The organism is Dorea chungnamensis (assembly GCF_039832125.1).
GTDB lineage: Bacteria > Bacillota > Clostridia > Lachnospirales > Lachnospiraceae > JAFBIX01.
Genome location: NZ_JBDOHT010000004.1, coordinates 1 through 229,012 on the forward strand (window position 1 = coordinate 1; position 229,012 = coordinate 229,012).

Annotated in this window: 205 protein-coding genes, 2 tRNA genes, 1 other RNA gene, 1 pseudogene and 2 riboswitches; of the genes and pseudogenes, 30 read left to right on the forward strand and 179 right to left on the reverse strand. The window is 40.0% G+C overall.

Features of this window, described 5'->3' with window-relative positions; genetic code table 11:
* Positions 1-276: 276 nt before the first annotated feature.
* A riboswitch (TPP riboswitch) is annotated at positions 277-385 on the forward strand.
* Positions 386-559: 174 nt separating this feature from the next.
* On the forward strand, positions 560-1,870 hold the full coding sequence (thiC, locus tag ABE613_RS04560; protein ID WP_235234283.1) for a phosphomethylpyrimidine synthase ThiC: 1,311 nt from the start codon (positions 560-562) through the stop codon (positions 1,868-1,870).
* A 598-nt stretch (positions 1,871-2,468) separates the two neighbouring features.
* On the opposite strand, the gene ABE613_RS04565 is transcribed toward thiC, so the two are convergent.
* The 3 genes from ABE613_RS04565 to ABE613_RS04575 all read right to left on the reverse strand — a co-directional run bounded on the left by ABE613_RS04565 (position 2,469) and on the right by ABE613_RS04575 (position 5,796).
* Positions 2,469-2,876, reverse strand: a complete 408-nt coding sequence (locus ABE613_RS04565) for a PH domain-containing protein (RefSeq protein WP_347375809.1) — start codon at positions 2,874-2,876, stop codon at positions 2,469-2,471.
* 84 nt (positions 2,877-2,960) lie between these two features.
* Positions 2,961-4,607 (reverse strand): glycoside hydrolase family 43 protein, encoded by a 1,647-nt coding sequence (locus ABE613_RS04570; RefSeq protein ID WP_347375810.1) that lies wholly within the window; start codon positions 4,605-4,607, stop codon positions 2,961-2,963.
* Positions 4,608-4,626: 19 nt separating this feature from the next.
* Positions 4,627-5,796, reverse strand: coding sequence for a glycoside hydrolase family 30 protein (locus ABE613_RS04575; RefSeq protein WP_347375811.1), 1,170 nt, complete (start codon positions 5,794-5,796; stop codon positions 4,627-4,629).
* Positions 5,797-5,828: 32 nt separating this feature from the next.
* On the opposite strand from ABE613_RS04575, the pseudogene ABE613_RS04580 reads away from it, so the two are divergent.
* A pseudogene (locus tag ABE613_RS04580) lies at positions 5,829-6,515 on the forward strand (IS1634 family transposase); the annotation flags it as partial.
* Between the two features lie 148 nt (positions 6,516-6,663).
* On the opposite strand, the gene ABE613_RS04585 reads toward ABE613_RS04580, so the two are convergent.
* The 22 genes from ABE613_RS04585 to ABE613_RS04690 form a co-directional block, all read right to left on the reverse strand.
* Positions 6,664-7,275, reverse strand: coding sequence for an HAD family hydrolase (locus ABE613_RS04585; protein WP_347375812.1), 612 nt, complete (start codon positions 7,273-7,275; stop codon positions 6,664-6,666).
* 12 nt (positions 7,276-7,287) lie between these two features.
* Positions 7,288-7,773, reverse strand: a complete 486-nt coding sequence (locus tag ABE613_RS04590; RefSeq protein WP_235234081.1) for a GNAT family N-acetyltransferase — start codon at positions 7,771-7,773, stop codon at positions 7,288-7,290.
* 12 nt (positions 7,774-7,785) lie between these two features.
* Positions 7,786-8,265: a 23S rRNA (pseudouridine(1915)-N(3))-methyltransferase RlmH gene (gene rlmH / locus ABE613_RS04595; protein WP_235234079.1), complete on the reverse strand. Its 480-nt coding sequence runs from the start codon at positions 8,263-8,265 to the stop codon at positions 7,786-7,788.
* 8 nt (positions 8,266-8,273) lie between these two features.
* The gene (locus ABE613_RS04600; RefSeq protein WP_235234076.1) at positions 8,274-8,996 is read right to left on the reverse strand and encodes a DNA alkylation repair protein; all 723 of its coding nucleotides are present in this window, start codon (positions 8,994-8,996) and stop codon (positions 8,274-8,276) included.
* 64 nt (positions 8,997-9,060) lie between these two features.
* Complete coding sequence (locus tag ABE613_RS04605; RefSeq protein WP_347375813.1) at positions 9,061-9,912, reverse strand: DegV family protein; 852 nt, start codon at positions 9,910-9,912, stop codon at positions 9,061-9,063.
* A gap of 24 nt (positions 9,913-9,936) precedes the next feature.
* Complete coding sequence (locus ABE613_RS04610) at positions 9,937-10,650, reverse strand: YczE/YyaS/YitT family protein (protein ID WP_347375814.1); 714 nt, start codon at positions 10,648-10,650, stop codon at positions 9,937-9,939.
* Positions 10,651-10,730: 80 nt separating this feature from the next.
* The gene (locus tag ABE613_RS04615; RefSeq protein ID WP_347375815.1) at positions 10,731-11,507 is read right to left on the reverse strand and encodes a ZIP family metal transporter; all 777 of its coding nucleotides are present in this window, start codon (positions 11,505-11,507) and stop codon (positions 10,731-10,733) included.
* 146 nt (positions 11,508-11,653) lie between these two features.
* Positions 11,654-13,042: an NADPH-dependent glutamate synthase gene (gene gltA, locus ABE613_RS04620; RefSeq protein WP_347375816.1), complete on the reverse strand. Its 1,389-nt coding sequence runs from the start codon at positions 13,040-13,042 to the stop codon at positions 11,654-11,656.
* On the reverse strand, positions 13,042-13,929 hold the full coding sequence (locus ABE613_RS04625; RefSeq protein WP_347375817.1) for a sulfide/dihydroorotate dehydrogenase-like FAD/NAD-binding protein: 888 nt from the start codon (positions 13,927-13,929) through the stop codon (positions 13,042-13,044). The genes gltA and ABE613_RS04625 overlap by 1 nt, the downstream gene beginning before the upstream one ends.
* 141 nt (positions 13,930-14,070) lie before the next feature.
* Positions 14,071-15,252, reverse strand: coding sequence for an iron-containing alcohol dehydrogenase (locus tag ABE613_RS04630; protein WP_347375818.1), 1,182 nt, complete (start codon positions 15,250-15,252; stop codon positions 14,071-14,073).
* An 838-nt stretch (positions 15,253-16,090) separates the two neighbouring features.
* The gene (locus tag ABE613_RS04635) at positions 16,091-17,365 is read right to left on the reverse strand and encodes a chitobiase/beta-hexosaminidase C-terminal domain-containing protein (protein ID WP_347375819.1); all 1,275 of its coding nucleotides are present in this window, start codon (positions 17,363-17,365) and stop codon (positions 16,091-16,093) included.
* A gap of 14 nt (positions 17,366-17,379) precedes the next feature.
* A complete protein-coding gene (gene folD, locus ABE613_RS04640) occupies positions 17,380-18,219 on the reverse strand; it encodes a bifunctional methylenetetrahydrofolate dehydrogenase/methenyltetrahydrofolate cyclohydrolase FolD (RefSeq protein WP_347375820.1) in 840 nt (279 codons plus the stop codon).
* 38 nt (positions 18,220-18,257) lie between these two features.
* Positions 18,258-20,657 (reverse strand): FtsK/SpoIIIE family DNA translocase, encoded by a 2,400-nt coding sequence (locus ABE613_RS04645; RefSeq protein WP_347375821.1) that lies wholly within the window; start codon positions 20,655-20,657, stop codon positions 18,258-18,260.
* A gap of 62 nt (positions 20,658-20,719) precedes the next feature.
* Positions 20,720-21,418, reverse strand: a complete 699-nt coding sequence (locus tag ABE613_RS04650; protein WP_347375822.1) for a ClpP family protease — start codon at positions 21,416-21,418, stop codon at positions 20,720-20,722.
* A 50-nt stretch (positions 21,419-21,468) separates the two neighbouring features.
* On the reverse strand, positions 21,469-22,749 hold the full coding sequence (locus ABE613_RS04655) for an O-acetylhomoserine aminocarboxypropyltransferase/cysteine synthase family protein (RefSeq protein WP_347375823.1): 1,281 nt from the start codon (positions 22,747-22,749) through the stop codon (positions 21,469-21,471).
* Positions 22,750-22,759: 10 nt separating this feature from the next.
* Entirely contained in the window at positions 22,760-23,524 is a 765-nt protein-coding gene (locus tag ABE613_RS04660; RefSeq protein WP_347375824.1) for a CFI-box extended C-terminal domain-containing protein, read from the reverse strand.
* Positions 23,525-23,557: 33 nt separating this feature from the next.
* The gene (locus tag ABE613_RS04665) at positions 23,558-24,289 is read right to left on the reverse strand and encodes a YebC/PmpR family DNA-binding transcriptional regulator (RefSeq protein WP_347375825.1); all 732 of its coding nucleotides are present in this window, start codon (positions 24,287-24,289) and stop codon (positions 23,558-23,560) included.
* A 63-nt stretch (positions 24,290-24,352) separates the two neighbouring features.
* Positions 24,353-25,141 (reverse strand): hemolysin family protein, encoded by a 789-nt coding sequence (locus ABE613_RS04670; RefSeq protein WP_347375895.1) that lies wholly within the window; start codon positions 25,139-25,141, stop codon positions 24,353-24,355.
* A gap of 24 nt (positions 25,142-25,165) precedes the next feature.
* The gene (locus ABE613_RS04675; protein WP_235233450.1) at positions 25,166-25,513 is read right to left on the reverse strand and encodes a type II toxin-antitoxin system PemK/MazF family toxin; all 348 of its coding nucleotides are present in this window, start codon (positions 25,511-25,513) and stop codon (positions 25,166-25,168) included.
* Positions 25,514-25,593: 80 nt separating this feature from the next.
* Positions 25,594-26,763, reverse strand: coding sequence for an alanine racemase (alr, locus tag ABE613_RS04680; RefSeq protein WP_347375826.1), 1,170 nt, complete (start codon positions 26,761-26,763; stop codon positions 25,594-25,596).
* Positions 26,729-28,264: an NAD(P)H-hydrate dehydratase gene (locus tag ABE613_RS04685; RefSeq protein ID WP_347375827.1), complete on the reverse strand. Its 1,536-nt coding sequence runs from the start codon at positions 28,262-28,264 to the stop codon at positions 26,729-26,731. The genes alr and ABE613_RS04685 overlap by 35 nt, the downstream gene beginning before the upstream one ends.
* A gap of 90 nt (positions 28,265-28,354) precedes the next feature.
* Positions 28,355-28,999 carry a redox-sensing transcriptional repressor Rex gene (locus ABE613_RS04690; protein ID WP_347375828.1) on the reverse strand — a complete coding sequence of 215 codons (645 nt, stop codon included), beginning with the start codon at positions 28,997-28,999 and terminating at the stop codon, positions 28,355-28,357.
* A gap of 130 nt (positions 29,000-29,129) precedes the next feature.
* Between ABE613_RS04690 and ABE613_RS04695 the strand changes: the two genes are divergently transcribed.
* A complete protein-coding gene (locus ABE613_RS04695; protein ID WP_235233452.1) occupies positions 29,130-31,085 on the forward strand; it encodes an ABC-F family ATP-binding cassette domain-containing protein in 1,956 nt (651 codons plus the stop codon).
* Here the strand turns inward: ABE613_RS04695 and ABE613_RS04700 are convergent, their stop codons facing one another.
* The 16 genes from ABE613_RS04700 to mgtE all read right to left on the reverse strand — a co-directional run bounded on the left by ABE613_RS04700 (position 31,086) and on the right by mgtE (position 48,147).
* Positions 31,086-31,808, reverse strand: coding sequence for a flavodoxin family protein (locus tag ABE613_RS04700; RefSeq protein WP_235233411.1), 723 nt, complete (start codon positions 31,806-31,808; stop codon positions 31,086-31,088).
* A 27-nt stretch (positions 31,809-31,835) separates the two neighbouring features.
* On the reverse strand, positions 31,836-32,012 hold the full coding sequence (locus ABE613_RS04705) for a DUF6472 family protein (RefSeq protein WP_235233412.1): 177 nt from the start codon (positions 32,010-32,012) through the stop codon (positions 31,836-31,838).
* Between the two features lie 119 nt (positions 32,013-32,131).
* Positions 32,132-33,328 (reverse strand): NADP-dependent isocitrate dehydrogenase, encoded by a 1,197-nt coding sequence (locus ABE613_RS04710; RefSeq protein ID WP_347375829.1) that lies wholly within the window; start codon positions 33,326-33,328, stop codon positions 32,132-32,134.
* Between the two features lie 21 nt (positions 33,329-33,349).
* Positions 33,350-34,003 carry a GntR family transcriptional regulator gene (locus ABE613_RS04715; RefSeq protein ID WP_235233416.1) on the reverse strand — a complete coding sequence of 218 codons (654 nt, stop codon included), beginning with the start codon at positions 34,001-34,003 and terminating at the stop codon, positions 33,350-33,352.
* Between the two features lie 20 nt (positions 34,004-34,023).
* On the reverse strand, positions 34,024-35,424 hold the full coding sequence (locus ABE613_RS04720; protein WP_347375830.1) for a hydroxymethylglutaryl-CoA lyase-like TIM-barrel protein: 1,401 nt from the start codon (positions 35,422-35,424) through the stop codon (positions 34,024-34,026).
* Between the two features lie 179 nt (positions 35,425-35,603).
* On the reverse strand, positions 35,604-36,818 hold the full coding sequence (ilvA, locus tag ABE613_RS04725; RefSeq protein WP_347375831.1) for a threonine ammonia-lyase: 1,215 nt from the start codon (positions 36,816-36,818) through the stop codon (positions 35,604-35,606).
* Between the two features lie 17 nt (positions 36,819-36,835).
* A complete protein-coding gene (ftsY, locus tag ABE613_RS04730; RefSeq protein WP_347375832.1) occupies positions 36,836-37,774 on the reverse strand; it encodes a signal recognition particle-docking protein FtsY in 939 nt (312 codons plus the stop codon).
* A gap of 9 nt (positions 37,775-37,783) precedes the next feature.
* The gene (gene smc / locus ABE613_RS04735) at positions 37,784-41,344 is read right to left on the reverse strand and encodes a chromosome segregation protein SMC (protein ID WP_347375833.1); all 3,561 of its coding nucleotides are present in this window, start codon (positions 41,342-41,344) and stop codon (positions 37,784-37,786) included.
* 7 nt (positions 41,345-41,351) lie between these two features.
* A complete protein-coding gene (rnc, locus tag ABE613_RS04740; RefSeq protein ID WP_235233422.1) occupies positions 41,352-42,047 on the reverse strand; it encodes a ribonuclease III in 696 nt (231 codons plus the stop codon).
* A 53-nt stretch (positions 42,048-42,100) separates the two neighbouring features.
* Positions 42,101-42,334 (reverse strand): acyl carrier protein, encoded by a 234-nt coding sequence (acpP, locus tag ABE613_RS04745; RefSeq protein WP_235233423.1) that lies wholly within the window; start codon positions 42,332-42,334, stop codon positions 42,101-42,103.
* A 34-nt stretch (positions 42,335-42,368) separates the two neighbouring features.
* Positions 42,369-43,391, reverse strand: coding sequence for a phosphate acyltransferase PlsX (gene plsX / locus ABE613_RS04750; protein ID WP_347375834.1), 1,023 nt, complete (start codon positions 43,389-43,391; stop codon positions 42,369-42,371).
* A gap of 124 nt (positions 43,392-43,515) precedes the next feature.
* Positions 43,516-43,695: a 50S ribosomal protein L32 gene (gene rpmF / locus ABE613_RS04755; protein ID WP_004606185.1), complete on the reverse strand. Its 180-nt coding sequence runs from the start codon at positions 43,693-43,695 to the stop codon at positions 43,516-43,518.
* A gap of 3 nt (positions 43,696-43,698) precedes the next feature.
* On the reverse strand, positions 43,699-44,232 hold the full coding sequence (locus ABE613_RS04760) for a YceD family protein (protein WP_235233425.1): 534 nt from the start codon (positions 44,230-44,232) through the stop codon (positions 43,699-43,701).
* A 203-nt stretch (positions 44,233-44,435) separates the two neighbouring features.
* Positions 44,436-45,626: an acetate kinase gene (locus ABE613_RS04765; RefSeq protein WP_347375835.1), complete on the reverse strand. Its 1,191-nt coding sequence runs from the start codon at positions 45,624-45,626 to the stop codon at positions 44,436-44,438.
* Between the two features lie 45 nt (positions 45,627-45,671).
* Positions 45,672-46,673, reverse strand: a complete 1,002-nt coding sequence (gene pta, locus ABE613_RS04770) for a phosphate acetyltransferase (RefSeq protein ID WP_235233429.1) — start codon at positions 46,671-46,673, stop codon at positions 45,672-45,674.
* Between the two features lie 136 nt (positions 46,674-46,809).
* Entirely contained in the window at positions 46,810-48,147 is a 1,338-nt protein-coding gene (mgtE, locus tag ABE613_RS04775; protein WP_235233453.1) for a magnesium transporter, read from the reverse strand.
* Between the two features lie 165 nt (positions 48,148-48,312).
* Between mgtE and ABE613_RS04780 the strand changes: the two genes are divergently transcribed.
* Complete coding sequence (locus ABE613_RS04780) at positions 48,313-49,596, forward strand: nucleotidyltransferase (RefSeq protein WP_235233454.1); 1,284 nt, start codon at positions 48,313-48,315, stop codon at positions 49,594-49,596.
* A 2-nt stretch (positions 49,597-49,598) separates the two neighbouring features.
* Here the strand turns inward: ABE613_RS04780 and ABE613_RS04785 are convergent, their stop codons facing one another.
* Genes ABE613_RS04785 through polA form a run of 6 tightly spaced genes read right to left on the reverse strand, consistent with a single transcriptional unit; the run spans position 49,599 to position 56,204 of the window.
* Positions 49,599-50,456, reverse strand: a complete 858-nt coding sequence (locus ABE613_RS04785) for a DegV family protein (RefSeq protein WP_235233430.1) — start codon at positions 50,454-50,456, stop codon at positions 49,599-49,601.
* 15 nt (positions 50,457-50,471) lie between these two features.
* The gene (locus ABE613_RS04790; RefSeq protein WP_235233431.1) at positions 50,472-51,836 is read right to left on the reverse strand and encodes a PFL family protein; all 1,365 of its coding nucleotides are present in this window, start codon (positions 51,834-51,836) and stop codon (positions 50,472-50,474) included.
* A gap of 29 nt (positions 51,837-51,865) precedes the next feature.
* Positions 51,866-52,138: an ACT domain-containing protein gene (locus ABE613_RS04795; RefSeq protein ID WP_235233432.1), complete on the reverse strand. Its 273-nt coding sequence runs from the start codon at positions 52,136-52,138 to the stop codon at positions 51,866-51,868.
* Positions 52,139-52,166: 28 nt separating this feature from the next.
* Positions 52,167-52,964 (reverse strand): MBL fold metallo-hydrolase, encoded by a 798-nt coding sequence (locus ABE613_RS04800; protein ID WP_235233433.1) that lies wholly within the window; start codon positions 52,962-52,964, stop codon positions 52,167-52,169.
* 21 nt (positions 52,965-52,985) lie between these two features.
* The gene (gene coaE, locus ABE613_RS04805) at positions 52,986-53,576 is read right to left on the reverse strand and encodes a dephospho-CoA kinase (RefSeq protein ID WP_235233434.1); all 591 of its coding nucleotides are present in this window, start codon (positions 53,574-53,576) and stop codon (positions 52,986-52,988) included.
* 12 nt (positions 53,577-53,588) lie between these two features.
* Entirely contained in the window at positions 53,589-56,204 is a 2,616-nt protein-coding gene (gene polA, locus ABE613_RS04810) for a DNA polymerase I (RefSeq protein ID WP_235233435.1), read from the reverse strand.
* Positions 56,205-56,390: 186 nt separating this feature from the next.
* Here polA and ABE613_RS04815 point away from each other — a divergent pair.
* Positions 56,391-56,473, forward strand: a tRNA-Leu gene (locus tag ABE613_RS04815).
* 105 nt (positions 56,474-56,578) lie between these two features.
* On the opposite strand, the gene ABE613_RS04820 is transcribed toward ABE613_RS04815, so the two are convergent.
* The 5 genes from ABE613_RS04820 to ABE613_RS04840 form a co-directional block, all read right to left on the reverse strand.
* On the reverse strand, positions 56,579-57,220 hold the full coding sequence (locus ABE613_RS04820; RefSeq protein WP_235233437.1) for a hypothetical protein: 642 nt from the start codon (positions 57,218-57,220) through the stop codon (positions 56,579-56,581).
* Between the two features lie 87 nt (positions 57,221-57,307).
* Entirely contained in the window at positions 57,308-58,582 is a 1,275-nt protein-coding gene (locus ABE613_RS04825; RefSeq protein WP_235233440.1) for a diaminopimelate decarboxylase, read from the reverse strand.
* Positions 58,579-59,262, reverse strand: coding sequence for a TrmB family transcriptional regulator (locus ABE613_RS04830; RefSeq protein WP_334302619.1), 684 nt, complete (start codon positions 59,260-59,262; stop codon positions 58,579-58,581). The genes ABE613_RS04825 and ABE613_RS04830 overlap by 4 nt, the downstream gene beginning before the upstream one ends.
* Positions 59,263-59,463: 201 nt before the next feature.
* A complete protein-coding gene (pyk, locus tag ABE613_RS04835; protein WP_347375836.1) occupies positions 59,464-60,900 on the reverse strand; it encodes a pyruvate kinase in 1,437 nt (478 codons plus the stop codon).
* A gap of 39 nt (positions 60,901-60,939) precedes the next feature.
* Positions 60,940-61,812: a rhomboid family intramembrane serine protease gene (locus tag ABE613_RS04840; protein ID WP_235233444.1), complete on the reverse strand. Its 873-nt coding sequence runs from the start codon at positions 61,810-61,812 to the stop codon at positions 60,940-60,942.
* Positions 61,813-62,046: 234 nt separating this feature from the next.
* Here ABE613_RS04840 and ABE613_RS04845 point away from each other — a divergent pair, with 234 nt between their 5' ends.
* Complete coding sequence (locus tag ABE613_RS04845; RefSeq protein WP_347375837.1) at positions 62,047-66,291, forward strand: acyl-CoA dehydratase activase-related protein; 4,245 nt, start codon at positions 62,047-62,049, stop codon at positions 66,289-66,291.
* Between the two features lie 8 nt (positions 66,292-66,299).
* On the opposite strand, the gene ABE613_RS04850 is transcribed toward ABE613_RS04845, so the two are convergent.
* Positions 66,300-67,196 carry a ComEC/Rec2 family competence protein gene (locus ABE613_RS04850; protein WP_235233447.1) on the reverse strand — a complete coding sequence of 299 codons (897 nt, stop codon included), beginning with the start codon at positions 67,194-67,196 and terminating at the stop codon, positions 66,300-66,302.
* A 159-nt stretch (positions 67,197-67,355) separates the two neighbouring features.
* Here ABE613_RS04850 and ABE613_RS04855 point away from each other — a divergent pair, with 159 nt between their 5' ends.
* From ABE613_RS04855 to ABE613_RS04875, 5 genes are all read left to right on the forward strand, one after another.
* Positions 67,356-68,120 (forward strand): alpha/beta hydrolase, encoded by a 765-nt coding sequence (locus ABE613_RS04855; RefSeq protein ID WP_347375838.1) that lies wholly within the window; start codon positions 67,356-67,358, stop codon positions 68,118-68,120.
* 13 nt (positions 68,121-68,133) lie between these two features.
* Entirely contained in the window at positions 68,134-68,886 is a 753-nt protein-coding gene (locus ABE613_RS04860) for an esterase family protein (RefSeq protein WP_347375839.1), read from the forward strand.
* 58 nt (positions 68,887-68,944) lie between these two features.
* Positions 68,945-70,141, forward strand: coding sequence for an ATP-grasp domain-containing protein (locus ABE613_RS04865; protein ID WP_347375840.1), 1,197 nt, complete (start codon positions 68,945-68,947; stop codon positions 70,139-70,141).
* A 330-nt stretch (positions 70,142-70,471) separates the two neighbouring features.
* Positions 70,472-70,750 (forward strand): hypothetical protein, encoded by a 279-nt coding sequence (locus ABE613_RS04870; RefSeq protein WP_347375841.1) that lies wholly within the window; start codon positions 70,472-70,474, stop codon positions 70,748-70,750.
* An 11-nt stretch (positions 70,751-70,761) separates the two neighbouring features.
* Positions 70,762-70,989 carry a site-specific integrase gene (locus ABE613_RS04875; protein ID WP_347375842.1) on the forward strand — a complete coding sequence of 76 codons (228 nt, stop codon included), beginning with the start codon at positions 70,762-70,764 and terminating at the stop codon, positions 70,987-70,989.
* Between the two features lie 376 nt (positions 70,990-71,365).
* On the opposite strand, the gene ABE613_RS04880 is transcribed toward ABE613_RS04875, so the two are convergent.
* From ABE613_RS04880 to ABE613_RS04920, 9 genes are all read right to left on the reverse strand, one after another.
* On the reverse strand, positions 71,366-72,376 hold the full coding sequence (locus tag ABE613_RS04880; RefSeq protein WP_235231910.1) for a GGGtGRT protein: 1,011 nt from the start codon (positions 72,374-72,376) through the stop codon (positions 71,366-71,368).
* Positions 72,377-72,541: 165 nt separating this feature from the next.
* Positions 72,542-73,234, reverse strand: a complete 693-nt coding sequence (locus ABE613_RS04885; RefSeq protein ID WP_158372156.1) for an iron-sulfur cluster assembly scaffold protein — start codon at positions 73,232-73,234, stop codon at positions 72,542-72,544.
* Between the two features lie 179 nt (positions 73,235-73,413).
* The gene (locus tag ABE613_RS04890) at positions 73,414-74,790 is read right to left on the reverse strand and encodes a GNAT family N-acetyltransferase (RefSeq protein ID WP_235231909.1); all 1,377 of its coding nucleotides are present in this window, start codon (positions 74,788-74,790) and stop codon (positions 73,414-73,416) included.
* Between the two features lie 12 nt (positions 74,791-74,802).
* The gene (locus tag ABE613_RS04895) at positions 74,803-76,050 is read right to left on the reverse strand and encodes a competence/damage-inducible protein A (RefSeq protein WP_235231908.1); all 1,248 of its coding nucleotides are present in this window, start codon (positions 76,048-76,050) and stop codon (positions 74,803-74,805) included.
* A 2-nt stretch (positions 76,051-76,052) separates the two neighbouring features.
* Positions 76,053-76,595 (reverse strand): CDP-diacylglycerol--glycerol-3-phosphate 3-phosphatidyltransferase, encoded by a 543-nt coding sequence (pgsA, locus tag ABE613_RS04900; RefSeq protein ID WP_235231907.1) that lies wholly within the window; start codon positions 76,593-76,595, stop codon positions 76,053-76,055.
* Positions 76,595-77,917 carry a 30S ribosomal protein S12 methylthiotransferase RimO gene (gene rimO / locus ABE613_RS04905; RefSeq protein WP_347375843.1) on the reverse strand — a complete coding sequence of 441 codons (1,323 nt, stop codon included), beginning with the start codon at positions 77,915-77,917 and terminating at the stop codon, positions 76,595-76,597. Before rimO ends, pgsA begins: the two co-directional genes overlap by 1 nt.
* A gap of 85 nt (positions 77,918-78,002) precedes the next feature.
* Entirely contained in the window at positions 78,003-78,239 is a 237-nt protein-coding gene (gene rpoZ, locus ABE613_RS04910; RefSeq protein WP_235231905.1) for a DNA-directed RNA polymerase subunit omega, read from the reverse strand.
* 3 nt (positions 78,240-78,242) lie between these two features.
* Positions 78,243-78,863: a guanylate kinase gene (gene gmk, locus ABE613_RS04915; protein WP_235231904.1), complete on the reverse strand. Its 621-nt coding sequence runs from the start codon at positions 78,861-78,863 to the stop codon at positions 78,243-78,245.
* Positions 78,864-78,883: 20 nt separating this feature from the next.
* The gene (locus ABE613_RS04920; protein WP_235231903.1) at positions 78,884-79,765 is read right to left on the reverse strand and encodes a YicC/YloC family endoribonuclease; all 882 of its coding nucleotides are present in this window, start codon (positions 79,763-79,765) and stop codon (positions 78,884-78,886) included.
* 360 nt (positions 79,766-80,125) lie between these two features.
* On the opposite strand from ABE613_RS04920, the gene ABE613_RS04925 reads away from it, so the two are divergent.
* Positions 80,126-81,865, forward strand: coding sequence for an Rqc2 family fibronectin-binding protein (locus tag ABE613_RS04925; RefSeq protein WP_235231902.1), 1,740 nt, complete (start codon positions 80,126-80,128; stop codon positions 81,863-81,865).
* Between the two features lie 18 nt (positions 81,866-81,883).
* Here the strand turns inward: ABE613_RS04925 and ABE613_RS04930 are convergent, their stop codons facing one another.
* From ABE613_RS04930 to pheA, 3 genes are read right to left on the reverse strand one after another with little or no spacing between them, the layout of a single operon-like run.
* The gene (locus tag ABE613_RS04930) at positions 81,884-83,221 is read right to left on the reverse strand and encodes an MATE family efflux transporter (RefSeq protein ID WP_347375844.1); all 1,338 of its coding nucleotides are present in this window, start codon (positions 83,219-83,221) and stop codon (positions 81,884-81,886) included.
* Between the two features lie 37 nt (positions 83,222-83,258).
* Positions 83,259-84,548 carry an ATP-binding protein gene (locus ABE613_RS04935; protein ID WP_235231900.1) on the reverse strand — a complete coding sequence of 430 codons (1,290 nt, stop codon included), beginning with the start codon at positions 84,546-84,548 and terminating at the stop codon, positions 83,259-83,261.
* A 41-nt stretch (positions 84,549-84,589) separates the two neighbouring features.
* Complete coding sequence (gene pheA / locus ABE613_RS04940; RefSeq protein WP_347375845.1) at positions 84,590-85,720, reverse strand: prephenate dehydratase; 1,131 nt, start codon at positions 85,718-85,720, stop codon at positions 84,590-84,592.
* 84 nt (positions 85,721-85,804) lie between these two features.
* Here pheA and ABE613_RS04945 point away from each other — a divergent pair, with 84 nt between their 5' ends.
* From ABE613_RS04945 to ABE613_RS04955, 3 genes are read left to right on the forward strand one after another with little or no spacing between them, the layout of a single operon-like run.
* Entirely contained in the window at positions 85,805-86,188 is a 384-nt protein-coding gene (locus ABE613_RS04945) for a putative ABC transporter permease (RefSeq protein WP_235231898.1), read from the forward strand.
* Between the two features lie 56 nt (positions 86,189-86,244).
* On the forward strand, positions 86,245-87,162 hold the full coding sequence (gene pyrB / locus ABE613_RS04950) for an aspartate carbamoyltransferase (protein WP_235231897.1): 918 nt from the start codon (positions 86,245-86,247) through the stop codon (positions 87,160-87,162).
* A 12-nt stretch (positions 87,163-87,174) separates the two neighbouring features.
* The gene (locus ABE613_RS04955; protein ID WP_235231896.1) at positions 87,175-87,621 is read left to right on the forward strand and encodes an aspartate carbamoyltransferase regulatory subunit; all 447 of its coding nucleotides are present in this window, start codon (positions 87,175-87,177) and stop codon (positions 87,619-87,621) included.
* Here ABE613_RS04955 and rnpB read toward each other — a convergent pair.
* The 11 genes from rnpB to spoIVA form a co-directional block, all read right to left on the reverse strand.
* Positions 87,622-87,984, reverse strand: an RNA gene (rnpB, locus tag ABE613_RS04960) — RNase P RNA component class A. It abuts the gene before it with no gap.
* A 40-nt stretch (positions 87,985-88,024) separates the two neighbouring features.
* On the reverse strand, positions 88,025-88,504 hold the full coding sequence (gene rnhA / locus ABE613_RS04965) for a ribonuclease HI (protein ID WP_235231895.1): 480 nt from the start codon (positions 88,502-88,504) through the stop codon (positions 88,025-88,027).
* Entirely contained in the window at positions 88,505-89,194 is a 690-nt protein-coding gene (locus ABE613_RS04970; protein WP_235231894.1) for an MBL fold metallo-hydrolase, read from the reverse strand.
* A 4-nt stretch (positions 89,195-89,198) separates the two neighbouring features.
* A complete protein-coding gene (locus ABE613_RS04975; protein WP_235231893.1) occupies positions 89,199-89,669 on the reverse strand; it encodes a MogA/MoaB family molybdenum cofactor biosynthesis protein in 471 nt (156 codons plus the stop codon).
* A 56-nt stretch (positions 89,670-89,725) separates the two neighbouring features.
* A complete protein-coding gene (locus ABE613_RS04980; protein ID WP_235231892.1) occupies positions 89,726-90,403 on the reverse strand; it encodes an LrgB family protein in 678 nt (225 codons plus the stop codon).
* On the reverse strand, positions 90,396-90,782 hold the full coding sequence (locus tag ABE613_RS04985; protein ID WP_235231891.1) for a CidA/LrgA family protein: 387 nt from the start codon (positions 90,780-90,782) through the stop codon (positions 90,396-90,398). The genes ABE613_RS04980 and ABE613_RS04985 overlap by 8 nt, the downstream gene beginning before the upstream one ends.
* 142 nt (positions 90,783-90,924) lie before the next feature.
* On the reverse strand, positions 90,925-92,073 hold the full coding sequence (locus tag ABE613_RS04990) for an iron-containing alcohol dehydrogenase (protein ID WP_347375846.1): 1,149 nt from the start codon (positions 92,071-92,073) through the stop codon (positions 90,925-90,927).
* Positions 92,074-92,173: 100 nt separating this feature from the next.
* Complete coding sequence (locus tag ABE613_RS04995) at positions 92,174-92,770, reverse strand: hypothetical protein (RefSeq protein WP_347375847.1); 597 nt, start codon at positions 92,768-92,770, stop codon at positions 92,174-92,176.
* Between the two features lie 74 nt (positions 92,771-92,844).
* A complete protein-coding gene (locus ABE613_RS05000; protein WP_347375848.1) occupies positions 92,845-95,739 on the reverse strand; it encodes a multicopper oxidase domain-containing protein in 2,895 nt (964 codons plus the stop codon).
* 3 nt (positions 95,740-95,742) lie between these two features.
* A complete protein-coding gene (locus tag ABE613_RS05005) occupies positions 95,743-96,657 on the reverse strand; it encodes a DUF2935 domain-containing protein (protein ID WP_328282587.1) in 915 nt (304 codons plus the stop codon).
* A 57-nt stretch (positions 96,658-96,714) separates the two neighbouring features.
* Complete coding sequence (spoIVA, locus tag ABE613_RS05010; RefSeq protein WP_235231888.1) at positions 96,715-98,187, reverse strand: stage IV sporulation protein A; 1,473 nt, start codon at positions 98,185-98,187, stop codon at positions 96,715-96,717.
* A 248-nt stretch (positions 98,188-98,435) separates the two neighbouring features.
* Between spoIVA and ABE613_RS05015 the strand changes: the two genes are divergently transcribed.
* Positions 98,436-99,323, forward strand: a complete 888-nt coding sequence (locus ABE613_RS05015; RefSeq protein WP_235231887.1) for a LysR family transcriptional regulator — start codon at positions 98,436-98,438, stop codon at positions 99,321-99,323.
* A 15-nt stretch (positions 99,324-99,338) separates the two neighbouring features.
* Here the strand turns inward: ABE613_RS05015 and ABE613_RS05020 are convergent, their stop codons facing one another.
* From ABE613_RS05020 to ABE613_RS05035, 4 genes are read right to left on the reverse strand one after another with little or no spacing between them, the layout of a single operon-like run.
* A complete protein-coding gene (locus tag ABE613_RS05020) occupies positions 99,339-100,352 on the reverse strand; it encodes an NAD(P)H-dependent glycerol-3-phosphate dehydrogenase (protein ID WP_235231886.1) in 1,014 nt (337 codons plus the stop codon).
* A gap of 28 nt (positions 100,353-100,380) precedes the next feature.
* A complete protein-coding gene (gene plsY / locus ABE613_RS05025; RefSeq protein WP_347375849.1) occupies positions 100,381-101,025 on the reverse strand; it encodes a glycerol-3-phosphate 1-O-acyltransferase PlsY in 645 nt (214 codons plus the stop codon).
* 2 nt (positions 101,026-101,027) lie between these two features.
* The gene (der, locus tag ABE613_RS05030) at positions 101,028-102,356 is read right to left on the reverse strand and encodes a ribosome biogenesis GTPase Der (RefSeq protein WP_235231884.1); all 1,329 of its coding nucleotides are present in this window, start codon (positions 102,354-102,356) and stop codon (positions 101,028-101,030) included.
* A gap of 10 nt (positions 102,357-102,366) precedes the next feature.
* Positions 102,367-103,686 (reverse strand): DUF512 domain-containing protein, encoded by a 1,320-nt coding sequence (locus ABE613_RS05035; RefSeq protein ID WP_347375850.1) that lies wholly within the window; start codon positions 103,684-103,686, stop codon positions 102,367-102,369.
* A 140-nt stretch (positions 103,687-103,826) separates the two neighbouring features.
* Here ABE613_RS05035 and ABE613_RS05040 point away from each other — a divergent pair, with 140 nt between their 5' ends.
* Positions 103,827-105,008, forward strand: a complete 1,182-nt coding sequence (locus tag ABE613_RS05040) for a ribose-phosphate pyrophosphokinase (RefSeq protein WP_235231882.1) — start codon at positions 103,827-103,829, stop codon at positions 105,006-105,008.
* 772 nt (positions 105,009-105,780) lie between these two features.
* On the opposite strand, the gene ABE613_RS05045 is transcribed toward ABE613_RS05040, so the two are convergent.
* The 11 genes from ABE613_RS05045 to ABE613_RS05095 form a co-directional block, all read right to left on the reverse strand.
* A complete protein-coding gene (locus ABE613_RS05045; RefSeq protein WP_235231881.1) occupies positions 105,781-106,944 on the reverse strand; it encodes a phosphoglycerate dehydrogenase in 1,164 nt (387 codons plus the stop codon).
* A 2-nt stretch (positions 106,945-106,946) separates the two neighbouring features.
* Positions 106,947-108,029 carry a 3-phosphoserine/phosphohydroxythreonine transaminase gene (gene serC, locus ABE613_RS05050; protein WP_235231880.1) on the reverse strand — a complete coding sequence of 361 codons (1,083 nt, stop codon included), beginning with the start codon at positions 108,027-108,029 and terminating at the stop codon, positions 106,947-106,949.
* Between the two features lie 23 nt (positions 108,030-108,052).
* Entirely contained in the window at positions 108,053-109,735 is a 1,683-nt protein-coding gene (ilvB, locus tag ABE613_RS05055; RefSeq protein WP_235231879.1) for a biosynthetic-type acetolactate synthase large subunit, read from the reverse strand.
* A gap of 37 nt (positions 109,736-109,772) precedes the next feature.
* Entirely contained in the window at positions 109,773-111,443 is a 1,671-nt protein-coding gene (gene ilvD, locus ABE613_RS05060) for a dihydroxy-acid dehydratase (RefSeq protein ID WP_347375851.1), read from the reverse strand.
* 89 nt (positions 111,444-111,532) lie between these two features.
* A complete protein-coding gene (gene leuB / locus ABE613_RS05065; RefSeq protein ID WP_235231877.1) occupies positions 111,533-112,615 on the reverse strand; it encodes a 3-isopropylmalate dehydrogenase in 1,083 nt (360 codons plus the stop codon).
* A 218-nt stretch (positions 112,616-112,833) separates the two neighbouring features.
* Positions 112,834-113,865, reverse strand: coding sequence for a M23 family metallopeptidase (locus tag ABE613_RS05070; RefSeq protein ID WP_235231876.1), 1,032 nt, complete (start codon positions 113,863-113,865; stop codon positions 112,834-112,836).
* 82 nt (positions 113,866-113,947) lie between these two features.
* Positions 113,948-114,682: a pyruvate formate-lyase-activating protein gene (pflA, locus tag ABE613_RS05075; protein ID WP_347375852.1), complete on the reverse strand. Its 735-nt coding sequence runs from the start codon at positions 114,680-114,682 to the stop codon at positions 113,948-113,950.
* Between the two features lie 47 nt (positions 114,683-114,729).
* Positions 114,730-116,982: a formate C-acetyltransferase gene (gene pflB, locus ABE613_RS05080; RefSeq protein WP_235231874.1), complete on the reverse strand. Its 2,253-nt coding sequence runs from the start codon at positions 116,980-116,982 to the stop codon at positions 114,730-114,732.
* A gap of 229 nt (positions 116,983-117,211) precedes the next feature.
* The gene (yajC, locus tag ABE613_RS05085) at positions 117,212-117,517 is read right to left on the reverse strand and encodes a preprotein translocase subunit YajC (RefSeq protein ID WP_235231873.1); all 306 of its coding nucleotides are present in this window, start codon (positions 117,515-117,517) and stop codon (positions 117,212-117,214) included.
* An 89-nt stretch (positions 117,518-117,606) separates the two neighbouring features.
* The gene (tgt, locus tag ABE613_RS05090; protein ID WP_347375853.1) at positions 117,607-118,740 is read right to left on the reverse strand and encodes a tRNA guanosine(34) transglycosylase Tgt; all 1,134 of its coding nucleotides are present in this window, start codon (positions 118,738-118,740) and stop codon (positions 117,607-117,609) included.
* Positions 118,741-118,771: 31 nt separating this feature from the next.
* Positions 118,772-120,421, reverse strand: coding sequence for a L,D-transpeptidase family protein (locus ABE613_RS05095; protein WP_347375854.1), 1,650 nt, complete (start codon positions 120,419-120,421; stop codon positions 118,772-118,774).
* Between the two features lie 204 nt (positions 120,422-120,625).
* Between ABE613_RS05095 and aroC the strand changes: the two genes are divergently transcribed.
* Positions 120,626-121,732, forward strand: a complete 1,107-nt coding sequence (gene aroC / locus ABE613_RS05100) for a chorismate synthase (protein ID WP_347375855.1) — start codon at positions 120,626-120,628, stop codon at positions 121,730-121,732.
* Between the two features lie 77 nt (positions 121,733-121,809).
* On the opposite strand, the gene ABE613_RS05105 is transcribed toward aroC, so the two are convergent.
* The 7 genes from ABE613_RS05105 to pap are packed head-to-tail and all read right to left on the reverse strand — an operon-like array spanning position 121,810 to position 130,557.
* Positions 121,810-123,477, reverse strand: a complete 1,668-nt coding sequence (locus ABE613_RS05105; RefSeq protein ID WP_235231869.1) for a nucleoside kinase — start codon at positions 123,475-123,477, stop codon at positions 121,810-121,812.
* Positions 123,478-123,505: 28 nt separating this feature from the next.
* Positions 123,506-124,294 (reverse strand): Nif3-like dinuclear metal center hexameric protein, encoded by a 789-nt coding sequence (locus tag ABE613_RS05110; protein WP_235231868.1) that lies wholly within the window; start codon positions 124,292-124,294, stop codon positions 123,506-123,508.
* A 26-nt stretch (positions 124,295-124,320) separates the two neighbouring features.
* Positions 124,321-125,025: a tRNA (adenine(22)-N(1))-methyltransferase gene (locus ABE613_RS05115; protein ID WP_235231867.1), complete on the reverse strand. Its 705-nt coding sequence runs from the start codon at positions 125,023-125,025 to the stop codon at positions 124,321-124,323.
* A 13-nt stretch (positions 125,026-125,038) separates the two neighbouring features.
* Entirely contained in the window at positions 125,039-126,154 is a 1,116-nt protein-coding gene (gene rpoD, locus ABE613_RS05120; RefSeq protein WP_235231866.1) for an RNA polymerase sigma factor RpoD, read from the reverse strand.
* A 39-nt stretch (positions 126,155-126,193) separates the two neighbouring features.
* On the reverse strand, positions 126,194-127,969 hold the full coding sequence (gene dnaG, locus ABE613_RS05125; RefSeq protein ID WP_235231865.1) for a DNA primase: 1,776 nt from the start codon (positions 127,967-127,969) through the stop codon (positions 126,194-126,196).
* A gap of 47 nt (positions 127,970-128,016) precedes the next feature.
* Positions 128,017-129,024: a deoxyguanosinetriphosphate triphosphohydrolase gene (locus tag ABE613_RS05130; RefSeq protein ID WP_235231864.1), complete on the reverse strand. Its 1,008-nt coding sequence runs from the start codon at positions 129,022-129,024 to the stop codon at positions 128,017-128,019.
* A 15-nt stretch (positions 129,025-129,039) separates the two neighbouring features.
* Positions 129,040-130,557 (reverse strand): polyphosphate:AMP phosphotransferase, encoded by a 1,518-nt coding sequence (gene pap / locus ABE613_RS05135; RefSeq protein ID WP_235231863.1) that lies wholly within the window; start codon positions 130,555-130,557, stop codon positions 129,040-129,042.
* A 162-nt stretch (positions 130,558-130,719) separates the two neighbouring features.
* On the opposite strand from pap, the gene ABE613_RS05140 reads away from it, so the two are divergent.
* A complete protein-coding gene (locus ABE613_RS05140) occupies positions 130,720-132,114 on the forward strand; it encodes an MATE family efflux transporter (RefSeq protein ID WP_347375856.1) in 1,395 nt (464 codons plus the stop codon).
* Between the two features lie 84 nt (positions 132,115-132,198).
* On the opposite strand, the gene ABE613_RS05145 is transcribed toward ABE613_RS05140, so the two are convergent.
* The 5 genes from ABE613_RS05145 to ABE613_RS05165 form a co-directional block, all read right to left on the reverse strand.
* A tRNA-Leu gene (locus tag ABE613_RS05145) sits at positions 132,199-132,283 on the reverse strand.
* Between the two features lie 68 nt (positions 132,284-132,351).
* On the reverse strand, positions 132,352-132,894 hold the full coding sequence (locus tag ABE613_RS05150) for a DUF5662 family protein (protein ID WP_235231861.1): 543 nt from the start codon (positions 132,892-132,894) through the stop codon (positions 132,352-132,354).
* 24 nt (positions 132,895-132,918) lie between these two features.
* Complete coding sequence (locus ABE613_RS05155; RefSeq protein WP_235231860.1) at positions 132,919-133,578, reverse strand: TraX family protein; 660 nt, start codon at positions 133,576-133,578, stop codon at positions 132,919-132,921.
* Position 133,579: 1 nt separating this feature from the next.
* Positions 133,580-135,274 (reverse strand): alpha-amylase family glycosyl hydrolase, encoded by a 1,695-nt coding sequence (locus ABE613_RS05160; protein WP_347375857.1) that lies wholly within the window; start codon positions 135,272-135,274, stop codon positions 133,580-133,582.
* Between the two features lie 27 nt (positions 135,275-135,301).
* The gene (locus ABE613_RS05165; protein ID WP_347375858.1) at positions 135,302-136,306 is read right to left on the reverse strand and encodes a sugar ABC transporter substrate-binding protein; all 1,005 of its coding nucleotides are present in this window, start codon (positions 136,304-136,306) and stop codon (positions 135,302-135,304) included.
* Positions 136,307-136,474: 168 nt separating this feature from the next.
* On the opposite strand from ABE613_RS05165, the gene ABE613_RS05170 reads away from it, so the two are divergent.
* Positions 136,475-136,765, forward strand: a complete 291-nt coding sequence (locus ABE613_RS05170) for a DUF1292 domain-containing protein (protein ID WP_235231857.1) — start codon at positions 136,475-136,477, stop codon at positions 136,763-136,765.
* Here ABE613_RS05170 and ABE613_RS05175 read toward each other — a convergent pair.
* The 17 genes from ABE613_RS05175 to purF all read right to left on the reverse strand — a co-directional run bounded on the left by ABE613_RS05175 (position 136,748) and on the right by purF (position 156,400).
* Complete coding sequence (locus ABE613_RS05175; protein WP_347375859.1) at positions 136,748-138,589, reverse strand: ATP-dependent helicase; 1,842 nt, start codon at positions 138,587-138,589, stop codon at positions 136,748-136,750. The two genes, ABE613_RS05170 and ABE613_RS05175, sit on opposite strands and share 18 nt — an antisense overlap.
* Positions 138,590-138,598: 9 nt before the next feature.
* Entirely contained in the window at positions 138,599-140,059 is a 1,461-nt protein-coding gene (gene gltX, locus ABE613_RS05180; RefSeq protein ID WP_235231855.1) for a glutamate--tRNA ligase, read from the reverse strand.
* A gap of 2 nt (positions 140,060-140,061) precedes the next feature.
* Positions 140,062-140,802 carry an SIR2 family NAD-dependent protein deacylase gene (locus ABE613_RS05185; protein ID WP_235231854.1) on the reverse strand — a complete coding sequence of 247 codons (741 nt, stop codon included), beginning with the start codon at positions 140,800-140,802 and terminating at the stop codon, positions 140,062-140,064.
* Between the two features lie 69 nt (positions 140,803-140,871).
* Positions 140,872-141,336, reverse strand: a complete 465-nt coding sequence (locus tag ABE613_RS05190) for a threonine/serine exporter family protein (RefSeq protein ID WP_235231853.1) — start codon at positions 141,334-141,336, stop codon at positions 140,872-140,874.
* On the reverse strand, positions 141,336-142,568 hold the full coding sequence (locus ABE613_RS05195) for a GNAT family N-acetyltransferase (RefSeq protein WP_235231852.1): 1,233 nt from the start codon (positions 142,566-142,568) through the stop codon (positions 141,336-141,338). The genes ABE613_RS05190 and ABE613_RS05195 overlap by 1 nt, the downstream gene beginning before the upstream one ends.
* A 120-nt stretch (positions 142,569-142,688) precedes the next feature.
* The gene (locus ABE613_RS05200) at positions 142,689-143,438 is read right to left on the reverse strand and encodes a hypothetical protein (RefSeq protein WP_347375860.1); all 750 of its coding nucleotides are present in this window, start codon (positions 143,436-143,438) and stop codon (positions 142,689-142,691) included.
* A 91-nt stretch (positions 143,439-143,529) separates the two neighbouring features.
* Positions 143,530-144,684 (reverse strand): glycine/sarcosine/betaine reductase complex component C subunit alpha, encoded by a 1,155-nt coding sequence (gene grdD / locus ABE613_RS05205; protein WP_347375861.1) that lies wholly within the window; start codon positions 144,682-144,684, stop codon positions 143,530-143,532.
* A gap of 12 nt (positions 144,685-144,696) precedes the next feature.
* Positions 144,697-146,235, reverse strand: a complete 1,539-nt coding sequence (gene grdC, locus ABE613_RS05210) for a glycine/sarcosine/betaine reductase complex component C subunit beta (RefSeq protein ID WP_347375862.1) — start codon at positions 146,233-146,235, stop codon at positions 144,697-144,699.
* A gap of 102 nt (positions 146,236-146,337) precedes the next feature.
* Complete coding sequence (grdA, locus tag ABE613_RS05215) at positions 146,338-146,799, reverse strand: glycine/sarcosine/betaine reductase complex selenoprotein A (protein WP_235231848.1); 462 nt, start codon at positions 146,797-146,799, stop codon at positions 146,338-146,340.
* 60 nt (positions 146,800-146,859) lie between these two features.
* Positions 146,860-147,177, reverse strand: a complete 318-nt coding sequence (gene trxA, locus ABE613_RS05220) for a thioredoxin TrxA (protein WP_235231847.1) — start codon at positions 147,175-147,177, stop codon at positions 146,860-146,862.
* A 117-nt stretch (positions 147,178-147,294) separates the two neighbouring features.
* On the reverse strand, positions 147,295-148,239 hold the full coding sequence (trxB, locus tag ABE613_RS05225; RefSeq protein ID WP_235231846.1) for a thioredoxin-disulfide reductase: 945 nt from the start codon (positions 148,237-148,239) through the stop codon (positions 147,295-147,297).
* A 32-nt stretch (positions 148,240-148,271) separates the two neighbouring features.
* Entirely contained in the window at positions 148,272-149,582 is a 1,311-nt protein-coding gene (gene grdB / locus ABE613_RS05230) for a glycine reductase complex selenoprotein B (protein ID WP_235231845.1), read from the reverse strand.
* 17 nt (positions 149,583-149,599) lie between these two features.
* Positions 149,600-150,880, reverse strand: a complete 1,281-nt coding sequence (locus ABE613_RS05235) for a glycine/sarcosine/betaine reductase component B subunit (protein WP_235231844.1) — start codon at positions 150,878-150,880, stop codon at positions 149,600-149,602.
* Between the two features lie 72 nt (positions 150,881-150,952).
* Positions 150,953-151,339, reverse strand: coding sequence for a GrdX family protein (locus tag ABE613_RS05240; RefSeq protein ID WP_235231843.1), 387 nt, complete (start codon positions 151,337-151,339; stop codon positions 150,953-150,955).
* 177 nt (positions 151,340-151,516) lie between these two features.
* Positions 151,517-151,628, reverse strand: a riboswitch (glycine riboswitch).
* A gap of 272 nt (positions 151,629-151,900) precedes the next feature.
* Positions 151,901-153,265 carry an alanine/glycine:cation symporter family protein gene (locus tag ABE613_RS05245; protein ID WP_235231842.1) on the reverse strand — a complete coding sequence of 455 codons (1,365 nt, stop codon included), beginning with the start codon at positions 153,263-153,265 and terminating at the stop codon, positions 151,901-151,903.
* 234 nt (positions 153,266-153,499) lie between these two features.
* Positions 153,500-154,933: an adenylosuccinate lyase gene (purB, locus tag ABE613_RS05250; protein ID WP_235231841.1), complete on the reverse strand. Its 1,434-nt coding sequence runs from the start codon at positions 154,931-154,933 to the stop codon at positions 153,500-153,502.
* Positions 154,934-154,972: 39 nt separating this feature from the next.
* Positions 154,973-156,400: an amidophosphoribosyltransferase gene (purF, locus tag ABE613_RS05255; RefSeq protein ID WP_235231840.1), complete on the reverse strand. Its 1,428-nt coding sequence runs from the start codon at positions 156,398-156,400 to the stop codon at positions 154,973-154,975.
* A gap of 209 nt (positions 156,401-156,609) precedes the next feature.
* On the opposite strand from purF, the gene ABE613_RS05260 reads away from it, so the two are divergent.
* The 3 genes from ABE613_RS05260 (at position 156,610) to ABE613_RS05270 (ending at position 159,010) form a co-directional block, all read left to right on the forward strand.
* The gene (locus ABE613_RS05260) at positions 156,610-157,425 is read left to right on the forward strand and encodes a transporter substrate-binding domain-containing protein (protein WP_235231839.1); all 816 of its coding nucleotides are present in this window, start codon (positions 156,610-156,612) and stop codon (positions 157,423-157,425) included.
* Positions 157,426-157,522: 97 nt separating this feature from the next.
* A complete protein-coding gene (locus ABE613_RS05265; RefSeq protein WP_235231838.1) occupies positions 157,523-158,209 on the forward strand; it encodes an amino acid ABC transporter permease in 687 nt (228 codons plus the stop codon).
* Between the two features lie 15 nt (positions 158,210-158,224).
* Positions 158,225-159,010 (forward strand): amino acid ABC transporter ATP-binding protein, encoded by a 786-nt coding sequence (locus ABE613_RS05270; protein WP_235231837.1) that lies wholly within the window; start codon positions 158,225-158,227, stop codon positions 159,008-159,010.
* Positions 159,011-159,043: 33 nt separating this feature from the next.
* Here the strand turns inward: ABE613_RS05270 and ABE613_RS05275 are convergent, their stop codons facing one another.
* The 3 genes from ABE613_RS05275 to ABE613_RS05285 are packed head-to-tail and all read right to left on the reverse strand — an operon-like array spanning position 159,044 to position 164,388.
* Positions 159,044-159,820 carry a hypothetical protein gene (locus ABE613_RS05275; RefSeq protein ID WP_235231835.1) on the reverse strand — a complete coding sequence of 259 codons (777 nt, stop codon included), beginning with the start codon at positions 159,818-159,820 and terminating at the stop codon, positions 159,044-159,046.
* Positions 159,795-161,078, reverse strand: a complete 1,284-nt coding sequence (locus ABE613_RS05280) for a DUF5716 family protein (protein WP_235231833.1) — start codon at positions 161,076-161,078, stop codon at positions 159,795-159,797. The genes ABE613_RS05275 and ABE613_RS05280 overlap by 26 nt, the downstream gene beginning before the upstream one ends.
* Before the next feature lie 19 nt (positions 161,079-161,097).
* Positions 161,098-164,388, reverse strand: a complete 3,291-nt coding sequence (locus ABE613_RS05285; protein WP_347375863.1) for a DUF5717 family protein — start codon at positions 164,386-164,388, stop codon at positions 161,098-161,100.
* Positions 164,389-164,518: 130 nt separating this feature from the next.
* Between ABE613_RS05285 and ABE613_RS05290 the strand changes: the two genes are divergently transcribed.
* Positions 164,519-165,616: a pyridoxal phosphate-dependent aminotransferase gene (locus ABE613_RS05290; protein ID WP_347375864.1), complete on the forward strand. Its 1,098-nt coding sequence runs from the start codon at positions 164,519-164,521 to the stop codon at positions 165,614-165,616.
* Positions 165,617-165,694: 78 nt separating this feature from the next.
* Here ABE613_RS05290 and ABE613_RS05295 read toward each other — a convergent pair whose 3' ends face one another.
* The 9 genes from ABE613_RS05295 to ABE613_RS05335 all read right to left on the reverse strand — a co-directional run bounded on the left by ABE613_RS05295 (position 165,695) and on the right by ABE613_RS05335 (position 177,354).
* Complete coding sequence (locus ABE613_RS05295; RefSeq protein WP_235231827.1) at positions 165,695-166,039, reverse strand: cupin domain-containing protein; 345 nt, start codon at positions 166,037-166,039, stop codon at positions 165,695-165,697.
* Between the two features lie 94 nt (positions 166,040-166,133).
* Entirely contained in the window at positions 166,134-168,119 is a 1,986-nt protein-coding gene (locus tag ABE613_RS05300; protein ID WP_347375865.1) for an FtsX-like permease family protein, read from the reverse strand.
* Entirely contained in the window at positions 168,112-168,879 is a 768-nt protein-coding gene (locus tag ABE613_RS05305; RefSeq protein WP_235231825.1) for an ABC transporter ATP-binding protein, read from the reverse strand. Before ABE613_RS05305 ends, ABE613_RS05300 begins: the two co-directional genes overlap by 8 nt.
* A 119-nt stretch (positions 168,880-168,998) precedes the next feature.
* On the reverse strand, positions 168,999-170,006 hold the full coding sequence (locus ABE613_RS05310; RefSeq protein ID WP_347375866.1) for a sensor histidine kinase: 1,008 nt from the start codon (positions 170,004-170,006) through the stop codon (positions 168,999-169,001).
* A gap of 8 nt (positions 170,007-170,014) precedes the next feature.
* Entirely contained in the window at positions 170,015-170,689 is a 675-nt protein-coding gene (locus tag ABE613_RS05315; RefSeq protein WP_235231823.1) for a response regulator transcription factor, read from the reverse strand.
* A gap of 160 nt (positions 170,690-170,849) precedes the next feature.
* On the reverse strand, positions 170,850-171,473 hold the full coding sequence (locus ABE613_RS05320; RefSeq protein ID WP_235231822.1) for a cell wall hydrolase: 624 nt from the start codon (positions 171,471-171,473) through the stop codon (positions 170,850-170,852).
* A 212-nt stretch (positions 171,474-171,685) separates the two neighbouring features.
* Complete coding sequence (gene carB, locus ABE613_RS05325) at positions 171,686-174,883, reverse strand: carbamoyl-phosphate synthase large subunit (protein WP_235231821.1); 3,198 nt, start codon at positions 174,881-174,883, stop codon at positions 171,686-171,688.
* Positions 174,883-175,953, reverse strand: coding sequence for a carbamoyl phosphate synthase small subunit (locus tag ABE613_RS05330; protein ID WP_235231820.1), 1,071 nt, complete (start codon positions 175,951-175,953; stop codon positions 174,883-174,885). The genes carB and ABE613_RS05330 overlap by 1 nt, the downstream gene beginning before the upstream one ends.
* A 201-nt stretch (positions 175,954-176,154) precedes the next feature.
* Positions 176,155-177,354 carry a transglutaminase domain-containing protein gene (locus ABE613_RS05335; RefSeq protein WP_235231819.1) on the reverse strand — a complete coding sequence of 400 codons (1,200 nt, stop codon included), beginning with the start codon at positions 177,352-177,354 and terminating at the stop codon, positions 176,155-176,157.
* 129 nt (positions 177,355-177,483) lie between these two features.
* Between ABE613_RS05335 and ABE613_RS05340 the strand changes: the two genes are divergently transcribed.
* Both ABE613_RS05340 and ABE613_RS05345 read left to right on the forward strand, forming a co-directional pair.
* Positions 177,484-178,749: a peptidoglycan-binding protein gene (locus ABE613_RS05340; protein ID WP_235231818.1), complete on the forward strand. Its 1,266-nt coding sequence runs from the start codon at positions 177,484-177,486 to the stop codon at positions 178,747-178,749.
* Positions 178,750-178,911: 162 nt separating this feature from the next.
* Positions 178,912-179,718: an IclR family transcriptional regulator gene (locus tag ABE613_RS05345; protein ID WP_235231817.1), complete on the forward strand. Its 807-nt coding sequence runs from the start codon at positions 178,912-178,914 to the stop codon at positions 179,716-179,718.
* A 48-nt stretch (positions 179,719-179,766) separates the two neighbouring features.
* On the opposite strand, the gene ABE613_RS05350 is transcribed toward ABE613_RS05345, so the two are convergent.
* From ABE613_RS05350 to ABE613_RS05410, 13 genes are all read right to left on the reverse strand, one after another.
* Positions 179,767-179,922: a hypothetical protein gene (locus tag ABE613_RS05350; protein ID WP_235231816.1), complete on the reverse strand. Its 156-nt coding sequence runs from the start codon at positions 179,920-179,922 to the stop codon at positions 179,767-179,769.
* Positions 179,923-179,949: 27 nt separating this feature from the next.
* Positions 179,950-180,534, reverse strand: coding sequence for a methyltransferase domain-containing protein (locus ABE613_RS05355; RefSeq protein WP_347375867.1), 585 nt, complete (start codon positions 180,532-180,534; stop codon positions 179,950-179,952).
* Between the two features lie 821 nt (positions 180,535-181,355).
* Positions 181,356-182,210, reverse strand: a complete 855-nt coding sequence (locus ABE613_RS05360; protein ID WP_235234326.1) for a DMT family transporter — start codon at positions 182,208-182,210, stop codon at positions 181,356-181,358.
* A 763-nt stretch (positions 182,211-182,973) separates the two neighbouring features.
* Complete coding sequence (rseP, locus tag ABE613_RS05365; RefSeq protein ID WP_235233118.1) at positions 182,974-184,005, reverse strand: RIP metalloprotease RseP; 1,032 nt, start codon at positions 184,003-184,005, stop codon at positions 182,974-182,976.
* 8 nt (positions 184,006-184,013) lie between these two features.
* Entirely contained in the window at positions 184,014-185,156 is a 1,143-nt protein-coding gene (locus tag ABE613_RS05370; RefSeq protein ID WP_235233117.1) for a 1-deoxy-D-xylulose-5-phosphate reductoisomerase, read from the reverse strand.
* Positions 185,157-185,208: 52 nt separating this feature from the next.
* Positions 185,209-186,015, reverse strand: coding sequence for a phosphatidate cytidylyltransferase (locus tag ABE613_RS05375; protein WP_347375868.1), 807 nt, complete (start codon positions 186,013-186,015; stop codon positions 185,209-185,211).
* A complete protein-coding gene (gene uppS / locus ABE613_RS05380; RefSeq protein ID WP_235233115.1) occupies positions 186,008-186,730 on the reverse strand; it encodes an undecaprenyl pyrophosphate synthase in 723 nt (240 codons plus the stop codon). Before uppS ends, ABE613_RS05375 begins: the two co-directional genes overlap by 8 nt.
* Positions 186,731-186,850: 120 nt before the next feature.
* Entirely contained in the window at positions 186,851-187,402 is a 552-nt protein-coding gene (frr, locus tag ABE613_RS05385) for a ribosome recycling factor (protein ID WP_235233114.1), read from the reverse strand.
* Positions 187,403-187,419: 17 nt separating this feature from the next.
* On the reverse strand, positions 187,420-188,115 hold the full coding sequence (gene pyrH, locus ABE613_RS05390) for a UMP kinase (protein ID WP_235233113.1): 696 nt from the start codon (positions 188,113-188,115) through the stop codon (positions 187,420-187,422).
* 87 nt (positions 188,116-188,202) lie between these two features.
* Positions 188,203-189,546: an MATE family efflux transporter gene (locus tag ABE613_RS05395; RefSeq protein WP_235233112.1), complete on the reverse strand. Its 1,344-nt coding sequence runs from the start codon at positions 189,544-189,546 to the stop codon at positions 188,203-188,205.
* 144 nt (positions 189,547-189,690) lie between these two features.
* Positions 189,691-189,945, reverse strand: coding sequence for a hypothetical protein (locus ABE613_RS05400; RefSeq protein ID WP_235233111.1), 255 nt, complete (start codon positions 189,943-189,945; stop codon positions 189,691-189,693).
* A 60-nt stretch (positions 189,946-190,005) separates the two neighbouring features.
* On the reverse strand, positions 190,006-190,488 hold the full coding sequence (locus ABE613_RS05405) for a GNAT family N-acetyltransferase (RefSeq protein ID WP_235233110.1): 483 nt from the start codon (positions 190,486-190,488) through the stop codon (positions 190,006-190,008).
* Between the two features lie 13 nt (positions 190,489-190,501).
* Positions 190,502-190,864, reverse strand: a complete 363-nt coding sequence (locus ABE613_RS05410; protein ID WP_235233124.1) for a VOC family protein — start codon at positions 190,862-190,864, stop codon at positions 190,502-190,504.
* A 99-nt stretch (positions 190,865-190,963) separates the two neighbouring features.
* Here ABE613_RS05410 and ABE613_RS05415 point away from each other — a divergent pair, with 99 nt between their 5' ends.
* Complete coding sequence (locus ABE613_RS05415) at positions 190,964-192,085, forward strand: glycerate kinase family protein (RefSeq protein WP_347375869.1); 1,122 nt, start codon at positions 190,964-190,966, stop codon at positions 192,083-192,085.
* A gap of 66 nt (positions 192,086-192,151) precedes the next feature.
* Here the strand turns inward: ABE613_RS05415 and ABE613_RS05420 are convergent, their stop codons facing one another.
* Complete coding sequence (locus ABE613_RS05420; RefSeq protein ID WP_235233108.1) at positions 192,152-193,039, reverse strand: YitT family protein; 888 nt, start codon at positions 193,037-193,039, stop codon at positions 192,152-192,154.
* A gap of 354 nt (positions 193,040-193,393) precedes the next feature.
* Here ABE613_RS05420 and ABE613_RS05425 point away from each other — a divergent pair, with 354 nt between their 5' ends.
* The gene (locus tag ABE613_RS05425; RefSeq protein WP_347375870.1) at positions 193,394-193,900 is read left to right on the forward strand and encodes a DUF2798 domain-containing protein; all 507 of its coding nucleotides are present in this window, start codon (positions 193,394-193,396) and stop codon (positions 193,898-193,900) included.
* 58 nt (positions 193,901-193,958) lie between these two features.
* Here the strand turns inward: ABE613_RS05425 and ABE613_RS05430 are convergent, their stop codons facing one another.
* The 10 genes from ABE613_RS05430 to ABE613_RS05475 all read right to left on the reverse strand — a co-directional run bounded on the left by ABE613_RS05430 (position 193,959) and on the right by ABE613_RS05475 (position 202,368).
* On the reverse strand, positions 193,959-194,282 hold the full coding sequence (locus tag ABE613_RS05430; RefSeq protein ID WP_235233106.1) for a hypothetical protein: 324 nt from the start codon (positions 194,280-194,282) through the stop codon (positions 193,959-193,961).
* 31 nt (positions 194,283-194,313) lie between these two features.
* Positions 194,314-194,877 carry a GNAT family N-acetyltransferase gene (locus ABE613_RS05435; protein WP_347375871.1) on the reverse strand — a complete coding sequence of 188 codons (564 nt, stop codon included), beginning with the start codon at positions 194,875-194,877 and terminating at the stop codon, positions 194,314-194,316.
* An 18-nt stretch (positions 194,878-194,895) separates the two neighbouring features.
* Complete coding sequence (locus ABE613_RS05440) at positions 194,896-195,153, reverse strand: TfoX/Sxy family protein (protein ID WP_235233104.1); 258 nt, start codon at positions 195,151-195,153, stop codon at positions 194,896-194,898.
* A gap of 46 nt (positions 195,154-195,199) precedes the next feature.
* Entirely contained in the window at positions 195,200-195,781 is a 582-nt protein-coding gene (locus tag ABE613_RS05445; RefSeq protein ID WP_347375872.1) for a helix-turn-helix domain-containing protein, read from the reverse strand.
* A gap of 83 nt (positions 195,782-195,864) precedes the next feature.
* Entirely contained in the window at positions 195,865-196,680 is an 816-nt protein-coding gene (locus ABE613_RS05450; protein ID WP_347375873.1) for an MBL fold metallo-hydrolase, read from the reverse strand.
* Between the two features lie 16 nt (positions 196,681-196,696).
* Entirely contained in the window at positions 196,697-197,242 is a 546-nt protein-coding gene (locus ABE613_RS05455) for a DUF2812 domain-containing protein (protein ID WP_347375874.1), read from the reverse strand.
* Positions 197,232-197,558 (reverse strand): PadR family transcriptional regulator, encoded by a 327-nt coding sequence (locus tag ABE613_RS05460; RefSeq protein WP_235233100.1) that lies wholly within the window; start codon positions 197,556-197,558, stop codon positions 197,232-197,234. The genes ABE613_RS05455 and ABE613_RS05460 overlap by 11 nt, the downstream gene beginning before the upstream one ends.
* Positions 197,559-197,761: 203 nt before the next feature.
* A complete protein-coding gene (locus ABE613_RS05465) occupies positions 197,762-199,423 on the reverse strand; it encodes a glycoside hydrolase family 13 protein (protein WP_347375875.1) in 1,662 nt (553 codons plus the stop codon).
* Positions 199,424-199,435: 12 nt separating this feature from the next.
* On the reverse strand, positions 199,436-200,401 hold the full coding sequence (locus tag ABE613_RS05470) for an aldo/keto reductase (RefSeq protein ID WP_347375876.1): 966 nt from the start codon (positions 200,399-200,401) through the stop codon (positions 199,436-199,438).
* Positions 200,398-202,368, reverse strand: coding sequence for a glycoside hydrolase family 127 protein (locus tag ABE613_RS05475; RefSeq protein ID WP_347375877.1), 1,971 nt, complete (start codon positions 202,366-202,368; stop codon positions 200,398-200,400). The genes ABE613_RS05470 and ABE613_RS05475 overlap by 4 nt, the downstream gene beginning before the upstream one ends.
* A gap of 75 nt (positions 202,369-202,443) precedes the next feature.
* On the opposite strand from ABE613_RS05475, the gene ABE613_RS05480 reads away from it, so the two are divergent.
* The gene (locus tag ABE613_RS05480) at positions 202,444-203,124 is read left to right on the forward strand and encodes a YesL family protein (RefSeq protein ID WP_235233096.1); all 681 of its coding nucleotides are present in this window, start codon (positions 202,444-202,446) and stop codon (positions 203,122-203,124) included.
* On the opposite strand, the gene yicI is transcribed toward ABE613_RS05480, so the two are convergent.
* The 6 genes from yicI to ABE613_RS05510 form a co-directional block, all read right to left on the reverse strand.
* Complete coding sequence (yicI, locus tag ABE613_RS05485; protein WP_347375878.1) at positions 203,121-205,478, reverse strand: alpha-xylosidase; 2,358 nt, start codon at positions 205,476-205,478, stop codon at positions 203,121-203,123. The two genes, ABE613_RS05480 and yicI, sit on opposite strands and share 4 nt — an antisense overlap.
* 124 nt (positions 205,479-205,602) lie before the next feature.
* The gene (locus ABE613_RS05490; protein ID WP_347375879.1) at positions 205,603-206,883 is read right to left on the reverse strand and encodes an ABC transporter substrate-binding protein; all 1,281 of its coding nucleotides are present in this window, start codon (positions 206,881-206,883) and stop codon (positions 205,603-205,605) included.
* 22 nt (positions 206,884-206,905) lie between these two features.
* Positions 206,906-207,745: a carbohydrate ABC transporter permease gene (locus tag ABE613_RS05495; protein WP_235233093.1), complete on the reverse strand. Its 840-nt coding sequence runs from the start codon at positions 207,743-207,745 to the stop codon at positions 206,906-206,908.
* Entirely contained in the window at positions 207,745-208,623 is an 879-nt protein-coding gene (locus tag ABE613_RS05500) for a carbohydrate ABC transporter permease (protein WP_347375880.1), read from the reverse strand. Before ABE613_RS05500 ends, ABE613_RS05495 begins: the two co-directional genes overlap by 1 nt.
* Positions 208,624-208,859: 236 nt before the next feature.
* A complete protein-coding gene (locus tag ABE613_RS05505; protein WP_347375881.1) occupies positions 208,860-210,965 on the reverse strand; it encodes a glycoside hydrolase family 36 protein in 2,106 nt (701 codons plus the stop codon).
* Positions 210,952-211,998 carry a LacI family DNA-binding transcriptional regulator gene (locus ABE613_RS05510; protein WP_347375882.1) on the reverse strand — a complete coding sequence of 349 codons (1,047 nt, stop codon included), beginning with the start codon at positions 211,996-211,998 and terminating at the stop codon, positions 210,952-210,954. Before ABE613_RS05510 ends, ABE613_RS05505 begins: the two co-directional genes overlap by 14 nt.
* 324 nt (positions 211,999-212,322) lie before the next feature.
* On the opposite strand from ABE613_RS05510, the gene ABE613_RS05515 reads away from it, so the two are divergent.
* A complete protein-coding gene (locus ABE613_RS05515; protein WP_347375883.1) occupies positions 212,323-213,237 on the forward strand; it encodes an AraC family transcriptional regulator in 915 nt (304 codons plus the stop codon).
* Positions 213,238-213,312: 75 nt separating this feature from the next.
* Here ABE613_RS05515 and ABE613_RS05520 read toward each other — a convergent pair whose 3' ends face one another.
* The 17 genes from ABE613_RS05520 to ABE613_RS05600 all read right to left on the reverse strand — a co-directional run bounded on the left by ABE613_RS05520 (position 213,313) and on the right by ABE613_RS05600 (position 228,667).
* Positions 213,313-214,047 carry an ABC transporter ATP-binding protein gene (locus ABE613_RS05520; protein WP_347375884.1) on the reverse strand — a complete coding sequence of 245 codons (735 nt, stop codon included), beginning with the start codon at positions 214,045-214,047 and terminating at the stop codon, positions 213,313-213,315.
* Between the two features lie 6 nt (positions 214,048-214,053).
* Complete coding sequence (locus tag ABE613_RS05525) at positions 214,054-216,303, reverse strand: ABC transporter permease (RefSeq protein WP_347375885.1); 2,250 nt, start codon at positions 216,301-216,303, stop codon at positions 214,054-214,056.
* Complete coding sequence (locus tag ABE613_RS05530; RefSeq protein WP_347375886.1) at positions 216,278-217,381, reverse strand: MFS transporter; 1,104 nt, start codon at positions 217,379-217,381, stop codon at positions 216,278-216,280. The genes ABE613_RS05525 and ABE613_RS05530 overlap by 26 nt, the downstream gene beginning before the upstream one ends.
* A gap of 89 nt (positions 217,382-217,470) precedes the next feature.
* Positions 217,471-218,097: a TetR/AcrR family transcriptional regulator gene (locus ABE613_RS05535; RefSeq protein WP_235233083.1), complete on the reverse strand. Its 627-nt coding sequence runs from the start codon at positions 218,095-218,097 to the stop codon at positions 217,471-217,473.
* Between the two features lie 74 nt (positions 218,098-218,171).
* A complete protein-coding gene (locus ABE613_RS05540; RefSeq protein WP_347375887.1) occupies positions 218,172-220,328 on the reverse strand; it encodes an ATP-binding cassette domain-containing protein in 2,157 nt (718 codons plus the stop codon).
* A 1-nt stretch (position 220,329) separates the two neighbouring features.
* Positions 220,330-220,626 (reverse strand): GyrI-like domain-containing protein, encoded by a 297-nt coding sequence (locus ABE613_RS05545; RefSeq protein ID WP_347375888.1) that lies wholly within the window; start codon positions 220,624-220,626, stop codon positions 220,330-220,332.
* 95 nt (positions 220,627-220,721) lie between these two features.
* Positions 220,722-221,630 carry an ABC transporter permease gene (locus ABE613_RS05550; RefSeq protein WP_347375889.1) on the reverse strand — a complete coding sequence of 303 codons (909 nt, stop codon included), beginning with the start codon at positions 221,628-221,630 and terminating at the stop codon, positions 220,722-220,724.
* Entirely contained in the window at positions 221,627-222,541 is a 915-nt protein-coding gene (locus ABE613_RS05555) for an ABC transporter ATP-binding protein (RefSeq protein ID WP_235233080.1), read from the reverse strand. The genes ABE613_RS05550 and ABE613_RS05555 overlap by 4 nt, the downstream gene beginning before the upstream one ends.
* Positions 222,541-222,741, reverse strand: coding sequence for a PspC domain-containing protein (locus ABE613_RS05560; protein ID WP_235233122.1), 201 nt, complete (start codon positions 222,739-222,741; stop codon positions 222,541-222,543). The genes ABE613_RS05555 and ABE613_RS05560 overlap by 1 nt, the downstream gene beginning before the upstream one ends.
* Before the next feature lie 362 nt (positions 222,742-223,103).
* Positions 223,104-223,544, reverse strand: coding sequence for a class I SAM-dependent methyltransferase (locus ABE613_RS05565; RefSeq protein ID WP_235233079.1), 441 nt, complete (start codon positions 223,542-223,544; stop codon positions 223,104-223,106).
* Positions 223,541-224,413: an SPL family radical SAM protein gene (locus tag ABE613_RS05570; RefSeq protein WP_347375890.1), complete on the reverse strand. Its 873-nt coding sequence runs from the start codon at positions 224,411-224,413 to the stop codon at positions 223,541-223,543. Before ABE613_RS05570 ends, ABE613_RS05565 begins: the two co-directional genes overlap by 4 nt.
* Complete coding sequence (locus ABE613_RS05575) at positions 224,406-224,639, reverse strand: hypothetical protein (protein ID WP_347375891.1); 234 nt, start codon at positions 224,637-224,639, stop codon at positions 224,406-224,408. Before ABE613_RS05575 ends, ABE613_RS05570 begins: the two co-directional genes overlap by 8 nt.
* Entirely contained in the window at positions 224,629-225,174 is a 546-nt protein-coding gene (locus tag ABE613_RS05580; protein WP_235233076.1) for a GNAT family N-acetyltransferase, read from the reverse strand. Before ABE613_RS05580 ends, ABE613_RS05575 begins: the two co-directional genes overlap by 11 nt.
* Positions 225,175-225,241: 67 nt before the next feature.
* Entirely contained in the window at positions 225,242-225,778 is a 537-nt protein-coding gene (locus ABE613_RS05585) for a flavodoxin domain-containing protein (protein WP_347375892.1), read from the reverse strand.
* 184 nt (positions 225,779-225,962) lie between these two features.
* Positions 225,963-226,895, reverse strand: a complete 933-nt coding sequence (locus tag ABE613_RS05590; protein WP_347375896.1) for a DMT family transporter — start codon at positions 226,893-226,895, stop codon at positions 225,963-225,965.
* 31 nt (positions 226,896-226,926) lie between these two features.
* Positions 226,927-228,024 carry a radical SAM/SPASM domain-containing protein gene (locus tag ABE613_RS05595; protein WP_347375893.1) on the reverse strand — a complete coding sequence of 366 codons (1,098 nt, stop codon included), beginning with the start codon at positions 228,022-228,024 and terminating at the stop codon, positions 226,927-226,929.
* Positions 228,025-228,043: 19 nt separating this feature from the next.
* Entirely contained in the window at positions 228,044-228,667 is a 624-nt protein-coding gene (locus ABE613_RS05600) for a TetR/AcrR family transcriptional regulator (RefSeq protein ID WP_347375894.1), read from the reverse strand.
* Positions 228,668-229,012 lie beyond the last annotated feature (345 nt).

Below are 229,012 nucleotides of genomic sequence, written 5' to 3' on the forward strand. Positions count from 1 at the left end.
TTTTAGTGTGCCGTCAAGGGTGGCGTACACTGCCGAAAACTAACATATCTGCAATTTTCAAGGTTCCAATGGAGCCATTTTTTCAGCTCCAATTTTTCATAGGCTACTTTACACTACCTTATGATCGAACTGTTATTAATCATTATAATAAATAGTCTATAAACTGTACAGAATAATTACTACATTTTCTGATATTAACAGACGCATCATTCTTTCCTTGAAAATCAAATTCAATATTTTGTTATTGTATTTCACAAAAAAGCACGATATAATAACTAAGTATAAAAGGGGTGCTTGCTTTAAGCAGGCTGAGAGTAAGCTAGTGTGCTTTAACCCATGACCTGATTTGGATAATGCCAACGTAGGGACATAAAGTATGAATTATGTACGGTATGCTTCCTTTGCGTACCGTTTTTTGTTTTATAAAAACATTTCGCGAGAATGCACACTTTTGCTCTTTCTCAATACCTCATGCGGCAGATTGGGAGCACCACCTTTTGCCGCACTATAAAATTTAATGAATATGTTCATTAAAAGCAAAGTGAAGGAGGAAAAGAATATGTCTGGTTACACAACACAGATGGATGCTGCCCGTCAGGGTATCGTCACACCTGAAATGAAAATTGTTGCAGAAAAAGAACACTGGGATGTAGAAGATCTGCGCAATGCAATTGCCAAAGGAGAGATTATCATTCCATGCAACAAAAAACACACTTCTTTGAATCCAAGCGGAGTAGGCGCTAAGTTAACTACAAAGATTAATGTCAACTTAGGAGTCTCCCGCGACTGGAAAGATGTGGATATGGAGTATGAGAAGGTACGTTCTGCTGTAGAAATGGGAGCAGAGGCAATCATGGATCTAAGTTCCTATGGAGATACCAGAAGTTTTCGTCGTAAACTCACACAAGAATGCCCTGCCATGATCGGTACAGTTCCAATTTATGATGCAGTCGTTTATTACCACAAACCGTTGGGACAGATTACTGCGCAGGAATGGCTGGATATTGTAAGAATGCATGCAGAAGATGGTGTGGATTTTATGACGATTCATTGTGGTATGAATCGCGCAACGGCTGCAAGATTTAAACAGAACAAACGTCTGATGAATATCGTATCTCGCGGAGGCTCCATTATGTTTGCCTGGATGGAAATGACCGGGGAAGAGAACCCGTTCTATGAACATTATGATGAGATCCTTGATATCTGTCGTGAATATGATATTACGATGAGCCTTGGAGACGCATGTCGTCCAGGCTGTATTGCAGATGCTACTGATACCGCACAAATCGAGGAGTTGATTACCCTGGGAGAACTGACCAAGCGTGCCTGGGCCAAGGATGTACAGGTTATGATTGAAGGACCTGGACATATGCCTATGAATCAGATCGCTGCAAATATGGAAATTCAAAAAACCTTGTGTCATGGTGCACCGTTCTATGTACTTGGTCCATTGGTAACCGATGTTGCTCCTGGATATGACCATATTACTTCTGCTATTGGAGGCGCAATCGCAGCTGCATCTGGCGCTGCATTTTTATGTTATGTCACTCCGGCTGAACACTTACGTCTTCCAAATGCTGCTGATGTAAAGGAAGGTATCGTAGCTGCAAAAATCGCAGCACACGCAGCTGATATAGCAAAAGGAATTCCTGGCGCAACAGATTGGGATTATCAGATGAGTGAAGCAAGAAAACGCCTTGACTGGGAAGCAATGTTCAAGCTTAGCATGGATCCTGAAAAAGCACGTCGTTATCGTGAAGAAGCAAAACCAGAAAAAGAAGACACCTGTAGTATGTGTGGAAACTTCTGCGCAGTAAAAAATACGAATCGAATCCTGGATGGAGAAATTGTAAGTATTTTTGACGAGTAAATGGGAATTTAGATGAGTTAGTTGGTAATGGGTGTGTACGGCGAGAGGATGGATGGGATGGTTGCCATTGCGGAGTCCTTCGCTAAGAATCCATAACAGGAAAAGAAGCAGATATTTTGTGACCAGGCTGATTCACCCCGAAATCTTGATGATTTCGAGGCTCAGCAGCCTTCTCAGATCTGGCTTGAAGCCAAATCTTCGCACAAAATATCTGCTTCTTTTCCTGTAACGGATTCTATCGCTTGTCCAACGAATGGCAACCATCCCATCCATCTTCTCGCCTGACATCCCCCAAATCCGCAACTTCCTCATCCGGGAGGATTCCTGCGCGTCATGCAGAGGGAAAGATATCAGTAATGATATTGTCAAAAAACAGGCAGAATAACTAACTGATTCTTCCATTGAAATAATGATAAATAGTATAAAAACATCGCTCCCCATTGCGCTACGCGCCAGGAATTTCTCCAGATGAGTTTGTTCAGTAATTGGGAATGTCAGGCGCAAGGGAGCTGGATAGGCTGGTCTGTTTCCGTCCAGCCTATCCAACTCCCTTGCGTCGTACACACCCGATTCCCAACTAACTAATCTAAATTCCCAACTAAATTACATATTTGATCTTTTTGTTCAGCTTCATTAGTTCATTTGCAAATTCTCGATTCTCGTATAATGCAACGAAAACGGTACTCATTCTTTTCGATTCGATTCCTACCCGGTCAAAGGATGCGGCAAAGGATGCTGAATAATTTTTCATTTTCCGTATTGATGTGATTTCTTGTGTAGGGAGAGTCTTTGTCAATAATCCAAAATGTATTACTACTTGTTTTTTATCAACAATAACTTCGTTTCTAAATAATACGGGAATAGAATATAAATCTACTAAAACTAATAAAATCAGATATCCCCATACCGTTGTAAATCCGACATTGAGTGTAATTCCCAATGTAACCCCATTTAATAGTGCGATAACTACATACCACCATATATCGATTTTCCCTTTGAATGTCATAAAAAAGCCTCCGTTGTTCATTCGTATTTGCTACTGCTATTATACATACGAATTTCAACGGAGACAATCTTTTTTTGTTTTCTTTTATTCTACATTTTTGTCTTCATCTGCAACATATTCGAAAAAGTCAAAATCGGCATAATGTTTGTGCTTGACACGGTCGGCACAGGTGATTCCTACCATGGTTCCTGTAAATTCTCCATATTTGCAATATTCATCCGAAAATTTTGTTGTATCAAAGACTCTTCCAATCTTTTGATACTTGTTTCCATCCAGGCTCCACTCGAACCAGGACTTACGTCCTTCAATGTAGAGTCGCAGATAGACTGGGCCATCTTCTATCGGAATCCGAGAATTTAAGAATTCTGTTTTCTCTCCATTTTCAAGCTGAATAATTGACAATGCACTCTGGCTCAACGTTTCACTGTAATATTTTCTGAGATTGATATAATTCATATTGTCATAATATAAGATGAGCCCAGCACTATGCTGATGAACTACTGGGACGAATTCCATTTTTGTTGTAATTCTGGCATAGACACTTGTAAGCTTGCGGGCAAGGATACTGACCCTATTCAGTGATGTACGGGATTCTTGTCCGCGGATTCTGACGTAACCCGGACGAGCCTTTACATCTGCAAAGGATTGAGGCATCATTCTTGGAGCATAATACCAGATGCCGAGTTCTTCGGAATCAAAATCATCATAATCCGGAATCTGTGCAACCGGATATTCCGCAAGAGTGCTTTCTGGAACTTCAACCTTTGCCAGATTACTTCCGTCTGCCATGCGAAGCCAATGATCTTTCGTCCACATCATTTTCTGAATTGCCGTCTCTCTTCCAAGTGTACAGCGCAGTTCCGGTACAAACGGCCGTGCAGTCAGATGAACCAGATAGACTTCGCCATCCGGTGTCTCTACGTAACTTCCATGTCCTGATTTTTGAAGTACAGATTCTGAATTATAGTATTTCGGCTTTAAATGATCTGGATCATAACGCTCATAAGAATCTCCCGGAACCGATGTCACAATTGGATTTTTGGGATCTTTTTCATATGGCCCCCAGATATTAGCTGAACGTCCCATGGTCACACAGTGATTATATCCTGTGCCACCCTCTGCACACATAATATAATAATAGCTATTCTTTTTAGTCAAATGGGGTGCTTCAATACAGCCTCTGTCTGTTCCGCCACTCCAGATTCGCTTTGGATAACCAATGATTTCTTTCTTTTCCGGTGAATATTCCACCATACAGATTGCTCCTGGTTTTTCATAGCCTTCTCTCGTCTCCCATTCAAGGGATACAACCCATTTACGTCCGTCATCGTCATGGAATATTGATGCATCAAAGCCAGAAGAATGAAGATAGACCGGTTCACTCCATGGACCTTTGATATCCTTTGCTGTGATCAGATAATTATCTACGTCAAAGTATCTGGCATTCATAGAATTCATAATGCCATATACCACATAGAACAGATCCTCTTCCTCACAATAAGTCAGGCAAGGTGCCCAGATTCCCTTCGCAGAAGGTAATTTTTTTAGGTCTACTTCCTGGTCATCTGTCAGAACATGAGTATATAGTTCCCAGTTCTTCAGATCCTTAGAATGGTAGATTGGAATTCCAGGAAACCATTCAAATGTGGAAACTGCAAGATAATAATCTTCCCCTTTTCTGCAGATACATGGATCCGGATTAAATCCGGGAAGTATTGGATTCTTTATCATAATTTATGTTCTCCCTATATTAACAATTCTCTTCTATCTGTCCAGTGATAATGGAATTCGGCGGAATCACAAACTCAAACTGCTGACCTGCAATACGAAGATAACAAGTCTTAGATTCTGATTGCCGATTCAGCAATACAAATACTATACTGTCATTATTATTTTTCCAAGCCGTCAGATCTAACTGATCTGTATACTTTGTGCTTGCACTCCTTATTGCTCCTGGCTTTATAAAATTTGCGAAATGGCAGTAATATTCCAGACACATGCGCTCTATTAACCGGTCATTCTCCATATCAAACATATAAGGAGCCTCGCAGTAGTTCTGCGTGTGATTCGGTCCGCCTTCTCCATCTAGTAATATGTTCCAGTCATAAAAACCAACCATCCAATGATTAAGATTTCCAATCATATCATGGGCGAGGCGAGCGGCGTTCTCCGCTTCAGCATCTTTATCATATTTGCCAAATTCCAGACAGCTTTCGGAAAGTATCAGTTTTTTGTCGGGATGAATCTGATGAACCAGGTCTAATGCCTCAAAGTGATCTCCACTATACCAGTGAAAAGCAAGTCCATCAACCATAGAATCTGTTGTCTCATCAATGATTGCTTCTGCTCTGTCAAAAATGCGCTCTTTGTTATGATCCCAGATGAATATTTCGATATCATCAAGGTCATGGTTTTTCATAGCTGGTACCAGATAATCTCTTAAGAATACTTTCTCTTCTTCTGCTGTATAGACACAGGAATCCCAGTCTTGAACAGCTTTTGGCTCATTTTGTACAGACATCCGCACAACTTCAAATCCTCTGTCTTTAAATTCTCTGATATATCGGCACAGATATTCTGCCCAACGTGTACGATATTCGTATTTCAGAGAACCGCCTTCTTTTCTTCCATGGTTGGTCTTCATATATGCCGGCGGTGACCATGCAGACAACATGATTTTTAACTTCTTTCCGGCTTTTTTCTCCGCTGCTTCTAATAATGGGATAATGTATTTTTCAGTATCTGCGAAAGAAAATTTCTCAAGTTCCGTATCATCCTTATATGGATCTGCTTCATACATATGGGTGGAAAAATCACAACTGTCCATATGAATTCTGACTTGATTATATCCCATATGTTCCGATGCAAAATAAGTTGATAACATTTTGTCCTGTTGTTCGCTGGATAAGTGAGAAAACACATATCCTGCGGCATCAGTAATTGCACCTCCGAATGGATGAAACGATTATTGTTACTTACTCTCCTAAATATAAAGCTTATCAACAAAAAATTCGTAGTCGTCAGATTGACCGTGCACTGAAAATGATTCAGTCTCCAGGAAAATGCAGACGAGGAAAGAATCAAAACGACCCTGCACGATTCATTCAAAAGACTAGCATTACACCAGATGGTGAAATCGCAGATAAGTCTGTTTATGAATTGGATGAAGAACGCATAAATGAAGAATCCATGTATGATGGTTTTTATGCTGTTGTAACAAACCTTGAAGATAACCCATCGGAAATCATTAAGATTAACAAGCAACGTTGGGAAATCGAAGAAAACTTTCGAATCATGAAATCCGATTTTGAAGCCAGACCCGTCTATGTACAGAGAGACGATCGTATCAAAGCACATTTTCTTACGTGTTATATCAGTCTCTTAGTATATAGATTATTAGAAAAGAAACTGGGGGAAGGGTTTACATGCACTCAGATTTTGGAAACATTACGTGGTATGAATATGACACTATTAAGCAAGGACAGTGGTTACATTCCTTCTTACAAACGCACAAAACTAACAGATGCTCTTCACAGTTCATTTGGATTAAGAACAGACTTTGAATTTATATCAAAAGCCTCCATGCGAGGAATTATTTCAAAGACAAAAAAGATAACTAGCACAAAAGCAAAAATATAGCACATATCGATGCAAACGAACAAACAGCCACATAGCCCATAAATACAGGCTTTGCGGCTGTTTTGTCTTTTATTAACTGTCAAAGATGGGATTATCATAGCAATCCTGTCTGCATATGTCAAGCAAAGCAGCCAAATTGGTCTGCTAACTATATTCTTTCGTCTGTTATCTGTAAGAGTAATTCTTTGATTTCCTGGAAATCACCGTAAAATACTACCCCATTCATTCCAATCTGCCTTGCGCCTTCAATATTTTCCGGTCTGTCATCAATAAAGAAACATTCTTCCGCAATGAGTTGATATTGATTCAGTAAATATTCATAAATACCTCTTTCCGGTTTTATAATATGTATATCACAGGATACCACGATTCCATCAAAATATGAAATCGGTGCAAATTCTGGAAAATAGTCATAAAAAGAGGTACTTGCATTAGACAGAACATATAGATGATATCCATTTTCTTTCACATATTCACAGAATTCTTTTGCACCATCGACAGGTTTCATACACATATGCCATCTCGTTGCACAACTCTTAAGTGCAGGATGAAGGCGCTCTGGAATCTGATCCTTTACACGCTCATATATATCCTCATCAGTCAGCAGTCCCCGGTCAGCATCTATCCATTCCTGCCCATTGAATAATATTTTTTTAATCAAAGCTTTGTCGTCTTCATTATCCAGAAAATAATTCAGGCAGACATCTGGATTATAATCAAGAAGTACATTGCCCATATCGAAAACAATATTTTTTATCATTATAAATCACACCTACTCTATAATCGCCTTTAATACATTTTCAGGCGCACGAAAAATTGTACATTCATCAAGTGGTATTGCACCCATTGAGCGATAGAAATCCATACTTGATTGATTCCAGTTCAGACAACACCATTCCATTCTTCCACAATCACGCTCCAGAGCTGTTCTTGCCATATACTTTATCATCTGTTTTCCATAACCCTTTCCCCGGTATTCTGGATCAACATACAAATCGTCAATATAGATTCCGCCTTTTCCAAGGTAAGCAGGAAATGTCTGATAAAAGAAAACAAATCCAATTTCCTTTCCGTCAATCTGTGCAAATATTACTTCTGCTCTTTGCTTATCGAACATCCACTCTTCCAGAAACTCTTCTGTAGCGTAGACTGACTCCGGTATTTTTTCATATTCCGCAAGTTTTTTAATAAACCGAAGAATTAATGCAGCATCCTCGCGAACTGCATACCGAAAAGTAACTTTCTGTTGTTCACTCATTTAAAACCTCCATTACTTATGATATGGTTCTCCATTGATAATTCGGTAACTTCGATATATCTGCTCCAGCAAAATGACTCTCATCAACTGATGTGGAAATGTCATCTTAGAAAAACTAAGTGCATAATCTGACCTGGAAAGTACTTCTCTCCCAAGTCCAATAGAGCCTCCAATAATAAAGATGATATGGCTGACACCCTGAATTCCTAATTTGTCAATCTTTTCTGCAAGTTCTTCAGAGGCGAGCTGTTTTCCACCAATCTCAAGAGTAATTATATAGGCATCTTCTTTGATATACTTCTGGATTCTCTCAGCTTCTTTGGAACGAATTGCGTCTTCTACACTCTCACTTGCATGATCCGGCGTCTTCTCATCGGTAACTTCTATAATCTCCAGTTTACAATATCGACTTAGACGTTTGCTGTATTCTGCAATAGCATCTTTCAGGTATTTTTCTTTTATTTTCCCTACAGTTATTAATGTAATCTTCATAAATATAGTTATCCCTTCTTTGCCCGACGCAAAGTGTTAAGTCTTTCCTTTTCTTCTTTACTGACACGGAATGATTCCCGGATTTTTTGAATAGATTTCTGATGAGTAATATCATCTAGCTGATTTCCGGCAAGTAAATCCCAGGTAAGTTCAGGAAATTTAACGTAACAAACGGACACCGCCCATGCAACTGCCATTTTAACATAATAGGCCTCATGCTTTACATCACCCAATATTCTGAGTACTCTTTCGATGTAATTTTCGGTTACAAAATAGTCTAAAAGAGATACAATGGCAAAGCGAAGTTCATATTCTTGTGTACTGTCTAGGTATTTCATTAAATACTCAAACCATAAATCCATGTCTTTTTTCATAAATTTATAGGTCATACAGCTGCTGTCACACACTGCCCAACTGTCGATTACTGGGACAAAATCGTCTAACAGCTTTTTTCTCTCATCCAGGCTACATTTCATATATCCAATAATCATTCCATGAAGCAATAGTTCTTCATGATAGACTTTACCTTGCTTTTCTTGCTCCTTTACGGCATTTACGTATTCCAGACCATTTTCTCTAGCAATACTTTTCGCAAACTCTCGAAGTCTTGGAACACGTACTCCAAGCATGGTCGAATTATCTCCTGGCACAAGAGAACGATTAAATTCGAGATATTTTTCGTCTGTCACATCTATTAATTGTTTTCGAATTTTTTCAAAAATATTTTCCATACTTTCACCGTATATTTTTTCTTATGCATATAGCTTTTCTTTTATTTGAATCTGAAATAAAATATTAAACTTTAGAGATAAATAAAACACCTAATGTACCCGGACCACAATGGCTGGATATGACTCCGCCTGCCCTTGTAACTAAAATTTCACTAAAAATATTCAAGCTGTCCAAATGCTGATAAATCTCTCGAATAATATCTTGATCACAGCCTGAATGCGTAATAAATACTCGATCTTTTTTAGCCTGTTTCAGCTCATTTTCCATATCCTTAACATAATCCATCAGAACTTTCTTCATTTTGCCGCGATACTTTTTGGCTGGATTCATTGCACCATCTTCCACAACAATTTTAGGATGCAGTTTTAATGCGCCGCCAGCCATTGCTGCGAGTCCGCTGCATCGCCCTCCTCTGTAAAGATATGTTAATGTATCAACCACAAAACTTGCGCGTACAAAAGGCTTTAACTCCTCAATTTTTTTAACAATATCCTGAGCATTTTTCCCATTTTGCGCCATAGTTGCTGCTTCAATTACCAATAATCCAATACCAGTAGAAAGATTGGCAGAATCAATCACTGTAACCAGCTTCTCTGCTTCTAGTTCTTCTGCAGCAATACGCATCACATTTGCTGATGTAGACATACTTTCAGATATCGCAAAACAAATGATTTCTCTTCCTTCTGCCACATATGGTCTCAGCAAATCCATAGCCCTGTCAAGAGCTGGAGCTGAAGTCTTAGGAGTAGTCTTGTTTTTGTCCGACCATTGATAAATCTCATCTGGGAATATATCCTGTCCGTCTTCATACTCCTGTTCTCCTAACAAAATATGCAAAGGCAGTATGGATACATCGTATCTTTGTAGTAATTCCTGCGACAAATCACAGGTACTGTCTGAGACAATCTTCACCATCTCAATCGCATCCTTTCTCAATCGTTATTTCCATTCTTCTATTCCTGCAAGTACACCCATTCTTTCTTTCAAGAAATGATTAAATATTGCAATTACGCGCCCGACACCAATGACTGCCAGAACAGTACCGACACCGATACCGATTATTTCACCGGCAAAAATAAGACCTACACAAGTTGTAAATGTAATATTAAACAAATCAAAACAATTCTTTGTAAGGCCTACACTTTTTCCTACTGTATCTGCAATGGCCTGTACAATTCCATCACCAGGATTCGGAATTAACCGCATATTCAGAGATACTGCAGCGCCAATTCCTGTTAATATAATCCCAATGACCAGTATCATAACTCTGCCAGTCATACTTTGGTAAAAAACAGGGACTCCAGGCGTATCATAAGCCGGAATTAATGCTGAGAACAAATTCATAAATCGAGTAAAAATCAAACTTAATGGAAACTGAAGCGCATCTTTTAATAACTGCACCTTTAAGTTCAGATACTTTCCCTTTCGAAAATGTTCTCTTGTATGTAGAAACATCTCCACCACTACAAAACTACTGTAAAGAATCAGCGTCATATTGCCGAAATTTATATTTAAAATCATTGATATACTATAAGATACGGAAATAATCGGAGAAACTCCCAGCCCGGCTTTTGTATTTAATATAATTCCCAATGCCAGTACTAATAAACCAACAATATAAAAAATTCCTCTTAAAATGTTTGTTTGCTTCATAATATTTATCCTGTTCTTGTTGTTTTTCTGTTTTATAATGCCGACCTGGTTTATCTGTCTAATCCAATGCTAATCCAATGCTAACCCAATGCCACATCCAGAATCATCATCAACACAAATCCAACTGAAAAACCAATAGTACCTATATTACTATGATCTCCTTCTGCTGATTCCGGTACCAGTTCCTCTACTACGACATAAATCATAGCACCTGCTGCAAAAGCAAGAAGATAAGGAAGGATTGGCGTGACATAAGAGGCCAGAAGAACGGTAATGCCACCGGCGATAGGTTCTACAACTCCTGAAAACATTCCATGCAAAAATGCTCTTCCCCGGCTTCCACCCTCACTTCGAATCGGAAGTGATACAATAAATCCTTCCGGAAGATTCTGAATCGCAATTCCGATCGCAAGAGAAAATGCACCTGCAAGTGTCACATTTGTATTTCCTGTTATCAGACCTGCGAAGACAGCTCCGCTTGATATTCCTTCCGGAATATTATGAATGGTAACCGCCAATACGAGCATAGTAGACTTTTTCAGTGAACATCTTGGTCCTTCTGTCTCATCCGATCCAATGTGCATATGCGGAATAACCTGATCCAAGATTAATAAAAAAGCAATTCCAAGTAGAAATCCGATTGCTGCCGGAACAAATGCAAACTTTCCCATATAGTCCGACATCTCCATCGCTGGAATCAAAAGAGACCATACAGAAGCAGCAACCATGACTCCCGCCGCAAATCCAAGAAGCGCCTTCTGAATCTGTGGCTTTAATTCATTTCTCATGAATAAAACGCAGGCAGCGCCTGCGGTCGTTCCGATAAAAGGTATGATTAACCCTAGAAAAATTACCATAAATATGTCCTCTTTTCTTTTTACACTTTAATAAGCATACCACAAATCTCCATTTGGGTACAGGGCATTTTTTATTTTGGTACACCATAAAGTGCAAAAGGGGACGTAGACTTTTGCAAAAAGTCTACGTCCCCTTTTTAACATTTTTACTTCTTTGATAACATTTCGTGGATTCCTTTTGCTCCTGCTTTTCCAGCTCCCATTGCAAGGATTACTGTTGCAGCTCCGGTTACTGCATCTCCACCGGCGAATACGCAGGCTTTTGATGTCTGACCGTTTTCTTCTTCTGCCACGATACATTTTCTCTTGTTTGTCTCGAGTCCTTTGGTTGTAGATGCAATCAATGGGTTTGGAGATGTTCCAAGTGACATGATAACTGTATCAAGTTCTATCTCATACTCAGAACCTGGAATTTCTACTGGGCGTCTTCTTCCAGAAGCGTCTGGTTCGCCAAGTTCCATTTTGATTACTTTCATACCTCTTACCCATCCATTTTCATCAACAAGGATTTCCTTTGGATTGGTCAAAAGATCGAAGATGACTCCTTCTTCTTTTGCATGATGTACTTCTTCAACTCTGGCTGGAAGTTCTGCTTCACTACGACGGTATACGATATGAACTTCTGCTCCAAGACGGAGGGCTGTTCTTGCAGCATCCATTGCTACATTACCACCACCTACGACTGCAACTTTCTTTCCAGCTGCGATAGGTGTATCATAAGAATCATCAAATGCTTTCATCAGATTACTTCTTGTCAAATATTCATTCGCAGAGAATACGCCGTTAGCCGTCTCTCCCGGAATTCCCATGAACATTGGAAGACCAGCACCAGAACCAATAAATACTGCTTCGAAATCTTCTTCTTCCATCAACTGATCGATGGTTGTAGATTTACCGATTACGACATTTGTCTCAAATTTAACGCCTAATTCTTTAACTTTTTCAATTTCTTTCTTAACAACTTTCTGCTTTGGAAGACGAAATTCAGGAATACCATATACTAAAACACCACCAAGTTCATGCAGTGCCTCAAATACAGTTACTTCGTACCCCAATTTTGCAAGATCACCAGCACAGGTAAGTCCTGAAGGACCTGAACCAATGACAGCAACTTTATGTCCGTTCATTTTTTCTGCTTTTTCTGGTTTAATATCATTTTCCAATGCATAATCAGCGACAAATCTTTCCAATTTACCAATGGATACTGCATCACCTTTAATTCCACGGATACATTTAGATTCACACTGAGACTCTTGTGGACATACACGACCGCAAATAGCTGGAAGAGCTGAAGATTCGCCGATTACTTTGTATGCCCCCTCAATATCTCCATCTTTTACTTTTGAAATAAAACCTGGGATATTGATGGACACTGGGCATCCCTGAATACATTTGGCATTTTTACAGTTCAGGCAACGGCTTGCTTCCTCCATTGCCTCTTCCTTATTATATCCGTAACATACTTCTTCAAAATTAGTTGCTCTTACTTCTGGTTCCTGCTCTCTTACAGGCACTCTTTTTAATACATCTGCCATTACTCGTCACCTCCGCAATGACCACATCCACCATGATGTGTGTCACCTTCCTGTAATTTCAGCATTGCACGTCCTTCCTGAGTTTTGTACATCTGCTGTCTCTTCATTGCCTCGTCAAAGTTCACAAGGTGTCCGTCGAATTCAGGTCCGTCTACACAGGCAAATTTAATCTCATCACCAACATGCAGACGACAGGCACCGCACATACCCGTTCCATCTACCATGATTGGATTCATGCTGACAATCGTTGGAATCTCAAGTTTCTTTGTCAACAGGCATACGAATTTCATCATGATCATTGGTCCGATTGCTACACAGACATCGTATTTATTTCCTTCTTCTACCAGTTTCTCTATTTTAGTAGTAACCATTCCAGCATGACCATATGTACCATCGTCTGTACATGGATAATAGTTACCCGCAACAGCTTCCATTTCTGATTCTAGGATTAACATATCTTTTGTCTTAGAGCCCACGATAACATCAACATCAATACCATGTTCTTTCATCCATTTTACCTGCGGATAAACAGGAGCGGCTCCAACACCACCAGCCACAAATAAAATCTTTTTCTTCTTCAGACTTTCCGGATCTTCACTAATAAATTCAGATGGGCATCCTAATGGACCAGTAAAATCACGGAATGCATCCCCTGCTTTTAATTGGGACATCTTCGTTGTAGATGCTCCAACTTCCTGGAACACAATCGTGATGGTTCCTGCTTCTCTATCGTAGTCACAAATTGTAAGTGGAATTCTCTCCCCTTTTTCGTCCATCTTAACGATAACGAACTGTCCAGGCTCACAATGTCTAGCTACACGCGGAGCTTCTACGTCCATAAGATAAATCTTATCAGCCAGTTTTTCGGCTTTTAATATCTTGTACATCTTGCTTCCTCCTAATATTTGATACTTCTTTCATAATAATGTATCCTAAGAAAAATATCAAGTTTTTTGTTAAAATATTAACTGTTTTTTGCATCAAAAAAGCAAACGCCACATGGCATCTGCTTTTTTGACTATTTTTATCTAAAAATCAACTTCTGTTCCATAATATGTACATATAAATAATTTTTCCATTGTAGCAGGATCAATTGCTCTTGGATTAGAGCCTGTACAAGCATCACCAACAGCTAATTCTGCAATTTTGGCAACTTTTTCTTTAAACTCATCTTCATTGATACCAAAATCCTTTAAAGTCTTAGGAATGTTTAATTTAACATTGAAATCATCAATTTTTTCACACAGACTGTTAATCAATGCTTTTTCAGAAGTTCCTGCAAGTCCCATTCTGCGCGCGATCTCAGCATAACGTTTTGCTGCAACTGGATCTTTAGCATTATATTTGATTACATACGGAAGATAAATTGCATTTGCACAACCGTGTGGGATATGGCCAGTTGAGAATGCCGCACCTGTCTTATGAGCCATTGAGTGTACAATACCAAGTAATGCATTGGAGAATGCCATACCTGCTAAACACTGTGCATAATGCATCTGTTCTCTGGCAACCATATCGCAATTATATGAAGCAGGAAGATAATCTAATACCATCTCAATTGCCTGTAAAGCAAGTGGATCCGTAAATGGACAATTTAATGTTGATACATAAGCCTCTATTGCATGTGTCAATGCATCCATGCCTGTATATGCAACCTGTTTTACAGGAAGTCCCATTACAAGATCTGGATCAACAATTGCAACGTCTGGTGTAATATTAAAGTCAGCAAGTGGATATTTTACACCTGTCTGATAATTTGTGATAACCGAAAAAGCTGTTACCTCAGTAGCTGTTCCAGATGTAGAAGGAATTGCAGCAAATTTTGCTTTCTGTCTTAATTCAGGGAAGTTGAAAGGAATACATAAATCTTCAAAAGTTGTCTCTGGATATTCATAAAATGCCCACATAGCCTTTGCAGCATCAATCGGTGATCCACCACCCATTGCAACGATCCAGTCTGGTTCGAACTTACGCATAGCTTCTGCGCCTTTCATAACCGTTTCAACAGACGGATCCGGTTCAACACCTTCAAACAATTCTACTTTCATGCCACCTTCTTTTAGGTAGTTCACGGCTTTGTCAAGAAATCCCTGACGTTTCATAGAACCACCACCGACTACAAGAATTGCTTTTTTACCTTTTAAATTCTTCAATTCCTCTAAACAACCTTTTCCATGGTACACGTCTCTTGGTAATGTAAATCTACTCATTTTGCGCATCTCCTTTTTACTATATTGTTAATTTATTGTCAATATTATATCTCTGTTAAATAATTAACGCAACAGGATTCACTAAACAAATTGTATTTATTTCAAAACAATAGGAATTTAGATTAGTTAGTTGGTGATTGGGTGTGTACGGCGAGAGGATGGATGGAATGGTTGCCATTGCGGAGTCCTTCGCTAAGAATCCATAACAGGAAAAGAAGCAGATATTTTGTGACCAGGCTGATTCACCCCGAAATCTTGATGATTTCGAGGCTCAGCAGCCTTCTCAGATCTGGCCTGAAGCCAAATCTTCACACATAATATCTGCTTCTTTTCCTGTAACGGATTCTAGCGCTTGTCCAACGAACGGCAACCATTCCATCCATCTTCTCGCCTGACATCCCCCAAATTCGCAACTTCCTCATCCGGGAGGATTCCTGCGCGTCATGCAGAGGGAAAGATATCAGTAATGATATTGTCAAAAAACTGGCAGAATAACTAACTGATTCTTCCATTGAAATAACGATGAATAGTATAAAAACATCGCTCCCCATTGCGCTTCGCGCGCCAGGAATTACCCCAGATGAGTTCGTTCAGTAATTGGGAATGTCAGGCGCAAGGGAGTTGGATAGGCTGGTCTGTTTCCGTCCAGCCAAGCGTTAGAATCCGTTACAGAAAAAAGAGTTGCAATTCCGTGTGAGAATTTGGCATCCGGTCACGAAATTGCAACTCTTTTTTATGTTATGGATTCTTGGCGAAGGATACCGGAAACAGACCAGCCTATCCAACTCCCTTGCGCCGTACACCTCCCAATTACCAACTAACTAATCTAAATTCCCATTTACTCAACTTCCAGTACATAGTTTCTCGTAGTAACACCACTACTACGTCCTTTTCCGTTAATTAAAATCGCTTTAAATATCGTTTCACCTTCTGGCATATTTATTGGACCTGAGTATTTTTTAGACGAAGTTGTCGGATCCGTTCCATCCATGGTGTAATATGCCTCATAACCATCTGGTACTTTTATTTCTATCTGGTTCACAGTCTCATATTGACCAGTGGATGGAGAAACTGCAGGGGCATCTTCTATAGGTAATTCTACTAAATAATTCTTTTTTACAGGAAGACTTGGAATCCCCTTTTCATTAACAGCAATTGCTGTAATTACAGTCTCGTCTTCTCCGATTTGGATCGGTTCTGAATACTTTATACTATTGACTGTCGGTTCTGAACCATCATCAGTATAATATATCGTACAACCCTTTTCTGTACTAAGAGATAATTCTTGTACATCATCAAAGGTTTCATCATCATCCAGACTAAACTCCGGTCCGACAACAATATAGCCAGCCAAGAGTTTTGTAACACTATCATCAGCATCTTCGAGAAGTAAAGGAATATTTTCTTTCTGATCAGTATCTATATAAAAATTCACACATGCTTCATAGATATCTGCATTCTTGGGCTGTTGTTCTATTGCGTCCAAAAATACCTTTTCAGCTTTGTCTAATTGTTTCTGTTCAATATATACCTTGGACAATCCCGTATATGCCTCCGGTTTTTCCTTTTTTTTATTAATGGCTTTCTGAAAATACCCAGCCGCAGCATCGAACTCTTTCGATTCTATTGATTTATATCCTTTTGTCACTATCCCTTTATAAGAAGTCTGATACACTCCAATGCCGATTCCGATAAATGCAATAAGTAAAACCAAAAATATAAGCAATATCCGTTTTCTTTTTTTACGACGCATTGCTTTTTTGCGCTCCGCCTGTCGACGGCGTCTTTCACGTTCTGACATATTTCTCGATGTATTATTACGCGATGTATTTCTTGATACATTCTGTGATGTATTTCGAGAAGTAACATTTCGACGTGCATTTCCACTCTGTCTTCCCGTATTTCTGCTTGCAGTATTACGTCTTCCTGTATTTTGACTGTTCATAGAATCATAATCTATATAATCATCATCCCCATTAATAGCCCCTCGGATCTGAGCAGTTAACATATCATCCAAAGGATTATAATCTGGGACAATGCGAACTTCCTTTCCGCAGTTTTCACAATATAACATTCCTTCTGGTATTTTTTGTCCGCAATACCTACATTTCATCTTAAGCGAACCTCCTACTTACTAGCTGCTTTCACACAATTACACATTAGCATCGCAATTGTCATTGGTCCTACACCACCAGGCACAGGGGTTATAGCAGATACTTTGTCTTTAACATCTTCAAAATCAACATCTCCGCATAGCTTATTTTCAGAATCTCTATGCATACCTACATCTATCACTACAGCACCATCTTTTATATATTCAGACGTGATGTATTTTGGTTTTCCCATCGCTACAATCAAAATATCTGCTCTCTTTGTCACTTCTTTTAAGTTCTTTGTCTTTGAATGCGCAATAGTTACTGTACCATTTTCTCGAAGCAAAAGCAAGCCCATTGGCTTTCCCACATTATTGCTTCTGCCAACAACTACACATTCTTTTCCTGTAATTTCAATACCAGAACGTTTTAACAGTTGAATTACACCGGCTGGAGTACATGATTCAAAGCCATCTTCCCCAATGACCATTTTCCCTATACTCTCTGGGTGAAAGCCATCCACATCTTTTTCTGGAATAATTGCTTTCACAATTGCATCCTCATCAATATGAGAAGGAAGTGGTAGCTGAACCAGAATACCATGTACATTTTCATCTTGATTCAATTTTTCAACCAACTCTAGTAATTCTTCTTGTGTGGTTGTTTCTTTTAACTCATAAGACAAGGATTGGATTCCGATATATGCACATGCTTTCTTTTTATTTCTTACATAGATGGAAGAGGCAGGATCATCACCTACTTGAATTACGGCAAGACAAACTGACTGTCCATCTGCTTTCATTGCTTCCACTTGCTCTTTCAATTCTTCTTTTATCTGTGCGGAAATAGCTTTTCCGTCAATCAATCTTGTCATATCTAAATATTCTCCTTAAACTAGTTAATCATATCATATTAACAACATTCATCTACATACTGTTCAAATTCTTCCGGAGACATTAACACCTTTCTTGGTTTTGTACCTTCTTCCGGTCCAACTACTCCAGCCTCAAAAAGTTGATCCATAATACGTGCTGCACGATTAAAGCCAATTTTAAAAGTACGCTGAAGCATTCCAATAGACGCTTTGTCTTTATCAATAATAAGACGTCCTGCATCCACAAAATACACATCACGATCCTCGCCATCTGCAGAACATGATGACATAGTACCTACTGAATTGGTGTTCACATGATTTACAATTTCTTCATCGTATGTAACATCACTGTTGTGATTTTTTAAATAATCAACAACATTCTGTACTTCTTTGTCAGTTACAAATGATCCTTGCACTCTTGCTGGTTTCTGATAACCAGAAGGGTAAAAAAGCATATCCCCTTTCCCTAACAGCTTTTCAGCCCCATTCATATCTATAATTGTTCTGGAATCTACACCTGAAGAAACTGAAAATGCAATTCTCGACGGCATATTTGCTTTGATCAAACCAGTAATGACATTAACTGATGGTCTCTGTGTCGCTAATACCAGATGAATTCCTGCTGCTCTGGCCAACTGTGCCAGACGGCAGATTGCTTCTTCTACTTCTCCTGGTGCGACCATCATCAAGTCCGCCAGCTCGTCTACGATAATGACAATCTGGGGCATAGGTTCTTTTGCTTCACCTTCCACCTGTGGCATAGATACAATCTTTTCATTGTATCCTTTCATATCCCGTACATGGTATTCTGCAAATGTCTGATAACGTCTTGTCATCTCTGCCACTGCCCAATTCAATGCACCGGCAGCTTTTTTGGGATCTGTAACAACTGGAATCATCAAGTGTGGGATTCCATTATAAACACTTAATTCAACAACCTTTGGATCAATCATAATTAACTTGACTTCGTCTGGTTTGGCTTTATATAAAATACTCATGATCAAAGTGTTGATACACACGGATTTACCCGAACCTGTTGCACCTGCAATCAGAAGGTGCGGCATTTTGGCTATATCTGTCACTACAACTTTTCCACCAATATCTTTTCCTACCGCAAAAGATATCTTTGAAGTACTGTTTTTGAATTCGGAAGCTTCAAGAAGATCTCTCAACATAACTGCAGAATTTTCTTTATTCGGAACTTCTATTCCAACCGCTGCTTTTCCTGGAATAGGAGCTTCTATACGAATATCTGCAGCTGCAAGATTCAACTTGATATCATCTGAGAGTCCAACAATTTTACTTACCTTTACCCCCATCTCTGGCTGAAGTTCATAACGAGTAACTGACGGCCCGCAACTTACATTCGTCACCGTTACATTGACACCAAAATTCTGTAAGATTTGCTGCAGTTTCATAGCAGTTTCTCGAAGACTGGCATCCGATTCACCAGCATGTTTCACACCTCTTTTTAATAGAGAAATAGGTGGAAATTGATAATCTTTTTTCGGTTTAACAGCCTCTTCGGCTACTGCCGCAGCAACATCCGCTACTTCATTTGCAATGGCTGATGCGCCAATCTTACTGCTGCGCTTTTTATTTTTGGCATTCTCTGCTCCATCTAGCGGTATATCTTCCATCATAGGTTCTGTCTCTATATTATCGGAAACCGAAAGGTCTTCTCCACGATTAATTACAAAATCCATCTTTTCAGGTGCTGATTCTTTCTTTTGGATCTTTTCACTTAACGGGTCAATTGTCAGCTCTTTCACATCCGGTGACTTTTTTGCAATAGTAGTATCAAACGAAACTCCTTCCACATGTTTGTCTTTTCTTTTATTCGACACTTTTTTGTCTGTCTTTGACTGAGTTTCTCGTATTTTCTTCTTCTCTTCTGCATGTTCCTTTATGCGCTGCGTATCTCTTTTGGCCTTGTTGTAAGCTTTATCTCCCTGATTTTTTACGCTTTTTAAGGCTGATTTTCCAGTAATAATTACAAGACAGATAATCATCAATATGATATCTACCACATATGTACCAGCAACGCCAATGGCGGGTACAAGAATATTTACAAGGATATCCCCCAGTTTCCCGCCTTTGTCATTGATCAATTGTAAAAAAGTGCACACCAGAACCAAAAAAAAGAGACTGGTAAAAGTTTTCATATAAGCATTGAGATTCCCACGATTTGATATGAGAAACGTAACTGTTCCAAATAAAACGAATGGAATTATATATGCGACCCATCCGAAAATGCTTTCCAGAAAGTCAGCAATTGCTTCTCCTACAAATCCCCCAATTCCAAAATTACTGAGTAATAGTAAGATGCTGACTGCAAGTGTCACCCAGATAATAATCTCGTCTCTGACAAAACTCTGTTCAGAATTCTTCTTATTTGTCTGTTTTTTACTCCCTCGTTTCTTAGATTTAGCAGCCATATTATATCCCCCTTATTCTGGCAATACTATTTATAGTATAGCATTTTTAAAAAGGGCTGTCATTACATATTTTCACACTTTTTCTGCCTCCATTGGTCTATCATTTCGTGCAATTTTCTCAATGCATCGCTCATACCACCTACTTCATCAATTAACCCTTCTCGTACTGCATCCTTTCCTTCTAGAAGAGTTCCTACGTCTTTGACTAACTCTGTAGGATTTAACATCAATTCTTCAATTCTTTTTTGAGAAATATTTGAATGTTCAGACAGAAATTTCGTAATTCTGTCTTGTGTACGAATCATATTCCGAAGACTTTGTGTTACTCCAATGAACATTCCGTTCGAGCGCACCGGATGAATGATCATAGTTCCGCTCGGTACGATAAAAGAATACTTTGCAGATACTGCCAATGGACCTCCGATAGAATGGCTTCCACCAAGTACAAGAGATACTGTCGGCTTACTGAGGGAAGCAATCATCTCGGCGATCGAAAGCCCGGCTTCGACATCTCCTCCTAATGTATTTAAAAGAATAAGCACACCTTCAATCTCATCACTATCTTCGATTTCAGCTAAAAGAGGTAATATGTGCTCATATTTTGTCGCTTTGGCATTACCCGATACTGCTTCATGCCCCTCGATCTCACCAATGATAGTCAACAGTTTAATCTTATATTGATTGTGATTCTCGTTAAGATCTACACTTCCCCATTCTCTGATCTGTTCGTTCTTTTGTTCCTCACGTGTTGCATTTGCCATAAAAAACACCTCCATACATTTTCTATTAGTATGGAGGTGTTTGAATGATTTTATACCTGTTCTAACGCCTGAGAAAGATCAGCGATTATATCATCGATGTGTTCAATTCCTACACTAAATCGAATCAGATCTGGCTGTACTCCAGCTTCTATTAATTCCTGATCATTCATCTGACGATGTGTATGGCTGGCCGGATGAAGCACACAGCTTCTTGCATCTGCCACATGTGTAACGATTGCAATCATCTTTAGACTATCCATCATACGAACAGCTGCTTCTCTTCCACCTTTCAGCCCAAATGTAATAACGCCACAGGTTCCGTTTGGCATATATTTCTGTGCAAGGTCATAATACTTATCTCCTGGTAGAGACGGGCAATTTACCCACGCTACTTTCTCATGCCCCTGAAGATATTTTGCTGCCTGAAGTGCATTTGAACAATGTCTTTCCATACGAAGTGGCAAAGTCTCAAGGCCAAGATTCAGAAGGAATGCATTCTGAGGTGCCTGAATAGACCCCAGATCTCTCATCAGCTGAGAAGTTGCTTTTGTAATGTAAGCTAATTTTCCAAACTTCTGTGTATAGACAATTCCATGATAAGTCTCATCAGGAGTTGTAAGTCCCGGGAATTTATCTGCATATGCTTCCCAGTCAAAATTTCCGCTGTCCACAATCGCACCCCCAACACAAGATGCATGTCCATCCATATATTTTGTCGTAGAATGGGTTACAATATCTGCACCCCACTCAAAAGGACGACAATTCACAGGTGTTGCAAAAGTATTATCAACAATAAACGGTACGCCATGTGCATGTGCTGCTTTTGCAAATTTTTCAAAATCCAATACTACTAAAGCCGGGTTGGCAATACTTTCTCCAAATACAGCCTTCGTATTTTCCTGAAATGCTGCATTCAGCTCTTCTTCAGAACAATCCGGATCAACGAATGTTGCATCCACACCCATCTTCTTAATAGTATGTGCATAAAGATTATATGTACCACCATATACCGCAGAAGCACATACGATATGATCACCAGCCTCCACAATATTCATAATTGCATAAAAGCTTGCAGCCTGACCGGAAGATGTCAGCATTGCTGCAACACCTCCTTCCAGATCACAGATCTTTGCAGCTACAGCATCGTTCGTAGGATTCTGAAGACGGGTATAAAAATATCCGGCTTCTTCCAGATCGAACAATCTTCCCATCTGCTCACTGGAATTGTATTTAAATGTTGTACTCTGATAAATTGGCAGGACTCTTGGCTCCCCATTGCCAGGCTGATAACCAGACTGTATACATTTTGTTTCCAACTTATAATCGCTCATATACTTCCTCCTATGACTCTAAATATTTTTCCTGTAAATGGTGTACCATATCCATATACAGTTTTTTACACTCTACATTTTTACCATTCTCTGCATATCGAATACAAGGAATCAAATATTCCTGATAAATCCCATCATAAATCTGGGCGGAATCTTCTCTGCGATTTAATGCCATCACAATGGAAGGCGCAAGAGCATAATATTCTGCCACAAGCCTCTGCCCTTCCTCTGACATCATGAGATATTGATCCCTATATTCTCTCAAAACGGTTAATTCATGACAATTATCCGGTTTATTCTGACTCTCACAGACAGCTGTCGTAATATAACAAAATCCCTTTTTGAATCCACCTTCAATTCCTTCAAAAGTTTCTTTTTTTACTTCCATTCCAGTTACTTTCGTCTCGTTCCAGATGGAAACCAGCTGATCTGCGATTGCTTCATTCACAGGATGATGATCATATAAAAGCATAGGAATAATATAGACAACAATAGTCATGTTATAATCAATCGCTGATATTTCTTTCTGACGCTTGGATAATGATGCAAGCTTTCCTCTGGCATAATCTGGAATTACAGTGGCCAATTCTTTTATTATTCTATCCTTTTTCGATTCTTCTGCTGCATCAACAAAAGACGACAATGACAAAAACAGTTCTCGATTTTCTTCATATTTTTCCTTAAATACGGAATGATAGCTTGTTTTCTTAAAAAACTGTATGTTTTTTATCATATCATCAAAAAGATCTTCCAGAGATTTTTTTATATCATTCATTAATTTTATTCCTCCGCATGTAAGATACCGGAATTATTCGTCCCAATTATGGTAGACGTCCTGAACATCATCATCATCGTCAAGCATATCCAGAGTCTTCGTAATGTTTTTAATATCCTCTTCAGATGTAAGCTCAACATATGTCTGAGGAATCATGGTCACATCTGCGGCAACCATTGGAATACCAGCTTCTTCAAGTGCCTGACGTACTGCACTGAAGTCCTCTGGGGCTGTCAAAATCTCAAAGCTGTCTTCTTCCTCGGAGAAATCCTCTGCCCCTGCATCCAATGCTGCCATCATCAGTTCGTCCGCATCTCCTTCATATTCTTCTTTTGCAACAACGATTTGCCCCTTTTTGTCAAACATAAAGGAAACACATCCCGGGGTACCTACATTCCCCTTTCCTTTTGTAAAAGCATTTTTTACATTGGTAGCAGTACGGTTTCTGTTATCAGTAAGCGCTTCTACGATAATTGCAGTACCGTTAGGGCCATATCCTTCATATGTAATATGCTCATAATTAGCAGCATTAGCATCACTATCTGCACGTTTAATATTTCTATCAATTGTATCATTAGGCATATTGTTAGCTTTTGCCTTAGCAATAACATCTCTCAGGCGGCTATTATTAGCCGGGTCTGCACTACCGCCTTCTTTCACTGCAACTGCAAGTTCTTTTCCTATCTTCGTAAATATCTTTCCTTTTGCTGCATCATTTTTTTCTTTCTTATGCTTAATATTGGCAAATTTTGAATGTCCTGACATTTCACATACCTCACTTTATATCTTATCATTATATTTTTACACACTTTATCTATTTTAGCACTTTTATGATAGTTTTTCAATCTTAACTCTTTGGATTGTATTATTATCTACGAGAAGAATTGTAAATCGATAACCTTCATAATCAATCACACATTGTTCGTCATCTGCTGGAATTCTTTCAAGCTGATCGATCAGAAATCCGTTTAAGGTCTCATAATCTTCTTTTTCAAACACAATCGGGAGCATATCTTCCAGATCTTCTAACTCTGTCAAACCATTTGCCATATAACTTCCGTCTGACTGTTTTGTGATCATTTCTTCCTCTTCATCATGTTCATCCAGAATATTTCCCACAATTTCTTCAAGAATATCTTCCATGGTAACAAGTCCAGAGGTTTGTCCATACTCATCCAGAACAATAACTACGTGATTCTTTTCTGCCTGCATTTCCTTAAATAATGTGTCAATGCTTTTTGTCTCCGGAATAAATGTAACTGGTCTTATGTATTCTTTCAGCTCCTTTATAGGCGTCCCTCTCAATTCCTTTCTAAGATAACATGTCATTGCTTCTCTCAAATGAATGATTCCGATAATCTCATCAATGTCTTCCCGAAAAATTGGAAACCTAGAATAATTTTCATCCAGCATAAATTTCAGTGCCTCTTCTAAACATTCGTCGCCATCAATTGCAACAATATTTTTTCGATGGGTCATGATATCTTTTGCATCTTTATCCATATAGCGGAAAATATTACGAATCAGACCTGCGGCCTCACGCTGCATTCCTTCGTCCATTTCATCTTCCAACTGGAATATCTGTCTCATTCTTTGGAATAAACTACCTTGTTCCATATCTCTTTGTTTCATACTCCTTTGCTATGTATGAAGCTCAAAACTCACCTTTAAAGCCTCATCTACTTTGTTCATTATCTCTTTATCTAAATGGCATACCATATCCTTAAGGCGCTGCTTATCAATTGTTCTGATTTGTTCTAACAAAATGACGGAATTCTTTACAATTTGATATTTACTCGCATCAATCTCCACGTGGGTTGGTAATTTTGCCTTATTCATTCGTGAAGTTATGGCCGCACAGATGACAGTCGGGCTATGTCGGTTCCCCACATCATTCTGTATAATCAGAACCGGACGAATCCCCCCTTGTTCAGAGCCTACGACCGGGCTTAAATCTGCATAAAATATATCTCCACGTCTTACCTGCACTCTATTCACACTCCGATTTTCTTAAGATAAAATTAGTATTTCCATCTTTTTCGGATGTATTCTATAGAGTTTTATTTCCTTCATTCTGCAAAATAATCTACTTGTTCTACAACTTCACCGTGACGAATGTATTCTCTCGGGATACGTTTGCTCAGAGCACATACAAATTCATAGTTAAACCTGCCAGACAGGTCACTTAATACTTCTACCGGAAGTTTTTCTGATCCATCTTCACCGATCAGTGTTACCTTATCCCCGAATTGAACATTTGAAATCTCTGTCACATCAACCATAAACTGATCCATGCAGACACGCCCCAGAATTGGTGCTTTTTTCCCTTTGATGAGAACATACCCCTTGTTAGATAAGCTTCTGGGATATCCGTCCCCATATCCTACCGGGATAGTTGCAACTCTGGTACGCTTATCCGTAACAAAAGTTCCACCATAGCTGATTGGCGTCCCAGTCTTGACCCATTTGACATGTGCTACATGGCTGATCAATTCCATCGCAGGCTTCAAAGGAACATTTTCTTTAACAACTTCTTCAGACGGATACATTCCATAAGTTGCGATTCCGGCTCTTACCAGATCCATGTTCGTTTCTTCCAGATCAATGATCCCCGCACTATTGGAACAATGATAATAAGTAAATGTAACTGCCTCTTTTGTCAGAGCATCCTTCATCCAACAATACTCTTTCATCTGTTTTCTGGTAAATGACTTATCCGTCTCATCTGCTTTTGCAAAATGTGTAAACATTCCTTCCATAACGAGATTCGGCATCCTGCTAATGTTCGTAATATGCTCTACACTTTCTTGACAGGTTGGAAAACCTAGCCGTGACATTCCTGTGTCCAACTTGATATGAATATAGGCATTCTTTCCCATGCTGACTGCGAGATCTGATACTTCTCTTGCCATCTCCTCTGTATACACAGTCATACGGATTTCATGCTCAATCATTGATCTCCTCTGATCCTGGAAGATACATCCCAGTACGAGAATGGGTTTTGTGATACCTCTGTGGCGAAGGATAACTGCTTCCTCAAGCGTTGCGACTGCATAACCCCAGATGTATTCTTTCGTACTAAGAAGCCTTGCTATCTGAACAGCTCCATGCCCATATCCATCCGTTTTAATAACTGCCAGCATCTTAACACCATCTTGTATATTTGCCTTCATCATCTCAATATTATATTCTATTGCATCAAGATCAATCCTTACACAGACTCTCGTATAATTCTTCACTTTTTACCTCCTCCTGCTCTTTAAATGCATTGGATAGATACTCCGTCAAATCTCTTGCCAAAACACTATAACTTCCTTTATCGATACGGGCATAATCACCTGCTCTTCCATGTAGGTATGCTCCCAAAACAGCGGCTTTCCTACAACTGAGTCCTTGCGCCAAAAGCGCAGCTATTATTCCCGCCAGTACATCTCCAGAACCAGCTTTTGCCATTGCCGAATTACCCGACATATTTACATAGTTTCCTTCAGAAACTGATGCAACAATAGTTCTGGCATCTTTCAGTACACAAGTCCATTGACTTTTTTGAACAAATGAATCCAGTATATCCATCCTATGTTGTTTTAATTCCTCTACACTTATATGTAACAGCCGTGACATCTCTTTCATATGTGGTGTTATCACAAAATCTGTATGATGAATCTTTTGAAGATAAGCGTTATGCTCCGCAATCAGGTTCAAACCATCTGCATCAATCAGACAAGGTACTTTCACATGCTCAAGAGTTGCCTTCAATATTCTCCTGGAACGCTCACTGATTCCTATTCCAGATCCAATACAAACTGCATCTGCCCATGTTAAAAGATTTAACAACTCAGTCTTATCAAAAATGTCATAAGTTGTAATAATTGCTTCCGGAAGGAGCTGCTGTAAAATAATCCTATTTTCTTCCGGTGTATAGATCTGTACCAGTCCTGCTCCAGACATATATGCCGCTTTTGCATTCAGATAAGCCGCTCCAGACATACCTTTACTTCCTGCAATTACAAGTAACTTCCCATATGTCCCTTTATTCGAATTTTCTTTTCTGGCTGGCAGAAATTTACAATATTCCTTCTTCTCATAAGTATATGCCGTTTTTTCGGTAGCAATTATTTTTTCCGTATGGATTCCGATATCAGCTACAATCACTTTACCAGAATATTCCTTTCCGGGATAGATTGCAAGTCCCAGCTTTTCCATTTGAAAAGTCACCGTAATATCTGCACGGAAAGCAATTCCAAGGACACTTCCATGATTCGCAGATATTCCAGATGGCATATCTACAGCAAATTTTACAGCCTTTGCTTCATTCATCTTCTGAATAATCTGAAAATATTTTCCTATAATCTCACGGCTAAGTCCAACACCGAACATCGCATCTATTATGATACTATATTCATCTTCTTTGTACTCTTTGAATATCTCAACACCTGTTTCCCTTAATTTACTCATCTGCTGTTTTGTTTCATCCGTACGATGAGATTCATTTCCTACAAAACAAACTGTCACAGGATACCCTTTTTCCTTTAAAAGTCTCGCTATCGCAAATCCATCACCACCATTATTCCCTGAACCACATACGATACACGCTTTGGACAGATCAAGCTTTTCCGCCTCCATAGTCTCTACACATCTCTTTGCAGCACGCTCCATTAACTCCATAGACGGAATTCCCAGTTCCTGTATTGTATATTGATCCGCCTTTTTCATTTGATTTCCATTAAGCAGATATCGCATAATCTCACCTTCCAAGTTCATTTTATAATATAAAAGGACGTGTAAAAACCAGCCCGTCTGCGCATGCCAGTCATTACACGTCTTTGCTTATTATTTCTTATGTTCTTCGTTATATCGGCTAATATTGTATGATAACTGCATTAAGCTTTCAGACAAGTGTACATTTTCAACAATTATATGATCCGGCAGATTCAAATCTGTATGGGCAAAATTCCAAATTGCACGAACACCATTGTCTACCAGCATATTAGCCACTTCAATTGCCTTATCCTTTGGAATAGTCAAAACTGCAATCTCAACATCATTTTGTTGGACAAATGTCTTTAACTCATCCATCATACGAATCGGCACGCCTCTGATTGAAACACCCACCAATCTTGGGTTGACATCAAAAATTCCTTTTAATACAAATCCTCTCTTCTCAAAAGCTGCATAATTAGCAAGAGCCTGCCCTAAATTACCAGCTCCTATAATAATCATATTATGAGCCTCTTCCAAGCCAAGAATCTTACCAATCTCTGTATACAAATATTTAACGTTATAACCATAGCCCTGCTGACCGAACCCACCAAAATTGTTAAGATCCTGACGAATCTGAGATGCAGTCACTTTCATACGCTTACTCAAATCGTTAGACGAGATACGCTCCACTCCATTTTCAAGTAGCTCTCCTAAGTATCGATAGTATCGTGGCAATCTACGGATGACCGCCTGGGAAATCTCTCTCTCTTCCAATAGTCTCACCTTCCATTTCATTCTAAGAAATATTATATAGAATTGTGTGAACAAAGTCAAACTTTTAGTTGTATTTTGTCCTATTTTCGCTATAATGAAAACGAGTGAAAAAGGAGGATATGAAAATAATATGATATTAGCATGTCACGGAATCAGTAAATCTTTCGGCGAAAAAGTGATTATCGCTGACGGTTCTTTTCATATAGAAGATCACGAAAAAGCAGCTCTTGTTGGTCCCAATGGAGCGGGAAAATCAACGCTTTTTAAAATGATTGTAGGTGAGCTTCCTTCTGACCGCGGAGAAGTAATTTTAACCAAAGGCAAAACCTTGGGATATCTTGCACAGCATCAGGCTATGCAAAGTGGAAGCACTATCTATGAAGAAGTGAAACTTGCCAAATCTGATATCATCGAAATGGAAACACAGATCCGTTCCATCGAATTAGAATTAAAACATTTAGAAGGTGATGCATTGACATCACGCCTTGAAACATATAATCGTCTGACAGCTTCTTTTGAACGCCAGAATGGTTATGCATATGAAAGTGAGATTAACGGGGTATTAAAAGGTCTTGGTTTTACAGAAAATGATTTTTCTAAACCCGTAGATACCCTTTCTGGGGGTCAGAAAACCCGCGTCTCTCTTGGTAAATTATTGCTCACCAAGCCAGATATCTTGCTTTTGGACGAGCCTACTAACCACTTGGATCTAAACTCTATAGCTTGGTTAGAAACTTATCTTCTGAATTATCCAGGAGCCGTTCTGATCGTATCTCATGACCGTTACTTTTTGAACAAAGTAGTGACTAAGGTCTTAGAAATCGAATCTGGAAAATTGATGACCTATAATGGAAATTACAGTGATTATGCTGCCAAAAAGCAGCAGCTTCGTGATGCTCAGATAAAAGAATATTTAAATCAGCAGCAAGAAATAAAGCATCAGGAAGCCGTAATTGAAAAGCTTCGTTCTTTTAATCGTGAGAAATCTATCAAACGTGCAGAAAGCCGTGAAAAGATGTTGGAAAAGATCCGTCCTGTAGAGAAACCCTTGGAAGCAAATAATGAGATTCACTTAACATTAGAGCCTTCTTGTGTCAGCGGTAACGATGTTCTGTCTGTTGAACATCTAAGTAAATCATTTCCAAATCAAGTTCTGTTTCAAGATATAAGTTTTGACATTAAACGCGGGGAACATGTTGCAATCATCGGTGACAATGGAACGGGGAAAACAACACTTTTAAAAATCTTAAATCAGGTAATATCAGCAGATTCCGGTACATTTACATTGGGAACTAATGTAGCGATCGGATACTATGATCAGGAACACCATGTACTACATATGGAAAAAACCATTTTTGACGAAATTTCAGATGATTACCCGGATTTGACTAACACGAAGATCAGAAATATGCTGGCCGCTTTTTTATTTACTGGGGATGATGTGTTTAAACGGATCGGTGACCTAAGCGGTGGAGAACGTGGCAGAGTATCTTTAGCGAAGCTGATGCTTTCGAAAGCTAATTTTCTGATTCTTGACGAACCAACAAACCACTTGGATATTCCATCAAAAGAAATTCTGGAAAAAGCATTGAACAACTATACCGGAACTATCTTATATGTTTCACACGATCGTTATTTTATCAATCAGACAGCAACAAGGATCCTTGATCTGGTGAATCAGACTTTTGTAAATTATATAGGGAATTATGACTATTATCTTGAAAAAAAAGACGAGCTAACAACCATTTATGCTGGTGCCCCGTCTTCTGTTTATATTCCAGGAACTGCAAATTCTGCTATATCTTCTGGCAAAGACTCTGTTGCAGCAAATGTGTCAGATTCTAAGCTCGACTGGAAGGAACAAAAAGAAGCACAGGCTCGCGAGCGAAAACGAAAAAACGAACTGAAGAAAACCGAAGAACGCATCACTACTCTTGAAGAGCGGGATGCTAAGATTGACGAAATGATGTTGCAGGAAGATATTTTTACAAGTTCCATTAAATGTCAGGAATTAGCCAATGAAAAGGCAGCTATTGCGGAAGAACTTGAAGAGCTGTATATAAAATGGGAAGAGCTGGCTGAATAGCTACAGCTCTTCCTTTTTCAGTAATTTCCATGGACGTTCTTTTCCAAGCCATCCCATTTCTTTCCAATAATTATCATCCACCGGACTCATTCCTTTTTTATGAAAGCTTCTCATAATATAGAACAGAGCACGAGTCTTGATTCCTGGATTCACTCCATCTGGATCTTTGGAAATCTTTAATACAAGCTTACTCAAATCTCTGTCAATCCGCTCTTTCTTATCTGCACTGACACCATCCCAACCAAGCGATGCCACCGACATTCCGTAGGTATACACTCTAGCGGCACCCCAGAACTGGAGACTAATCTTCATATCCTTAAGCGTAGATCTCACGCCGCCTCCCGCGGCAGTTGCAATACACACTGCCTGTTTTCGAAACATAGAAGCTCCCGGTCTGTGAACCATAAAACGATATCCATAATGATCCAACATAGATTTCATCGCTCCCGTTACATGCATGACATGAACCGGTGAAGTCAGAATCAACAGGTCAGCTTTATCAATCAAGCCAGTCAACCGCTTCATGTACATTAGATAATCAAAACATTTTGTCTCATCTTCCATAATACATCTTCCACAGCCTCTGCAAAACTCAGGCATATCCTTCGGTAGAAATAGTTCAATTACCTGATCCTCCTTTGTAGCAATCTTATCAATCAACATTTTTCCCACATGATAAGTAGAACCCTTTCGCATAGTTCCATTAATCATCAATATATTCATCTTCTATACTTCCCCCATTCATATAATCTACATCTGATGTCTAACAATCGTATATTCATCGCCATAACTATAATATGGGCAATCGTAATATGTATTGGTCACAAATCGATACAATTCATCCTCATCTAATGCCATCTGACAAGTGAAACATTCATAGTCCTCATCATATTCATAATGAGCACATGATTCACAATTACTCTTCACGATACACAACTCCTTCCTGGGAACAAGTATAACATATTTTTCATTTGGGTACACCCTAAATGTAAAAAGGGGACGTAGTAAAAGTTAATTTTACTACGTCCCCTTTTTACTATTAATTACTACAATTTCTCAGCAATTGCTTTTATAAACTCTTCACTATTCAACACAGTTGGATTCTCTAAAGTTGTAATTAAAGCAAGATCTTTGGTCATTTTTCCTTCTTCAATTGTGTCGATCGTTGCTTTTTCAAGCTTATCTGCAAAATCCATCAATTCCTGATTGCTGTCTAATTCACCACGTTTTCTCAACGCTCCGGTCCATGCAAATATAGTGGCAACTGAATTGGTTGATGTTTCTTCTCCTTTTAAGTGTTTATAATAATGACGCTGTACTGTTCCATGTGCAGCTTCATATTCATAATAACCTTCTGGAGATACCAGTACAGAGGTCATCATAGCCAATGAACCGAATGCGGAAGAAACCATATCACTCATTACATCTCCGTCATAGTTCTTACATGCCCAGATATATCCGCCTTCTGATTTCATAACGCGGGCAACTGCATCATCAATCAACGTATAGAAATATACGATACCAGCTTTTTCAAATTTTTCTGCATATTCTGCATCATAGATTTCCTGGAAAATATCTTTGAATGTATGATCATATTTTTTAGAAATCGTATCTTTCGTCGCAAACCACAGATCCTGCTTGGTATCCAGAGCATAATTGAAGCAGCTTCTTGCAAAACTTTCAATGGATCCGCACAGATTGTGCATTCCCTGTGCAACACCTGGTCCTGCATAATTATGTACCAGTTCTCTCGTTTCTGTTCCATCTTCGGCAGTATAAACCAGTTCTACTTTTCCAGGTCCCGGAATCTTCATCTCCGTATTCTTATAAACGTCACCATAAGCATGTCTCGCTATTGTAATTGGTTTCTTCCAATTCTTCACACAAGGTTCTATTCCCTTTACCACAATTGGAGCGCGAAATACTGTTCCGTCAAGAATAGCACGGATTGTTCCATTCGGACTCTTCCACATTTCTTTTAGATTATATTCTGTCATACGTGCGGCATTTGGTGTGATTGTTGCACATTTCACTGCTACTTTATATTTTTTAGTAGCATTTGCAGAATCGATGGTTACCTGGTCATTGGTCTCATTTCTGTGTTCCAGTCCAAGATCATAATACTCCGTGTTCAGTTCAATAAATGGTTCCAGAAGATTCTCTTTGATCATCTTCCACAAGATTCTTGTCATCTCATCTCCATCCATCTCTACAATTGGTGTTGTCATCTTAATCTTTGCCATCTTGCTTCTCTCCTTTTTGATTTACTTCTCCATATGGAGGTTCTCCATAACATTCATGATATGCTGATTCGCAAGCATTTCAGCCTGATCAGCGTCTTTATTCTTAATTGCCTCAAGAATACCTTTATGTTCCTCGATTGATTTCTGTGCTCTGTCCTTGGCACCTACCGACAAAGTACGTGCCATCTTCACATATTTGTGAAAATCAGATAATACATGTTCTAGTATACGACTGTTGGATGCCTCATACAAGACTTTATGAAATTTACCATCCAATTCAGATACCTGTGCCGCTTTTCCTTCACTCTTTTTTTGCAAATGAAACTCTGACAATAGAATAATCTCCTCTAATTCTTCTATCTGTTCATCGGAAATATTATCTGTCGCCCATCTTGCACATAAGCCTTCCAAAAGAGATCTTATTTTATAAATATCATGTACATCTTTTTGAGTAATACCTTTTACATAAGCTCCCTTATTAGGAATGATCGTCACCAGCCCCTCTAGCTCCAACTGTCTAAGCGCCTCCCTAACTGGCGTTCTGCTGACTCCCATTTCTTCTCCAATGGAAATCTCTCTTAATTCATCATCATCTTTATATACTCCAGAGAGAATATCTTCACGGAGTTTTTGAAATACCTTTCCTCTAAGAGAATGGTCTTGATATTCTTCCATGTTCTGCTCCTTCTTCGATTCTATTTCTCCTGGACAAGGCTGACTCCAAGCTGTTTACATGCATCATCAATAACAACAAGCAATTCATTATCTGTCAGTACCGTAACACGGCCTTCCTCATACTCTTTATCTACCCATGCCTTCACCATTATTACTAATTCTGAATTTTTATCTACTTGTTTTTCTTCAGGCAGATGAAAGTACGTATTGATCCAATGCGCAATCCCAGCAAGACCAGATGTATTGGATACTGCAACCAACGGTGGTCGTTTGAGGAATTTATCTGTATCAAATATATTATAAATCTCTTCATTTTTTAATAGTCCATCTGCATGAATACCCGCTCTGGTAACATTAAAATTCTTTCCTACAAATGGTGTCCTTGACGGAAGCTGATATCCTATCTCTTTCTCGTAATACTCTGCAAGATCTGTAATTACCGTTGTATCCATACCATCCAATGTTCCTCTTAACTGTGCATATTCAAATACCATAGCTTCCAAAGGTGTATTGCCAGTACGTTCTCCAATGCCAAAAAGTGAACAGTTTACACCGCTTGCACCATATAACCATGCAGTTGTAGAGTTACTGACTGCTTTATAAAAATCATTGTGACCATGGAACTCAATTAATTCGCTTGGCACACCCGCATGAACACGAAGTCCATAGATAATTCCAGGAATAGATCTTGGAATCACAGCTCCTGGATAGTTTACTCCATATCCCATCGTATCACAGACACGAATCTTCACTGGAATCTTATATTCATCCATTAATTTCATAAGTTCCAGACAAAATGGAATAACGAAACCATAGATATCAGAACGCGTAATATCTTCCAGATGGCATCTCGGGCTCACTCCAGTTTCCAGACATTCACGGATCACTGATAAGTAATGATTCATACACTCTCTTCTTGTCATCTTTAATTTATAAAAGATATGATAATCAGAACAGCTTACTAGAATTCCAGTTTCTTTCATTCCAATCTCTTTTACCAGTTCAAAATCCTTTTTACTTGCGCGGATCCAACTAGTCACTTCCGGAAACTTATATCCTTTTTCCATACACCTATATACTGCATCCCGATCCTTCTTGCTATACAAAAAGAATTCACTCTGGCGAATCTTTCCCTTCGGTCCACCTAGTTTATGAAAATAGTCATAGAGTGTCACAATCTGTTCTGTGCTATATGGCGCGCGAGACTGCTGACCATCACGAAATGTAGTGTCTGTAATCCAGATTTCATCCGGCATACTATGGGGTACAATACGATCGTTAAATGCAATCTTCGGAATCTCATCATAATGAAATAGATTCCGGAATACATTCGGTGTATCAACATCGACCAGAGGATACATATGCTCCTCCAATTGAAGCAAATTCGAATGCTTGTCCAAATAAACTTTTCTATTTTCCATAATACACACTCCTTAAAATGACATTACCAAAACAAAACATTATTTTATATCTTAATGTGTATAATTGTATACAATTATACATTTTGTGTCAAGGGGAATTTTTCTCTCTTTATACAAAAAGAGACAGAAAATTCTAACAAATTTTCTGTCTCTTTAATGTTGTGAATTCTCATCTCATTTTAGTATAGCTTTGCTCCAATCTCTCTTGGACGGAATCCTTCATCTTCAAGTGCCATCAGTATATCATGTTTATGTTCTGTTCCGAACGCCTCCATAGTGATACGAAGTTCTACTGCCGCATTTCGGTTGGTACTTACGAACTGATTATGTTCCAACTTGATAACATTTCCCTGTGCATTGGCGATGGTTGCCGCAACTCGTACCAATTCACCTGGTTTATCCGGAAGAAGTACGGATACAGAGAAGATTCTGTCTCGTTGTATCAAACCATGCTGTACAATAGAAGACATGGTGATTACATCCATATTTCCACCACTTAAGATTGCAACTGCCTTTTTACCTTTCAAATCAAGCTGACGCAGAGCTGCAACTGTCAGCAGACCCGAATTCTCTACTATCATCTTATGGTTCTCTACCATATCCAAAAATACGGCAATCAATTCATCATCAGCAACCGTCAGGACACTGTCGATATTCTCTTTTGCATACGGAAAAATCTTTTCTCCAACACGCTTTACAGCGGTACCGTCTGCAATTGTATTAGCACTATCTAGGGTAACAGGCTCTCCTGCTTCCAGAGCCGCTTTCATGCTTGCTGCGGCAGCAGGTTCTACACCAATTACCTTAATCTTAGGATTCAGCATTTTCGCAAGCGTTGATACACCTGTCACCAGACCGCCGCCGCCAACCGGCACCAGAATATAATCAACTGTAGGTAATTCCTGAACAATCTCCATCGCAATCGTACCCTGACCTGTTGCGATTGCCAGATCGTCAAATGGATGTACAAACGTATAGCCATTTTCTTCTGCAAGTTTCAATGCATATTCGCAAGCATCATCATAGACATCCCCATGTAAGATCACTTCTGCTCCATAGCTTTTCGTTCGATTTACTTTGATAAGCGGAGTGACCGTTGGCATTACAATCGTTGCTTTGCAGCCAAACTTCTGAGCAGCGTACGCAACTCCCTGAGCATGATTTCCTGCAGACGCAGTAATCAATCCTTTTTCACGCGCTTCTTCTGTCATCGTGCTAATCTTATAATATGCCCCCCTTACTTTATATGCACCTGTATACTGCATATTTTCCGGTTTCAAATAAATCTTTCCGCCAGTCTGCTGACTAAGGTATTCACTATATACCAATTTTGTCGGATTTGTAACCTTTTTTACAAGTTCACTGGCTTCTTCAAATTTTTCTAATGTAAGCATTGAATATTTCTCCTCTCTTATTCTGCTGTAAATAAAGCGTTTACAAAAGTATCTGCGTCAAATTTCTGAAGATCATCTATAGTCTCCCCTACGCCAATATATTTGACTGGAATCCCAAGTTCAGCCTGTATTGCCACAGCAATCCCCCCTTTGGCAGTTCCGTCCATTTTTGTCAAAATGATTCCTGTGATGTCTGCTACTTCATTAAATTCTTTTGCCTGCTGCAATGCATTCTGACCTGTTGTAGCATCTAGAACGACCAATGTTTCCCGAAATGCTTCTGGATACTCACGATCAATAATTCGATTCATTTTCTTTAATTCTTCCATCAAGTTCTTCTTATTGTGGAGTCTTCCGGCAGTGTCACATAACAGCACATCCGCATGTCTGGCCTTAGCAGCCGCAACCGCATCATATACAACCGACGCAGGATCAGAACCTTCCTGTCCACCGATCAGATCTGCCTGTGCCCGGTTTGCCCATTCTTTTAACTGCTCCCCCGCTGCAGCTCGAAACGTATCCGCAGCAGCCAATATAACTTTCTTATTTTGTGCCCGGAGTTTACCGGCTAATTTTCCAATTGTTGTAGTCTTTCCGACACCATTGACTCCGATTACCATAACAACCGACGTCTTTTTCTCGAACTCATAAGCAGTTTCACCTACATCCATCTGTTCTTTGATACTGTCAATCAATATCTGTCTGCATTGTGAAGGTTCTTTGATATGCTGCTCTTTTACTTTGGTTTTCAAATCATCCAGAATATCATAAGTAGCCTGAACACCAAGATCTCCCATGATTAGAACTTCTTCCAGCTCTTCATAGAACTCATCATCTATATGAGAAAATCCATTAAAAATACTGTCCATCCCAGATACAATATTATCCCTCGTCTTACTGAGACCTGAGACCAGACGTTTAAAAAAACCTATATTTTCCTTATTCTCTTCTGTCATATCGTCCTCCTATTGCTCCAACTCATCTTCTAACAAACTTACAGATACAAGTGTAGATACACCTTTTTCCTGCATAGTAATACCATACAGTCTGTCGGCAGCAGTCATTGTTCCCCTTCGGTGTGTAATTACAATGAACTGTGTATGTTTCGTTAATTTATGCAAATATTGCGCAAACCTCACAACATTGTTATCATCCAATGCCGCCTCAATCTCATCCAGCAGACAGAACGGGGATGGTTTTAAATTTTGAATAGCAAATAATAGCGCAATAGCCGTCAAAGCTTTCTCGCCGCCGGATAATTGCATCATATTCTGCAATTTCTTTCCTGGCGGCTGAGCAATGATTCGAATACCCGCTTCCAGAATATCTTCATCTTCCATCAGCTCCAATGTACCTTTTCCACCGCCAAACAACTCTTTAAATACTGTATCAAATTCCTTGGCTATCAAGGCAAACTGCTCCTGAAACTGTTTACGCATCGCAGTATCAAGTTCTTCAATGATCTGTTCCAGCGTTGCTTCTGCCTCCACCAGATCATCATACTGTCCTTTTAAGAATTCATATCGTTCGGATACACTCTTATATTCTTCTATCGCGTTAACATTCACATTTCCAAGTGCACGGATCTCACTTTTTAATTCCTGTATCCTCTTTTTCATCTTTGCAAGATCCGTCAGATTTTTGTCTCTTAACTCTCTTGCATGGTTAAACGTAATCTCATATTCTTCCCACATATAATTCATCTGTTTGTCAGAGGATGCCTCATAATTCTCTCTCTGACTCTCCAGACGGAATATTTCTTTATCAAGACTTGACATATGCTTGGACAGATCTTCACGTTTTTGCAGGAATACTTTGTGTTTTTGGTTTAATTCTTCACGTTCTTTTTTGAATTTTTCTATTTCATTCTGAATCTCTTTAAATAAATCTTTTGAATTCTCTATAGTCTGTCGCAGTTCTGTGATCTGCTCCTCTTTTTCTTCGATTTCCTTTGAAGTACCACCTTTACTCTTCTCCAATTCTTTTAATTCATTCTGAAATTTACCGATTTCTTCTTGAATACGATTTACATTCTCTATCACGAATGTAAATTTTTGTTCCAGACTGGCATATGCAAGATGTATCTCTTCTGTTCTTTTTAACTTCAAAGTCTCTTCTTCATGTTCTTTATCAAGAACTTTCTGTTCTTTTTCAATTCGTTCTGTCAGATCCTTTTCAAGCGTTTCTGATGTATCTAACTCAACATTGATGGATTCCTGATTATCAATAATGTCTGTAATCTGTTCATCCAGCCTTTCTGACTCTATTCTAGTCTGCTCAGAAATCTCATTTGCATTTTTCATTCTAGATGCTGCCTGATCGGCATTCATTTTTGCCGTGTTCTGAATGACGTATGCTTTCTGGAGTTTGTTACTGATCTCATCCAGTTTCTCATAATAACCAGCACGCTCTTTTCGCAAGGCTTCGGAAGACGCTTCCATCTCATCCATCTCTTGCTTCAGTTTTTTAACTGTTTTTTCAAACTCCTCTATTTCACGTCGTCTGCTCAACAGATTGCTGGAATTTTTAAAAGCTCCACCAGTCATGGAACCTCCAGGATTAATCAATTCTCCCTCTAACGTTACAATGCGTATAGATTGTTTGTACTTTTTTGCAATTGCAATTCCATGATCAATATGGTCAACAACAAGCGTCCTTCCAAGCAAATAATCTGCTAATGATTTATACTGGCTTTCCACCTTTACAAGTGTATTCGCAGTACCGATAACGCCTTGTTCATGTAAGGCTTCCGGCTTCCCGATTCCTGAATAGGCATGAATTGTAGTCAACGGAAGAAATGTTGCACGTCCAAACTTGTTCTTTTTCAAGAACTGAATCATCCGTTTGGCTGTTTCTTCATCTGTAGTTACAATATTCTGAATATTACCTCCAAGTGCTGTCTCAATGGCAATCTCATAATTTTTATCCACTTTGATCAGATCAGCAACAACGCCTAACAATCCTTTTTCTCTGTCCCTATTGTCCATTACTTTTCGAATACTATTACCATACCCATCATAACGCTCAGTAATATTTTTTAAAGATTCTAATCTGGATTGCTCTCTGTGAAATGCTGTCTGTCCGATACGAAATTGCTCCGTCTGCTTTGCCAGTCGTTTCTGAAGTTCTTCAATTTTCGTCTCATACTGACTGCTCTCTTCAGACAGTTCAATAATCTTAGAAGATACTTCTTTTAATTCATTCTGATAACCTTTTAGTTTTTTGCTCTGTTCCCGGATCTCCGTTTCAGATTCCTGAATCTGGCGATCCATTCCAGCCTTTCTGACATGAATCTGCTCAAGCATGGTATCGTATTTTTGAATCTTTGCCTTAGTAGATGCCCTGCTATTCAACAATTCCATGATATCATTTTTATTTTTATCTACAGAAGCAGTGATTTCTGCAATCTTGGATTGAACATCAATCAGCTCTTTTTTGGCCTGTTCTTCAAGATGCATCTGTTCATCCATCTGTTTCTGGATCGCTTCCTGTTCTGACTTTAATTCTTGAAGTTGACCCTCACGGACATTTATTTCTGAATCGATAGTTCTTGCACGCTGATCGTAATGTGCATCATTCATATGCATACTGCGAATCTGCTCTTTGAACAATTCTATCTGATTCTCAAGCTGCTGTTTCAACATATTAGTCTCATTGAGCTGACTTTTCGCTTTTTCAATCGATGCATCAATGCCATCAACTTGTTCTTCCACAGATTCATATTCTGTTTTCATGGCATCATATTGACTGCTTGCTTCTCCAAGTTCTTCTCTGGTCACGTCAAGCTTTTCATCAATTCCCTGAATCTGTTCCTGTAGTCTCTCAGTCTCAAGTAAGAACATGTTAATATCATACGTTTTCAACTGTTCTTTCTTTTTTAAGTATTCTTTTGCCGTCTCTGCCTGTCTCTCCAGAGGTCCGACCTGCTTCTCAAGCTCTGCTAAAATATCATTTACCCGCAAAAGATTCTGCCGTTCTTCTTCCAACTTTTTGACGGACATGTTTTTTCGGCGTTTGAATTTTACAATTCCAGCTGCTTCATCGAATAATTCTCTTCGTTCCTCTGGCTTACCGCTTAGGATTTTGTCAATCTGTCCCTGACCAATAATAGAATAACCTTCTTTTCCAATTCCGGTATCGTAGAATAACTCATTGACATCTTTTAAACGACAGGCGCTCCCATTGATTAAATATTCACTTTCTCCAGAACGATATAGTTTTCTGGCGACTGTTACTTCTTCATAATCAATCGGGAGCTGATGATCTGAATTATCCAGTGTAATTGCCACAGAAGCATAACTTAGAGGCTTCCGATTCTCCGTACCGGAGAAAATAACATCTTGCATACTTCCACCACGCAATTGTTTTACACGCTGTTCTCCAAGCACCCATCGCACGGCGTCCGCAACATTACTCTTGCCGCTTCCGTTCGGTCCTACAATGCCTGTAATCCCGTTATGGAAGTCAAATTTAATCTTGTGTGCAAATGATTTAAACCCTTGCACTTCTATGCTTTTTAAATACATTCTACACCTACTTTATATTCATCTTGTGCAGCTTCAAAATACTCTGGTAAGCTGCGTCTTGCTCTGCCGCTTTTTTTGTACGGCCCGTACCAAGGCCATAGACCTTTTCTCCAATAGAGACGGCCACATGAAACGATTTATCGTGATCAGGACCTTCTTCTCCAATCAGTCTATAGGAAATGACCTCTTTAAAATTGGCCTGTACAATTTCCTGCAGGATAGTCTTGCTATCATAAAAGAGCTTTTTATTCTCAAGATCTTTCAAGATAAATCGCTGAATAAACTCTTTTGCATTAGCAAAACCACCATCAATATAGATTGCTCCAATCAGTGCTTCCATTGCATCTGAGGTGATAGATTCTCTTTTACGTCCTCCAGTAGCTTCCTCTCCTTTGCCAAGCAGAAGGTAATCACCCAACTTCAAATCTCTGGCACAAAAAGCCAGAGCCGGCTCGCATACCATACTGGCTCTTGTCTTTGTAAGTTCACCTTCCGGCATCTTCCCATGTTCATAAAACAAAAATTCACTAGACACCAATTCCAATACAGCATCTCCTAAAAACTCCAGACGCTCATTACATTCATATTTTGGCAGATGCATTTCATTTGCATAAGAACTATGAATCATCGCTTTTTTTAATAAATGAAAATCTTTAAATTTATATCCGATTTTATTTTCTAATATTCTTAAATCCAGTCCCATAATATGCCTCACATAAGAAAAAGCCCTACTGGGCTTTTTCTTTTCTATATTCCCTAGTTATTTGTTGCATTTTTGATCTGTTCTACAGCATCTCCTACTGTAACGATCTTCTCAGCATCATCATTATCAATTTCAATATCAAATGTCTCTTCTATCCCCATAATAATCTGAAAAATATCAAGAGAATCTGCTCCCAAGTCATCTACAAATGTAGTATCCATCGTAATCTCGTCTGCATTAATATTCAATACATCAGCAATAATTTCCTTAATTTTTTCGAATTCCATTTTGTTTCTCCTTTTCTCCTACTTATTGTTCTCTCTATTCAGCGGATATCACATCCGTTTGAATACACTCTTTGATTTTTTCATTAATTTTCTGATTCTTAAAGGTTACACACTGAATCAATGTATTGCTCACTTCTTTTGCTTTTGCACTTCCGTGTGTTTTCACTACAAGACCATTCAATCCAAGAAGTGGCGCTCCACCGTACTCACTGGCATCAAATTCCTTCAACGTTGCTTTCAATGCCGGTTTTACAAGAAGTGCACCAATTTTACTGCGAAGGGTACTCATCATACCTTCCTTGATCTTTCCAACCAGTGTAGATGCAAGTCCTTCTGTCAATTTCAAAATTACATTCCCAGTAAATGCCTCACAGACAATCACATCTGCCTGTCCATGTGGAATTTCTCTGGCCTCAATGCTTCCTGTGAAATTGATTCCTTTTGTCTCTTTCAGCAATGGAAATGTCTCTTTTACCAATGCATTTCCCTTTTCTTCCTCTGCTCCAATATTTACAATCGCTACCTTAGGATTTTTTATTCCTACAATATGCTCCATATATATGGAACCCATCTTGGCAAACTGAACCAGATGCGATGGTCTGGCATCCACATTCGCTCCGCAGTCAATCAAAAGACTGACTCCCTTTTCTGTTGGAATTAATGGTGCAAGCGGTGGTCTCTCAACTCCTTTAAGCCTTCCTACAATCGTCTGACCGCCAACAAGAATGGCTCCAGAACTTCCTGCAGACACAAAAGCATCTGCCTCTCCTTTCTTCACCATCTTCATACCAACTACGATTGACGAATCCTTCTTCCGGCGAATCGCATTAACCGGCGGTTCTGCGGTCTCAATCACTTCTGTGGCATTCACTACCTCTATCTGCTCTTTCTTATAATTGTAAGATGCAAGCTCTGAAGTAATCTCCTCTTCGCGACCTACCAGAATCACTTTCAGGCCAGCTTCTTTTGAGACAGCTTCAACAGCACCTTTAATCATCTCTTTTGGTGCATTGTCACCGCCCATGGCGTCCAATACTACTTTTGTAATTTCTGACATAATCTTTCCTCCTAGCCTACTAGATTTTATTCTACTAAACATTGTTATAAAAAGCAATGATTTCTACATAAAAAATAAGACTTACCAACCACTAGTAAGTCTTACCTTTCAACATCATTCTAAATTAGTCCTGAGGAATAATTTCTTTTTTGTTGTATGAGCCACAAGCCTTGCACACTCTGTGAGGCATCATTAACTCGCCACACTTGCTGCATTTAACCAGGTTTGGAGCGCTCATTTTCCAATTAGCTCTTCTTTTATCTCTTCTTGCTTTAGAAGATTTGTTCTTTGGACAAATTGACATGGGTTACACCTCCTTAAAATTCTTAAACACATCGCGGATAACTGACATTCTAGGGTCAAGACTTGTATCTTCACAACTACAAGTTCCCTGATTCAGGTTTTGACCACATACGTTGCAAATTCCTTTACAGTCTTCGCTACACAGAATCTTCGTCGGCCACCCTATTAGTACCTCGTTGTAGATCAGTTTATCTACATCGAGAGCATATCCGTCAATATAATTTGATTCATCGAATTCATCTGAATCCATCTTCTCTTCTTCAGAAACTCCTGCTTCAACCTTTTTTGTAAAATCAAGATGAAATTCTGTCGGAACAGGCTCCAGGCAACGATCACAAGGTATCTCTATCACAAGTCCGCATGTCCCGTGAATCTCAATCTGTCTATCTTTTACATAATCAATCGTAATATAGACATCCTCTTTTGATAAAACCGGAAACGTACCGAGTTTTGATTGAAATACTTCTAATGTACATGGAACTGTTTCATCCAAGGATTTATGTGGTTCAGACAAAACATTGGATAGGTCAATTAACATATAGTCACCCCTATTCATACCTAGATTATTATATCACGTAAAAGGTTTTTGTCAACAAATATTTGTTGATTTTGCTTAAAACCTTTCAAATTTTTCGAACTGTTCCAGAAATTCGACGTTTTCTGATACATCAGTATGATGAAACCCTCCCACAAAACTGCAGGAGGGTATTCCTAAAACCATATCATATTCTTATATCTTGTTTATACTAATGCTACCGTCTCACGAGCAATCGCAAGCTCTTCATTGGTAGGAATTACAAGAACTTTTACCTTAGAATCTGGAGTTGAGATTGCAATCTCCTCACCACGTTTGCCATTCGCTTCTTCATCAAGTGTAATTCCAAGATATCCAAGATACTTGATAACATCTGCACGCATGGATCCAGAATTCTCTCCAATACCTGCAGTAAATGCAATGACATCTACACCATTCATTGCTGCAACATAACTTCCAACATATTTTGCAACACGATATGCAAATACTTCTAATGCAATTTTAGCAGGTTTATTTCCTTCACTTGCAGCAGCGTCCAGATCACGGAAATCGCTGGAAAGATTATTGGAAAGACCATATACACCAGACTTCTTATTCAGCATTGTCATAAGACCAGCAATGTCAAGATCTTCCTTCTTAGCAATGAATTCAAGGATTGCCGGATCAATATCACCGGAACGCGTACCCATTACCAGACCTTCCAAAGGAGTAAGCCCCATAGAAGTATCCACGGATTTTCCGTTTTCTACTGCACAGATGCTGGCTCCATTTCCAAGGTGACATACAATTGTCTTTACCTGATCATATGGTTTGCCAACTAATTCAGCTGCTCTCTTAGATACAAAACTGTGGCTTGTACCATGGAAACCATATCTTCTTACTTTGTATTTATCATAATACTCATATGGAAGTCCATACATGTATGCTTTCTCCGGCATTGTCTGATGGAATGCAGTATCAAATACAGCAACCATCGGAGTACCTGGCATTAATTCCTGACATGCATTGATTCCGATCAGGTTTGCCGGATTGTGAAGTGGTGCAAGATCATTACACTCTTCAATTGCTTTCTTTACTTCATCTGTAATCACAACCGAACTTGCAAATTTTTCCCCACCATGTACCACACGATGTCCAACTGCACCAATCTCATCCAGGCTCTTAACAACTCCTGTCTCTGGATCAGTTAAAGCATCAATTACAAACTGAATTGCTTCTGTATGTGTTGGCATTGCTTTGTCAGATTTCACCCTTTCTCCGCCTGCCGGCTGATAAGTAAGGCTTCCGTCGATTCCGATTCTCTCACAGAGCCCTTTTGCCAGAACTTCTTCAGATTCAGAATTGATCAATTGGAATTTTAAGGATGAACTACCACAGTTAATAACTAATACATTCATAAATACATACCTCTCTTTGATAATTTATAATATTTCACTAAATAATTAGTCTTCTGCCATACACTGTACAGCTGTGATTGCTACTACACCTTCGATATCTTTCGCACTGCATCCACGGGATAAGTCATTGACCGGTGCTGCGATACCTTGTGTAAGTGGTCCGTAAGCTTCTGCTTTTCCAAGTCTCTGTGCAAGCTTGTATCCAATGTTACCAGCATCAAGATCTGGGAATACTAATACATTAGCCTTACCTGCCACCGGGCTACCTGGTGCTTTAGAAGCTCCTACTTCTGGTACAATAGCCGCATCCAGCTGGAATTCTCCATCAAGAAGCAGTCCTTCTGGAGCATTTTCCTTTGCAATACGTGTTGCTTCTACTACTTTATCAACGTCAGGATGTTTTGCACTTCCCTTTGTAGAGTGCGAAAGCATTGCAACGATTGGTTCTTTTCCAGTCAGAAGCTTGAATGAATCTGCAGAAGAAAGTGCGATTGCAGCAAGTTTCTCAGGATCTGGATTCTGCTCAAGTCCAGAATCTGCAAATACGAATGTTCCGTCAGCACCCATATCGCAATCCGGTACTACGATTACGAAGAAAGCAGAAACTAATTTTGTTCCTGGCTTTGTCTTCAGAATCTGCAGACATGGTCTTAATGTATCTGCTGTAGAATGGCATGCTCCAGATACCATACCGTCAGCATCTTTCATCTTGACCATCATAACACCATAATACAGATAATTTGTTAACAGAAGTTCTCTTGCCTGTTCTTCTGTCATACCTTTTTTCTGTCTTAACTCAACAAGCTTTGCAATGTATGCATCTGTCTTCTCATAGGTTGCAGGATCTACAATTGTAGCTCCGCTGATATCAAAAGAGCCCTTATTCTTTGCGATCTCTTCTTCGCTTCCGATTAAGATCAGATTAGCAGTTCCTTCTTTTAATACAGCTTCTGCTGCTTCATAAGTTCTGATGTCTTCTGTCTCAGGAAGTACAATTGTTTTTTTACATGTTTTTGCTTTTGCTTTAATTTCATCTATAAATCCCATGATTGATAGACTCCTTTCCATATATTCTCAGTATTTTTATTATAATACAAAGAGACCTCGTGGACAAGGTCTCTTCTTAGAATCTTATGTCTATTTTTATATACAATTGTCATAAAAATTAGATTATTATAGTGAATCATAGCTGAAATACATGGCTTACGATTGCAAAATATACACTAATAGTACTGATATCTACCAATGTGGAAATCAATGGTGTTGCCATGATTGCAGGATCTAACCCAATCTTTTTTGCAAGCAGAGGCAAGGTACATCCCACTACTTTTGCAATTACGACTGTACATGCCATTGTTAATCCAATCGTAAATGCCATCAACGCATCTCCCTGTCCCATCAGCATAATTCGAATTCCATTGACAACCGAAAGAATCAGACTAATACAGACAGCAACACGGACTTCCTTCCATACTACTTTGAACAGATCACTAAACTCTATCTCTCCCACCGACAATCCACGGATTATCAGCGTGGAACTCTGGGATCCGCAGTTTCCTCCGGTTCCGGTCAACATCGGTATAAATCCCGCAAGCTGTGGCATAACAGCAAGTGCCGCCTCATAACTATTCATGATCATCTGAGTAACTGTTGCAGAAAGCATCAAGAACAGAAGCCATGGGATACGACTCTTTACATGTTCAAACACAGTCGTTCCAAAATAGGATTCCTCACTCGGATTGACACCGGCCATGATACTGATATCTTCTGTGGTCTCTTCCTGTAATACCAACATAGCATCGTCAACAGTTACGATACCGACCATGCACATCTCATGGTCTACAATGGGCAATGCAATCAAACCATATTTTGTGATTGTCCTTGCCACATCTTCCTGGTCATCTGTAGTATGTGCATAAAGCATATTCGTATCCATGATCTCTTCGATAGTCTTGGATTCACTGGTTGTAAGAAGTTCTTTGACATCGACTTGACCGATTAATTTTCTCTTTTCGGTCACATAACAAGTATAGATTGTCTCACGATTCAGACCTACTTGTCTGATTTTTAATATGGATTCCGCCACCGTCATCTCACGCCGTAATGCAATGTAATCTACATTCATTACACTTCCGGCACTGTCTTCAGGATATTGCAGTAATTGATTGATCTGCGCTCTGGTCTCCTCATCTGTCACCATCAAAAGTCTGTCCACCACGTTGGCAGGCATTTCTTCCAGAACGTCAACCGTATCATCGAGGTACATTTCTTCCATGACTTCTTCCAGCTCGGAATCCGTCAGTGCATTGATCAAGACTTCACGCATATCACTGTTCATATACGTAAAAGTCTCTGCTGCTTCTTCTTTTGCCAACAATCGGAATACCATCACTAACTGTTTCTGGTCAAATTCTTCCAATATATCTGCAAGGTCGACAGGATACATATTATTTTCAAGTTCTTCTTTTAATTCTTTGAACTGACGGTTCTCTAACATGTCAAGAATACGTTCTTCAGTCAGTTCTTCACGTTCTTCCAGATAGTCAAACTCTTTTTCTTCCTGTTCTGTATCTTCTGGCTTAACGTTCATCTCTTCGCTTTCCATATATACCCTCCCTCCCAATATTTGCGAACTTAATCTTTCTATAGTATAATCAATTTCAAAAAGATATACAAGGAGATTATGATGAAAATCGTCGGATTAATTACGGAATACAACCCATTTCATAATGGACATTTATACCATATAGAGAAAGCCCGGGAACTTACTGATGCAGATGCTGTCATTGTTGTTATGAGCGGAAATTATGTTCAGCGCGGTGCTCCTGCTATTATGCCAAAGCATTTGCGGGCAGAAGTCGCCCTGGAAGCAGGTGTCGATCTCCTTATGGAGCTTCCCGTATGTTACGCAGTCGGAAGTGCTGAATATTTTGCAGCTGGTGCTATCTCTCTGTTTGAACAGTTGGGATGCGTCGATGCGATCTGTTTTGGAAGTGAATGTGGGGATTATAATGTCCTGGAAAATATTGCACATATCATTTCAGAGGAACCTGAAGAGTATAAGTTTTCTCTGCAGGAAGCATTACGGAAGGGCATGTCTTTTCCACGCGCAAGACAAATGGCTCTCGCCAATTATCTAAAAGATGATTCCATAGATATGATTTTAGAGCAGCCCAACAATATTCTTGGAATTGAATATATTAAAACCCTTCATAAAACCCACAGTAATATCAAGTCATATACTATCAAGCGAAAAGTATCTGGATATCACGATGAACATCTGACTGGGAACTATAGTTCAGCTTCTGCGATTCGCAAGCTTCTTGCATACGCAAGCAATTCCATTCATCTAGAAGGAGAAGGTATGTTTGATGAGCCTGTCATGTCTGAAGTATTGACTAGACTGGAGGATCAGGTACCACCTTCTTGTATACGTATGCTTGAAGAAATGCATCGTAATCGATATCCTATTTATGCCAACGATTTTTCTCTTATCTTAAAATACAAATTATTGTCAGAAACACGTGATACTTTAGTAAAATACAAAGATGTCACCGAAGATCTGGCAAATCGGATCATGAACCATGTCAATGACTTTATAACTTTTGAGCAATTTTGTGATTTGTTAAAAACAAAAGATATAACTTATACTAGAATCAGCAGAAGTTTATTTCATATCTTGCTGAATATAACGAACGAAGATATGCTGATCTACGAAAAAGAAGGCTTTTGCCAATATGCACACATTCTTGGTTTTCGCAAAGATGCCGGAAAACTTTTATCTCACCTGAAACAACATTCCAAAGTACCATTAATCACAAAACTTACGCAGACAAGTGAGCTAAACAATACTGGATTACAGATGTTAGAGCAGGACATCTTTGCTTCCAACCTATATGAAAGTGTTATCACCAACAAATTTAAAATGCCTTTTATCAATGAATATCAACATCAGATTATTAGAATTTGAGATTATAATTCTATCACTTTACTGCACGCAATCGCCATGGAGCCAGCCCCTATGTGGCATGTCACACTCAATGACAGGCGATCCATCACGATATCATAGTCTGGAAAGCGGTTCTGAATCTCCGCTTTCCACTGCATTGCTTCTTCATCAGAACAGGTATACGCAGCTTCCAAATGCACAGTTTGTCCAGCAAATCTTTCACTGATATCCTTTTCCATTGCATCTAACATAGTTTTTTTGGCAGATTTCCATCCACGTACTTTAGCAAATGAATCTAATTTTTCACCTTGAATCTGCAGGACTGGTTTCAGGTTCAGAACTGTTCCCAATGCAGCGGCTGCCGGAGTCACTCTTCCACCTTTTTTCAAATATTTTAACGTATCTACTGTAATATAAATACTGGCTTCTAATTTTTCCCGCATTAAAACATCTTTAATCTCAACTGCAGGCATTCCCTTTTTGGCCATCTCAATAGCATCTAATACAGACTGCCTTTGAGTTACAGAAATTCTCTGGTTATCGATTACATGTACTTTTCCATCAAAATCCTGTGCCAAAGCCATCGCAGTCTCACAAGAACTACTCAGACCGCTTGACATCGGAATATGTACAATTTCCTCATAGCTTTCCAACAGTTCTTCCCACAACTCCATTACATCTGCAGGAGACGGCTGTGAAGTAGAGATATCCGCATCATTTTCCAATCTTTTATAAAATTCATCCTGCGTCAATGTGATATCTTCATAATAAAGTTCTCCATCAATATAAAAAGGCATTGGGAGAACATGAATTCCCAATTGTTCTGCTTGTTTCTGTGTAATTCCGCTGTTGCTGTCTGTTACAATCGCCACTTTTCCCATTCTTCATTTTCCTCTCTAATTCTTAAAACTGTGAATCGGTGCGGGAATTCTTCCCTGTCTGTTCACAAATGCACTGCAATCATATTCATTCACCGGTATAATCGGTGCATAACCCAATAATCCACCAAACTCTGCCGTTTCCCCGACATCTTTTCCAATCACAGGAATCAACCGGACAGCCGTTGTCTTCTGATTGACCATGCCTATTGCCATCTCATCGGCAATAATTCCCGAGATTGTTGATGCTTTTGTCTTTCCGGGAATTGCAATCATATCCAGACCGACAGAGCAGACACAAGTCATTGCTTCTAATTTTTCTATCGTCAAAGCTCCAAGATTCACAGCATCGATCATCCCTTTGTCTTCACTGACCGGGATAAACGCACCGCTTAACCCTCCTACATAAGAAGAAGCCATGACGCCCCCTTTTTTCACCTGATCATTCAACATTGCGAGTGCTGCAGTCGTACCCGGAGCGCCAACTCTTTCCAGTCCAATTTCCTCCAGAATCTCCGCAACACTATCTCCTACAGCAGGAGTCGGTGCCAAAGAAAGATCAATAATTCCAAATGGAATTCCCATTCTTTTTGAAGCCTCTCCAGCAACCAGCTGTCCAACTCGAGTCACTTTAAATGCAGTTTTCTTAATTGTCTCACACAATTTTTCAAATCCCTGTCCGCGTACCTGTTCAATCGCATGCTTTACAACGCCAGGGCCACTAACTCCAACATTAATGACCGCATCCCCTTCAGTAACTCCCAAAAATGCACCCGCCATAAACGGATTATCATCAGGGGCATTACAAAATACCACTAATTTTGCACAGCCCAGAGAATCATTCTCCTTTGTGGCCTCGGCAGTTGCTTTTATTATCTCTCCGCTCAATCTGACTGCATCCATATTAATTCCTGTTCTGGTTGATCCAACATTAATAGAACTACAGACACGGTCAGTGCATGCCAAAGCCTCTGGAATAGATCGAATCAAGTTCTCATCACTCTTCGTCATGGACTTTGAAACCAAGGCAGAATATCCACCGATAAAATTCACACCAACTTCTTTTGCTGCTTTATCTAACGTCCTTGCAATTGTAACATAATCTTCAGACTTCTTACATGCCGAACCGCCGATCAACGCTATTGGAGTCACGGAAATTCTTTTATTTACAATAGGAATTCCAAATTCCCGTTCAATCTGTTCGCCAGTCGAAACCAGATCTTTTGCTGTTGCTGTTATCTTATGATATATATTATCATTTAACTTCTTCAGATCCGAATCAATGCAATCCAATAAACTGATTCCAAGAGTAATCGTCCTGACATCCAGGTTTTCCTCCTCGATCATCTGGTTTGTCTCGTACACTTCATATCTGTTAATCATATTCTAATACCTGGCCTTTCTGTCTTCCTCTATAGTCTGTGCATTTTTTCAAAGATTTCTTCTCTTTGGCAGTGAATCGTCACACCAATGGAAACCCCCAACTCCTCTAACTCTTTTGCCACGCATTGAATCTCTTTTGCAGAATTTGTGACATCAACGATTGCCATCATATTAAAATATCCATCGACAATCGTCTGTGAAATATCCAGAATGTTAATATTCGTCTCTGCCAAATACGTACAGACCTTTGCAATGATTCCAACGGTATCCTTTCCCACAACTGTAATTACACACTTTCTCATCTTAGTTCCTCCTGCTTCTCATGTTTGCCTATAGTGTTATAATATCTGATACAGTATCTCGTTTAGCCACCATGATTGGAATATCATCTCCCTTATATGGGTTGTTTCCATAGCTGACCTCCAGTTTTACTGTCTCATAAGCCAGTTCTTCATAATTGTTTTCCTTACTCAGATGACCAAGTATCACATACTGTAAATTGTCATGTAGTATATCACAAAGAAGCCGCCCTGACAATTCATTTGATAAATGTCCCTTATCACCCATCACTCTTTTCTTCAAAGGATATGGGTATGGACCGACTTCCAGCATATGAATATCATGATTTGCTTCCAGAACAATTCCATCCAGATTCTGTAAATGTTTCACAGTATAATCATCATATTTTCCAAGATCTGTCGCAACAGCAACAGCTTTTTTTTCATTTTCAATTCGATATCCTGATGGTTCTTTTGCATCATGCGATATAGAAAAAGGGCAGATATTCATATCTCCCACAGAAAACACTTCATCAACATTTACTTCGTGCAGTAATCCATCAGGCATCTTGCCCAGGCTACTGCAACCGCGTATTCCCGCTATTGTACCTTTTGTCGCATAGATTGGAATCTCATATTTTCTGCTGAACACACCAAGTCCCTGAATATGGTCAATGTGTTCATGAGTAATCAAAATTCCTTTCAGTTCTTCTCCTTTGACTCCCAGTATATGTAACCCTTCTTCAATCCTCTTCTTACTAATCCCTGTATCTACCAGAAGATGCGTATTATCATCTCCTACATAGATACAGTTACCGCTGCTTCCACTGGCAATGCTGCATAATCTCATACTGTATATTTTCTGCCTTTCTTATAAATCTGCCACAATTTTATCCAACTGTATCTTTGTCTCTTCAAAAGTATTGCTATTATCAATCACACGGTCACAGTGTTTCATAAACATACTCTTTGGAAGCTGTGCCGCAATAATATCATCTACTTTCTTTGAATCATATCCTCTTGCATAGATTAATCTTTTCTTACGAATAGAATCCTCCACATAGATATACCATAACTCATCACAGATTTCCTCGTAGTGATCTTCAATGAGAATCGCTGACTCCAGAATAAATAAATTCGTATTCTTACGTTCTTCTTTGGCAATCTTTTTATAAATCTCTTCTTTCACTGCCGGATGCACAATACTATTTAAAACAGATAATTCTACTTTGTCCGAAAAAACAATATCTGCCAGTTTTTCTCTATCCAACTCGCCTTTTGCATCTAAAATCTCTGTACCAAAATGTGCCACGATTGCATCAAAACACTCTGTACCTTTTTTCTGGAGTTTTTTTCCTACAGCATCAGCCTGACAGATGGTAGCACCATACTTATTATTCAAATATTCTAAGATCTGAGTCTTTCCCGCGCCAACTCCGCCTGTAATTCCAATAACCTTCATTCTCTTACACCTCTACTTTGCCTCGTACCAGTTTTCTCCTGTGTGCATATCAACTTCCAATGGTACATCCAAGGAAGCTGCCTGTTCCATCTCTTCCTGAAGAATTGCCTTCACTTCCTCTAATTCCGGTTGAAAAGCCTCAATCAATAATTCATCATGAACCTGAAGAACCAGTTTTGATTTCATATGCTTTTCCTTCAGCCTTCGGCTGACCCCTATCATGGCAATCTTCATTATATCCGCTGCAGTTCCCTGAATCGGCGAATTCATCGCCACTCTTTCTCCAAAGGAACGTTGCATAAAATTACTGGACGCCAACTCTGGAACCGGACGACGTCTGCCAAATAACGTAACAACATAACCCATATCTTTTGCATGTTTTACCGTGTCATCCAAAAATGTCTTGATTCCCGGATATGTCTTAAAATAATCATCTATATACTTTGCTGCTTCTTTTCGACTGATACTCAGATCCTGACTCAATCCAAAAGAACTGATTCCATACACAATTCCGAAATTAACTGCTTTCGCATTCCGCCGCTGTTGGTCAGTGACTTCATCAAATGGAACATGAAAGACTTGTGAGGCAGTGATTCTGTGAATATCTCTGGCTTCTTTATATGCCTCAATCAAATGACTATCTCCTGAACAGTGGGCCAGTACCCGCAGTTCGATCTGTGAATAATCGGCATCTACAAATATATATCCTTCTTCCGGAACGAAAACCTTACGAATTAATCGTCCCAACTCCATTCGAATCGGAATATTCTGAAGATTAGGTTCTGTACTGCTGATTCTTCCTGTAGCCGTTATCGTCTGATTGAATTTTCCATGAATTCTTCCATCATCACAGATGTAATTTGCCAACCCATCTGCATAGGTAGATTTTAATTTGGAATACTGCCTGTATTCCAAAATTTTCGCAATAATTGGATAATCAGGTGCCAACTTTTCCAACACATCCGCAGCCGTAGAATATCCGGTTTTTGTCTTCTTTCCACCAGGAATCTTCATATTTTCAAACAGCACAACGCCCAGCTGCTTTGGTGAATTGATATTGAATGTCTCATTGGCTTCTTCATAGATCTCTTTCTCAAGTTCTACAATCTTGGCACCCAACTGATCACCATAGAATTTCAGAGCCTCTGCCTCCACTTTTACACCATTTGCTTCCATCTCATACAAAGTAAATAACAATGGCATCTCTATCTCTGTAAAAAGCTTGTCCATATGACATTCCTTAAGTTTTTCCCATAAACGTTCAGATGCTGTATATGCTGTATATGCTTCATAGCATATCTTAACATACAATTCCGCTTTTTCTTCTATTACAATATCCAATTGTTCTCTTGCAACGTCCTCATAAGTGTAATTGCTCTTTAACGGATTCAACAAATACGCTGCGATTGTCGCATCGAAACAGTTTGAAGTATTACTGATCTTTAAATACTTCATCGCTGATTTCAAATCAAACATAACATATCGTTCTGTTTCTTCGGCTATCACCTCCAGCTGATTCAACAGCCACGAAGTATCTATACCATGCCCAGTTCGAATACAATAAACATTCTGTTCAGAGAAACACAACCCTATTCCCCCGACACCTGCCTGATTGGCAAAAAGTGGTAATACATTTTCCGTATCCTGGAAAACACACGCACCTACACATTTTGCAGCCCTGGCTTTCGTCATAATCTCTTCTGCCATCTGAATATCTGTAACTTCTCGAAACACAGACTCAATCTGATTGGAAGGAGCTGTTACATCAAACTTAGAAAGAAGATTCTTGAACTGAAGCTTCTGAAAATATGCATAAGCCTCTTCAGTATAGATATTTCCAAGCTTTGCGTCCTCCAATTTATAAGGAAAATCAGCATCCACATTAATCGTGGCAAGTTTCTTACTCATCACCGCCATATCCCAATGTTCTTTCAATGCTTTGGAGGCTCTAGGCGGCTTTAATTCATCAACATGGTCATAAGCATTCTCAATCGTATGATATTCTGCTATAATCTTCGTAGCAGTCTTTTCTCCAATACTTGGGACTCCAGGAATATTATCCGAGGTATCGCCCATCAAAGCTTTCAGATCAATAAATTCCAAAGGCGTCACTTGATAACGTTCCTTTACATCCTGCGCGAAATAATCTTCAACTTCTGTTCTGCCTTGCTTGGTCTTTGGAATACGTATCTTCACATGCCCTGTTGCAAGCTGAAGTAAATCTCTGTCTCCAGAAATAATCGCCACTTCCATTCCTTGCTTCTCACAACGTTTAGACAAAGTTCCCAGAAGATCATCTGCTTCCAGGCCGGCTGATTCAATCGTCTTGATTCCCATTGCATGTAAAACATCTTTGATGACCGGGACCTGTTGACGCAATTCATCTGCCATAGGCTTTCTCGTACCTTTATACTCCGCATACATCTCATGACGAAATGTCGGAGCATGAACATCAAAAGCAACTGTCAGATATTCTGGTTTTTCTTCTTCTAAGATTTTGAACATAATTGTTAAAAATCCGTAGATTGCATTCGTGTGAAGCCCATCTGCATTCGTCAGATCCGGCAGGCCATAAAACGCACGATTTAAAATACTATGTCCATCTATCAATACAATCTTTTCATTCATATAGAATTCTCCATTAAAAACAAAACTACCCTATTACTATACACCAAAACATTGGTTTTTAAAAGGAAATTATTCACCAAATCAATTTTACCCTGTTTTTTTTGCAAAATTTCTTTATAAAACCATTGACATTCTCAAATTAAAAGGTTATAATTTATCATGTTGTTGCGAAAAGCAAAAGAACATGCGGATGTGGCGGAATGGCAGACGCACAAGACTCAAAATCTTGCGAGGGCGACTTCGTGTGGGTTCAAGTCCCACCATCCGCATTAAAAACCAGGTCAAGTACGGATCTGGTTTTTATTTTTTAAGAAAAAAGATGCGTTATATCATTTATTAATCTGATATATAACGCATCTTTTTTCTTAAATATATTAGAAACTATCTGTCGGAAACATTGCATCATCAAGTGCTGTCATATCTTCCTGAGAAATATAATATACACCATCAGCATCTGGCTGTACGGTAATTGTAACGATTGCAGGATCACCATATGCAGGATCTTCCATTCTTGCAGCCATAAGATCATACATTCTCTGGAATACCATCTGATTCAATTCCTCATCACTCGGAATCTCTGTCATATTACTTATTTCTTCTGTAAGAGAAGCCGTCACCTCTTCCTGAATTCCTTCAAAGGCTATAAACGGTTCTACTGTAATGTCAATCGTATATGCATCGTTATCCGATTCTTTTGCCTCTCCTACTTCGTATTTTGCATGCTTGACCATATCCAGGAACAATTCTCTGTAACTTGCCATCAGTTCTTCTGATATTCCAAGGTCAGAAAAACCAGCTTCTTCCATTGTTGTGTCAATATTGCCCTCATACAACTCATTTGCCTCATCTTCTGTGGATTTCGTCCATTCGATATAGTCATCAAATTCTCCTTTATAGCTGGCATCCAAAACAGACTTTGCATAAGAACTTGCATCTTCCGCACTCATTCCCCCGCAACCACTCAAAAGAGACATTGCCATAACAAGCAAAACAGCCAAAAGCCCTTTTTTTCTCATTCCTATTCCTCCTACTCCTGTATAAGATATGAGTATACCATACACTTTATTTTTCATAAATTCAACTCTTGACAGGGGACCTTGTTGTTAATTTTCAGTTAATTTTCTGCCAATTTCAAAGCAATCAAATGTTGCAAAATAATCTGCCGGAGTTTCAGCCCTTCGAATTAACTGAGTCGTTCCGTCTTCTTTCAAAAGAACTTCCGCTGATTTTAACTTTCCATTGTAGTTATATCCCATGGAAAATCCGTGAGCACCTGTATCGTGAATCACTAGTAAATCGCCAATATCAATCTTTGGCAACATACGGTCAATGGCAAATTTATCATTATTTTCACACAAAGAACCTGTAACATCGTATTTGTGATCGCATGGATGATTTTCTTTTCCCATAACAGTAATATGATGATAAGCACCATACATTGCAGGACGCATCAAATTTACTGCACATGCATCAACGCCAATATATTCTTTGTGTGTATGTTTTTGATGAATCGCTGTAGTTACCAGGCAACCATATGGTCCCATCATAAAACGTCCTAATTCTGTATAAATTGACACATCACCCATTCCGGCCGGAACCAGAACCTCTTCATATACTCTGCGGACACCGTCCCCTATTATCCGAATATCATTTGGCTCTTGATCAGGTGTATACGGAATTCCAATTCCCCCAGACAGATTGATAAACTTGATATGCACACCTGTTTCCTTCTGAAGTTTTACTGCCACTTCAAATAATACCTTTGCAAGCATAGGATAATATTCATTCGTCACAGTATTACTTGCAAGAAATGCGTGAATTCCAAATTCTTTTGCTCCTTTTTCTTTCAATATTTTAAATGCATCAAATAATTGTTCCGTTGTCATACCATATTTGGCATCTCCTGGATTGTCCATAATATCATTACTGATTTTAAACAATCCACCCGGATTGTAGCGACAACTAATGATCTCCGGAATATGTCCAATTGTTTTCTCCAAAAAATCAATATGTGTAATATCATCCAGATTAATGATAGCTCCTAATTTTTCAGCAAGCACGAATTCCTCTGCAGGCGTATCGTTAGATGAAAACATAATATCTTCTCCAGATGCACCTATTGCATCAGAAAGCATTAATTCTGTATATGACGAGCAATCACAGCCACAGCCATATTCTCGCAAAATATTAATCAAGAATGGATTAGGTGTCGCTTTTACTGCGAAATATTCTTTATAGCCTTTATTCCATGAAAATGCTTCTTTTAATGCTTTCATATTTTTACGAATACCTTTTTCATCATACAAATGAAAAGGTGTTGGATACTCTTTTACAATCTCATCTAACTGTTCTTTCGTTACAAATGGTTCTTTTTTCATTGTTGGTTTTCCTCCCGCATCGATAGTAGTTTTATTTCATTCGAAAGTGCAGTTTTGTATAACTCCACAAAATTTTTCTGTCCAGAATACAAACAAGTATTCAAGCTTCCTTCTCCATATTCTCCAGTAAGAACATATCTAGAATCTGCAATCAGGCCAATCTGCATACCTCTGTTTTCACCAACATATACCTTAGCATTATCAAAGGATGCTGGCTGATCTGTAATAATCACAACCTTCTTTTTGTCGCGAATTAAGTCTTCTAATTCTCTGACTAAAAGAAGCAGATAATTCCTTGTGCAGCTGATATATACTCTTTTTTCCACCTGAGACAAGAGATTTCTCATCTTGTCCAGGATATGATCAGCACCTTCAATTGTAATATATCCTTCCACATATGTCTTTTCAGATGGTACATGTGCGATCAGCCATTTCTTTGATTCTTCCAGCTTACGGATACGATTCTTGCAGAATTCATCCAGTGGAACCGGAACATATTTTCGCGTATTTCCTTCTTCTACCAGATATGCAATACCCTTCTCCGTCATATTTGCAAGAGAATTATACGCATTCGATCTAGAAATTCCCGTCTGCTTAGCCACCTCATATCCTGTCACTTTTCCTTCAGTTATCATACATTGATAAATATTTGCTTCCTGCCGCGTAAGGCCAAATTCCATCAGACGTTCCACAAATGACAGCTGTTCCAATTAATCACCCCATTTCTTTTAGTAGTTCTCGATAGGAACACTATAAAGGATGTTAGATAATATGTCAATACATTCACAAGGTTTTTTTTAATTTCATTAAGGGTCTAATAGCTAACAAAGGTCAAGAAAAAAGAGGCAGAAACATTCCGCCTCTATTACTACAACGATTTCTTAATCTACAACCGCAATCCTCATCATATTGCTGACTCCAGTCTTCACTCCAGCCACATTGGTAGATGGAATTCCAGCTGTCAGGATCACAACATCTCCTGTCTCTGCCATCTGTTTTGCACAGATCAGATCAATTGCACTATTACAGATATCTTCCGTCGTATGAACTTCAATAGATTTTAATGGTCTTACGCCCCAGTAAATCTGCATTCTTCTCAAAGTTGTTTCATTCGGACTAACGCCAATGATGTCCATCTGCGGTTTGAACTTAGATACAACTCTTGCCGTTGCTCCTGACACTGTAGGAGTAATGATACATTTTGCTCTTAGGTTATTTGCAGTTGTTACAGTCGCATGGCCCAGGGCACTGGACGCACTCTTCATCCTATGCTCACCGGCTTTCTTAAGAATCAGATCATAATCCAGATGTTCTTCTGTACTTTCTACAATATGAACCATCATCTGAAGAGCTTCAACTGGATATTTACCCTGCGCAGTCTCACCAGAAAGCATGACCGCATCCGTTCCGTCATATACGGCATTAGCTACGTCTGTTACTTCTGCTCTTGTCGGGCGAGGATTGCGGATCATAGAATCTAACATCTGTGTTGCAGTAATAACCGGTTTATAATTATCATTACATTTCTGAATGATCATCTTCTGAAGATATGGAACCTCTTCTGCAGGAATCTCAACACCAAGGTCTCCACGAGCCACCATGATTCCATCAGCGCATCGAATGATCTCATCAATATTCTTGATTCCCTCTGCATTTTCAATCTTGGCAATAACCGGAATATATGGGGCACCGCATTCTTTCAAAAATGCTTTGATTTCAAGAATACACTCTGCATTTCTCACAAATGATGCTGCAATAAAATCAACCTTCTGCTCTACACCAAATCGAAGATCGTCTCTGTCCTTATCAGTAATTGCAGGAAGTCTGACTGGAACATTCGGTACATTCACACCTTTACGCTCTCCCAATTCACCACCGTTCACTATCTTACACACAATCTCAGTGTCTCTTTTTTCTTTTACTTTCAACTCAATAAGTCCATCATCAATCAAAATCGTACTTCCAACCTGAACATCTGCGACCAGACCTGGATATGTGATAGATGTCTTCGTCTCATCTCCGACAATATCCTCTGTGCTTAAAGTAAATACATTACCAGCCTGAAGCATTACTTTCTTGCCATCTTTCAAGATTCCCGTACGTATCTCTGGTCCTTTTGTATCTAAAAGAATCGCAATTGGCTTTCCTTCCTCATCACGAATCTTTTTCAGCATATCCATTCTCATCTTCTGTTCTTCATGATCACCGTGAGAAAAATTAAATCTGGCAATATCCATACCACTCTGGACTAATTTTCTCATAAGGCTTTCATCATTCGTGTTTGGTCCCATTGTACAAATAATTTTTGTTTTTTTCATATTCCCTTAATTCCTCTCTTATAACTATTATTGGTAAAATCATTTTACATGTGTATGTGTAAACAAATGATCCTGACAATATTCATAATTACCATTACATTTAGAACAATACCTGAATTCCAGCTTTGGATCATCCAACTCCGTTCTGCCACAGACTGCACATCTGTGTTTTGCACCGTTTGCATAGGTATTAACAGGACGCTGTGCATGCCTTACTTTGCGTTGAAATTCCTTTTTTCGCTTCATCTGTCGCGGAGAATACGCCCTTGCATTTCTTGAATTCAAGAAAAAGATCAGAAAGTTCAGTATGGAAACCACTGCTGCAAGAGCGTTAGCCTTGTAATAAATACCATAGACACTTCCGCCATAAGCCGGCAAAAATGCCTGAACAATCGCATAGACAAAATATAATCCATCAATCAATGCCAGATATTTTGCTTTGATCGGTATCACAAAAAACAGCAAAAACTGTAGATCAGGATATAAAGCAGCAAAAGCAAAAAACAGAGACATATTCAGATACCAGGTATCCATCTGAAAAGAGATTCCTGTCAAGAGATAAGCAATAATTGCTGCAATCACATGGAAAATCATTCCGGAAAAGAAGTAAAGATTAAACCGAAATGCTCCCCAGGCTCTCTCTAACTGCTGTCCAATCATAAAATATAAATATAACGCAAATATAATAAAAATCAGGCTGGTAGACGGTGGTTGAATTATGAATGTCACAATCCTCCATATCTGACCATGCAAGATTGCCGAAGCGTTCAGGCTCAGATATTGATAATAGAATGATGGATTCACCAGATTTAAGACAAATCCAGCAGCATACAAAATAATAATATAATACATCAGATTCGGAATCGCATATCTTCCGAACTTTCTCTCCAGTTTATCTAACCAATTGTTCATAGAATAATCCCTGTCTTTCATATGTTTTACACTGTAGTCATTCTAACTTTTCATAGAATATTTGTCAATTCTGCTATACAAGTTTAAATAATTTTAACATTTATTTTATGCTAAAATAATCAATTGCGAATTGTCTTTTCGAATAATTTGTCGTATAATGTTACAGTCTGTAAAACAAAAACACATTTAATAAGAAGAAAGTCATAGATGAAAATGTAATAAGGAGTACATATTATGAGTCAAAAAGATATTTATACCCTTGGAATTGATATTGGTTCCACGACGGTAAAAATTGCCATTCTGGATGAGAATAATGATGTTGCCTTTTCTGATTATGAAAGACATTACGCGAATATCCAGGAGACATTATCTGATCTGCTTGGAAGAGCAATTTATAAATTAGGTCCTATTCATGCTTCTCCGGTCATCACAGGTTCCGGCGGACTAACCCTTGCCAAGCATCTTGGTGTTCCATTTGTGCAGGAGGTAATCGCCGTTTCCACCGCATTACAGGATTATGCTCCTCAGACAGATGTTGCCATTGAATTAGGCGGGGAAGACGCTAAGATCATTTATTTTGAAGGCGGTAATGTAGAGCAGCGTATGAACGGCGTATGCGCCGGCGGTACCGGATCCTTTATTGACCAGATGGCTTCTCTGCTCCAGACAGATGCATCTGGGTTAAATGAATATGCCAAAAATTATAAATCTTTATATTCTATTGCTGCACGATGCGGAGTATTTGCTAAATCCGACATCCAACCGCTGATCAATGACGGTGCTTCTAAAGAAGACCTGGCAGCTTCTATTTTTCAGGCTGTTGTGAATCAAACAATCAGTGGATTAGCCTGTGGAAAACCGATTCGAGGACATGTTGCATTTTTGGGCGGACCGCTTCATTTCTTATCTGAATTAAAAGAAGCTTTCGTCCGTACATTAAAGCTAGATAATGAACATACGATTGCCCCTGGGCATTCTCACTTATTCGCCGCCATCGGATCTGCACTGAATTCTAAGAAAGATCTGGATGTATCTTTACAGCAGATGCAGCAGCGCCTGGAAGGTAAAATCAAGATGGATTTCGAAGTAGAACGTATGGAGCCGCTTTTTACCAGTGAAGCAGACTATCATGCTTTTGAAGAAAGACACGCAAAACATCAGGTTCCTGTGAAAGACCTGGAATCTTACCGCGGCAAAGCCTTTCTGGGAATCGATGCCGGTTCCACTACTACCAAAGCAGCGCTGGTCGGTGAGGATGGCACATTATTATACTCTTTCTATCATAACAACGAAGGAGATCCTCTTGGTACCACCATAACTGCAATTAAGGATATCTACAGTAAGCTTCCGGAAGGTGTGGAGATTGTCCACTCCTGCTCAACCGGATATGGAGAAGCCCTGATTAAATCTGCGCTTTTGTTGGATGAGGGCGAAGTAGAGACAGTCTCTCATTACTATGCTGCATCTTTCTTTGAGCCGGATGTAGACTGTATCCTGGATATTGGCGGACAGGATATGAAGTGTATCAAGATCAAGAATCAGACCGTCGACAGCGTTCAGTTAAATGAAGCCTGCTCTTCTGGCTGCGGTTCTTTTATAGAGACCTTTGCAAAATCTCTGAACTATTCTGTCGAAGATTTTGCTCATGAAGCATTATTTGCCCGTAATCCGATCGACCTTGGTACACGCTGTACTGTATTCATGAATTCCAAGGTAAAACAGGCCCAAAAAGAAGGGGCTGAAGTTGCTGACATCTCTGCCGGACTTGCATATTCCGTTATTAAGAACGCTTTGTTTAAAGTAATCAAAGTGTCCGATGCTTCCGAACTTGGCAATCATATCGTCGTACAGGGCGGAACTTTCTATAATAACGCAGTACTTAGAAGTTTTGAAAAAATCGCCAACTGCGAAGCAATCCGACCGGATATTGCCGGAATCATGGGTGCTTTCGGTGCAGCTTTAATCGCACGGGAAAGATATGTAGACTGCGAGGGCACAACTATGCTGCCTATCGAAGAGATCGAATCTCTGGAATATTCTACAACTATGGCCAAATGTAAAGGATGTACCAACAACTGCCGCCTGACCATCAACCACTTCAGCGGCGGTCGTAAATTCATTACAGGTAACCGCTGTGAGCGCGGTCTTGGTAAAGAAAAGTCCGCCAATAAACTGCCTAATCTGTTTGAATATAAGTTAAAACGTTATTTTGATTACACTCCGTTAACAGAGGAAGAGGCAAAACGAGGAACCATCGGTATTCCACGTGTCCTGAACATGTATGAGAATTATCCATTCTGGTTTACCTTCTTCCATACTCTTGGATTCCGTGTTGTATTATCGCCGGTTTCCACCAGAAAGGTATATGAACTTGGTATCGAATCTATTCCAAGTGAATCAGAATGTTACCCTGCAAAACTTGCCCACGGACATGTACAATGGCTAATTAATGAAGGAATTAAATACATATTTTACCCAAGTATTCCTTATGAACGTAATGAATTTGCAGAAGCAAACAATCACTACAATTGCCCAATTGTAACTTCTTATCCTGAAAACATCAAAAATAATATTGATGCTATCGTAAATGGGGAAGTTGATTTTATCCATCCATTCCTTTCATTTGCAAATGAAGAGACAATTGCCTATCGAATGGTAGAGGTATTCTCTGATAAGTTCTCCATTCCTGCTGCTGAAATCAAATCAGCTGTACATGCAGCCTGGGACGAACTCGATTCCTGTAGGAAAGATATGCAGAAAAAGGGAGAAGAGACCATCAAGTTCCTGGAAGAGACCGGTAATCGTGGAATCGTTCTTGCCGGAAGACCTTACCATATTGACCCGGAAGTAAACCACGGAATTCCGGAATTGATCAACTCTTATAATATTGCTGTATTGACAGAGGATTCCGTTTCTCACCTGCATCCGGCAGAACACCCGTTGAACGTTATGGATCAGTGGATGTACCATTCTCGTCTGTATGCGGCGGCAAATTATGTGAAAACAACAGAAAATCTGGATTTGATCCAGCTAAATTCTTTTGGTTGTGGTCTAGATGCTGTTACAACAGATCAGGTAGCATCTATTTTGAATGATTCTGACAAGATTTATACATCTTTGAAGATTGATGAAGTCAACAACTTAGGTGCTGCGAGAATCCGTGTCAGATCTCTGCTTGCTGCCATCCGTGTCAGAGAAAAACGCCACGAAGAAAGAGAGATTCATTCTTCTGCTATAACAAAAGTGCCTTTCACGAAAGAAATGCGTAAGGACTATACGATTCTCTGCCCACAGATGTCACCGATTCACTTTGAATTACTGGAACCTGCATTCAGAGCTTCCGGTTACAACATTGAAGTCTTGCCAAATGATAATAAACAGGCAGTAGATGTAGGATTAAAATATGTTAATAACGATGCCTGCTATCCATCTCTTATGGTAGTCGGACAGATCATGGAAGCTATCCTTTCTGGTAAATATGATACCGATAGGATTGCCGTCATCATCAGCCAGACCGGTGGTGGATGCCGTGCATCTAACTATATCGGTTTTATACGACGTGCATTAAAGAAAGCCGGCTATGGACACATTCCAGTCATCTCTATTAATTTAAGCGGGCTGGAAAGTAACCCTGGATTCAAGATTACACTTCCACTGGTACTCCGCGGCGTATATGCAGTCGTATTTGGAGATATTTTCATGAAATGCGTATATCGCCTTCGTCCATATGAAGCTGTACCAGGATCTGTAAACGCCATGCATGAAAAATGGAAAAAGGTCTGCCAGGAGTTCGTATCCCAGGGTTATCCTTCCAGACACCGCTTCAGCCAGCTTTGCCACGATATCATAAACGACTTCGATCAGAATATTGAACTTCTGGATATCAAAAAGCCACGCGTCGGCGTTGTCGGAGAGATTCTGGTAAAATTCCTCCCGGCTGCCAATAACTATCTGGTAGAACTATTGGAAAATGAAGGAGCGGAAGCAGTCGTACCAGATCTGCTGGATTTCCTTCAGTACTGCTTCTACAATCAGAATTTCAAAGTATCTCACCTTGGTATGAAGAAATCCAAGGCAACAATCGGTAATCTTGGAATTGCAGCAATTGAGTGGTTCCGCGCACCTGCTACCAAAGCATTTGAAAAGAGCAAACATTTTGCTCCACCTGCTGACATCCGCAATCTTGGCAAGATGGCTTCTGAAATCGTATCTCTTGGAAACCAGACAGGTGAAGGCTGGTTCCTTACTGGCGAGATGCTGGAGCTGATTCACAGTGGTGCGCCGAACATTGTATGTACTCAGCCATTCGCCTGCCTTCCAAACCATGTAGTAGGAAAAGGCGTTATCAAAGAATTAAGAAGACGCTATCCTGAGTCCAATATAGTAGCAATTGATTTTGATCCAGGAGCAAGTGAAGTAAATCAATTAAACCGAATCAAATTAATGCTGTCTACAGCAAATAAAAATTTAGGGAATTAGGCGCTTGCCTAATTCCCTTTTACCCAATTGATGTTTTCTCCATCACTGATTGCAATAATCGTCCCCATCTGATCTGTCCGGTATATCTGTACATCATCATTTTCCAGTTTTTCTATAGTCTCCCAATGTGGATGCCCATATTGATTATCCACGCCACAACTAATGACAGCCCAGGTAGGATCTGTTGCTTTCAGAAACTCATCACTTGTAGCGGTACTGCTTCCATGATGACCACATTTTAACACATCACATTCTAGTTCACTGCCAAAATGCTTTGCCATAGTTTCTTCGGACTTTTCTTCTGCATCTCCGCACATTACAAAGGAGTTGATTCCATGATTTAACTTGATTCCTACAGAAGAACTATTCAGATCGCTCTGATCCACTAATTCTTCGTCTGGACAAAGAACAGTAAATTCAGCATCTCCCAAAGTAAAAATCTCTCCTACTCTCGGATAAACAATCTGAATATTAAATTCTTTGATATCATCTATCACTTCCAGATAAGTTATGGTATCATTGGCAACATCTGGCATAAGCACCATCTGAACATCTATATTTTCCAATACATCATCTGCTCCTCCAATATGATCCGCATCGGGATGTGTAAGGATCAGATAATCCAGTGTATCAATCCCATTTTTCAGTAAATAAGCCACTACAGATTCTCCCTGGTCATTATTGCCTGCATCTATGAGCATATTATGTCCTTCAGTCTGAACAATCGTACAATCTCCCTGACCAACATCCAGAAAAGTCACTTTCATCTCTCGCGTTGCAACCGTATCAGCTATACTTCTGTCGCTTTTTCCTGACACAGTAGTAATATCATCCAGATTAGCATAACCTGCCACTGCCAACGTCAGCGCAGCTATAAATGCTGCTATTTTCTTTACATTCTTCATATTCGTATACTCCCCTTAATACATTTCCATCTATTATAAAATTCTCGTTCTGGAAAATCAACCTTTTCTTGTCATCTATGACACAGTGTGCTATATTTAATAATTGGATATCATGGGTGTATTATGTAAAAAAATAATACACAGATTGGAGGTATTAATATGGTTTATACATGGGACATTACTATTCCGGAACTGACAGCTGACGACCCCCGCAAAGCCTATGTCTACCTACCGGAATCTTGTCATACAGATTCAGATCAACGTTATCCAGTTTTATACATGTTTGATGGACACAATGTGTTTTTTGATTCACATGCTACCTATGGCAAGAGCTGGGGAATGAAAGAATATATGGATGCCACATCCACTCCTCTGATCATTGCTGCGGTAGAATGTAATCATAGTCCGAACAATGGACGGCTGGAAGAATATTCACCATATTCTTTCAACGATTCCCGTTTTGGAAAAGTTATTGGCCGTGGCAGAACGACAATGGAATGGCTGATTCATACATTTAAGGAAGAAATTGACGAACGCTTCCCTACTCTCCCAGACCGCGAGCATACTTTTATCGCAGGAAGTTCCATGGGTGGTCTGATGAGCCTGTACGCTGTATTAGAATATAATCGCTACTTCTCTCGTGCTGCTTGTCTCTCCCCTTCCCTCTGGGTAGATATTCAAAGAATCGAGCAACTGATCAAACGATCAAAGATCCAACCAGATACAGTTGTTTACATGGATTATGGTTCCAGAGAGATTCATTTCCATCCAAACATGTTACAACAATTTGGAAAAGTGGCATCTCTGCTTTTAAAACGTCATGTGATGCTTGACTGCCGGATTGTTCCCGGCGGAGATCACTGCGAAGCGAGCTGGGAAAAGCAGATCCCATTTTTCATGAATACTCTGCTATACCAGAAATAACAGGAGGAAACTTATGAAAGTACAATATTTTAAGCAATTCAGCCCAGCGCTTAATAAAGATATGGAATGTAAGGTCTATGGACATGCAGGTCGTCCGGTGCTCTTCATTCCTTGTCAGAACGGCCGATTCTTTGATTTTGAGAATTTCCATATGACTGACATATGGGCACCATGGATTGATTCTGGAGAAGTCATGGTATTTTCTATCGATACGATCGATCAGGAAACATGGTCTAATGAAGGAGGGGATCCTCGATGGAGAATCTGCCGCTATGAGGACTGGGTACGCTATATCACGGATGAGATGGTTCCATTTATGCGTGATATGGTGAATGAATGCAATGGCTGGACCGGCTATCCGGGTGTATTGGTCTTCGGCTGTAGTCTTGGGGCAACTCACGCCGCTAACCTGTATTTCCGACGTCCGGATCTCTTTGACAGACTATTAGCATTAAGCGGAATCTATACCGCAGAATATGGATTCGGTTCTTACATGGATGATCTTGTCTATAACAATTCACCAGTTCATTATCTGGCAAATATGCCATTAGATCATCCTTACATTTCTATGTATAATGAACAAAAGTCAGCCATCTGTGTGGGGCAGGGAGCATGGGAACTTCCGGATTCTACCAGACAGTTGGATGGTATTCTGAAAAACAAGGGTATCCATACATGGGTGGATTATTGGGGAATGGACTGCTACCATGACTGGATCTGGTGGTACAAGCAAGTCACTTATTTTGTACCATATTTGTTAGATTAGAGGGGTTTCTTTTTCTATGTAACGTTATAGTTCAACAAAAGAAAGCGAGTAAACACAAATGACAAAGAATTTTATTTTTATTTCTCCAAACTTTCCTACAAACTACTGGCAGTTTTGTGCGGAATTAAAGAAAAATGGTCTGAATGTTCTGGGTATTGGTGATCAGCCTTATGATGAATTATCTCAGGAATTAAAAAACAGTTTGAATGAGTATTACAAAGTAAACAGTCTGGAAAATTATGATGAAGTATACCGTGCCGTTGCATTTTTTACTTATAAATACGGACGGATCGACTGGCTGGAATCTAACAATGAATACTGGCTGGAACGTGATGCAATGTTGCGTACAGATTTTAATATCTCCAGCGGTTTCCACACAGAAAACATGCCTCGTATTAAATATAAATCAAAGATGAAAGAATTCTACACAAAAGCCGGAATCCCGGTAGCCCGCTATCATCTGGTTGACAATGTCGAAAATTGTCAAGATTTTATTAAGCTTGTTGGTTATCCAGTCATTGTAAAACCAGACAATGGTGTTGGCGCATCCCATACCTTTAAGCTTTCATCTGACCAAGATCTTCTTCAGTTCTTTAATGAGAAAGAAGCCGATACACAATACATCATGGAGGAGTTTATCGACGCAGAAGTTAATTCTTACGATGCTGTCATCGATTCTAATGGCGATCCAATGTTCGAGACGGGTAACGTAACTCCAGATTCAATCATGGATATCGTCAATAATTCTGATAACTCTATCTATCATATTGTGAAAAATCTTTCTGAGGATGTACGTACTGCCGGACGTGCTACTGTAAAAAGCTTCGGTGTAAAGAGCCGTTTCGTTCATTTTGAATTCTTCCGTCTTCTGAATGATCACGAAGGAATGGGCAAGAAAGGCGATGTTGTGGCTCTGGAAGTTAACATGCGTCCTTGCGGCGGATTTTCTCCTGATATGATGAATTACGCTAACAGCACCAATGTATACAAAATCTGGGCAGATATGATCGCCTTTGATCACTCCACCCTGCCAGACGGCAAACATGCTTACTGTGCTTATGCCGGGCGTCGTGATGGAAAAGATTTCGTGCTGAGCCATGAACAAATTCTTGAAAAATATGGTGATAACCTGAAGATGGTCGACCGGATTCCTGATGTATTGTCCGGTGCGATGGGTAATCAGATGTATGTTGCAGTATTCAATACTAAGAAGGAAATGGATAGTTTCTATAAGAATGTCTTGAAATGTAATTAATCGACAAATACATTTAAATTATTCTAAGCCTGTCATGCTACAAAAAGCTGACAGGCTTATATGCAAAATCATCATATATTGTTCTTTACTATCCAACTGTAAGGCTCAATGGTTTTATTTCACCAGTATCTGGATTATACCACCAAAACTCATTCTTATCATTTACAAAATAGTATTTTCCTTTTACAAGTTTATGATAATTGGACGGATCAATACTTTCAAGAAATCGCTGATAATTCCATTAGAACAATTACGTCAGCATGAGCTTACTACTTTTCTGTTTATGACATGAGGGTGAAAGATATCAGGGCCAGACACATAAAGGGATGCATGGCGGAAGGATATAGAATTGAAACCAAAGGAAAGAAAAAAGGTGAAAAGATTTTTCCTACCGCAGGGACGAAAGCTAGAATCAAGTCGCTTTTTAATCTTATGCTTGATTATGTACCCGGATACAAAATTGTAGACAAGAACTATGCTAGAACATTTGAAATTTCTAATGATATCAGTAAAGAGAAAGAAGAAGCAACAAGAACACATATTCCATTTACCGATGATGAGATGAACATTCTCTGGAAAAACGTAGGGAAAGTAAGATACGTAGATTAGATTATAATGCAATGTTATATGGGATGGAGACCGAAGAACTTGCTGCTTTAAGATTAGATGTAATCAATCTTGAAAAGTGGTACATGAAAGCCGGAATGAAAACGCCAGCTGGCAAACAACGCATAGTTCCAATTCATACCAAAATCATAGAACTCTTAAAGAATAATTATGATTTTGCCGCTTCTATAGGAAGCGAATATTTGCTAAATAACAAAGGGCAGACTCATGCCGGATCATAGAAACTTACTTACGACAAATATGCGAATAGATTTAAGAAAGTAACCGGCGAACTTCATCTCAACCCGGAACATCGTCCTCATGATCCGAGAAAAACATTTGTAACCAGATGTAAAAAAACGAATGTCGATGAATATGCACTAAAAGAAATGGTAAGACACTCAATAAAAGATATTACAGAATCAACTTACACAGTCCGTGATTTAGAATGGTTAAGATAAAATCTTGAAAAACTAAAGTAAGTGGGAGAAAATCCATCATCTCCCACTTTAAATATATTAACAAATATACGTTAACAAATAAATAACAAATGTATTAGCATTTATTGATTTTTTAAAATGTTAAAACATTCTAAAAATACTGATTTTACGCTATTAATTAGAATCTTCCAGCTTTAGCGGCTTCCTCTACGGAAACTGCAACTGCAACAGTCATACCAACCATCGGGTTGTTACCTGCTCCGATTAAGCCCATCATCTCAACATGGGCTGGAACGGATGAAGAACCTGCAAACTGTGCATCAGAGTGCATACGTCCTAAAGTATCTGTCATACCATAAGAAGCTGGACCTGCAGCCATGTTATCTGGATGAAGTGTACGTCCTGTACCACCGCCGGATGCTACTGAGAAGTACTTCTTGCCCTGCTCGATACATTCTTTCTTGTATGTACCTGCAACTGGATGCTGGAAACGTGTTGGGTTGGTAGAGTTACCTGTGATAGATACGTCTACGCCTTCTTTGTGCATGATGGCAACACCTTCACGTACATCATTCGCCCCATAGCAGTTAACTTTAGAACGAAGTCCGTCAGAGTAAGCGATTCTCTGAACTTCTTTCAGTTCTCCTGTATAGTAATCATATTCTGTCTGAACATATGTAAATCCGTTAATTCTGGAAATGATCTTTGCAGCATCCTTTCCAAGTCCGTTCAAGATAACACGAAGTGGTTTCTTACGAACTTTGTTTGCCTTCTCTGCAATACCGATTGCACCTTCAGCTGCTGCGAATGACTCGTGACCAGCTAAGAATGCGAAACAATCTGTGTCTTCTTCCAGAAGCATCTTTCCTAAGTTACCATGTCCAAGACCAACTTTACGCTGATCTGCTACAGAACCTGGGATACAGAAAGCCTGCAGGCCTTCTCCGATTGCTGCTGCTGCATCAGCTGCTGTCTTACATCCCTTTTTAATTGCAATTGCTGCACCTACTGTATATGCCCAACATGCATTTTCGAAACAGATTGGCTGAATACCTTTTACCTGATTGTATACATCAAGGCCGGCATCCTTTGTAATCTTCTCTGCTTCTTCGATGGAAGCAATACCATAGCTTCCTAATACTTCATTGATTTTATCAATTCTTCTTTCATATGATTCAAATAAAGCCATTTACTTGTCCTCCTGATTTTTTTGTTACCTTTTGAATCTTCCCACGAACACACATGAACCTCGTTCATGTGGCGCGTTGCGCCTTCAAAGCCTGTCCCGGTCTACCGATTTCATACAAGCATGAATCATCTGACCAGGTCATCCTTCTCTGTCCGCTTATCGCGTCTATTCTTTTCTAGGATCAATAATCTTTACTGCGTCTGCAACACGTCCATACTGTCCTTTTGCCTTTTCCCAAGCATCGTTAGGTGTATCACCAGCTTTGATGAAGTCAGTGAATTTTCCAAGGCTTACGAACTGATATCCGATAATCTCATCGTTCTCATCCAAAGCAATACCTGTTACATAACCTTCAGCCATTTCAAGATAACGAGGACCTTTTGCTAATGTTCCGTACATTGTACCAACCTGAGAACGAAGTCCTTTTCCAAGGTCTTCCAAACCAGCACCAATTGCAAGTCCATCTTCTGAAAATGCACTCTGAGTTCTTCCATATACAATCTGAAGGAACAATTCTCTCATTGCTGTATTAATAGCATCACAGACAAGGTCTGTATTCAATGCCTCTAAAATAGTTTTTCCTGGAAGGATTTCAGATGCCATGGCTGCTGAGTGAGTCATTCCTGAACATCCGATTGTCTCAACAAGAGCTTCCTGAATAATACCATCTTTAACATTTAAAGTAAGTTTACATGCACCCTGCTGAGGAGCACACCAGCCAATACCGTGTGTAAAACCAGAAATATCTTTTACTTCTTTAGCCTGTACCCATTTTGCTTCTTCCGGAATCGGAGCTGGTCCGTGATTCGCACCCTGAGCCACCGGACACATCATTTCTACTTCATGTGAATAAATCATTTTAAAACTCCTTTCAACTATGTATGATTTTTCTGTCGTAGGGCTTGTTATATCTTTAACACCATACTTGTTTATATTTTCTCACATTATTCTACATTCGTCAATTGTTTTTCATTTGGGTACACCACATTTTTCAAAAGGGGACGTAGTAAAACCAAAAAATACTACGTCCCCTTTTTTTACATTTTTGCTGTCACCCACGAAAATCCCAAATCATGGGAATCATCTTTTTTATAATTTAAATCGTATCCTACCTGAACTCCTTCTTCATCCATGTAATAATTGACAATGTAAACGCCATCAAGGCTGTCGCCTTCCAGGGTTTTTTTGATTTCTTCTTTGCTTAATTCTGACAGGAAGCTGTCGTTTTTTGTTTCGTCACGCATATTTTGAAGCCATTGATCAATCACTTCATCGTTGATATCTACCAGATCTTTTAATTGGTATGTTTCTCCAGTTTTGGGATTGATATTGCATGTTCTGAGATGCTGGGAATAATATTGGCTTCCGCCTTCGTAATTATAATCTTCATAGGCGATACTTATTAGGTCATCTGACGCATAACATACTTTATATTTTGCATAGCTTATCAGCATAGGATTTTTTTCGCTGATCACTCTTTCTTTTATCGTATTAGAAGGATTATTATAGATTTCATTTACTGTCTGCATTGCACAATTCTTCAATGCTTTATTTACTTTTTCTTCTATGTCGGCATCTGGTAATCCATGAACGACCGGATATGTTACATTGAATTCAATCAACATAGATTCCTTTTCTCGATCAGAAAATGAGTATGTATCTTCCGTTATTTCATACGACAAATTTTCTTCGATTTTTTCTGGAATTGATTCAATTCCTTGTAGATTTTCTTCATCTGTTGAATCTTCTTTTTCTTCATTTGGAAGATCATATTCGTGATTTGGCTCTTCTGCAAATTCTTCATAAATGTCTGGAACATCATAGATATTCTTCTGTATACTTTTTAGCAGTTTGACTTCACCAACAAACAGTCCGATAACTATGACCATACATATAATACTTACAATAATAATCGGTTTTTTAGATTTCTTTTTTACAGGTCTTACCAACCCAGGAATCACATACATTTCTAATGGAACAGAACGAATACCATTTACTACTTGTTCTTCCGCAGTCACATGCATTCCCAGATGTATATATTTTTGCACTGCCTGTGGCGCTGAATTTACAGTAATTGTTTTGACACAAAGCTGCTGAGCACAATAATTATAAACACACTGAAACAGCATCCGACCAATGCCTTTTCCTCGATACTGTTTTCTTACAAAGAACAGACTGATATGTCCATCGTTTTTGACTGCGATTGTACCGCATAATTCTGTACCTTGAAATGCACCAAAGAAGAATATTTCTCTTCTTTGGCACATTGTATAAATGTTGTCATATTTGATGAACTTCTGGAACTCAGCAACACCTTCCGGAGTATAAGAAGGTGCAATTTCATCTGCAAATACATCCCATACAAGATGAAGTGCCGGCAGCAGCTCGTATTGTTGCAGCATTCTTATTTCCATGATTCAACCTCCTTAGGCATGATACTTCAATAATTCCTCACGAAGTAATGTCAAAGCCCTTGCGACCGCATATTCACGATTCTTGTCGCGATTGCCAGTAAAATAAAATTCTTCTACCCTGACATGCCCTTTTACATAACATCCTACGTATACAAGTCCAACTGGCTTTTCTTTGGTTCCGCCACCAGGTCCTGCGATACCGGTCACACTTAGAGCTGCATCTGCCCCTGTAGCTTCCGCGACGCCACGCACCATCTCACAGGCTGTCTGTGGACTGACTGCTCCATATTGCATCAAAGTCTCTCTTTTTACCTTCAGCAGACGTTCTTTTGCATCATTAGAATAAGTAATATAACCTTCCTTATATACATTCGATGCTCCTGCTACATTCAAGATCCTGCCTGCAAGAAGCCCTCCGGTACAAGACTCAGCAGTTGTGACCGATAGTTTCTTCTCTTCAAGTATTCTCACAATTGCCTCTTCCAGAGAGATATTTTCTTCCGTGGTATAGATCTTATCGCCAAACCGATGGAATAATTCTTCCATTACAGGAGCAATTAATGCGTTAGCAGCTTCCTCATCTGCTGCTTTGGCAGTTACCCTGAGATGTACTTCTCCAGTCTTAGCATAGGGTGCGATCGTTGGATTCGTCTGTGTATCCATCAGATCGGCAATCATCGTTTCCACTTTGCTCTCTCCGATGGAACATATTTTTATCATTTTCGAATAGATTCCTTCAGGCTGCAGACGATTCAAGTAAGGTGCAATGTCTCTTTCAAACATCGGCTTAATCTCATTTGGCGGTCCAGGAAGAAGAATTGCAATCTTGCCATTCTCTTCTAATATGAGTCCTGGTGCTGTTCCGTTATGATTGTCAACCACGATTGCACCGTCAGGGACCAATGCCTGCTTCCAATTGTTTGGAGTTACTTGGTTACTGTGTACCTGGCGAAAATATTCTTGGATTCTTTCTTTTGTATGTGTATCTTCACGTAGCTCTTTTCCAAATACCTTTGCTGTTACTTCTTTTGTCAGATCATCCTTTGTTGGACCAAGACCTCCGCTTAGAATAACGATATCTGCCCTGGAAAGTGCTAGACGGACCGTATCTTCCAAACGTTCTTCGTTATCTCCTACTACACTCTGATGAAAACAAGATAACCCCAACATTGCACATTTTTCCGCAAGATAGGCTGCATTCGTATTGATAATATTACCTAATAGAATCTCTGTCCCTACGGAAATCAGTTCTACTGTCATTTTTACATGCCTCCCTGTGTCAATACCTGTACGTTCTTTGCAATATAATCAACCAAAGATATGATTGTCAATATTAAGGATGCCCATATCAACACAGTTCCAATCACGTCAAATACACCTCCGAGATCCATGATCAATACAATAATCATAAACATCTGAGAAACGGTCTTAAATTTCCCCCAGTAACTGGCAGCGATCACAATTCCGTTATCTGATGCCACAAGGCGGAATCCACTGATAATAAATTCTCTGGCAATTATGATAATTACAAACCAGGCCTGAAGTTTCCCTGATGGAATCATACAGATCATTGCAGAACATACCAACAGCTTATCTGCCAATGGATCCATAAACTTCCCAAAATTTGTCACCAGATTTCTTGCACGGGCAATCTTTCCATCCAACATATCTGTAAGGCTTGCCACACAGAAAATCACCAGGGCGATCCACTTATTCGCAGATCCACCTACATCTGTCAGCATAAAAAACACAAAAAAAGGTACCATAATTATTCTTAATACAGTTAATTTATTTGGTAAATTCATTACATCAACTCTCCTATCAAATCATATTCTAATGCTCCAGTTACTTTTACCTTAGCAAAATCACCGGACATCAGTTCTTCATCAGTATTTATAAAGATCAGCCCATCTACATTTGGTGCATCCTTGTAGGTCCGTCCTACATAAGCATTTTCATCAGCAACTTTTCCTTCTATCATGACAAGAACTTCTTGTCCAATCATATCTTCTGCCTGATCAAATACAATATCCTGCTGCAATTCCATCAGTTCTGCCTGACGTTCTTGCTTCACTTCTTCTGATATCTGATCCGACATCTCCGCTGCCGGTGTATCTTCTTCCGGCGAATAAGTAAACACTCCCAGACGGTCAAATTCCATCTCATCTACAAACTCCATCAATTCCTCATGCTGTTCCTGTGTCTCACCGGGGAATCCGGTAATCAGAGTAGTACGAAGAGCAATATCCGGAATCTCCTGGCGAAGTTTTCTTACAATCTTCTTCAGCTGCTGTTTCGAAGTTCTTCTTCCCATTCGTTTTAAGATAGTGTCATTCGCATGTTGAATCGGAAGATCAAGATAATGACAGATTTTCTTTTCTTCTTTCATTACTTGAATTAATGCATCATCAATTTCTTCTGGGTAACAATACAAAATCCGAATCCATCGGATACCATTTATTTTACATAATTCACGCAACAACTTACTCAGAGACTTTTCCCCATAAAGATCCTTTCCATATAAAGTCGTCTCCTGTGCTACCAAGATCAGTTCCTTTACTCCCTGTTCGGCCAATTCTTCTGCTTCTTTTAAAAGCCTTTCCATTGGTACACTTCGGTAATTGCCGCGAATCTTTGGAATGATACAATAAGTACAATGCTTATCACATCCTTCTGCAATCTTTAAATATGCATAATGGCCGCCCGTTGTTACCAATCTCTTTACATCTACTAAAGGCAATGCATCAACATCTGCCAATTTTAAATGCCCATTACCTGCAAGGGCTTCCTCCACTGTCTCTACAATTTTATCATAAGATGTTGTTCCAAGCACAGCATCTACTTCTGGTATCTCTTCCAGAATTTCTTTCTGATACCTCTGAGCAAGACATCCAGTCACAATCAATGCCTTCAATCTTCCCTTCGTCTTATACTGCGCCATTTCCAGAATCGTCTGTATACTCTCTTCCTTTGCATCATGGATAAAACAACAAGTATTGACCACAATAACATCTGCCAATGTCTCATCATCTACCATCTGATATCCTTTTGCATCTAAAAGTCCAAGCATTACTTCCGAATCCACAAGATTCTTATCGCAGCCAAGAGATATAAATAATATATTCATTCTTTCCTCCTCCCAATTATTGTGAAGAAAGGCAGATACCTCACGGCATCTGCCTTATATTCACGTCAAACCGTATATGATTCTCTTACTCTTCTTCTCCAACCACTTTAATCTTGGCCTGATTCAGTTCATCAATAGCGATAGATAACGGTTTTTCGCTGTCCTTCACAGGCACAAGCGGCATAGCTCCGTCAATAATCTCTCTTGCTCTCTTGGCAGTAGCCATAACAATAGAATAACGGCTGTTAACAACTTTTGTTTCGCCTTCTTCTACATCCTTATTTACTACCTTCATTAAATCTGTGTAAGATGGGTGTAACATACACTATTCTCCTTTCAATTCTGCTTTCATATTCTCTATAAATTCTATATTACGAAAACTTCTTCTGTGTTCTCCCTGGATAATCCGATGCATCTGTTCAACACAATCCTGAAGTACATCATTAATGATCAGATAATCATACTGATCCATGCCCTCAGCCTCTTCTTTGGCACGGTTCATACGGAAATCAATCACATCCATGGTCTCCGTTCCTCGTCCTACCAGACGATTGCGTAATTCCTTTGCAGTCGGTGGTGTCACGAACAATAACAACGTCTCCGGAAACTTCTCTTTCACTTTCAAGGCTCCTTGAATCTCTATCTCAAGGATAACATCCTTCCCAGCATCTAACTGTTCTTCTACATATGCTCGCGGCGTCCCATAATAATTATCCACGTATCTAGCATACTCTATCAATTCATCTTTCGCAATCATTTTTTCAAATTCTTCCACTGTTTTGAAAAAATATTCACGACCATCTTCTTCACCCGGACGCGGATTTCTTGTAGTGGCAGATATGGACAACGCATAATTATCGTACTGACGCATCATTTCTTTCATAATGGTCCCTTTACCGGAACCAGAAAATCCAGATACAACAATAAGAATTCCTTTTTCCCTCATGAATTTATCCCCTCTTTTCACTACTCAATATTCTGAATCTGTTCTCTGACCTTTTCAATCTCTGTTTTTAAATCAATTCCAATATTGGAGATTTCCAGATCATTCGCTTTTGACAGAATCGTATTCGCCTCTCGATTCATCTCCTGCGCAATAAAATCAAGCTTACGTCCAATTCCACTTTCCTCAGACTGGAGTGTCTCTTTCATATGTAAGATATGGCTGCGGAGTCTGACCACTTCCTCATCTGTACATATCTTATCCGCAAATATCACTACTTCTGCAGCAATCCTCCCCTCTTCAATCTGAGTATCCTCTAACAATTCATGTACCTTCGTCTCAAGCTTTTCTCGGTACTCAGCCACAATCTGCGGAGAACGTTCCTCAATAACGTCCACCAGTTTCAACATACCGTCTAGCTTATTGATAATATCCGTCTTCAGGTTCTCACCCTCCAACGCTCTGGTCTCAACAAACTGCTTGATCGCACCATCCAGAGCCTTTTTCAGTCCATTCCACAATTCTTCTTCATCCATCAGCTGCTCTTCCATTGTCAACACTTCCGGATATCGTGACAGTGTAGAAACACGAATATCATTTTCCAGAGAAAACGATTCCTCCATCTTCTTAAAATAGGTCAGATATTCCTCTGCAAGCTTCTCATTATACTTCAAAGAAACCTGACTTTCAGACAAATCCTCATAGGTAATAAAAATGTCAACCTTACCTCGCTGAACACTTTTCTTTAATAAATTACGAATTGCACTTTCAAAAAAATTCAGTTTCTTTGGCATACGAATATTGGCATCAAGATAACGATGGTTTACCCCCTTCATCTCCACAGTAAACTTCCGCTCCCCATCAGACACCTCACAGCGTCCAAATCCTGTCATACTTTTTATCATATTATGGACCTCTTCTAATTCTAATATATTTGTAACAATCGGCACTTACACCATTGTTTATTATAAGTCATTTGGCAAATCCCGTCAACTATGTTATGATATAGCAATGAGCAGTGCAAAAACACATAGGAACATAAAATCCTGCTGGCAGGATTTTATGAGACTATGTGTTTTTATAGGGCGAATGCCCTCAGCGAAAGAACTTTGTTCTTGAGCTGGCACTGTGGGCCCTATCTGGTCTGCATAGGGCGAATGCCCTCAGCGAAAGAACTTTGTTCTTGAGCTGGCACTGTGGGCCCTATCTGGTCTGCATAGGGCAAATGCACTACGGACTTTATCTTAGTAGAAAGGAACCATATTATGGCATTTGACGGAATAACTGTTGCTGCAATCGTTCAGGAATTACAATCGAACCTTGTCGATGGGCGAATTGCCAAGATTGCCCAGCCGGAACCTGACGAATTGCTGCTTACAATCAAGACACCACAAGGACAAAAGCGCCTCTATATCTCGGCCAGCGCTTCCCTTCCTTTGATATATTTAACCGACGAGAACAAACCAAGTCCTATGACTGCGCCTAATTTTTGTATGCTTCTTCGGAAACATATTGGTAACGGGCGCATCACTTGTATTTCTCAACCTAAATTAGAACGAATTATTCATCTGGATATTGAACACTTGGATGAACTTGGTGATCTGTGCAAGAAAAAACTTATTATAGAAATCATGGGAAAGCACAGTAATATCATCTTTTGTGATGATAATGGAATGATTATTGATAGCATTAAGCATGTATCGGCTCAAATGAGTTCCATTCGTGAAGTATTGCCGGGACGCCAATACTTCATTCCTGATACAATGTCAAAACAAGATCCCTTAACTGTAGATCTCGAAGCTTTTATCACGATTCTACAAAATAAACCAATGCCTCTCAGTAAGACAATCTATACCAGCTTTACTGGTATAAGTCCTGTTGTTGCAGAGGAAATCTGTTATCTGGGTGCTTTAGACTCAGGAATAAGCGCTAATAATCTTTCCAAAGATGTACTGACTCATTTATATCGACAATTTATCTATTATATAGAAGATGTTAAATCCGGCAATTTCCATCCAACAATCTATTATAATAGAAATGAACCGAAAGAATTCAGTGCTCTCCCCCTTTCTCATTATCAAGAGTACACAGAAAAAGAATATGATTCTATCTCAAAAGTGCTTGCTACGTATTATTCTACTAAGAACACATTGACCCGCATTCACCAGAAAAGCGCTGATTTACGTCACGTAGTTCAGACTTCGCTGGAACGGAATCGTAAAAAATACGATCTTCAGACAAAACAGTTAAAAGATACGGAAAACCGTGAAAAATATAAAGTATATGGTGAATTAATCAACACTTATGGTTACAATCTTCCCTCTGGCTCAAAGGAATTAACTGCGCTAAATTATTACACGAACCAGGAGATTACCATCCCTTTGGATCCTACCAAAACACCACAAGAAAATTCACAGAAATATTTTGGGAAATATAACAAACAAAAGAGAACTTACGAAGCACTGACAGGACTGATTCAAGAAACCGCAGATGATATTCAATATCTGGAATCTATTAGCAACTCTCTTGATATTGCCAGGAGCGAGGCAGATCTCGCACAGATTAAAGAAGAACTCATACAAACCGGCTATATCCGCAGGAAATATTCTAAAAAGAAGGTTAAGCTTACCAGTAGGCCAATGCATTATATCTCCAGCGATGGCTATCATATGTATGTAGGAAAGAATAATCTCCAGAATGACGAACTGACCTTTTCTTTTGCCTCTGGAAACGACTGGTGGTTCCATGCGAAAGGTGCTCCGGGATCTCACGTGATCGTAAAAACCAACGGTGATGAACTTCCGGATCGTACATTTGAAGAAGCAGGGCGATTAGCTGCATACTACTCTAAGAACCGTGGCAGTGATAAAGTAGAGATTGACTACGTAGAGAAAAAACATGTCAAAAAACCTAACGGTGCCAAACCTGGCTTTGTGGTATACTATACGAACTATTCTCTAATGATTGATTCTGATATATCCAATATAAAAGCTGTGCAAGATTAACTGCACAGCTTTTTCAGATTATCCGATACGTACGGATCTTTTTATCTTTCTCATTACTATGAATCCTGTCACATCTGCCAACAGCCATCCGATTGGAATTGCCCACCAGATTCCCCATACTCCAATCTCTGGAACAGGAGCCAGTATATATGCCAATACGACTCGTGTGCCCAGAGATATCACCGTCAAGACTACTGACATCTCCGGCTTTCCGATAGAACGATAATATCCATATAGAAGGAACAGGATTCCAATGCCACAGTAGAAACTTCCCTCTACCCGAAGATATCCTACACCGACCTGAATAATCTCCTTCTCCTGCGGACTGATGAATATCATCATCAGATAAGCCGCAAAAATAAATACCATTACAGACACGATGATACAAAAAAGCACAGATATCATAACTGCTGAACGGACGCCCTTTTTTACTCTGTCCTCTTTTCCCGCGCCATGGTTTTGCGAAATGAAGATAGAGAAAGCATTACTGAATTCCTGTGCCGGCATGTATGCAAAAGAATCTATTTTTACTGCCGCTGCAAAAGCCGCCATAACAATCGTTCCAAAACTGTTCACCAGACCCTGAATCAGCAAAATTCCGAAATTCATCACAGATTGCTGGATACTGGATGCAAAAGAATATCTCGCCATTTCCGGCATCCGTCCCATAGACTGGCGTGCCCTTTGAATGCTGATTCGAAGCCCAGGCTCTTTCCACCATGTATATATGGCAATTCCGATTCCTGCAGCTATCTGTGAAAATACAGTGGCAAATGCTGCTCCTTCAATTCCCCAATGCAATTTCATGACAAATATCACATCCAGAAGAACATTCAATACAGAGGAAATTCCCAGAAACCAAAGTGGTGTCACAGAATCACCCACTGCACGGAGTAAAAACGCATAATAATTATATAAGAACACAAAGAAGATTCCCCAGAAGATGCTCCAGACGTAATCATGCATCATACCCATTAAAGAATCTGGAATATTTAAGAATCTAAAGATAAAATCTATCTTTACAAAGACCAGGATATTCATCAGTACAGATATTCCACCGACTAAAAGGAAAGATGCCACTATTCCATCCTTCAGCCGCTCATAATCCCTTTTTCCATAATAAAACGAAAATAACGTTCCACTTCCCATACACATTCCTATTAATATAGAAGTCAAAAACGTCATCAAAGTATAGGCAGCTCCTACAGTTGCCAATGCCTCAGCGCCAAGGACCTGCCCTACGATTATCGTATCCACGATATTATAACACTGTTGTAACAGATTTCCCAATATCATCGGTCCCGAGAACAACAGCATTGTTTTCGAGACATTTCCTTCTGTCAGATTCTTCCCCATAACTCTATCTTGACTCTCATCTTATACCTTTTGTTTTTTACTGAGTTCCTGCCAGATAGTCAATGAACTGCTGTGCAGTTCTTCCAGACAATCCACCGTGGCTTAATTCCCACTTATTAGCCTCCAACAGAAGCTTTTCCTCTGGCATCTCAATACCATTCTTTGCTGCCAGCTGGCGTACGATTTCCTGGAATTCCTTCTTGTCCGGTTTTCCAAAATAAATAGTCACACCAAATCTTGCAACCAACGACAGTTTCTCTTGCACGGTATCATTGGTGTGAAGTTCCTCATCCCGATCTTCCTTATCCTTAAAGGTCTCACGAATCAGATGTCTTCTATTAGAAGTTGCATAGATCAGAACATTCTCTGGCTTTCTTTCCAGACCTCCCTCAATTACTGCTTTCAGATATTTGTACTCAATTTCAAACTCTTCAAAAGAGAGATCGTCCATATAGATAATGAACTTATAATTACGGTTTTTGATCTGTGCGATCACATCATTCAGATCCTGAAACTGATGCTTATACACTTCAATCATTCGAAGTCCCTGATCATAATACTGATTCAAAATAGCCTTAATGGATGAAGATTTACCAGTCCCCGCATCACCGAACAACAGGCAGTTATTCGCCTTTCTTCCTTCTACAAATGCCTTGGTATTGTCTATCAATTTCTTTTTTGCAAGTTCATAACCAATCAAATCGTCCAAATGTACATGTGCAATATTTGTAATTGGAACGATCTGTGCACCTTCTTCTGTATGTTCAACACGAAATGCCTTATGAAGTCCAAGCTTACCTACCCCAAATTCTTTATAAAACTGTGTAAGAGTTGCCTTAAATTCCTCTACATCTTTTGTCTTTGCAAGGCTTCTGCTAAGATCACAGATTCTGTCACGGACTCTTCGATTAAATACCTTACCATACCCACTAGTTCCCTGATATTCCATCAGAATTGACAGACATTTGGCATCCAGTGCCTCTTCCAACTCCTTAAAATTATAATCAAATAATTCTTTAAAAATGGCAAAATCATGTAAAGCTACCTGATTAATGCTTCCTTCCACTTCTCCAACAATTTCACAAGAAGTACTGTAAGCATTTTCATGGCTTGCCAACAGATAGGTCAGATAATTGTGCCACAGATTTCCTTCAAATCCATGACTCACTGCCATTTCCAATATCTCATTGACAGACTCGAATAATAATCCTTTCAAGTCTTCCTGATTGTAATAATCGTTGTCATAATTTTCCATAAGAAACGTCATATCCTGAAGAATCTGTCCGTCTTCCATATGTTTGTATAGCATCAATTCATTTGTTCTCATCTTCGTCACTCCCTGGTATTTCTCTATATGTCATCTTCCGCTTAGTAATTTCCTAAGATTTTAAGACTGCGACTCTCTTCTCTCAGTCCGCGGATTGCATTTTTCACAGCCGCATCAGCAAGGTTACCTTCAAAATCAACGAAGAAACGGTATTCCCAGTTTCTTCCCTCAATTGGTCTGGACTCAATCTTGCTCATGTTCAGATCATTATAGATAAAATGCGAAAGTAAATGGTACAAAGATCCGCTTTCGTGAGGCACTTCAAAGCAGATACTGATCTTCTTCGCATCTTTCAAAAATATCTTCTGATTTGTAACAACGATAAATCTTGTAAAATTATTTGGATTATCATTGATATTATCTTCGAGGATCTCCAGTCCATGTACCTTTGCAGCATATGCACTGCAGACCGCCGCCTGAGTCATATCCTGTTCATCAAGGATCTTCTTTGCGGCAATCGCGGTGTTTGCAACACTGATCTGCTGCCAATCACTATGTTCATCCAGATATCTGGATGCCTGCATCAATGCAACACCTTTCGAATATACCCGTTCAATATCTGACAATTTCGTTCCTGGGAGTCCGGACAACGTGTGCGTGATCGGAATAATGGTTTCTGCTACGATATAATTTTCAAATTCTACCAGCAGATCATACATCTCATCTACAGCTCCGGCTGTTGTATTTTCAATTGGAAGCACTGCAAAGTCAGCTGCCCCCTCTTCGATAGACTCCATGGCATCTCGAAATGTCCGCACATAAAAGCTATTGCAGTTTTCTCCAAAATAATCTTGCATTGCAGCCTGACTATAAGCTCCTTCTGTACCCGGGAAAACAATTCTTGCATGTTCTGCATTCAGGCTGTCTACCTCAATAAATGGAAGACGGCCAAGTGCTCCGGCTTCCACCAGCTGCTGATATTGTTTCTTACGACTGATAGACATCAACTGTTCAAATATTTCCCGAATCCCTTTTTTATTAAAATCCGTAGTTGCTTTTGCTGCTACATTCTGTAATTTATCATGTTCCCGCTGACGGTCAAATACCTTAATCCCGTTACGAATCTTATATTCTCCCACCTCTTCGGTAAGTTTTGATCTTTGCTCATATAACTCTACGATCTGATCATCTACCTGATCTAATTTCTCTCTTAATTCCTCTAATGTCGACATCTGGCAATCTCCTTTACACAAACTAATCTGTATTATAATACATTTTTCGCATAAAATCCACCTTCCATTGGCATACTTATTGTTATGAGACACAATTTTTTAACTTGTGGAACTGCTGGCTGGTGCATGGAAATCCTTTTTACCGGCCTTCGTTCTCTTCGTGAAGACAATCCGAAACTTACTGGGAATACTTCTATCTGGATGTTCCCCATCTACGGAATGGCTAGCTTTCTATCTCCAATCTGCAGGCGATTAAAAGGAAAGAGTATATGGTTAAGAGGAGGGGTCTATACATGTTGTATTTTTATTGGAGAATATGTCACAGGCTCTTTTCTGAAGAAACATAATGCCTGCCCATGGGATTATAGTAATGCTCCGTTAAATATTGATGGTCTGATACGACTGGACTATGCACCTCTATGGTTCGGCGCTGGACTGTTGTTCGAAAAAATTCTCAACAAACATTGAAAATCTTTCGCATTTATTATATGATGTATGAAAGATTTTCGATGTGGGAGGTTATTATGAGACACTTGATGAGTCCACTGGATTTTTCCGTGGAAGAACTAGACAAATTAATGGATCTGGCGGTTGATATTGAAGCCAATCCAACGAAATACGCGCATGCCTGTGAGGGGAAGAAATTAGCGACCCTCTTCTATGAACCAAGTACAAGAACAAGATTAAGTCATGAAGCTGCCATGTTGAATCTGGGCGGGAGCATTCTCGGATTTTCATCTGCAGATTCCAGTTCTGCCGCCAAGGGAGAAAGTGTATCCGATACCATCCGTATGATTTCCTGTTATGCAGATATCTGTGCAATGCGCCACCCAAAAGAAGGCGCACCTATGGTAGCCAGCAAGCATGCTACAATCCCTGTAATCAATGCAGGCGATGGCGGGCATCAGCATCCGACCCAGACACTGACCGATTTATTGACCATTCGTTGTCTAAAAGGTCATCTCGACAATATGACCATTGGTCTTTGTGGGGACTTGAAGTTTGGCCGTACGGTTCACTCTTTGATTCATGCATTAGTCAGATATCCGGGCATCAGATTTGTTTTGATTTCACCGGAAGAATTAAGACTTCCAAGCTATATCCGCTCCGATGTTCTGGACAAGAATCATATTCCATATGAAGAAGTTGTTCGTCTGGAGGATGCAATTCCGAATCTGGATCTACTCTATATGACTCGTGTACAGAAAGAACGTTTCTTCAACGAAGAAGACTATGTAAGAATGAAGGACTTCTATATTCTGGATGCCAAGAAAATGCAGCTGGCCAAAGAAGACATGTATGTTCTCCACCCACTGCCACGTGTCAATGAGATCTCTGTTGAAGTTGACGATGATCCAAGAGCAGCTTATTTTAGGCAGTCCCAGTATGGTGTATATATTCGTATGGCATTGATATTGACATTGTTAGAAATCGAAGTATAGGGGGATATGAACATGGTAAATAACACTTTGAATGTAGGACGTATTGAAGAGGGATTTGTATTAGATCATATTCAGGCCGGCAAAAGTATGGAAATCTATAAATACCTTCACTTAGATAAATTAGACTGCTGTGTTGCTATTATTAAAAACGCAAAAAGCAGTAAAATGGGCAAAAAAGACATTATGAAGATTGAATGCCCAATTGATTTTATTGACCTGGATGTATTAGGATTCATCGACCACAATATCACGATTAATATTATTAAGGATTCTGAGATTGTAGAGAAGAAATCCCTGCATCTTCCAAAAAAGATTACGAACATCATCCGATGCAAGAATCCAAGATGCATTACCTCTATTGAGCAGGAATTGGACCACGTATTCGTATTGACCGATCCTGAAAAAGAAATCTATCGATGCATGTACTGTGAAGAAAAATACGATGGCAATCGAAAATAAAAAGCAAGCAAGACGATAAGCCGGGTTATGTCGTTGAGTAATCATCTATCTAGACCCACCGTTGCCGATGGGTTCCAGCGACCTACCTAAGACGTGACGGGCCGCCACATTGTCTTTATCCGGTCTTGCTTCGGATGGGGTTTACATATGCCCCTGCTGTTACCAGCAAGGCGGTAGTCTCTTACACTGCCCTTCCACCCTTACCTGTGCAGAAGGAGTCTTCTGCACGGGCGGTTCATTTCTATTGCACTTTCCTTGGAGTCGCCTCCACCGGACGTTATCCGGCATCCTGCCCTGTGAAGCCCGGACTTTCCTCACCTGCTGCCTTTCGGCACTTACAGCTGCGATTACTTGTCTTACTTGCCTTGGTTACTATATCACATCTTATTTTAAAATACAATTCTTATTTTGCAATTCCCTCATCCACGATCAGATCATTCCCATCAGCCGCCGTTGTCGCCAATGTATCACATCGTTCATTCTGAGGATGTCCATCATGACCTTTTACCCAGATAAATGTAACATGATGAGGTTCCTTTGCTTTTAATAAACGTTTCCACAGATCGACATTCTTGACCGGTTCATTCTTTCCCCTCTTCCATCCCTTTTTCATCCATCCGTCAATCCAATGCTGATTAAATGCATCCACGACATATTTGGAATCTGAGTAAAGTTCTACCTCACATGACCGGTTCAAAGCTTCCAGCCCGGCTATCACTGCCATCAGTTCCATCCGGTTATTCGTGGTACGCTGATATCCCTGGGAGATTTCTTTTGTGTGCAGTTCTCCTCTTGAGTCTACATATTCCAGAACTGTTCCATATCCTCCTGGTCCATCCGGATTCCCCCGGGCAGCGCCATCTGTATATATTTTTACCTGCATTTACATACTCCTTTCAAACACCTGTTGTGGTCGGATCACATGCATCACTCGATTTTTGTATTCTTCCGCAGCCGGATTCTCCATCAAACGTTCATATATATCATAATCTTCCCACATATGCATAGGGAAGATACATCTTGTATCCGTATGCTTCATAAAATAATCAAGTCCCCAGTAATATTGTTCGCCCTGCCTCGGATCCAGCGGCACAAAAGCCACATCTATCCTCTCTCCCTCTATCTTCCCGATCTCATTCTGAAACATTCGCTTCATCATCAGATTATAAGTTTCACTTTCCTCTTCCCAGTGCCACCAGTTCAGATCTCCGGCATGATAGATCACTTTGTCACGAAAGCGTACAAAGAACGCTACACCCTCATCGGTAGAGCGAAGCGTTCTAATCTGTAACTCATCTACTTGTATTTCCTGACGAGGCCCTATATAAATAGTCTTGCCATCCGGTCCTTCCGCCATAATATCATCTGACAAAATATATTGTATATTCTTATACCTGTCTGCCCATTGGAAAATTTCTTTTTTAAAATGATCATAATGAACATGGCTGGCAAATACATAGATTTTCTTTTCTTCTGTAATTGGAGGAAGATATCCTTTATAATAATCAAAGATCAGGACAATATCTTTCTCTTCCACCACATATCCACTATGGTTCAAATAAGTAATACGCATTCTTTTAAGCCTCTCCCTGAATGACATCTACTGCATGCATGATCTCTGGAAGCAGATAACGGAGACTTTCCTTAACTGCCTGCGGCTTACCCGGCAGATTAACAATCAATACATCCTTACGGATACCAGCTGTACTTCTATTCAGCATAGAACGCTTTGTCAGCTGCATGGTATGGGCACGCATAGCTTCCGGAATGCCAAGCAGCGGTCTTTCTACCACATCCATGGTTGCTTCCGGTGTACAGTCTTCCGGACCGCATCCAGCTCCGCCTGTCGTCAGGACAAGATCTGTCAGATGCCCATCTGCCAATCTCTCCATGACTGTTGATAACACTTCTCTATCTGTTGGAAGAGCTCTCATAAATACAATCTCAAGTCCTGCTTCTTCCACGATCTTCTTAATCACTTCTCCACTCTTATTTTCTTCATTTCCTCTGTATATATCAGTGTTCGCTGTGATAATCGCAACTCTCATATTGTACCTCCATCTAATTTTTCATCAGTGTTCATATATTTTATATATTATATCTTTTACAGAAATAATGCAATGATAACCGTGCAAATTCCAGCAACCCCCATTGCGACTCCGCTGACTGCACCTTCTACTTCTCCAATCTCGAGTGCTTTCGCCGTTCCTATTGCATGACTTGCGGTCCCAAAAGCAACACCTGTTGCCACTGGATCTTTGAGACGAAATAATTTGATCAAAAACGGATGGATGATTGCACCGACAGTTCCACAGATGATCACTGCCATCATCGTGATGGATTTTAATCCGCCTAATTGCTCCGATACATCCAGGGCAATCGCCGTGGTCACAGACTTTGGAAGTAGCGAATATATCATCTCCTCATGCATTACCAGCATACGGCACAAGATTACTGTACTTCCCATCGACAAGATGCTTCCAAGCAGGCATCCGATTACAATTGGGAAAAATTGTTCTTTCAGAACCGCCCGCTGCCTGTAGATGGACAACCCAAGCATCGCAGTCACCGGTACAAGAAACATGGATACAAATTGTGCTCCTTCCATATAATCATCGTAAGAGATATGTAACACCTTCATCACAAGAACACAGATTACCATGGCAATCAAAAGCGGATTTGCAATCGGTGATTTTATTTTCTTCGACACCTGTCCGCCGATATAGAAGGAAAAGACAGTTAACAACACACCAAACAAAGGATTTGACCAGATTTCACTCATGATTCTTTTCTCCTTTTTCTCCTATTTTTTTCATACAGATCTGAACAGCCCTCACAGATGCATAGGTTCCAAGGAATGTCAGAACCAATGAGATCATCACAACCACAACAAACCCTACGATCTGCCCTTTTAAAAGTTCTAGATCCTCAATCATTCCTATTGACAACGGCACAAAGACTAACGCCATATTGGACAGCAGAAAATCTCCTGTCTCCTGAATCTGTTCTTCTTTTAGTGTCTTTGTTCCTAGTAACAATGCAAGTATCAATATCGCCATGACACTGCTTGGAAATGTAATCGGAAGCAGCGAAACGATAAACTCTGCTATAAGACAAAGACACAAAATAATACTTAATTGCTTTAATATTTTTCTATGCATATTCTTTCTCCCTGCTTTTATCATTTGCATCACATTAGATTGAACGCACTGTAACAGTATAACATAAAAACAGCGCCAAGTTCTACCCCTGGCGCCATTTCTGTATTCACTTTCTCGAAATCTGGTCCATAGATTTCCAATGTTACATTGCTTTATGATACAGCATCTCAATATCTTTTAATGTAGACTGTCTTGGATTAGCAGCAATATTACCACTCTTCATTGCATCTGCCGCCATCTGTGGAATCTTATCTTCTGTCACACCAACCTCTGATAATGTCTTTGGAATTCCAAGATCCGCATTCAGCTTCTTAATCTCTTCTACCAGCATCTCCGGTCTGAAATCAGAAACAGGTTCCTTTTTCTCACGGATGTAATTGTAGATCTTTTCATACCGGCCGTGATCTGCAAGTGCATTATATTCTACAATGACTGGAAGAAGAATCGAATTCGCCACGCCATGTGGAACACCGAAGAACGCACTGACCGGATGGGACATAGCATGGACATTGCCAAGTCTTGCCCATGCAAATGCAATACCAGCGAACATACTTCCTGACATCATCGCGCAGGCAGCTTCTTCATCTTGACGGTTTGCGACGAATCGGCGGATATTTCCTCCTATCAGCTCCATAGCTTTTTCTGCCATCGCATCTGAGAATGGAGATGCTCCCAGAGAAGTATATGCTTCCCAGGCATGGATCAGCGCATCAATACCACAAGATGCTGCAATTGATGGTGGTACAGACATGATCATCTCTGGATCCAGCAATGCGTATTTTGGAAGCAACTCGTAACTGAATACTGTTAATTTATAATTTCTGGAGGTATCCGTAATAACAGAAAATGCAGTAACCTCGCTTCCGGTTCCTGCCGTAGTTGGAATCGCAATGATTGGTTCAATGGGACCTGGTACCAGATGTGCGCCTTCATATTCCACAATAGATCCACCATACCTTGCCAGTACACCAACTGCTTTCGCCACATCCATCGGACTTCCTCCACCTAATGCTACAATACTGGTCGCTCCAGACTCTTTATATATCTTCGTTGCCGCATCCACCATATCAACCGTTGGATTCGGTAAAATATCCAGGAATGTGCAAGTCTCAATTCCCGCATCTTCAACAATTTTCTGAATCTTCTCAACAACTCCTAATTTTTCCAGGCCATGGTCAGAAATAATCATCATTTTTTTAGAACCACATTTTTCCAGCAATTCTGGCAGTCTCTTTAATGAGCCCATTCCAAACACGATGTCCTGAGGTACTTTAAACGTATAATCCTTCATTTTCCAATCTCCTTTGTTCCTTCAATTTAACATAAAAAGGAGTCACATAGAAACATGTGACTCCTTTGTCATGACTATTATACTACTTTTCTCCTCAGATTCAAGTCCTTTTTCCACAGATGCATGCGAAAGTTCTGTGGCATACATCCTTACATTTTCTCTTAATTCCATGTTTCATTACACGGAAGATTCCCCACATACCGGATTCTACATCCCATTTCAGACTTCCGGACCGATATAGGTAATCTCCCGGACAGGAAGCACCCTCTTTCAATTCCAGATTGAATGTATTTCCGATGCTGACTGCTCCTTGTACAGAGATGATTCTGGAATGAGAATCCTCTGGCTGCTCCTTCCACTCATGTCCATGTATGCAAAATCCAACATTTCTAGGTTTATCAGCCGGCATCATCGTACGGAAGATGACTCGATCTCCTGCATAAGCTCTGAATAACGGGGTTGCCGGATCACCATGAACTTTACTGCTGAATATCTTCGCAATTCTTGAATCCCGTTTTAGTCTGTTTGCATATCTTTCCGAGCGATAATTGTATCCCTTTTCTCCTGTATCTTCTGCATCTACTTCTTCCCTTTCGCCTGCTGCTGTCTGAATCAGCTTATTCTCTTTATCCAGCAGAAGAATTCCGTTTTGTACCAATACTACACACTCGCGGAAATGCTCTGCATCCGGCGGCACAATGACAGCTTCTTCATCATAGATTGCTTTCTTAGGAGATGAATTCTGATACCACTTTGATCCTGCCGGTTCTATTAAAATTGTTCCGAAGAGTCATATAGCGGATCATATTGTAGGACCTGCGGATTCAGTGAAACGCGCATTGATGGCCTGTGGGCAATATCCAACGGTACTTTCGGATAATCATAATATGGAACTGGTTTTCTCGGATCAAACAGATTGTGAAGCGTTACTTCAATCCAGTCACCCGCGTTTGCCCTTAGGATCAAAGGTCTTGGTCTTTGCTTTCCAGTCAGAACTCGTTCTGCATCATCAATCGGAACAAAAAGCAGTCCATCGGGGTCATGATCCCCATATTCATTATATAGAATATTCTTTTGAATTGCTGCAACTTCATAACGGCGTATGACAGCATTTCTTCCGGGACATGGCGGAAGCGGAAGAATCTGATTTTTCTCCTTACATAATGGCTTCAGACATTTTTCCTGATGCTGATACACACGGATAATTCCCCATAATCCTAACCAGGCATCGTCAATTCCACCAAAATAATACAGATAATCCCCCGGACCATACGACTTTGTAATCCGAATATTGAATGCTTCTGATATCCCCAGTGTCTGAGAAGCTACATCTGGTGACACGATATCTGCAACTTCTTTTTTCCAAGACATCCCAGTAATATTCAGAGCATGCTGTTCTTCATGTGCCCCATCCAGCAGGCGGATCATCAATTCATCTCCCGGATACGTCTCCAAAACTGGCGTTGCAGGATCCCCATGAACATAAGAACTAAAAATATAAGCCGGATCATTATTTCCAGAAAGTCTCTCCCGCATTGGTTCACAGCGATAATTGATCCCCATCACTCCAGGATCATCATGAGATCCAGGAACTTCCGGCGGATTCAGCGCTTTTCCCTTCTTATCAAAAAGCAATGCAAAATCATGGACAAATAAAGCATACTCCCGGAACGATGTTCCATCACGCCTGCGTATGACTGCTTTGGTACCATATGGCAATATTTCTCCTGTGCGTATATCGTGAAATGTTGCACCTGCTTCTTCTATGACTAAAGCGCCAAACACTCTATGCTGCTGGTGTGAATTTGCGAATAGATGATCATGGAAGAATACCGTTCTTAACTCCGTATTAGCAAAGAAACGTTCTATCAATGTCTCATACTGTCTTGCTCCTGCAATATTATTCCATCCATTCGCTGCTCCATCAGATACAATCGTGTCGAATTTTACCAGATGAATATGGTATCCCACGATATCCGTTTTTGTCTCCATCTGGAATGGACTCGCATTTAAATATTCCGGCAGAAGATTTGTCAATCTCACTTCAATACAATCACCTGCATTTGCCCGGATGACAAGCGGTTCTACCTGAATCTGTTCTTTTTCTACTTTTCGAATATAGGATTCCAATCCCCCATGTTTTTCCAGTTCTTCCTTCATTACAAAGAATCTTCCCTGGGGATCATGCCATCCGTAACGATTGTATACTACCTTCGCCTGTACCAGCGCAATCTCAAAAATCTTCACCTTTTCATCCGTTTCTCCCCAACATTCACATCCATCATCTCCAGGGGAACGAGCATCGGTATAACATGGACAGGTATCTGTATAGAGCGCTCCAGGCTCAAAGTCTTCTACAAAATTCGCCCGTTCCAGTTCTGTTGGCTCAATCTGGTTATCACCTTCATTATCAACGATTCCCAACGGTGGTTGCAATGGTCTTTCTCCCGATTCACCTTGAATAAAATTCGGATATCCCGGATGTTCCTTTTCTTTCTTTGGCGGAAGAACTCTGTCTTTTAATGGCTGTAATGGCGGGATAACCGTTCCGTCTGGCAGGCATCCTGTTCCATCCTGCAGTCTGTCATAGATTCTCCACAAGGTCCACATTCCTTCATGGAAATGCGGATACAAATGGCAATGGAAAATGACATCCCCAATCGTTCTGTTCAGACTCCCTGCTCCGTGCAAGATATCCAACGTATAACATTCCTGAGGACTGATGGAAATAGAATCTATGATCGTAGAATTCGGATTTTGTCCTTCCAGTCTCCACTGATGATTGTGCAGATGGAATACATGCGTCTCTTTGATTCCTCCATGAACCAGACGGATCTTCGCCGGATCCCCTACATACGCCTTCAGGATCGGTGGCGCCGGATCTCCATAGACCCAGGAACTCATGGAAATATCTTCTCCCGTATCTGCATGTTCTTCTGTCAGCGGCATTCGGTTCCTCATGGGTTCTGCACGATAGCTGATTGCTGTTGTAGCAGAGGGAAGCCCTGTATGAGGATCTTTCGGCTGATTACCATCTTTGTCTTTGATTTCCAGTTCATCATGGAAAAATACCGCATATTCCCGAAAAGCAGGTTTCCAGGGATGATAGATATCTGCAAACAATCCACTTTCCAGCTCTTTTCCGCTCTCTGGGTCCAGCCATCTGGATTCTGCTTCTTCCACAATAATCGCACCAAATAATCCATGTACATTCGTACCATCTTCACTACTTCTGGTATCTCCCATATCCTGAAACAGATAGACTCCTTCTCGATCTGCATACCATGTATATAAAATCTGATTCTGCGTTGTTGTATCCTTATTATATCCTACACTGGCGCCATCCGAAGTCTGGACGTCATAAGCCAGTCCCTGTACATGTATAGACAATGGCCGATTCAACGAATGAGAGAAAATAATCTCTACTTTCTCTCCTACATTTGCCCGGATAACCAGTGGCTTCACTTCTTCATAAGGCTGTGGAATATCTTTCTGAAAATTCCGGATTGCATTTATGCATATTCGATCTGCATCCTTCTTTAACACATAGAGAAGACCATTTGGGTCATGATCTCCATATTTATTATATACAATCGGAATTTCTATCGCCTCTATCTCATAGCAGCGGACTTTTCTGCGCAATGAGTAATCACATAATTCCAACATCTTTTAGTAGGTCCTTTCCATTCCACATTCCAAGATTCGGATATAGTGATTGGCTTCCCGTAACACATGGTCCGCCAATAATGGTAATATGAGGGATGCAATCTCACAATTCAGAATACCTTCTGCTCCTGCCTCTTTGAATTTTCGATACTTTAATGTCTCTTCCAGAGATTTTCTCCGTATCCCATCCATCGCCTTACAATTCTGCGTCCTTGCCATTTCAAGTAATTCGCCATATTCCACTGCAAAATGATCTGCCGATTCGATTAATTCTGTCTCTGTCGGGTCGAGAAGTCCCCGGATAAACCATGCATGTTCCATCATGATCTGATTCCAGAACATCTCCTGATCTCTGATTTTTTTATAGGATACTCGCTGATCTTCAACCAAGTCAGTCAAAATTGACCGGTACAATTTTGCTTCCCTTAAAATGTGCTGGATTAACAATGGATAATTAAATGTAAATAAACATCCTTCCTCCACTTCTCTTAAGATACTTTCCTTAAATCCTATCAATTCATCCAACAAATGAATAGCCTTTCGATTCAACTGATCGATCGAACGTATCATTCTTTTGTGTCTATTGCCAGAACAATCTGCTTCAAGCTGTTGTTCTGCCATTGTAATTCTATGGTCAATCGAAATTCCCGTTAACTGACTAGTTCTTCTCTCTGCCTGAAGTGTGAACTGTGTGACCAGTTCTTGTGATTTCAATATCTCATGGTTCATCAGGCCACAATTAAACTGCATGACCTGACGCAACAGATTCTCGAACTCATTACGCAGTCGGTCTGCTCTTTGAATCCACTGTGTTTCTTTGCATGGGAATCCTGCCTCAAGAAACAATGCGTGTTCCTTCATGATTCTTGCAAAAAACAGGTGTGTTTCTATTGATAATGTTACATAATTTTCCATCATCTTGCATATTCCTGTTATTTATTTTTCTCTATAATATATGTAGGAATCTATAAAGTGTCAGATGATGATGCATACCAGTCCGCCATTACTGTCATTTACAATTTTCTGCATGGTATCCTGAAGTTTTTCCTGACTTTCATCATTGATCATTGCCATCTTATTCCTCATTCCATCCATTACCAGTTCTTCAATGGATTTTCCAAAGATATTCGTTCCCCAGATACCTCCTTCCCGCTCCTTTGTATCTTTAATATATCGTATCAAATCTTCTGCTTGCTGTTCACTTCCCACGATCGGTGCTATTTCTGTCTCAATATTAGCCCGGATCAGATGAATAGATGGAGCCTCTGAATGAATCTTAACTCCGTATTTGTTACCTTGTTTAATAATCGTCGGTTCTTCTAATGTAATCTCTTCTTTTTTCGGGCAGACCATCCCATACCCTTTCATCTTTACAGCAGAAAATGCATCTCGTACTCCTTCATATTCTGCTTTTAACTCCGACAGACTTTTCATTGTCGAAATCAATTCATATTGTCCGGCTATATGTGTCCCTGTCAATTCACTCAACATCTCATAATAAAACTTCTCTGCTACAGCAATCCGAACTTTAACACATCCCGTATCCATTTCGATACAATCTACTTTCATATCTTCTATATATGAACTGTCTGGTTTCTCAATTCCGGCCGCAGCATCTTTAATCTCGCAAAAATGACCCATAACATTTTTTATATGTACCAACATATCTTGCTTAATTTTATGATCTCTCGAGAGCATCTCTGTCCATTTCGGAATATAGAATTGAATTTCTGATATTGGGAATTCATAGAGCACAGCCTCCATAATCCGCATAATATCTTCTTCTTTTAACTGTTCACAATTCACCGGTAATGCACATACCCCCATCTGTTTTTCCCATTCTTCTACAGTCTGCTTTGCCTCATCCCCATATGGCTTCTTAGAATTAACCAGTACAATAAATGGCTTGCCAATACTCTGCAACTCCCGGATTGTTTTCTCGGTTCCGTCACGATAATTTTCTTTTGGAATATCTGTAATTGAGCCATCTGTTGTCACTACTATTCCTATCGTTGCATGATCATGAATCACCTTTCTGGTTCCGATGGCTGCTGCTTTTGTAAAGGGAATCTCATGATCGAACCAAGGCGTTTTTACCTGTCTTTCTTCATTCCCCTCAATATGTCCTGATGCTCCTTCTACCATATATCCCACACAATCAATCAAACGCACCTTCACTGTGACATCATCTGACACCTGAATTTCGGCCGCTTCCTTAGGAACGAATTTGGGTTCTGTTGTCATAATAGTACGTCCAGAAGCAGACTGCGGCAATTCATCCCTTGTCCGTTCTTTGCCATGCTCATCCTTCATATGTGGTAATACCAGAACATCCATAAATCGTTTGATAAATGTTGATTTTCCCGTCCGCACCGGTCCTACAACTCCTATGTATATCTCTCCGTTGGTCCTTGCCTGTATATCTTTGTATAAATGATACTGATCCATTGTCCTGACTCCTTTACGTCTATGCTGTTAGAATATATGCGGTCTATTTTTGATTTAGACTAAGAAAATCAGCTGGAAATATCTGGATAAACGCAAGATTTTCAATCAAAAATTATTACATTTATCAATACATTTTACCCAATTCTGGCATTAATAATAGAACTAATTGTTGGGGCAATAAAATTCGTGGATTTTATTTTAAGTTCATGTTAAGATATGCTCAAACAAATGACGAAAGGGGAAGTCTTATGAATCTATATCATTTAAGATATTTTGTAACACTGGCCCACTTAGAACATTACACGAAAGCAGCGGAGATATTATCAATCACTCAACCAAGTCTCAGTCATGCCATCTCTTCTCTCGAAAAAGAACTTGGGGTAAAATTATTCGAAAAAGATGGTCGCAATGTTGTTCTGACCAAATGCGGGCAGGCATTCCTAGATGATGTTGAACATTCGCTCTGTATACTGGATTCATGTATTAACAAGTTACAAATGACGGGAAGCGGTGAAGGACATATTGACATCGCCATGCTTCCTTCTCTCAGTACTATTGTTTCTCGCCATGCAAAAGATTTTCTAGATTCACAACCGGATAAAGGAATTGACTTCTATTTTCATACATCTACCGGATTGACTTCAGATATTCTTCATGGATTAAAAAAACGCCGCTATGATATCGCTTTCTGTACACTGCAGGAAAATGAACCTTTGATTGATTTTGTTCCAATTTCCAAACAAAAGCTGGTGCTCATTGTACCCAAAGGTCATCCCTTGGAAAATCGAGATTCTGTAGATCTTGCAGAAACTCTCCCTTATCCTCAGATTATGTTCTCAAAAGAAAGTGGACTAGAACCTGTGATAGACAAATTATTCGAAGATTGTGGCGGACGTCCCAAAGTTGCCTACTCCATAGGCGACGACCAGATTGTGGCAGATCTTGTAAGTGCTGGATTTGGAATCGCAATTATTCCACACATGCCAACATTAAATAATATGCCAGTTAAAATCATTGAGATTACAAATTCCACCTGGGAGCGTATTTTTTACATGGCAACTTTAAAAAATGTATATCAGGCACCTATTGTTCATGAATTCAAACAGTTCATAGAAAAAAAGAACGGAGGTCTTTAAAAACCTCCGTTCTTTTTATTCTTTCCAAGGTAAAGCAGTATGTTCAGCTTTACTATCTCGAAGCATAAGTTCGTTCACAGCTTCTCTTGGATCTTTATTTTCAAATAATACTTCATTTACTTTATTGATGATTGGAAGCGAAACATCATATTTTTCTCCTAATTTTACAGCTGCTTTCGTAGAATATACACCTTCAACCACCATCTTGACTTCATCCATTGCCTCCTGCATACTCATTCCCTGACCTATAAGGTAACCTGCCTTTCGGTTACGGCTATGCACACTGGCACATGTTACGATCAGATCACCGATACCTGTAAGTCCTGTAAAACTTTCAATTGCACCGCCCATCTTAACACCGAGTCTTGCAATCTCTGCAATTCCTCTGGTAATAAGAGCTGCTTTTGTGTTATCACCATATCCCAATCCATCTGCAATTCCAGCTGCCAGAGCAATAACATTCTTAAGTGAACCACCTAGTTCCATTCCCAGAATATCCGGGCTTGTATATACACGGAACACTTCACTCATAAACATTTCCTGAAGATAATCTGCCGTCTTCTTAGTTCTTGCCCCAATGACAACCGTTGTCGGAAGGCCTCTTCCTACTTCCTCTGCATGGCTCGGTCCTGACAATACTGCCACATCTGCCTGAGGTATCTCTTCCTCAATCTGCTGCGAAAGAGTCATTAATGTACTTTCTTCGATTCCTTTTGCCACATCCACGATGATCTGTCCTTCTGCAATAAAAGGACACATATTACGAGAAGTACTTCTTGTAAATGGAGACGGAACCGCAAGAACCACAAAATCTTTTCCCTTTACAGTGCTTTCGATATCCGTTGTGAACATCATATCTTCTGGAATCTTAACGCCAGGAAGTTTACTTTCATGTTCCCTCTTTTCCGAAAGCATCTTTACCTCATCTTCATTGATTGACCAGACCGTTACCTGATGACCATTTTTGTGGAGCAAAAGTGCCAAAGCAGTTCCCCAGCTTCCTGCTCCCATAATGCCTACATTTGCCATAATCGTATCCGTTCCTTTCTTTTATTACTTATTTATTTTTTCCGACGCTTAATTTATTCTCCGTGCCAGATAATAATCTTTGAATATTTGCTCTATGTTTAAAGAAGGCTGACAGCATCAAGAACGCAGCAATCGCATACATCTCACAGAGATAATTCGCTGCCACTCCAAATCCTCCCATCTGTCCATATACCACAACTTCCACAAGATATATAATAACAACCGCAAGAGAACCTAATGAAACATATCTTGTTACGCCTACAATTGCTACAAATGCCACCAGACAAATCAGTACCATCCACACATTTGTTGTACTGACCAGAAGCCCTGCTGTTGCCGCAATTCCTTTTCCTCCTTTAAATTTGAGATAAAATGGGTAGTTATGCCCAAGAACTGCCCCCATACCTGCATACATTGCAAGAAGCGGTATCATATCGGCATGGGTCTTGCCATAAAGGAGGTGAACTATAACCACAGCAAACACGCATTTAAAACAATCGCCAAGGAAGGTAACCAAGCCTGCTTTCCAACCCATTGTGCGAAGCGCATTGGTTGTCCCGGCATTGCCGCTTCCCTGTTTACGAATATCAATATTATGCATCTTCCCATATATATATCCTGTCTGAAATAATCCAAACACATATCCGATCATTACACATATCAAACGTTCCATAACTAGTGATCCTTTTCCTTTCTTTCTCGAATAAAGAATTTCAGAGACGTTCCTCTGAATCCGAATGCCTCTCGAATCTTATTCTCAAGATATCTTGTATATGAGAAATGCATCAATTCTTTGTCATTTACAAATATAACGAATGTTGGCGGTTTAACTGACACCTGCGTAATATAATATAGTTTTAGTCTCTTTCCTTTGTCAGAAGGAGGCTGCTGCATCGCTACTGCCTCCGCCATGATTTCATTAAGGACACCCGTTGCTACACGCATGGTCTGATTTTCAATAATCATATCAATCATATCATACAATTTAGGCAGACGCTGCCCTGTCTGTGCAGAAACATACATGATTTCGGCATATGGCATAAAAGACAGCACACGCCGAATCTCATTCTCATATTCCCGCATGGTCTTATCATTCTTCTCAATAGCATCCCACTTATTGACAACTATGATAATCCCTTTTCCGCGTTCATGGGCAATTCCTGCAATCTTTGCATCCTGTTCTGTGACACCTTCTGTGGCATCAATGACCACCAGCACCACATCTGCCCGTTCTACAGCAGTTACCGTGCGGATAATGCTATAACGTTCAATTTCTTCTTTAATCTTATTCTTTCTTCGAAGACCTGCCGTATCGATAAAAACATATTCTTTTCCATCGTGAACAATCTCTGTATCAATTGCATCTCTGGTTGTTCCGGCTACATTGGATACAATGACTCTCTGTTCACCTAATAACTTATTAATGATCGATGACTTTCCAACATTGGGCTTACCTACGATTGCTACTCTCGGACGTTCATCCTCTTCTTCTTCCCCAGAATGTTCTGAAAAATACTTTGCCACCTCATCCAGCATATCTCCCATTCCAAGTCTGGATGCTGCTGATATTGGCATCGGGTCTCCAATCCCGAGATTATAAAATTCATAGACATCCGGCATAAACTTGTCAAAATTGTCGACTTTATTTACTGCCAGAACAATTGGTTTTCCAGATCTTCTTAACATATCTGCAACTTTAGAATCTGAATCCACAAGTCCCTGACGGACATCTGTCAAAAATATGATTACATCAGCAGTATCAATCGCAATCTGTGCCTGTTCTCTCATCTGTGATAAGATGATATCTTTACTCTCCGGTTCAATACCACCGGTATCAATCAAGGTAAATTCTTTATCCAGCCAGGAAACATCTGCATAAATTCGGTCTCTGGTCACACCAGGCGTATCTTTCACAATTGAGATCATCTCACCGGCTAAAACATTAAAAAGAGTTGATTTTCCGACATTCGGTCTCCCCACAATAGCCACAACTGGTTTACTCATGTTAAAACTCCTATTCTAATATCTCATTGACAATAACATCTATAAAATCTTGTCCGCTTGATTTTACAATATCTGCCCGCACTTGTAAAGCATCTTCCACCTGCGCAAGCGTAATATCATCCAAAAACACCTCTTCCTGACTGCGGAACATGTTACATGGCAACAATAATCTGTCCCCCAGCTTTTGATTCTGTAACTGATGAATCAAATCCTGACCTGTAATCAATCCGGACACTGTAATCAATTCTCCGAAAAAATCATTGCGAATCGGATAGACATGTATTTGGGTATTGGAATACTTCTCTTCTATCTTGGAAGCCATCTTTTGTATATATGGATATGCCAGAAACCCTGTTGCAATTGAAAGTTCCCTGTCGCGATCATCCCCATCTACTTTTTCATAAGCTTCTTCGAATTCATTTTCCAACAACCGCAACATTCCCACACCATTCTCCAGCTGCAGATATCCATCATACCGCTCTTCTTCTGGCATCTCTTCTCCTGCTAAAATATACCATTCATCTCCGGCATGAATAAAATGGATTCCATATTCTTCGTAGAACTTGTCCTGCCACCTATGGATCGTATCTAAGATCTTGACTGCATCCTCACGGGTAAATGGTTCCAAAGGATACAGACCCTCTCTGTATTTGGTAAGCCCTACCGGTACAACAGATACGCTTTGCAGGCACGGAACATATTTTGATAAATCTCGAATGCTTCTTTCTAACTCCTCGCCATCATTAATTCCTTTACATAATACAATCTGCCCATTCATCTGAATCCCGCTCTCATACAGTGTATCCACTTTTTTTAAAGCATCTCCGGCGAAACGGTTATGGAGCATCTTACAACGCAGCTCTGGATTTGTTGTCTGAAAAGAGATATTAATTGGCTCCAAATGATAACGAACAATACGTTCTATATCATGATCACTCATATTTGTCAGTGTCACATAATTCCCCTGTAAAAAAGAAAGTCTGGAGTCATCATCTTTAAAATATAAGGTATCTCGCATTCCCTCCGGCATCTGATCAATGAAACAGAACATGCATTTATTATGGCAAGAGCGATATTCATCCATAAACCCCTGTTCAAACTCAATTCCCAAATCTTCTTCGTAATCTTTCTCTATCTCAAGTTCCCATTCTTCACCATTTGGCTTTTCAATCAAAAGAACTAACTCTTCATCATTAACATAAAAATGATAATCGAACACATCTTCAATTTCATTATTATTTATAGAAATTAATTTATCTCCTGCCTCAATTCCTAATTCATCTGCAATGCTTCCCGGCAAGACATCTTTTATTATATGCTCATGCTTCATACATTTGCTCCTTATGAACTTTTGTCATTACTATAGCACACCTTCTTCAAATAGTCCAATCTGTAGTTGACCTTTTTATAGTAAAAGTGATATAAATAACTTACAACATAATATAAAATTCTAAAATACAGGAGATTACTATGCCGAATATTAAATTAATGGAAAATGCGCTTCCGATAGCGCCATTAAAAATTGCTGCTCTTGATTCATGTAAAGACCTTGGACAAAAAGTCAATGATTATATCGTTCAATTTAGGCAGCAGACATTAAAAGAATCTTTGGATTCCCCTCTTTTTTCCAGTTATCAGTTAGATAACTATCTGGTCAAATGTAATTGTCCGCGTTTTGGTTCTGGAGAAGCCAAGGGACTAATTAGTGAATCCATTCGAGGAAAAGACCTGTTCATCATGGTTGATGTATGTAATTACAGCCTGACTTACAAGGTAAATGGACATCTTAATCACATGTCTCCGGACGATCATTATCAAGACTTAAAACGTATTATCTCGGCTGCTAACGGTAAAGCACATCGTCTAAATGTCATTATGCCATTCTTATATGAAAGCCGCCAACATAAACGTACCAAACGTGAATCTCTAGATTGTGCTCTGGCACTCCAGGAATTGATTGATATGGGCGTCGATAACATTCTTACATTCGATGCGCATGATCCTAGAGTGCAGAATTCCATCCCACTACATGGATTCGATAACTTTAATCCTCCGTATCAGTTCATGAAAGCCCTTCTGCGTGCAGAACCGGAGTTAATTGTAGATAAAGAACACTTAATGATCGTCAGCCCTGATGAGGGTGCAATGCATCGTGCGGTATATTTTTCTAACGTACTGGGTGTCAACATGGGTATGTTTTACAAGCGTCGTGACTACTCTACTATCATCAACGGCAAAAACCCAATCGTTGCACATGAATTTTTGGGAGATGATATTCATGGTAAAGATATCATTATAATTGACGACATGATATCTTCCGGTGAAAGTATGCTTGATGTTGCAAGACAGATCAAAGAACGCGGAGCAAGCCGTGTGTTTGTCTGCACCACTTTTGGATTATTCACAGAAGGTTTCGATATTTTCGACGATTATTATAACAATGGTTACATCGACCGTGTTATTACGACTAATCTCACATATCTGCCTCCGGTAGCTTATGAAAAACCATATTTTGTAGTTGCAGATATGAGCAAATTCATCGCATTAATCATTGATGCACTAAACCATGATATTTCCATTGGAGCTGTGTTGAACCCAACAGATAAGATTCATGCACTGTTAAAAAAGCATAATGAGTCATTGGGAATTTAGATGAGTTAGTTGGTGATTGGGTGTGTACGACGAGAGGATGGATGGGATGGTTGCCATTGCGGAGTCCTTCGCTAAGAATCCATAACAGGAAAAGAAGCAGATATTTTGTGATCAGGCTGATTCACCCCGAAATCTTGATGATTTCGAGGCTCAGCAGCCTTCTCAGATTTGGCTTGAAGCCAAATCTTCACACATAATATCTGCTTCTTTTCCTGTAACGGATTCTAGCGCTTGTCCAACGAATGGCAACCATCCCATCCATCTTCTCGCCTGACATCTCCCAAGTCCGCAACTTCCTTATCTGGGAGAATTCCTGCGTGTCATGCAGAGGGGAAGTTCTTAGTAAAGATATTGTCAAAAAAACTGGCAGAATAACTAACTGATTCTGCCATTGTAATAATAATGAATAGTATAAAAACATCGCTCCCCATTGCGCCTCGCGTCAGGAATTCCTCTAGATGAGTTCGTTCAGTAATTGGGAATGTAAGGCGCAAGGGAGCTGGATAGACTGTTCTGTATCCGTCTATCCAAGCGATAGAATCCGTTACATAAAAAAGAGTTGCAATTCCGTGTGAGAATTTGGCATCCAGCCAAATTCGAAAGGACTGCTGAATCGAGAAATTATCCAAATTTCTCGGTGAATCAGTCCGGTCACGAAATTGCAACTCTTTTTTATGTTATGGATTCTTGGCGAAGGATATCGGATACAGAACAGTCTATCCAACTCCCTTGCGCCGCACACACCCAATCACCAACTAACTCATCTAAATTCCTATCTTAAAACACGAACCCGCAATACTTCTCCTACTTTTTTCAGATCTTTTACAACTTTCTCCGGCACATCTGAATCAATATCAATCATCGTATATGCGTATCCACCTTTACTCTTGTTAGTCATATCTGCAATGTTCATGTTGTCGTCTGCAAGAATCTTGGTAAACTGTCCAATCATATTTGGAACGTTGTGATGAAGGAGAAGAATTCTTGTATTTTCTCCTCTGTATCCCATGTCACAATCCGGGTAATTTACAGAGTTTTTGATGTTGCCATGCTCAAGATAATTTCTCAGTTCTTTTACTGCCATCTTTGCGCAATTATCTTCTGATTCTTCTGTAGAAGCGCCAAGATGCGGTATCACAATTGCTCCTTTCACTCCTGCTGTAATAGGCGTCGGGAAATCAGATACATAATGTTTTACATGCCCGGATACCAGTGCATCTACCATTGCCTCTTCATCAACCAGAACATTTCTTGCAAAATTCAGAACAACAACACCCTTTTTCATAAGACCGATTGCATTTTTATCAATCATTCCTTTGGTACTGTCAAGTGCTGGCACATGAATTGTAATATAGTCACAATCCTTATACAATTCATCTACCGTCTTCGCATGATGGATGTTTCTGGATAATTTCCATGCCGATTCAACAGATACATATGGATCATATCCGTATACGTCCATTCCAAGATTCGTTGCTGCATTCGCTACCAATACACCGATAGCTCCCAGACCAATAACACCTAACTTCTTACCCTCGAGTTCGCATCCGGCAAATGCTTTCTTGGCTTTTTCGGCATCTTTGGCGATATTGCCATCTTCTTCATTTTCCTGCACCCAGTTGATTCCTCCAATGATATCCCTGGATGCTAGAAGCATTCCGGCAATAACCAACTCTTTTACCCCATTTGCATTGGCACCTGGAGTGTTAAATACAACAATTCCTTCCTCAGCACATTTATCCAGAGGAATATTATTAACTCCTGCCCCTGCTCTTGCAATTGCCTTTAACTCAGGTGCAAATTCCATTTCATGCATTCCTGCACTTCTTACCAAAATAGCATCTGCATCTTCTGCTGCGCTTACTGGTGCATAATTTTCTGTAAATTCTTCCAATCCTATGCCAGAAATTGGATTTAAGCAATGATATTTATACATGATTATAAATTCTCCTCCTCAAACTTCTTCATAAATGCTACTAATGTTTCTACACCTTCTACAGGCATTGCATTATAAATACTTGCACGCATTCCACCTACTGTACGATGGCCTTTCAGATTCTCTAATCCAGCTTCTTTAGCTTCTTTTACGAATTTTGCATCCAGGTCAGCGTCGCCAGTCACAAATGGTACATTCATGAGAGAACGATCTTTTGGCACAACTGTTCCCTTGAACAGTTTGCTTTGATCCAGAAAATCATAGAGAATCTTTGCCTTCTTTTCATTGTGCTCTTTCATTGCTTCAAGACCACCTTGTTTTTTTAGCCATTTAAATACCTTTCCGCAGATATAAATGCCATAAGCCGGCGGTGTATTGTATAAAGAACCTGCATCTGCATGTGTCTTATACTTCAACATTGTCGGTGTTCCTGGAAGAACATCATCTGTAATCAGATCTTCTCTGATAATCACGATAACAGTACCTGCAGGTCCTACGTTCTTCTGGACACCTCCATATACGACTCCGTATTTTGTAACATCTATTGGCTCTGATAGGAAGCATGAGGATACATCTGCTACCAGAATCTTACCTTTTGTATTTGGAAGTTCTTTGTACTTAGTTCCATAGATTGTATTATTCTCACAGATATATACGTAATCTGCATCTTCTGATATTGGCAGATCAGAGCAATCTGGGATATAACTGAATGTCTTATCTGCAGAAGATGCGACAATATTTACTTTTCCATATTTTTCTGCCTCGGCAGCGGCTTTTTTCGCCCACTGACCTGTTACGATATAATCTGCCACGCCATTTTTCATTAAATTCATTGGAATCATGGCAAACTGCTGAGATGCTCCGCCTTGCAGGAATAATACCTTATAATTATCCGGTATATTCATCAACTTGCGGATATCAGCCTCTGCAGTTTCAATAATCTCCTGAAACGCTTTCGAGCGGTGACTCATTTCCATCACGGACATTCCTGTTCCATTATAATCTAACATCTCTTCTGCTGCTTCTCTTAATACCTCTTCCGGTAAGACTGCCGGTCCTGCTGAAAAATTGTACACTCTGCTCATTTCAAGTTCCTCCATTTTCTTTATTAGTTATTTTTTTCCTTCAAGTCTTTTTCATCAAACGCTTCACTGATGGCTGCTCCCGGTGCGACCATTGGCCATACCTTTTCGTCACAGTCGATCTGACAGTCAATGACTACTGGTTTTCCAAGAGACAGGGCTTTTTTAAACGCTTCTTTAAATTCATCTCTCGTAGTCGCTCTTAATCCAACTGCACCCATAGCTTCAGCAAGTTTTACAAAATCTACAGCATCATTCAAAACTGTCGCCGAATATCTCTGTTCATAGAATAGATTCTGCCATTGACGTACCATTCCGAGTACATGGTTATTGATTACAACTTGAATAACCGGAATATTATGCCGTACAGCTGTTGCAATTTCATTCATGTTCATACGGAAACAACCATCTCCGGCGATATTCACTACTGTCTTGTCTGGCATTCCTGTCTTGGCACCCAAGGATGCTCCAAGACCATACCCCATTGTTCCAAGACCTCCGGAAGTCAACAATGTTCTCGGTTTTGTATATTTATAAAACTGTGCTGCCCACATCTGATGCTGTCCTACTTCTGTTACAATAATTGCATCTCCCTGAGTCTGACGATAGATTTCTTCCACAACATACGGTCCTGTTAACATATCTGGATGATAAGATAATGGATAACGCTTCTTATAATCCATGATCTTTTCTATCCATTCTGGGTGGCTCTGCTGTTCCAGACGTTCATTGAGAATACTGAGAACAACTTTGATATCTCCTACCACCCCATCTGTAATCAGAACATTCTTATTCATTTCTGCCGCATCTACATCAAACTGTAAGATTTTAGCATTTTTGGCAAATTTTTTTGCATTTCCTGTTACACGGTCACTGAATCTTGCACCGATTACTATCAATAAATCACATTCGCTAACTCCATAATTGGACGTCTTAGTTCCATGCATTCCCAACATTCCTGTATATAATGGATCTGTTCCCGGGAAGGCTCCTTTTCCCATCAAGGAATCTGTAACTGGTGCATCTACTTTTTTTACAAATGTATAAAGTTCTTCACTGGCACCAGATAATACAGCTCCGCCACCAACAAATATGTATGGTTTCTTTGCCTTGGATATCATTTTCAATGCAGATTGGATATCTTCTTCGCAAATATCAGTGGATGGTACTACCGGTTTAATCTCTGCTTTTTTATACTCAGCCTTGTTTGCAGTCACATCCTTTGGAATATCAATCAAAACTGGACCTGGTCTTCCTTTTTTGGCAATAACAAATGCCTTACGTATGGTATCTGCAAGATTTTTTACATCTTTGACAATGAAATTATGCTTTGTAATCGGCATAGTAATTCCAGCAATATCGATCTCTTGAAAACTATCTTTTCCAAGAAGTGATACTCCAACATTACAAGTAATAGCTACAATCGGAATAGAATCCATATATGCTGTAGCAATTCCTGTAACCAGGTTGGTAGCTCCCGGCCCACTGGTGGCAAAACATACACCAACTTTTCCGGTTGCTCTTGCATATCCATCTGCAGCATGAGCTGCTCCTTGCTCGTGTGAGGTCAGAATATGGGTGATCTCATCACTATGTTTATATAATTCATCGTATACATTCAAAATTGCTCCGCCTGGATATCCAAATACGGTATCCACGCCTTGTTCTTTCAAACATTCGATTACGATCTGTGATCCTGTCAATTGCATACCTTAAGCTCTCCTGTTCTATCTATAGTATCTTTTCTTAATTCTTTGGTATTTCCAGAATTGCCCCACGGTTTCCGGATGTCACCATAGATGCATATCTTGCCAGATAACCAGTTGTTACTTTTGGCTCTCTTGGTTTCCATGCTTCTTTTCTCTTTGCCAGCTCTTCATCAGAAACATCGATTTCTAACTTCAGGTTAGGAATGTCAATCTTGATAATATCGCCTTCTTCTACCAATGCGATTGGTCCACCGACTGCCGCTTCCGGTGACACATGACCGATAGATGCTCCTCTGGATGCTCCGCTAAATCGGCCGTCTGTAATTAATGCCACACTAGAACCAAGACCCATTCCTGCAATTGCAGAAGTCGGATTTAACATTTCTCTCATACCCGGTCCGCCTTTTGGCCCTTCATAGCGAATAACAACAACATCACCAGCGACAATCTTACCGCCTTTGATTGCATCAATTGCATCTTCTTCACAATCAAATACTCTTGCAGGTCCTTCGTGCACTAACATCTCTTCCACTACTGCAGAACGTTTTACAACGCTTCCATCCGGCGCAAGATTTCCTTTTAATACTGCAAGACCGCCAGTCTGAGAATATGGGTTATCGATTGGACGAATAACTTCCGGGTTCTTATTGACTGCATCTTTGATATTTTCACCTACTGCCTTACCGGTAACGGTCATACATTCTGTATGAAGGAGACCTTTCTTGTTCAATTCATTCATAACGGCATAAACACCACCAGCTTCGTTAAGATCTTCCATATAAGTTGGGCCAGCCGGTGCGAGGTGACACAAATTTGGAGTCTTCTCACTGATTCCATTTGCAAAATCGATTTCAAAGTCCATGCCAATTTCATGTGCAATTGCTGGAAGATGCAACATACTATTTGTTGAACATCCCAATGCCATATCCACAGTTAACGCATTTAAAATTGCATCCTCTGTCATAATATCTCTCGGACAAATATTCTTCTCCCAAAGTTCCATAACCTTCATGCCTGCTTGTTTTGCAAGGCGGATTCTTTCTGAATATACCGCTGGAATAGTACCATTTCCACCAAGGCCCATACCCAACACTTCCGTCAGACAATTCATGCTGTTCGCAGTATACATACCGGAACAAGAACCACATGTCGGACAAACTTTATTTTCAAATTCACACAATCCCTCATCCGAAAGGGTACCCGCTGCATTTGCTCCAACTGCTTCAAACATACTGGAAAGGCTTCTCTTCTGTCCCATTACATGTCCAGCCAGCATTGGACCACCGCTCACAAAAATTGTCGGCACATTAATTCTGGCTGCAGCCATCAAAAGTCCTGGCACATTCTTATCACAATTCGGTACCATGACCAATGCATCAAACTGATGTGCCATTGCCATAGCTTCCGTAGAATCCGCGATAAGATCTCTGGTGACCAGAGAATACTTCATACCAATATGTCCCATCGCAATTCCATCACATACTGCAATTGCCGGAAATACAATTGGCGTTCCCCCTGCCATGGCAACTCCCTGCTTGACTGCATTCACGATTTTATCCAGGTTCATATGCCCCGGAACGATCTCATTATAAGAACTGACAATACCTACTAACGGTCTCTCCATCTCCTCTTTTGTAAGCCCCAATGCGTTAAATAAAGAACGATGAGGCGCCTGCTGTTTCCCTTTTGTAACTGTATCACTTCTCATATCTATCCTCCTGGGGACGTAGTATTTTTAAAAAATACTACGTCCCTATATTAATTTTGTGGTGTACCTAAATGTTAAATGCCCTGCACCTAAATGTAACTTGCAATCAGATCTCCCATCTCGACTGTACCGATTTGTTTCTTTCCATCAGACATAATATCAATGGTCCGATATCCTTTTTTCAGCACTTTTTGGACTGCTGCTTCAATTGCATCTGCCTCCTGATCTAAATCAAAACTGAAGCGTAGCATCATAGCTGCAGATAGAATGGTTGCAATCGGATTGGCAATTCCTTTACCCGCAATATCTGGTGCAGATCCACCGCTTGGTTCGTAAAGACCGAATTTGGTCTCGTTAAGGCTTGCACTTGCAAGCATTCCGATGGATCCAGTAACCATACTTGCTTCGTCAGACAGAATATCGCCAAACATATTTTCTGTCAGTACTACGTCAAACTGTTTTGGATCTTTTACAAGCTGCATTGCACAGTTATCAACTAACATATGTTCCAATGTCACTTCTGGATATTCTGTGGCAACTTCTTCTACAATTTTTCTCCAGAGTCTGGAAGAATCTAACACATTTGCCTTATCAACACTGGTCACTTTTTTTCTTCTTTTCATCGCAATATCAAAACCACGTTTGGCAATACGACGAATCTCATTTTCATTATATGTAAGGGAATCGTACGCCGTCATAACGCCATTTTTTTCAACAGTCTTTCTTTCACCGAAATAGAGACCACCCGTCAATTCTCTCATGATCATCAGGTCAAAACCACCTTCTGTAATCTCTTCTTTTAACGGGCATGCACCTTTTAATTCATCGTACAAAATTGCAGGTCTTAAGTTAGCAAATAGATTCAGTTCCTTGCGAATTCTTAAAAGGCCTGCTTCAGGTCTTTTGGATGGTTCCAACTGATACCATGGTGAAGTCTTGGCATCTCCCCCAATGGATCCCATCAACACTGCATCACAGGATTTCGCCGTTGCTACTGTCTCATCTGTAAGCGGCTCCCCATGTACATCTATAGATGCTCCTCCCATTAAAAGTTGTGTGTAGTCACAGGTATGTCCGTATACTTCTGCAACTTTATCCAACACTTTCATGGCTTCCGCTACAATCTCCGGTCCGATTCCATCCCCTTTAATAACTCCAATTTTCAGATTCATAATTCTCATCCTTCCTAAGACAAAAAATCTTTACCACTTATATTATCTTATTTCTATTCATGTTTCAAGACTTTAATTGACTAAATTGTCGATTCAATGTCGATTCATGCAGTTTTTACATCTTAGAAATAGATATTTATCAGAAATTGTTTATAATTATAATGTAAGTCAAGTATATTTATGCAAATTCAATCAGTAAAATCCTTTTCATCTTTACATTACTCAATAGCAGGGTCTTTCATCTGATATAATCGCGTCCATTCTTTCGTCTCATCATTTCGTTGCACTTCTGACTGATGCTGATAAAGAAATCTGACCAATTCATAACAATTGATCCAGATCTCATTATCTCCTTCTCGCTGTGATTCATCAAATATTAATTGAAGACCAAAATGCAAATGATATTCATCAATGTTATTTACATTTTCTTCTGTACTGTATCCAGTCCTTCCAATATATCCAATGACATCTCCTGCCTGCACAATATCTCCTTTTTTTAATCCCTCCGCATAAGGACGGTTCTGCCTGAGATGTGCATAATAATAGTAACGTCTGCCATCAAAGCTATTGATTCCGACACGCCATCCACCATATTGATTCCATCCAAGCTCTTCCACATACCCTGATTCCACCGCAATCACCGGTGTTCCGACTTGCCCCATCATATCATGTCCCAGATGATTTCTCTGATATCCATAACTTCTAGACACCCCAAAATCATCATAATCAGAATATGGGAATCCTTTTGCAATAGGGTGAAACCCTTTAAGACCATATACTTTTTTCCAAACCTTTTCAGTTGTTTTATCTTCTTTAGGCTGTTCCATCTCATAGACCCCTACCAAGCCATCCAGCACAGCACCATAAGCTTCCCGGTAATAGTCAAAATACTGCATATTTTTTGACAGTTCATTAACTGAAATCTTTCCCTCGACTAACAAATCTGCGATTTCTTTCATATCCTTTGATTGATAATTTGAAAAATCACCACCATATTTTGCCCCCAAATATGCCAATAGCTCCACCCAGTTCAGATGAATCTTCTCCCCATAAGTCTTTACATCGTATTCATAGGCCTGTTTCATTGCATCACAAGTTACATTAAATTCCACCCACTGAATAAAAGTTTTATTCTCATCCTTCATCAAATCCACAGTCTCTACAGTTCTCGATTGCGATATCTGATAACTATATATGCCACTCACCATAACTATCAGACACAACATCACAATAATCCTCTGCTTCTTCATTCCAATTCCTACACGCTCTCATTCTTATCACAATACTTTATGCTCAAAGATGTAAGAATATTTAATTGGGGACGGAGGAAATTTAAATTTCCTCCGTCCCCAATATCAGATTTGCATTCTTTATCCGCTCCTGTGTTGGCGGAGCAATATCTTTCAACTCATATTCTATTCCAAGTTCTTTCCATTTGTATACTCCTAAAGTATGGTATGGAAGTACTTCTACTTTTTCTACATTATCAAGTGTTTCAATAAATTGATGTAGTTTCATCAGATACTCGTCTTTATCATTTCGTTCTGGTACTAATACGTGTCTGATCCAGACTGGTTTTTTAATATCAGACAAGTACTTCGCCAGGTCCAAAATATTTTCATTAGTACATCCGGTGAGGATTCTATGCTGCTCATCATCTATATGCTTAACGTCCAACAGAATCAAATCGGTGTACTTCATGAGTTTTTGAAATTTGTCAAAGAATGGCTCTTCTCTTGTAAATGGATTACCGCTGGTATCCAACGTTGTGTGAATCCCTTTTGCTTTCGCCTTCTGAAATAACTCTGACAAAAAATCTATTTGCAAGAGGGGTTCTCCTCCACTGACGGTAATACCTCCCGTACTTCCCCAGTAAGAACGGTATCTTAATGCCTTTTCAATCAGTTCGTCTGCTGTATAGATCGTCCCCGACTGCAGATTCCAGGTATCCGGATTATGACAGAACTGGCAGCGCATGGCACAGCCGGCCGTAAATATCACAAATCGGACGCCTGGTCCATCTACAGATCCAAAGCTTTCCAAAGAATGAACATATCCTTTTGTCATTATCTTGCCCTTTTTAACCATAGTTTCAAGTTTACATTTGTATATAATTACATTTCCTTATGGCATGTTCTTGCAATAACATCCATCTGCTGCTCACGTGTCAGGTCAATGAATTTTACAGCATATCCTGATACTCGGATCGTGAAATTAGCATATTCTGGTTTTTCCGGATGCTCCATAGCGTCAATCAATTTCTCTGTACCAAATACGTTCACGTTCAGATGATGAGCTCCTTGTCTGAAATATCCATCCATTACATTTACCAGATTCTCTGTACGCTCTTTGTCATCGTGTCCCAGCGCACCTGGACTAATGGTCTGTGTATTAGATATACCATCCAGCGCAAGTTCATATGGAAGCTTAGCTACAGAATTCAATGATGCAAGAAGTCCGTTCTTTTCCGCACCATAAGATGGATTGGCACCTGGCGCAAGCGGCTCACCAGCTTTTCTTCCGTCTGGGAGAGATCCTGTTGCCTTACCGTATACAACATTGGATGTAATCGTAAGAATAGAAGTTGTTGGTTCAGAATCTCTGTATGTATGGCATTTGCTCAGTTTATGCATAAATGTCTTCAGAATCCAGATTGCAATATCATCGGCACGGTCATCATCATTCCCGTATCTTGGGAATTCTCCTTCTGGCTCAAATCCTATGGCAAGACCATTCTCATCACGAAGCACTTTTACTTTCGCATACTTAATAGCACTCAGAGAATCTACCACATGTGAGAATCCTGCAATTCCTGTTGCAAATGTACGTCTGACATCTGTATCAATCAACGCCATTTCAGCTGCTTCATAGTAATACTTATCATGCATATAATGAATCATATTCAAGGTATCTACATATAATTTTGACAGCCATTCCATCATTGCATCATATTTTTCCATTACTTCATCATAGTCAAGATATTCAGCTGTAATCGGCTGATATGCCGGTCCTACCTGCTGTTTTGATTTTTCATCGATACCACCGTTAATTGCATATAACAGGCATTTTGCGAGGTTCGCACGTGCACCAAAGAACTGAATCTCTTTTCCGGTCTGAGTCGCAGATACGCAACAACAGATACTGTAATCATCTCCCCATACCGGACGCATTACATCATCATTTTCATACTGAATAGAACTGGTCGTCACGGAAATATGCGCTGCATACTTCTTGAAGTTTTCAGGCAATCTCTCAGAATAGAGAACCGTCAGGTTCGGCTCTGGTGATGGTCCCATATTTTCCAATGTATGGAGGAAACGGTAGTCATTCTTTGTTACCATAGAACGTCCATCCTGTCCCAGACCTGCCACTTCCAGAGTTGCCCATACCGGGTCTCCAGAGAACAATTCATTATAAGAAGGAATTCTTGCGAATTTAACCATTCTGAATTTCATGACCATATGGTCAATTAATTCCTGTGCTTCCGCTTCTGTCAAAGTTCCATTCTGAAGATCTCTTTCAATATAAATGTCCAGGAAAGTAGAAATACGCCCAACACTCATGGCCGCACCATTCTGAGTCTTGATTGCTGCAAGATATCCAAAATACAACCACTGTACTGCTTCCTTTGCATCTTTCGCAGGTTTAGAAATATCGAATCCATATACAGCTGCCATTTCTTTCATCTGCTCCAAAGCACGGATCTGATCTGCAATCTCTTCACGAAGGCGGAAATCCGTTCCTTTCATTCCATGTCTTGCGTAACGCTCAAAATCATAATGTTTCTTCTCAATCAGAAAATCAATACCATACAAAGCTACTCGACGATAATCACCAACAATACGTCCTCTTCCATATGTGTCCGGAAGACCTGTTATAATCTTATTATGACGCGCCTTCTTCATCTCAGGTGTATAGATATCAAATACTCCCTGATTATGTGTTTTATGATATTTTGTAAAAATCTCATGAAGCTTCTCGCTTGGTTGATACCCATAGGTAGTACAAGCCTGCTCTGCCATCTTGATTCCCCCATAAGGCATAAATGCTCTCTTAAGAGGTTTATCTGTCTGCAGGCCTACCACCTTTTCCAAATCCTTTAACTCTTCACTAATGTAGCCAGGTCCATATGCAGTAAGTCCTGATACAATCTCTGTCTCCATATCAAGAACGCCGCCCTTTGCACGCTCTTCTTTTTGCAGTTCCTGCAACTTACCCCATAACTGATTCGTTGCATCTGTCGGACCAACCAGAAAAGACTCATCTCCTTCATAAGGTTTGTAATTATTCTGAATAAAATCACGGACGTCAACAGAATTTCTCCAATTTTTGCCTTCAAATCCTATCCACTGTTCACATTGTCTCATTGACTTTTATCCCCTTTCTTTCTCTACTTATTACCGTTTGCCCGCACAGTATATTATCTTGTGAAAAAAATATCAATGGGATTATAGACAGTAATTATCATTTAAAGCTATGTATCTAATTTTGTGCAATCTACAGGGGAACAGGAATTTTCCCAAAAATCCTTTCGCACCTCCTTCAAAGCAACAAAAAAAGACCCCTTTTGATTAAGGGTCTTTTTACGTTTTCCTTTTATTCTGCTGAAGCTTTTTCTACTTGTGCTATTGCTGCTTTCTGCATTGGGATACGGCAATTCCTGTTGCTTCCGAATTCTACAATGACATCTTCTTCGCTGATATCAATAATAACACCATAGAAACCACTTGTTGTCAATACTGTATCTCCGACTTCCATCTCTGAGATCATTGCCTGAACTCTTTTCTGCTCCTTTTTCTGTGGCCTTATAAAAATAAACCAAAAACCACCAAAAATAACTGCATATACAATAATCAGTAATACCCAGCTTCCACCTGAACTTTGTGATGCTAATGCGTACATATTAATTCCTCCTAATATCTTTAAACACTATTGCTATCATACACAATATTGCAACTTTCATCAAGTAATTTTCTTGAATTCATCATTTTTTATGCTTCTTTTTTCAACATACTGGCAATTTTTCTTTTTTTATACTCCTGATAATTTCCTTCATCAATGGCCTGACGAATCTCTTCCATCATTGTATTGTAGAAATACAAATTGTGAAGTACGCATAAGCGCATCCCCAGCATCTCTTTTGCCTTCAGCAAATGTCTGATATATGCCCGAGAATAAGTACGACATGCAGGGCATTGGCAACCTTCTTCTATTGGACTGTCATCCAACTCATATTTTGCATTAAATAGATTAAGTTTACCTTGATTGGTATATACATGCCCATGGCGGCCATTCCTGCTTGGATAAACACAGTCAAAAAAATCAACACCACGATCAACAGCTTCTAATATATTCACCGGAGTTCCTACCCCCATAAGATAGGTTGGCTTATCTACCGGAAGATACGGAACAACTGCATCCAGAATTCGATACATATCTTCGTGAGACTCTCCAACAGCCAGCCCTCCGACAGCATATCCATCAAGATTCAATTCTGCAATTTCCTGTGCATGACGAATACGGATATCTTCATAAATACCACCCTGATTAATTCCAAATAACATCTGATGTTGATTAATCGTATCCGGCAGTTGATTCAGCCTATCCATCTCTTCTTTACACCGTTTCAGCCATCGTGTTGTTCTGTCTACAGAATTTTCAATATACTCTTTTTCCGCTACACTTGAAGGGCACTCATCAAATGCCATGGCAATGGTAGAGGCCAGATTCGATTGAATCTGCATACTCTGCTCCGGTCCCATGAAGATCTTTCTTCCATCAATATGAGAATTAAAATAAACACCTTCTTCTTTAATTCTTCTAAGTCCTGCCAGAGAAAAAACCTGGAATCCGCCGGAATCGGTCAAAATCGGCTTGTCCCAGACCATAAACTTATGAAGTCCTCCTAACTTTTTCACCACTTCATCTCCAGGTCGAACATGAAGATGATATGTATTAGAAAGCTCTACCTGCGTTTTAATTTCTTGCAGATCAGTCGTAGAAACTGCACCCTTGATTGCAGCCGCTGTTCCCACATTCATAAATACAGGGGTCTCAATGACCCCATGCACTGTATGTAATCTTCCTCTTTTGGCAAGACCATCTCTTTTTATCAATTCATACATGGTCTTTTCCTCATTCTTCAAAATATTCTATTTAATAATGGCAAACTACTGGAGTTCCCGCTGATATCAGGTTATACAATTGTCCGGCTACATCATATGGCAAATTCACACACCCATGTGAGCCATTTGTTAAATACCTTGATCCTCCAAATGACGATTGCCAGGTAGCATCATGGAAGCCAATTCCTCCATTAAACGGCATCCAATATTTCACCGGAGTCTCATATTCATATGTTCCATCCGGCTTTTTTGTACCTCTTAAAGTCTGATCTAATGCTTTATAAGCCAGAGTATAGACACCCTGCGGGGTTCCATTTCCTCTATTAGGGTTACCAGTTACAACACCAGACTGTAGAACCACCTGACCATCCTGTATAAAATACATTTGCTGTGCAGTAAGATCCACCTCTGCGTATGTACTCCCTACATCATTTCCTTCATGGCTGGCTGCACGACTGACATAATTAGGCTCTCTTGTCACTGTCTCACCATTTTGAATATTCGCAATCAATGCATTATACTCTGCTTCCTGATCAATCTTCCATCCATAACTTCCACCTTCAACTGTTACCACATTACCGGTCGCTGTAGTAAAGTTTCTTGATTTTCCTTTGGTATCATACTTATTCGCCAGAGACTGTACATATGCCCTGACAGCCCCTTCATCAAAAGTTACATTCATATCTGCATCCACACTCACCCATTGAGATATAACAGATGCATCCACTACTTCAGTATAAGGGTTAAAATCATAAGTAATATTAGCTCCAAGATAACTGTTCATAGCATCTTTTGCAGCAATGACTTCCTCTGAATCAGACAGAAATCTAGGCAATATATAACATCCTGTCTCATAGAGATCCAGTGTTGGCTGAAATCCATTAATCGCTTCTTCTACTTTTTCACTGAATACTTCTATATTGATCTGAGTCCCCACAACCTCAGGGACAACTACAAATTGATCATTTTGAAATTCCGGATGTGCATCTACAGAAACTGTCTGATTCTCTTCCTTCATGCACTCAAGATTACTAATAATAGCAGCCAACGAATCTGCATCGTATTTCACACCAACTTCTGCTTCAATCTCCGGATGATTCCATAAAGATGTAATCCACAAGAAATTATCCTGCTCTTTCACAAGTTTTTTTAATTCATCTCCAGGCACATATTCCAAAGAAATATCAGAACCATTGATTTCTTCTCTATCACCATCAGATTCTTCCAACGTCAGAACATAATCTTTTACTTGTTGTTCCATATATGCTTCTACCTGACTAACATTTTTCAACGAAAAATCTATACCGTTAATCTTTGTATAAAACATAAAATGATTATTAAAGAAAATTGCAAATCCAACATATATAAGCAGCAAAACACAAAAAATGCTTCCAATTATAATTGCAGCAGTTTTTTTGTGCTTTTTCTTTCTGGCCGCTTTCTCCTCCATATCTGCCTGATCATCATCTTCTTCCTCATCTGAATCTTCAAAATCATCATCTTCTTCTAATTCTTCTGTTGTAGAAGAATCGTCATCAGAAGGTATATCATCGCTATCCATATATATTTCTTCATTTTTATCTTCCGTTTCTTGAAAAGCTTCTGAATTGTTGAGATCTTCAAAAATTTCTTTCATGGTCTCCTCTACAATCTCATCAGCTTTTTTATCTCTATCTTCCATTCACCTTACACCTCAATAATAATTATCATGTCATTTTATTATAATATGCATATATTCAAAAGTACAGAAAAAAATGCAAAAAATAAATGAAGATTTCCTGAAGAGAATACAATTGCTGGTTGTGTTTTTTTTCTATTCTATAATATAATGGACTATGTGAAAATAAAACATCTGATTATATAGAATAAAAAAGGAGATTTATCTATGGCAGGATCAACATATGGAACATTATTTACAATCACAACCTGGGGAGAATCTCACGGACCAGCAATTGGTGTAGTTGTTGACGGATGTCCTGCAGGACTCCCCCTCACTCTAGAGGATATACAGCAGTTCTTAGATCGACGGAAACCTGGGCAGAGTAAGTTCACGACCGCCCGAAACGAATCCGATCAAGTGGAAATACTTTCTGGTATTTTTGAAGGATACACAACTGGTACCCCAATTTCCTTAATTGTCCACAATGAAGATCAACGTTCTCGAGATTATGGCAAAATCAAAGACTGCTATCGTCCCGGACATGCCGATTATACTTTTGACTGCAAATATGGATTTCGTGATTATCGCGGTGGCGGAAGGACTTCTGGAAGAGAAACTATTGGTCGCGTTGCCGCTGGTGCAATTGCTTCAAAGATATTGGAACAGCTCGGAATTCATATTACTACTTATACGAAAGCTATCGGTAATATTGTAATCCCTGAATCTGACTACGACTACACATGTATTTCCAACAACAAGCTCTATATGCCGAATGAGAAATATGCTGAAATCGCAAGTGAATATTTAGAGAATTGCATGAAAAGTCAGGATTCTTCCGGAGGCATTATTGAGTGCATAATCAACGGAATGCCAGTGGGAATTGGAGACCCTGTCTTCCACAAACTAGACGCCAGACTCGCACAGGCTATCATGTCAATCGGAGCTGTAAAAGGAGTCGAAATTGGCGATGGATTCCAGGCCTCCGTTTCAAAAGGAAGCTGTAATAATGATGCTTTCTATTCCGAAGATGGAAAAGTTACTAAGAAGACGAATCACGCCGGAGGTACATTGGGTGGTTTAAGCGATGGAAGTCCTATCATTTTAAGGGCAGCAATCAAGCCAACACCTTCTATCTCCCAGGAGCAAGAAACCATTGATAAAAATCTACAAAATACCCTTATTGCTATCACCGGTCGTCACGATCCTGTAATTGTTCCAAGAGCCGTTGTTGTCGTTGAATCAATGGCAGCTATTACACTTGTCGATCTACTGATGACAAATATGGCTTCACGTATGGATCACCTGAGAACAATTTATCATTCCAACGATTAATACCAATGTTTAACATTCAAAAAGCTCTGATAGATGCACTGATCCGTCAGAGCTTTTTATTATAACACTCGTCTTAATTATACGTGAAAACAGCCTCCACCGATAAATTCACGCAGAAGTGAATTTGTCGGCACATTTTCACTTCCTATTCCTACAAAATAATCCAGAAATTTCAACAAACGTTTTGCTTCCTGATATTCCGGTACATCCGGGCTGATTCCAAACAATAAAGGTTCTACATAGATTTTCAACACTGCTAATTCATAAATCAACGCAGAATTAAACATCACATCTGCCTCTTCTTGATATGGGAATATGTTCCTCTCTTCTCCTCTTCTTACGGACGGCCACATATTGATTGTTTTTTGAGCAGAGGCTCCTCTGGTACGTGCATCTCTTACAATCCTTCTGAGAAGCCGTCCATCCGTCGTCGGAATACGATTATGCTCATCAATATTTAATTGCGTCAACGCACTGATATAAATCCGGAACTTATTTTCATCCGGAAGATGTTCTGTTAATTTGGGATTCAGGCAATGAATCCCTTCAATCACAAGGACATCGTTTGGTCCAAGTTTCTTCGTTTTTGTTCCATATTCCTTATGACCTGTCACAAAATTAAAATTCGGAATCACTACTTCTTTTCCGGCAAGCAGATCCTGCAACTGCTGATTAAACAATTTTACATCTACAGCCTCCAGGCATTCATAATCATAGGCCCCCGTCTCGTCTCTTGGGTTCTCCTCTCTTTCCACAAAATAATTGTCTACTGCAATAGGATGCGGTACCAGACCATTCGCCCGAAGCTGAACAGACAGGCGATGAGAAAATGTTGTTTTTCCAGAGGAAGAAGGACCCGCAATCAATATAAATTTCAATTCTGGTCGCTTGGCAATCTGCGCGGCAATCTCGGCTATCTTCTTCTCTTGAAGTGCCTCCTGCACCAAAACCGTCTCATGCACATCACTTTTGGTAATTTTATCATTCAATGCACCGACCGTCTCAATCCCTTGCATATCGCCCCACTTCGTTGACTCTTTTAATACCTGGAATAATTTATTCTGTGGTTCAAAAGGGGGAACAACTTTTGGCGCAGACTGTTCAGGCATCTGAATCACGAATCCCTCATCATACAGAAATAATTTGAAATATTTGAGATAGCCAGCGCTTGGCACCATATATCCATAATAATAATCTTCAAACTCATTCATACTATAGATATTTACTTTCGAGACGCGGCGATAACGGAACAACCTTTCTTTATCATACATCCCATGTTGACCAAAAAGAGCGATTGCCTCTGAAGTATGAATCGTACGCTTATTAATAGGCATATCCATAGAAACCATTTCCTGCATTCTCGCTTCGACCCGCGCTAAAAATTCTTGATTTAGGTTCACATTTCCTTCAATCGTACAATAATACCCTTTGCTGACAGAATAGTGAATCCTTACTTTTTTTATTGTGTCCACCTCTGCTACATCATAGATGGCTTTCACCAGCATTAAACTCATACTTCTCTTATACGTCTTGTGTCCAATAGGGTCTCCAGTCGTCTCAAATCGTATGATGCAGTCTTCTTTCAGCGTTTTGAAGAGTTCCTGCAATCTTCCGTTCACAAACACAAGAACAATATCATTCTCATATTGCTCCTGCCATTCTTCCGCAATCTGCCGATAAGTCGTCCCAGACTCATACTGCCGGATTTCATCTCCAATCTGAACGTTATACATTTCCTTTTCCATTGCGCGCCTCCTTTTTGCTCACTAAGCTCTATACCATTTGAAAAGGATGCCGGACAGGTGCGGCTATCACTTCCACTCCCTCCAGATTCTTTTCCAGATATTGTTTCATATCCTCTATAAATATATGTTCTATTCCATAATGTCCAGCATCAATCACAGCAAGTCCCTGTGCATTTGCGTCAATTCCCTCATGATGTCCAATATCACCAGTAATCAATACATCTGCATTTCTTTTCAACGCTTCTGGAATTACACTTTTTCCTGAGCCCGGACAAATAGCAATTCTCTGCACCTTCTGTCCAAGCTCTCCAAATACTTTCACTTCGTTTAACTGAAAAGCTTCTTTCACTTTCTGGCAACAAACCTGCAAAGTAATTGGAGATGTAAGTTCTGTAATTCTTCCAATTCCTTCCAGCAGATTTGTTTCAGGGTCTTCTGCCGTAACTTCCAGAACTTCTGCCTCTTTAAACTGCATTTTTTCTCCAGATAACGCTGCCATTCCCTTTACATCATAATTCGTATGCATCGCATAATAGGATATGTCATTCTGAATTAATTTTATGATACGTCTTCCAATAAAATCTTGATTATTGATTCTCTTCAAGCCACTAAAAATTAACGGATGGTGGGTTATCAACATATCTGCATGGTATGCAGAAGCCGCATCAATCACTTCATCTGTTGCATCCAGCGCCACATAGATACGCTGTACTTCCTTGTCATCTCTGCCAGCCAAAAGTCCCACATTGTCCCATTCCAGTGCATATGCTCTGGAATAAGCATTTTCAATGATTTTTATAATCTCTTTGCAAATCATCGTTGTATCTGCCCCTCCTTGAATAATCACTTCTTTTCGCGAAAATATCCCAGCGCCTGATCAATCAGGATAATTTCTTTTCGCATCTCTTCCATTCGAGCGGCTGCACTCTCACTGTTTTTTCTTTTTTCCAACTGACGAAATATACTTTCTCTAATTGCCATCTCCCTGTGAAGGTATTTTTCCAAGACAGGATGTCTCTGCTGCAGCAAGCATCTTCCATAAAGACATTCACACCTAGTGTAAGGCTGAACTTCCCCATGAACCACCTTCATCATAGGGTAGAACTTTCCATCTTCCTCCACCATATCTTCCGCAATAATCTTAAGATGGTTCGTGGCCAGATATTCTCGAACCCTCTGTATCTCAGACTGTGGCTGAAGAATACAAGTATATAGTTGATCAACAACATCTTTTCCTTCTTCCAGGATCTTAATCACAAGTCCTCCACCCATGCCAGCCGCTATCATAGTATCAACTTCACCTGGATCTACCGCTTTAAGTCCATCTGATAATCTTGTCTCGATCTGATCTTTCAATCCATGCCCAATAATATGCATCCTTGCCCGTTCCAATGGACCTTTGTTAATATCCAATGCTATCACTTTTGATGCAATCTTTTGCTCAGTCAAATAAATAGGAATATAACCATGATCAGTTCCAATATCTGCAACAGAGGCGCCCTCTGTCACAAGACTTGCAACTGCATAAAGTCTTTTTGATAGTTCCATAGGCGCCTCTTTCTTAATCCAAATAATCTCTTAATTTTCTGCTGCGGCTTGGATGACGCAATTTGCGAAGTGCTTTTGCCTCAATCTGACGAATACGTTCACGAGTAACATCAAATTCTTTTCCTACTTCCTCCAATGTACGTGCACGTCCATCATTCATCCCAAACCGTAATCTCAATACCTTTTGCTCTCTTTCTGTCAGCGTAGATAGTACTTCATCCAACTGTTCTTTTAACAGAGTCTGTGCTGCCGCCTCCGCAGGTACTGGCACATTGTCATCCTGGATAAAATCTCCCAGATGACTGTCTTCTTCCTCTCCAATCGGAGTTTCAAGAGAAACTGGCTCCTGCGAAATCTTCAGAATCTCACGAACTCTTTCTACAGGCATGTCCAACTCAGCTGCTATCTCTTCCGGCGTAGGTTCACGTCCTAATTCCTGCAGCAACTGTCTGGACACACGGATTAATTTGTTAATAGTCTCTACCATGTGAACAGGAATACGAATCGTTCTTGCCTGATCGGCAATTGCTCTGGTAATTGCCTGACGAATCCACCAGGTCGCATAAGTACTGAACTTAAATCCCTTCTGATAATCAAACTTTTCGACAGCCTTGATCAGTCCAAGATTTCCTTCCTGAATCAAATCAAGGAATAACATTCCACGTCCAACGTATCGCTTGGCAATACTTACGACCAATCTAAGATTCGCCTCTGCAAGGCGCTTTTTGGCATCTTCATCTCCATCTGCCATTCTTCTTGCCAGCTCTACCTCTTCTTCCGCAGTCAGAAGCGGCACCTTTCCAATCTCTTTCAAATACATACGTACTGGGTCTTCAATACTGATTCCGTCCGGAACAGACAGATCAATCTTCTCGACATCCACATCATCCTCTTCCGAAATCAGAAGATCCACATCATCAATATCATCGTCATCATCGCCACTGATACGCAAAACATCAATATTATTTGCTTCCAGATATTCAAATATCTTCTCCATCTGTTCGGATTCAAGATCCATATCCGAGAAGAAATCATTAATTTCCTGCACTTCCAGAATACTCTTCTTCTTTTTTCCCAGCGCTACCAGCTCTTTGAGTTTCTCTTCAAATTTTGCTATATTTTCTTCCATGTAGTGCCCATCCTCTCATTGCTTGTTTATATTTTATCCTTAATTAATAGAAATATGCAGTTTTTGGAGGTCCTGCAGTTCCCTTTTCGCATCCATCAACCGTTGTAATCCCTTGATATCCGTAGGGTCAAGCTTTTTTGTTGCTTCCTCAATACTATGGTTCTTCACCCGAACAACGGTTTCCTGCAACGCTTTTTCCTGCTCTTTTACGGTTGTCAATTCCTTAATCTTCGTATGGAATAGACTTGCAACCTCCCGGTGTTCTTCTTCATCCGTAAAATGATTCATAATCTTTGCCGGATTTACATCCTGATCTTCATATTGCTGATAAAGGAGTTCTGCCACCGTTCTATATATATCTCCGGTAAAATCTTCCGGAGTTATATACTTTTTAATCTGCTGAAATATGGATTCGTCCTCAATCAACCACGTCAGAAGAATCTTCTGTGACTTGACAATTCCATTTTCCTTACCTTTTTCACGATTCTGTGAAGACTTCGGCCGCTCCACCGGTTTGGCAAGTCCTGTCTGAATTGCCATCTTTCCGACCAGTTTCCGCAAATCTTCAAAACCTACATGATAAGCTTTTGCTACCGCTTCTATGTAATTGTTCCGCTCGATCTCTTCATCAAATTCCGTCAGCTTTTTAGCTGCTTCCTTCATAAAATCTGTCTTTCCCTCTGGAGAATTCATATCATAATTTTTTTCCAGAACTTCCAGGCTGAACATGAATCCATTTCTTGCCTTTTGAATCCGTTCTTCAAAAGCCTCTGCTCCGAGATTTTTAATAAATTCATCTGGATCTTTATATGGCTCCATCCGAATAATTCTGGCTGTGATTCCTACATCCCTTAGAATTGGCACTGCACGAAGCGCAGCCTTTGTTCCAGCTTCATCACTGTCATAAGTAAGGTATACCTCCTGCACATACCGCTTAATCAATGATGCATGTCCCGGAGTCAATGCAGTTCCAAGCGACGCCACTGCATTCGAAAAGCCAGCCTGATGAAGAGAAATCACATCCATATATCCTTCACAGAGCAGAAAATATGGCTTTTTGGAACTTCTGGCCCGATTCAAGCCATATAGATTCCGGCTCTTATCAAAAATCATAGTCTCCGGCGAATTCAGATACTTCGGCTTCGCGTCTCCCATGACTCTGCCGCCAAATCCAATAACTCGATTGTTGACATCCATAATCGGAAACATTACCCGATTCCAGAACTTATCATAAACGCCCTGCCTTTCGTCAACACTGATCAATCCTGCTTTCGCAATCATCTCTGTCTGATAGCCCTTTGATCTTAAATATCGATAGAGATCATCGCTATATTTGTTGGAATATCCCAGTCCAAAAGCCTTAATAGTATCATCACTTAACTTTCTTTTCTTCAGATAATCGAGTGCCTGCGCCCCCTGACTATTCTTCAGCTGAACATAATAATACTGCGCTGCCGCTTTATTGATCTCCAGCAAAATCGCCTTTGTGTCAGCACGTTCTCTTGCCTCTTTGGAATATTCCTGCTCAGGCAGTTCTACTCCTGCCCGGTCTGCCAGATATTTCAATGCTTCTACAAAAGAATAATTTTCATACTCCATTAGAAATGTAAATACGTTCCCTCCGGCGCCACATCCAAAGCAATAATACATCTGCTTCTGTCTGCTTACCGAAAAAGACGGTGATTTTTCATTGTGAAAAGGACAAAGCCCAAAGTATGAACTACCTTTTTTCTGTAGCTTCACATAACTGGAAATTACATCTACAATATCATTTTTTGATCTTACTTCTTCAATTAGTTCATCGGAATAATACATAATTTAAGCCCTCATATATAATATTCGACAAAAGCATCCGATTTCCTTTAAAATTTCCAAGATTCCGGTACAAAATATTCTTCAAATTTTTTAACTGCATATGTATCAGTCATTCCTGCTATATAATCACAGACTACCTGTTCCTCTCCCGCCTCGCCTTTTTCAAGCATATCCAAAAACTGCAGTGGCAAAAGTTCCAAATGGTGAATGTAATATTCATACAGATCCTCCACCATACGAATCGCCTTCTCTTCTTCTCCTTTGGCCTTTGAATTCAAATATACATGCTCAAACATGAATTTACGCAGCCCATTTGACGCTTCCTGAATCTCTTCAGACATACAGATCCTTGGCTGATCCATACTATTGGTAATCACATCATGAATCATTGTATTCAATCGTTTTTTTGTAGTTGCACCCAGAATTTTACGATATTTTTCCGGAATATCTTCTTCTCTTAAAATATTTCCCCGTATCGCATCATCAATGTCATGATTAATATACGCAATCTTATCAGACAACCGTACAATCTGTCCCTCTAGTGTATGCGGTGTTCCACTGGTTTTGTGATTGCGGATTCCATCCCTCACTTCCCAGGTCAGGTTCAGTCCCTGTCCCTCTTTTTCAAGTATTTCTACAACCCGAACGCTCTGCTCCTGATGTTGAAACCCCAAAGAGCAGACCTGATTCAATGCGCGTTCTCCGGCATGACCAAATGGTGTATGGCCCAGATCATGTCCAAGCGCAATTGCTTCTACCAGATCTTCGTTCAGACGAAGTGCTTTTGCAATCGTTCTTGCATTCTGCGAAACCTCCAGCGTATGAGTAAGTCTGGTTCGATAATGATCTCCTTTGGGAAGAAGAAATACTTGTGTCTTTTGTTTTAATCGACGAAACGATTTGCAATGCAGAATCCGATCACGATCTCGTTGAAATACCGGACGAATATCACATTCTTGTTCCGGTCTGTCTCTTCCCACAGAATCCTTACTTAAGGCCGCATATGGGCTCAAATATTCTATTTCCCGAAGTTCTAACTGTTCCCTGATCGTCATGTATCTGCCACCTCTTTATCTCTTTTTTTCCTTTAATCGAGTTTCAATTGCATTCACCACAGTTTCTAATACTTTAATTCTTGCATAATATTTACTATTTCCTTCTACTACAATCCAAGGTGCATTGGGTGTGGAAGTACGAATCAACATTTCATTTACAGCTTCTTCATACTGACTCCATTTTTCTCTGTTACGCCAATCTTCATCCGTTATTTTCCATTGCTTTTCTGGATTCGCCTGTCTTGCTTTAAACCTTCTCTCTTGTTCATCCTTATCAATCTGCATCCAGAATTTTAAGACAATTGCACCTGAATTCGTAAGATCCAATTCCATATCATTTATTTCTTTATAAGCCCTCTGCCATTCCTGTTTTGTGCAGAAACCTTCAATTCGCTCCACCATAACTCTTCCATACCAGGTCCGGTCAAATATCGTTATATGTCCTGCCTTTGGCATATCCGTCCAAAAACGCCATAGATAATGATGTGCTTTTTCTATATCATTTGGAGATGCGGTTGGATGAACCACATATCCTCTTGGATCCATTTTTTCTGTCAGGCGCTTGATTGCCCCTCCCTTTCCTCCAGCATCCCAGCCTTCAAATGCAAGTACTACCGGAATTCTTCTGCGATATAACTCACTGTGAAGCTTTTCTATCTTCTTCTGTAGTTTTTCCAGGCGCTTTTTATACTCCTCTTTTGTATAAGAAAGGCTTAAATCTGCTTTTGCTAGAATTGATTCCTTTAATTTTTTATCTTTTTCCGATTCATTAACCCGGAATTCCTCTTTTTGTCCCCTTTCTTCTGTTTCCTTTTTCACTTTCTGTTCTTTGATTCTTTCTTCCAAAGTCTGGATTACAATTGCATAAATCTTTGCTGTTGCAAACTTCCGATCAGTTGCTTCAACAATGTGCCATGGCGCATATTCTGTATCTGTGCGCATTAGCATCTCCTCATTCATTTTCTGATATTTTTCAAATTCTTTATTTCTCTTTAAATCTCCTTTGCTCACACGCCATGAAGTCTCTTCTGAACTCAACAATTTGTCGAATCTTTTTTTCTGCTCCTTTTTCCCAATTGCCAGAAAAATTTTAATAATTACCATTCCATCTGCAGTTAATTGTTCTTCGAATGAACAAATCGAATGATATGCATCCTCAATTTCTTCTTTCTTCATTTTTTTATCAAAGCGATCCACCAAAACCTTTCGATACCAGCTACTGTCATAGATTGCAATTCTGCCCTTCGCTGGCATCTTTGTCCAGAACCTCCATAAAAAAGGATGCATACGTTCTTCTTCTGTCTCATTCTTCACAGCATATACTTCAAATCCTCTTGGATCAAGTGCCTGAATCAATTGCGCTATCTGCACTCCTTTTCCAGATGCTCCATACCCTTCAAAGGCAATCATAACGGGAATCCCTAACTCTTTGCATTCCCGCTGTAATTTCCCAAGTTTCGATTCATATCCCAACATCTTTTCTTTATATTCCGTCTTACTAAGACTCTTCGTCAAATCTATTTTTTCCAACATATTTTCTCCTCCTTGCACAACCAAGAATGCCAATATTTCTAAGATTTCTAATTCTTTTATTATTATACACTATTTGCCAAATATATATTGGTTTTTCGCAAAATATGGATGTTGTTTTTCTTTTATAATGCTATAATTTTCCTATAAAGGAGTGTTTATATCATGTCAAAAACAAATTTGGGGAAAAATCAGATAACAGAAGGGATTATCTGGAAACAACTATTAATCTTTTTCGTTCCTATTGCAGTTGGAACGTTGTTTCAACAATTATATAATACTGTGGACGCCATCATTGTGGGTAGATTTGTAGGAAAAGAAGCTTTGGCTAGTGTCGGAGGATCAGCTTCGGTCATCTCTTATCAGGTGGTTGCATTTTTTACTGCTCTATCTACTGGTGCAACCGTAATCATCTCACAATTCTATGGTGCATGTGATTCCAGGAATCTTCACAAAGGCTTACATACTTCATACGCCTTTGCAATTATTGTAAGTATCATAATCTCTATTGTCGGATGGTTTTCTACTCCATGGCTCTTAGAAATTATGAACACCCCATCAGATACAATGGACGATTCTGTTTTATATCTAAGAATTTATTTTCTTGGAATTATTGCTACACTAATATACAACATGGGATCTAGTATTATGCGGGCTATTGGTGATTCCAGACGGCCTTTATATTATCTGATCATCTGCTGCGTCCTGAATATAACAATGGATCTTCTTTTTGTGGTTGTATTGAAAATGGGGATTGCTGGTGCCGCTATTGCCACTATCTTGTCTCAGGGGACAAGTGCAATTCTGGTAACGAGATCACTCATGACTTCTTACAATATGCTGAAATTAGAACTTCGTTCCATCCGTCCCACTCTATCAATCCTAAAATCAGAACTTCGCATTGGACTTCCGGGAGGACTTCAGGCTTGCACTTATGGACTTACAAACATGATCATTCAATCTGCCATCAATGGTTTCGGCACCGATACCACTGCTGCATGGGCGGCTTTCGGAAAAATGGATCTCATTTTCTGGGCAATCAGCGGAGCACTGGGCACTTCCGTTACCACCTTCTCCGGACAGAATTATGGTGCAGGGAAAATGAACCGTGTATACAAAAGTGTACGCATAAGCCTTGGAATGTCCCTGGCCATCTGCGGAACAATCCTGGCATGTCTGATGATATTCGCCCGCCCATTATTCCATCTCTTTACCACAGATGAGAATGTCATTGAGATTGGAGTATATATGTTGCTCTATATTGTTCCAAGCTACAGCATCTATATATTTGTAGAGATAATATCCGGTGCCCTTCGCGGTATGGGAGATGTACTGATTCCATCTCTGATAACAATTGGCGGTGTCTGCGGCGTAAGATTGCCTTGGATTTTAATCATGACACCAATCCATCATAGTATATCCACCATTCTGATCAGTTATCCTCTCGCCTGGGCATCCACAGCACTTTTGCTGATTCCCTACTATTTCTATCGCAAGCGGAAGATGAGGCGCAAGACATCCGGGGGATGTCTGCTCTGCGCCGACCGGAGCGAAGCGTAGATCTTGAACCTCGGGTTCAAGGGACGCTTCGGCTCCTAATACAAAAAGGTCCAACCCATAGGGTTGAACCTTTTTGTATTAGGATGCGGAAGATGGGACTTGAACCCACACGACTGCAATAGTCACAAGATCCTTAGTCTTGCTCGTCTGCCAGTTCCGACACTTCCGCAAGTGGCGTCTTTATCAACTGCCCGAAGATTATAATACTACACTATACTACAAAAGTCAACAACTAATTTAACTTTTTTTCTTTAACACATGATGTCTTATGTAATAGAATGTTTTTTCTTCTCCTTCATCTGCCAACATCCTCAATAATGAATGTAACAATCTTGCTGTCTCAGGATGGATCATCTTACCTAGTCTCGCAGCACCTTTCTCATAATACTCCAACGGATGCGAATCCATATAATTCTCGCCTTGATAAGTCTTAGACGCTGCAATCCTGTCTACAAACATTTCTACTACATACTTCACAGGCATCTTAAGCCCAACAATACCTTCTTCTGGATTCACGCTATAATCAATCCAATATTCGTAATGATGTTTATTTCTGCCCTTGTGATGAAGCCATGCCTGCGAATATCCGGTTGCTTCCCGTTCTGCATTATTAGGGCTTCGATTTCCTTGATAATACCAACATCCTACCAAAAATTCTGTTGGCGTATATTTGGACAGATCATGGAGTAATCCTTGTTTATAGAGTCCTACTTTAAAACAACCTTTCATAACCAGCCATTTATGGTGATTAATCGTCTTCAAATGTTGCAAAGCTTTCATATCTCTTTACTTCTCTTTCTTTCATCATCCAATCAATCTTTTCATCAAAAATAACAGGAACAAGTGCATTGGATAGAAAATGTAAAAAAAGTATTTTATTCCTTTTCCTCGTTCTCCATTATATAATGCAATAGGAAACATCGCAATAGCTCCATATCTCTGCAAGTTCCCTTTCCAGAGAAAGTTCCACAAAATTCCCCCTGCCAGTTTCAATCTTTTATTCTGACGAAACAAATAAAAAACCAAAATCAAAAGAATTCCCTTAAAACTATAATCTGTCTTCAAACATACAGCCGCCCACATCACCAATAATACTTCAACCACTTTCGTCGGCCATTCGCCTGCCATTTGCAACACATACATCATAAGCACGCCTAAAAGTAAAGTAAAAAAAACATTCTGATGAGTGAATTCCAATATTGTTTCACGAAAAGCAAGGTCATAGGGAATCTCCGAGATTACAGCAAAAGTTCCAAGCCTTATCATATATTGATATAAGTCATGCGTATGAAAAAACCCTTCCACTAACAAAAAGCAAAATATTGGAAAGGACACTCTTCCTATCTCCCTCATCAACATACATTCTGGAAAAAGGACTGCACCCGTATGGTCTATGACCATTGTAATAATTGCAATCCATTTTAATTGATAAGATGTGAGTCTAATTTTCTGTACCAATCTCATGCTATTTCCTGCCTATAACCAGCATAATAGTCCTTTCTGCTACTTCGACCAGTCTCTGATTATCCAAAAGTTCTGGTTCTTCTAAAACTCCTTCACTGGTTGAAGCTATTTTATACCATTTCTTTCCTGACGACAATGCCGGTAAAGCAAATGGATGCTCCTGCCAATGCATATTGTATGCCACAAAGCAGTCGTCTCCTCCGACAGCAGCGCCACTATAATAAACTCCTAATTGCCTGCTGGAAACCTCCGATGGAACTCTCCACGCGCTCTCACCATGATAAGACACATCAGGGACTCCACAACTGACTTGATCAATTCCCCGCATTTCTTCTTCCGGCCAGAACACCGGATATGCTTTTCGTATTTCGATCAATTTCTTTACAAAATCATGCAATTCTTTTTTCTTTTCTAGTTTACTCCAATCTAACCATCCCACTGGATTATCCTGACAATACACATTATTATTGCCTTTTTGTGTATTTTCAAATTCGTCGCCCGCCAGAATACAAGGTGTTCCTTGTGCAAAGAGTAACAAGAAAAATGCATTTTTTATTTGTTGCTGACGTAATTCCAGAACAGCCTTTTTACGAGTCACACCTTCCACACCACAATTCCAACTGTAATTGTATTCCGGACCGTCCTGATTATTTTCTCCATTCGCTTCATTATGTTTTCCATCATAGGATACCAGATCATACAAAGTAAATCCGTTCTGATTCGTAATATAATTATAAGTTCTGTCTCCCAGAGAATTATGCCGCAGCCAATACATAACTTCAGGAATCATTCCTTCATCACTTTTCAAGAATCGTCGCATCACCGTCTGAAATCCGGTCTGATGTACCATAATCTTTGTTTTCTTCAAAATCGGATCCGCACAGATACCCTCCATGGGTGCCGAAGATGGATTTAGTATGAATCCATCTACATGATATTCCATCATATAATATCTTAGACATTCTTCCATCATCTGTTTTGGAACATTACCAGAAAACGGCATTTCCAACACAACTTCTATTCCTTCTCTATGGCAGGATTTGACCATATCTTTTAATTCATTTACAGCATCTTTTGAATAGGCATAAGCACCCTTTGGTGCAAAACAATAAGCATCCCCATATCCCCAGTAATTACAATATTGAAGATTTTCTTCAAAATCATATACCGGCATACACTGAATCTGGTTGATTCCAAGTTCTTTCAGATAAGGTATTTTTTCAATCACTCCCCGAAATGTCCCTTTGGCCTTTACCTTAGATGAAGAATGTTTTGTAAATCCTCTTACATGCAGGCTATATGCAATAATACTATGATACGGAAGCTGCAAAGGCGCATCACCTTCCCAGTCATATTCTTTGATATCCAGCTTTCCTCGCACTTCATGCATCTGAACATCTCTTGCCTGCCCCCATTTTTCGCGTCCTGCCAACGCTTTTACATATGGATCAACAACAATCTCCCCATCCATCTCATAGTTATATTCATATTCAGATGGGTCAATATCTTCCAGCGCAATATATCTTACTTCCCCAATCGATTTCTTCATTCCAAAAGACATACAGGGTTTCTTTTCTCCTGCATGGTATAACAATAACTGACACTCCTTCTCCTGTGGTACTGCCACCGAAAAATTCATGGTATTTCCTATCCTCGTAACTCCTAGTGGTAAAGGTCTTCCCTGTATCTCTTTCATGCTTTATCCTTCCTGTCGTCTATATTTTTACTGCCACCCATCTACGCCATACATATCAACGTTATCTTTATCAATCATAAATACATCTTCATAGGTCTCTTCTTCGTATTCATTTCCTTCTAATATGTCAATTCCAACCTGAGCTGCTGTTTTTCCCATATTAATAGGAGATTGTGCTGCTGTTCCTGCTATCTGACTTTCTGATTTCTTCAGCTCCTTCTTTATGTCAGGAGAACCATCTACACCATAGATGATTACCTTGTCAAGTCCCGCCAGATTCACAGCCGTCTTCGCTGCAACTGCCAATTGATCATTTCCACACATAATAGCCATTACATCAGTATATTCATCTACAATCTTTTCCGCAGCATCCAAGGCCTTTTCAAATTCTCCATTCGTATCGGCTCTGGCAACAACTTCAAATCCCTTCTCGGCTTTTGCGATTGCTTCTTCAAATCCTGTAATTCTATCATTAATTGAATTCTGTGTCGGACATTCTAAAATAGCAACTTTTCCTCCATCCGGGCATCTTTCGATCAGATCTTCCCCACAAATATATCCCGCTTTTTCATTATCCGACCCAACATATGCGTCTACATAATCCATCTCTTTTACTTGTGTGTCAACATTAATGATTTTGACATCTGCATCTTTCAGCTTTTCCAAAGATGGAGTAATCGCTTCCCAATCCACCGGGCAAAGGAAAATAGCATCAATGCCTTCCTCTATCATCTCTTCAATCTGGGTTGCCTGAAGTTCTGGATCCGATCCCGGGTCTTTCGTGATCATCTGATATCCTTCATCTTCAATAGCTTCTCTCATTGCTGCCTCCAGCGTTATAAAATATGGATTTTCCATATCGATTGCCGTAAAGCCAAATACATATGTATCTTCTTCTGTCTCTTCACTATCCTGTGTCTCTTCCGTAACAGCATTGTCCTCCGGAGTACCTACATTCTTCTTGCAGGCGGACAATGCGAAAATGCATATGAGCATCACTGATAATACTCTTAACATTCTCTTTCTCATCATAATAGTTTTCCTCCTTATGCATATGTTCGCATATTTAATATACATTTTACAACATTTTTACTTGTTTGGCTACTGTTTTCATTTTCTTGTATTTCCTCCAAAACATCCTTGCATTTTGCATGCTCCTTTGGTACAGTTAAAGTATCTATAAATAAAGGAGATTATGCTATGGATGAATACATGACAGTTGAGCTTACTCTCGACAACGATGAAGTCGTTGAATGTGCCATTCTAACATTATTTGAAGCGAGCGGCAAAGAATACATCGCTCTTCTTCCTCTTAATGAAAATGGCGAGACAGAAGACGGCGATGTATATCTTTACCGTTATATTGAAAACGAAAGCGGCGAACCAGAGCTTGAGAATATCGAAGATGATGACGAATATGAAATTGCTGCTGACGCTTTTGACGAATGGATGGATACACAGGAATTTGAAGAGTTAGACGACGAGGAGTAGTTCCTCGACAAAACGGGAAGGATTGATATCCTTTCCGTTTTTTTCTTTTACATAACTAATAATCAGCTTTCTTTTGGCACGTGTCATAGCTACATAAAATAATCTTCGTTCTTCTTCTATATCATCAGGAGTCTTTGCTTTCTTATATGGTATACTTCCTTCATTACTTTCAATAATAAAAACAGAGTCATACTCCAGCCCTTTGGCCCCATGGATTGTCATGAGAGCAACACCCTCTTTACTCTCTTTTTTTTCTCTCTGCTTTTCCAACATCTCCCGATAATTATCTACATGAACAAACCATTCTCTGATAGTCTGAAACTCTCTGGAATTCTGTTGTATCTCATCTAGAACATTCATGATTTCCTCTAAGGATATCTTTCTATATGCGGCGTATTCTTTTAAGAATTCATCATATCCTATACTTTTTCGAATATATTGAATCGCAGCAAATGGCGTCTTATTCTGAATCATCTTCATATCCCATTCCAACTGGTCAATTCGATCCATCATCCAATCCTTATCACAATAGAAATTTCGTAATGATTCATAACTAATTTTATCCCCACTTAAGCTGTCACGACCAATATAACGTTTTGGACGGTTGGCAACCTGAAGAAAATATTTTCGGTCATAATCTCCTTGTGACAAATGGAAATAACTACTGATATCGATCCCTACAAAATGATCATAAATATTATTCAGATATTCTTTCATCGTAAAAGGTATCTGATACTCCATCAGTGTTTCAGAAAGCGCCCTTGCATCTAAATTCGTCCGATACAACACAGCAATCTGATGATAAGGAAGCCCCTGGGCAACATACTCTTTTATCTTCTCCAACACATATTTACTCTCTTCAACCGGATCTTTTACCTCCTGAACATGTATAGTCTCTCCCGGTTTTTTCTTGGAAATGATTTCTTTCTCATAACGTTCCTGATTATGTGCAATAACGCGCAATGCACCTCTTACGATATGCGCGGTTGAACGATAATTAATATTTAAAAGGATTTGTTTCGATTCTGGATAATTTTTTCGGAATTCCATCATGATACCAGGTTTTGCACCTCTGAATCCATAGATAGACTGGTCATCGTCGCCTACCACAAACAAATTATTTTCCGGTTCAGCAAGCATCCTGACAACATCGTACTGCGCCTGATTTACATCTTGAAATTCATCCACAAGAATATAACGGAATTTTTTCTGCCATTTCTCTAAGATATCTGGCCGACTTCGAAAAAGATCCCGACACATCACCAGCATATCTTCAAAATCAATTTTTCTTAATTTTCTTTTTTCTTTCTCATATGACTGATACAGTTCCCGAAATCTGTTCGTCCCATAACGAGAAGATTCATAGAATTGAATATCATAACAATTATTTTTCACATTTCCTATTTCTATTGCCAATTCTTCAAGAATATCTTTCTCCTCTTCCGCATCTGATATTTCTCCCCAATCCATAGATACCGCAATTTGCTTAATGAGCTGAATCTTTTCTTCCTCCAACAATAAATTAGCCTGATTCAGTCCATAGGCCCACTTCAAAATTCCGTAATAAATCCCATGAAATGTACCAAAAGTCACCGGTACCCCTGATGTTCCTATAATTTGTCGGAAACGGTTCTTCATCTCATTTGCAGCATACTTTGTAAAGGTAATGACCAGAATTTCTTCTGGTCTTACCTTATACTTTGTAATCAGATATTCTATTCTTTTCGCTATGGTAAGAGTTTTCCCGGAACCGGGACCGGCAAGAACCATACATGGTCCATTCTTATGGGCGACCGCCTCAGCCTGAGCCTGATTTAAACTCATAGATTCACCTTATTTGCTTAATAACTCAATTCCTTTCCTGATTCTCTTAAGAGATTCTTCTTTTCCAAGGATTTCCATAATCTCTGTTGCTCCGCCAGGAGTACTCTGCTTTCCAGATACTGCCGTTCTGACTGGCCACATCACAAAACCTGTCTTCACACCTTTTTCATCCACATAACCTTTTAATGTGGCAAAGAGAGCATCATTGCTAAAGTCCTCCTGCTCTTCAAGAATCGGAAGAATCTCCTGAAGGACCTCAAGTGAATTTTCTTCATTGGTTTTCATCTTTTTATGGCAATACATAGTAGTGTCATAATCCGGCAACTCTTCAAAGAAGTCAATCTGTTCTTTAATATCTGGGAAAATTTCGATTCTAGTCTTTACCAGAGCTGCTATTTTCTTTAGATCATAATCTTTTGTCACAACTTCTCTGATATATGGTTCTGCCATATGATAAAATTTATCAAAATCCATGGATTTTAAATATTCACCATTCATCCATTTTAATTTCACGATATCAAACACCGCCGGCGACTTACTCATATGATGATAATCGAATTCCTTCACCAATTCTTCCAACGAGAATATCTCCTGATTGCCAGATGGACACCATCCCAACAATGCAACATAATTCACAACTGCTTCTGTAACAAATCCCTGATTGATCAAATCCTCATATGAAGAATGTCCACAACGCTTGCTCAGTTTTTTATGATTCTCATCAGTAATTAATGGACAATGTACATATGTTGGAATCTCCCATCCAAACGCCTCATAAATCTTGTTATATTTCGGCGCAGATGACAAATATTCATTCCCACGTACAACATGCGTAATTCCCATCAAATGATCATCAATAACATTAGCAAAATTATATGTCGGATAGCCGTCTGATTTGATCAAGATCAAATCTTCTAATTCCTCATTTGGAACTGTAATGTCACCATAAATATCATCATGGAAAGTTGTTGTCCCCTCCGTCGGCATATTAAACCGAATAACGTACGGCTTACCGGCTGCCAGATTCGCTTCTACTTCCTCCTTGCTTAATCCCAGACAATGCTTATCATATACAACAATTTCTGTTCCACCATCAGCAGAAACACTGCTCTTTAATGAATCCAGTCTCTCTTTGTCACAAAAGCAATAATATGCATCTCCCTGTTCGATCAACTGCTTGGCATATTTCAGATAAAGACCTGATGCATTACGTTCACTCTGCACATATGGACCTACTCCTCCATCTTTATCCGGGCCCTCATCATGAATCAAGCCTGTCTCCGCTAATGTATGATAAATGATCTCCAACGCACCGTCTACAAAACGCTCCTGATCCGTATCTTCAATCCTCAGCATGAAATCTCCACCTTCATGCTTTGCAATCAAATAAGCGTATAGCGCTGTTCTTAAATTTCCTACATGCATTCTCCCTGTAGGACTTGGTGCAAATCTTGTTCTTACTTTACTCATGGTTATCTTCCTAATTCCTTTCGTATTTTTTCTAATGTATCATCTACTCTTGCATGAATTACAATATCTGCATATTTATCAGAAAAATGAGGCTCTTCATTTACTAAAATCAGCTTACTTCCATCGTAATAATCTATCAGCTGACTACAGAGATATGAATTGAGATTCGTTCCAAGCACCAGCAATACATCTGCTTTCTGAATCTCTTCTGCCGCTTTTGTAATAACTACATTGTCTACCATCTCACCAAACAAACATACCTTAGGACGAATTGGCGTATTACAATGCTCACACAACGGAACTCTGGCAGAATCTCTGACATATTCCATAGAATACTTGCGTCCACAATGCGGACAATAATTATCGTATACACTACCATGCAGATTAATTACATTCTTACAACCAGCTCTTCCAGGAAGGCCAAAAATACGCCTGGTAATAATTGACTGAAACAAACCTGCTTTTTCCAATTCCGCCATCTCATAAAACCCTTTTCCTGGCGGTTTATCTAAATGACTTAACAACTCATTTCGATAAAACTCAAAAAATTGATCTTTTCGGGTGGAGTAAAATGCGCTCGAAAACAATTCTTCACAAGAATATCCGTATTTTAACTCAATATCATAAGACTCATCTCCGTCTCGAATTGCCGGATAATCACTCTCGATCAACATACCAAAACCACTTAAAACAGTAGTATACTTGCTTTCTTGCAATATCTTCAGTAAAGTTCTTTCCAACATGTAGCATCCCTCCCTCTTATTACATAACCTGGAATACATACTTATTGTAGCACAACCCTTTAACTTCCATCAACCTTTTCTAAGCCGTCTGAATTTTCTTTCTCTCCAATAATTCGCCTGAAATACTTCTCGTGGTATAGATACAATCAAGACAATTCCCAGTACCATGGCAAATGCAATTTTCAAAGATTCCATCCCTTTCTGTACTGCCAGTCCCAACTGATTAGTCACCAAATAATAAGCTGTAAAATATACTCCTGCTCCCGGTACCATTGGAAAAATTCCTGATACAAGAAATATCGTAATTGGACATTTCATCTTAACTGTCAGCATTCTCGAAATCAAGACTACCACCAGTGTTCCAAAAAATGAAGCTACTGCCGGAGAAGAATATTCATGAGCAATCAGATACATAAGCCACCCGGCAGCTCCCGTCATTCCGCAGCATAGATAAAAACGCTTGGGAACATTAAACAATATAGCATATCCAATAGTCCCCATAAAAGCACACAATATATTAATCAGAATCCCCATTATATCATAAGTCCTCCTCCCATGTTATTGTAAATACTGAGCGTCAATCCTACACCTACTGCTATATAAACAAACGTTAGCAACGCATCAATCATACGCACTGTCCCGGACAGAAAATCACTGTCCGCTATGTCTCGTATTGCATTCACAAATGCCAGTCCCGGAACCAACGGCATGATTGAACCGATAATCATTCCTTCCAATCTGACTCCCCCTAGAAAAGGAAGATGAATCGCAATGATTGCCATCAAAGTAATAATCGCTCCTCCCACAATATTCACGATCATCTTAGACATATTATGTTTCTTTCCAACCAATACCCATAAATACAACAGACATCCAATGCAGAACGCAATCACACTCTCTCGCAGCGTAGCTCCTAATAAATATCCAAAAAATCCACTGCCAATACCAGCCGCAAGCACTTGAAAATACCACTTCTTAGCAGGCATTTTATCAATCACTTTCAAACGTTCAGATGCTTCATCTATTCCTACATTCCCAGCAGTAATCTCTCGAGACAAATCATTAACTTCTGCCACAATTCCAAGATGCGAAGCAGACAAAGGTACCTGCTTTACCTTTGTATATGCCTCTTCCATATCATTTTCCGCAGTGACAAAGATTGCATGGCTCAAGGTAAAAATATCAACTTGATCAACATGAAAACGATTACAGATTCTGGTAATTGTCTCTTCCACACGAAATATCTCCGCTCCATTTTTCAAAAGAATTCTTCCAGCTTCCAGAGCAAGATCGACAACTTTCTTAACATTTACTTCCGACTCAAGCTGCTTCTTCAAATAAATCATATCTGTGAGCATAATACCATCTTCATAAATCGGTTTTTTATAATTCTTTACAAAAAAATCAACAATAATATGGGAATTAACAAATCCACATTTTTTATAAAAATCTAACGTCTTCTGACAATTACCTGTTCCTACATACATAGTGTCGCACTGCGCACTATAATGCTCACACAGAAAAAGTATCATATTTTTCCCATAGCCTTTTCCCTGGTCTTCTTCTCTGGTCGCTATGTTCTTCAATTCACATTTACGATTTTTCAACAGCATTACCACACAGACTGTCTTGACCTCCCCATGCTCCTTCAATATAAACATCTCGCCCTCATCCAGATACTTCTCGATCATCTGTTCTTCCGGGTCAGCCATCAGCAACATATCCATGTATTTTTTCTTATTGTCTACAACCTGTTGAATATTCATTTTTGCACCTCTATCAATTAATCCAACTTATTATAGCACCTACATTCTGAAAATTATAGTATAATTTTACATAGTTTTAGGGATGCTTTCTGAGTTCTTCTCAAATAACATCCCTAATCTCTATCTTCCTGCCGGATAACAGAATACTTCTCCTGTTTTCAAATATAAGATTCCGCAAGAACTATAATAATTTGGATTTCCTTCTGCTACTTCTATGTAGAATAGTGACGTTAGATTATCAAATGCACCTGGCTCTATGTAAGTAATATTCCCCGGAATATAGATTTCCATTGTCTCTGCTTCCAATCCTTCGGCCACAGATTTCGCAATTCCAGTACATTTATTGTTATTTGGAAATGCCAAAACTCCATCGGCAACCGGCATATCTTCGTACCCAACAATCAAGCCATTCTCATCACACAAGAAACCATTAATATTGATGTAACTGTTACTTACGTCTCCCTCTTCTTCTGGTATTTCATCCAAAATTCCCACTGGAAGAGCTTCATCTGGCAGTGATTCCTGATAGCTTTTTTCAACAGAATTTGTCGATATTGCAGTGGGTTTTACTGATATTTTAGGTATTTCACTAATATTCAGATTTACCACATCTGCAAATCTTGGCGAACCAGTGTGTGTCTGTTCTCTGATAACCATTGAAATTTTATTCGTTGACATTGCATCTACAGCATGCGTCATCGTACTATTCATTCCTTCGACCGTTGGAAGTTCTGCGCAGACTTGTGCCTGATTCATTACCCCAACAGTTAAAGCACTCCAAAATAAAATACTGATAATTGCACTTATTATTCTCTTCCATGGAACATAAATATGAATGCCTGGATATCTTAATTTCAAAACCGCTTCCATAACTATTAACACCTCACGGTTTTATTATAAATCCATCTGTCCCTAAAAAGAAAGTGGCATCTTGACACATCAAGATGCCACAATACAATTATTATTGAATATATCCAGCTTTTTTAAGCTCTTCTTCTGCCTTTGCAAGATTTGCATCAGACACTCGGATAATCGGTCCGGTACATCCCATTCCGCTCTCTGCATAGATATTGATCTTCCACAATGCTTTCACTGCATCTTCCAGATCCATAACCTCAATTCCAGGTATCTGTGCTGTTACGATCTCTTTTGGTGGTTCTTTGACTTCTTCTGCTGCTCCTGCCGGTTTCTGAGATGCTTTTAATGCATCCAGGATGTCCTTTAATCCAGCCTTCTGAGCTGCCGCAAATTCTTCTTTTGCTACTTCAAAGACTTTTCCTCTTACCAGCTGTGCTGCATATCGGATCGCATTTGCAATGACCGGTGCTCCACTGGCTCTGGATACGATCATGACTAACTGTTCATATCCTTCTCCAATGCCTGGTCCATAGCCATATCCTGTTGCTTCAAAGCTTCCGCCTGTATTTGCAGATGAAAGCATCTTCACAAGGATATTTCCTGTCAGGGAATCCGTTACCATAATGTCCGGTGATGCCTGAAGCACATCATTTCCTCTCATCACACATCCGCCATCTGCTCTGGATGACTCTGCAAATGTAATGTCATATCCCTGTTCCTTTAACTGTTTCAGGGCTTTTTCTGTCTGACGTGCGCCGTCTACATTCAGGATTCCTACTGATGGAGCGGCATTTCCACATGCTTTTGCAGTAATGATTCCATAGATTGCATTCTTGATCATACCTTCAATACGGTCTGTACTGGAAGTTCCGGTCGTGTTCGCAATATACATCTCTTTTCCCATCGCTGGTGTTACACAGCGTCCAACCGTTGATACACCAATCGGGAATGGGAAGTGCATGGTCACTGCAGCATCCACTTCTTTATTCTTCAGCATCTCTTCCATCTTATCATGGCCTTCTTCATCATTCGCCACTTTGACGGTCGTTACGCCTTCTGCCTCTAATGTACCAATGTAATATACATCGATTCCATCTTTTGCTGCCGCCACTGCTGCAGCCATGGAGTTCTCTTCTCCGTGCTCGCTTCCCATTCCTGTGAGGGCAACCTTTGGTCTCTTGCCAAAGCTTCCTGTTTCCAGTCCCTGTGCCATCTCCATGAATGCCTCAGCGATCATCTTTTCAATATTTTTTGCCATATCAAAGCCCCCCTATTCTGCCATCAGGGTAGCTGCAAAGTCTTTCATTGCTTTTGCGATCAGTCCCTTAACCTCTTCTTCGGATACACCTGCAGCAGCTTCTTCTTCTGCCTTTGTATTTCCGTGAATTACGAAGGATACACCGTCAAATAAGTTTGTCATACGTCCAAGGAACAGACTTCCTTTTCCGATGATCATTGCATTCTTAATCTTTCCTTCCAGAATATCTTCACGTGCAAATCCTACATATGGTACTCCTGAAGGAATATGACCCTGGGTAGGAGCCCATCCGGTAAGACCGTGGTCTTTTGTAAAGGATGCCAGTTCTTTTCTGTCAAGCTCGCCTCTCTTTACTGCCAAAGCTGCGATCATCTTGTAGTTTGCAAGCGGAACATCTCCTGCTCCTGCCGGTTTTGTGATGTCCGGATTCTGCATCTCTGGTGAGAATTTATCGATATCTGTAATCTTCATTCCAACTCTGTCAAGTGGATCAGCTACCAGACTTCCGATTACGTTCTGTGGTGCGGAACCTGTTCCAACACTGTGACGTCCAAGCATTCCAAGGTCAATCTCTGGGTTTACACCATCATTTTCAGAAATGACAACTGCAAATCCTCCCAGGCAGTCCTCAAGGATCGGAAGGCCTTTCTTCACATGGTCTTTTCCATTCATACCAAGTTTTGCTGTACATCCGCCAGCAGTAACTACTACCGTCTTGTATGCACCGGATTTTACAAGTGCTGCTGCTTCAATCAATGCATGCGTCGGAGCTGCACAGAATCCTCTTGCATCAGAACCTGTTGCATTCACAAGACCTGCAACTTCAGCTGCAGCCTTTGCAAAGTTACCGCCACCGCGCTGATTCATATCACCACATGCCTCTTCCGCACAGTCGATTACATACTCTACATCTGCTTTGTCAATTCCTGCATTACGTACTGCATAGAGAAGTGCCAGTACACTGGATGCCTTGCTCATCAGGTTCTCATGCATTACGTGTGATGACAAGTTCACATCGATATCATGAGCAGGCTTGATACATCCAACCAGTTTGTTTTCAAAATATAATGCTTCTGCATGGTCATCATTAATCAATGCTTCGATCTCTGCAATCTCCACACCTTCCTCAATCTTCTCTACGATATCATCAGAGATGATCGGGTCTGCTGCAAATGCATCTTTATATTTTGCAACGAATTCTTTGTCGAGTTTTACAACTTCGAACATATCACATGCCTGAACAAGGAACAGGAATTCTTCCTCTGGCATGATCTCGCCATATTTTCCGTAGCGCTCTGCGCCTTCTTTTTTCTTATCATAATATGGGAACTCTACCTCAGCCAGCTCATCCGGATGTACATTTCCAATATATGTCTGGTTTGGCCAGTAAGAAACTGCATCCTCATAAGAGCGGAGATGTCCTGGAAGTTCTTTTAAGTATTCAGACTCTGGATTTACGATTCTCTCTGTTGTCTGAGTTGTTCCGTTATATAAAACCATATCAGGAGTATGTGCCAATACGTAGCTTGCTCCTTTGATTACACTATTCATGGGTTTTCCACCTTTCTTTTTTCTTGCTTTGACGAAATTCATAGAAAAAAGAGGCAGTACCCTAGTGGGTACACACCGGGTCTGCCCCTTTTTAAGCATCGATTAAGCCTGTTCTCTGATAGCTTCCATCTCACTAACGATGTCGTCTACGTCAAGAACCATTTCCATCATACCAACCTGCTCGTCATATACTGCTTCATCAAATTCTTCTTTGATTTCAGGTTCACATACGTGATATACCGTGAGTCCAAGCTGGACCCCTGTCAATGGACCTGCAAAAGTAGGATCGCCTAATGTTACAGTCTCAGCTGCAAGACCTGCAGCTTCGCCTTCAGCTGCTCCAAGAACTACTACTAAGTTCTCTGCGCCGTATTCTTCAGCGAATTCCTTTACTCTCTTCTGATTCTCTAAGTCCATTGCGCCTGCGCTCGTTCAGACGAAACATTCCGTTGATGAAAATACGATCTCAGCACCAGCAGTCTTTACGCATTCAGCGATAGCTGGTCCCGGAATTCCATCACGGTCTCCGATAATTATTGCTTTTTTCCCTTCTAAAATAGCCATAATTATGCTTTCTCCTTTCTTAAGTGGTAAAAAACATGTTATATGATCAAGAAATATCTCTTAGATATATTTCTGAATCATCGCTTCAATACTTTCCGGTGTTGCTTCTTCCTTTACAACTTCGTCGATCTTCTCTCCGTCTTTGTAAATAGCCATAACCGGAAGGCCAAGAATCTTCTGACTGATTGCCAGACGACGTGCCTTTGTTGTGTTCAGAGATGTGAATTTTAATTTATCTCCATATGTTTCAGCAAACTCGTGTACCTTTGGCATCAGAGCCTGGCATGGAACACATCCATCTCCATAAAAATCTACAAATACATAACCTTCTGCCTCTAATACTTCAGCCTGAAAGTTTGTCTTATCCAAATCTAACATTGGTATCATCCTCCTTTTATTATGTTGCTTTTTATATAACCCGGAAGAACCAAAAGGCGTCACTTTATGACCATGCGCCGCTTCGCACCGCGATTTACTTTTCTCCGGCTATATAATCTAGAAGTAATCAGACATGCTTCTTTCTACCTGAACAGCTGCGATTGCTCCATCAGCTGCTGCAGTTACAACCTGTCTTAAACTCTTGACACGAACATCACCTGCTGCATATACACCTGGGATGTTTGTATGCATATCAGCATCCGTCTTGATATATCCGCGTTCATCCATGTCAATGATTCCTTCGAATGGTTTGGTATTCGGAACAGTACCGATAAATCCAAACACACCGAACATTCCGTCTTCTTCATCAGCTTCTACTGTAGTGATCTCGCCAGTCTTTACATTCTTTACTTTCATCCACTGAAGGATATCATCTCCTCCAACTTCTTCAACTACAGAATCCCACATAAAGTTAAGTTTTGGATTCTTGAATGCTTTTTCCTGAATAGATTTTGCAGCACGAAGTTCATTACGTCTGTGAATAATCGTAACTTTTCTTGCAAATTTTGTAAGATACATAGCTTCTTCTACAGCGGAATCTCCACCACCTACTACATATACTTCAAAATCTTCGAAGAAGTTTGCATCACATGTGGCGCAATAGGAAACACCTTTTCCTGTGAATTCAGCTTCACCTTTACATCCGATCGGACGTGCATGAGCACCGGTAGCAATGATTACATTTCTTCCTTTGTACTCTTCTTTTGCGCTCTTCAGGACTTTGATCTCGCCCTCAAGCTCCACTTCTTTGATTGTATCAGACACACGCTCTGCTCCAAATTTTGCAGCCTGCTCTGTCATTCTTGCAATCAAGGATGGACCTGATTCGCCTTCTACGATCTGTCCCGGATAGTTTTCTATCTCATCTGTAATTGCAATCTGTCCGCCATCCTGACCTTTTTCAATAATCAGAACAGAAAGACGGCTTCTTCCTGCATACAGTCCTGCTGCTAAACCAGCAGGACCTGCACCCAGGACAATAACATCATAAATCTTATCCATTTTTGTTATTCTCCTTTAATATAAGGTAACACCTATTCGAAAATTGTCTGATCGTCTACTTCTGTTGTAAGAGCATTCAAAGCTTTTTCAACAATACGACGACGAAGTGCTTTTTCCTCATCTTTATCCAGTGCTGGATTTCCAAGAGGATGTGGAATTGCGATAGCCGGAACGATTCTGTTCGCACCAACTGTCATAGAAATAGGAGTTACTGTACAGATATGTACAACCGGGATACCAGCTCTCTCTATCTCTTTAACCATCGTTGCACCGCAACGAGTACAGGTACCTCAAGTAGAGGTAAGGATTACTGCGTCTACACCGTCAGCCAGTAATTTCTGAGAAAATTCTGCTGCAAATGCTTTTGCTGAAGCAACGGCTGTACCATTTCCTGTTGTTGTGTAGAACAGGTGATGCAGTTCTCCAATAATTCCTTCTTTTTCCATGTCACGAAGTACATCAACCGGCAATACACGGTCAGAGTCTTCGTTTGCATATACTGGGTCATATCCACCATGAGCAGTTTCATATGTCTCTTCGGTAAGATCCATAACACCAGCGATATCATACTCACCATAGTGAGATGCACTTGAACTTTCAATATGATCTGGATTTCCTTTTGGTACAATACCACCAGAAGTAACCAGAGCGATCTTAGCATGAGCAAGATCTTTTACTGCCGGATTCGGAGCTACTCTATCGAAGTCAGGCATTGGATATTCTGTAACAAACGGTTTGTCAGCCAATTTCTTGATAAGCATCTTAACAGCTCTCTGAGATCCTCTTTCTTTTTCAAAGAAGTTCACACGAACGCCGTTTGGAATATATCCTTCTTCACAAGAAGCGCCAATCGGCTCACCTTTTCCAACTTTTAATGCAAGAGGAGCTAATTTTTTAATAGCATCTCTCATACCTGCTGCACTGTTCTTTGTAGATACAATATATACCTTATCTTTGAACATATCAGCACCTGGATTTTCAACATACATACCAGTTACAGCCGGAATTCCAAGTTCTTCCTGAACTGCTGCTGCGATAGTTCCGCAAGCAACACCATAACGTCCAGCGTTAAATGCAGGACCAGCAACGAATACATCTGGATTCTGCTCTTTTACCATAGCGAGGATATCAGCTTTTGCTTTATCAAGGTTCTCATTAAAGTAAGAGTCACCACAAACGATTGTAGCAATAATCTCTGCTTCATCCCCAAAATTCTGTGTCAATGCCATACCCGGTCCAACGATCTCGCCAACACGAATCTCAGCCGGATAATCTGCTTTCTCTTCTCCACCAATCTGTGCAAAGAACTGATTGATGTAATGAACAACTTTTAATTTAGCCATTATATTATCCTCCCTTCCTATCTTGCGCTCAGCTTATTGAAACCGGTCTCATTAGTTGCACCTGTGAGTACCTGAAGCTCAACTTCCAGAGATCCATCTTCGCGAAGTGTCTCCTCACTTGCTCCAGCAATCTTGGTTACATAATCCAAAGTTCCAATTACTTTATCAAGTTTTGGCAGGATAATTACCTGGTTTGCATTTCCGCCAGTTACTACTGCATCTGCAGCTGCATCAGCATCAGCCAATGACTGAGACTTTCCATCACGTCCAGCATATTCATCTGTAATGATTACAGTTTTAACGCCTTCAGCTTCGATCTTCTTACAGTTCATGATAAGGTCTGTATCTGGGTTACCAAATCCTTCCTGAGATACAATAACGCCATCCAGATCCAACATCTTACACAGCTTAGCTGTCCAATCAGAAGAACGCTGTTTATCTGCCAGGTATACATTTTCATTTGTGATGATCTGGCATACAAAGTTTAATGTTTTTCCGTGCTGCTCAAACAAATCATGTACAACTGGATTGTTCAAGTGTACATATGTAGGGTTTTTATCACAAGCAGACACACAGTTACCAGATACGATTGCACCGTCCATAATCTCTGTTGGGCTTAAAATTGTAGGAACGATTTTCTTTGCATCCACACCATATACATATGTGTCATGTAATAATCCCTGACTCTGAAGCATCTGAACATATGCAACTCTTGGAAGATCTGGATATTTTTCCATACCTTCTTTAATTGTGCATGTCTCATATACTTTTGTCTCATCAGGTGTCAAGTCACGAGCTAATTCCCCAATATAAACTGCAACTCTGAATCCTGCGAAACGAACAGCCTTCTCATAATCATGCTGTTTGATTCCATCAACCGGTTCACATACCATTACCAGGTTCAAGGTCTTTGAGAAAGGTGTATAGTCAGCTCCCGGACCTGTCATATCAATGATACCTTCCTGGAAACCAACGATCTTACCTGCTGTTACTACAGCCATTCCTTTTAATGCATAAGTTTTTCCTTCACCAACTGTATCAACCTTAGAGATAACGCCCGGGAAGATTCCCCCTCTTCCTTCAACTTTAACTCTTGGTTCGATTACGTCTTTAACTGGTGTAATTCTTACTGACTCACCTGGTTTTGCAATGTCAAATGATACGCTCTTAATCTTCTCATCCTCAAGAGCGACAGCCTTAACGGCTTCTTCGGATACATAAAGGATTCCGTCTTCAATCTTAGACTCAGCTGCGAACTGAATATCCTTAATGTAAATGTGTCCCATTTCTAATCTCACTTGTAGTTCCCTCCTTCAAGAAATTTGATATTATTGTGTAAGCTTTAACGCTTTTACAACCTCACTTATGACCTACCACGCATCAGCCGATGCCATTCCACTTTCCAGCAAGGTCCAGTCAATCAACTGAAAATCGTCATATACCGAAGCTTTATATTTGTCTGATTTAAACTCAAACTTCTGGCACGCTTGTATGGCGTTTTCAATCAACGTAAGAGACCTCTCGTCGATCTCCCCCTTTCCCTCCGTAATCATTATGGATTTGTATGGTGTTTCATTAGGCTTCACGCTCCCCGACAATGGGTGCGTCAGAAGCAAATGACCTTCATGGATTCTGTCTCTGACTTCTTTTAGAATCTCTTCGTAAGAAATCTCCTTGTATTCTACGTTGTGCGTCTCCTTAAGCTTATCAAAAACCAGTGGATTATTCGTTATAATGATGTATTTCTTTTGATTCACGTTCCACTTTCTCCTTTCAGTCAATCTGCCAGCCTATATGAAAACTCATACTAAATGCATAGCAATTAAAAAAGGACGATTCAAACACAACCATGTGCGTAATCGTCCTTTTCTGTCTTTTGCCCTGATAATGTATTCCTTTAAAGCTTTATCATACAGCACAAGATTCAGAATGTGGTACATTCTCCAGTCCTTTTGCCTGAAAGTTTCGCCTCATATATATTCACCACTTTATATAAGGTTTGCCTCTTCGGCGGTCAAAAACCTGACTCTCTCTTGGAAAATATCATCCCACTCTTATTTTTTATGTATAGACATTTTCAATATATTCTCATTCAAAATCCGACGTGATTTATCGAATTCCTGAATATATTCAATTGCCTATATCTATAATAGCGTATTGTTATTTTTTTTGCAACCGCTATCTTAAAATTAAATTATTTTATGCACATTGCACTAATATTTATTTCTATTTTTGTTGATTTTGCCCTTTGCATTTATTGAAACTTTCTATTCTTCTCAGCAAAAATCTTCATTACTTTCTATAGAAATAACGAATAGTTATTTGTTCTTTTTATTTTTAAAGTAATCATTATGTACTTCTTTAATCACTCCGCTAAGTGCAAACAACGCAAGAATGTTCGGAATAACCATCAGAGAATTGAAGCAATCCTGCATTGTCCATACAAGTTCAACCTCTGCTAGTGATCCAAGGAACACGCAAACCGCCACAATCACAGAATACACTTTTACTGCTTTTGCTCCAAACAGATACTTGATATTAGCCTGTCCGAAGAAATACCATCCAAGGATAGTAGAAAACGCAAAGAACAGCATACATACAGCAATAAAGATATCTCCGCCTTTTCCATATAATGTTGAGAATGCATACTGGCTTAACTCTGCTCCGGTAAGTCCAGTCGGAATAGAATGTGTTGTAATAATTACGAGAGCTGTCAGGTTCAGAATTACGAATGTATCAATAAACACACCAATCATAGCCACAAATCCCTGCTCTACCGGATGATCTACTTTCGCCACTGCATGAGCATGAGGTGTAGAACCCATACCAGCCTCATTAGAGAACAAACCTCTTGCAACACCCTTTGTAAGTGCGAGCTTGATCGTTGCACCTGCCGCACCACCGACAACCGCAGACGGTGCAAACGCACCTACAATAATAGATTTGAACGCATAAGGAATCTCTTTAAAATTATAGATAATGACAATCAATGAACCTATAATATAAAGTGCTGCCATAGCCGGAACAATCATCTCAGTAATCTTAGCAATACGTCCCATGCCTCCAACAAACACAAACAGAGCTACAACTGCAAGAATAGCACCCATAACCCATTTTGGGATTCCAAATGCTGTATTCCATGCTGCCGCAATAGAATTGGACTGCACAGCATTACCCATGAAGCCAAGTGCAAGAACAATCAGGATTGCAAATGCCCCTGCAAGGAACTTACCAAATGGTCCTTGAAATGCTGCACGAATATAGTAAACAGGACCACCTGTCACAACTCCGTCATCACCAATCTTCTTATATTTCTGTGCCATAATTGCCTCTGCATAGATTGTTGCCATTCCAAGGAATGCCGCAATCCACATCCAGAAGATCGCTCCTGGTCCACCGACTGCAAGTGCTGTTGCCGCACCAGCAATGTTACCAGTACCTACCTGAGCTGCAATAGCTGTAGCCAGTGCCTGGAAAGAAGACATACCATCATTTCCCGCCTCGCCTTTTTTGCTGAAAAGTCCACCAAACGTTCTTCTCATTCCTTCGCCGAAGCCCTTTACCTGAATGAAACCAAGTTTCACAGTAAACCAGATACCGCCACCAAGAAGTGCTACGATCAGAATGTAGTTTGAAAGATAACTGCCAATAGTTGAAAAAATGTTATTTAATGCTGCCTCCACAACATGACCCCCTTCATTGTATTGATATTTTGAATAACATTATTCGATGTGTCTATAATATCACTCACCCATTTTTTCTTCAATAATTGCAGAGAATTTTGAAGAATTTTCGTCACTTTTGCCATTTTATGACTTTTAATCAGTCAATACAAAAAAGAAAAATGGCGCAAACACGCCGTTTACGCCATTTAAGATTTTTCAAAAAAACACTTGATTTTTTATTTTTTGGTAATATTAAACATTGATTTCCGCAGTCATGCCAAGGACATCCTTATTGGCATCCAGAACTGGTTTCACAACATTTTCAAGGAACGCTTCTACCTGCACAGATGCACGGCCTGTATATTTTGCCGGATCCATAGTTTTCTTCAGCTCATCCAATGTCAGATTGAATGCCGGATCAGCTGCAATCAGTTCAAGAAGATTATTATCCAGCCCTTTTTCTTTCACATTACGGCCTGCTTCCATTGACAACTCACGAATTCTTTCATGAAGTTCCTGTCTGTCACCGCCAGCTTTCACAGCATCCATCATAATATTCTCTGTTGCCATAAACGGGAGTTCAGACATAAGTCGTTTCTCAATCACCTTTGGATATACCACCAAACCATCTACTACATTCAGACACAGGTCAAGAATACCATCAATTGCAAGGAAACCTTCCGGTACACTGAGACGCTTATTAGCAGAATCATCCAAAGTTCTTTCAAACCATTGTGTCGCAGAAGTGATAGCCGGATTCAGTGCATCAATCATAACATATCTCGACAATGAAGCAATTCTTTCACTCCTCATTGGATTTCTCTTATACGCCATCGCGGAAGATCCTATCTGTGTCTTCTCAAATGGTTCTTCCACTTCTTTCAAATGCTGAAGAAGTCGAATATCATTCGAGAACTTGTGTGCACTTGCCGCAATGCCTGCAAGAACGTTTAATACTCTGGTATCTACCTTACGAGAATATGTTTGCCCGGATACTGGATAGCACGCTTTAAATCCCATCTTCTCTGCGATCATCGGATCAATTTTATCAATCGTCTCCTGGTCGCCATCAAACAATTCCAAGAAACTTGCCTGTGTTCCAGTGGTTCCTTTAGAGCCCAGTAATTTAAGACTTCCTTTTACATATTCCAAATCTTCAAGATCCATCATAAACTCTTGCATCCAAAGTGTTGCACGTTTTCCAACAGTTGTCGGCTGAGCCGGCTGAAAATGCGTAAATGCCAGAGTCGGAAGGTTCTTATATTCATCAGCAAATTTCGCAAGTTCTGCTATTACATTAATCAGCTTTGTTCTCACCAATTCCAAAGCATCAGACATTAAAATGACATCTGTATTATCGCCAACATAACAAGAAGTGGCACCCAAATGAATGATTCCCTTTGCTTTAGGACACTGCTGTCCATACGCATAAACATGCGACATAACATCATGACGCACAATTTTCTCTCTTTCTTTTGCTACATCATAGTTGATATCATCTGCATGAGCTTTTAATTCTTCAATCTGTTCTTCTGTAATTGGCAGTCCCAATTCCTTTTCTGTTTCTGCAAGAGCGATCCAAAGTCGTCTCCATGTTCTGAACTTTTTATCTGGCGAAAAGATGTATTGCATCTCCTTACTAGCATAACGCTCAGAAAGCGGGCTTTGATATCTGTCATTACTCATAATCTGATTCTCCTTTTCTTTTTCCTTGTTACAGATCTACTACTCAAATGCCAGGGAAACATCTTTCCCCGGTACTTTTACTGGATATTTGCCGGTAAAACAAGCATCACAATAGCTCAGATTCCCTACCATATCCTTTAATTTGTCAATCTCCATATATCCCAGTGAATCCGCCCCTATCATCTCACGAATCTGTTCTGTCGTATGTGAATGGGCAATCAGCTGTTCATTAGATGGTACATCGGTACCAAAATAGCAAGGATACAAGAATGGCGGCGAACTGATTCTGACATGAACTTCTTTCGCCCCTGCTTTCTTCAACATTTTAATAATATTGGCACTGGTAGTTCCTCTTACAATAGAATCATCTACCATAACAATTCTTTTCCCCTTGACTACTTCTTCGATAACATTCAGCTTGATTTTGACACTGCTGACTCTCTCACTTTGTTTTGGTTTAATAAAAGTCCTGCCGACATAACTGTTTTTATGAAATGCCATTCCGTAGGGAATTCCAGACTGTTCCGAATATCCTTTTGCAGCTACCAGACCAGAATCTGGCACACCAACTACCAGATCCGCATCCACAGGATAAGACTCTGCCAATGCTTTTCCCGCAACAATTCTCGAATGATAAACATTTACGCCATCCATACAGCTATCTGTTCTGGCAAAATAAATATATTCAAAGATACATCTTGCCTGTTTCGCAGGATGAATTGCCATCGACATGTCGGATTTGATTCCTTTTTTCGTAATGCTTACGATTTCACCCGGTTCCACATCTCTGACAAATTCGGCCCCAACTGCCGCAATCGCGCAACTTTCAGAAGCCAAAAAATAAGTATTATCTCTTTTCCCGATACAAAGAGGCTTGAAACCATATGGATCTCTTGCACCAATCATCTTTCTCGGAGAACTTACTACCAATGCATAAGCACCTTCTATTTTTTTCATGGCCTTTTTTACTGCATCTTCGGCATTCTTCGTCTTCAGACGTTCTCTTGCAATATGATATGCAATCACTTCAGAATCAATCGTTGTCTGGAAAATAGCCCCCGTATATTCCAATTCATGCCGAAGTTCCACTGCATTCGTCAAATTACCATTATGTGCAATCACCAAAGTTCCTTTTACATAATTCAAAACCAGCGGCATAGCATTCTCTGCCCTTGTACCTCCAGCTGTTGAATAGCGGACATGACCAACCCCAAGATTACCATGTAATGCTTCCAATGCTTCGGCATCAAAAACATCATTTACCAGACCAAGTCCTTTTTTAAAATGTACTTTTCTTTCCCCATAAGTATCCGTCACAGCAATACCACAGCTTTCCTGTCCTCTGTGCTGCAACGCAAAAAGCCCATAGTATACATCAGAAGCAACATCGCTTCCGTCCATATCATAGGCTCCAAAAACTCCACATTCCTCTCCCATACCTGTCGTAACTTTTTCAAAGTTATCCATGAATGTAAGCTCCTTACTTATTCTTTTTTTATACCCAAATCATACAAAGTACTGTATCAATGCACTTGACATGCAATACCAGTATAATACAAGGCGTTCAGAAAAGCAATCTCTCTTCTTTAAAAATCCTGTTGACTTTAGTCTGCTAACTTGATAATATTGTAACGTAAAAGAAATATAATTTAACAATAATATTGAGGAGATGTACTATGAAAAAATTTATTGCATTCACGTTATCATTAATCATGGTTCTGTCCTTGGCAGCTTGTGGTTCTTCTGATTCTAAAGAAGACAGCAAGGAGTCAACAGAAAGCCAGAGCGATTCTGATTACGTAAAAGAAAAGGGAACATTGGTCGTAGGTATTACAAATTTTGAACCAATGGATTACAAAGAAGAAGGCAGCGATGAATGGGTTGGTTTTGATGCTGACATGGCAAAAGCATTTGCAGACAGCCTTGGAGTTGATGTTGAATTTGTTGAAATCGACTGGGATAACAAGATTATGGAGCTTGATGGCAAGACCATTGACTGCGTATGGAACGGTATGACATTAACAGATGAAGTTACAAGTGCAATGGAATGCTCCAATGCATACTGCAAAAACGCACAGGTTGTTGTAGTTCCTTCTGATAAGGCAGATCAATATCAGGATACCGACAGTCTTGCTGATCTCGCTTTCGCAGTTGAGACAGGAAGTGCCGGTGAAGAAGAAGTTAGTGCTCTGAATCTTGAGTATACAGCAGTTGCATCTCAGGCAGATGCTCTGATGGAAGTATCTGCAGGAACATCTGATGCTGCTGTTATCGATTTACTTATGGCAGCTGCTATGATCGGAGAAGGAACAAGTTACGAATCCTTAACCCATACAGTAGAACTGAACAGTGAAGAATACGGTGTTGGTTTCCGTAAAGGATCTGATCTGGCAGAAGCACTGAATGAATTCTTCGCTTCCAGCTATGCAGATGGCAGCATGATGGAATGTGCTGAGAAATATGGTGTAAAGGATGCCATTCTTGAACAATAATCAAAATAATAATGTAATGTATATTCATAGAGGGCGGTTTTCCCCGCTCTCTATTTTTCACTAGAATCATTACACAAAGAGAAAGCAGGATAATCCTATGGAACATATAATGGAACAAATGCCGGTTGTCATCAACTCACTAAACATCGGCTTTTTACAAACTTTAAAACTTTTCTTTGTAACATTGATCGGGGCATTTCCTCTGGGTCTGATTATTTCTTTTGGCTCTATGTCCCATTTTAAACCTTTGAGTTATCTTACAAAGTTGATTGTCTGGATCGTACGTGGTACTCCACTTATGATTCAGTTGCTTATAATTTATTATTTTCCTGGACTTGTATTACACAATCCAATCTGGGGCAGTGGTGAAACCGGCCGTTTTCTCGCTGCATCCGTTTCTTTCATTATAAACTATGCTTGTTATTTTTCCGAAATATATCGCGGCGGTATACAAGGTGTTCCTGTAGGCCAGGAAGAAGCCGGTCTTGTACTTGGAATGACTAAAACTCAGATTTTCTTCAAAGTAAAGTTATTACAGATGATCAAACATATTGTTCCGCCAATGTCCAATGAAATCATTACTTTGGTAAAAGACACTTCACTGGCCCGAATCATTGCATTGCAAGAGATCATCTGGGCTGGCCAGGCCTTTATGAAAGGCTCACAGGGAATTTCTGGTGTTATTTGGCCATTGTTCTTCACAGCTGTCTACTATCTGATTTTCAACGGCGTTCTTACTGTTTTGCTTGGGCGTCTGGAAAAGAAACTAGACTATTTTAGATAAAAGGGAGGTCATACAATGGCTATTTTAGAAGTTGAACATATTTGCAAATCTTTTAATAACACAGAAGTATTGAAGGACATCAGTTTTTCTCTGGAAAAGGGGCAAGTCGTATCCATCATTGGTTCATCCGGCAGCGGTAAGACCACTCTTCTGCGTTGTCTGAACTTTTTAGAACAACCAGACAAAGGTATTATCCGTGTAAATGGAGAAACATTATTTGACTATGCGGATCCATCTACACAAAAAGAAACCGCAATTCGAAAAAAACGGCTTCATTTTGGTCTTGTTTTTCAGTCATTCAATCTCTTTCCACAGTACACTGCTCTGGAAAATGTTATGCTGGCCAAAGAATTATTAGCCAAAGAGCAGCCTGATTACAAAGCAAAGAAAAAGGAAATCCACGAAGAGATCAAATCACAGGCCGAGAACCTTCTCATTCAAATGGGTCTGGAAAATCGTATGGATAATTATCCTCATCAATTGTCCGGAGGACAATGCCAGCGTGTCGCAATTGCCCGCGCATTAGCACTTCAGCCTGATATTCTCTGCTTTGATGAACCAACTTCCGCACTGGATCCAGAGCTTACCGGAGAGGTATTGAAAGTAATCAAAGAACTTGCAGACAAGAACACTACAATGATTATTGTCACACATGAAATGGCATTTGCAAGAGATGTTGCCAATCAGGTGATTTTCATGGACGATGGATACATTCTCGAACAGGGAGATCCTTACGAAGTATTCGAACACCCTAAAGAAGAACGTACAAAACAATTCCTGTCTCGATTTACACAAGGATAACACAACAGGCACCTTTTTCAGGTGCCTGTAAATTTATACTGTTTTCTTATCCGTTCTGCGATATTCCTTTTTCCACTGTACCAGCTGTTCTTCCGGCATATCTATATCAATTTCCTTTTGCACTTCTTTCATCTCGTCTCTCAAAAGAGAATTCACACTCAGGTAAATAGGATTTCCTGATAACATTTTCACATATTGATCTTCCGGCATAAAACGATAACAGCAATAAAGATATGCCTTCAACAGATCTGATTCCTCGCATATTCGATAGGCTTCCTGATACATCCTGGCAGCTTCCTCATATAAAAACAGATGTCCATAAGCCGCTCCCAGACATGCATACACCTTACCATAAAACATCTTGGGCACAGAATCATCCCACTCCTGATTGATGATAGACTGATATACCAGTATCGCAGTTTCATATTCTCCACTATTTTGCAAACTGTCTGCTTTATACTTTGTTCGTTCTACATCTTTCTGGTTCTGAAGATGTTCTAACAAACTCTGGATCTTATTAATATCCGCCGCTGCATAAATCGTTGATTCTCTCAAAATTGTCAACACAAATTGCTCCATCGAACAGTTCTGCCTCAATTCTTCGCGCAGCTTATCAGCCAGCTCTTTCATATCTAATTCAGTGTCAATCCAATTACAAAGCTGTCTGTTTATAATCGTATAATCAATCAGATACAGATTGTTGCATATATAATAGCACAGTTCCTCTATCGTATAGATTCTCATATGAACTCTGGATATCTCGTATGGTTGTTTTGCTTTTTTTCTATGACATAGAATTAAACTGCCCATTGATTCCTCCTAAATGTAATATCTTCTCTACCTGAAAACCGGACGACAGGAAAAATTCTCCAAATCCGACATCTTTAAATGTGAGCTTACAGGTACGTTCATCCATAAACATTGCTTCAATCTGAATTCTCAGAGAATAATCTCTTCTTTCAGGGAGACCTTCCAGCGAAACCGTTTCAACCTGAAGTTCTTCTCCTGCCAATGTCTCTACGTGAATTTCGATATCTGAGGTATCTTCCAGGATCACATCCCATTGTCCATCTGCTTCATACCAATGGGTTCCCCATGAGACAATTGGATACCAGCCTTCCTGACCATTCACCCGCATACGCAGACATATCTGCTCCGTCATCTTGGTTTCATCCAGATAGACCGGTCCCTCATCATAATCAAGACATTTTCGGATTGATGTATAGCACGCTCCTTTACTGTACAAATTATTGCCTAGGAAAGCTCTCCTTCCATTACAAAGTACTTTCAAAGAATTCGGATACCAATTATTCTCAAATCCCTCTCCCGTCAAATATACGGAAGATACTACCTTTTTCTCAAATACGCTCTGAATAAATGTCTTAAATCGCTCATCCGCATCTTTTGCTTTATCAACATTTAGTACCGGATAGATTGCTTCCAGCTCCTTCATACGCGCATTTGCCACTTCATCAACTGTCACGAACATATCTTTTCCTCTGCCACTGATTGCATTCAGTTTCCGCAGCATATAAGCCCGTATCTCATGCGCATCACAATAGAATAATGCTGATTCATACTGCCACAACTCTTTTGGTTGATAAAACATATAATGACAAAAACTCTCTTTATAATCCTGAACACATACTTTTTCTTTCGGAACGCCAAGATGCTGACCAATTCCTTTCATCATTTTTGACATATCAATATTTGTAAACGGAACTGTAAACGTTATAAATTTGATATCTTCAAATTCTTCCAGTGTCAGACTAACAAACTTGGCGAGGAGCCATACTGCATCGTGATTACGTGCACCAACTCTTACTTTTTCTCGATGTACCGCCTTATTAAAAAGATCGGTTATCGTACATCCCTCATTGATTGCCGCAAGCCTTTTCGCCTCTTTTCCATAAACCCAATGTTCTTTATAATATCCTAATACCAGAGGAATCTGATAATTATCTACGGAAACTTCCAGTGTCTCAGGTTCTTCTTTGTTCTCGTCGTAATAACTGATCTGGCAATTCTTTTCATTTAGATCATAGCCCAGAATACTGCCCCTTTTCATTATCATATCCTCCTCTCTCCTAATAAATCTTAAATAAATGTTCTGCCATAATTTCTTCTTCCTGGTACTCTATCATCGCTTTTCTGCGCGATGCAGGCGCCATCTTAGTCATATCATTTAACTTTCCATATTTTCCAGAGCCTGCAATTTGTTTCTCATTTTTCAACACAGATTTCTCTGTAGTGATATCCTCTTTTTCCCTGCTTTCCGCGAAATAATAACTCACGGATTCATCGTCGTACAGGACAAATTGTTTTACATACAAATTCTCATATACCGGCATCATGGCTTCACTTTGATACCCCAATCCATCACGGTTCCCTTGTTTTACTTTGTAATACAAAGTAACTCTGCTTCCTGGCGCTGACTGATAAGAAATCATTGTCTTATCATACAATTGTACTTCTCTAAGCCATTCTTTCTTATATTGCAGATAAAACGGGAAAACAATCTGTTTCTCGCACATCTCTCTCAATACTTGATGAAGGATTACTTCCAAAGCCGCAGTATAATCTCGTCCGGAATAATACTTTAAAAGCGCAACTTTACAGATATCCGGTAATTCTTCTTTTTTATCACATTCATTTGCAATCATATCAAATACACAGGATTTCAAGCTTCGTCCATATACCACATATTCTCTGGATACATATGCCAGATACGCCTGTTTCAAACGAAAATAGACATTATCAGACATATAGTAATCTTCAAATATCTCTTCTTCCTGAAACAGATTTTCAGAAAATAGCATCTGGGTAATTATACGCTCTCCGACTTTGAATGCAGGGATTCCATATTCCCGTAATACTTTCCAGAGTTTTTTCATATCTCTGGTCGCACCGCAGTAATAATTCGCAAGATACATCAGAGTCACCTTATCATACTGCTGTCTTTTGAACAATTCAATACAAAGATAATTTAAGAACTCATCTTCTTCATAATTATCCTCACGAATCCGTTTACTGCACATGCGAAATACGTCTTTTTCATCAAATGCATTGATTCCTTTAACTTTTATTTTTTCAAACGTCGGCTCTTCTTTTTCATTTTCCTGCTTCCAGATTCCCGTTGATGCCGCATACTTACGACACATATCAAGGAAACGCGGTTCATAAAAGAGCCGTCTTGTCTCATATACAATAGAATCCGTATAATGACGTCCTTCTACAGATTCCCATACAATCCTTGATTCTTTATCATACAGGAAAATAATTGCACCATCTTCATCGTATGGAACTCTCTGCCGGATTGCTCCATCTTTCTCAATTACAAGAACACAATTCATGTTTGGAACTTTCGTCTTGATCTCATAAGAATAACAGATGTCCCGCATGGCTTCCATCCGTTCTGCCGTCATCTCTTCTTCCTGGCAGAATCTCTTATATAATATTCGAAGAGACTCTGTAATATGGCGCTTCATCAATTGATCCCATGTAAACGCCACCATTTGTTCCCTATAATTCAAGTATAAATCTCCAGCCGTTTCTTCATAGGTTATCAGATTGGCATAAAGAAAAGCTGCCTTTTTATAATTCAGCGAATTCCCATGCATAAAATACAACAGAATTGTCTTTGGAAGTGGTCCTCTGGCATTGTCTTCATCAATAGTCATCATATAATACTCGTACAACTGCGCGATCTTTAATTCCGCATCAACTGCACGCTGATACCACACAAAATAACGCTTCTGTGTCTTATTTCCTTTAATCAGAAGGGTACAGATAGTATTCAGAATCATTGGCTCATTGTACATCTTATATATACGCTCCAAAATCCGGAACATAGAATCACTGTAGTTCTTCTGCTGACTGGCAAAATTCGACACGTACAATGCTAATTCCTTCGTCATTAAACGGTATTTGGATGCAAAGTTCAGAACCTGCATCTCAAATGCTCCAAGTTTTTTCAAAAGTGTCGGCTTCTCCTGATAGCACAAATATGCTTCCAGATAGAATAATACACCGTGTATTCCGTATTCGAACTGTTGCTCTAATACTTCAATTCTTTTATATGCATTCTTATATCTAGGATCAAGATCTAACAACATGCTCAGAAGGACCCATGAATCTTGATGACGCATATAAGTCTTGCCTATCTCATCAAGTACACGCTCTACATGATTCCCCTTACCTCTGACAAGCGCCGTCAGATAAAGATAATAACAATTTGTCACAGGATCCTTTCCGATTGCAAATCTATTATAATTATAATTTTCAAGAATCCATTTTGCTTCTTCTACTTTATTACCTGCAAGATAAATCTGAGCCTGCATCAACTGGTAGAGTTCACTCTGCGGCTCTAACTTTCGAAGTGCAGTCATCTTCTCAACTGCACTGTCGATCCAATTTTCCAGCTTAATCCTTCCGCCAATATACCCAACATATTCTTTCAATATCTGCGCAAGCAGAAGTTCCGGTACTCTGTGATTTTCATGATATTCCTGATTCTGCAGAACTTCAATCTCATATTTCAAGGTCTCATAAGGTGTAACAAACTTAAGCGCACCATAATTACGTCCAGCATGCAAACGCTCCGGACGGACTACATATTCAATCTCATGCGCATTCCCCACAAAATCTTCAGTGCTGATTTCCGGCCGGGATACTCGAATAAACCCACCTTCAGTCTCAATATGAATCGGCATATATCCCCAGGTATTCTTCATCAGCGTCAAAGTTCCCTTGGTAGGTTCCGAAATATCCTCAAACAACATACCTTCTCCCGGCAAAGTCAGAAAGATACACTCTTTCTGTTTTATTCCTACCAGGAATTCTTCCATCGCCTGTTCACCAAGTGACCATTTCCGCATATTATCATAAAGATAAAATGTTCTCTCATTTTCATATTTTAATATCTCATAGAATTCTTTGGAACGGAATAATCTTCCCGCCTCAGAAAAATCCTTAATGGCAAGCTTACGAAAATCATCCGTACTCTGCACTTTACCATAAGACGTCATCACATAAGGCTTCTCAATAATTGCAGTAAATGACAGTTCATACTCTCCGCCGCTGCACACAACTGTGAATTTTCCTTCTTCTACATGTCCAGGACGCAATCCTCTTCCATCATAAGTAAATTCTATTTTTGCAGGATTCCCCTCGAATCCCTGGTCTTTAAAATGAACGCGAAAAGAAGACGGGTAGACCAACCCCCGTATTGTTCCCTCACTATTCGCCTTAATTGTAAAACTCCCCCGATATACTTCCCCTTCTCCTATAATGAGAACCAGATTTGTTTCATCAAATATGACATCAGGTTGTTTGAGCTGAAAGTCTCCTTTGGAAAATTTCTGGATTTTATTTTTCAAGTCTGACACCTGCTTCTTTCGTTGCATTTTTCTAAAAACATACTATAATAAATTATAGCATTGATTGATAAGTAAAGGCAATGCCAGAAACACAAAATCATGAAATTATTATAGAATAGGATGCATAGATATGGAAAAGAAACCAGAATTTCACGGAAGTGATTTAGAAAAGATTGCAGAATATTACCACATTTCCGCCGAAGGAATCGTTAAATTCGGCGCAAATGTCAATCCACTTGGATTATCAGAGACAGTAAAAAGGGAACTGGCCGATAATCTGGACATCATCAGCAGCTATCCAGACCGAAATTACACCAGTCTCAAAAAAAACATAGGTTCCTACTGTAATGCAGATCCGCGGCATATTGTAGTCGGGAATGGTTCTACCGAACTAATCTCCCTTCTGATCAGTCAGCGTGCTCCTCGAAAAGCCCTTGTACTCGGACCTACCTATTCAGAATACGCACGAGAACTTTCCCTGGTCGGTGGAACTCTGGAATACTATCATCTAAAGGAAGAGGATAACTTTTGTCTAAATATTTCAGATTTTTTAAATAATTTAACAAAAGAAATCGATCTTGTAATCATCTGTAATCCAAACAATCCTACTTCTTCTGCTATCAGCATAAATGATATGGAACAGATCATCCACTGCTGCAAAGAACTCGATATATTCGTCATGATCGACGAGACTTACGTGGAATTTGCCCCTGAAGGAACCGAAATCAGTTCTATCCCTCTTGTTCCAAAATACGACAACTTCATGGTCATCCGTGGTGTCTCCAAATTCTTCGCCGCTCCAGGGCTGCGTTTTGGTTATGGGCTTACAAGTAACGAAGCATTTCTTCAGGCTCTGATTACCCATCAAAATCCATGGAGTCTGAACAGTATCGGCGCTTTTGCAGGCGAACTTATGTTAAATGACAAAGAATACATCCATGCTACCTATCAGCTGATTGACTCTGAACGTACCAGACTCTACACAGAGTTGAAAAAGCTAGAAGCCCAAGGCACATTAAAAATCTATAATCCCTATGCGAACTTTATCCTGATTCGAATTCTTAAAACAGGTATTACTTCATTTGATGTATTTGAAGCCGCAATCCGCGAACGTATGATGATCCGTGATTGTTCCTCTTTTGAAAGTCTTGAGGGAGAATATGTGCGATTTTGTATCATGATGCCAAAAGACAATGACCGGCTTATGGATATTTTCCGAAATCTATAATTATATATTTAACTTTTGAAGGGAGTAAGTCCTCCGACAACTTACTCCCTTTCACTTAGTCTATGAAAACTACCCATATTATTTTTTCAGTATCAATGCCATAAATGTAAGTTCTTCTGTTCCAGTATTCTTCAGCCCATGTCCATCTCCGTCTTTACACAGGAATAAGTCCCCCGGTTCAGCTGGATACGCTTTGCCATTATCATCATACATTCCATGTCCAGACAGGATAAAATATGATTCCGTCTCTCCATGATGCTCATGATATCCAATCTCACAGTTCGGAAGAACCGATATCTTCGCATACATTCTACAAGCTTCTCCGACTTCCTCAGAAGAAACCAACTGCTCTCTTGTGATAAACCCTGCTCCTCCATTCACATGCTCTACTTTTACTAATTCTCTTTCTCCGGCTTTTGTCATACCACATGCTCCTCCTTATCGCTATCATCCTAGTTCATTGATGATATGTTCTATATACACAATACAACCTAAGAAAGGGATGTGTCAACAACATCTATTTAACAATTTTGTAGTATTCTCTGGTAGTAATCGTGAATACTCCTGCATAGAATGCAGCGAATACTGCAACGGTAGCGACTGTGCAATGTCGGAATAATTCGACATTGACGAGGTTTAATACTGCCAGTAATTTTGTAATCACACCAAATGCCACAGTGATGTGTATAACTGCCATTACCAGCGGAAGGAAGAATACGATAAGGACCTGACTTCGGATAGAACGTTTGACTTCTGCTTTACTCATTCCTACATTTTGCATAATCTGATAACGTTTGCGATCATCGTATCCTTCGGAAATCTGTTTGTAATAGATGATGAGTACGGTTGCCATCAGAAACATGATTCCAAGATAGACTCCGATAAAAAACAGTCCGCCGTATAAACCGTAAAAGCTTTTACGGCTTAATTCACGGCTTTCACAGGATGCATTCGGAATTTCATTTTCAATCCGGCTCTTGATAACATTCATTGCATCTTTGCAATTTTGTTTTTTCCCCTTCAGGTCAAATGATATATCGTAAGAAATGCTGCTTTTCTTGGCAATCCAGTCTGCATCCATTGTACTATCCTGATATACATGATTTAGTACATCCTGAATCTGATCTATATCTGGGAATATCACATAATAGGTTTCATATATCCCGGACTGGTTTTTTGGTTCTGCTTTCATGTGTTCCAGTTCTTCTGCTACATGATACTCTTTGTCACCAATTTTAATCGTATCTTTCCCATACATTCCTTTCACATTGTATACAAGGACTTCATCTGCCATAAGACTCCTCTTTTGATTTTCCATCTGGTTGAAGTCTTCCAGCGGAATCAGATTTATTTCGCAAGTATTAGCAACCGCATAATTTCCAAATTCTCTCAATTGAAATTCATCGTCTGATCTTGATGCCATTAATTCTTCATTATGATATTGCAGAATATTTTCCAGCCTAACGCCTGCTTTTTTGGTTTCTTCTTCAATAATCCGATCTGCCATCTGCTCATTTTCAGGATTGGCAGTCTCAATACTCACTTTACATTCTTTCGGGAATCGTATATGTAATATATCATCCATTCCTGCATACAGAGATACTGTGGTTGATATCATTACCAGAACCATCGTACTGAGGATACAGATATTGGCCAGTCCGACTGCATTCTGTTTCATACGGCAAATCATACCGGAAACTGCCGTAAAATGTCTGGTCTGATAATAAAATTTCTTATTTTTGCGAAGCATTTTAAGAAGTGCAATGCTGCCTGCCACAAACAATGCGTATGTTCCTAAGATTACGCATACAACTGCTGCGAAAAAATTAGTGAGAGCCGTCAAAGGTTCTTTTGTTATAATAGCAATATAATATCCAATTCCAAGTGATATCAAGCCAAATATTGTCAATAGTAATTTTGTCTTTGGCTCTTTTTCACCCTGCTCACTTCCATGAAGCAGTTCTATTGGATTCGACAGTTTAATCTGAAGCAGGTTATATCCCAATGTCAGCAAAAATATTCCGACAAAGAGGATTAATGTATTGCGAAGTGAATCTACTGATAAATTGAATTTCATTCCTATGTCGTAGTGCAGGATTTTCAAAAAAATCAGATACATCAATTTGCTGAAAATAATTCCACAGATCATCCCTGCGCCAATGCTGAGCACTGCTGTAATCATCGTTTCAATTGTAAGCATCCTTGCTATATGGGGCTTTCCCATGCCCAGTATATTATACACGCCGATTTCTTTTTTCCGTCTCTTAATCAGGAAACTATTTGTATAGAACAGAAAAATAATTGCAAAAATTATAATAACCCAAACTGCGCAATCCAATACTGATTTCAAACTTCCATCTCCAATTTCCGGGTTTTTGGAAAGAGCATCCATAATATAGTACATCATAACCGTCAGAATGGCCGTCAGGATATACGGAACATAGGTCTTTCGGTTATTCTTAATATTTGTCACAGCCAGCCTGGAATAAATGGAGCTACTCATGCCTCTCACCTCCCGTTGTTAACACGGTCAGTGTATCTGAGATCTTTTGATACATTTCCTCATTGGTAAGACTGCCACGATACAACTGATGGAACACTTCGCCATCTTTGATGAACAACACCCGTTTTGCGTTGCTTGCCGCCTTCACACTATGAGTGACCATTACGATTGTCTGTCCGTCCTGATGAATGGTCGTAAAAAGATTCATCAGATCATCTGCTGCCCTGGAATCCAACGCTCCTGTAGGCTCATCTGCCAGAATCAACTGCGGCCTGGTAATCAGCGCTCTTGCTACCGCTGCCCTTTGCTTCTGTCCGCCGGACACTTCATAAGGATATTTGTCCAATATTCCCTGAATACCAAGTTTTTCTGCAATCGGCCTTAATCGCTTTTCCATCTCTTCGTACTTTTTGCCGGAAAGTACCAGAGGCAAAAAGATATTATCTTTGAGAGAAAACGTATCCAGAAGATGAAAGTCCTGAAACACGAACCCCAGATTTTGACGTCTGAATGTTGCAATTTCTTTCTCTCTGAGACTTCCAAGATCTCTGCCTTTCAAATATACTTTTCCTCCGGAAGGCTTATCCAGTGCCGCAAGAATATTCAAAAGAGTCGTCTTTCCCGATCCTGATTCTCCCATGATTGCAACATACTCTCTTGGTTCCACAGAAAAATTCACATTCTTAAGTGCCTCCACCTGATTGCCCCCAAAACGAGTCGTATATATTTTCTTTACATTTTTCACTTCCAACAGTGCCATAATCTATCCATCCTTTCTTTGTTCTCTACAAATCTTATTATAAAAAACGGGAAAATGTCCTTCCATCGAATTGGATTACATTTTCCCTGTATAAACTTACATCTTTGTAAGAATGGATTCTATTCGAAGTAACCTTCGTCTCTGGACAGGCATAAAAACACCTTGGTTCCCTGGTCAACCTCTGATTCGATCCATATGCTGTGCCGAAGCCTGTCCATAACCACTTTACACAGGTACAGACCAATCCCAGTAGACTTTTTATCTGTCCTGCCATTATATCCTGTAAATCCCTTTTCAAACACACGCGGCAGATCTTCTGGCTGAATACCAATTCCAGTATCTTCTATCACAAGGCACTTTCCTTGCTTTGTCTCTTCCATATAAATGGCAATACTCCCCATACTTTTGGTATATTTCAATGCATTTGACAAAATCTGTTCAATAACAAAGAGAAGCCATTTTTCATCTGTAAGAACTTGAATATCTATTGTAGTATAATTTAACTTAATCTTTTTCAAAATAAATGGCTGTGAATATTTACGGACTGCATGTTTCACGATATCATCCAGATCATATGTTTTCAAAGACAAGTCCGACGACATATCCTCTACTCTAAGATAAGTAAGGACCATCTCGACATACTGTTCAATCTTGAAAAGTTCCATTTTTATATTTTTAGTCAGAATCTGATCAACTACATCTCCGTTTTCATAGGATTGCAGTAAGACATGCATTGCCGCAATCGGTGTCTTGATCTGATGTATCCACATTCCATAATAATCTTCCATCTCCCGCTTGGAAATACGAGCTGTCGATTCCATATCTCTGATCAGATTATCAGAAAGTCGTACAATTCTCTGATAATCATCTTCCAGCATACCTTCCGGCTGTGGCAGATCATCCAGACATTTTCCGTGACTCCTTTCCACCTTTAAAAGTGCCTCATGACGTTTCCGATATCGGAAAAAGCCGATTGCTCCACAGAAAACTCCCCACAAAATCATCAATAACACAATATATTGAACCGCATCCAACGGAACATTATATAAGAATAACATTACAATAAATATTCCGACCAGCCCCATATACAAGCATATCTCTCTGGTCTGCTCTCGCAAAAATGACATCACTATCCTCATTGCTCCACCATATATCCTATCCCTTTTTTTGTGCGGATCATATCATCCAGTCCAAGTTGCTCTAATTTCTTCCGAAGCCTGGCAATATTGACCGTCAAAGTATTGTCATCGATAAACTCATCGCTCTCCCAGAGTCTCGTAATCAGATCATCTCGCGAGACAATCTTTCCCCGATTCTCCAGCAGCATCTGCAAAATGCGAAATTCATTTTTTGTCAATTCTAATTCCCGATCCCGATAACCGATCACCGCATCGTTCAAATGCAATACCGCCCCATGATATTCCATCACATTGACCGAACCCTGGAAAGAATACGCCCTTCGCAAGATAGCCTGAACCTTCGCCGTCACTACATTCAGATCAAACGGCTTCTCAATATACTCATCTCCACCCATATTCATAGCCATCACAATGTTCATATTGTCATTGGCTGAAGACAGAAAAATAATCGGCACCTTCGATATCTTTCGAATCTCCTGGCACCAGTGAAATCCATTAAAAAACGGAAGCATAACATCCAAAAGCACCAACTGCGGATCATACTCCAGAAAAACCTCTGTCACATACTTAAAATCCTCCGCACACCGCGTTTCATAATCCCATCTTTCCAAATGATTTGCAAGCGCATGCGCAATCGTCATATCATCCTCAATAATTAAAATCCTGTACATCGTTGTCTTCACTCCTTATCAAACAACAGTGTACAGGATTTTAATATTCTTGTGTATATTTCACATAAAAATTCATAAAATCTTAATTTGGGTACAGGGCATTTTTAAAATGGGGACGTAGTAAAATTGCATTTTACTACGTCCCCATTTTAACATTTTACTAATGAAAGTAATGATCTCCTATTTTGGTACCGCATCCGCCTTTGTCGAAGTACAGGCACCCGCCAACTGGGTTGGCTCCTGCCAGTGCATCTGCTGCAGCCTGTAGGGCTGTTGCGGTGTAACCGCCGGAATTTCTGACTTGGTTGAGCCATCCTGTGGATGCCGGACCGAACTGGCCTGGCTGATAGATGACTTCTTCTATGCTATTGGGATAGCTTCCGCTGTTCACGCGGTTTAGAACAACAGCTCCTACCGCCACTTGTCCTTCGTATGGCTGATTTCCTGCCTCGCAAAATATGATAGATGCCAGAAGTTCTTGCTTCTGCTGCAATTCTTTCGCAGCCTGTGCCTCTCTTTCTGCCTGTTCTTTTGCTTCTTGTTCTCTTCTGGCTGTTTCTTCAGCTGCCATTTGCTGACCCTCTGCTGTAACTTCACTGGCGGAAGCCACGAATTCTTCAGATATTGTCTGCATCGCTGTAGTCTGTATGTCAGCTGTCTCTATCCCTGTTGTATGGTTTGTCTCAGACTGTAAAGAGGCTGCCTGGCTGGTAAATCCCGTTGCCATCAGTGAACATGCTGCCAAAAACACGAACATCGAACTCAGTCTCTTATTTTTTATCATAAATTTATACCCTCCTATTTTGCAATGTATGAACATTGTTTTAATAAAGTATATTCATTTCTTTAAACTTTATTACAATTATTACAAATTTGTTACATAACACAACGTGAGATATATTATCATATTCAAAATAATCTGTCAACAAAAAAGTTGCTTTTACTAAAAAAAGGAACATGCATATCTGCACATTCCTTTTCTTCAAAGCAACCATATTATATTGTCGCAATGTCTATTAATGTCAATTTTTTGATATCTGTATTCTCTAGACTAGTAATCAACGCCTCCGCTGTGTCAATAGCCGTCAGGACGTTGACACCTGTCTCAATCGCATTTCTTCGAATGATAAATCCATCTCTGGAGCGATCAGCACCCTGTGGCGGCGTATCAATGACAAGGTCTATCTTGTGTCCAAGGATAAGGTCCATAAGATTTGGTGATTCCTGTTCAATCTTATTAACTGCATTGGCTCTTACACCAGCTTCTTTCAATGCATCCGCCGTTCCCTTTGTTGCAAAAATCTTATATCCGATCTTTTCAAATCTGCGTCCGATTTCCACAGCTTCTTCTTTGTCGTCATCACGCACTGTAATGATCATATTCTTATGCTTCGGCAATTTAATACCAGCTCCAAGAAATGCCTTATACAATGCCTCATCAAATGTCTTGGCAATGCCGAGACACTCACCGGTGGATTTCATCTCTGGTCCAAGGCTGATATCTGCACCGCGGATCTTCTCAAAGGAGAATACCGGCATCTTTACTGCAAAATAATCCGCCTCCGGCTGAAGCCCCGGCGTATATCCCAGATCTCTGATCTTATTTCCAATAATCACCTTTGTAGCCAACGGTACGATTGGAATTCCAGTCACTTTACTAATGTAAGGAACGGTACGGCTGGAACGAGGATTCACTTCAATGACATAGACATCCTCTCCCACCACAATGAACTGAATATTAATCAATCCAATTACATGAAGTGATTGCGCAAGCTTCTTCGTATAATCCTCAATCGTACGCTTTGTCTTATCAGAAATGCTCTGTGCCGGATATACGGAGATACTATCGCCAGAATGGATTCCGGCACGCTCGATATGCTCCATAATACCCGGAATCAAGATATCTTCACCGTCACATACTGCATCAACCTCAATCTCTTTGCCTTGTAGATACTTATCTACCAGAATTGGATGATCCTGGGCAATTCGGTTGATAATACCAATAAATTCATCAATATCGTGGTCATTAATTGCAATTTGCATTCCTTGTCCACCAAGTACATAAGAAGGTCTTACCAATACCGGATAGCCCAGTCTGTTTGCAACCTCTTTGGCTTCCTCCGCAGTAAATACAGTTCCACCTGTCGGTCTTGGAATTCCACATTTTTCAAGAATCTCATCAAACAACTCACGGTCTTCTGCAGCGTCTACATTTTCAGCAGATGTTCCTAAGATCGGAACGCCCATCTTCATCAGAGATTCCGTCAGTTTAATAGCTGTCTGTCCGCCAAACTGTACCACTGCTCCATCTGGTTTCTCCAGATCAACGATACTTTCCACATCTTCCGGTGTCAATGGTTCAAAATACAATTTATCCGCAATATCAAAGTCGGTACTAACCGTCTCTGGGTTGTTATTTACAATAATCGTCTCATAACCTTCTTTTGCAAATGCCCACGTACAGTGTACAGAGCAGAAGTCAAACTCAATACCCTGACCGATACGAATCGGACCAGAACCAAGCACCAGAACCTTCTTCTTACCGGTTGTCTCTTCTACTTCATTCTCACTTCCGTATACGGAATAATAATATGGTGTCTCAGCCGCAAATTCTGCCGCACAGGTATCAACCATCTTATAAGAAGCCGTAATTCCATATTCATGACGCATATCGTGAATCTGACGCTCTGTATTACCGGTCAGTCTTGCAATCACATTATCTGGGAACTCCATACGCTTTGCTTCTCTTAAGGTCTCAGCATCAAGTGTACTGTTCTGCAGTTTCTGTTCCATTTCAACCAGAATCGCAATCTTGTCAATGAACCACTTATCAATCTTGGTAATCGCATGAATCTCATCATAGGTGATTCCCTGACGAATCGCCTCTGCAATCTTCCAGATGCGGCGATCATCCACCACCTCCAGCTCTTCCAGCAATTCCTCTCTGGATAAATGAGAGAAGTCATAAGACATCAGACTGTCGACATGCTGCTCCAGAGAACGGATGGCTTTCATAAGGGCACCTTCAAAATTATCACAGATACTCATGACCTCTCCGGTTGCCTTCATCTGAGTCGTCAGTGTACGTTTTGCACTGATAAATTTATCAAATGGAAGTCTTGGAATCTTTACTACACAGTAGTCAAGCATAGGCTCAAAGCTTGCGTAAGTCTTCTTCGTAACCGCATTCTTAATCTCATCCAAAGTATAACCAAGTGCAATCTTAGCCGCAACCTTGGCAATCGGATATCCTGTTGCCTTAGATGCAAGTGCCGAAGAACGGCTGACACGAGGATTCACCTCGATAACACAGTACTCAAATGTCTCCGGATGCAATGCATACTGTACGTTACATCCTCCTGTAATATTCAGCTCACTGATAATATTCAATGCCGAAGTACGAAGCATCTGATACTCTTTATCTCCCAACGTCTGAGAAGGTGCTACAACGATACTGTCACCGGTATGAACGCCGACCGGATCAATATTTTCCATATTACATACAGTAATACAGTTACCATTGCTGTCACGCATCACCTCATACTCGATCTCTTTCCATCCGGCGATACAACGCTCAACCAGAACCTGACCAACACGAGAAAGACGAAGTCCATTTTCCAGAATCTCTACCAGCTGCGTTCTGTCGTGTGCGATACCGCCGCCGCTTCCTCCCAATGTATAGGCCGGACGCAGAACGACCGGATAACCAATTTCTTCTGCAAATTTAATACCAGACTCCACATCTTCTACGACCAGAGATGCTGCACAAGGCTCCCCAATCTTTTCCATGGTAGCCTTAAATTCCAGACGGTCTTCCGCCTTTTTAATGGTCTCTGATGTTGTTCCAATCAGACGAACCCCATGCTCCTTTAAAAAGCCTGATTCTTCCAGCTCCATTGCAAGATTCAATCCTGCCTGTCCCCCCAGAGTCGGAAGCACACTATCTGGCTTTTCCTTCAAGATCAATTGTTCCACTACCTCTGGAGTCAACGGCTCAATGTATACACGATCTGCAATATCTTTATCTGTCATAATCGTTGCCGGATTAGAGTTCAAAAGAACAACTTCAAGGCCTTCCTCTTTTAATGAACGGCAGGCCTGTGTACCTGCATAGTCAAACTCTGCTGCCTGTCCAATAATAATAGGACCGGAGCCAATCACCAATACTTTTTTTATATCTTTATTTTTAGGCATTATTTTGCTCCTTTCATCATATCCATAAACCGGTCAAACAAATAACCCGAATCCTGAGGCCCAGGGCATGCTTCCGGATGGAACTGTACGGTAAAGATATTCTTCCCAACATATGAAAGTCCTTCGTTGGTTCCATCATTGACATTGATAAATGCTTCTTCTGCAACCGACGGATCCAGGCTTGAGCCATCTACTGCATATCCATGGTTCTGTGAAGAAATATACACACGATTATTACTTAGATCCTTCACCGGATGATTGCCACCACGATGTCCATATTTCAACTTATAGGTTTTCCCACCATTTGCCAGAGCCATTAACTGATGTCCCAGACAAATTGCAAAAATTGGAATCTCTGAATCATATAATTTTTTGATTTCTTTGATAATAGATACGCAGGTAGCCGGGTCTCCAGGCCCATTCGATAACATGATTCCATCCGGTTGCGATTCTATGATCTCTTCTGCAGAAGTGTCTGCCGGATATACTGTCACCTCACATCCCCGCTTATTTAAAGACTTGGCAATGTTATTCTTCGCGCCAAAATCCATCAGCGCAACTTTCGGTCCATCACCTTCTAAGACATATTTTTCCTTACATGTGACTTTTGATACTACGTCCCCTACCACATAAGCTTTTAACTTCGGGATGATTTCTTCCAGATCATAATTCTCATTCGTAGTGATCATTCCATTCATGGTACCTTTTTCACGCAATATCTTCGTCAGTGCCCGGGTATCAACTCCCGCGATTCCCGGTATATCCTGTTCTTTCAGGAAATCTTGAATGCTGCCTTCACATCGGAAGTTACTTGGCATTCTGGATAATTCTCTTACGATATACCCGTCCGGCCATGCCTTTTTCGATTCCATATCCGGCGTAATTCCATAATTGCCAATTAATGGATAGGTCATTACAACGGCCTGTCCGGCGTAAGAAGGGTCAGTTAACACCTCAAGATAACCTGTCATTGAAGTATTAAATACTATCTCGCTAATCATGTCTCTTGTTGAACCTATGCTGGTTCCGGTAAAGACGGTCCCGTCTTCCAATATAAGAAATGCTTTCATATATTCACCTTTTCCCTTCCTTAATTTATGCAGGACGAACATCCCTCCGAAACAGCTATAATTCCAAAAAATAAGGCAGTTTGTGCAAGCACAAAACCGCCTTGTTTTATTCTATCACTCTTCGACAATCCTCGTCTCCACAAATTGTAAAAATTATACTACAAATAGATTCATTTTTCAACCACTAATTCTTCTTAAATCTTACTCATACTGCCAATAAATCGTAATCTTATTCAGCTCCGGTTCATCCATATATTGATACTTCACTTCTGTCAGCCCATACCAGGATGCCAGATTCTGCGCTGCCTTGTGAATAATATTTTGAAAGATGTCATCATGTGCCTGACCATATACTCCACTGTCTTTAAATTTCAACACCACTGGATTTCCTTTGGACGAGATGATATCATTCATCTTTTGAAGTATGATTTCCCCATCATAAGAATCATAATACATTCCATTCATCACATAGTAATTACAGTCCATTCTTGTACAAGATGGAAGTTCCACGTCATTATCCGGCGTATGATTTTTCAAAAGTTCCGTATCATCACAACACATATAGTCATAACTAATATTCTGCAGCTGGTTCACTTCTTCACCCTCCGCTGCCTGAAACACTGGATCTCCCCATGTCGTATCCACATAATAATACTCTCCGTTACAACGCACCAGGTTCCATGCATGACTCTGCCCCCCTGTCGTCGTTCCAGTCACATAAGTACAGAATACCCCCAATTTTTCCAACAGATATTGTGTCGCCTTGGAATACCCGGCACACACAGAACGATGGTGCGCAAAAACACTGTAAATATTCTGATTATCAGAAGCTTCTTGATCATAATCCACTGTATTAACAATATATTCATAGACATACAGTATCTTCTGATATTCTGATTCCTCTGCAGATATTCCCGAGAGACAGTCCAACACTGTATCTTCAATCTCCTCTTTCATAACAGTCTTTTCTTCATTATTATATATATAATCCGGACGCAATATAGTATAGGACTCTTCCTCCTCATACGCAGTTGCTGTTGCCGTCCCATCACACCAGAATATATCAGGATAATCTTTTAAAACATATTGAAATAACTGAATCGTTCTGTCCGCATCTGACCCATGCGTATAAATTTCATCTACATTCTCCTTGATTCCCTGTAGAATTTCCTGATAGATTGCTTGTTCCTCAGCTCCAATTTGCTGATAATAATACTTCTCTCCCAAGCTTTCTTCCAATTCTGCGTCTATCTCCTGATATGGTATAGATACGGTTTTTTTTGCTTCTTTTTGAATATTTAATTTTTCACCTGTTACATATATAATGAACAGCAACATACAAAATACACCGACCACCGTCGTCAATGCATATAGGCATCCTCGCTTCTTTCTTCTTCTCATTCATCCTCCTCAGTCTTACCGATATTCTATTCACATTATATTCATTCTCACAAAAATGTACAATACAAGTAACGCTTTCTTCTCTGATTTCATATGCTAATTGTAATAGATTCTCTATGAGGTACTTTTATGAATGCAATGAATCCCAATCAGTTGGATACACCTGATAAAGGAAAACTACAGATTAATATTACATCTGAAATTAATGCATATCCGATTGCAGATGCCACCATATCCATTTCATATACTGGTGTTCCAGAAAGTCAATTAGAACAATTAAAAACAGATTCCTCCGGTCAGACAGAAGTCATCGAACTAAATACTCCTCCTTTAGAGTATAGTACAAATCCTGCGATTGAAGAACAACCTTATGCAGAATATACATTCCAAGTAGAGGCTCCCGGATACGAACCTGTCAGCATTGCCGGCGCCGAACTGCTTCCAGACGTTACCGCAATTCAAAACATCTCTCTTCGCCCAACTGATACCCCAGAACCATCAGAAGAAGTTTTTGTCATCCCTGCACACACATTATATGGAACATATCCCGCTAAAATACCGGAAGATGAGATCAAACCTATGAATGAAACCGGCGAAATCGTTCTAAGCCGCGTCGTTGTCCCCGAATACATTGTCGTTCATGACGGAAGTCCAAGAGATTCTACTGCACAAAATTATTATGTGAAATACAAGGATTATATCAAAAATGTGGCCTCCAGTGAAATCTATGCCACATGGCCGGCAAATACTATCCGGGCAAATGTTCTGGCAATTATGTCCTTCACTCTGAATCGAGTATATACTGAATGGTACCGAAATCAAGGCTATGACTTCACCATAACTTCATCTACAGCATTTGACCACAAATGGATCCCAGAGAGGAATGTATTTGACACCATCTCCGTAATCGTAGATGAACTTTTTGCTGATTATCTGTCACGTCCAAATGTACGCCAGCCGATTCTGACCCAGTATTGTGACGGAAGGCGTGTTCAATGTCCAAACTGGATGACACAATGGGGTTCGATGTCTCTGGGAGAACAGGGATATACCCCTATTGAAATCCTGCGCTACTATTACGGTGACGACATGTACATTAATACCGCCGAAGCCATCTCAGGCATCCCTTCTTCCTGGCCAGGATATAATCTGGAGCAAGGTTCTTCTGGCCCCAAAGTCCGCCAGATGCAGGAACAACTCAATACCATTGCCAGTGCATACCCTGCAATTCCCAAGGTCACCGCTGATGGCATCTACGGTCCAGCTACCGCTGCTGCTGTACAAAAATTCCAATCCGTCTTCGGATTGCCGGCCACCGGTGTTGTTGATTACAGTACCTGGTATAAAATCTCCGAGGTATATGTAGGCGTATCCAGAATTGCTGAACTTGTATAAAATTGTAATTTATCTATGGAAAACCATCCAATTTTTATTCTATTTTCAGATGCCATATAGTTGACTTTTCACAAAATACAGCATATATTTAAGTTAGATATTCTATATCATGTGTTTCATTACGCATAAGGACACAAGAAGAGGTCGAAAGGAGTTATATCTATGGAAGAGAGAGAGCAAAAAAATACCGAAACGATCAAAATGGTGGAACGTGCCCTGCAAGTATTGGATTTATTAAGAACTTCTAAGTCACCACTTGGTGTTAATGAAATTGCAAAAACATGTAAGCTAAACCCCTCCACTACGTTTCGTATTTTAAAAACATTAGAATTATCGGGGTGGGTATTTCAATTGAATGACAGTCGTTACATAACTGGTCAAAAGATTAGTTTTGTAACAGAGCGCAATAATCTATATATCGCACTGCAAGACGTTGCATCTCTGATCATGCAGCATTATACCAATGAATATAATATGGCAATGAACTTATTGATCCGCAAAGGGACTTCCTGTATTATTCTTCAGCAATCCAGGACGAATAAAATTGTTGATTACGTTCCTCCCATCTATTCTGAACTTCCAATTTATGCCTGTGCAGGAGGAAAGGTTTTCCTTTCAGAACTTCCTATTTCCCATGCCGAAGCAATTATTGAGGCAAGCAATCTAGTTCCTTTGACCAGCCATACAATCACAGACCCGAATCTATTCTGGCAAGAACTTCGCATTACGGCAAAGCGCGGTTATGCTTTTGATAATCATGAGTCTACAGAAGGAGGAAGCTGTGTTGCTGTTCCAGTAAGGGATATTGAAGGAACCGTAATTGCCGCTCTTTCGTTCAGCGGATTTATCGGTGTAGAAGATGTGAGTGAATTAGAAAAATATGTCCCTGCACTTAAAGAAGCATCAAGTTGGATCACTCGTTCCTTATTCTCGTTCGGACCACAGGGAAAATTCATGGAAATACAGTAATAACCAAAGGAAGCCATTCGTATCTATGGCTTCCTTTGGCTATTATTGTTATAGAATCTCAGGTTTTCGCCCTGTCACAGAAGATGACATAATGTATTCTCCTATTGACAGGCTCCGCCCCCAGCGTTGTTCATATTCTTTTGAGACAGGCTTCGTCGTAATCTCCACCTGCTCAAATCCGGCAAACTTTACAATCTTTTCCAATTCTTCAACTGAAGAAGCGCCAGACACTCAGCATGAGTGCATGGCTTCATCTTCCTGCATTTCTTTTGTTAGCTCCTTCATGATCACAATATCACAGATTGATATTCTTCCACCGGGCTTCAATGCACGGAATATCTCCTTATAAACTCGCAGTTTATTATCAGACATATTAATCACACAATTCGAGATACAGACATCCGCCGTATTATCTGCAACCGGCAGATTCTCAATCTCTCCAAGACGAAATTCCACATTACGAATCTTATTTTCTTTTGCAATAGTTCTGGCACGTGATAACATCTCTGGAGTCATATCCACTCCAATCGCATGTCCTCTTCTTCCCACAATCTTTCCGGCTATAAAGCAATCCAATCCTGCTCCGCTTCCCAGATCCAGTACGATCTCCCCAGGCTGAATCTGCGCTTTTCGATGAGGATTTCCACAACCAAGTCCCATATTCGCTCCCTCGGGAGCCATCGCTAATTCCTCGAATGTATATCCTACATTTTCAGACATATTCTCTGGCGAAATTGTCTCAGTCAGAACAGATTCCCCATACAACTCCAAAGCTATTTTCCCATACTCTTTTCGCACATTATCATGAACAGACACTTTGTATTCCCCTCTCCGCCAGGATCTGTTCCATCCCAACTTAATTACTCTTATCGAATGTATGGTAACACAATATAAAAACGGATGCAAATATCTTTCACTTCGCATCCGCCTTTATATTGACTCATTATCCAATGGTCTGTACCTCTTACTTTCTTTAATTTTTAAAATTCAGTTTACGTTTTTGGTGGCTTGTACCTTCCTTTCATAAACTTCTCTTCCCGATACTTAGCGCCTTATTTTCTCGGAAATCTTTTTTCAACATTGATGTTGATTTTAATAACAAATGATTGTTTACAGCTCGCGTCTGTCTTACAATTCCGATTTGTTATTTTATGATTATATATTATCATCCAAATCAATATTTGTCAATATATTTTTAGTGTTTTCATGTGTTTTTTTATTATTTTTCTTTATATGTCGAATTCACTGACAATTAACCCGTTTTACTTTTATATTTCCTCACAAAATAAGAACGGATGCAAATATCTTTCACTTCGCATCCGTTCTTATTTTGACTCACTATCCAATGGTCTATACCTCTTACTTTCTTTAAATTATAAAATTTAGTTTACGTTTTTGGTGGCTTGTACCTTCCTTTCATAAACTTTTTCCGATACTTAGCGCCTTATTTCTCGGAACTTTTTCAACATTGCTGTTGATTCTGATAACAAATGATTTTTATCTGTTTTATAAATCAATTTTGTTATTTTGTAATTAAATATTAACACTAATCGGTATATTTGTCAATATATATTTCAAATTTATTATTAATATTTCTATCCTCATCTAATATCAATATATTTTCTGATATTTCATTGTTAATTATTCTTTTGTATAGAACAGAAAAGTGCGACACCTAGAATCATCATTCCTCCTATTACTTCTCGTATGGTTGGAATTTCTCCCAAAAAGATTAAGGCATATAATATTCCATACACCGTTTCCATTCCTGATATAAGTCCCGCCGTCTGCGCTTTTACTTTCTTTTGTGCATCTACATATAATGTATATGCAAATGCCGTGCACACAAATCCAATAAATGCTACACCTACTATATCTTGCCTCCTCCAGTGTACATTTAACAAAAATAAGGCCGGAATTAACACAATTGCAGCTGTTCCTTGCTCATAAAAACATATTAGTTTACCATCATATTTATCTGAAAAATAACGATTTGCCAAGGTCAAGAATGCATATGTCAAACTACAGATCATTCCCCAGATGATTCCAACTGTCGTCTGATTTCCTATGGAAAATTCAGGAATTGTTATAAATACACCTATCATCAACAGCATTGCTCCAATAACACTCTGTTTATAAAGCTTCTCATGAAAGACTAACGGTTCAAGAAAAGTCAAAAACAGTGGAAATGTCGAGAAAGTAATCGTTCCAATCGCTACAGAAGATACTTGTATTGACTGAAAAAACGTAGTCCAGTGCACTGCCAATATCATACCCGTTACAATTATCAATACATAATCTTTCTTCTCCTTCAACCTCAACGGCTCTCTTTTCATTCGCATCATTAACAATAACAAAACCGAAGAACATGCCACCCTCCCAAAAGCAACCATAACCGAAGGTATCTCTACAAACTGACCAATTACACCTGATAGTCCAAACATCATTACTGCTATATGTAGATTCAAAATTGCTCTCTTATTCGTTTTCATCTTGTCATCCTCCAGAGTCGAATTGTTATGCTCAAAACATCGCAATATTTATATATTATAATGAATAAATATGCATTTTTCAATCTTTATGGGAATTTAGATTAGTTAGTTGGTAATTGGGAGGTGTACGGCGAGAGGATAGATGGGATGGTTGCCATTGCGGAGTCCTTCGCTAAGAATCCATAACAGGAAAAGAAGCAGATATTTTGTGACCAGGCTGATTCACCCCGAAATCTTGATGATTTCGAGGCCATCTTCTCGCCTGACATCCCCCAAATCCGCAACTTCCTCATCCGGGAGAATTCCTGCGCGTCATGCAGAGCGAACGATCATAGTAAAGATATTGTCAAAAAACTGGCAGAATAACTAACTGAATCTTCCATTGAAATAATGATGAATAGTATAAAAACATCGCTCCCCATTGCGCTTCACGCTAGGAATTCCCCCAGATGAGTTCATTCCGTGATTGAGAATGTCAGGCGCAAGGGAGCTGGATAGGCTGGTCTGTTTCCGTCCAGCCAAGCGATAGAATCCGTTACAGAAAAAAGAGTTGCAATTCCGTGTGAGAATTTGGCATCCAGCCAAATTCGAAAGGACTGTTGAATCGAGAAATTATCCAAATTTCTCGGTGAATCAGTCCGGTCACGAAATTGCAACTCTTTTTTCTGTTATGGATTCTTGGCGAAGGATACCGGAAACAGACCAGTCTATCCAACTCCCTTGCGCCGTACACACCCAATTACTAACTAATCTAAATTCCCACTTAAAAGAACACTCTCCTGATATCATTGAACATTACAAATACCATTAGCACCATCAATAATGCAATCCCGACTAGATGTACATATCCTTCTTTTTCTGGTGGTATTCTTTTTCTTCTGATTGCTTCAACAAACAGGAATACAAGACGTCCGCCATCCAGTGCCGGTAATGGGAGCAGATTCATAACTCCCAGATTCGCAGATAGGAGAATCGCAATATTCAACATCTGAGCAATTACAATAAAGAGGCCATAAGATTTACTCTGCTGATATGTGTTATCCACTACGCTGACTATTCCAACAGGACCGGACAATTGATCAGCTCCAATCTGTCCTGTAATCAGCATCTTTAAGCTTTCAAGAGTCGTACATATCCAGAATTTCACTTCATACACACCATATTGAATCGAAGTAAATATATTTGCCTTTGTATTTCCAGATCCTGTAATTCCTATACGTGTATAACCAGATTCCTCATCCATTTTTGGTATCAATGTAACGGTCTGCTTCTTTCCATCATGAATATAAGTAATCTCTACATCCTCTCCTTGATGAAACTGATTATAGATACTGATTTCTCGGTAGATATTGATTTTTTTGTTGCCCATCTTTACAATGGTATCGCCTTTTTGAATTCCTGCTTCTGCCGCGGGATATCCTTGCTCCACTTCTCTGACAACTGGTGGATCATACCCTACCATAGCTGTTAATATTACAGCAAATACAAAAGCAAGAATAAAATTAAAGATCGGCCCTGCTGCAATAACGGAAATTCGTGCCCATACGGATTTATTATTAAAATTATTCGGTGAATCTGTTGCTGCCTCATCTTCTCCCATAGCACAATAACCGCCAATTGGGAAAAGTCTGATTGCATACTTTGTTCCTTTATATTCTTTAGAACACAAAGCAGGTCCCATTCCAATGGCAAACTCTTCTACATCAATTCCATTCTTTTTCGCCAATATAAAATGACCAAATTCATGAAAGAACACAATGAAACTAAAGATTATAATCGCTAATATAATACCCAAGTTATGAATTACCTCCTGCTGTTAATTCTCTCGTAAGTTGCTGCTTCTGTATCTAATATCTGTTCAAGCGTAGGATTCTCAATATTTTTATGAGCACGCATACAGTCTTCAATAATCTCAATGATCTCGAGATACTTAATCTCACGTTTTAAGAACTGACTGACCGCAAGTTCGTTAGCCGCGTTAAATACGGTCGGAAGAGAGCCACCTTTTCTCCCCGCCTCATATGCCAACTGCAATCCATAGAAGGTATCCATATCCGGTTTTTCAAAGTCTAATTTTCCTAAATTCCAGAAATCAACTCGCTCACCCGGAAGATATCTTCTATCTGGATAATACAGAGCATATTGAATCGGAAGCTTCATATCTGGCGTCCCAAGTTCTGCCATTATGGCACCATCTACATACTCTACCATAGAATGAATGATGCTCTGTGGCTGTACGACTACCTGTACCTGATCTACATCTACATGAAAGAGCCACTTTGCTTCGATAACTTCTAATCCTTTATTTACCATAGTAGAAGAATCAATCGTAATCTTTTGTCCCATAGACCAATTCGGGTGCTTCAATGCATCCTCTACTTTTATTTCCAACAGATCTTCTTGCTTTTTTCCTCTGAACGGTCCACCGGAAGCTGTCAGAAGAATCTTATGGATTGCCTTATGGTCATTACCTTGCAAAGACTGAAAGATTGCGCTGTGCTCACTGTCCACCGGGAGAATCGACACATGCTTTTCTGCCGCCAGCGGCATAATAATATGACCTGCCGTTACCAATGTTTCTTTATTCGCAAGCGCAATATCTTTCCCGGCTTTAATCGCCTCTATGGTAGGGCGAATGCCAATCATGCCTACGATCGCTGTCACTAGTATTTCCATCTCTGATATTGTTGATACTTCAATCAATCCATCCATTCCCGATACAATTCTGGTATTCATATCTGAGACACGCGTACGGAGCTCCTGCGCCTTTTCTTCTGACCAGACCGCAGCAAGTCTTGGATGGAATTCACGAATCTGTGTTTCCAGAAGTTGTATATTGTTTCCAGCTGCCAAGCCAAGGACTTCAATATCTCCATTTTCTCTGACAACTTCCAGTGTCTGGGTTCCAATTGACCCTGTAGATCCTAATATGGCTATTTTTTTCATAGATATCCTCTCTTAATCATTATATGGTAACTTCCATCTTAACAGTATTTTTTTAGATATTTCCAGCAAGAAATGTTGCCAGATAATAAATGACAGGCGCCGTAAAGATTACACTGTCAAAACGATCCAGAATTCCACCATGTCCTGGAATTAATTTTCCATAATCTTTAATGTCATGATTACGTTTAATTGCGGAAGCAGCAAGATCTCCTACTTGTGAGATCATTCCTCCAACTGCACAGATAACCGCATAATGTATCGGATTAGCCTGAGCGCCTCCCCACTGGTTCATCGCCAGGGCAAAAAGAACTCCCAGCAGTGCTGCACCAACAATTCCTCCAATTCCTCCTTCCACAGATTTCTTTGGGCTCAGCTTCGGAGCCATCTTATGCTTACCAATCAACATTCCAACACAGTATGCACAAGTATCACAACCCCAGGAGCTTAAGAATATCAACCAGACCACGACACCTCCATCTGGGAGCATTCTAGTCTGATATACATAAGACAACATAACAGCAACATAGAACAGACCAAAGAAAACTGTCATTACTTGCTCTGCCCTGAAAGTAGGAAATGAAAATACATACACTGCCATTACCAGAACCAGGAAAAGAATGGTAAGCAACATCACATATTGCATATTTCCAGTAAGCAGCATTGCATAATAAGCAGCTGCAGCCAGATATCCAACAAATCCTAATATCTTATTCTGCACATCTACAACTTTATACAATTCTGACAATCCAATCAGACTGATGATTCCCAGAAATGCGAATAACAGATTGCCACCATATCCAACCGTAATAAGTAATACAATTACTAATACGATACCACTTAACAGTCTTGTCTTAAACATCTTCCTTCTGTTCCTCCTTTATTCCTCCATAACGCCGATCTCTGGCATTATATTGTTCAATCGCTTTTTCTAATTCTCTTTTTGAAAAATCCGGCCACGGGACATCTGTAAAATAAAATTCCGTATACGCAAGCTGCCACAACAGATAATTAGAAAGTCTCAATTCTCCGCTTGTACGGATTAAAAGATCGGGATCTGGGATATCATGTGTATCAAGATAGTTTTCAAAGGTCTTCTCCTCAATCTGATCAGGATGTACTTTTCCATCTACACAGTCTCTGGCAAGTTTTCTGACGGCTCGGATAATTTCATCTCTGCTTCCATAATTGATTGCAATCTGGAAATTCAATCCTCCGTTATTCTTTGTTGCTTCTTCCAACTCTTCAATTCTAGTGCGGATATCATCATCCAACCTTGTAATATCTCCAATAACACGAATCTTCATATCATTTTTTGCCGCTGTTTTCAGACAAGTCTTCATATAATTTCTCAGAAGCTTCATCAACGCATCAACTTCGTCCTGGGGGCGGTTCCAATTCTCTGTGGAAAATGCATACACAGTCAGATATTTAATTCCCATGCGATATGCCTCTTCACAGATACGCTCAACATTTTTACTGCCCTGCGCATGTCCATAATTTCGTGGCATTCCTTTAGACTTTGCCCAACGTCCATTTCCATCTAAAATAATCGCAACATGCTGCGGTATATTCATAAGATTATTCTCCTTCCACACAAAAAGCGCACTTAACGGCGCTCTTGCTGATACTTTATATGAATTGAGGGACAGACCCTCTATGCACAGGCTTCGGTTCTGTCCCACTCTCAACTCTTATTAAACAGTCATTACTTCTTTGGATTTCACTTCTACTGCTTTATCTACTTCTTTTACAAACTTATCCGTCAGTTTCTGCAGATCTTCTTCCATATCCTTAATCTCATCCTCAGATACATCAGAACCCTTCAGCTTTTTAAATTCGTCATTTCCATCACGACGGATATTACGGATTGCGACTTTGGAAGCTTCACCTTTTTTCTTAACATCCTTAACCAGTTCTTTTCTTCTCTCCTCTGTTAATTCCGGGAACACAAGACGAATACATGTTCCATCATTGGTTGGATTAATTCCAAGATCAGATACCAGAATCGCTTTTTCAATGACTTTCAGCATATTCTTCTCCCATGGCTGAATCTGAATCATACGAGCTTCTGGTACAGATACATTGGCTACCTGCTGAATCGGAGTAGGAGAGCCATAGTAATCAACGACGATTTTATTCAACACATTTGGATTGGCACGTCCTGCACGAATAGCTCCCAGTTCCCCTTCAAGGTTAGCCATCGTTTTCTTCATCTTATCCTCGTAAACTTTTAATCTTTCATTCATATTGATATCCTCCTATTTTATACAGTCACTTTCGTTCCTGTAAATGTTCCTTTCATAGTTTCTACGATACTGTTTTCTTCATTCAGTCCAAATACCAGCATCGGCATCTTATTCTCCAGACACATAATGGATGCTGTCAGATCTACTGCCATCAGTTTCTTGTCAATAATCTCCTGAATGGAAATCTCATCATACTTCTTCGCCTGCGGATTGACCTTCGGATCACTGTCATAGATTCCATCAATCGCCTTAGCCAGCAACATTGCATCCGCTTCTATTTCAATTGCACGAAGTACAGCTCCTGTATCCGTTGAGAAATAAGGATGTCCAGTTCCACCAGCGAAAAAAATCACCCTTCCTTCATTCAAAGCTTCTACTGCTGCATCCTTAGAAAACAGCGTCGTGAATGCACCACATACAAATGGAGTGAACACTTCTGTCTTCATTCCGGCATAACGGAAAATATCCGAAACATAGATACAATTCATAACGGTAGCCAGCATACCAATCTGATCTGCCTTCACACGGTCAATCGTCTCACTGGTTCTGCCTCTCCAGAAATTGCCACCACCAGTAACAATCGCAACCTGAACACCATCATCCACCAGCTGCTTAACTTGCTTTGCTACCCCCATACAAGTAGCTTCATCAAATCCCGTCTTTTTATCCCCTGCGAGTGCTTCCCCGCTGAGTTTCAACAATACTCTTTTCATAAGTCTGTGCTCCTTATTTTCAGTTCTGTTATTGCTTTCGCATAATTATATTAAATTATATCATAGGAAGAAAAAAAAAGGAATATGCTACGGCAACATTCCCTTTAATTTGTACTGCTTCATAATCCAGAAATACATAACAATGAGCAATATAGCTGCCAATATCCAGGCAACAGGGCTTGCCAGACAGATCCCAATATAGCTCTGACAATGGGATGCCACGCCTGCTGCTATGCTTCTTCCAATCAGTTCTGCAATCCCTGCTGTCATCGGTAATAATCCATAGCCCATTCCCTGAATTCCATTGCGATAGAGATTAACATACACCAGCGGGACAAACGACACTCCGACACATTTTAGATATATATCTACATATCCCATAATTTCTTTCAGGTTCTCCGATACAAAGAGAACCGTCATGTATTTCCCCGCGAAAAACATGAGTGCACCTGTCGCTATGGCATATCCGATGCCCATCCATGTTCCTGACCAGAATCCCTTACGAATCCGAAGAATCTTACCCGCGCCGACATTCTGAGCACAGTAATTGGCCATCGTAGTTCCCAGCGCAATGTAAGCCTGTGTTACAATCTGCTCAATCTTAACCGCCGCTGCAAATCCAGCCGCTGCTACTGATCCAAGACTATTCAGAGCTGTCTGAACGACAATTGTTCCAATAGCCGTAATAGAATATTGAAAAGCCATTGGGAATCCAATCTTCATCTGCCATTTTGCAAGGTCTGTATTCCATCTCCAATCATCCCTACACAAATGCAAAATCGGTACCTTCTTCTTAATATACACAAGACACAAAAGTCCTGACACTCCCTGTGCAATTACAGTTGCATAAGCAGCACCGCCGGCACTCATGTGGAACACAATAATAAACACCAGATCTAATACAATATTCAGTCCTGCTGCCAGAATCAAAAAATATAATGGTCTCTTACTGTCACCAACTGCCCTTAAAATACTTGATAACAGATTATACAATACCTGCGCTACAATTCCGCCACAGATTACCATAATATATTCATATGCCTGATCATACATATCAGATGGCGTATTCATCCAGCGCAGAACATCTTGCATCATTACCATACTAATAATGGTAAGAATTACAGATACAACTGCCGACAATACAGAAGCGGTCACCACTGATTGGCGCATAGCTCTCATATTGCCCGCACCAAAATGCTGCGCCGTAATGACCGTAAAACCAGCCGTCAATCCCTGTAGAAAGCCAATAATCAAAAATACCAGTGTTCCGCAGGAACCAACTGCCGCTAATGCTGCATTTCCAACGAATTTACCAACGATAATGGTATCTGCCATACTATAAAACTGCTGAAATATGTTTCCTATAAAAATCGGCATCGTAAAATTCACAATAATCTTTGCAGGATTTCCTGTTGTCATATCTCTCTTCATAGTCTGCATCCTTCCAAAGTAATCTTATTTTCTCAAAACTCACATCATTATAAAAAATAAAAAAAACGAATGCAATACTATATATCAACAAAAAACTTTGCAAAATCAAGCCGGTTCATCAGCACTTTTTACACTATATACACCTTAATCAAAATCCACATGATATACTTTATCGCTATCATGAATATCTACATAATGTAGATCGAATTGTTCATCCATAATCTCCATGCATCCCTGATAATAGATGGAATCGCTTTTCTTGATCATAAAAATATATGTGCCGTTCTCCTGCGAATCTGCTTCATCGCTGACTTCATCATAAAACTCTCTTCCATCAATCTCTCCCGGATATCCCGCTTTCTTTATCTTTTCTTCAATCAATCTGTATAATTCTTCCATATTTCGCCTCATCCAATCTCTATCACTTAATATCATAAATATCAATGGCTTTAGATATCCTTAAAACGTCAGTCGCATCTGATACCATACTACATTTCCGTGTACAGATGCAGAGACACCTTCATTTTCAAAGCCAAACTTTGCATAATAACGAATCAGCCTGTCTTTGCAAGTAAGCACCAGTCCCTTTCTTCCCTGTTCTTTCGCATCCTCGATCGCCTGTCTGATCAATACTGCTGCACAGCCTTGCTTGCGATATTCTGGGATTGTATTTACTCCAAAGATCATCTGCCAATCACCTGACTCATCATGCATAGAAGCATCTTCATACATCTCATCTGTCAGATCCGGTTCATTCGTCACCATCCCATTGACAAATCCGACCATCTTATCTTCATCAAATAACAGCCAGAAATGATCAGGATATACTTCCAGGCGGTCTTTTAGATCTTTTTCTGTTGCTGCTTCTGCCGCCGGAAAACATTCTGCTTCTACAGCAGCAATCTTACTCAAATCACTCATTGTTGCATTTCTAATATTCATCGTTTTTCTCTCCTTACATCGGTGTCCCAACTTCTATCAGATTACCGTCCGGATCATAAAATCGAATCACTTTTTGTCCCCAAGTATGCTCCATTAATGGATTTACATACTGTATGGGTTCTTTGTAGTTTTCTAATTTTTCAACAAATCCTTCTATATCTGTCTCTTCAAAATAAAGTTCTGTAGCGTGATTTTTCGGAATAATCTCTTTCTGAATAAATTGCTTCCACACCGATGCATCCTGTAATACCAATCCCTCTGTCAGGATTACATTGCCATCCTGATCCAGAATGACATCCAGGCCAAATAAATCTTTATAAAATTCTATTGATCGTTGAATATCATTTACTACGATTAATACATTCCTAAGCTTCAACTTTATCACCAACACCTTTCTGTCTATTGCATCCCTTCAACCAAAATTGTATAATAAACAACAAAAAAAGTACACCCCTATATGATCGGAGGATATAATATGAAAGTCGTAGTCGCAATGGATTCTCTGAAAGGAAGCCTGACATCTATGGAAGCAGGAATATCCGTCAAAGCTGGAATTCTTGCTGCAAAACCAGATGCCAAAGTAGTTGTAAAGCCTCTTGCTGATGGCGGTGAAGGTACTACAGATGCTCTAATTGAAGGATTGAACGGCGAGCGGATCGATGTCACAGTGACCGGACCTCTTGGTAATCCTGTTTCCTGCCACTACGGATATCTGAAAGAGACAAATACCGCCATTATTGAAATGGCATCTGCTGCCGGAATCACCCTTACTGATAAAAAAGACCCTCTACATGCAACAACTTACGGAGTCGGCGAGATGATTAATGATGCTATTACAAGAGGATGCCGGAACTTTATTATTGGAATTGGCGGAAGTGCCACGAACGATGGCGGAATCGGAATGTTAAAAGCACTTGGCTTTGTATTTCTTGATGAAAAGGGAAACGATGTGGGTGAAGGTGGGCAGGCACTTGGCAAAGTTCACACCATTAATATCCAGAATAAAAATCCCCATTTAACAGACTGCCATTTTCAGGTTGCCTGTGATGTAACGAATCCTCTCTGCGGAAACAATGGAGCCACTTATATCTATGGACCACAAAAAGGTGTTACCGATAACATCAAAGAAGAACTGGACCAGGCAATGGCTCATTATGCAGCAGTTACTCGTGTAGCCCTTGGATGTGATTATGAGAAAGCAGAAGGTGCAGGCGCTGCAGGAGGTCTTGGCTTTGCACTGCTAAGCTACCTTCACGCCAAACTCACACCCGGAATCGACTTAATCCTCAATGCCGTAGAATTAGAAAAAGAACTAAAAGATGCAGATATTGTTGTCACTGGCGAAGGTCGTCTGGACCACCAGACAGCTATGGGGAAAGCACCTGTCGGTGTTGCGAAACTTGCGAAAAAATATGACGCCAAAGTCATTGCATTTGCCGGAAGTGTCACTCCTGAAGCAACCGCTTGCAACGAGACTGGAATCGATGCATTTTTCCCAATTGTACGAGGAATTACAACCCTGAAAGAAGCTATGGATCCAGACTGTGCGAAAGCAAATATGCAGGCAGCTGTTGAACAGGTATTTCGTCTCCTATAATTGCACTCTCCATTATTGCCCCTCTAAATATGTCCCCGTTCTATTAAACAGAACGGGGGCAATAATTTATAATCTCTTTTCAAAATTTCCATCTACAGAGCATCCCTCTGTAAATATCATAAATGCATTAGGGTCAATGCTATGTACGATTTTCTTTATCTGTGCCACTTCATACTTGGATATCATAACAAACAAAATATAGGATGTCTTATTCGTGTATGCACCTTCGCCATCCCAATTCGTGACACCTCGTCCCATTTGCTCCATAATTGCTTTTGAGATACCAACCTTTTTGGTAAATATCATGACACTGGTATTAATATTCTGAATATGTACCCGATCAACGGCCAGAGAAGATACGGTTGCAAATATCAGTGAATAGATGACAATCTCAATGTTAAATAAAAACATACAGATTCCATATACAAAGATATTCATAATGATTGTGACTTTACCAACACTGAAATTCTTATATTTCTTCGAACAGCATAATCCTATGATATCCTGTCCTCCTGCTGATGATCTTCCACGAAGCACAAGTCCACAGCCTACTCCACACACAATTCCTCCGATAATACAGGCTGTGAGATAGTCCTCTACGATAGGAGTCTCAGGAATCGGGATTACAACAAGGAAGGCACTCATCATCCCTACCATAATCATCGTTTTTACAGCAAACTCTTTGCCCAGAATTCGATATCCCATGTACAAAAGCGGTACATTAATTGCAAAATATATGATACCAGTAAGGTTCGCCTGCGGCGGAATCGGAATATGCAGTCCTTTCGTAAGGAGCAATCCAAATAACTGCGAGACACCCATAAAGCCTCCGCTATACAATCCCATTGGCACGATCAACATATTAAATCCAAAGCAATAGATCAGATTTCCTATAATGGAATACATATTCTGTATGATGATTTCTCTCTTTTTTGCATTTTGCAGATAGTTCATCTTTTGTTCCCCCTTTTGCATTTATTTTCTGTTCTTAAAATCTTTTTATCTTCATTTGCTATAAGAGCACCTCCTACACATAATTTACCTTAGAATTTTCTGTCAGGCAATGAGACTGTTTTATTTTTTTCATATTTTATTGAAAAATTTTACTTGCAGCGCAAAATTATTTGAGATAAAATAAAAAAGCCGTGTAGCTTAAATTAATGTATGCAAAGCGTGTGAACTTCTTATAAGAAGTCACGCGCTTTTTTTATTCTGTTATAGGGAACTTTTGTTTCCGCAGAATTCTATATTATTCTAAGCAATACATAATTATAGTTCTTACACAATAACCAAAATGGAGGAATCAATATGCCAAGAAACAAAAAACAAGGAATTATCTTTGGAATCATCATGTCCTATGCCATGGCATACGGCATGGAAATCTACAACATCGCCATCAAACAGGGAATCAACCTGACTTCCGGAGGTTTCAGTAACATGACGAATCTCGTTTTCTGGGATGCATTAAAAGAAGCTGTCTACATGGGATTATTCGTCTTCATCTTCTCTAATCTCTGGGGCAATCGTATAGGAGCAGCCTTTGCCGCCAGACATTGTGATCCAAGTAAAGATAATCCCTATATCTGCCAACTGCTTCGCCAGGCAGGAACTGTTGCCATTATGTGTCCGACCATGAGCCTCGTAGCATCTATTCTGTTCAACATTATCCTTGCAGGAGCACCGATTTACCAACTGCCTGCCATCTGGGTCGGAACCTTTTTTAAGAACTTTCCGATGGCATTCTTCTGGAACATGTTTGCAGCGGCACCATTTACACACTGGATTTTTGGGAAATTATTCCCCAACAATTCATAAAACAGCTTTTCACAGGGGCATCATCTGCCCCTGTGCTTCTCTTTTCGTTTCTGTTGATTCAATTCAAACTTTCATGCTCTACAATATTCTTCAATTCGTCCAATGTTCTTTTACCTAAAAGCAGATCTATATCTAACATAATTATATTATGAACATCTGCACTTTTTGGATCACTCCTGTCATCAAATGGCCAGCAAGTAGGCATTGCCACAAAATCTCCCTTTGCATTGGCGCCAAATAACGGCATCCATCCTTCCTTTTCATCCAGAATTGCTATATACACCTTGTCCTCTTCAACGACTACACGGTATTCCATGTCCAGAATGTCCAGATTCCATCCGACAATCGTCTTCTTTCTATTGGAAACGATACTTGCGCACATATAATCTTCCTCCCTTTACTGCTTTTCCTCCTCAGATTCTGCCTCTGATTTCCGCAAAAGTTTTTATTGGCAAAGGATGTGCCGGATGTTCCAAGATGCATTTTTCCATCCACACCATATTATACCATCGTCCAAATTTATATCCGCATTTGTAGAATTCTCCAACCCAGCGATAACCCATATGCTCATGATACTGAACACTGTTCTTCGTAAGATATTCATCTTCTTCGACCGGATATCCGATACAGGCATTTAGATTCACAATATTCTGTAAAGCCAGCACACGTTCCAACGCTTCGTACAATTCTCTTCCAATTCCCTGTTTTCTTGCATCTTTGGAAACATAGACTGTTGTTTCTACTGCCCAGTCATAGGCTCTTCTCTCCTTAAATGGACCTGCATATGTATATCCCACAATGGTTCCGTTATGCTCAGCAACCAGATAAGGATATCTGCAAAGTGTCTTGCGAATTCGCTCACGGAATACTTCCACAGAAGGAACTTCATATTCAAAAGTAATAGCCGTATTTTCTACATAATATGCATAGATTTCCAGTAATTCTTCTGCATCATTTTCCGTTGCAATCCTGATCATGTTACCTGCCTCCACCGATTATTTTTTATGCCACTGATAGAATTCCTTTAATTCTGCCTTCTTTTCATCCGATAACTGGGTCTTCTTTACTCCCAGAATTGCTCCTTCCAATGCTAGAAGTCTGTGGATACAGGCCGATTCGTCTATCTGCTGAATTTTCAACCATGCCTGCTTTGCCCCTACAGAGTGCAGCTCCTCTTCAGTAAAAATTCCCACCTGGTTCAACTGTTCTTCAACGACTTTTCCTATATTCGGTAATTTCGATAATTCTCCCATATCGTCATCTCCTATAATACCAACAATTTTCATCTTATTTCTATTCTTATATTACTATCCTGAACATACCATGCCTGTTACAGTATGTGTATAAAAGTCCATGCCCTTTCTTACGAAATCTTATGGAAATGTCTTGCTCCGGATATAACTTTACAATTTCTGCTCCTGCCGATGTCACATAAGCGACAAAAGAAATATAATGCCTCTTTGTCATCGGATGGTTCAATGTTACATGATACTCCTGATCCACCGTCTCCAGATTGATTATATGATCTTCATCACAATTTTCACATTCCTGCTCTGGCAAAGTAATTCCACAGCAGGAAAAAGATCCTTGTCCGACGGATGTAATGATATTACCACAGACCGGGCATACATAAAAATGCATCTTTTTCATATTTCCTGCTGGATTTTCATTCTTTCTCAAATCTCCTGTTAGCAATTCTGCAATGGATGTCCCCAGTGCCTTTGCCAGATCCTCAATAATCGCAATATCAGGAAGCCCCTTTCCAGTCTCCCATTTTGAGACCGTCTTATCACTTACATTAATTTTATCTGCAAGTTCTTTCTGTGTGATATTTTGCTTTTCTCTTATCTCTTTAATAACCATTCCAGTCACATAACTCATAATAGATTCCTCTTTTCATTTATTATGAGTTCATTGTAAATAATCGCCTTACACATTACAACCTACGATACGTAGAGTTCATTCTACAACCACTCCATCTCAAGCCCAACCTTCAGCTGATGTACCATATCCCCCAGTTCTTCTTTCAGAATCTCAAAGGAACGTTCTCCGGTGCAGTGTCCGGTATAGATCTCTTTCACACCGGTATCCTTAATATGCTGTGCAAGCCTTCGGACTTCTGCCTCTTTTTTGCCAAAGATATGAAATCCTCCGACCAGCGCGCAGATTGTTTTTCCCGGATATGTCGCTTTGATTTCATGAATGATATTCGCAGCTCCCCCATGAGAACAACTGTTAAAGATGACCAATCCCTGATCTGTATCAAACACCAGGCTTTGCTCGTGCGAGAAATCATCTGCAGCCCATCCACTGCCTGTACGGATGTACATATGATTTTCTCTTCCAATCTCATCCAATCCAGCTGTTTTATGCGGAATCAATGAGACGCCCTGACAAAGGGAAGTATCTCCTTCTGCAAAAATAATTCTTTCCTTTTGCTTCTCAAGAATTCCCTTCGGCAGCCCTATGTATTTATGAAAAATCCATTTCTTCCCATAGCAATTCTCTTTGCTGCCTTTTCTTAGATAGAAACTCGCTTTTTCATTATGTTTAAAAAAAGCGTCCATCCCATCCGAATGATCATAATGAGCATGAGATAAGACTGCATAATCTACATCCTCAATTTCCTTTCCAAGTTCCTTTGCATTTTTCAGGAACAAGTCTGAAGCTCCTGTATCAAGAAGGATGTTTTTCCCCTCATATTCAATATAGATGCTTAAACCCCATTCCCCACAAAGTCCACCATTTGAAATATTATCTACTAATACTGTTGCTTTCATTTTCCTCTTTCCCTCATTACTTTTTTAAATTCTTCTGATATTTCCAGAAGCGGTATCCAAAATAAGCAAATATCCCAAGATAAAGAACGAACAACGCTATATACATTCCAACCACCACTCGATTGCCCAGACCTCTTTGTAAAAACAACTGCGGAAGAATGATCAGAAAAAATATAATAAGCAGCGGAATGATTCTTCCCCGGAAAACGCGCTTCATCATCTCTGTTCTGGAGGCATCGTCACAGAAGATCTCTTCTTCGCCATTCATCTCAGCGACCGGCTTACGAAAATAGCTATATCCAAAGAAATCCTGCAGGTATTCCCATCCACAATCCCGGAACATCTGAATATATTCCTCCTTGTGGGCAATCCCTTCCTGATTGTAATCCAGCTGATACACAACATCCTCCGGCTCACACTTCTCAAAATGATATCTTCCAAGTCCCGTCACTTTAATAAATTTCCACCCATTTTTGTGCTGTTCCTGCAGATATCTCTGCTCTCTCTCCCATTCAGGCACCGTAAAATACCGAAATTCCGTCTTCACATTCTTATCTTCCATTCTTCCGCACCTCCATCATATTACGATATAATCTCTCAATTCGCTTCATCTCCAGATCTAATACTTGCTGTCCCAGATCTGTAATAATATAGATCTTTCTTTTCTCTTCTTCTCTTACGAATCGAATCAAACCATCTTTCTCCATCTTAGAAAGACTTCCATACATGGTACCAGGACTTAATTTCAGTTCCCCAGCGGTCATCTCTTCTACTTTTTGGACAATACCATAACCATGAGACTCTTCTCGAAGACAAAGCAATATATAAAATCCCGTCTCTGTCATCGGTACATATACCTTCCTGATATGAGAATCCATAATACCCTCCATTCCAGTGCGATATATCGCACTTCGTTATATATTATATATAGCACTGCGATACATATTTGTCAAGAGAGAATTAGTAATTGATGAGACAAAAGGGAGAAGGTGGGTATCAGGCGCGAGGAGTCAGAATGGCTAATTGGATATCCAATTAGCCATTCTGACTCCTCGCGCCGTACGCTTCCTGACAACAAAACCTACTGAGCCAACAGTACCACTCTCGCCTCGTAAGGTCTTAATAATCCATCTTTGTGTTGTTTATAGTTTGAAATCAACTCTTTTCCATCTTCTGTGTTCTCGAATAAATCGCAGGCAACTTCCTTGTCTGTGAAGTTACAAGCAACGATCATTCTCTGATTTCCAAGGGTTCTTTCGTATGCATAGATCTCTTCACTTTCGTCCAAGAGACTTCCGAATTTACCATATACGATAATCTCATATTCTTTACGAAGAGCAATCAGCTTCTTATAGTAATGGAAGACACTGTTTGGGTCTTTCATCTCATCTTCTGCATTGATCAGCATGTAATTTGGATTTACCTTAAGCCATGGAATTCCGGTGGTAAATCCGGCATTTGGGCTCTTATTCCACTGCATTGGAGTTCTGGCATTATCACGTCCGATATTCTTAATACATTCCATCATCTCTTCTTCCGTGACCAGACCGTTTTCCGTCAGTTCATGAAATGCATTGATGGTCTCGATATCTCTGTAATCTTCCAGATTATCATAATATGCATTGGTCATACCCAGTTCCTCTCCCTGGAATACATATGGAGTACCTTTCATCATATGCAGGCAGGTAGCAAGCATTTTTGCAGAAACTACACGGAACATCGGGCTGTCATTTCCAAATCTGGACACGGCCCTTGGCTGATCATGATTATCCAGATACAGACTGTTCCATGCCTTTCCTTCGAATTCAATCTGCCATTTATTCAACGTATCTTTTAATTCTCTTAACGGAACCTTTTTGTTGGTCCATTTTCCAACGATTGTTTCACCCAGCGATACATGTTCAAAATGAAAGACCATATTTAATTCGTTGGTATCTTCACCGGCATACTGCATTGCATGATCAATTTTGGTATTCAACGCCTCTCCCACCGTCATAATATCATACTTTTGAAGTACCTTCTGATTCATTTCTTTCAGATACTCATGAATTCTTGGTCCATCACATACGAACGGCTGATGATTGCCATATAAGCCATCATCGACTGTTCCATCCGGGAATGACTGATCCTTTGATATCATGTTAATGACATCCATACGGAATCCATCAATGCCCTTCTCGCACCACCAGGTCATCATATCATAGACTTCTTCTCTGACCTTTTCATTTTCCCAGTTCAGATCTGGCTGCTTTTTGGAGAAGCAATGCAGATAATACATATCCGTTGCCTCATCGTACTGCCATGCGGAGCCACCGAAATTAGATCCCCAGTTATTTGGTTCTTTGCCATCTTTTCCTTCTTTCCAGATATAATAATCACGGTATGGATTGTCTTTTGATTTTCTGCTTTCTACAAACCATGCATGTTCATCAGATGTATGGTTTACCACCAGATCCATGACAATCTTAATACCACGTTTATGGGCTTCCTGAAGCATCCGGTCGAAATCATCCATGGTTCCGAATTCTTTCATGATCGCACGATAATCTGAGATATCATATCCATTGTCATCATTCGGGGACTGATATACCGGAGAAAGCCAGATAACGTCTATGCCAAGCTCTTTCAGATAATCCAGATGTTCTGTAATTCCGTTCAGATCTCCGATTCCATCTCCATTACTGTCCGCAAAACTTCTCGGATAAATCTGATAAATAACACTCTCTTTCCACCACTGTTTCATACTCTTTTCCTCCTACAGACTATATTTTTCTATCACATCTTTTTCTAGCTGCAAACTGCTTGCAACAACAAAATCATCCAATTGCTCTGGCCGGGAGACAGCTGCCACCGGCAACGTCTGGAACGGCTGATTCGTAAGCCATGCAATGGAAAGAGCATATAATGATACCCCTGTCTCTTTCCGTAATTTGCACAATGTCTGATACATCTCCAGATTATCCTGGTTCATATAGGCCCTTTTCATATCTTCCGCCATCTTCAACTTTCGGTCTAGTTTATCAAAAAAGCCATGGGCACTGGAAGAAAATGGAATAATCGGCATCTTGCTGCGCTTATGCCATTGATAATAATCTGAATCCATCAACACAAGTGACGGATCCTGATTCATATTTCCTCCCGGATTCACTCTAGCCATACTCCACTGGTTTGACACAGCAGTAAATCCCTGGAGCCCCTTTTCTTCTGCATATGATACAGCCTGCTCAATTCGATATTGCTTATAATTTGAAGCACCATAATATTGAATCTTCCCCTCTTTTACAAGCGTTTCCATAATATCGACGATCTCTGTAATATCTACAGATTCATCATCTCTGTGAAGCCAGTAAAAATCAATATGATCAACTCCCAATGTCTGAAGACTTTCCTCCAGATCTGCACGAATTGTCTCTTCTCTTACTCTGGAGATTTCCGGTGCTTTAAAATCGTAATGACCTCCCTTGGTAGCGATGACAATCTTATTATAAGCCTTTCGATCCCGCAGCCAACTCCCAAGATACTGTTCACTGCAATTACCAAGTTCTTCAATCCATTTACAATATACATTGGCAGAATCAATAAAATTGCCACCTGCCGCAACATAAGTATCAAGAACCTCATAAGCCTGCTCTTTCGTCAATTTCTCACCAAAATTAGCTGTTCCGAGGCAGACATTACTGAGCTCCAGATCTGTTCCTTTTAAAATTAATTTCTTCATCATCTTCCTACCCTCATCCATACCTGCATCTCTCCATCACTACGATTATTCCACAGGAAATACGGCACAGCAGTTATCGTGATCTCTTCTCTTTCTTCATGATATACATGATAAAGGGATTCTTCATCTGTCTGAGATTGTTCACGCCATCCCCTTCCTTCGAGAATCAAGCTCTTTCCTCCCAGAGTTCCTTCTGTTACCTTCCAATCACTCTTGGCATCTACTAAGATCTGGTTCAGATATTTCCCATTATCTGCTTCTTCCAGACAATATACTACTGGTCCACATACTAACGCGGCACGGCCGCCATTATAATGAATCTTACGATTAGCCTGCACCAGTTTCGGCTCCATTTTAAGTTCCAGGGTAATCTGATGATTACCTTTCCAGTTTCTTTTTATTTGTACATAACCATTTTTTTCTGCACAGATATCCTGGCAGACACCATCCACACAGATACTATACTTGTCTTCACTCCACGTTGGAATACGCAATGCGACTGTCATCGGCTCTTCAGTATCCGCATTGATTTCAAGTACCACTTTCCCACTCCACGGATAATCCGTTGTCTGTCTGATGCGCAACGTATTACCGGTCAATTGAATCTCCGACTCATTTCCTATATATAAATGGACATAAGCAGTATCTTCATCTGCAGTGTAAATATACTGCCACAGACTCGCTATTGTACGAGCAATATTCGGAGGGCAGCATGCACAGGAAAACCATTTCTGGCGAACCGGCTTCACATGATTACGCTCTGTATTGCCAAGACAAGTCTCTGGGACAACTTCCAATGGATTTACATAGAAAAATCTGTTTCCTTCATAATTCATACCACCAAGAATTGTATTATAAAGTGCCTGCTCCATCACATCTCCATATGTTCTGTCCACTTCATTTTTCAGCATCTTCTGTGCAAAAAACACTAGTCCAATGGACGCGCACGTCTCCGAATAATTCGTATCATTCGGAAGATCATATGCCACCGTGAATGCTTCTCCGGAATGAGTTGCGCCGATTCCTCCAGTAATATACAACTGTTTTTTTACAATGTTATTCCATATATTTTTACAGGCATCAAAAAGCTCTTTTTCCTTTGTTCTGGATGCAATATCAGCCATCGCGGTATACATATAGACACCTCGCACCGCATGTCCGACCGCTTCCTTCTGCTTACGCACCGGCAGATGGAACTGATTATAATAACTATAAGGGAACTGATTGTACCAGCGATTTGGCTCCTCTACCTTGGCCTGTGTCCATTGGCAGACATGATCACGCTTCTCAAATTCTTCCTCAAAAAACTGATTCGTACCTCTGGTGTCAATAAAATACTGTGCCAGTTCAAAATACTTCTCATTGCCAGTTACATCATATAACTTTAACAAAGCAATCTCTATCTCCTGATGTCCCGGATAACCGTGCAGCTTTCCTTCTTCTTTTCCAAACATCTCATAGAGATAATCCGCAAGTTTTACCGCCACATCAAACACCTTTTTCTTGCCGGTCGCAAGATAATAGGAAACAGCTCCTTCGATAAAATGTCCTGCACAGTATAACTCATGACACTCCAATATATTGGTCCATTTTTTCTCCGGTGCTTCAATCAGAAAGTAGGTGTCAAGATATCCGCTTTCATCCTGTGCTCTTGCAATAATATCAATCACACTGTCCGCCTGTGCTTCCAGTTTTTCATCCCTGGAAAGCATTAATATATTACCAACAGCTTCCAGCCATTTTGATACATCGCTGTCCTGAAATACTTCGCCATAAAAATGTCCCTCTATATCCCCGGCAGCAATACGGAAATTGTCGATTGCATGACTCGGTTCCGCATCCTCAATACGGTCATTTAATATCTCCCACTGATAGGGAATGACTTTATCTCTCACCAAATCTATATAATAACTCCAAAATGAGTCTTTGATTTCACATTCATCTTTCTTGAGCAAACGATATTCGCCCATCTCTAAAACCCCCTTCTTGCTTGCATTTCACACTATCTTTTAGTATAATACCTCTCATACAAAGGAGGTATTTTTATGAGTATTTTTAATATGGACGGCCCGGTATTCCGTTTCTTAAATAAGATGGCAGATCTTTGCATATTAAATCTGATATTCTTACTCTGCTGTCTCCCGATTATCACAATCGGTGCTTCTGTAACTGCATTGTATTCTGTAACACTTAAAATGTCCCGTGATCAGGAAGGATATATTGCACGCAGCTTTTTCAAAGCTTTTAAAGCTAATTTTAAACAGGCAACTTCTATCTGGATACCGTCTCTTCTTCTGTTATTTATCATGCTTGCAGATATACGTATCTACAGTTCTTCAAATGCGGGAAAATACCAGCCACTTTTGATCGGAGCATATTTGATATTTACATTAATTGCTTTTATGCTTTCCTTCGCCTTTCCTGTTCTGGCAAAATTTAAGAACACAACTGGTAATATCATTAAGAATGCCTTTTTAATGGGAGTCGGAAGCTTTCAGTGGACACTTTGTATCTTGGTCATCCTGATCGTTCCAACCGTTCTGACACTGATGATTCCAGCAAGTCTCAGTTTTATCTATATGCTCTGGCTGTTATTTGGTTTTGCTCTGATTACATTATGCACATCCTACATTTTTGATTATAAGATCTTTCCGAAGTATATAAGAGAAGAGCCTTCCGAGTCTTCCGAAGAAGACTCGGATTCTCCTGATATGACAGAGAATTAAAGCTCAATTACTACTTCTTTACTTTCCGGTGTTAATACGATACCTTTTTCTGTGGTCTCTGCTTTTGCACCGGAAATATTTTTTGCTTCTTTTACATTGACAAGAAGATATGTCATACCTTCTGTGATCTCAGATACAGTAACTGTAATCTTATTTCCAGTTCTAGAAGCCTTCGCTGTTAAAACAATATTTCCCTTCAGATCCGTGATCTCACAGTCAGCTTCACATCCATCTTTCAATGCATAGAGTTGCAACTGTACATCCTTTGTATAATCATAGTCCGGACGGTCTTCCTCTGCACCCATGGCAAGGAGTGTATTCTCTCTTACGTATACCGGCAGTGAGAAGTAATCGTATGTATCATTCTGCCATGTGCCGCCTTCTCTTGTCTCTCCAGATAACAGATGTGTCCATGTTCCCTTTGGAAGGTAATAGTCAACATTGCCATCTTCACGGAAGATTGGTGCAACAAGAATACTGTCACCAAGCATATACTGCATATCCAGATATCTGACTGCCGGATCATTATCGAATTCCAGAACCATCGGTCTCATAGATGGTACACCAGTCTCATGTGAGTTTACTGCAATACGATAAATATATGGCATCAGCCTTGCTTTCAGTTTTGTAAATGCACGGCATACATCAACGGATTCTTCATCAAACAACCATGGTACTCTATAACTCTTTGATCCATGTAATCTGCTGTGTGTAGATAACAGACCGAACTGCAGCCAACGTTTATATACATCAGGAGTTGCTGTCATCTCAAATCCACCCATGTCGTGGCTCCAGAATGAGAATCCGGATAGTACGAAGGAAAGTCCTCCACGAAGGCTTTCTGCCATAGATGGATAGGTTGCTGAGCAGTCGCCACCCCAGTGAATCGGGAACTGCTGTCCGCCAACAGTAGCACTTCTTGCGAAAAGAACTGCCTCGCCTTCTCCACGCTCCTGCTCCAGAAGCTTGAATACACATCTGTTGTAAAGATTCGTATAATAGTTATGCATGCTCTTCGGATCTGAACCGTCAAAGTACTTCACATCAATTGGAATTCTTTCACCAAAATCAGTCTTGAAGCAGTCAACTCCCATATCCAGCAATGTCTTCAATTTTCCAGTATACCATGCAACTGCATCAGGATTAGTGAAGTCTACAATACCCATTCCCGGCTGCCAGTTATCAATCTGCTTAATACCTTTTCCGTCAGCTCTCTGCACCAGATATCCCTTTTCCATTCCTTCACGGAAGAATGCGGTTCCCTGTGCAATATATGGATTAATCCATACACAGATCTTAAGTCCTTTCTTCTTATAGCGGTCAAGCATACCCTTTACATCCGGGAAGGTTCTTTCATCCCACTCAAAATCACACCAGTGGAATTCCTTCATCCAGAAACAATCAAAGTGGAATACACGAAGCGGAATATCACGCTCTGCCATTCCATTGATGAAAGAACTTGTGGTTTCTTCATCATAATTTGTGGTAAATGATGTTGTAAGCCACAGGCCAAAAGACCAGGCCGGTGGAAGTGCTGGCTTACCTGTAAGATCTGTATAAGTCTCCAGTACATTCTTCATGGTCTTTCCATAGATAATATGATAACGGATTTCTTCTCCCTCTACAGAAAATCCGACATTTTCAACTTTTTCACTTGCAATCTCGAAAGAAACATTGTCACTGTGATCTACATATACCCCATAATTTTTGCTTGTCACATAGAAAGGAACGTTTTTATAAGAAATCTGTGAAGAAGTTCCTCCGTCTTCATTCCAGCAATCTACAACCTGCCCATTCTTAACAAAAGCTGTAAAGCGCTCGCCAAGACCATATACACATTCTCCTGCATCAAGAGAAAGCTCTGTCATCATATATGGTTTATAATCAGCTGCCATATAATTGTCTTCTGGAAATTTTGTCAATGTCTTTCTGTCATACTGCATATATCCAAGGTTACGGAAACCAATACTTGTCAGTACCTTTCCATCTGCCTCAAATGTTACTTTAAAATCTTCACGGTTAACCCTTACTGCCACATTTCCTGCTGTCATTACCGCTTCTTTTTCATTAATCTCTACTTCTGTATCCTGATAATCTTCAAATAGTTCATAACGTGGCTCTTTTTTATCATATCCTTCATAATGATAACTTCTCACGCTGACAATATCTTTTCTGATAGACGTAAATTCTGTTGTAATCGTAGATACATCCAATGCCCCTGCACGATCAGTAATCACTCTTGTCGGAGCTACAACTTTCATACCATGTGGTATTTTTTCTACAATAAACGCCTGTGCGGCATGTATTGCATTTGCTCTTTCATTTTTCTCCCAATAACCTTCTGTAAATTTCATATTAGGCCTCCTAAATAAACTATTTTGTTTAGAAACAAAGTTCCCTATAGTATAAAAAAACAGGGGAAAGCAAAGCTTTCCCCCCTAAAGCAAATTTGATAATTTATTTAATTATTGCTTTTGATTAGTTTCCAGAGCCGTCGATTTCAACCCATTTTTCTTCGATTGTCTTCATCGTCTCTTCTCTTGTAGCCTGTCCGCCTACATATGCCTGCATAGCTTCACCAAATGCAGTATGGAAGCTGTCTGTTGAGTAGATAACTCCAAGTGGAGCACTTCCTTTTTCTTCTACAGATGCATTACCCTGATTGATTACAGCATAATCAGATTCACCATCTACTTCGATTGGAGGAACAACGCCTGCAACGTCTGTGAACCAAGCTTTGCCATAATCAGATGTATACCACCAGTTGATGAAATCAAGAACTGCATCTAAGTTCTCAGAATCTTTGCTGATACGAAGAGCCTGGTCAGAACCTGTGATAACCTGGCAGTCTGCCGGATCATCAGATACTGGATAACCAGAGAATCCAATGTTGATATCTGGATTAATCTGTTTCACATCTTCTTCAACCCATGCGCCCTGTCCAATCATGATAGCAGCTTCGCCGTTTGCAAATGCAGCCTCTTCTGCACTCAGGTCAGATTCCAGAGGTTTAGCATCTCCGTTTTCTGTAACAAGATCAATAAAGTCAAAGTAGTTCTCAGCAATAATTGGATAATCTTCTAATTTTGCTTCACCATTTTCCATAGCTTCTACAAATGCTGGATAGTCTTCAACAGCAGCGCCTGCAAAGTGCTGGAAGATATGTTTGAATACCCACCACTCAGCATAACCATCTGTAAATGCTGTGATTCCTGCATCATTTAACTTAGCTACACAGTCTTCCAGTTCGGAAACTGTTTCTGGCATCTTCTCAACTCCTGCTTCTTCAAGAAGATCCATGTTGTAAAGTAATCCAAAGTAGTTACCTTTGATTGCGATACCATATACGCCTTCGCCGTTAGCATCTTTCATAGTATCTGCTACAGCTGGAAGCATTGAATCCATCAATGGCTGATCAGACAGATCATAAGAGTACTCTTTGTAAACTTCGATTTCTTTTCCTGATGTTGAAGAAAAGATATCCGGTGTATCACCAGAGTTTAATTTTGCCTTTAACAGTGTCGGGTAATCATTCTGAGTTGTCTCATAGTTGATTGTAACATCTGGCTCAACCGTCTTATACTCTTCAATCAGAGTATTGATAGCGTCAGCATACTCTGGCTGAGAAATGAACATGTAGATCTCTCCTGAGCTTCCGCCTTCGTCACTGCTGTCAGCTTCTTTTTTGCCGCCACAGCCTGCTAACATTGTAGCAACCATAGCAACACACAATAATGCGCTTACAAGTTTCTTTTTCATAATTTTCTCTCCTTTTCTTTTTTTATCCTTTAACAGCACCCGCAACAACACCTTCTACAATATACTTCTGCAGGAATATAAAGATAATGATAGAAGGTAATATTGTAAGTACCATCGCAGCCATCGCATAATGCCACTGTGTATTAAACTGTCCTACGAATGTATAAGCAGCCAATACAAGAGTCTTAGTCTCATTAGAGCTGTTAACCATCAATAATGGTAACAGGAAGTCATTCCAAATCCACATAACATCCAGTACAATTACTGTAAATGTTACTGACTTCAGCAATGGAAAGATAATAGAACGGAATGTTCTGAATGTTCCGGCACCATCAATAAATGCACTTTCATCGATCTCTTTTGGGATCGTTGCCATAAAGTTACTGTAAATAAATGCAGCCATCGGAATACCAAATCCCCAGTACTGAATACCAAGACCAACTCTGCTGTTAGAAAGATGAATTACATTCATAACCTTCAGCAATGTGATCATGATTGTCTGGAATGGAATCAACATAGGTGTTGTGATTAACAATGAAGCAACTGCTGTGTATTTATTCTTTCTTCTGTTTAAAATATAAGCGGCTGAAGAAGCAAATATAATAATACCAACAATACCAATCACTGTGATCATAACGTTGTTAAAGAACAACTTACCATACTGCATCTTATCAATAACGTATGAATAGTTCGCCCATTCAATCTTACTTGGTAACGCAATTACGTCTGATACGACTTCGCCAAATGGTTTTACAGAGTTAATAAACATAAGGAAAACAGGATAAATGTAGCAAACTGCTGCAACCGCCATAAGAATTGTAAGGAGGATTAATTTTAATTTCTTTTTCTGTGATAAACTCATTATAAATCAACCTCCCTGCTTTTCATAATCTTCATAGCCAGCTGTGTAATTACCAGTACTATCACAAAGAATACCAGTGATTTTGCAGAACCCAGACCATAATTGTTATTCTGGAATGCTTCACGATAAATATCAAGTGTAGCACTGTATGTGGATCCGCCAGGACCACCTTTTGTCAATGCCAGGATAATATCAAATACCTTTAACGCATTTGTCAGTGACATAAATACACATGTTGTGATAGAAGGTCCAAGCAATGGAAGTGTTACTTTAAAGAATCTCTTCCATGATGTTGCGCCGTCTACTGTTGCTGCTTCAAGTACATCTGTAGGTACTGCCTGAAGACCTGCAATATAGAGTACAATATAGAATCCTAATGATTGCCATACACCAACCATTACTATTGCCACGAAAGCCAGATTACTTTCTCCCAGCCAGCTCCAATTGAGGAATCCCCATCCCGTCATTTCGAATAATACTTCGAATCCCTGGGAAAAGATGAATTTCCAAATGAAACCAACGATGATCATACTCATTATGTAAGGTACAAAGAACATACCTCTCATGAGGTTTGCAAATCTGATTTTCTGTACAAGAGCTACTGCAATCGCAAGTGCAAGTACATTAGAGAAAATCATAAAAAGTATCGTATACTTTCCTGTAAAGATCAGACTCTTTATAAATTCCGAAGAGCCGCTGAGAACCTTCTTAAAGTTATCGAGTCCGATAAATACTGGTTCCTTTGCTATACCATTCCATTCTGTCAATGAATAATAACCACTCATTACAAATGGAATGTAGATAGTAATCGTAACCAGAATAATTGCCGGAATTGTGTACAGGACACTCTCCCAGAACTGTTTCTTTTTACGTCCCATTCTAACGTATTCCTCCTCTCTTTGTTTCCTTTGTAACTCTATATCCAATTATACGAGTCAAGCCTTGGTGTGTCAATAGGTTTTTTAGCAAACCTAACTAAGATTTCGCTTTTTCAGCCTCATTTTATATTCCTTTTGTATACAAAAATATTTATTTTTTTATTATTTTTTTACAAAAAAAGGCACTATTTCGAAGCATTTCGACCCGAAATAGTGTCACTTTTCACGAAATTTTATCAACTTTTCAGTTCAAAAACTCTTGCCGAAGGAACCGCCGGAAGCATCACTGTCAAGATGCCTGTCTGTGCATTCCAATGATAATCGCAATCGCTTTTCATCGGATATGCGCATCTAACTTCCACTTCTCTTCCTTTCAAATGAGCAATAGGAAGCTCCAGATATGATCCGCCGCCTCTGCGCCACACAGACAGATATGTAGCTCTCTCTCCCTTCAGTCCCAGGCTTACCCAGTCATCTGCAAAAGATGAGAAGCCAGTTGGCCAGAATGGAACTGAACATTTAATATCTGAACGGATCTCCTTATAATAATCAAGTCCTTCTTTAACTAAAGCCTTGCGTTCCGGTGCAATATCCACCATATGACCACTCTGATGCACACGCATCAGCATGGCATTGACCATATTGAAGACAGTCTCTTCTTCGTCGCCTTCTATTCTGGGATAAGACCATATCGCAGATTGTTCCATGGTAACACCAAGCGGGGAATTAGCCGCAATCGTTGCATAATTCAGGTATCCTTCCTGATCACTGGTAGACTGAATACTATGCCTCTGAAGCATCGCATAATCCATACGCAGTCCACCGCTGGAACAATTTTCAATAATCAATTGCGGATATTTTTCAAAAATTCCATCCAACCACTGGAGATATGCTCTTTCATGACCAAGCAGTCCATCTCCGACGCTATCCGCATCTATCTCGGTTCCCAGTCCGGGCTCAATATTGTAATCCATCTTAATATAACCAACACCATAGTCATTGACCAGACGATCTATCACTTGCGTTGCATGTTCTCTGACAGCCGGATGTCTGAAATCCAGCTGATATCTGCTTCTATCATATACTCTTTTTCCATGTCTGTGGAAAAAGCAGTCTTCCGGCATATCTTTTACTTTTGGACAATGGATTCCCATAACCTCAAGTTCCAACCAGAGTCCGGGAATCATTGATTTTGATCGAATATAATCAATAACCTCTTTGATGCCATTCGGGAAACGCTTGTCAGACGGGAGCCACTCTCCCACCTCATCCCACCAGTATCCATCTGCATACCAGCCTGCATCAATACAATAATATTCACAACCGATTTCCGCTGCTGCATCAATCAAAGGAATCTCTTTTTCCGTTGTTGGTTCCGCCCACAGACAATTCATATAATCATTAAAGATAACAGCAAGCTTCTCATTATCTTCATTCTCTCTTCTGATTCGACGGCGATATCTCGTAAGTTCCTCTGCCATCTCTTCATTTCCGCCAAGGACTGCTCCAACAGCGGCCGGTACAGATTCAAACTTTTCGCCCGGTTTCAAACACTTGAACCAGTGAGACTGATTTTCTGTTGGGCCGGACAACTGAAGATACAGATGATTCGTCTGATCACTGATCTCCCAATGCCAGGAACCATTCTGTTCAATCTGCCAGAACAGTCTGCTTCCAGTCTCCTCATTGGATACACATCCCATAGGAAGATATTCCTTTGCAGACCAGTTTCCAGTATTCGACACACCAAATGCTTTTGATGAACGAAGTGCCAGATCCGGTTGGGACTGCTCAATACCAAGCTGTGGCAATGTGTATTCCTTCCATTGCACTTCTCTCTGCCAGGAATTATGGATCACTGCTACTTTCATCTTCAGATCTCTCGGCAAAATTCCTTCTTTTTCAAGTCCATTTAGATTAAAAGAAGTCACATATTCCAGAATCTGTTCATCTGTTCCTCGATTTTCAACAACGCTATAACATCTCACCATAGCAATGCCATCGTAGAATTGAAAATGGCTTGTCACATAGATACCTGTCTCTTCATCACATGTAACAAATTCCAGCTTACGCCCGAATATGTTACGTTCATCCTTGTGTGAAACGTATTTCATACGATATCCCGGTGCTGTCACCGTATACTTAGAGCCATGTCTTTCTTCTGGACGGTCAAGTCCTGCAAGTTCTATCTCAACAAGCCGGAATCCCGTCTTCTCATAGTCATCTCTGATAAGCTCTTCCTGAAATGGAAGCTGTGAAAAATGGAGAAACTTTACTTCGTTCTGATCCGTTATCTCAAACACCATATTCAGTCCATTCTCACTAATGTTAATTCTCTGCATTCATCTTATCCTTTCCATTAATATAAACGCTGTCTCTCTCTATCAGGCAGGTATTAACCTTAATTTCTTTTTCTTCAATTATCTTTCCCTCAAGCAATGAAAGCATGACTTCTGCTGCGATCTCAGCTTTCCTTACACTGTCAATTTTAACAGTGGTTAGCTTAGGTACACTAAGTCTTGCAAACACATCATCGTCACATCCGACAATCGAAATATCTTCTGGAATCCGAATATTCTTTCTATTAAAATATCCCATTGCCTCTGCCGCATTAAAATCTGTGGAAAAGAAAAGTGCTGCATGATGCCCAACATACTTTTCTAATTCCTGGTATGTCGCAATCCTTTCTTCACAAGTCGTTCCCAGCATTACCTCTTCCAGTTCTGCCGTCTCACCAAGAGCTGATTTATATGCTTTCAATGCACCTTGATAGCGCCGGTAATCCGCACCTTTTTTTGCATTGGCGATATAAATAATCTTTCGGATATTTTGCTCCAACAAGTATTCAACAACTTTTTCTCCGCATACCTCATCTGTAGAAGTAATATTATAGCATCCTGTTGTGTAAGGGGTATCTACATCCATATCAATTGATACTACCGGTTTTCCTGTGATTTCTTTAATCTCCTGGTAATATTTGGGGGGCAGGGATATGGAAACCACTCCATCAACGTTCCATCCAAGAATCATTCTCATAACTTCTTGCATATTCTTCGAAGAGCATATCATAATATAATAGCCTTTCTCTCTGAACGCACTTTCCAGTGTACCAATAACAGTTCCGTAAAATGGTCTTTCATAGGGTGACCTCTCCACGAATTCAGGAGTACTGATCAATACTCCTATCATCTTAGACTTTCGGTTTGTCAAAGCATTCAGGCCAAATCTTGGCACATAATTTTTTTCCTCCAAAAGATCCTGAATCTTCTTGATCATTTCCGGTGAAACTTTTTTTGTTCTGCCGTGCAACACATTTGAGACCGTTGTTGCACTGACACCTGCTTCTTCTGCTATTTCCTTAATTGTAATCATCATTCTCTCTCCCCGACAAAAAACTACATTAATTATAGTACAAAAAATACTTCTTGGAAACATTTCTTGCAAACATTTTCATCAGTCGAGAAATATATCATCATGCACAGCAAACCAAAATACAAAGAGTTACGGGACGTTTTTTTATAAATGGAGTTACTGTTTGCTGCACCACTGCAGAAAACTGCTTTGGCATCTGACAAGTTCAGTATACTCTCACGGCATCTGAGCGCAAATGTAATATGGTGATATATTTTTGTACAATAGCGACTTTAAACTTGAGAGTTCTCCCACGATATGTTATAAACAATATAAGGGGGGAAAGACATGAATACATTTTTTTCTTTAAAAACCGACATTCTTCCACACGTTACTTATCTTGGGCAAACAGTTACACCTGATAACTGGAAGCATTTTCATCGAACAAATTCAGAATATATTCTGTATATTATTGCATCAGGGGAAATGTATCTAAAAGAAAATGGAACTGAATATCCATTAAAGCAAGGAGATATTCTGCTTCTCGAACCCGGCTGCAAACATGCAGGATATAAATTCGCAGGAAGCACTTATTACTTCGTACATTTCAATCCGTCAACTTTCGTAAAGCATGAAAATGTACCAAAAGAGGATATACAAAACATCATCAAGACATCACTGTACCGTAATTACAATGAGTCCTCAATCTCCGAAGCCCACTATAACGATACGTCCATTATGATCCCTAAATACATGCATATAGAGAATTCGCAGGTATTTTCTCAAATTGTACAACAGGTGATAACTGCCATTCAAAAAGAACAGACTCGTCATATGTATTACAAATCACTTTCTTCCGGGCACATTGTGGAGATGCTGACTCTGTATTCCAGCACATGGATGTTCAACGCATATGGTCATTCACAGTCCAGTATCAGCACTTCTATGTATGACAAAATCAATGAACTGCTGGATTATCTGCATTCTTCCTACAACACCAAAATCACCAGCAGCTCTATTGAACAGCTTCTCTCTGTTAATTTTGATTATCTGAACCGCATCTTTAAGAAACAGACCGGAACTACCATATTCGCCTATCTGAATCAGCACAGACTGGAGCATGCAATGCAGCTGCTTCTGACAACAACTTTGTCGCTGAGTGAAATTGCAGAATTAACCGGCTTCTCAGATGAATATTACTTTAACCGGTTCTTCAAGAAGCGTGTCGGGATTACTCCTGCAAAATATAGAAAGGCGGGATAGTCCCTATTCCTGCTTGATCATACAGGATTCATCAACTTCAATCATTTATTGAAAATGTATAGAAGGAAGCGAAGACTACCACCCCATACCGGCAAGCCATGTTCCAACTCTGTCTTCTCTTTCCTTCCCAGAAAGCATCTCTGCAAGTACCAGTTCCCCCTGGATCCTTCCGTCCAACAGATAGAGAATCCTGCCGCACCTTGCTGCAACCTTGCTGTCATGGGTCACCATAAGAATCGTCATACCTTCCCGGTTCAGTCTACAGAACTCTCCCATAACCTCCTGACTTGCACTCTGGTTTAATGCCCCGGTAGGTTCGTCTGCATACAAGATCTTCGGTTGATTCATGAGGCTTCGACAGATACATGCTCTCTGAAGCTGTCCGCCGGATACCTCATGGATCCTGCGGTCTGCAAGCTCACAGATTCCCATTTTTTCCAGCAGCAGTTTTGCTCTCTTCTCTGCTTCCTTTTCAGAGTGTTTTCCTCTCCGGAGACGAGTTGCCGGCAGCATGATATTATCGATCAGATTCAGATTCTTTAACATATTCATCTGCTGAAAGACAAAACCCATTTTCTCCAGGCGAAGTTGTGCCCTTTCATCCTCAGATAGCAAGCCTATCTGTGTTCCGTCAAGCCACACTTCCCCACTATCAAAGCTGTCCATCCCGGATACCTGATAAAGCAAGGTTGATTTTCCAGATCCTGATGGCCCCATGATTGCTACCATTTCTCCATCTTTTATCGTAAAATCTACATCCTTTAGAATTCCATTTTTGCATAAGCCCTTTACAGTTAATATTTCTGGCATGATTCTCTACTCCTTTCCAACACAACACTCATAAGCCTTGATATATTTCACCTCTGACAATCCAATTAAGATCGCACACAGAACTGCAGCCACTGTAAAGCCAGGAATGCATCCACAGACAATCCAAGGGTCAATCTGAAAATGAAATCCTGTCGCTCCCAGAGACTTTAACAATATGCCGGCCACATATTCACCCAGCAGATTCCCGAACAGAACCCCTGCCACAATTCCAATGAACACCACCGGTATATAATGAATGACATAAGATGTTCGGATTACCCTGGCAGCAATTCCAATCGCTTTTTGTAAAGAAATATCATAGCGGTCTCTTGCTATGAAAAGTCGGGTAAATAATATTACCACCACAACAATCACAAGAATTGCCATCAGTATTGCCACCCTTGCTGCCATGCGCACTTCCCGGATCGTCTGTCCATAAGTATCTTCCACATATTCCTGGATATCCACGGTCTGTGCACTAATACCCTGAGCCGATGCAATATCCGTATATTCCAGGATCCAGGATTCCTTCTCTACTTGATCTTCCAATGACACATAACAGATGCCCCACATCAGTTCTCCCTCTTTTGGAAGAACGGCCACCTTCGCTGTCTTTCCCCCATTGGTGATATCCGAATAGATGCCACAGATCCGATATTCCCATTTATCATCTTCCACAGACAAAGCAAGCATGTCTCCTACAGACATTCCCAATTCCTCTGCGCAAAGATAAGATAATGCAATCTCCCCTTTTTTCCGTGGTGCTGCCCCTTCTGCATAAGTCACCGGGAATATCGTATGATCTCCCTGTTCCACATTCAGACTCTCGGAAGATCCATCTGGCAAAGTGATCCGGTAAGAGCTTGTCTTTAGAGTGACAAATCGTTTCACCCTCTCATCTTCAGATAAGATTCTCTCTATTTGCTCTGTTTTTCCGGCAATATCGTCTGTCTGTCGTATATCCATACGGATATCTGCATCTCCGATTCCCATATAAGTTACAAAAGCAGAAGAAGAAATGGTACTTAGCAGATTCTGAGGCAATATCATCAGAAATACTCCTAATCCAATCACCAGTACTACGATCAGATTTTGTCCGATCTTTCGCCTTTCCTGCTGTCCGATCAAAGCTTCCACAGCAGATAATCTTTCTATATGTTTTAAAGTTCTTCTGATTGAAAAGAGAATGATTCCTTCTGTCAATAGTATCCCTGTAGAAGCAACCAAAAGTGGAATAACTGTATGTTGGGATGGCCCGTATAACTCTTGCATATGAGACGATACCACCTTTTCTGTCAGAGCTGCAAAAGCCAGCCCCGTCACAGCTCCCAGTCCTGATAAGCCAAGAAATTTTATAAAATAAATCCGTCGGATATCTCTTTTCGAAATTCCAATTGCCTTCAACATTCCAATCTCTTTTCGGTCTTTCTCCAACTGTGTAAGCAGTGTAAAACGAATACAAAGAACAGCAATCAAGACTAGCACAACACTGGCAAGAAGTATGACCAGAATCATCAGTCCATCCGAAAGTGCATTCATCATAAGGATCAAAGGTCTTGTAATTGCCGGACCGTTTGCCGGTAATTCTGCATCCGTATATTCTGTTGCAAAGACTCCCACATCTGCTCCATCTTCCAAAAGAAATTCAATCAGATATTCTTCACTTCCTTTTTTCTGTAATCGCATATAATCCACTTCACTCACAAGAAAACGTTTCGAAGATGCCATCTTAGAATTCATCTGTGAATCTCTGAGAAAACCTACAATCTCAAAAGAAGTATCTCCAATCTCCACTCTGTCACCCGTGTGAAGATCATATTCTTGGCGATAACAGACCGGAACATAGATCTCGCCGTCAGAGGCTTCCATCACCTGGTTCTCAAGATCCAGCAGAAAATCAAACTTTTCGCTCTGTACACATACACCATTATCCTGTGTACTGTCACTCAAAGACTGGCCGTTTAAAAAAATAGTTCCGTTTTCCAGATTTAGAAAGCGTAACACCTGAAACGCATGGACATCCGGATTCGTTTCTGCAAACCGGATCAGCTCTTCTTCCGAAATCTCTCCTGTATGCATCTGAAGAAAATCCGGTGTCTGCGCCTCTTCCATGAGTGTATTTACAGAACCCAGCAGGGTGACAGATAAAAAGCAGGTTAGTCCGAACAAGAACGCACTGACAGCCATAAAGACCCATGTCGTAACAGAAAGTAATCGATTTCCCATAATATCATTCCATATCATTCTTTTTCTCATAACACATTCCTCCTTCTGCCTGCATACCGGCATCTTCCAGCAGACGTACATCCCTGACCGGATATATGGCTAATGCCAGAATACTAAGCATCACCCCCGATATCATAATAACGGCTGCTGCTCCTCGTCCTACACCAATGTTCATCTGCTCTCCAATTCCATCCGCAAGGATCCCGGCCATTCCAAAAATCACCATTGCAGTCCCTGCAATTACCAGAGACGCGGACAATACTTTTACATATTCTCTTCTAATCCCACGTATTCCCAGAAACAGACTGGAAACTAGCATACCGCTGGCACAGACAGTCTCTCCAACTCCTAATGTTGCACTGTCTGCAAAATCCAGAATTAAGGGTTCTGCCAGAATCTGAAAAGCACCCATAAAACAAGTCATGACAGAAGCCACAAAAATCAAGATCAGAACACCTCTTTTCTCTGCAACTGCTTTCCATCCTATTTTAAGCTCCTCAAAAAACGGAGCCCGATTCTCTATAACTGTTCTTTCGATTGCCCTGCGTACCACTCCAGTACAAATCACCGTCAAAAAGAACGTACAGATATCAATCATTAATAAAATCCGAATGTCCGATACTGCCAGAAGTGCACCGGCAAGAATTGGGAAGATGAGGTATCGTGCACTCCCGGCAAGCCCTACAAGTCCGCTGGCTCTGGAATATTCTCCGGCATCCAGAAGATCTGTGATTGTTGCCCTGTAAGAAGGTTCCAAAAGTGATGAAAAGATTGAACTTATTGCTACTCCGATACAGATTTCCGTAAGACTTGCTCCGCCTCTTTGTATGCAGAAGAAGATATACAAAATTCCAAACGCAGAACATCCGTCACCTATCATCATAAGAAGTCTCCTATCGTACCGGTCCGCCAGCACACCGGCAGGTACACTTAAAATCAATGTCGGCAGAAAGGCATGCAAGGTAACAATCGCCATCGACGCTGCACTTTTCGTCTGTTGAAATACATAGACTCCCAGGCCGAAACTGGTAAGCCCTCCCCCGATAGATGACACCAATTCTCCTGCCCACAATAATAAGAATCGCTTAAAATTACTTTTCTTTTCCATTTGAAATTCCTTTCTTTATTTCCCTTTACAGACCGACAGTCTGTCTATATAGATTTAAAAAAGAAGGAGAACTCACATAATATGCTCTCCTAAAAAACTTTCCTTATGGTATCTTGAAGGCTTCCTTCTTCCATTCCCATCAGGCGTTCCATATTATATATAAAACCATCAATCTTCTGCTCTCTTTTCTCCTGACTTAAGCCTTCCATGTTAAGCTCATCAAATGCGGTATTGGCGTAAATCAGGGTCATCTCTACGACCTCTCCGGGATAATCTGTATGACAGATTCCCTGACGCACACCCTCTTCAACCAGTTCAGTAAACAAAGGGGTAATCCCGTCCAGAAGCTGCTGCTGCATCTTCTGATGCATAAGTGCATTCTGCGGACGATGCACCTGTTCCATTACTTCATGACCAATCTCCGATTCCACATTCAATGCCAATATTGCCTTCGTCAGCCGTTCCAAAACAGGCAGCTCTGTGTCTCGGATCACCTTTCCCGCATCTGACATCAGACGATTGGATATCCGCTCAATGACACCGTCCAGGATCTCTTCTTTTGATTTAAAATGATAATAAAGCGTACCTCTGGCAATGCCCACTGCCTCCAGAATATCATTCGTACTGGTATGGTCAAATCCTTTGGTACCAAACAGCTTTTCAGCTGCGTCCAGAATCTCTTCTTTTCTTTCCTCTGCTTCCTTCACTATCCGCATATGACTTCTTCTCTCCTACAGCCTAAGAACCGACTATCTGTCGGTTCTTAGTATACACAGGAAAACTGGATTTGTCAATCTCGTATATATCTCGCAGTAATCGTCTGTCCCTCTTCCATCATCCGAGCAGGTGTCCCTGTAAAAACGACTTCACCTCCCAGTGTTCCTCCATCCGGCCCGATATCAATGATATAGTCTGCCATCTTCATGACATCCGTATTGTGCTCAATGACAATCACGGTATTGCCACGCCGGATCATGCAATCAAATAATGCCATAAGTTTCTGAATATCTGAGGCATGAAGTCCAGTCGTCGGTTCATCCAGCACATAGACATTTCCCTTACCGCGCAGTTCCTTTGCCAGTTTCACTCTCTGGCGTTCTCCTCCGCTTAACGTTGACAATGGCTGCCCAAGCGACAGATAAGGAAGCCCTACTTCTACGATATTTTTCTCTTTATACCTGCAATTCAGCGCCTCATCACTATAGCGTTTTCCCCCACAGCTTTCGCAGACTGTCGTTACCGGATCCATGAATACAAGCTCTGTAGTGATTGTTCCTCTTCCCTTGCATGCAGGACACGCTCCTTTACTGTTGAATGAGAACAGCCCCACATCCTTCTGGCAGGCTTTTGCAAATACTCTGCGGATCTCATCAAAAAAACCAAGATAAGTACAGGCGGTAGACCTGCCGGTCGCAGTAATTGCTCTTTGATCAACTAATACCACCTGTTCTTTATATTGCTTTGCAAAAACATCCCGGATCAGTGAGGATTTGCCAGAACCCGCAACCCCGGTCACGACCGTGAGTACTCCAAGCGGAATATCCACATCCACATGCTTCAGATTATGAACAGACGCGTCACGGATTGGCAGCCATCCGGTCGGTTCCTTTGGATTGATCTTCACAGGAATCTTCTCTTTCATAGCATCTCCTGTTAATGTTCCAGATAAAAGCAATGCTTCATAGCTTCCCTGGAATAAGATCTGTCCTCCTGCTTTTCCTGCAAGAGGCCCGACATCAATCACCTCATCTGCAATACGGATGATATCCTTATCATGTTCTACCACAAGAACTGTATTTCCCTTATCTCTGAGGCTCTTAAGCAGCCGGATCATACGATGCACATCCCGCGGATGCATCCCCGTACTTGGCTCGTCAAAGATATAGATCATGCCGGTCAGTGAGCTTCCCATATAACGAACCAGTTTTAACCGCTGCGCCTCCCCACCGGATAAGGTAGAAGATTCCCGGTTCATACTAAGATATGGCAACCCTATGTCGATCATACGCCCCAGGGCATCTGTAAGTGATCTTACAATGGATTCTGCTCTTGGATCTGTAATCTTCTTTAATTCCTCATAAAGCTGTGAAAACTCCATCTCACACATATCAGCAATATTATATCCGTTAATACGACAGGACAATGCCTCTGGATTCAATCTGGCTCCTTTACAGTCTGGACATACGATCTCATCCATGAATTGATTAATCTTTCTCAGGGTATAGTCATTCTGTTCTTCAGGTCCCTTCATCAGACACAATCGTTTAAATTGATTGTAGACACCTTCCAGCTTTTTATCGATTCGTTCTCCATCTTTTGTACGGCTGCCGTATAATAGAATATTCTGCTCTTCCTCGGTAAGTTCTTTCCATTTCTTATTGACATCAAACAAATCTGGTCTGCGATACAACTTCCAGTAATATTTTCCCGGTCCGAAAGCCGGCAGATGAAAGATGCCTTCATCATAGGTCTTTTCTTCATTGATCAGCTTATGGATATCCAGTTCCATGATCTTTCCGATACCGGCACAGGTCTTGCACATTCCGTTCGGATTATTAAAAGAAAAGTACGATGCCGGGCCGATATTGGGCATTCCGATTCGGGAAAATAAAAGCCGCAGTGACGCATACATGTCACTGATCGTTCCCACTGTAGACCGGGCGTTTCCGCCCAGCCTGCTCTGGTCGATCACAACAGAAGGATTCAGGTTATCAATATATTCTACATTCGGTTTCTCATATTTGGGAAGTCTGCCTCTGATCCATGCTGTATATGTCTCATTCATCTGCCGCTGGCTCTCTGCGGCAATCGTGTCGAACACGATGCTGGATTTGCCGGAACCAGACACACCGGTAAATACTACAATCTTATTCTTGGGAATCTCCAGTGATACGTTTTTCAGATTGTTCTGCTTCAACCCTTTAATCAAAATATGATCTGCTTGCATACTACTCTTCTCCTGTCTTTTTTACCGGAATCTGTATTTCTGAGAGCCAGTCATTTTCTGTATCCTTATTCCAGACACCATCAATATATTTTTCACGGATATTTCCACAGATTTCGTATCCATTTTCTTCAATGTACTGTAGGATCACTGCATAAGTATGCGGGAATTCATTATAAGAGCCTTTATGATAGATACAGGCCGCCTGTTTTAATGCCGTGATCCGCTGCAGGACAGCCATCTGATCCAGATGACTATTTACTTCCTTTTCTTCACAGATATGTTCTTTCTGCATTCTCATAATAAATAATTCCTCCTTCGACTTGTTCTGGAATTATTGTACAGTCTCCCCATATGGGGAGAGTCAAGGCCCTTCTTTATCTTTTATGAATCATATTATCCCTTTCTTTTTCCTGCAAGCAGTACATTCATTGCCACATAGATCACTATGGCAATCACAATGGCACTGATCAGGATCACATACATATTGCTTAACGCTACTTTATCACCAAAAAAGTATAGATTACAATCTACGCTGTCACGGATAGCTTCCACTATTTCATCCGGAAATCCCTGATTTCCCATTTCTTCAAACACTCCTCGCAAAGCATGGTTACGCAACAGGCTGGTTCCGTATGTACCCGGCAGAAAAGAGATCACTTTCTGCAGCCCTTCCGAAAATTGAGAGATTGGCATATAGGCACCACAGACAAATCCATATCCTGCACTAACGATTGTTCCTACTGCAGAAGCCTGCCCCTGGGTAGACAGTGGGAAATTCACACAGGAAGACAGTGCTGTACCAAATAGTACCAGTAAAACCACATCCAAAAACAGCTTCGCAATATCACCAGCAGTCAGATACCATCCCACATATGACAGATACCCCAGACATACACCTGTAGCAATAAAACAGATCAGCATCGTGGAAATCAAAGTAGACAGATAATAACTCAGAGCCAGCGTGCTGGGTCTTACAGGTGCGATCGTTATATCTCTTCTGGCACCGGTGATCTTATCCTGCACCATAAGAAGGTTAGAACAAAATGCTACTGTCACACAGCTCACAGCCAGCAGGGATGAGACCAGTTCTCCACCGACACAGCCGCCGATCAGTTTATCGGACACAGTAGCTCCTGCCGCTTCCATGGCACTGCGGAATGTGTCCTCATAGACATTGCTCAAGAATGTGCCATACAGCACCAAAAGAATCAAAGGCGTGATCAGAGAAGTAAAAAACATCCCTTTATCTTTAAAATATAATTTAATATTACGCTTTACAAGTGCGCCAATTCCGGTCATCATTTCTCTCCACCCCCGATCAGCTTCTTGCCCGTCACGGCAAGAAATACATCATCCATCTTCCCTTTTGTAATCTCATAATCCTTGAAAAGTTCCGGATACTGTAAAATCAGCTTTGTTGCTTCGGCTGTATTCGGTACAGATATCCGATAAGCATCACGGATAGCCTCATAAGGAGCTCCTATCTCTTTGATCTGCGATTCTTGTATACCATATATCGTGATAAAATCCCCAGTATATGTATTTTTCAATGTCAGTGGCGTTCCCTCAGCAACAATCTTCCCGCTGTCCAGAATCACTACATAATCTGCATCTGCAGCCTCTTCCATATAATGAGTCGTAAGAAACACTGTCATTCCCTCATTCTTTCGAAGATCTCCAACAACTTTCCATAAAATATTTCTCGTCTGGGGATCAAGACCTGTCGTAGGCTCATCCAGGATTAATATCTTCGGTCTGTGAATCAATGCCCGAGCTATATCGACTCTTCGCCTTTGACCGCCAGAGAGCTTACCTACCGTACGCTTCAGCAGATTCTCAAATTCCAGAAGCTTTGCAAGCTCTGCCAGACGTTCTTTAAAATCCTTTCCGGTAATTCCGTACAAAGCCGCTCGGCTCTGCAGATTATCCCATACAGAGAGATCTTTATCCAGAACAGAATTTTGGAATACCACACCCAGACTGCGTTTAATACTGTCCGGATCAGTGTCCAGATCAGTGCCGCCAATATATACACTACCTGTATCCTTGGAAAGCTGCCCACACATGATATTAATTGTAGTGGATTTACCCGCTCCATTAACGCCAAGAAATGCAAATAATTCTCCATCTCTGACTTGAAAGCTTAGATCCTGTACCGCTTTTACTTCCACAAAGGTCTTGTTTAGATGACTGATTTCGATAATATTTTTCATTATATCTCTCCTTCCGGGCGGCGTGGAATAATAATAGCTGCAATAATATAAGCAAGGAAACCGCTTCCACCCATAGCGCAGAATAACACCCATCCAAGTCGAATCAGAGTGGGATCAATACCGAAATACTCTGCAATTCCTGCACATACACCGTCTATTATCTTATTTTGATTTGATTTATATAGTCTATCGTTCATCATTTTCATATCATTGCTCCTTCCTGGACATGCTTCTCATGTCTATACCAATATTATAAGAAATATTTTGATTATCCGATAGACATATTTTTCAGGTGAATGTGTCAGTTTTATAGGGAGAGGAATTTAGATTAGTTAGTTGGTAATTGGGAGGTGTACGGCGAGAGGATGGATGGGATGGTTGCCATTGCGGAGTCCTTCGCTAAGAATCCATAACCGAAAAAGAAGCAGATATTTTGTGACCAGGCTGATTCACCCCGAAATCTTGATGATTTCGAGTCTCAGCAGTCTTCTCAGATTTGGCTTGAGGCCAAATCTTCGCACAAAATATCTGCTTCTTTTCCTATGGTTCTGCAAACCGGGATTTACTTTATCGCCACAATTACTGAAAACTTATGGTATGAGTATACGCATCTTACTTCCGAATAATTGCTTCTTCGCAACATCTCTACCTCTTTCTCAACAGAACACTCTCTGTCTAATTTCCTGCGATCTTTCCACAATTCAATATCCCTGTCGGTTAATTCACTTTCCGTCAATTGTTTTTCCCAATACAGATCAAACCAGCGATTCATTTTTTCAGATCCGGCGCAGAACTGGTCGTAATTTACAAATACCCCGCCTTTCGGTAACTTGTCAAAAATCCTCTGAAACAATTTTTCTTTTTGATTGTCTTCAAGGTGGTGGACCGATAATGCTGAAATAACAGCATCAAATTCTCCCTCCGGCAATTTCTCGGTATAATCACAGATTACATGCCGTATGCTACTAATACCGGGAAATTCATCGCATTTCTTTCTTATCAATCAAACAATGTTAACTGTCTACCTACTTCTTTATCTTCAAATTGATGCATATATTCAAATATTTTTTCTGTTCTCCATTCTATTCCTGCATCACTGCATTCCTGACGCACCAGCTTCATCAACTCTTTTCCTCTTGGCACAGGCAATTGATATGCATTACCATATGTTTTTATATATCGTTCTTTCATTCCTGAGAAATGCTGATCCAGCTTCTGATAGAAGTACTGCCGGTTCCCATCTCTCAATGTTAAACCAATTCCAAAAGTCATGATCCCATATACTTCCGCTTTCCTGCATGCACTAAGAATGCTTCGGATATTCTCCTCTGTATCATTAATGAACGGCAGAATCGGTGTCATCCATACAATTGTCGGAATGCCTTCCTCACGTAGAATATTCAACACTTCAATTCTTCGCGATGTCGTACAGACATGGGGCTCTAATATCTGGCAGAGCCTTTCATCAAAAGTCGTCAATGTCATCTGCACCACGCATTTTGTTTTCTGATTAATTCTCTTCATAATATCCAGATCTCGCAGGAGCATGTCTGATTTAGTCTGGATTGCAAGCCCGTATCCATATTCATCAATTATCTCCAGACACCGTCTTGTCAGGCAAAGCTCTTTCTCCAGATGAAGATATGGATCACTCATGGCTCCTGTCCCTATCATACACTTTTTCCTTTTTCTGCGAAGGGCCTGTTCTAAAAGTTCCGGTGCATTCACCTTTACAGCAATGTCTTCAAACGCATGATCCATCTGATAACAGGTACTTCTGGCATCGCAATAGATGCAGCCATGAGTACACCCTTTGTATATGTTCATCCCATTCTGGGCAGAAAGGATTCCTTTTGCCTTCACTTCATGCATATTTTTCTCCTTTTCTCTCACATGGACGTGGTCTGTTACGTTTTGCATGGTGGGCTCTGCATTCATTGCATCTTCCGTGACGGATGCACTTTGTTTTGGAGCATGGACAGTTTGCATTTATTTCCATTCTGTATTCCATCGGTATATACTGAATGTCTCCATCGTTCTGCATCTTTCCTGTAATCACAAAACCTAGTTTCCTATGACTTAATCTCTTAATTTTCATCAGCTGACCACTGCTCCTTTGTGATATATGTGAAATGTTCTGTCCGAATATCCCCCATCAATTCACAGTGTTTATTCTCTTCTGTATGATGGTAGATAAATCCGCACTTTTCCTGACAACGTCTTGACCTCTCATTGCCTTCATAATAACCACACCACATTGCCTTACATCCCAGGTCTTCAAAAGCATGCCGCTGTAATCTTTTTACTGCTTCAGGAATGTAACCATTTCCCCAGAAAGGAACTCCAATCCAATATCCTACTTCGATCTCATCTTCTGCGGCAACTGTATGGGACTGCATTGGTGGTATAAGACCAATGCTGCCAATTGCTTTATTATCTTCCTTCAGGCACACAGCATATGTCTCTGGCGCCGATAAGACAGTTCTTATTATATCAAGGCTGTTTTCAACACTGGTATGGACCGGCCATCCTGCAATTGGACCAACTCTGGGATCTTTTGCATACTCATACAAACTCTCGGCATCTGTATCCTTCCAGGGACGTAAGATTAATCTTTCTGTTATTAATTCCACACTTCCACTTCCTTCCCCTATGATTCAGCCTCTCCAGATCAATGACAGGACAATTTCCTGTACCCCTTTACATGGATAAACTTTGTTCTATGACATCCAGCTTCTTAAAATCCACAAAATCCACTTGCTTTCCATAAGTCTCAATCATCGCTCTGACTTCTGCATTCTTTTTATCCTCCGGGAGATTCTTAGCCTTTGTGTAAAGCAGCTTCATCATTGTCTTATGCGGGAAACTCAACTTACTATAATCAATTCCGCCTCTTAAGTGATATATTTCCGCCTTCTCATACACTTCAGCAGAAAGCTGGTTTTGTAAGGCATTGCGTATATTATTAATATTCTCTGCATCTTCTACATCCGCAAGACCGACTGTAACAATAACGAATCTTTTATACGCTGTCTTGCAAATTGCCGGCAGTGTCTCCTTTAATCCTTTTACCCCACCTGCATATAACCCGCCAAGGTAAACGATGACCTCACAATCTTTTGGTATATCAGCCTTATCATAAGAAGTCGCCGGAATATCCGTCTTTTTAGACAATTCCTCTGCATACCTTCTGGCTGTTCCATAGTTTGATCCATATATAATGATAGCTTTTGACATCTCATCCACTCCTACTTTCATTTTTCTCTTAATCTCAATCTATAAGCTAATCGTCCTCTTAACAATATTGTAACAGATATGCGCTTCCAGAGATATCACACCAATACAGATGTTTGTGTCAATTTTATAGATATTTTGTTAATATTATCTGGTCTGTTGCTCAAAATGTGCGCCGATGAAATAATCATTTACTTCGATTCACAATCAGAATTCCACTGCAGACAAGAATCAAAGCTAACAGTCCTTTCAAAGTAAATGCCTGATTTTTTTCACCTAACAATATAGCCGAAAGAATCACTCCGAACATGGGATTGCTGAATCCAAATACTGCCACTTTACCGACCGGATTATATTTCAGCAGAAGGCTCCATAAGGAATATGCCACTGAAGATATTAGACCTAAATATCCTAATAATAAAGTCGAAGCCGGTGTAAAACCCGTTACATTCCCGCCATTCAGCAGTCCGATTAAAGTCAAAACAATTCCACCAAGCAGAAATTGATAACCACAGAGCGTAAAAGTCTCTTCTTTCTCCGAGTACTGCTTTATTAACACGGAAGAAAGTGCCGCTGCGAATGCCGATACGAACATCGCCCCTTCTCCGGTTAAAGACACCTGAAGATCTAATCCTCCACCTTCCAGATTAATAAAAATAACACCTATGAATCCAAGCAGGCATCCGACGAACTTATGAATTGACAATTTCTCAGAAAAAACAAGCGCTGACAGAAAAATCGCAATAAAGACATTGGATGCAGTTATAATAGAAGCTTTTACTCCCGATGTATGTGCCAGTCCCATATAAAAAAACACATATTGCAAAACCGTCTGAACAGACCCAAGTTTTATTACCATCGACCATGAAGATTTCCTTGGATAAAGGAATTCTCTCTTTATGAAACTTCCTATCAAGATGACCATAATTCCTGCCAGTGTAAACCGATAACCGGCAAATAATAGTTGGGACATTGCATCTGCATCCGATATTTGAAAAAGACGATATCCAATCTTAATACTCGGGAATGCACTTCCCCAAAGGAAACAACAAATCAGTGCAAATATGCAGACCAAATAGGGCTTTGTAAATATTTGTGACGTATCATTCCATTTTTTCATTTTCAATTAACTCTCTCCTGATATATTTTAATTATAAATCACGATCGAAGTATCTTTCCACTTTCTCACGATTCTCGTACAGAACACAACCACCAACATGATCCTCCAGCAATGTCCCATTGCTTTGTAATTCCCTGAATAGACCAGAATGCAGTGCATCCTTCAAAGATGTGTCTCTTACATTCACATCCGAATATGGGGAAAATGGACATGGTTCTGCGCCTCCATGAGAATTAATATGGAAAAATCCTCTTCCTGCCGCAATACAGCCGCCGGATGATTTTTCATCTCCAGGGAAAGACAAAAAAATCATATCCTGATACTTTTCTCTGATTTCTACAAGACGCTGATTCATATACTCCCGTTCTGCATCTCCCGGCGCTAACTCCTTAAGCTCCGGTGTCATCGGCACAAATTCTACAAAAAATAAAGCTTTACAATCTCGTTCTTCCAGTTTTTTTATAAATGCATCAGACGTTACCTCTTCCAGATTATCTTTTGTAACCGTTACAGAAGAACCAAACAGCAGTTTCTCTTTCTGCATTTCTTCCATGGCAGTAAGAACCTTCTCATATACACCTTCCCCTCTTCTGGCATCCGTCTGTTTTTCTCTACCTTCAATGCTGAATATTGGAACCAGATTCCTGCATTTTTTTAACATTCTGAAGTATGTATCATTCATAAGTGTTCCGTTTGTAAAAATCGGAAACAAAATGTTCTGTCTGTCTCCTGCCTTCTCTATAACATCCCGTCGAATCATCGGTTCTCCACCTGCCAGAAGGATAAAGCTGATTCCCATCTCTTCTGCCTGTTCAAAAATATGATCCCATTCCTGCGCAGAAAGCTGCTCTTCCGGCTCTACATCTGCACACGAATGAACCGCCCGGGCATAGCAGCCTGCACAATGCAGATTACAACTGCTTGTAATACTGGCAATCAGAAAAGCAGGAATATGTTCTCCTTCCTTTTCAGACATCGCACGTTTTCTGGATGCTGCTTTCGCCGCCACTGCAAACCTGGTCATAAAAATACTCTGTGCCGGATTAGTCAAAGTAACTTTTACTGCATTTTTCATGATATTTTCAACACCAGCTGTCATATATTCCTGTAGATCCATCTTTCCTTCCATCTTTATGTTCCTCCACTTCCTAATCCTTCTTCCGATAGATTCGGAAAAATTCTTCTATCTGTTTATCAAGTATTTCAAGAGCTTCTTCCTTGTGTTCCGGTTGATTATTGTACATGGACAATAGTAAATAAATTGGAGAATAGAAATTGAGCGCCGCTGCTTTTGCATCTCCCCGATAGAATACGCCCTGTTCCATCATCTCCTCAAACAACCTTTCCTGATAGGAAATCGCATTTTCCATAAATATCTTCCTGAATATCGTATAGATCTTGGGATTTGTATACTGCTCCATATGGGCAATCCTCCAGAACTTGGAAATATATGGATCTGTAAGATAAAAGACAAATACCTCCCTCGAAAGGTTCTTGAGTCCTTCAAGATCCAATTTTTCATAAAACACAGAAGCGGATGTATATCCGTTATCGTACTGAGGCATTCCCAATGTCTCCGAAAGACCTGATATATGTTCCAAAATCAGCTCCACAATAGAATCAAAGATCTCCTGCTTACTCTTAAAATGGTTATATAACGAAGCATCTTTAATCCCGACTGCATCGGCAATATTCTTTACACTTGTTCCTTTATAACCCTTTTCTGCAAAGAGGGTTAAGGCTTCTTCCGTAATCCTTTCCTTAGTTGTCATCGCTTTCCTCCTGTCTCATAATTCATCGCAAGAAAAAACTAGTAATCACTAGTCCATTTATATTCTAGACTAGTGATTACTAGTTGTCAAGTATTCTACATAAGTTTTTAGTATATCATCTTAGAAGAAATTTTTCCGCCTCACTAATATCCAAGTTTGTGAAACAGTTTTTCTACATCTGATACTTCATATTTTTTCATATCTTAATCCCCGTATTATATCAGGTACTGTAAAGTTTTACAGTCCTATTTTTCTTTAAAACCTTATATTTTCAAGGACTTCACCACTTTTTGCATATAAAAAAGCAATGACCCCCTTTTTCGTGTATAATGTAGGCTACCAAAC

Excerpts from the sequence above, each read along its gene's own strand:
- ABE613_RS04570 (WP_347375810.1), bottom strand. The coding sequence starts at position 4,607 with ATGATAAAGAATCCAATACTTCCCGGATTTAATCCGGATCCATGTATC.
- ABE613_RS05555 (WP_235233080.1), bottom strand. The coding sequence starts at position 222,541 with ATGAAAAATATTATCGAAATCAGTCATCTAAACAAGACCTTTGTGGAA.
- der (WP_235231884.1), bottom strand. The coding sequence starts at position 102,356 with ATGAGTAAACCAGTTGTGGCTATTGTGGGGAGACCGAATGTCGGAAAA.
- ABE613_RS04935 (WP_235231900.1), bottom strand. The coding sequence starts at position 84,548 with ATGAGAACAAATGAATTGATGCTATACAAACATATGGAAGACGGACAG.
- ABE613_RS04670 (WP_347375895.1), bottom strand. The coding sequence starts at position 25,141 with ATGGAACAAGGTAGTTTATTCCAAAGAATGAGACAGATATTCCAGTTG.
- ABE613_RS05040 (WP_235231882.1), top strand. The coding sequence starts at position 103,827 with ATGCCGAATATTAAATTAATGGAAAATGCGCTTCCGATAGCGCCATTA.
- ABE613_RS04630 (WP_347375818.1), bottom strand. The coding sequence starts at position 15,252 with ATGAGTAGATTTACATTACCAAGAGACGTGTACCATGGAAAAGGTTGT.
- ABE613_RS04655 (WP_347375823.1), bottom strand. The coding sequence starts at position 22,749 with ATGAGCGATTATAAGTTGGAAACAAAATGTATACAGTCTGGTTATCAG.
- ABE613_RS04830 (WP_334302619.1), bottom strand. The coding sequence starts at position 59,262 with ATGGAATTTGGCCTTACGCGGCAGGAAGCAAATATTTATCAATGTATG.
- ABE613_RS05495 (WP_235233093.1), bottom strand. The coding sequence starts at position 207,745 with ATGAGTTTATCACAGAAAAAGAAATTAAAATTAATCCTCCTTACAATT.
- ABE613_RS05445 (WP_347375872.1), bottom strand. The coding sequence starts at position 195,781 with ATGAGTTATGTGACTGGAATGGTTATTAAAGAGATAAGAGAAAAGCAA.
- ABE613_RS05200 (WP_347375860.1), bottom strand. The coding sequence starts at position 143,438 with ATGGAAGCGGTTTTGAAATTAAGATATCCAGGCATTCATATTTATGTT.
- gltX (WP_235231855.1), bottom strand. The coding sequence starts at position 140,059 with ATGAGTAAAGTAAGAACAAGATTTGCACCAAGTCCTACAGGGAGAATG.
- ABE613_RS05460 (WP_235233100.1), bottom strand. The coding sequence starts at position 197,558 with ATGGATTCTCATATCAGGAAGGTATATGTACCGATGACAGAGACGGGA.
- ABE613_RS05450 (WP_347375873.1), bottom strand. The coding sequence starts at position 196,680 with ATGAAAGCAACAGTATTAGTAGATAATATTTCAAATGGTGGACTTTGT.
- ABE613_RS04980 (WP_235231892.1), bottom strand. The coding sequence starts at position 90,403 with ATGAGTGAAATCTGGTCAAATCCTTTGTTTGGTGTGTTGTTAACTGTC.
- ABE613_RS04615 (WP_347375815.1), bottom strand. The coding sequence starts at position 11,507 with ATGGTAATTTTTCTAGGGTTAATCATACCTTTTATCGGAACGACCGCA.
- rnhA (WP_235231895.1), bottom strand. The coding sequence starts at position 88,504 with ATGCAGGTAAAAATATATACAGATGGCGCTGCCCGGGGGAATCCGGAT.
- ABE613_RS05465 (WP_347375875.1), bottom strand. The coding sequence starts at position 199,423 with ATGAAACAGTGGTGGAAAGAGAGTGTTATTTATCAGATTTATCCGAGA.
- rlmH (WP_235234079.1), bottom strand. The coding sequence starts at position 8,265 with ATGAAGATTACATTAATAACTGTAGGGAAAATAAAAGAAAAATACCTG.
- ABE613_RS04780 (WP_235233454.1), top strand. The coding sequence starts at position 48,313 with ATGAAAATCGTCGGATTAATTACGGAATACAACCCATTTCATAATGGA.
- pflA (WP_347375852.1), bottom strand. The coding sequence starts at position 114,682 with ATGACAAAAGGATATGTTCATTCTTTGGAAAGCTTTGGATCTGTAGAT.
- pyrB (WP_235231897.1), top strand. The coding sequence starts at position 86,245 with ATGAGACACTTGATGAGTCCACTGGATTTTTCCGTGGAAGAACTAGAC.
- ABE613_RS05600 (WP_347375894.1), bottom strand. The coding sequence starts at position 228,667 with ATGACAACTAAGGAAAGGATTACGGAAGAAGCCTTAACCCTCTTTGCA.
- ftsY (WP_347375832.1), bottom strand. The coding sequence starts at position 37,774 with ATGACAGAAGAGAATAAGGAAAATATAGGTTTTTTTAAACGTCTGGTC.
- ABE613_RS05155 (WP_235231860.1), bottom strand. The coding sequence starts at position 133,578 with ATGAGATTGGTACAGAAAATTAGACTCACATCTTATCAATTAAAATGG.
- ABE613_RS05175 (WP_347375859.1), bottom strand. The coding sequence starts at position 138,589 with ATGAGTTTAAATCAGGCTCAGGCTGAGGCGGTCGCCCATAAGAATGGA.
- ABE613_RS05570 (WP_347375890.1), bottom strand. The coding sequence starts at position 224,413 with ATGCATGAAGTGAAGGCAAAAGGAATCCTTTCTGCCCAGAATGGGATG.
- aroC (WP_347375855.1), top strand. The coding sequence starts at position 120,626 with ATGGCAGGATCAACATATGGAACATTATTTACAATCACAACCTGGGGA.
- ABE613_RS05525 (WP_347375885.1), bottom strand. The coding sequence starts at position 216,303 with ATGAGAAAAAGAATGATATGGAATGATATTATGGGAAATCGATTACTT.
- ABE613_RS05305 (WP_235231825.1), bottom strand. The coding sequence starts at position 168,879 with ATGGCACTGTTGGAAGTGAAAAATGTAAAGAAAATATATACGACTCGT.
- ABE613_RS04880 (WP_235231910.1), bottom strand. The coding sequence starts at position 72,376 with ATGGCTTTATTTGAATCATATGAAAGAAGAATTGATAAAATCAATGAA.
- ABE613_RS04795 (WP_235233432.1), bottom strand. The coding sequence starts at position 52,138 with ATGAGAAAGTGTGTAATTACAGTTGTGGGAAAGGATACCGTTGGAATC.
- ABE613_RS05185 (WP_235231854.1), bottom strand. The coding sequence starts at position 140,802 with ATGTTGGAAAGAACTTTACTGAAGATATTGCAAGAAAGCAAGTATACT.
- yajC (WP_235231873.1), bottom strand. The coding sequence starts at position 117,517 with ATGTACGCATTAGCATCACAAAGTTCAGGTGGAAGCTGGGTATTACTG.
- thiC (WP_235234283.1), top strand. The coding sequence starts at position 560 with ATGTCTGGTTACACAACACAGATGGATGCTGCCCGTCAGGGTATCGTC.
- coaE (WP_235233434.1), bottom strand. The coding sequence starts at position 53,576 with ATGAAGGTTATTGGAATTACAGGCGGAGTTGGCGCGGGAAAGACTCAG.
- acpP (WP_235233423.1), bottom strand. The coding sequence starts at position 42,334 with ATGGAATTCGAAAAAATTAAGGAAATTATTGCTGATGTATTGAATATT.
- ABE613_RS05505 (WP_347375881.1), bottom strand. The coding sequence starts at position 210,965 with ATGCAGAGAATTAACATTAGTGAGAATGGACTGAATATGGTGTTTGAG.
- pgsA (WP_235231907.1), bottom strand. The coding sequence starts at position 76,595 with ATGAATTTACCAAATAAATTAACTGTATTAAGAATAATTATGGTACCT.
- ABE613_RS04645 (WP_347375821.1), bottom strand. The coding sequence starts at position 20,657 with ATGGCTGCTAAATCTAAGAAACGAGGGAGTAAAAAACAGACAAATAAG.
- yicI (WP_347375878.1), bottom strand. The coding sequence starts at position 205,478 with ATGAAATTTACAGAAGGTTATTGGGAGAAAAATGAAAGAGCAAATGCA.
- ABE613_RS05290 (WP_347375864.1), top strand. The coding sequence starts at position 164,519 with ATGGAAAAGAAACCAGAATTTCACGGAAGTGATTTAGAAAAGATTGCA.
- ABE613_RS04585 (WP_347375812.1), bottom strand. The coding sequence starts at position 7,275 with ATGATAAAAAATATTGTTTTCGATATGGGCAATGTACTTCTTGATTAT.
- plsY (WP_347375849.1), bottom strand. The coding sequence starts at position 101,025 with ATGGAACGTTTGATATGTGTAATGATCGGATATGTGTTTGGATTATTT.
- ABE613_RS05535 (WP_235233083.1), bottom strand. The coding sequence starts at position 218,097 with ATGCGGATAGTGAAGGAAGCAGAGGAAAGAAAAGAAGAGATTCTGGAC.
- pheA (WP_347375845.1), bottom strand. The coding sequence starts at position 85,720 with ATGTCGACATTAGAGGAATTAAGAGAGAAATTAGATCAGGTAGATGAT.
- ABE613_RS05270 (WP_235231837.1), top strand. The coding sequence starts at position 158,225 with ATGGCTATTTTAGAAGTTGAACATATTTGCAAATCTTTTAATAACACA.
- ABE613_RS04785 (WP_235233430.1), bottom strand. The coding sequence starts at position 50,456 with ATGGGAAAAGTGGCGATTGTAACAGACAGCAACAGCGGAATTACACAG.
- ABE613_RS05560 (WP_235233122.1), bottom strand. The coding sequence starts at position 222,741 with ATGATGAACGATAGACTATATAAATCAAATCAAAATAAGATAATAGAC.
- ABE613_RS04875 (WP_347375842.1), top strand. The coding sequence starts at position 70,762 with ATGTTATATGGGATGGAGACCGAAGAACTTGCTGCTTTAAGATTAGAT.
- leuB (WP_235231877.1), bottom strand. The coding sequence starts at position 112,615 with ATGAATCTGAAAATTGGAGTTATTAAAGGGGATGGAATCGGACCGGAG.
- ABE613_RS04665 (WP_347375825.1), bottom strand. The coding sequence starts at position 24,289 with ATGTCAGGACATTCAAAATTTGCCAATATTAAGCATAAGAAAGAAAAA.
- ABE613_RS05110 (WP_235231868.1), bottom strand. The coding sequence starts at position 124,294 with ATGATTTGCAAAGAGATTATAAAAATCATTGAAAATGCTTATTCCAGA.
- ABE613_RS05490 (WP_347375879.1), bottom strand. The coding sequence starts at position 206,883 with ATGAAAAAGAAACTTGTAAGCGCATTATTGTGTGTTGCTATGGTTGCT.
- ABE613_RS05165 (WP_347375858.1), bottom strand. The coding sequence starts at position 136,306 with ATGATGAGAAAGAGAATGTTAAGAGTATTATCAGTGATGCTCATATGC.
- ABE613_RS04845 (WP_347375837.1), top strand. The coding sequence starts at position 62,047 with ATGAGTCAAAAAGATATTTATACCCTTGGAATTGATATTGGTTCCACG.
- ABE613_RS04920 (WP_235231903.1), bottom strand. The coding sequence starts at position 79,765 with ATGATAAAAAGTATGACAGGATTTGGACGCTGTGAGGTGTCTGATGGG.
- ABE613_RS05400 (WP_235233111.1), bottom strand. The coding sequence starts at position 189,945 with ATGGAAGAATTATACAGATTGATTGAAGAAAAGATAAAGAAAGCGGGA.
- ABE613_RS05550 (WP_347375889.1), bottom strand. The coding sequence starts at position 221,630 with ATGATGACCGGAATTGGCGCACTTGTAAAGCGTAATATTAAATTATAT.
- ilvA (WP_347375831.1), bottom strand. The coding sequence starts at position 36,818 with ATGCTTACATTAGAAAAATTTGAAGAAGCCAGTGAACTTGTAAAAAAG.
- purB (WP_235231841.1), bottom strand. The coding sequence starts at position 154,933 with ATGAGTAATGACAGATATCAAAGCCCGCTTTCTGAGCGTTATGCTAGT.
- ABE613_RS04945 (WP_235231898.1), top strand. The coding sequence starts at position 85,805 with ATGAGACACAATTTTTTAACTTGTGGAACTGCTGGCTGGTGCATGGAA.
- rpoZ (WP_235231905.1), bottom strand. The coding sequence starts at position 78,239 with ATGTTACACCCATCTTACACAGATTTAATGAAGGTAGTAAATAAGGAT.
- ABE613_RS05510 (WP_347375882.1), bottom strand. The coding sequence starts at position 211,998 with ATGATGATTACAATTAAGGAAATAGCAGAAGAAGCAGGTGTCAGTGCA.
- pyk (WP_347375836.1), bottom strand. The coding sequence starts at position 60,900 with ATGAAAAAAACAAAAATTATTTGTACAATGGGACCAAACACGAATGAT.
- ABE613_RS05020 (WP_235231886.1), bottom strand. The coding sequence starts at position 100,352 with ATGGCAAATGTAGGCATTATGGGAGCAGGAAGCTGGGGAACTGCTTTG.
- ABE613_RS04930 (WP_347375844.1), bottom strand. The coding sequence starts at position 83,221 with ATGGGGAAGAATCTGACAGAAGGAAATGTCTCGAAAACAATGCTGTTG.
- ABE613_RS04820 (WP_235233437.1), bottom strand. The coding sequence starts at position 57,220 with ATGAGAAAAAAAGGGCTTTTGGCTGTTTTGCTTGTTATGGCAATGTCT.
- trxB (WP_235231846.1), bottom strand. The coding sequence starts at position 148,239 with ATGGATAAGATTTATGATGTTATTGTCCTGGGTGCAGGTCCTGCTGGT.
- ABE613_RS04700 (WP_235233411.1), bottom strand. The coding sequence starts at position 31,808 with ATGAATATATTGATGATTAATGGAACTATGCGAAAGGGTTCTACTTAT.
- ABE613_RS05405 (WP_235233110.1), bottom strand. The coding sequence starts at position 190,488 with ATGAATATTAGAAATGCAACAATGAGTGATTTGAGTAAGATTGCTGCT.
- ABE613_RS05045 (WP_235231881.1), bottom strand. The coding sequence starts at position 106,944 with ATGTATAAATATCATTGCTTAAATCCAATTTCTGGCATAGGATTGGAA.
- ABE613_RS05320 (WP_235231822.1), bottom strand. The coding sequence starts at position 171,473 with ATGATAAAAAATAAGAGACTGAGTTCGATGTTCGTGTTTTTGGCAGCA.
- pflB (WP_235231874.1), bottom strand. The coding sequence starts at position 116,982 with ATGAGACAATGTGAACAGTGGATAGGATTTGAAGGCAAAAATTGGAGA.
- ABE613_RS05530 (WP_347375886.1), bottom strand. The coding sequence starts at position 217,381 with ATGGAAAAGAAAAGTAATTTTAAGCGATTCTTATTATTGTGGGCAGGA.
- ABE613_RS05310 (WP_347375866.1), bottom strand. The coding sequence starts at position 170,006 with ATGTCATTTTTGCGAGAGCAGACCAGAGAGATATGCTTGTATATGGGG.
- ABE613_RS05430 (WP_235233106.1), bottom strand. The coding sequence starts at position 194,282 with ATGTGCGCAAGTATCGTTTCCAATAGAAAGAAGACGATTGTCGGATGG.
- ABE613_RS05160 (WP_347375857.1), bottom strand. The coding sequence starts at position 135,274 with ATGAAAGAGATACAGGGAAGACCTTTACCACTAGGAGTTACGAGGATA.
- ABE613_RS04825 (WP_235233440.1), bottom strand. The coding sequence starts at position 58,582 with ATGAAAAAAGAACCATTTGTAACGAAAGAACAGTTAGATGAGATTGTA.
- ABE613_RS05415 (WP_347375869.1), top strand. The coding sequence starts at position 190,964 with ATGAAAGTCGTAGTCGCAATGGATTCTCTGAAAGGAAGCCTGACATCT.
- rnc (WP_235233422.1), bottom strand. The coding sequence starts at position 42,047 with ATGGGACTGGATTTAAGAATATTAGAAAATAAAATCGGATATAAATTT.
- ABE613_RS04895 (WP_235231908.1), bottom strand. The coding sequence starts at position 76,050 with ATGACAGTAGAACTGATTTCCGTAGGGACAGAGATTCTATTAGGTAAT.
- ABE613_RS05585 (WP_347375892.1), bottom strand. The coding sequence starts at position 225,778 with ATGTCAAAAGCTATCATTATATATGGATCAAACTATGGAACAGCCAGA.
- ABE613_RS04985 (WP_235231891.1), bottom strand. The coding sequence starts at position 90,782 with ATGCATAGAAAAATATTAAAGCAATTAAGTATTATTTTGTGTCTTTGT.
- ABE613_RS05475 (WP_347375877.1), bottom strand. The coding sequence starts at position 202,368 with ATGGGCGAATATCGTTTGCTCAAGAAAGATGAATGTGAAATCAAAGAC.
- ABE613_RS05130 (WP_235231864.1), bottom strand. The coding sequence starts at position 129,024 with ATGACGATCAGGGAACAGTTAGAACTTCGGGAAATAGAATATTTGAGC.
- ABE613_RS05000 (WP_347375848.1), bottom strand. The coding sequence starts at position 95,739 with ATGTTGGAATTATGTGATTACTCATTGCGCAGAAAAGTCCGCTGCTAT.
- serC (WP_235231880.1), bottom strand. The coding sequence starts at position 108,029 with ATGAGCAGAGTGTACAATTTTTCAGCAGGACCGGCAGTCTTACCGGAA.
- frr (WP_235233114.1), bottom strand. The coding sequence starts at position 187,402 with ATGAATGAAAGATTAAAAGTTTACGAGGATAAGATGAAGAAAACGATG.
- ABE613_RS04955 (WP_235231896.1), top strand. The coding sequence starts at position 87,175 with ATGGTAAATAACACTTTGAATGTAGGACGTATTGAAGAGGGATTTGTA.
- ABE613_RS04685 (WP_347375827.1), bottom strand. The coding sequence starts at position 28,264 with ATGCGATATCTGCTTAATGGAAATCAAATGAAAAAGGCGGATCAATAT.
- ABE613_RS04800 (WP_235233433.1), bottom strand. The coding sequence starts at position 52,964 with ATGAGATTATGCAGCATTGCCAGTGGAAGCAGCGGTAACTGTATCTAT.
- ABE613_RS05515 (WP_347375883.1), top strand. The coding sequence starts at position 212,323 with ATGAATACATTTTTTTCTTTAAAAACCGACATTCTTCCACACGTTACT.
- ABE613_RS04850 (WP_235233447.1), bottom strand. The coding sequence starts at position 67,196 with ATGAAGAATGTAAAGAAAATAGCAGCATTTATAGCTGCGCTGACGTTG.
- ABE613_RS05360 (WP_235234326.1), bottom strand. The coding sequence starts at position 182,210 with ATGAAAACGAATAAGAGAGCAATTTTGAATCTACATATAGCAGTAATG.
- ABE613_RS04925 (WP_235231902.1), top strand. The coding sequence starts at position 80,126 with ATGGCATTTGACGGAATAACTGTTGCTGCAATCGTTCAGGAATTACAA.
- ABE613_RS05375 (WP_347375868.1), bottom strand. The coding sequence starts at position 186,015 with ATGTTTAAGACAAGACTGTTAAGTGGTATCGTATTAGTAATTGTATTA.
- ABE613_RS05035 (WP_347375850.1), bottom strand. The coding sequence starts at position 103,686 with ATGAAGCATGAGCATATAATAAAAGATGTCTTGCCGGGAAGCATTGCA.
- ABE613_RS04975 (WP_235231893.1), bottom strand. The coding sequence starts at position 89,669 with ATGAGAGTTGCGATTATCACAGCGAACACTGATATATACAGAGGAAAT.
- ABE613_RS04650 (WP_347375822.1), bottom strand. The coding sequence starts at position 21,418 with ATGGCAAATGCAACACGTGAGGAACAAAAGAACGAACAGATCAGAGAA.
- ABE613_RS04885 (WP_158372156.1), bottom strand. The coding sequence starts at position 73,234 with ATGATTTATTCACATGAAGTAGAAATGATGTGTCCGGTGGCTCAGGGT.
- ABE613_RS05575 (WP_347375891.1), bottom strand. The coding sequence starts at position 224,639 with ATGAAAATTAAGAGATTAAGTCATAGGAAACTAGGTTTTGTGATTACA.
- rpoD (WP_235231866.1), bottom strand. The coding sequence starts at position 126,154 with ATGGAAGAAAATATAGCAAAATTTGAAGAGAAACTCAAAGAGCTGGTA.
- ABE613_RS05425 (WP_347375870.1), top strand. The coding sequence starts at position 193,394 with ATGCCAAGAAACAAAAAACAAGGAATTATCTTTGGAATCATCATGTCC.
- ABE613_RS05265 (WP_235231838.1), top strand. The coding sequence starts at position 157,523 with ATGGAACATATAATGGAACAAATGCCGGTTGTCATCAACTCACTAAAC.
- smc (WP_347375833.1), bottom strand. The coding sequence starts at position 41,344 with ATGTATTTAAAAAGCATAGAAGTGCAAGGGTTTAAATCATTTGCACAC.
- ABE613_RS05395 (WP_235233112.1), bottom strand. The coding sequence starts at position 189,546 with ATGAAGAGAGATATGACAACAGGAAATCCTGCAAAGATTATTGTGAAT.
- ABE613_RS05370 (WP_235233117.1), bottom strand. The coding sequence starts at position 185,156 with ATGAAAAAAATAGCCATATTAGGATCTACAGGGTCAATTGGAACCCAG.
- uppS (WP_235233115.1), bottom strand. The coding sequence starts at position 186,730 with ATGAATATACCGCAGCATGTTGCGATTATTTTAGATGGAAATGGACGT.
- ABE613_RS04865 (WP_347375840.1), top strand. The coding sequence starts at position 68,945 with ATGACAAAGAATTTTATTTTTATTTCTCCAAACTTTCCTACAAACTAC.
- ABE613_RS04625 (WP_347375817.1), bottom strand. The coding sequence starts at position 13,929 with ATGTACAAGATATTAAAAGCCGAAAAACTGGCTGATAAGATTTATCTT.
- ABE613_RS05005 (WP_328282587.1), bottom strand. The coding sequence starts at position 96,657 with ATGATGGAAAATTATGTAACATTATCAATAGAAACACACCTGTTTTTT.
- ABE613_RS04710 (WP_347375829.1), bottom strand. The coding sequence starts at position 33,328 with ATGGCAAAGATTAAGATGACAACACCAATTGTAGAGATGGATGGAGAT.
- ABE613_RS05520 (WP_347375884.1), bottom strand. The coding sequence starts at position 214,047 with ATGCCAGAAATATTAACTGTAAAGGGCTTATGCAAAAATGGAATTCTA.
- ABE613_RS04870 (WP_347375841.1), top strand. The coding sequence starts at position 70,472 with ATGGCGGAAGGATATAGAATTGAAACCAAAGGAAAGAAAAAAGGTGAA.
- ABE613_RS05170 (WP_235231857.1), top strand. The coding sequence starts at position 136,475 with ATGGATGAATACATGACAGTTGAGCTTACTCTCGACAACGATGAAGTC.
- spoIVA (WP_235231888.1), bottom strand. The coding sequence starts at position 98,187 with ATGGATCAGTATCATTTATACAAAGATATACAGGCAAGGACCAACGGA.
- ABE613_RS05545 (WP_347375888.1), bottom strand. The coding sequence starts at position 220,626 with ATGAGAATGCAGAAAGAACATATCTGTGAAGAAAAGGAAGTAAATAGT.
- polA (WP_235233435.1), bottom strand. The coding sequence starts at position 56,204 with ATGAATGAAAAGATTGTATTGATAGATGGACATAGTATTTTAAATCGT.
- ABE613_RS05280 (WP_235231833.1), bottom strand. The coding sequence starts at position 161,078 with ATGAAAAGGGGCAGTATTCTGGGCTATGATCTAAATGAAAAGAATTGC.
- ABE613_RS04635 (WP_347375819.1), bottom strand. The coding sequence starts at position 17,365 with ATGAAATGTAGGTATTGCGGACAAAAAATACCAGAAGGAATGTTATAT.
- ABE613_RS04860 (WP_347375839.1), top strand. The coding sequence starts at position 68,134 with ATGAAAGTACAATATTTTAAGCAATTCAGCCCAGCGCTTAATAAAGAT.
- rpmF (WP_004606185.1), bottom strand. The coding sequence starts at position 43,695 with ATGTCAATTTGTCCAAAGAACAAATCTTCTAAAGCAAGAAGAGATAAA.
- ABE613_RS04565 (WP_347375809.1), bottom strand. The coding sequence starts at position 2,876 with ATGACATTCAAAGGGAAAATCGATATATGGTGGTATGTAGTTATCGCA.
- ABE613_RS05300 (WP_347375865.1), bottom strand. The coding sequence starts at position 168,119 with ATGAGTAGCTCCATTTATTCCAGGCTGGCTGTGACAAATATTAAGAAT.
- ABE613_RS04715 (WP_235233416.1), bottom strand. The coding sequence starts at position 34,003 with ATGGAAGAATATCAAGACCATTCTCTTAGAGGAAAGGTATTTCAAAAA.
- ABE613_RS05345 (WP_235231817.1), top strand. The coding sequence starts at position 178,912 with ATGGAAGAGAGAGAGCAAAAAAATACCGAAACGATCAAAATGGTGGAA.
- ABE613_RS05140 (WP_347375856.1), top strand. The coding sequence starts at position 130,720 with ATGTCAAAAACAAATTTGGGGAAAAATCAGATAACAGAAGGGATTATC.
- carB (WP_235231821.1), bottom strand. The coding sequence starts at position 174,883 with ATGCCTAAAAATAAAGATATAAAAAAAGTATTGGTGATTGGCTCCGGT.
- ABE613_RS05115 (WP_235231867.1), bottom strand. The coding sequence starts at position 125,025 with ATGGAACTATCAAAAAGACTTTATGCAGTTGCAAGTCTTGTGACAGAG.
- gltA (WP_347375816.1), bottom strand. The coding sequence starts at position 13,042 with ATGGCAGATGTATTAAAAAGAGTGCCTGTAAGAGAGCAGGAACCAGAA.
- ABE613_RS04590 (WP_235234081.1), bottom strand. The coding sequence starts at position 7,773 with ATGAGTGAACAACAGAAAGTTACTTTTCGGTATGCAGTTCGCGAGGAT.
- pyrH (WP_235233113.1), bottom strand. The coding sequence starts at position 188,115 with ATGAAAAGAGTATTGTTGAAACTCAGCGGGGAAGCACTCGCAGGGGAT.
- grdD (WP_347375861.1), bottom strand. The coding sequence starts at position 144,684 with ATGGCAAAAAATATTGAAAAGATGATCGCTGAGGCATTCATGGAGATG.
- dnaG (WP_235231865.1), bottom strand. The coding sequence starts at position 127,969 with ATGTATTATTCCGATGAACTAATTGAAGAAGTAAGATCAAAAAATGAT.
- ABE613_RS05095 (WP_347375854.1), bottom strand. The coding sequence starts at position 120,421 with ATGGAAGATAGAGATAAAAAAGCTGATGAGATTGTAGAGGAGACCATG.
- ABE613_RS05500 (WP_347375880.1), bottom strand. The coding sequence starts at position 208,623 with ATGGGACGTAAAAAGAAACAGTTCTGGGAGAGTGTCCTGTACACAATT.
- ilvD (WP_347375851.1), bottom strand. The coding sequence starts at position 111,443 with ATGAGAAGTGATACAGTTACAAAAGGGAAACAGCAGGCGCCTCATCGT.
- ABE613_RS04765 (WP_347375835.1), bottom strand. The coding sequence starts at position 45,626 with ATGAATGTATTAGTTATTAACTGTGGTAGTTCATCCTTAAAATTCCAA.
- ABE613_RS05070 (WP_235231876.1), bottom strand. The coding sequence starts at position 113,865 with ATGAAGAAGCAGAGGATTATTGTGATGTTGTGTCTGATAGTTATGGTG.
- ABE613_RS04610 (WP_347375814.1), bottom strand. The coding sequence starts at position 10,650 with ATGAAGCAAACAAACATTTTAAGAGGAATTTTTTATATTGTTGGTTTA.
- folD (WP_347375820.1), bottom strand. The coding sequence starts at position 18,219 with ATGACAAGATTGATTGACGGAAAAGCTATTTCCGCACAGATAAAAGAA.
- ABE613_RS04760 (WP_235233425.1), bottom strand. The coding sequence starts at position 44,232 with ATGTTAATTGACCTATCCAATGTTTTGTCTGAACCACATAAATCCTTG.
- pap (WP_235231863.1), bottom strand. The coding sequence starts at position 130,557 with ATGTTGGAAAAAATAGATTTGACGAAGAGTCTTAGTAAGACGGAATAT.
- ilvB (WP_235231879.1), bottom strand. The coding sequence starts at position 109,735 with ATGCAATTGACAGGATCACAGATCGTAATCGAATGTTTGAAAGAACAA.
- ABE613_RS05150 (WP_235231861.1), bottom strand. The coding sequence starts at position 132,894 with ATGAAAGCTTTGCAACATTTGAAGACGATTAATCACCATAAATGGCTG.
- ABE613_RS05420 (WP_235233108.1), bottom strand. The coding sequence starts at position 193,039 with ATGAACTATCTGCAAAATGCAAAAAAGAGAGAAATCATCATACAGAAT.
- ABE613_RS04970 (WP_235231894.1), bottom strand. The coding sequence starts at position 89,194 with ATGCGTATTACTTATTTGAACCATAGTGGATATGTGGTGGAAGAGAAA.
- tgt (WP_347375853.1), bottom strand. The coding sequence starts at position 118,740 with ATGTATGAATTGATAAAAAGAGATGGTCTTGCCAAAAGAGGAAGATTA.
- ABE613_RS04660 (WP_347375824.1), bottom strand. The coding sequence starts at position 23,524 with ATGAATGATATAAAAAAATCTCTGGAAGATCTTTTTGATGATATGATA.
- ABE613_RS05275 (WP_235231835.1), bottom strand. The coding sequence starts at position 159,820 with ATGGGCAGTTTAATTCTATGTCATAGAAAAAAAGCAAAACAACCATAC.
- ABE613_RS05435 (WP_347375871.1), bottom strand. The coding sequence starts at position 194,877 with ATGATCAGGATTGCAACGGAAAATGATGCAGAAGAATTACTGGAAATC.
- purF (WP_235231840.1), bottom strand. The coding sequence starts at position 156,400 with ATGGATAACTTTGAAAAAGTTACGACAGGTATGGGAGAGGAATGTGGA.
- pta (WP_235233429.1), bottom strand. The coding sequence starts at position 46,673 with ATGGGATTTATAGATGAAATTAAAGCAAAAGCAAAAACATGTAAAAAA.
- trxA (WP_235231847.1), bottom strand. The coding sequence starts at position 147,177 with ATGTTAGATTTGGATAAGACAAACTTTCAGGCTGAAGTATTAGAGGCA.
- gmk (WP_235231904.1), bottom strand. The coding sequence starts at position 78,863 with ATGAGGGAAAAAGGAATTCTTATTGTTGTATCTGGATTTTCTGGTTCC.
- ABE613_RS04990 (WP_347375846.1), bottom strand. The coding sequence starts at position 92,073 with ATGAAGGATTATACGTTTAAAGTACCTCAGGACATCGTGTTTGGAATG.
- ABE613_RS05480 (WP_235233096.1), top strand. The coding sequence starts at position 202,444 with ATGAGTATTTTTAATATGGACGGCCCGGTATTCCGTTTCTTAAATAAG.
- ABE613_RS04600 (WP_235234076.1), bottom strand. The coding sequence starts at position 8,996 with ATGGAAAATATTTTTGAAAAAATTCGAAAACAATTAATAGATGTGACA.
- ABE613_RS05595 (WP_347375893.1), bottom strand. The coding sequence starts at position 228,024 with ATGGAAGGAAAGATGGATCTACAGGAATATATGACAGCTGGTGTTGAA.
- ABE613_RS05195 (WP_235231852.1), bottom strand. The coding sequence starts at position 142,568 with ATGAATATTCAACAGGTTGTAGACAATAAGAAAAAATACATGGATATG.
- ABE613_RS04855 (WP_347375838.1), top strand. The coding sequence starts at position 67,356 with ATGGTTTATACATGGGACATTACTATTCCGGAACTGACAGCTGACGAC.
- ABE613_RS05315 (WP_235231823.1), bottom strand. The coding sequence starts at position 170,689 with ATGTACAGGATTTTAATTATTGAGGATGATATGACGATTGCGCATGCG.
- ABE613_RS04695 (WP_235233452.1), top strand. The coding sequence starts at position 29,130 with ATGATATTAGCATGTCACGGAATCAGTAAATCTTTCGGCGAAAAAGTG.
- ABE613_RS05105 (WP_235231869.1), bottom strand. The coding sequence starts at position 123,477 with ATGGAAAAGGAAATGTATAACGTTCAGATTGGAGATGAAATCCGGCAG.
- ABE613_RS05340 (WP_235231818.1), top strand. The coding sequence starts at position 177,484 with ATGAATGCAATGAATCCCAATCAGTTGGATACACCTGATAAAGGAAAA.
- ABE613_RS05015 (WP_235231887.1), top strand. The coding sequence starts at position 98,436 with ATGAATCTATATCATTTAAGATATTTTGTAACACTGGCCCACTTAGAA.
- ABE613_RS05260 (WP_235231839.1), top strand. The coding sequence starts at position 156,610 with ATGAAAAAATTTATTGCATTCACGTTATCATTAATCATGGTTCTGTCC.
- ABE613_RS05590 (WP_347375896.1), bottom strand. The coding sequence starts at position 226,895 with ATGAAAAAATGGAATGATACGTCACAAATATTTACAAAGCCCTATTTG.
- ABE613_RS05335 (WP_235231819.1), bottom strand. The coding sequence starts at position 177,354 with ATGAGAAGAAGAAAGAAGCGAGGATGCCTATATGCATTGACGACGGTG.
- grdC (WP_347375862.1), bottom strand. The coding sequence starts at position 146,235 with ATGAATAGTGTAATCAAAGGAGCAAGCTACGTATTGGCACATACTCCT.
- plsX (WP_347375834.1), bottom strand. The coding sequence starts at position 43,391 with ATGTCAGAAATTACAAAAGTAGTATTGGACGCCATGGGCGGTGACAAT.
- ABE613_RS05470 (WP_347375876.1), bottom strand. The coding sequence starts at position 200,401 with ATGATGAAGAAATTAATTTTAAAAGGAACAGATCTGGAGCTCAGTAAT.
- ABE613_RS05440 (WP_235233104.1), bottom strand. The coding sequence starts at position 195,153 with ATGGGAGAATTATCGAAATTACCGAATATAGGAAAAGTCGTTGAAGAA.
- ABE613_RS05455 (WP_347375874.1), bottom strand. The coding sequence starts at position 197,242 with ATGGAAGATAAGAATGTGAAGACGGAATTTCGGTATTTTACGGTGCCT.
- ABE613_RS05540 (WP_347375887.1), bottom strand. The coding sequence starts at position 220,328 with ATGCAAGCAGATCATATTTTGATTAAAGGGTTGAAGCAGAACAATCTG.
- ABE613_RS05330 (WP_235231820.1), bottom strand. The coding sequence starts at position 175,953 with ATGAAAGCATTTCTTATATTGGAAGACGGGACCGTCTTTACCGGAACC.
- ABE613_RS04790 (WP_235233431.1), bottom strand. The coding sequence starts at position 51,836 with ATGATTAACAGATATGAAGTGTACGAGACAAACCAGATGATCGAGGAG.
- ABE613_RS04840 (WP_235233444.1), bottom strand. The coding sequence starts at position 61,812 with ATGAACAATTGGTTAGATAAACTGGAGAGAAAGTTCGGAAGATATGCG.
- ABE613_RS04605 (WP_347375813.1), bottom strand. The coding sequence starts at position 9,912 with ATGGTGAAGATTGTCTCAGACAGTACCTGTGATTTGTCGCAGGAATTA.
- ABE613_RS05190 (WP_235231853.1), bottom strand. The coding sequence starts at position 141,336 with ATGGGGATTCTGATTAATATATTGTGTGCTTTTATGGGGACTATTGGA.
- ABE613_RS05295 (WP_235231827.1), bottom strand. The coding sequence starts at position 166,039 with ATGACAAAAGCCGGAGAAAGAGAATTAGTAAAAGTAGAGCATGTGAAT.
- ABE613_RS04890 (WP_235231909.1), bottom strand. The coding sequence starts at position 74,790 with ATGGAAATAAGAATGCTGCAACAATACGAGCTGCTGCCGGCACTTCAT.
- ABE613_RS04720 (WP_347375830.1), bottom strand. The coding sequence starts at position 35,424 with ATGGAAAATAGAAAAGTTTATTTGGACAAGCATTCGAATTTGCTTCAA.
- rimO (WP_347375843.1), bottom strand. The coding sequence starts at position 77,917 with ATGAATATATTATTTATATCTCTTGGCTGCGATAAGAATCTTGTGGAT.